Consider the following 230,686-nt stretch of genomic DNA (forward strand, 5'->3'; position numbering starts at 1 on the left):
TCGTTATGGGTATTTTGAAAGGGCCGTGAAAGCGGGTGCTAACGGTTATTTGTTGAAAGATAGCCCAAGCGAGGAACTAGCTACCTCAATTCGGAGTGTGATGGCTGGCAAGCGAATCTATGCCTCAGAGCTGGTAGATGAGACTTATAATGAAGAAAATCCTTTGACCGAGAGGGAAAAGGAAGTGCTGAACCTGATCGCCGACGGTAAAAATACGAAGGAAATCGCTGATCACATGTACATAACCAGAGGTACCGTTCGCAACTACATTTCCATTATTCTCGATAAGCTCAATGTCACTAATCGAATTGAGGCTATTATGCGTTTCAAAGAGAAGGGATGGTTCAAATGACAGGAGGGACTGACCCCCGTTTGTGAGGCAGGGATCAAAACACCTTTCAAGTTTAAGCAGCCAGTTGTCGATATTGTATCGGCGATTGGTTATTTAATTTCGTTTGAATACGAATTGAGTTATAATACCTAATGTAATCTCGAACGGTATGCTCAACGATTGCCGTCGTTGTGCAAGTTAACCCTTCGAGATAAAACGTTTCAGACTTTAAGGTAGAATGGAACGATTCGATAGGGGCATTATCAGCGGGCGTTCCCTTGCGGGACATACTCATGATAATGCCTTTTCCTTTTACAGCCTCTTGGTAAGCTTGAGACGTATACACGCTGCCTTGATCACTGTGTAACAACATGCCTTGCTGCTCTGGAAGCTGACTTAGTGTATCTAAAACAAAGGATGTATCTTGTGTATCTGCAATATTGTAAGCGACAATTTCACCGTTGTACAAATCTAAAATGCTCGATAAGTACAATGTTTTATTACCAAATGGCAAATACGTAATATCCGTCACTAGCTTTTGCATGGGTTTTGTTGCTTGGAATTGACGCTTGAGCAGGTGCTCCGCGACTTGTACTGGTTGACCCGTTAGTTTGCGTTTCTTTACTTTTACACGGCAATGCAGCTGTTCTCGTTGCATGATTCGTTGAACTCGTTTGTGATTAATTTGATGCTGCTCTAAACGCAGTAGTGCTGTAATTTTTCGATATCCATATCTGAATTTATGTTGCGAGCATAATTCACGAATTCTCTCCACGATGCTGGGTTCTCTTAAATCCTTGTTTCTAGCTTTACAGCGATAGTAAGTTGAACGTGGGACCCCTAGCCATGCACAAGCCTGTGAGATTTTCAATTCACCTCGAAAAGACTCTATGCAAGCTACTACGAGTTCTGATTCCACCTCCTTTCTAGCTCCTTGTACTTTTTTAGCACGTCCAGCTGTTGTTTAAGATAACGATTTTCTAGTGTAAGCATCTCTATTTCCGAAGTAACTTTAGCTCCTTTACCATAGCTATATTGCTTACCAACAGGTTGCTCCAATCTATGCAATTCACCATTTTTACACCATCTCATCCACGTTTCTATTTGTGTCTTGTTCCGTATGTGGAGCTGCTCCATAACTTCTTTAACGGGAACACCTGCCAATCTCAACTCAATAGCTTTCATCTTTATTTCTTTTGGATAACTTACTCTTGTTGCCATGACAAAAACACCTCCAAGATTGTCACTATATCTTACGACATAGTGGATTTCACTTGAAGGTGTTTTGATTTGTCTCACGCTAAGGTGTCAGTCCCGGACCCAAAAAGGTGTTCAGATTTGTGGGTACTTTTTTGTTAACTATTTGGGTTCGAGCTGCCCATCAGCAGTCATTAGTTAATGAAATTATCAACAGGAGCATCGCAAGTGTTGCAACTAATTTGAGGTCGTTGCCCCTCGCCTCCATATGGAGTAAGAAAAAGACACCTCAGAGGTGTCTTTTTTGCTTTTATAAAGTAGCCGATTAGATAAATAGGACGGGCTAGCTCACTTACTACTAAATGACATCCACATGGTCTTAATGCCCTAATGTAATTTAGCTTACTTAATATGCTGTTGTGTTACACAGTGAATCATACCACCGTATGCATATAATTCACTTACATGAATACCGACAATTCTTCTCCCTGGGAATTGGCCTTCAATGATTTGTAGTGCTAACTTGTCATGCTCATCATCATATATAGGAACCAATACAACTTCGTTTCCGATATAAAAATTCAAATAGGAACCTTTACAATTCGCCTCTTTCACGACTTTTCTTGTTAACGGTAATGGAATAAGTTGAAACGGCTTTCCATCCGTATTTCTTGCTTGTTGTAATTGTTGATAATGCAGCTCGTGTGCCTCCAAAAGATACGCTTCACTTTCACCAAAAGGGTCGTATTCGTAGAGAATGGTAGTTTCATTGGAGAAACGTGCTGAAGCGTCAATATGGAAATCGGTAACCTCATCATAGTTATCTTCTCCACGAATACCGGTTATCCATATAAAGTTTGTTACACCTAAATACTTAGTTAACGCACGTTCAATTTCTTCTTGAGAGAGTGCAGGGTTTCGATTTTCATTTATAATTGAAGATTTTGCGGCCATCAAGGTACCATTTCCGTTTACTTCTATCCCTCCGCCTTCTAGGCAAACGTCCACGTCAACTTTCGGGATGTTGTAATGCTTACTTATTTGACTTGGAACAACAGCATCATTAGTATATGGACATTTATTCCCCCAACCGTTGAAAATCCAATGTGTTAGCGAAAGCTGATTATCCCTGTCTTTCACAAAAATCGGCCCATTATCTCTTATCCAAATATCATCCGTTTCTTGAATCAAGAAGTGAATTTTATCTAAATTAACATTCGCTTCATTTAGCTTCGATTGAACATACTCTCTTTCTTCGTCATTATATACAACAATGTACACATTTTCTCCATAATGAAGTTCCTTTGCCATCGTTACCCAAATATTATTGAGCTTAGCTTTATACCTTTCGCCTCTATGGGTTTTATCATGAGGCCATTGAAGCCAGGTATCCTCATGTTCCTCCCATTCTGCTGGCATATAAAATTGGATATTTTCTATACTTTTCATACCTATGCACCCCTTATTACGAATGTACATTCACTCTATAGGTTGACACCGTGTTAAGGTCAACAGAAAACATCATTTTTATGGAGAAAATACTTGTAGTGGATATTGGATAAACACTTACACCGTTGGGGCTTTGAAGTCAAACAGCTTCATCAAACCGACGTTTTTTACAAGACAGGTGATGGTATCGGGTCTGTGATGGCTACTCGGGTGTTTGTTTTTGTGTAGAGAATAAAAATAGTGATGTAGTATTTTATGAAAAACCATAGTGGCAAAAATTTAGATTTTGTTGATAAATGATAAAGGCTGATAATTAGTTTTACAGTAAAATTATGGTATAATTTAGGAAGTTAAATCACAAAATACAAATTGGCTCAGGTCTATTGTCGTATTTATGAAAGGTAGAGGTGTGATTGTATTGAAAAACAATATTATGCTATCCATTATGTTATCTATAATGTTATTAACAGTTTTCCCTGTTGGTGCTTTGGCTGTGGTTGTTGATACAATATCCAAATCGAATATTGCCAAAACCTATATTTATCCTTATGAAGAAGATGATACAGAGTCTTATATTCTATATGACGACTCTACCAAAGAGTCAATTAACAAAAATTTTGTAGCATTATTTATTAATGGATCTATCATAAAAAATGCTAATTTGATTACTGAAAATGACAGGATTTTACTGCCTGTTAGGATTTTAGCTGAAAATTTAGGTGCTCAAATTAAATGGGACTCTAAAACAGGAAAAGTTACAATTATTGATGCAGAAAATACTATCGAATTATTTATAGATCATAAAAATGCTAAAATAAATGGTGAAAAAATTGATTTAGATGTTGCACCTAGAATATTTAATAATTCCACCTATGTACCAATTAGATTTGTCGCAGAAGCTTTAAATGCTAAAATCGATTTTTTTAATGGAAAGGACTTAACACAGCAACACATTCTCCCAAGAATGCCTCATGTTATGGTTAGCAGATATCCAAGCAGTGTTGAGATGCTTTCTAAAGAAGAGGCAATTGAAAAAGTAAGAGAAGAATTAATAGTAGCTTTTGAAAATAAATTTGGAGAATTTATTCCTCTTGCTGAAAACGAAGAACCTAGTAAAGAAGATGACAAGGCAATACTTAGAGATGTGATTACTAATTTAAATATAGAGTCGGAAAATGATAGATATTATGTGGTACCAGTTATGTTTGATTTTTGGATTGATAAGTACACAGGAGATATATATACATTTTATAATGGTCTCAGAATGTCAATAAATATCTTTAATCCCTACGCTGAGAATGCATTGTCTTTTGCAGGATAAAAATCGTCAGGAAAAAGATAATCTAAATTGTAACTATGCTTTGCAATGACTCTAAGGTGACATCAAATCTGTAACTACACCCGTAGAAGCTAAAGAGGCGTTATCTTCGGACAGGGGTTCGACTTCCCTCGCCTCCATCAATAATATTAAAAAAGCGACCTCATGAGGTCGCTTTTTTGTGTGTTCGGACTCGAAAGTGGGTGGGTATCGCCTTGTCAGGGGTTAGTCCGCACGGACTGCAATGTAAATGAAGGAGTAAGTGATTGATTCACACTACTATGAAAATAAATGTTACAATTCTGCAAATTTATTACATAACATCTTGATGATAACAATTGGTAAATTTATACTATTAACATACCGAGCGTTCGGTATGTTTATGAGATTGGGGGATTAACGTTGAAGCAAAACGACAAGATGGAAAGTACCACAAAACAAAAAATTGTGGATGTTTCCAAAGCGCTGTTTGCACAAAAAGGCTATGCGGCAACTTCAATTAAAGATATTTGTGAGGGGGTGCAATGCAGCAAGGGAGCTATTTATCATCACTTTGAAAACAAGGAAGACCTATTCAATTATATAACGAAGCAAATATTTACGGCATCATGGAATCAATGGATTGAGATTGCGTCGAACTATCAAAACATGATTGATAAACTCTATGTATTCGCTGATTTTTTTGTGGAATCGATGCAGAGGCAGCTTTCAAAAGCTGCAGAGGAATATTTAAAAAGCACGGCTAGTGAAGAATCACGGATCCAATTCATTGGTTATGTGGGCGAGTACATGAACAATTTTGAATCCTTCATAGAGGAAGGGATATTATCAGGTCAGTTTAAGCAAGAAAACCCAAAAGAGCTCGCATTCATCATATTAAGTTTCTATTCGGGCTTGGCTGATAGCTACAATTTTATGAGTAAAGATGAGATGAAGCTCCTGTTCCATAAAGCGACGACGCTATTGTTGGAAGGGATTAAATCATAAGGAGGCATGTGTATGTTTATTGGGGTTAGGGTTATTGAGCAAGAACGTGTTGATTTGACTGTGGTTATTCCAGCCCATAATGAAGAAAAATATATTCAAAGATGTCTGGATTCAATTCAGAAAGCAGCAGCTTCTTATCAAGGCTGTATAGAAGTTGTAGTTGTCCTAAATCGTTGTACGGATCAGACAAGGCAGATTGCCGAGTTATATAATTGTGTAATCATTACGGAAGATAGCAAAAATCTCTCTAAAATTAAAAACGCAGGGGTACGAGTTGCTAGGGGAGAAATGATTGTCACTATTGATGCGGACAGTTGGATGGCAGAAAATATGTTGGTAGAGGTTGATACCCTATTAAAAACAGGCAAGTATATTGGCGGCGGGGTGGGAGCTATACGGTCTGAAAGGGTCTCATTAGGAATTATTGCTTCATCAATGGTCATCGTGCTTCCCCTTTTACTCAAATACGGGAATATTGCCATTGGGATGTTCTGGTGTTATAAAAAAGATTTCGATGCGATTCAAGGGTTCAATGAGAAGATGTTAATGACCGAAGATGCTGATTTTGCAAAACGCTTGAAGCAATGGGGAAAGAAGAATGGAAAATTATTCGGGATAATAAGGAAAGCTACCCTGTTTATTTCGACCAGGAGGTTTGACACGCTTGGGGATTGGGCGATCTTTAAGAACCCGAAAATCATAATGGGTTACTGGACTGGCGGGAAAAATCAAAAGACAGCCGATCTTGCCTATTATGAAGATCAGAAAAGATAGATGACTTTCTTTTTGCTGATCTTCGGATAGGGAATTGAATTTCTACGCCTCCACCAATATGATCAGATAAGCGACCTTGTGAGGGTCGCTCGTCTTTATTACCCTTTCTGAATCGCCCAATGGAGGCGAGTATCTTCCTCAAATTTTGTTTTGCCGGGATTTCCTTCAGCTCTCAAGATTTTTAGATCATTTAATCTGAGAGTGAATGACCATAAGCTGTCGAATCTTAGCACTTTTTTATACTGACACATGAAACCGTATTTGCCAGATAGAATATCCTGAGCGAGTTGTAGAGCATCTAGGTTTTCCGTTTGGAGTAGGGATTGATAAACATTGAGGTAGCGGGTTTGTGATTACCCTGTAAACGCCGATGATATCCATGCCTGCACAATGCGTGATCAGGGTTTTCATACGATTTCTCCTAACGATAAAGGTACGCAATTAGCGGATTCAAAGGAAGTTAACCATTTTTCTGTACGTGGTTATCTCCTCTGTAGAAGAGAGCCAACAAGGAGTTGTATACGCTTTGAATCCTCTCTGTTTTATGTTCAGGGTCGAATCCCCATAAAAAAACATCGTATTTATTCTAATTGCGTTCCTTACTAGTATGGGAAAATGAAAAAAACCGCTAAACCCGACTCTTATTACTTTTCATGTCGGGATTGCGGTAAGAAATCATGGGAATTTTATGTCGGGCATAGTTTAGAGTCTATGAAACTAGTCAAGTATCTATTACGCATTTAGATTAGATGCATAACATAGTACATCCCCATCAGGAGGTGTATCAGATGCATAGGCAAAAGAGACCATGCCATAGAACATGCCATAGAAAGTCGGGAGTTAAAGTTATTTGTCCCCCACCTAAGATTACAGTAATTGCACCACAAGGAGTTCCCGGACCTCAAGGTCCTGCTGGGCCACAAGGAGCAACGGGACCTGCCGGATCCCCTGCGCTGCTCACATGGTACGATTTCATCGAAATACCTAATCCCATGCTGCCCGGAGGTGCGCCGATTACTACGCTCACGCTTCCCGTGTCGCCGGCCACCGTTGGACCTGAGGTCCCCGTCAGCAGTCAATTCCTCACCTTGAGTAACATTAATGTAAATAGCCGCGTAGTCCTTCGAGCGACAGTCGTCTGGAGCTTCACGTTTGTTACCCCTATTAGTCCTGAACTCGCCGTAGCGAGCCAAGTCATGCAGTTTAGTATATTTCGAGATGCTCCTTTAACTGGGGTACGTTTAAGTACAGTTATAGACACAGGAAGCGCCGCGCAGGTTAATGTGACGGGCATGATTACAACCCAGGGAGGGGGAACGTTTACAACCACCTTCGAATGCACGGATACGGGAATACTCGGTGAAACCCATAATTATTACCTTACTGCTACTTCCGGGATAGTCTCGGGTATTAGTGTGTCAGGAGGAGGAGGTCCAGTTCCCATAACCGACTTCACGAATCCAACCATCATTGAGGTTCACTTCAATGGAGAGGTGATTGGTCCAAACGTTGTCTAATCGAGATAAGAGCCGAATGATATCATTGCGCATTTAAGATGATAATGCTCGATTAGTTGATAGAGTTAAAGAGGTTCGTACGGTTGATTGAACGAATAGGTTCTGGCGAATTGTGTTTTTACACAGCCACGGCTCGCCTCCATAATGAAAGAACACAACCAGTCAGGTTGTGGTTTTTTACATTTTTATTGGTATTGGAGTACTGACTCAATGTTTCAATCCTCGATACTTACACAACGCTATCAGCGGCCAAATATAACGGTAGCTGTGGTAATTGAGATAGAAATTGCCTGGCAAGCCTCCGCCGGTCGGATAGGAAGTCCGCCAATCGTCGGTACTTCCAAGTTCAAGAAGGCAGCGAATCCCCCTTTCGATCTCCGGAGTCGTTCGTTGAAAGACTGCGATTAACGCTTCAACGGCCCATGCGGTTTGAGAAGGTGTGCTTGCCCCTAAAGGCACATATTTCTTTGCAATATCGCTTTTGCACGATTCGCCCCAACCTCCGTCGGTATTTTGAATGTCTAGCAGCCATCGGACGGCTTTTTGTACGGAAGGATGCTGCGGAGAAACCCCAACAGCCAACATGCCGGTCAGCGCGGCCCACGTCCCATAAATGTAACAAATTCCCCAGCGACCGTACCAGGATCCATCTTTCGCTTGATGATCTATTAGCCAACGAACGGCGCGCCGCATATTATCGCTCTGCATATTCCAGCCTGCATAGCGTCCCAGAAATTCAATAGTTCTACCCGTTAAGTCGGCTGTAGAGGGATCGATGACGATATCCGCAGCATTTTCTATGGGGATCCAAGCGAGCACACGCTTATCCGTATTTTTCTCAAAAGCGGCCCATCCTCCGTCTCGGTTCTGCATGGAGATCAGCCAATTCAGGCCACGATTCCATGATTCGCGAAAGTAAGGATCGAATGTAGTTACTCCCCGGATCGCTCTTAGCGCCGCCGTTGTATCGTCATTGTCTGGATTGATCGTGTTAATATCGGAAAATCCCCATCCACCAGGAGGACTATCGGGATTATGGACTCTCCAATCGCCGTAACGCGCATGCTGCCTGAATCGCAAATAATTCCCGGCCATTATGATGGACGGATCATGTGGAGGAACACCTGCTGTCTGCATGGCGGTGCTGATCAACGCGGTATCCCAGACGGTGGACGTGAAGTTCTGCATGAGAAGCTTGTCGCCTGCTTGACAGAGCATGGTTCTTAATCCGTAATATGCTCGCATGATTACTGGGTGATCCTTCGGGTAACCAAGTGCCATTAAGGCATAAATCATGAGAAACGTTGCGCTGGAATAACTGTAAAACGTTCCATCTGACTCAATCCGCTCCAGCATGTATTGTTCCGCTCTCCGTACCGCAGAGGCATGTACCTGCTTGGGCATGAGAAACAATTGGTGGATGCCAGATTGAATGCTGTCTAGAATCGAACGATAGGCAATGGAGTCCTCACTCCATATTGAAGGCGAGGCCGGACGAGATTCTGGTTCAGCCCATAAATCCGACAGTTCTGGATTGCCGTCCGCTCGAATCACATAGCTTTTGTCCGACAGGACCAGGACTGGAACCATATGGACTCTTGCGGTACCGGAAAAATCGTACAGATTTATTGGGAAATTGGAGGGGAGAGCGAGTAACTCCACAGGAAGTAAAGGATGACTTTTCCACGGAAATTGGCCGGTTACCGCAAGCATAATTTTCGTTAGAAGACTACTACTTTCAATTCCTCCCTCGGAGAGGATGAATTGCTTGGCAGCTTTCATGTTCTCATCGGTCTTTTGGTGTGTCCCTGCCCACAAAAGTGCGTAGTAACACTCGATAGTGGCCGATACGTTTCCTTTATCCTCATCGCCATAAATTTTCCAAGAGCCGTTATTTGTTTGAAGCATGGCTATGCGCTCCGCCAACCGTCCAATCAGCACTTCGTCGCCAATTTGCAGGGAACGCATTAATAGAATCATATAAGCATCGATACGAGGACCGGCGTCAACGCACATTCGCCACGACCCGTCTGCATACTGAACTGTCTGCAATGACGAAACGATGCGGCTTATTTCGGATTCAACTTGATACAAAAGCTGCATGGAGACCATTCCCTTGCTGATAATCTGTTAGGCACACATCTATTCTATGGCCTATATAACGGTTCCGTACCAATTCAACACGAATCAGGTTACGACGAGGGCACCTTCACTACATAACCGGGTAATTACGGACAATTTTATGAACGTCATCGTACAGATATTGTAATATTCCGTTATTTATAGTATCTTCTTTCTAGACGTTATCGTATAGAAGAGGTGAGTAAGATTCCAAAAGTTATTGTTACGGAACTTCAATGGATTGAATTAGGAATGAGGCGATTTGCACAAAGCGGAGTAAATGGCTTAGTCATTGAAAAGATGGCATCAGAATTAGGTTGTAGCAAGAGTAGCTTCTATTGGTACTTCAAAAATAGAGATGAGTTTATCGCACGGTTGATAGAACGGTGGTTCAAAATATCGACTCAACAAGTGATCCTGAGCTCGTCCGATCTTGAGAAGGCAGAGGATCAAATTGCAGAGATGCTGGTCCAAATGTTCTCTGTGACGCGAAAAGGCGATTTTTTATTTTATTTAAGGAAGCTAAGTGAGGAGATACCAGCCTTTTATACAACGCTTGAAACGATTGAGCAAAAAAGAATGAGTTATGCTACAGAACTCTTTATAAAAGTTGGAATGAACCCTGAAGTTGCTGAGCAAAAATCTCATATTCTATATCACTATTACTTGGGGTGGTATGAGCGCTTCAAGAATGCACAAGTTGAATATGAAGAACTAGATCGTCATATTAGCATGCTGCGGGTACAATTATTAGGATTGTAAAGGGGGAAGAACGATGGCGAGTATAGTGGCTGGCACTGTGGGTATCATCCTGTTTCTACTGAGCGGAATTCATCTATATTGGGTGGTAGGTGGGAGAAGAGGATTTCTGGCGGCAATACCAAGCGATGGTTCGAGAATAAAATTTCGACCAACGAAAATGGCTACAAGCCTTGTAGCCGTGGCATTAGCTTTAGCGGGTTTGTTTGTGTTAGAGCTTGGGGAAGTCATCGAGAGGCTGATATTTCCTGATTGGTTATTTAACTACGGGGGTTGGGTTTTATCAGGTGTATTCATAATACGAGCGATCGGGGATTTGCGCTGGATTGGTTTCTTGAAGAAACACAAAGGGACCCTATTTGCCAAATGGGACACCTTATTGTATTCCCCGTTATGTCTATTTATCGGGGGATGTTTAATTTTTGTAATAAACAGTTGATAGGGCGTTGTCTTCGGATTGGGGTTCGATTCTCCATTAATTGTTATATTAATATTTGATAATTTAGGGGTGCGAAAATAATGAAAGAATTACAGGCATTTGCAAAACAGTATCAGCAGGAGATGGGATGGAGTATTAACACTGATAATTATGAAAGAAGTAGAGCCTCGCTTTTAGATAATTATATGTTACTAACTACTGAAGTTGCTGAAGTAGCGGAAGAACTACGAAAGGCATTTAATCATACAAATGAATGTATTCGTAACGGTATGGATGAAGATACTTCTTTTCGATTAGCAAAGGAAAATATAAAAGAAGACCTAGGTAAAGAATTTGCAGACTGCTTAGCTTATATGATAAAAATCTCTAATTTTTTTGAAATAGATTTAGAGAAAAGTTTTTATTCAAAAATGGAAGAAGTTAAGAACAGAAAAAACAAGGATATTAGTTTGAAAACAAATGATTAAGGCATGAGATAGGGGATTAATCCCGTTGCGATAACGCGATGTCCTTGATCATTGGGGTGGATGGGCAGAGAGCCACTTAGTGCATCTTCAATTTTGCCATTACGATATCCATGAATAAGAAGTGCTTGTTTTCCTTCAAACCAGGCATGTGTAGGTGCGAGAATAGCACCAGAACTTCGGGCAAGCTCGCTCGTTAAACGGTTTAATTGTGCGATCGATTCAATTGCAAGCGGGCTATTTGGAAATGGATTGTATTGTGTGCAGATAATGATACGGGCAGAGCATTCTTTATTAATTCGAGTTATTATGGCATGTATATTTCGACTATAGTTGGTTGCAATTTGCTGTACAGGTATGGGTTGTTGGATTCTAAGGGAAGACAGTGCGGCATTGGCTAAATCCACTCCCCCAATCCATATCGTCACAACATTAGATCCACGAATAATTGAGGAGCCTCGTCTGTTTATTGCACTTAATAAATCAGTACTGGTCCATCCTGGCCGAGCTAATACATGCCCACTGATCCTATAGGAGTAGGCATTTAATGAAGATACTGCTAATAGTCGATAAGATTTTTCCATAGAAGAGGCATTTTCCCCAAAAGTAATAGAATCCCCAAGAGCTGTATAGATCATAGGATATCACCCACCTAGCGATCAAATATTTGTTTGTTGCGTATTTACATATATAGTATTGAGATCTTGTACAGGTTGTGTGGACATTAACAATTAATGTTTCCATTTTATGTGGCATATTTTTGACGTAATTTAGAACACCATTGACTTTACAAAATAGCATGTTACTATTTAACCGACAGGCAGTCGGTCGGTTAAAAAGGGAGGTATAAGATGAGAGTTGTAAAAGAAGCCGAGGAACGTAGGAACGAAATACTTGATGCAGCGGATCAGCTTTTTGGTCAGAAAGGCTTTGACGGCACAAGTACCAACGATATTCTCGAAAAGGTCGGAATTGCGCGGGGAACGCTGTATTATCACTTCAAGTCTAAGGAAGATATTATGAACGCGCTGATTGAGCGGTATAGTGTTCGTCTTTTAAGTGCGGCACAGAAAATTGGCGTAGACAAGGGCATTTCTTTAAACGAGCGCATTATTGGCGTTGTAATGGCTCTGAACATAAGTGATGGAAGCAGTAAGGAAATTATGGAGCACATTCACAAGCCGCAGAACGCGCTTATGCATCAGAAAATACAAAAGGTCATCATTAACGGCGTTCCTCCGATACTGACGGGAATAATCCGCGAGGGCATCCAGCAAGGATTGTTCAGTACGCCGTTCCCGTATGAATGCATGGAAATGGTTGTGGCATATATGAACACCGTTTTTGAGGATGATATGGTTGAAATGACGAACGAGGAGCGCGCTTCACGCATGCATGCTTTTGTTTTTAACGTAGAAAGGCTGCTTGGTGCCGAAAGTGGAAGTCTAATGTCCGTCGTTATGCAGATGTTTGGCAGCAATGAATAATTCGGGAAAATCGGTTAAAAAGCTTGGGAACAGAGGTGACTTATGTATAACAGAATAATCCGTAATGACATTGTAAAGAGCAAAGCAATTACGCTGACAACAATCATATTTGTCGCTGCCTCAGCTATGCTTGTCTCTCTCGCGGCTATACTTATCGTCAATCTTTCGGGCGCGCTAGATACGCTTATGAAACAAGCTAAAACTCCGCATTTTATGCAGATGCATTCGGGTGAAATTGATAATGCACGGCTTACATCTTTTGCGAAGCAAAATAACAATGTTGATGATTTTCAGGTGATTGAATTTCTCAACATGGACGGTGCGCAGATTATTTTGGGCGATGGTTCGCTTGCAAGTAGTGTTCAGGATAATGGATTCAGCACACAGAGCGAAAAATTCGATTATCTTCTTGATCTTGACGGAAACATCATAAACGTAACCGACGGGGAGCTTTATGTTCCAATAAGCTATATGAGGGACAAAACCACGAAGGTCGGTGATAAGGCCATAATAAGCGGAAAGGAATTTACTGTTGCGGGATTTCTTCGAGATTCGCAGATGAATTCCACGCTCTCCGCCTCAAAGAGATTTCTTGTCAGTAAAGATGATTATACGAAAATAAGAAAACTTGGAAGTACGGAGTATCTGATTGAGTTCAGATTAAAGGATTTGTCAGCGCTCGGCGCATTTGAGACTGCTTATGCCTCCGCAGGACTTGAAGCGAACGGACCAACGGTTACATATAGACTTTTCAAAACGATGAACGCACTTTCAGACGGAATGATGATTGCAGTTTTACTTCTTGTAAGCGGACTTGTCGTTGCAATCGCATTTATGTGCATACGCTTTACGCTCCTTGCGAAGATCGAAGACGATTACCGCGAAATTGGCGTTATGAAGGCAATAGGGCTACGTGTTTCTGACATAAAAAAGATTTATCTTGCAAAATACGCAGCAATTGCGGCGGTAGGCAGTATTCTCGGTTTTGCACTTTCAATTATGTTCAAAGGCATGCTTCTTGAAAATATACGGCTTTATATGGGAGAAAGCGAAAATTCTTTTGTCGCCTTTATTTTCGGAATAATCGGTATAATCCTTGTATTCCTTGCAATTATTGCCTATGTAAGTGGAGTATTGAGACGCTTTCGGAAAATATCTGCTGCGGAAGCAATACGCTTTGGTATTTCACAAGAAAAAAACGCAGGTTCAAAGCTTTTTTGCCTGAGCAAAAACAGACTGCTTCCCACGAATATGTTTCTTGGTATCAAAGATGTTCTCGCAAGGAAAAGACTTTACGCGACAATGCTTGCGGTGCTAGTGATCTCGGCATTTATCATAATTGTTCCGCAGAATCTGTACAACACGATTTCCTCTAAAAGCTTTATTCAATATATGGGTGTTGGAAACTACGATATGCGCATTGATATTCAGCAGGCTGACAATATCACCGAAAAAGCAGCTGATATTATAAAAATGTTGAACAGCGACAGTACCATTTCAAAATATGCTGTCCTTACAACAAAAACATTCAAAGCAAAAAAGGAAGATGGATCGGAGGAAAATATAAAAGTTGAACTCGGTGACCATTCGATATTCCCAATAGAATATTCCGGGGGGAGAGCACCCTCTACAGAAAGCGAAATTGCACTTTCGGCTTTGAATGCCAATGAGCTGAGCAAAAAGATCGGCGATGTCATAACCCTAGTGATTGAGGGGAAAGAGAAAAATCTCAGGATAAGCGGAATTTATTCCGACATTACCAACGGCGGCAAAACCGCAAAGGCTGTTTTTACCGACAATTCGGCAGACATTATGTGGAGCATTATTTGCGCGAAGCTTTCGGATAAATCTCTTGTCAACGAAAGAACTTCGGAATATGCGGACAGATTTGTTTTTGCAAAGATTTCAGACATTGATGAATTTGTTACACAGACATTCGGTTCGATAATAAACTCCGTCAAAAAAGCCTCCAGTGCCGCAATTGCCGTTGCGCTCATTATTACGGTATTGGTTACTTTGTTGTTTATGAAAATGCTTATCGCAAGAGACAAATATTCCATTGCCGTCATGAAAGCGTTTGGTTTTACAAACTCGGATATTAAGACGCAGTATGTTTCGCGTTCGGTATTTGTTCTGATTGTTGGGATTGTCCTCGGCACGCTTCTGGCTAACACTCTCGGAGAGATGCTTGCAGGTGCGGTTATATCCTCGTTTGGGGCGTCGACGTTTAAGTTTGCGGTCAATCCGCTTTCGGCATATCTGTTTAGTCCGTTAATGATGATAGGCTCGGTACTTATCGCAACAATAATTGGCACATCGGGCGCGGGACAAATAAAAATTTCTGAAAATATAAAGGAGTAGGCATATGAAGAAGATTATTATCGGTGATCATATTGTAAAATCTTTCGGCGAGGGCGATGAAAAGCGCAATATTCTCGATGGAGTGTCTGCCTACATAGACGAGGGCGAGTTCGTTGCGGTTATGGGACCTTCGGGATCGGGAAAATCAACGCTAATGTTTGCGCTAAGCGGAACGGATGGCATTAATGACGGAAAGGTCATTATTGACGGCAGGGATTTATCGGGGATCGGGGAGAATGAGCTTTCAGATATACGCAGAATAAAAATGGGATTTGTGTTCCAACAGCCGACTATGATGAAAAATTTGAATATTATGGACAACATCATTCTTCCGTCCATGCGCGACAACAGAAAGAACGCCGCAAAAATTTCGGAGAAGGCAAGAGTGCTTATGAAAAGGGTAGGCATTAAGGAGCTTGAAAAGCGTGACATTACACAGGTTTCGGGAGGTCAACTTCAACGTGCGGGAATATGCCGAGCGCTTATGAACAACCCCAAAATAATCTTCGGCGATGAGCCGACGGGATCGCTCAATTCACAATCTGCGCAGGATATTATGGACATATTTTCTGAAATTAACGTGGAGGGCACTGCGATTATGCTTGTAACTCATGATGCCAAGGTTGCTGCCCGGACGGAGCGTATTATGTTTATGCGCGACGGAACAATCGTAAGCGAACTGAAGCTTCCGAAGTTTGACGGGACGGATATGGATGGCAGGGTCGAGAAAGTAACGGTGAAAATGAGGGAAGTAGGAATATAATATCGGGGAATTTATTTATAGTATAATGTTATTACTATATAGGATGGAAAGTGGAAAGAGGGATCGGATGCCTACTATACTGGTTGCTGACGACGATGCGAACATTCGCGAACTGGTCTGTTTATTTCTACGCAATGATGGTTTCGAAACAGCCGAAGCCTCGGATGGCAAGGAAGCACTTGCGGTCTATGCCTCAACGCATATCGATCTTGTCGTGCTTGATATTATGATGCCGATTATGGATGGTTGGGAGTTATGCAAGGAGCTTCGAAGAAGCAATCCTGATCTTCCGTTGCTTATGCTAACTGCTAGAGGGGAAACATGGGAGAAAGTGAAGGGCTTCCAACTGGGGACGGATGATTATTTAACGAAACCTTTCGATCCATTGGAATTGACGGTTCGTGTTAGGGCATTACTGAAACGATACCGGATTGGCTCCACGCAGGCGATTCGGTTAGGCACCGTCATTCTTGATCGGCAGACCTATAAAGTGATGAAAGGGACGGAGCCGATTACTTTGCCGCTCAAGGAGTTTGAACTCCTTTATAAACTCGCTGGAACGCCTGGACAAATCTATACGCGTGAACAGTTGATTGATCAAATCTGGGGGATTGATTACGCCGGAGACGATCGAACGATAGACGTACATATTAAACGGCTGCGTGAAAGGTTCGCGACAACACCCGATTTTCGAATCGAAACGGTACGAGGGCTTGGCTACCGGCTTGAGGTGTACGAATGATTAAATCTTTATATACACGCGTAGTCCTAATCTTTCTAGTCTCCGTGATTGGGGGTACTTTCATTGCTTTTTTTGTGGCAACTTGGGTATTTAAAGATCAATTGAACGAAAACTTGCGAATTCCCTTACTTCACTTCGGACAGGATATCGCTAGGATCTACGAGACTTTACCATTACCTCAAGCAGACCAGTTCGTAAGTGGAATGAATCAGCTCAAATCTTATCATATTAGAGTTTACGACAATACGGGTGGCTTCCAATCTTACGGGACGCTTAACGGACAGAAATCTGTCACTGTGACTATGGAACAAGTAAAAGAAGTACTCGATGGTCAAGTTGTTCAAGTTAACCCGAGTGGAGTTACTACTATTCTTTTAGGGTTACCATTGAAAACTGAATTGGGAACAAAGGCGATGTTTGTAGAACCGATCTCCCCTCCTTCGGCTTCATTTATTAAAACGTGGATTTTGAACTTTACAACCTATTCGTTAGTAGCAGGAAGCCTCTTGATTGTGATTGCTGCCATATTTCTAGTAAGACCGATCAAAAAGCTTACAAAAGCGACTAGGAGAATTGCAGCTGGAGATTTCAACGTCAAGCTGAATATTAAGCAAACAGGAGAGCTAGGTACTTTGGCTCGGAGCTTCGAAGAAATGATGATTGATCTGCAGCAACTTGAGCAGATGCGTAGGGATTTTGTAACGAATGTGTCGCACGAAGTTCAATCGCCGCTCACCTCAATTTCCGGCTATGCGATTGCGCTTAAGAAAGAGGATATCACAGTTCATGATCGAAACCGTTATCTCGATATTATTATTAATGAAGCCGAACGGATGTCCAAGATGAGTGATAGTCTGCTAAAGCTGAGTTTACTTGAATCACAGTCACAGCAGATGCGGGCGGTCACGCTCAGACTTGATGAACAAATAAGACGAGTCATCGTTGCGATCCAGCCCCAATGGTCCGCCCGCAACATTCAATTCGAGCTTAACTTGAAGGCAGTTACACTAACAGCTGATCATGACCAGCTCAATCAGGTATGGACCAATATACTCGGTAATAGTATCAAATTTTCCAAGGATGACGGCATTATTAAGGTCAGCATCAAGCAAGATATCAATAACGTTACAGTTCGAATATCGGATAATGGCATAGGTATATCGCTAGAGGATCAGAAGCGTATATTCGATCGTTTTTTTAAGGCAGATCGTTCCCATAGTCGTAAATATGAAGGCAGTGGCATGGGACTTGCAATCGTCAAACAGATTGTATCCCTTCATCAAGGCGACATTCGAGTGGAAAGTGAACTAGGCCAAGGTACGACCTTCATTATCACACTGCCAAACATAACGATGACAGAGTAAGTAGCTCCATATTGTATCAATTGTAAATCCTTGTATTCTCTATGCTGCAGCAACATGTGCAAGCTTTCTTGCATGTGATGTCGCAGCATTTTTTCGTTCGTTCATATTCAGTTCATATTCACGTCACGGGGAGTACATCTTCGTCATATATGCTTTCTTTAGCACCCCGTTATGGCTGCCTAAGATATAGATAAGACAGGAGAAGATATGAGTGAAAATACGAGAGATACTGAAATTGAAGTCGGAGACGACTACAAATGGAAAACCAACTAGTAAGCAGAAAAAATGGCTTATCATTTTACTTAAAGTATTAGCAATATTAGTTATAGCCGTCGTCGTATTTATAGCCACAGTTTTTATCGTTAATAAGATCAGCAGCAAGTCAGAGGAAGGGAAGATTATACCTTATGGTCAATCTGTAAAGGTAGATGGGAAAAACATGAATGTTCTGATTCAAGGACAAGGCAAAGAAACGATCGTGCTCCTTCCAGGTTATGGTACAGCAGCGCCAGCACTGGATTTTAAGCCGTTAATTGAAGAGTTATCTCCCTATTATAAGGTTGTCATGGTTGAACCTTTTGGTTATGGATTAAGTGATGGAACCAAAAAAGAGCGAACGACAGAAAACATAGTAAGTGAAATTCATGAAGCGCTGCAGAGTCTTCATATTGACCGTTACATGCTAATGGGTCACTCCATTGCAGGTATTTACGGAATTGATTATGTCAATAAATATCCAACTGAAGTGAGCGCGTTTGTTGGGATTGATAGCAGTGTTCCAACGCAAGGCGGTATGGATGTTAAATTCCCAACGGGTAGCTTTAAACTTCTCAAACAATCAGGTTTCGGCAGATTGCTGTTTAAATTTGGTACTGATCCATATGCGGGACTGCCATATGATGATGAGACAAAAGAACAAATAAGAATGCTTTCTCTCAAAAACATGTATGAACCCACTACATTAAATGAGATGGAACATATTTATTCTAATTTTGTAGCAGCTCAAAAATTAAAATTTCCCAAAAATCTCCCTCTTATCTTCTTTATTCAAGCGAATAATACGGGTGTAGAAGGATGGATACCACTGCATGAAGAGCAGATAAAAGATTCTCTACATGGGAAAGTGATGACAATGGAAGGAAGTCATTATTTACACCATACTAAATCCAAAGAAATCACTGAAAATCTCAGAAGATTTATGGAGGAAATTAAATAAGATTATTTATGTATGAATGAAAATCCACAACCAATGAGGTTGTGGATTTTTGCTTTTTTTCGATATGCATCTTTAAAATGCTCAATTAATCCTTACTCCGGTGAAACTGTCCCGAAATGAATTTTTCTCCCCATTCGCATAGCTGATCCAAGATCGCTTTGAGTGATTCTCCGATTTCGGTCATTTCATACACTACTTTTGGAGGTACTTGATTATAAACGGTCCTGAAGATGATTCCATCGTCCTCTAATTCTCGAAGTTGCTGGGTTAACACTTTTTGTGTAATTCCAGGCATGGCTTTCTTAAGTTCGCTTGTTCGCTTCGGTCCATAGGACAAGTGGCAAAGAATCAGTGTTTTCCACTTGCCTCCGAGAACATCAAGTGTGGCTTCTGCGGGGATATTGTACGTGTGCTTCGGTTGTATTTCCATGGGATCTCTCCTCCTGTCGATGCATGTAATTTAGAGCAAAAATACAGATACTTTTCGGTACCTATATAACTTTTTGGTACTTATAGCACAATATAGTGCGTTCTTCCCTAATGTCATTATATGGAACATAATCTTCATATACCAGATTCAAATTTAAATAGCTGTGGAAACAAGGTGATACAGCTGAAAGGGGATGTTACAAATGCAAAGAGGTGCAAGTAATAAAGTATCGTGGGGGTTGTTGTTCGTGTTATGCGGGGCGATCTTCCTCGAAGGCATTGATGTATCGATGATGGGTGTGGCCTTGCCATCGATTCGCACGGAGTTAGGCATGTCCACCAGTGAGCTAAGTTGGGTAGTAAGTGCATATGTACTCGGTTATGGAGGTTTCATGCTACTACTCGGTGGGCGAGCAGCAGACTTACTTGGCCGTCGGAGAATGTTTCTTACTTGGTTATTCATTTTTCTCATCTTCTCAGGTATAGGTGGATTTGCTACTGAGGGTTGGGTTCTCATTGTCGCTCGTTTCGTGACTGGTGTGGCTGCTGCATTCATGACACCTGCTGGCCTCTCCATTATAACGACGAGCTTTCCCGAAGGTCCGCAGCGCAACAAAGCGCTCTTAGTCTACGCGGGTACGGCAGCAGCTGGTTTCTCACTTGGTCTTGTCGTCGGCGGTTTGCTCACGGCAATTGATTGGAGATGGGTGTTCTTCGCTCCAGTGATACTGGCACTGGTCATTCTTCTGGCTGCGATTCGTCTTATTCCGAAATCGGTCCGCCCAGAGCGTTCATCACATGGTTTTGATTTTGCTGGAGCAATCAGTGTGACGGGAGCGATGCTCCTTCTCGTCTCGACGGTGGTGAATGCGCCTGAAGTAGAAATGGCTTGGACAATCGGAACGCTGGCCGCTGGTCTCGTGTTCCTGGTCGCCTTCATTGTAGTTGAAAAGCGATCGGCAGCACCGCTAATGCGACTTGGCATCCTTCGTTCAGGATCGCTCGTACGCGCTAATCTTGGAGCTATATTGTTCGCTGGCGCTTTCTTCGGCTTCCAGTTCGTCGCTGTCTTGTATCTTCAGGAGCTGCGTGGTTGGTCAGCGCTTGAGACTGGTCTTGCGCTCCTTGCTATTGGTGTTGATGCTATTCTTGCACCGACGCTTACACCTAAACTTGTTAGCAAATTCGGTAACGTGCGAGTTATATTCGGGGGATTATTGCTGGCTGCATTGTCTTACGCCCTATTTCTTCCGGTTAGCCTCGACTGGAGCTATGCAGCAATGTTTCCTACCATGATTCTTACCGGCATCGCTTTTTCGCTAACCTATGGTCCGCTTACTATCGCGGCTACAGATGGAATTGCTGAAGAAGAGCAAGGGATTGCCGGCGGACTTCTGAGCACATCGATCCAGTTTGGCGCAGCTCTCGGCCTTTCGGTGGTGACGGCTGTCAGTGTCATCGCAACGGGAGATCAGGATTCGCCTCAGGCAATCTTGGAGGGATTCAAAACTGCTCTGATCGTTCCGGTTGGTGCAGCCGTCCTAGGAGCTGTTATTATTGCGACTGGTTTCCGAAAGCGCAAGGTACTTCGAGAGATCCATTAATTGTAAGAAACCCTTATTGAAAGAGAAACTTAATATGCGATTGGGGTGAACGCTACATCCAGGGGCATCTTAATAGGTCTCAGTACAAGCATGCTGACATAAGGAGCATTTGAGGCGTCTTTTTTTAGGTCGGGCATGGTGTAGAGTCTATGAAACTAGTCAAGTATCTATTACGCATTAAAATAAAATGCATAACATGGTACATCCCCATCAGGAGGTGTGTCCGATGCATAGGCGAAAGAAACCATGCGATAGAATCTGTCATAAAAAGGCAGGAGTTAAAGTTATTTGTCCCCCACCTAAGATTACGGTAATTGCACCGCAAGGAGTTCCCGGACCTCAAGGTCCTGCTGGGCCACAAGGACCAACGGGACCTGCCGGATCCCCTGCGCTGCTCACATGGTACGATTTCATCGAAATACCTAATCCCATGCTACCCGGAGGTGCGCCGATTACTACGCTCACGCTTCCAGTGTCGCCGGCCACCGTTGGACCTGAGGTCCCTGTCAGCAGTCAATTCCTCACCTTGAGCAACATTAATGTAAATAGCCGCGTTGTCCTTCGAGCGACGGTCGTCTGGAGCTTCACGTTTGTTACCCCTATTAGTCCTGAACTCGCCGTAGCGAGCCAAGTCATGCAGTTTAGTATATTTCGAGATGCTCCTTTAACGGGGGTACGTTTGAGTACGGTTATAGACACCGGAAGCATAACACAGGTCAATGTGACAGGCATGATTACAGCCCAGGCAGGGGGAACGTTCACAACCACCTTTGAATGCACGGATACGGGAATACTCGGTGCGACCCATAATTACTACCTTACCGCTGCTTCTGGGGTAGTCTCGGGTTTTAGTGTGTCAGGAGGCGATGGTCCAGTTCCCATAACCGACTTCACGAATCCAACCATCATTGAGGTTCACTTCAATGGAGAGGTGATCGGTCCAAACGTTGTCTAATCGAGATAATAGCCGAATGATATCATTGCGCATTTATTATTATTAATCGAGCGAGACAAACGTGAGAGTTATATTTGGGGGGTTAAGTCTGACTGCTTTGTCTTATGCTTTGTTCCTACCGGTCAGTCTCGACTGGAGCTATGCAGCAATGTTTCCTACCATGATACTTACCGGCATTTGGTCACTGAAAACAAATAAAAGATCAGGCGGTGAGCTAACTGTCTGATCTTTTATTTATTTTTAACTAGAGAGATATTTAGGTGTGTTGTTTCAAGTATGTCCTTTAACAAAATAAGTAGAGCCATGCTCATGCAGTCGGATTAATTGTGTTGCCATGTATTTGGGCGAGTACTGCATGTCATTTTCAAGCCAATACATAATGATCCCTAGATGGGCTGATGTGACATAGCGGACAATTATATCTCTGGGCATCGTAACTTGACTGTCATTGGGCTGGGCAATAATCGAACGTTGATATAGGGAATCCCGGATGATATTCTCCATTCTATGGGACAAGCCGGGTAATCCATTGGACCCAAGCATCACACGATAAAATTGGGAATGGGCTACAATATGTTCAAACTGACGGATAAACGAATCAGGAGGCGTATTCGTATCCTTAATGAAGCCAGTAGCATCAAAATTTGGGGGTAATTGAAACGCAGTTAAAAACTCATGCATCATCTCATCGACTATTTTCTGTAAGAGATCGTGTTTGTCTTGATAATGAAGATAGAATGTGGCTCGGTTGATTTCCGCACATTCCGTAATATCACGCACGGTGATATGATCGAAGCCTTTCTTATCCATTAACGATAGGAATGCATCTCTAATGAGATGAAGTGTTCGTTTAACGCGCAGATCAAGATTAACCTTCTTATTCGACATTGGAATCTCCTTTGTATCTTATTGTGGATTTGTTCAACAAGGATTTGTTATCTATCGATAATACGACGATTGTATTATGATTGTTGGTTGTTCCTTCCATATATTTACTCTAATATAAGCTACACATCGATGTTAAAGCAACACGATGTTGATTAAAATTATAGGAGAGGTGTTTGAAGGAATGCCAAATGACAAATCAAAAGTACGACTCATTACGATCGCATTGTTACTGGGACTGCTGCTGTCCTCATTAGATCAGACTATCGTAACAACCGCTATGCCAACGATAAGCAAGGAACTAGGGGGGCTATCATTCTACAGCTGGGTATTTACCGTCTATATGCTTGCTTCAACTGTGACGATGCCGATTTACGGGAAATTAGCAGATATTCTAGGACGTAAGAAAGTTATTTTGAGTGGATTATCATTGTTTCTTATAGGTTCAGCATTATGTGGATTTGCAGGGAGTATGACGGAACTCATCATTTACAGGGGGATTCAAGGTTTGGGAGCGGGAGCGATCATGCCCCTATCCATGACAATCGTGGCAGATATATACCCTCCCGATAAGCGTGGGAAATTCATGGGATTGTTCGGAGCCGTATTCGCGATAACTAGCGTTCTCGGACCGACTATTGGTGGAATTATTGTAGAACAATTAAGCAGGGGATGGATTTTCTATATCAACCTTCCGATTGGCATACCAGCGCTCTATATACTAGCAGTAGTCATGAAAGAAAGCAGGAGCTCAGAGAAACGATCGATCGATTGGTTAGGCGTTATTACATTGAGTCTTGGCATCCTATCGCTGCTGCTTGCACTCGTGTTAGGTGGTGGTGATACGGGAAATGGAATAGGGTATGATTGGACATCTCTTCAAATTGTTGGATTGCTTAGCGTTGGAGTCATTATGATTGTTCTATTCTTGTGGATAGAGACGAAGGCAAAGGAACCCATTATTCCATTTTCTCTGTTTAAAATTCGTACCATAGCCTATGGAAATATAGTTGGTTTTTTTATGAGTGCAGGATTGTTCGGTGCGATGGTGTATATTCCATTAGTCGTACAGGGCGTTATCGGTGTTAAATCGTCAGTTGCGGGTTACATACTGACGCCACTCATGCTTGCAGTGACGATTACATCGATCGTTGGCGGTCGTCTAATGAGTAAGATATCTTATCGAGCGATACTTGTTCCTAGCATGACGCTCATGACGATTGGATTTTTTCTATTTTCCCAAATCACAGTAGATACGACACAGACACAAATGATCCTCTATATGATTATTGCTGGACTCGGCATGGGCGCTGTCTATCCAACTGTTGGAACTGCTGCACAGAGTGCGGTCGGAAGTGAACTTCGTGGAGTCGCCACATCTTCTTCTCAGTTTTTTCGATCTATTGGGGGGACGATCGGAGTCAGTGTATTAGGTAGTCTGCAATCCCAGCAGATATCCTTAGGACTCATCGAACTCCAAAAGAAGCTGGATACACTTTCGCCAGATCAATTACAGCATTATGCCAATCCTCAGGTACTTCTGGATTCTAGTGCCCGAGCCACTTTGCCTCCTGAAGTATCAGTTGGACTTCAAGGTGTATGGAGTAACGCGTTAGCTCATGTATTCTTAGTTGGGATGATCTTTGTAGTTATTGGGCTTATTGCAAGTTTCTTTATGGGTCATGCTCGATTAGTAGAGAAGGTTAAACAGGTTCGGACGATTGATTGAACGAATAGGTTCTGGCGAATTGTGGTTCTACACAACCACGGTTCGCCTCCATTAAATCATGAAAAAGGTTATATTCAATTACTGAGATTTCTGATGCAACTAAGTATGCTAGAATGGTGGTTAATTACTCTTAGAGTTTAAGCGAGGCGATGAAGGAATGGATGTGCAATCGACAAGGCAGCGTATCCTGATCGAAGCGGAGAAACAATTTATAGCGATCGGGATTGCGAATGCACAAATGAAAGATATTGCATCGGCTGTAAATATCAATAGAAGAACGCTCTATCGCTATTTCCCCACGAAAGATGAATTAGCTTTTGAAATTGAGATCTTAGTAATGAAGCAAATACAAGATTATCTGACGCTGGATATCGGGGATATGACCGGTAAGGCTGGTTTTGAAAAAGTAAAAGCGTACTTCTATCAGGTTGATCTGGATAAAGTGAAAGAGCAGATCAAATTTACTGCTGAGTTCGATCGATATTTTCAAGGCGATTATCCGAATTCGGAGCTGGAACAATCATTTATTGAAGCATTAAATCCGGAGCAGGACCCGCTGTATCAATATATTCGCGAAGGGGTGGAGGATGGTTCTATTCGTAACGATATGACGGTCGAAGAGCTGTACCACTTTATTAGTCACAGCTTTATCTCCCTCTTCCAACGTTTAATCTTAAGAGAGAACCACTTGAAGCATGAGTACTGCGATAATATTGATTTTCACAAATCATTTCGCAACATTATGTTGAGCGGAATACAGCGCACATGAAGATCGAAGTCGATTGACTGCGATTCCATGTGCGCTGAACTTGCGACTATAGGAAACTACGGTGTTAAAATCACCCTTACAACACCGCAATATGGCGTAGCCCAGAAACTTCCGAATACGGATTCATCGCCATTACGAATGCGAGTAGGTACGAATTCACCTGTATCTAGCAGATAGCCTTCTTCCACAGAAAGATAGTCCACGGGGGTTTGGATTAATGACATTTTCAAAGCATCAAGCCATCCAGGTCCTGAACTCGGAACCATAAAGAGATGGAAGTTGCCAGCTAGGAAAAATTCATGCGGACCAGCTTCAATGATAAGCCCGTGTTTAGGTCGTCCTTCAGTCAACCGGGGATTACGGATATGTCTGTGGTCTTTACAATCGCTAGTTGGGCCCATATTGATAAAAGGTACGGCTCCAATAAATTTTTCGAATTCAAAACTCTGATTCATTTGATAGTCCTCTTCAACAACGGCATGAATTCTGCCTGTGCCTTGATACTTCTGAATCAATGGTAATAGGCTCATGACGCTTCGGAAGCTCTCGGCGAATAATATGTTATCTTCTAGCAAGTTTCCTTCCATATCCAAGATACTGTCTACACCAAAACAAAAGTAACCGATCGCGTTATAGTCAGCTAAAGCTCGAAGCATATTTCTCGCATTAAGCCCGTCTGTACCAGATTCCGGAACAAATAAAGGGTTATCTGACCGGAGATAGTCCTCGCAAATAATTCTGTAGTCCGTATAGTTTACATTGTAAATATCCGGTGCGATTAGATCCAAATGTGGTGTTGCCAATTTCCAAATGTCTAGTGTGGTTCTGACAGGTCCACCAGCAGGATAGAACCCTGGAATCGGCCAACCGGGAAAAGAAACCCAAGCATTCGTATACAGAGGAATGTTATACACCGCGCGACCTTCTGCAGCAATATGATCGATATATTTGGCAATGGACCAAGCGGTGCAGAATTCGCCGCCTGATGTACTAAAAACCTCATTCCAGCTTCCTTGTTCTTTACCCCCGTTCTTCTGTAAAGCTTTCCAGACGTGACCTTCTCCAAGCCCCTTCACATGTTCGAGTAGTTCAGAGGGAACATCTCCAGATAATGCAGCATTTGCCTGAGGCGAGTAATCTCGATCACAGCCAAGAATACCCGGTTCATTCTCTACTTGCACCGCAATGACCGTCTGAGTCTCGCTATCGTTATTTTTAAGATGCCCCATCAAGGCTTGGAACGCTCGAGCATCCGCATGAAGGGATTCCTCACAGTAAGACGAAAGGATATTCATTGGAACACCGTCGCTGCGAAGCACCCTTGTAAATCGCTTCTTGTCTGACTTGACCCAAGTAGGACAATAGCGCATTTCGCCATTCTTCCAAGTGGCAAACCACAATATGATCAGGTGCAAGTTACTTTTGCGGCACTCCTCTAGCAACATGTCTACCGTAGAGAAATCAAATTCCCCCTCAGCCTTCTCCACTTGGTCCCAATAGACCGGAGCTTCTAACGTATTGCCTCCGAGTGTCATGACGCCAGCAATAGCGGATGCCAATTCTTCAGCGTTATAGGCGCTGGAGTTTTTGGACTGTCCTCCCATTGGCATGAATGGTTTTCCCTTAACTGTAAACATACAATCATCTCCTATTCCTATATGCAAATGAGGTAATAATAAATTTCAACTTACGCGTGGTGAGTCGGTTCTTGGGCGTCTAAGTTTCCTATCGGAAGAGGGCTTGCACTGATTTTTTTCTCATCGTATTTAAGAAAAGCGAGTAAGGACAAGAGGGCAACAAAGGCAGCAACAATGACAGAGATTCGGATACCGGAATCATTATGAACAGAGTTTCCAATAGCTAGTAGGGTAGGTAAGAGGATCACAGATAAAGCGCTTCCAAACTTCGTTATAAACGACCGAACGCCAAAGTATAACGCCTCTTTGTTTTCTCCACTTGAACTAGCGTCATATACGGCACAATCTGCAATGATGGCATTGGGCAATATGCCGGATATGGCGGAGGTAACGGCAGAGAGAATAATAATAGGAATCAACTGAATAAATCCATCAAACGGAAGCATCCCCATAAGTGCGATATAGATGAAAGAAACAATAAGAAAAACAAACGATACAATCATGAGCTTCTTCTTGCCATAACGCTTGCTTAATCGATTGACCAGTGGATACAGCAGGAACGAGAGTACTCCGACGGCAGCAACGATCACCCCGACATCCGTTTCCTTCTGTCGTGCCAGCACCGTAATGTAATAAACAAGGGAGGATTGAAAGAACGTGTTGGTGAACCAGTACCCGAGCTCGCTCGTTAAGAAAGATCTGAAGTCTTTATTCTGAAGGATAGATTTAACGGATGATTTAACGTCTAGGCTTGTTGCGTGGGTGAAACCATATTTATTCTCATCAATCGTATAGCCGGGTATGAGCATAAGAATGAATGCAATAGCTGCGAGTCCAGCAAAAGTCCACTGGATAGCGGCGGTTTTGGGAATGTCGAAGACCGTCATGACGATCTCCCAGATATTAGGGGCAAAGGTTGCAATAATCAGACCAAGAAACCAGGTAACTGAGATATACGTCGAAAGATCGATTCGATCTTCTGTGCTACGGCCGAGTTCACTAAGAAGTGCTGTGTAAGGGATCACATAAAAAGTAAAAGCAACAGAGTATAGAGGCAGAAGGATGAATAGCCATATGGAATTAAACGTGTGAATGCCATCTTGAAAAGGAACGACGAAGATGCACACGAGCATAACAGCGCAAGGCAGGGCACTTCGTCTTAAAAAGGGTGTCCGTCGCCCAAGGCGGTGTTTGCTTCGATCACTTCTACTTGCGACCCAAAGGTCGGTCAGTGAATTGATTAGTGTATTGAACCCCATGATGACGCCAATCATCGTAACGCCCATAAACACACTATCTTGCGGGATCACCACATTGATGCCGGATTCTGCTGGTGGTAAATAAAAATAGACGAGCCATGTTCCTATGATTCCCGCCAAAATGGACCAGCCTAGTTGCCCAAGTGAATAGAAAATCCTAATCTTCCTTGGCAATTTCACCATCCGACCCCTCCTTTGCTATTGTGCATCCACGTAATGCCACGCGTGTGGCATACAAAAATTGTACAATATTGGAAATAATGGCGTCAACATTCTTTTTATGCCTCAACTGTGGAAAGGGACTCACAATCATGGAATAAGTAAAACAAGCAGGTCTTCATAAAGCTCAGTCCGAATAGAAGAAGAAGTAATTGCATACACAAGAAAGTGGAGAGTAGCAGGGGATAAACACATTGTGGTTTACGTCCTGCTGCTCTTTTTTAAGGAGGAGACGAGATGAAGGTTCATTTTCTAGGAACAGCTGCTTTTGAAGGCATTCCTTCGTTATTCTGCCATTGTGATACGTGCAAGCAGTCTAGAAGATTAGGCGGGAAAAATATTCGGACGCGCACATCAGTTCTTATTGATCAGGTGTTGAAGGTCGATTTTCCACCGGATACGTACTATCACTTTTTACGGGATGGGATCGATTTGGATCAAGTTCAGGACTTATTGCTGACCCATTCACATTCGGATCACTTGTATGCGGAGGATTTAGTCATTCGGGCGAAAGGCTATGCGCAGTATGATGAAAGCCGCCAAATACATATTTATGGGCATGATTTGCCAATTCGCAGTTGTAAGGAATTACTCGAGTCGGAACAACATCATTATCAGATGCATCGGATATTGCTTTTTGAAACGATTCAAACCCAAACCGCTGTTGTTACCCCCTTGTTAGCGAGCCATGCTCCGAATGAAACTTGTTTGGTGTATTTCATAGAGAAAGATGGGAAAGCGATTCTATATGGACATGACAGTGGATGGTTTCCTAATTCTACATGGGATTGGCTCAAAGGTAAGAAGCTGGATCTGGCGATATTGGAGTGTACGACAGGTAACGCGGCACGTTGTAGCGGGCATATGAATGTAGAAGATGTACTGGGTACGCGCGATTGGCTCATGGAGCAAGATGTAATGAAGGCAAACGGTAAGGTTGTTGTAACGCATTTCTCCCATAATGCACATCTGTTGCATGACGATTTGGTGCAAATTTTTGAACCGAATGATGTGATCGTCGCATATGATGGCATGCAAATTGACTTTTAATCGAATGATCGTTTATTATAGAATGCATGAGACATAAAGATGAGAATAAAAGTGAAGCAATATTTCGGGCAACCATACAATTACTCAATGAGATTGGGTTCTCTGATACTTCCATGTCGAAGATAGCTAAGCGTGCGAATGTATCGCCTTCGACGATCTATGTTTATTTTGAGAATAAGGAGGATATGTTAGGTAAGTTGTATTTGAACGTGAAGAAAAAATTGAGTTTGATCATGCTTGCAGGGCTAGATGAATCCGTATCTGTTCGAGCAGGATTAGAGTTAGTCATCCGTAATTACTTGTCATACACGTTAGAACATAAGGAAGATTTCCTATTCATTGAGCAGTTCTGCAATTCGCCAATCATTGAAAAACTAAATCTGGAAGACGCGAAACTGATGTTTCAACCGTTCTTCCAATTAATCGAGCGAGGCAAGAAAGAGAAGTTAATTAAAGACTGTGATCTTATGCTGCTTCTCGTATACATTCAGACGCCATTAACAGAGATGGTGAAGCTCCATCTTAAAGGTGAATTCGAGTTCACAGAAACGAATATAAAGCATATGGTTCAAATGTGCTGGGGTGCCATTAAAGCTTAAGGGTGTCCCTCTTTTAAACTAATAAATAAACGAACATTCGATTAAACTTCAAGTTCATATCAACAGGGAGGTTGTATGAAAAGAATTATGTTGTACTTACTTATAATTGTAGTAGTTGTGTGTGTTGCAGGGTTATTATTCTTAAAGCTAAATCCGGTGTTTGGCGGAAGTGTGAGTAAACAGCAGAAAGAAGCATTTAGTAAACTAGATAACTATGTAGATGGGAAATTCGAGAATGAAGTACCAGCGAAGATGGATATGGGGATTTCGAATATATTCTCGATGCTTAAAGAAATGATTGTAGGTGGGAAAGATCGCAATCCAAGTGGGCAGCTTCCGATCTCTCCAATTGATTGGGAGGCCATTCATAGTGAGCAAGATAGCTTAACTTGGCTGGGGCATTCTGCTTATATCCTTAGTATGGATAACAAGAAAATTCTGCTGGATCCGATGTTAGGTCGTGTTGCTTCACCAGTTACTTGGGTTGGAAGTAAACGTTATAGTGAAGATTTGTTACCTCTTATTGATAAAATGCCACAGATTGATGCTGTGCTCCTTACGCATGATCATTATGATCACTTGGATTATCCGTCCATTCAGAAGCTGAAGAGCAAAGTGAATCATTTCTTCGTTCCACTTGGTGTGGGCAATCATCTGACTCGCTGGGGAGTACCCCAAGAGAACATTACGGAGCTGAATTGGTGGGATGAAACGGAGTATGAGGGACTCAAGTTAGCTTTGACACCGTCCAAACATTTCTCGGGAAGAGGCTTGTGGGATCGCAATTCAACGCTATGGGGCGGTTGGGTCATTCTTGGCAAACAGACGCGTTTCTACAGCAGTGGGGATGGCGGATATGATGCACATTTTAAAGCGATCGGTAAAAAATATGGTCCGTTTGACATGACACTCATTGAAGGTGGTCAATATGATAAGCGTTGGTCTTGGGTCCATATGACGCCAGAAGAAGCAGTTCAGGCACACTTGGATGTAAACGGGAAAAATATGAAATTAATGCATTGGGGCGCGTTCACACTTGCTTACCATAGTTGGACGGACCCAATAGATCGGGCAATAGTCGCAGCAGAGAAAGCGAATGTGAATCTAATTGCACCGCCAATTGGCGAAACGGTTCCTTTAACTCGTGAGATGTCTGTACCTATTACTTCATGGTGGAAGCAATGATAATGAGGTGATTCGATGATCATTCGTGAGGCTTGTAACTGTCCCTTAGAGGTTGTTCATGGCATGATTAAGGGTAAATGGAAGACGATGATTGTCTATCAATTAAAGGATGGAAACACGTCCTTAGCTGAGCTGGAGCGGGGGATTGAACAGATCACGCAGAAGATGTTGTTACAGCATCTAAAAGAGATGCAAGCAAGTGGCATCGTCGATAAGATTACAGGTGAAGGCTATCCGCTGCATGTTGAATACTATCTGACGGATCGTGGCAAAAAGTTGCTCTCTGCGGTGTTGATCATGCAAGAGATCGGGATCGATTACATGGTTGAGCAGGGTCAAACGGAACTTCTTGATCGCAAAGGGATCGATTATAAACGTTGAAATCTTGTAATAGGTAATAGATACCCACAAAAAAGTGGGTAATTCACGGCTCACTTGCCCGACAGTATAATTCGTTGTAGAAACAAAATTAACTGTGCGAAGAGGAGCCGTGGAACATGAATACAGCGTTATTATTGGTCGACATTCAGAATGATTATTTCCCTGGAGGTAGGAATGAGTTAGTTAATACAGATCAAGTATTAGCTCATGCTCAGGAAGCTTTGCTTCAGTTCCGCGAAAGGAATTTACCGATTGTTCATGTGCAGTGTATTCTACTGGATAGAGATGCAACGTTTTTCTTACCAGATACCGATGGAATTCATATTCATGAAGGCATTAGTCCTCAATCTGATGAGAAAGTGATCATTAAGCATACACCAGGCAGCTTTTTTCAAACCCAGTTACAAGAACATCTTGAATCCATGAATGTAACGCGGTTAGTCGTTGGCGGCATGATGAGCCACATCTGTATTGATTCGACCGTGAGAGCTGCATGTCGCTTGGGGTATGAAGTCATCGTGCTCGGTGATGCTTGTACGACGAGAGATTTGGAATGGAACGATAAAGTGATTCCTGCTCATACGGTTCATGATGCTTTTATGGGATCTTTACATGGTACATTTGCTCAAGTCATCGATACAAGTAGCTTGAATGAAGTGATTTAATTTTTCATAGACAAGTATCCATCGTCTGACACATATTCAACGTGCGGATTGTGGGTGCTTTTTTGTATACTAGAGAGGTAGTTGAAGGATGATATACATAGCGAAGGGACTGAAATATGCGCAGATGTCAATGTTTTGAGCCAACAATATAACTTTTATGGAGGTAAAAATGTTGATTAAAGAGTTACACACAGAGCGATTGATTTTAAGAAAAATGAACGAGTCGGACGCACCCAATTTGTTTAAGATTTGGTCCGATCCTGCTGTTACGAAGTACATGGATATTGATTGTTTTATAGATGAGGATCAGGCTATAGAGATGATTAAGCTCATGGATGAGCTGTCACAGGATCATAAGGCAATACGTTACTCTATTATTGAAAAAGAATCGGATGTAATTATAGGTACGTGTGGCTACAATTACTTCGATTGGGATAATGGCCGTACGGAAGTCGGATATGATATTGCCAAGGATTATTGGGGAAAAGGATATGCAACTGAAGCAATCGGCTCTTTGGTAGATTATGCATTCACAACGCTTAAACTCAATCGTATTCAGGCTAAAGTCGTACCTGCTAACGTCGGTTCTGCAAAAGTGTTGGAAAAGCTGAATTTTACATTCGAAGGTACGTTAAGACAATACGAAAAGGTAAACGATACATTTAATGATCTTAATATGTATGCCAGATTGGCAACGGATTAAGTCAATGGTTAGCAAAGGACACTCAGACGATTAGTCTAGTGTCCTTTTTGTTGCATACACATAAGTTTGGCTGAGCTATTATTCTGAAAATAGACACTTGTTTTATCACCCTGTTGTTGGATAATGGAAAAAGATATCAACTAGAGAGAGTAGGAGACGTAGAGATGAGAAAATATGTAGGTGAAATGGGGTTGCTCTTTGTTGCAGTTGTTTGGGGCATTGGGTTTGTAGCGGCTGCAATCTCGCTGGAGACGATGACGGCGTATCAGACAATGGCGATTCGTTTCTTCATTGCGGCTTGTGTGCTGTCGGTTATTTTTGTGAAGCATATACGAGCTTTGAACCGATCAACTGTTCTGGCGGGCATTGTACTTGGTACTATTGTGTTCTTTGGGTTCGCACTTCAGACGGTGGGTCTACAGTATACGACGCCATCGAAGAATGCATTCTTGACGGCAGTGAATGTCGTGATTGTTCCGTTTATCGGATATATCTTATATCGCAGAGGGATTGATCGATTCGGACTTCTTGGTGCGGTACTGGCTATTCTTGGGGTCGGTGTCTTGTCGCTGGAGGCGGAGCTGAGCTTAAATTTCGGTGATGGATTGACGCTGCTGTGTGCGATTTGCTTTGCTTTTCATATTTTCTTTACCAGTGAGTTTGTGAAAAAGCATTCGCCTATCGGACTTACGATCGTCCAGATGATTACGGCATTTATACTTTCGTTTGTCGTTGTACTGTCTCGCGGCGAAGCGATGAATCTAAATTTCGAAAGCAAGGGATTACTTGCGGCTGTGTACTTAGGCGTGGTCAGCACGACAATTGCATTCTTGGTGCAGACAATTGCGCAGAAACATACGACGGAGACGAAGGCTGCGATTATTTTATCAACAGAAGCGGTGTTTGGTACGTTGTTCTCTGTCATGATCTTGCATGAGATGCTGACAGTGCGTATGGTGATTGGCTGCATATTGATACTCATTGGCATTCTGATTGCGGAGACGAAGCTTCAATTTCTTCATAAGAAAGCAGGACAAGCCTATTCTAGTCATAAATAATTGAATTTTATAAAAATATAATAGAGTACGCATCCCATTTTATGGTATCTTGGAATTATGATGGATGTCATTCACATGGGAGTTGCTGCAGGATGCTGGGGAATGCGACGAAGAAGGAACAGACGATATTTGATCATGTGGGTAATACGATTAGGACGGAAGATCGAGAGGTTCGCATTGTGACAAAGTATGAGGAGCCGCTCGTTGTCGTGTTAGGAAATGTACTTAGCGATGAGGAATGCGAAGCGTTAATTGAACAGTCCAAAGAGGGACTGAAGCGCTCGAAAATTGGGGAAGAGCGCACGATGAATCAGATACGAACGAGTAGCGGAGTTTTCTGTGAAGATAGTGAGACGGTTGCTAGAATTGAGAAGCGAATCTCTGAGATTATGAATATACCGATTGCACATGGCGATGGATTGCAAGTATTGCAATATACGCCAGGACAAGAATATAAGCCGCATTATGATTACTTTGCAGAGACGAGTCGAGCAAGCAGCAACAATCGAATCAGCACGCTCGTGATGTACCTGAATGATGTGGAGGAAGGCGGAGAAACGTCGTTCCCGAAGCTAAATCTTACTGTGTTTCCTATTAAAGGCATGGCGGTCTACTTTGAATATTTTTATGACAATCCAGAGTTAAATGAACTTACATTGCATGCGGGTACACCTGTTGTTAAGGGTGAGAAGTGGGTTGCGACGATGTGGATGCGGAGGCAGCAGTTTAGGGATTAAGTATAACATTGAGTATGAAACTTGAATTATTATTAACGTAAAATAGCACTGATAAATACAGAAACTGGAGTTATATTAATGACAGGAATAATCGAAATCTTATTAAAAATACTACCACTAATTACTGTTATAATCGTTATTATTAGAATTCATCTAACAATAACAAATAAGAATGAAATTGATTACTTATTAACTCCAAAGTCGACTGGTTTATGGGAAGATTTCTTAGATATTATTATTACCACATTAATTTTACTGTTTTTCATCCATGTACCAAGCGTAACTTTGAAGTATAGTGATCTTTTTTCCGACTTCATACTTAATTTATTATTGATTATTGATGGTATCGTAATACTAATTTCAGGCATTATTATGCTTTTCTACGTGGTTATTAATTATTTTAAAAAAATAAAGAAAACTAGATTTATTAATATTGTTAACTTTACAATTCTTACTGGTTTTTTAATTTTATCTTTTTGCATTACTAATATAAAGGCTAGTTATTTATTAAATCTCTATAAGGAGAAGCAGTATACATTATTACTGTTGATCTTTAGCTCTATATTTATTTTTTATATTATTTTAATTTATGGGCTTAGAGGTTTATATAGGTTGTTCAATAAACCAAAGTTATTATCATATAAACTTGAAAAAATACCTGCCAATAATATTGAGGAAGAACTTAAAGGTTTATATTTAGCTTATTTATTTGATAGTGAGCGTCATGTAATGGTATCGCAACCCTGTGATCGTAAATCGATTAAGTTACCTGCTTATGTATATTATCCTAAAGAAAACTCATTAGTTAAGTATAGTAGAGAAGCTGATCCTACGCAGAGACGCAGGAGATGAATTTGACTATGCCCATATAGGCACTCACCCATCTCCCACCATTTGAATACCCTAATGAAGAACTATTTCATCAAACGGGGGTGGGAATTGGCATGGGCTATTATATAGCAGTTGAGCAAGGAGTCCGGGTATTCGTAGAGGATGTTAATCCAACAGGCAGCCAAACGATATTGTTTATCCATGGCTGGCCGCTTAATCATAAGCAGTATGAGTATCAATTTAATGTTCTTCCTGCAAAAGGTTATCGTTGTATCGGTATGGACTGGCGGGGGTATGGGAATTCGGATAAACCTTATCATGGCTATACATTTTACCGGTTAGCGGATGATGTTCGTGCGGTTGTGGATGCATTAAATCTACAAAACTTCACACTCGCTGGACATTCTACAGGTGGAGCAATTTCGATTCGATATATGGCTCGCCATCAGGGGCACGGTGTAAAGAAGCTTGTTCTTATCGATGCGGCATCTCCGACTAGTGTTGCACCAGAAGTCGCGAATATGTTCATTAGCGGAGCGCTCAATGATCGTCCGAAGATGCTGCAAGGCGTAACGGATCTGTTCTTCTTTCAGCATATTACAGGTCCATTCGCGGACTGGTTCCTACAGCTAGGCTTACAAGCGGCAAGTTGGGCTACAATCGCGATTATGCAAACGTTGCGCGATGAGAATGTGGAGAAGGATCTTGCACATATCCACGTCCCTACACTCATTGTTCATGGAATTCATGATCATGTTGTTCCATTTGAGAAAGGGCAAGAAACACATAAGTTAATTCGTAATTCGCAGTTCGTCCCGTTCCAATATAGTGGGCATGGTGCTTTCTGGGAAGAGCGGGATAAGTTTAACCAGTTGCTTATGCAATTTACGAACGGGTAGCTTTCATATGATGCAACGAGACACCTTAATGGTGTCTTTTTTCACAATATGGAGTTATTTTACCATCTATCGTACACTCTATATCAATAAAGGGTGGGGTGAACGATGAACGATAGTTCCAAGTATGAGAAGCATTATAGCGAGGATGGATTCTGGAACAAGCTGAAGAAGAATGCGATAGCAGCGGGGCAGAAGGTCGTATACAGCGGATTGATCCTCTATTATGCATTAGATAATCCCAAGATCTCGCGGAGGGATAAGGCGCTTATTTATGGTGGGCTTGGTTATTTGATCTTTCCGATTGATGCGATCCCAGATTTTGTTCCAATTGCAGGTTATGCCGATGATTTAGGGGTACTGTTATTTGCTGCTGCGCGGGTTGCATTAAATATTGATGCGAATGTAAGACAGCAGGCAAAAAATAAATTAGTCGATTTCTTTGGTGAGGGTGCCATCTCGCAGCACGACATAGATGAAGTTAATAGTCAGCTAGATGGTGATGATGATAACGGGCATACGCCAGATTAGTAACTCTATTCCACAATAATTACATGTAAGAGTACCACCAATTGCGTCTTCGTGATGCGTATTGTGTTACTTTTTTGTTGTTTCATAATACGGTTCAACAAGCATATCGGTTGGCTTGCCATAATGTATAAAATTCGTATGAATAAAGTAAAAATAGTGAATTGTATTTGGAAAATGTGGGTGTGAAAATAGGGAACAAGGAGGTATGTATGCGCTTTCAAGTATAAGTGCGTAAATGCTATAACGCAATTATTCTCCAAGAAAGGTGTTGAAACATGATGTTGAACAAGCGAGCTTCAATGTTGATCGGCATGATTGTAACACTGCTCTTAAGTCTGCTGACGTTTGTCGTGGGATCACCTGAAATTGCACGAGCGGCGGGAAGTAATTATTATGTAGATGCCGCAAGCGGTAATGATACGAATAGCGGAACTAGCGCATCTGATGCTTGGAAATCTTTAAATAAGTTAAACAGCACGACATTTGCACCCGGGGATCAAATATTACTGAAAGCCGGCAGTGTATGGAATGGACAACTATGGCCGAAAGGGTCAGGTACGAGCGGGAATCCGATTGTCATCGATCAATACGGTACAGGTAACAAGCCGATCATTAACGGTAATGGTACGCAGTATCCAGCGAATACTTCAGGTGCGGTCATGTTGTATAACCAAGAATACTGGGAGATTAACAATATGGAGGTGACCAATTACAGTACGACGATAACTTCTTCCCGATCCGGTATCCTTGTCTATAACAACGAAGAAGGTTTGAAGAACCATATTGTGATCCGAAATACGTATGTGCATGATGTAAACTCGGACCCGAATGGGAATAAGAACAGCGGTGGAATTATTTTCTTCGGGACTCATATTAACAAGGATGGGGTAGCGACAATTGGTCGTAAAGCGGGATTTAATGATGTGCTTGTTGAGAACAATCATGTGAAGAATGTAACGAAGGAAGGCATTCGTAATAAGTCGGACAGTGGGAACAGTGTATATCCGAGAATCAATACGAATATTGTGTTCCGGAGCAATGTGATCGAAGATATATTCGGTGATGGGATGGTGCTTGCTGAGGTGTTGTCTGGAGCCAAGGCCGAATATAACATTGTTAAGAATCATAGTATGACGACTTCTGCTAACTATGCGGGTTTATGGACGCATTATACGACAGGGGCGCTCGTTCAATACAATGAAGTATATGGTGGTATGAATGGCTATAACGATGGCGAGGCGTTTGACTCGGATAACAACACGAACGGAGATATTTTTCAATATAATTACAGTCATAACAACAAAGGCGGCTTTATGCTTATTATGCCTTCCACTCAGAATTTGAAAGTTCGTTACAATGTGAGTGAGAACGATGGCGGTGGGCTGAACAATCACTTGTTCCATTACACGAACAATAATACGAATAATTACGTGTATAACAATACGTTCTATATTGGAGCGGGCGTGCAGAATTATATATTCGCTCCAACGAGTATGACGACGATCCAGCCGAAATTTTATAATAATATCATTAAAGCCGATGGCACAGTAACCAAGTTCTCTAATAATGTGACATGGGGAGCTCAGACGGAATTCAAGAATAACTTGTTCTATCCAGCAACGATTGATGATGTGAATGGGCCACCAGCTCATCCGGGTCTGATAACGGTTGATCCGCAGCTCGTAAATCCAGGAGCAGGTGTATCGAATATTGATATGAATGATCCGAACCGTCTGCCTGAATATAAGCTGCAAGATACATCTCCAGCGATTAATGCAGGTCTCACCATTACGGGAAATGGTGGGCAGGATTTCTACGGCAATAGTGTAAGCAATACACCAGATATCGGTGCTTATGAATCATCTGTACTTGTAAGCGGAGTAACTTTCAATCCGACAGAAGATGCATATGTTCGTAATGGTACCTATGCGGGGACTAACTATGGTACAGATACAGGATTATGGGTCAAGTCGGATGCCACCAGTTATGCGAGAAAAGCTTATCTGAAATTCGATTATACAGGATATAGCGGAAGCAGTACGTCGCTTGCGAAGTTGCGGCTACATGTGAACTCCGCCAATACATCTCCTTCCAGAACGATTAAGGTGTATGGTACGACGAACAGTTGGACGGAATCTGGACTGAATTGGAATAACGCTCCTGCTGGCGCGACATATATTGGCAGTTTCACTGTAAGCAATACGGCAGGTATATGGTATGAGGTTGATGTAACTAGCTATGTGAATAGCAATATGGCATCTGGCAAAAAGATATCGCTTATGCTAGTTAATGAAGATGCAGCAAGCTCGACTAACGATGTGCAGTTCAGCTCTAGAGAATCGGCAGCCACAATGCCTGAGCTTGTCATTCAATAACGGATCGAAGGAAGTCAGGGGATTCGCGAAGGATCCCCTATTAATCAAGCGGTGATGAACATGGAGATTGTAGGTGCATGAATCATGAAATCAAATCGGCTTTGTTTCACATGGATACTACTCTTAATCGTGACAAGCATCCTGCTCACAGGCTGCCGCAAGGAATCGAGTTATGAAGCTGATACCACGGTCATGAGGATTAATGGTGAAGATGTTGCGCTAGGTGAACTGGAACTTCAACTGCAAGATTCAGCAGCGGATGTTATGCGATATTTTCATGAAAAATATAGCGCACAAGACAGCAAACATTTCTGGACGGATTCTTATCAAAACGAGATTCCAATTGAGGTAGCGAAGCGCAAAGCGGTAGAGAAGCTGACCAGGATCAAAGTCGAGCAAATGGTAGCCAAGGAAAAGGGGATAATAAGTGACACTAGCTTTAGCAGTTTTCAGGCAAAGTTAAAATCGGAGAATCAGCGAAGAACAGAAGCCCTATCAAAGGGGCAAGTCGTATACGGCCCGAAGGAATTTCGTGCTATTGAATATCTAAGTTATGATCGAAGCAAGATGATGGAGCAGCTATTTGCTTGGTATAGGCGTAATGAATCACAGCCCAATAGGGAAGCCCTTCAAGGGTTATATAACAAGATGCAACAGCAAGAGAATCACATTCTAGAGAAACCGGGTCAAATTCATGTCCAGATGTATCGGATTGATTGGGAGGCTAAACCTGGTGCGATGACGCAGGATCAAGTCGTTCAATTCGCTAACACGATACGCTCTGAACTTACTTCTGGTCGTAGTAGCGAGACGATCCTGCAAAATAATAAGGGGCTCGTTACGATGAGTGATCGCTACATACCGAATGTGAAGCCATCGAATGATCTCGAACGACAAGACCCTCTTTTACAGCAAGCTAGTATGCTTCGGGTCGGGGAACTTAGCGATGTCATTACCGATGACCAAGGTGTGATGTTGATTAGGTGTCTTAATAAAACGGACGGTGGGGTTGTGAGTTTTGATGAGGCACGGGAAGTGCTGCATTCGATGTATATGGAAGAGAGCCTCAACTCAATGATCGAAGACAAGGTACTCCATGCCAGCTTAGAAGTGATGGAAGATGTGTATAGCAGTGTGAAGATGCGGTAGAATATTAATTGATCTTATAACAATAGGGCAATAAGGGACTCGATGAAACGGGTCTTTTTGTTGTTTTTGAATAGGAAAAAAGAGTCCTGCTCAAGCATACAGTCACTTCGCTGAAACTTGCAGCTACTATGTATAAAAGGATGTGAGAGTAAGAGAATGAGGAGAGCGAAGTTCTCTACCGGTATATTGCGAAGAGCGCCTAGAACAAAGTTTGCTTTAATTGATGTAGTGAATTTGAATCGGGCATGTGCGCGATCGGTAACGGTTCAAGTGTTCGATTGGTCCAGTGGATCACCAGTTCCATTACTGGTAAGCCCCTGTGGTACGAAGAAGTGTACGGTTCGTGTGGAACCGAATCAATCGGTGTTTCTGTTTTCCGATGTATCGAAAGTTGTATTCAAGTATGAGGTTCGAATTACCCAGGTGGATGATCCGAGATTGATCACGAATGTCACTGGTGTTACGAAGGTTGCTTTCACACCCCAAACAGGGGATACGGTACTGCAAAGTAACTTAATTCGAATTCGTTAGTAAAAATAATAAATATGGTCATGAAATGCCAGTATGCTAATTAAAAAAAGTTGCTGGCAAATTTTCTCTTGCAATATACAGTCGGACTATATATAATACAACTATACAGTACAACTTAATAAAGTTCGGCTGAATAAAGTGGAACTGAATAATGAAATTCAAGGAGGAGTATTGTGATTCGAGATAAGAATTTACCGCTTACTGAGACGGTTTACTATATTTTGCTAGCGCTAACTGAGCCGGCGCATGGTTATGTAATTTTACAAAAAGTAGAGGAATTAAGCGAAGGACAAGTTCGGATGGCAGCAGGTACGCTATATGGTGCGATTGAGAATTTATTGAAGCTGAAGTTTATTCAACCTGTTGCAAGCGAAGATAGCCGTCGCAAGGTGTATGTGATTACAGATTTAGGTTTAGATATTCTACATCAGGACTTGGCACGAATGCAGCAGATGGTTGCCGTGACAAGAAGCATTTTACAATAAAACTAAGGGTAGGGATTAGGATGAGAGCATACAAATTTTTCGTTAATTTTGATAAAGAAGAGCGTTGGTTAAATGAGATGGCTAGCAAGGGTTACATATTAAGCAGCAAGAATGTTGGATATAAATTTGGTAAAGGTAGCCCGGAGAAAGCGAATTACCGAATGGACTATCGCATTTTTAATAAGAGGGAAGACTTCGAAGATTATCGTGCCTTATATGAAGATAGCGGCTGGAGACACATTGCGGGGACGAAGAGTTCTGGAGCGCAATATTTCAAACAGATGGATGAGTTTACAACAGATGATATTTTCTCAGATTCGTCTTCTAAGGCAGGTCGCTATGATCGAATCGCTAGAATGTGGTCTACGATATTTATCTTATTCCTCGCGATCATGATATCATCACTCGCCAACCAATCACTCGAGATGGCTACACTTGTGAATCCGAAGTTATGGTATCAAACGCCGGGATTGTGGGAGAAGAGCGGTATGGAATTCTTCCGTGCATTGGCATTTGAAACACCATTCGCACTAACTAGAGGTTTAGGTTACTTAACATTACCAGCTTGCATGATTATTTATCTGATTTTTACGATTAAGGCGAAATCGGCCTATAAACACACGAATGGAGGAGCTATGTAATAGATGAACTACGATTGCTTAATTGTAGATGATGAAACGCTTCTAGCTGAGACGACATGTGAGTATTTCAATATGTTTGAGGTTCGATCTGCCTATGTGACTAGTAGCGAGGAATGCTTGCAATTCTTAGAGAAGAATGAGACTTCACTTATCTTGCTCGATATTAATTTGGGTCAGGATTCAGGATTCGAACTATGTAAGAAGCTTCGTCAGACAACGGAGATTCCAATTCTGTTCATTAGTGCACGTTCTAGCGACGACGATATTCTTATTGCACTCAATATTGGCGGCGATGATTATATTCAGAAGCCTTATACACTCAGTGTGCTGCTTGCCAAGGTTAAGGCTGTCTTGAAACGATATGGTAGTCGAGTGTCTGTGGAAGAGGAAGATTCACTTTCTTTCGGTGAGGTGGAGATCGATGAACAATTGTGCCGGATTCGTGTAAAGGGTATAGATGTGAAGTTGAAATCCTTGGAGTATAAGCTGCTCTGCTATTTAGCGAATAACCGTAATCGAGTGGTTACGAAGAATGAATTGTTCCTGCAGGTGTGGGAAGATACCTTTACGAGTGATGGAACGTTGAACGTACATATTAGGCATTTGCGCGAGAAGATCGAAGATAATCCGAATGATCCGAGGTACATCAAGACGGTATGGGGCAAGGGATATATGCTTGAGGACAGGCTGTCATGAGAATAAGGTGGCTTATCGTACTCATCATGATGATGCTCCTTGGTGGAGGTTTCCTATCCTATCTTACTCTAGATACGAAGGTAAATACGGAACTGGATATGGTAATGGTCAATGATATTGTGAAGACGTTCGAAGACCGAAGCGGACAGGTTGTTCAAGACGATTTTCATAGGATTAAGCAAGATTTTGCATTGATTGATGCTAAAGGCGAACTTCTATTTGAAACATCACAGGGACTGTTTACTTCCCTACATAATGCCATTAAAGAGCATAGCGTTATGGTTGATCTGAACGTACAAGGGAATTATGCGGGTAAGCTGATACTCCCAAGTTCAACTGAGCAACTAGTTCATCAGATGAAAGATAAGCTTATGATGGTGATTGTTGAAACGTTTAGCAGTTTGATTGTGTTATGTGCGGGGTACGCAATTTATCTCAATCAAGCGGTATTTAAGCCTTTTAAACAAATGGAGCGCTTTGCGAAGTATGTGGCTAGAGGTGATCTAAACATTCCACTTGAAATGAGAAAGAATAATCCGTTCGGCGCATTTACCGAAAGCTTTGATATGATGCGAGAGCAGCTTGCAGCTGCACGTCAGAGTGAGTACGAAGCCAATCGCAGTAAGAAAGAGCTTGTTGCTACTTTAAGCCATGACATCAAGACACCGGTTGCTTCAATTAAAGCAGTGACGGAACTCATGCTTGTACGAGCAAGTGAGGATAAAGTCATTCATCAGTTAAACATGATTAATATCAAAGCTGATCAGATACATCTTCTCGTGACGGATATGTTTCATGCTACTCTCGAAGAATTAGAGGAGCTGAAGGTGATGGTAACGGAGGAAATGAGCGATGTACTCAGCGGGATGATCGAAAGTGTTAATTACGATGGAAAAATTAGCTGTGATCGTATACCATCGTGCATCATCCTTGCGGATGTTAATCGTCTTCAGCAAGTAATAGATAATGTAATTAGTAATGCTTACAAATATGCGGGAACCTCGATTCAGATTGCATCCCAGATTCGTGATAACTACTTAGAGATTCATGTGATGGACTATGGAAAAGGAGCCGCTGCTGAGGAAATACCGTTATTGTTTAATAAATTTTATCGTGGCGGCAATATAGAGGGATTTATCGGATCGGGGCTTGGCCTCTATATCTCGAAATATTTTATGCAGAAGATGCAAGGACATATTGAGTGCTTAAATCGACCTGATGGGTTCACGGTAGTATTACGATTGAAATTAGCTTAATGAATAGAATTAAGAAATGGTTAAGGATTGGGCAAAGATTAAATAAGAATTGATCTTGTATGATAGGACTGTAATCAATTTACAGTCTTTTTTTGTTATTCAGAAATGTGATACTTTTATCCAATAAGAGGTGGTTATTCATATGGTCAATGTTTTATTGCAAACGGAGAAATTGTGTAAGACCTTTTCAAGTGGCGGTAATCAACAGCATGTCTTGAAAAATCTAGATATTGAGCTGATGGACGGCGATTTTACGGTTATTATGGGCAGTTCGGGCTCAGGGAAATCAACGCTTCTCTATGCGTTATCAGGTATGGATAAACCAACGCTTGGCTCAATTTATTATGAAAAAGAAGATATTGCAAAGCTAAGCACCGATCAGCTCGCTATATTTCGAAGAAAACACTGCGGCTTCATCTTTCAGCAAATCTATTTGTTAGACAATATGAGTGTTATGGACAATATTCTATCAAGCGGGCTATTAGTAGGTAAGAATAAGAGCACGATTGTTGCTAAGGCAAAACAGTTACTTCTCCAAGTTGGATTAAATGAAACCGCATGGAGTAAGTTTCCTTCGCAGTTATCTGGTGGTGAAGCACAGCGTGCTGGCATTGTACGCGCACTTATTAACGACCCGAAGATCGTGTTCGCTGATGAACCGACAGGTGCACTGAATTCAGCTTCAAGCGATAGTGTGCTGGAGATTATGACGCAAGTTAATCAGAATGGACAGAGCATTGTAATGGTTACGCATGACATGAAGACAGCTCTGCGAGGTAGTCGAATCCTATATTTGCGTGATGGTGTGATTTATGGAGATCTTCATTTAGGCCATTTTAGCAAAGAGCATAGCCATGAGCGTCATGAGAAGCTAACGACCTTCCTTACTGAAATGGGGTGGTAAGATGAACATCTTAAGTCTTGCTCTCGCCAATATTCGAAAAGGAAAAAGTGCAGCGATCTCGTTGTTCATCCTTACTACGATCGCAGCCTTACTGCTAAATATCGGGCTTATGGTCCTGATTCAGATGAACACTTTCTATGATGACAAGTTGAAGCAATTACATGACCCCCATGCGATTATTGTGATGAAACGATCCGATTACAAGCAGGATTACAGCGATTTCTTTAAAAAGAGTGCGGAAGTGAAGCAATCTGAGGTGAGTGAAGGTCTCTTATTGCCCTCTACTAAATTTCACTATGGTGAAAGTGATCTGGATATCATGACTCTGATTCAGGGAATGAACCAGATCAAGGAAATCTCACCGGTCCATTTCACCGAAAAGCTAAATGATCCTCAAGCGAACGATATTTACTTGCCGCTGAGCTTTAAATCGAGCGGGGGGTACAAGCTAGGTGATTCGATCACCATCACGTATCAAGAAAAGAAGTTTACATACCGTATTGCAGGTTTCTTCGAAATCACGATGATGAATACGAATAATAATGGAATCATGAAACTTGTTCTACCAACAGCGGGTTATGAGGAATTGGTTCGTCAGTTAGGAGAAGCAGAGCAAGGGATTGTTATGTCTGCTGTACTTACGGATTCGAAGCATGCGACAGATTTACTTAGTCAATTTGAAGAAGAGTTCCCGACACTTAGTCCAGACAATGCCCTATCGACTTATTATGAAGGTAATTTTGAAGCCATGAAAACCTCGCTTGGGTTTACGATCAACATTGTTGCAATGATTCTCGTTGCATTTGCAGCGGTCGTGCTGATCGTCTCGCTGATCGTAATCAAATTCCGCGTGTCAGACAGTATCGAAGATACGATCGTGAATATCGGTGTTCTCAAAGCAATCGGATATACAAGCTGGCAGATTATTAGCTCCATTAACTTTCAGTTTATCCTCATTACGATGAGTGCAGGCATCATAGGAACAGCGATTTCGTACTTACTGCTACCGGGATTCGGAAGCATTATTACGACGATGTCAGGTTTGAACTGGAACAGCAAGTTCAATTTAGTCGCGAATATGATCAGCATCCTGCTCATTGTTATCTTAGTGCCGCTTATTACAATGATGTCTTCCTTGCGGATCAAGAAGTTAAATCCTGTAACAGCATTAAGAGGCGGGCTAACCACGCATAATTTCAAGAAAAATTACGTACCGCTTGAGACATCTAGGGGTGGACTGCAGTTCATGTTGGGATGTAAGACCATGCTCATGAATGTTCGGCAAAATATGATGATCATTGCGATTATGGCAGCTATCACCTTTGCATCGGTATTCGCCATTGTTCTTTACTATAATGTGGGTGTTGATAATAAAGCATTCGTTCATCTTGTTGGTGCGGAAACGTCTTCCGTTTCCATCACGATGAAAACAGAAGCAGACAATCAACAGTTGTTAACACATCTTAAACAATTGCCTCATGTTGAGAAGGTGTCTATGCTCGATATGATTGGAACTAATATTGAAGGCAAGAAGGTTTATTCGAATGTTTCCGATGATTACAGTAAGCTCGACAATCAACAGGTGTACGAAGGCAGGTATCCGAAGCATGATAATGAAATCACAATCTCTTGGGTTGTGTCGAATCAGCTTGGGAAGAAGATTGGTGACCAAGTAGAAGTGAAGGCTGGAGACCAGGTTTACTCCTACTTAGTGACTGGATATAGTCAATCGATGAGCAACATGGGCGAGGTTGTTTATTTTACATTACAAGGGATCAAGCACGTCATTCCTGAGTATAAGAAACTATCAACGAAAGTATATTTGAAGGGAATGGACAACCAGAGCTTTATCCGTGATATGAAAGCGCAATTCGGCAACAAGATTCAGGAGATCATGGATGTTGGTGAGGTCATCAAGAGTCAAAGCGGGATATACATCTCAGCAGTTTTTGCTGTTATGCTTATGATTATTGCGATTACGGTACTCGTTGTTGTGCTTCTTCTATATCTGGTGATCAAGACGATGATTATCAGACGTAAGAAGGAGCTTGGTATCCTGAAAGCAATTGGTTACACGACTATACAGCTTATGAATCAAATTGCATTAAGCTTCGTTCCGATTGTGATTATTGGAGTCGTGATCGGCAGCATATTTGGATACTTCTTCACGAATTCGATGCTCACTTTATTGCTCTCGGGAATGGGGACTCACAGTGTAAACTTTGTTCTCAAATTACCGCATATCATCATGCTCGGTGTTGCTATCGTTATGATGGCATATGTCGTATCGATGCTGGTTGCGCGTAGAATTAAGCGGATTTCCGCATATGGACTTATAACCGAATAGAAAGTAGTTATAGAAGAAGAGCATCCTGTATTTCTACGGAATGCTCTTTCTTTTATTTTATAAGCGAAATTAATTGAAACACCCAGGGAACATACCTGTTGAAATCGCGATTCGGTTCCAGCTGTTAATGGTGTTAATCGCCATGATGAGTGTCACGTACTCTTCTTCTGTAAAATGTTCTCTTACTCGCTCAAACAACTCTTGCGGAACGCCGTTACTTGCAATTAGCGTGATCGCTTCGGTTAGTTCAAGGACGACTCTTTCTTTTTCCGTGTAAAATGGAGCTTCTCTCCAGACGCTGATTAGGTTGATCCGCTGCTCGGATTCACCCATCTTGCGTAGGTCGGTTATATGCATATCCAAGCAGAATGCACAGCCGTTAATTTGCGAAGCACGAATTTTGATTAATTCATTTAAGATCGGATCGATTCCTGAGGCTTTGAGAAAGCCTTCTAATTTAAGCATCGTACGATACACTTCTGGATTTGCTTGTTGGTGATTGATTCTAACTTTCATTGGGTTTCCCTCCACATGGTTCATATTTGTTGCTTCGTTATCTATGACAAGATAGAGGTGATTTTTGTGACATCGATTTCGATCTTTTTTTCCTTTACATGATTTTTAAAAAGAAACGGCTTGTACAACTTTTTTCTTAGTTGTAATATATTGGAATAACAAAGGTCAACTCTAACAATCTGGAGGTAACGAAACGATGAAGAACTGGATCAATAAACAAGCAATGAATCGATTATTACTGGCTTTCGTTGCGACAACAGTTTGTTCACTTACGGCTCTTGGTCTTCCTACCTTAGCCCAAGCAGCAGACAGCACACTCAAGATGAGTTTTATGGCGATCTCGGATGCACATGCACCCAATGATGCAAGAATTAAGTCGGCGCTCAATGATGCTGTGCTTAACAATGTGAATGCTGTATTCCTAGTTGGTGATCTAACGGATTTTGCAGACAACGCAAGTTACCAATCCCTCATGAATTCGATGAATGCCGTAACGCATCCACCCGCTTATTATGGGATGGGCAATCATGATGTTAGATGGACCAATGAAAGTTATGCGACTGTGAGAAGTAGGTTCCTGACTTACACAGGGATGCAGAATCATTATTATGATACTTGGATTAACGGCTATCATTTTATTATGTTAGGTACGGATACGATTCAGAAAGATCAAGCAGATTATTCTGCAGCTGAGTTACTTTGGCTAAAGACGAAGCTTGCTGAGAATGCAGATCCGAATAAACCCATATTCATATTCAGTCACGAACCATTGTCCAATACGGTGCCTGACTCCTTCCTTGCACGCTACCAACCGGGCTATAAGAAGGTGAATCCGAACGATGAAGATCCAGATGGCATTATTCAAGATGTGGAACTGAAAAATATTTTATCTGGCTATCCGCAGTCGGTTTTTGTTACTGGACATACGCATTATTCGGTCACAACGCCGGGCAATTATTTGAAGACAGCTTTTGGTCATATGATCAATGACAGTAGTCTGAAAGACGATGGCTATCATCCGAATGCTGAAGGGTTAATTTTTAATGTATATGATGATCGGGTTGAAATTAATGGTAGGGACTTTAAGAATAAATCAACGATAGCGAGTTGGACGATTGGGGGAAATGTAGATACGCAGATCATCCCTCAGTCTCAAATGTCAGCGACGGCTACCAGCCAAGAGTCAGGTGATGAAGCGGCTAATGTGCTGGATGGGAATACAGCTACAATCTGGCATACCAAATGGAATCTATCGAACCCACTTCCTCAATCGATTACACTAAACTTAGGCGGCAACTACAATGTGAATCAGTTAAAAATGAAGCCAAGACAAGATGGCGGCACCAATGGCATTATTACGGGTTACAAAGTCTATACAAGTACAAATGGAACAACATTCAGCCAAGTAGCAACGGGCACATGGACAAATGATGCCTCAGAGAAGTCAGTCACGTTCCCTACAACAGCAGCCACTCACATTCGCTTAGAAGCAATGGGATAATGGGAGTGGTCAATATGCGACATTCACAGGACCAACACTCGTAAGTGGCACAACGTATAATGTGAAGGTGCAATATACAGGTTCGAACGTGACGGTATGGGTAGACGGAACTCAGATTTATAGCGGAGTCATTAACAACATTCCAACGTCAGCAGGTAAGATCGGATTCCGCAGTTGGAATGCGGGGAATATGTTATTTGACGACGTCACATACTCAGATAATTAGGCTATAGATAATATGCAAAAAGGGTACTCACCGCTCATTCAGGAGCAGGAGTACCCTTATTTATATCGAGGAACCGATATGTGTCAGTTTTTCTGGGTTCACAATAAGATAAACACTTTGAATCTGATTTCCCTCGCTATTAGGCTGGAAGCAGATTACCTTAGGCGGCAGGTCTTTACGTGTGATAAGTACACCAACTTGACCGCTGACTGTGACGATCTGTACCTCACCATCGAGACTCCCCTTACTGCCAATTCCTTCGAAGAATGCTGCTACTCGATCTTTGCCCTTAATAGGGAAAATCGCTGCGCGAATTTTACCACCGCCATCGCTAAGCAACACCGAGTCCTCGGTTAGCAGATTGATGAAAGGTTTGAACTCACCAGAGGTAACCGCCTTCGCGAAAGCATGAACGAAACGCTCGGCATCTTGCGGCGAAGCCTTCGGGATGAAATTCGGATCGAGTTTCGCCTTCGCACGACTGAATATTTTACGACAAGCGGCTTCCGATTTATTCAGAATCTCTGCTATTTCCTCATACTCATACCCCAATGACTCACGCAGTACGAAGACAGCCCGCTCGAGCGGAGTCAGCTTTTCCATAAGCACAAGCAGTGCATAACCGAAATTTTCTTGCTGAATCGCATATTCAGATGGTGCATCTGAATTAATAGATACGACAGGTTCTGGCAACCATGTCCCCGTATAGAGTTCTCTTTTATGACGAGCAGATTGAAGTTGGTTAATCGAATGGTTGGTGATCATTTTGACGAGATAAGCTTTCGGATAGGTAATCGTTGTGAGATCAACCTCGCGTAAGGTAATGAATATATCTTGCAGCGCATCTTCAGCTTCGGAATAAGATCCGAGAATGCGATAAGAGACAGCGAGGAGTAACGATTGATAAGTGCGATATAACGTTTCGAGATCCATGATGGGTGAGATCCCTCCAATGTTCAATATTACATTATTATAACAAAGTGGATCATAGGGTCGATACATATAGACAAATGTTTAACAATTAATTACAATAATATACAAATATAGCAATTCAAACTTTCTCTCATTTTTGAAAGCGATAACATGTTCCTTTTAGAAGGAAGACTCCTTCGCATGCAGCTTAATCTATGAATCTTGTAGCTTATTGTATAACTAGAATTATAGTTGTTCAATCCAGACCTGATACCAGTCTACTGGCTCATAGATGGGATCTGGATTGATGGCGATAGATTTCAAGGAGGTGTTTCGTTAAGTCGGTCTCGTATTTTGATAAAAAATGAGGAGGAAGTTCCATGAGAAGAAATCAGTTGTGGAAAGGCTTGACCATTGGTAAAAAATTATTACCTCATCTACTCATCTTGGTATTGTTCTTAGGATTACTACCGAATATCGCATCTGCTGCTGATCGTGGAGCATGGGCACCTAATGTTGCGTATGCGGTGAACGACACAGCGACATACGGCGGTAGTACATACAAGGTTATTCAACCGCATACCTCATTAACGGGATGGGAACCACCGAATGTTCCTGCACTTTGGCAAGTAACGCAAGGCAGTAGTGATACACAAGCACCAACGGCTCCTTCCAATCTCAGATCGACAGCAACGACTGCATCTAGTATTAACCTCGCATGGAATGCCTCCACAGATAATGTAGGAGTGACCGGATATACGCTCTATCAAGGTACAACGGTAGTGGCGAATGTATCAGGTAGCACACTTACTTACAATCATACAGGACTTACAAGTGACACCACCTATACATACACAGTTAAGGCTTCGGATGCAGCAGGAAATGTGTCAGCAGCAAGTAATCAGCTTAGCGTGAAGACGAGCACAACAGGAACTCCGGATACACAAGCACCTTCTGTACCAATAAATGTGACGGTTACAAGTGTGACTTCGAATAGTGTATCGCTTTCATGGACAGCTTCTACAGATAATGTAGGTGTAACGGGTTATGATGTGTACCAAGGTACAACTCTAGCTGTATCCGTTACGGGTACAACTGCGACAGTTGGTGGACTTGCAGCAAGTACAGCTTATACATTCAAAGTCCTCGCGAAGGACGCAGCAGGCAATAAATCAGCGCAAAGTACAGGGGTGACGGGTACAACATCGGGTACAGGCGGTGGCGGACAGCTTCCGAAACATACGCTAACCGGATACTGGCACAACTTTATTAATGGATCATCGAATATTAAGCTTAGCGATGTATCGAGTAACTACGATATTATCGCCCTATCTTTCGCAGACATGGACCCTGCAAAGCCTGGTGGAGTAACGTTTAATGTGGATGGACCGCTATCCACTGCGCTTGGCGGTTATACGAATGCGAATCTTATCGCGGATATTGCTGCAAAGCGTGCTGCAGGTAAGAAAGTCATAATGTCAATTGGTGGTGAGAAAGGGAACATCAATCTGAACACGGCTTCACCGAACGTGACGAACTTCGTAGACAGCATGTATGGCATCATGACGCAATTCGGACTCGACGGTATTGATATCGACCTAGAGAATGGTATGAATGTCGCGAACTTAACGAATGCTGTACGTCAATTGCAGCAAAAAGTCGGTTCCAGCTTCATCCTGACGATGGCTCCGCAAACGATTGATATGCAGAGTAACAGCACATCTTACATGCAGCTCTACAACAATTTGAAGGACATTACTTCCGTCATTAACGTTCAATATTACAATTCCGGTTGTATGCTTGGTCGTGATGGCAAGTGTTATTCCCAAGGTACGATTGATTTCCTAACGGCGTTAACCGATTTATCCCTGCAATGGGTAGCTCCTTCACAACTCGGAATCGGGGTTCCAGCTACTCCTGGAGCAGCTGGCGGTGGTTATGTGTCGGCTACTGTTCTGAACAATGCGCTGAATTGTTTAACGACAGGTACAGCATGCGGTACTTATAAGCCAGTAGCGCAGTATCCAGACTTCCGTGGTGCGATGACTTGGTCGATTAACTGGGATAAGGTCAATAACTATACGTTAGCCAATACCGTTAAACCATTCTTGAACACGCTTCCATAATTTCATTGTAAAATAGCACTTTTTAGAACGCCTCTCTATGAATTAGGGAGGCGCTTTTACATTCCAGTATTTTACAAGATTAACGTTCGATGATAGATTGAAGGGGTAAGTACTTAGCTCAAAATGATGGAGGTTCATATGAAAAGGATTTTATGCCTATTTATCGTTAGTACGCTGTTATTGATTGGTTGTTCAGGTGGGGGAGAAAACCCGCCTAAGGATTTGATTACTACAGTGTCGAATACGCCAACACCAACTACGAAACCTTCCATTTTACTGGGGCGATTCGAACCTCCACATTATAAAATAACAAGATTTGATGTGAACTATGATGGGGATAGTGTTCATTTATTGTTGAGCTATACGTTTGATACTGAACTCTATCAATATTTGAAACGTGAGAAAGCAGAGTATCACTTCCGTATACATTTTCCAGAAACAGTCGCTCAAATCTTGGGTACAGACCAGACCGAGATGATTGAGGGGCCGAAGGTGCAAGACAATGGTTTGCTCAGTTATGGGGTTAAATTTACATACAAGCCTGCATCACCACTAACTAAAGAAAAAGTGAAAGTGTTGAAAGAGGATATGGATTACCAGCTGCAGGTGTTTGATGCGGAAAAGCAAAATTTCCATGTGAATAACGGATTTCGTTACTTGTTCACGAATGTGAAATAACTCAATTATTTAATTATTATATAATTAATATAAATAACAGAAGATCTAGGAGATGACAGCATGACGACAGTACTGGCAATTAAGGAGTTAGAACGATATACGGAGAATGTATTGGTGTTCCCGTCTTTTGATATGGAAGTGGCAAGTCAGGAAGTGGTTGCGCTCTATTCCAGCATGAATGTGCGGCATACGCTGCTCTCAATGATGCTTGGGCGCTTGCCGATCTCCAGTGGCGAAATTCGAGTCAATGGTGTAGTTCTTGCAGGAAATCGTAAGACATTCGCATCGACAATCGGTTACTTGTTGTTAGATGAAGGTGAGTATGACAGGCTTACGGTTAAGGAGAACTTTAAATTTTATAAGGATCTATATGATTCGTCTTGGAAAATAGATGAAGTGCTTCGCCATATGAAGCTGGAGCAGAAAGTGAATGTCCGTTTAGCGAAGTTAACACCTTCTGAGCGTAGAAGAGTGCAATATGCTAGATTACTATTCCAGAATCCACTGCTATTCGTGCTTGAAGAACCGGATCAGAATGTTGATAATGAGACGAAGTTTGTTTTTCAAAAAATGATCCTTATGCTCTGCGAGCAGGGTAAGGGTGTATGGGTGCTGACTGGTAACATGGAAACGGCGATCAGTGTGACGAATCGGGTGTATCGTTTGGATGAAAAGGGACTCAAAGCGTTCGATGTCCATGAGGAAGAAGAGGTTCAGGTGCAGAATCAGAATCAAACGACACCTATGACTGAATCCTCATCAAATGTAACGAATTTGGGTGAGGAAGAAGATGACGGGGATTCAACCGATGGACAGCAAGTACTTCAACTTGTGCGATTTGAGAAAATCCCGACGAAGATGAATGAGAAGATCATCTTATTTAACCCACCAGAGATTGATTATGTTGAAAGTAATGAAGGGCAGACGTATTTGTATGTGAACGGTGAGTCGTACACGACTACATTTAAGATCAATGAGTTAGAGGAACGACTGCATTCATATGGATTTTTCCGGTGTCATCGCTCCTATATTGTAAACTTACAGAAGGTTAGAGAGGTCATTACTTTTACTCGCAATAGCTATAGTTTGATCCTAGAGGATCGTAACAAGTCATCTGTCCCGTTATCGAAGACAAAGATGGCTGAACTGAAGGAAATGATGGGGATGAAGTAATCTCCATTCGCCTCTTGATATGCTCCAAACACCCTCCCAAATACTCCTTTCACGGGTAATATAATGCGGGAAACCCTTGTCTGGTCTAGTATTAGGGCATGGAAACGAAACACGACGGAGGCGATTGAGAAGATGGAAAACATCATCGAAGTAAACGGGTTAGAGAAATCATTTGCAACATTTGAAGCACTTAAACATGTATCCTTTCATGTAAAAAAGGGTGAGATATTCGGGTTCCTGGGACCAAGCGGATCGGGTAAAACAACTACTATAAAGATATTAACCGCACAATTAAAAGCAACATCAGGAAGCGCATATGTGTTCGGCGTACCGACATCACAATTGCAAGATCCGAAGTATCGCAAGAAGATCGGGATCATCACAGATAACACTTCCCTTTATGGAAGACTCTCGGTCTATGACAATTTAAAAATGTACTGTGATCTCTATGATGTACCTGAATCTAGAATTAAAGAAGTACTGGCGATGGTTAATCTAGTAGGAGAAGAGAAGAAAGTTGTCTCCAAACTATCTAAAGGGATGACACAGCGTATCATATTAGCACGAGCATTCTTGCATGAACCGGAGCTGCTGTTCTTGGACGAGCCAACTTCAGCACTAGATCCTGTTAACACGAAGCACATTTATGAAGGACTCATGAAGCTTAAGGCGAAAGGCACGACGATCTTCCTCACAACGCACGATATGCAAGAAGCAGAGACGCTATGTGATCGAGTGGCATTCTTAAATGAAGGTGAGATTCAATTGATGGATGAGCCGAAGAAGCTAAGATATGAGCGTGGAAGTTCGACGATGACGGTTGTGCTATCGGATGGTTCAGAAGTGACGTTACCTAAAGGGCCAGCAGGGGCAGAAGAGTTGTATCAATATATGCAAGCGAACAGAGTTGTATCGGTAGAAACCAATAATCCAACACTTGGAGACATATTCGTAGAGGTAACGGGGAGGAAATTAGCATGAGTACATTTTCAATGAAACGCGTGAGTGCAATTTTAGTTAAGGATTACAAAGACATTTCCAGAAACATGTTCGTATTCTCAACATTATTCATGCCGCTCATCATGGCAGCTATTTATGGTCGATCCGGTATGATGACAATTGAAAGTCATTATATGGTGCTTAGTATGGGGTTTGTTCTTGTAGGTACATATTTTCAGTCGGCATTGATTGCGGAAGAGAAAGAGAAGAATACCCTTCGTGGACTCATGTTATCACCGGCAACAACACTTGAAATCTTCTTCGGCAAGAGTTTGTTAAGCTTTATCGCAACGGCATTAGTTGTCGCAGGATCGATGTATTTGACGGAATATCACCCGGGAAATGTTCTTGTTGTCGCAATTGCGCTCATCGCTTCTTCAATTTTCTACATTGGACTAGGTTCTTTAATTGGTCTGATTACGAAATCGGTAATGGAAGCATCCGTTGCGGTGTTGCCTGCAGTCGTATTGTTTAGTTTCGGAAGTTTCATAACGTTTCTTGCCGAAGCAAATCCATCTTTATCATTTTTACTATATTTACCAAATTTACAACTTATCGAATTGGCACAGAAGGTGGAGAACGGCACAGGTTTAATGGGTGTAATATCTAATATTGGTGTTATCTTGGTGTGGGCAATCGTGATTCACTTGATCGCTGCTTATGTATTCAAGAAGCGTATGAGGGATGAATAGAAATTATTTGAAAGTACAGCCTAATGAAGCTGTGCTTTTTTGTCATATGACAAAAGTAGTGACAACGCTCACTATTAATCCGGATACATCTTTCATAGGATAGAGATTAGCCAGACGACATGCAATCGTCTGGTTTCTTTATCAATATTACATTTATCAAAATGTTATAATAATTATATATTTAAACGATAGAGGAGATCCCCCTCAATGATTGATATTATTGGTTACCAGATGATAGAGGCTATAGTCAAGTATGGTGAGATTGCCTACTATCGATTAATGCGTTTGGATGATCGCTTACGTGTCATTCTGAAGACAACTTGTGATGAATATCCCCGAGATGGTGTCATTGATAGTTTCCGATATGAATATGAAATGCTCACCAAGCTTGGTGGTAAGGGTGCGCTTGAAGCTTATGAATTTGAGATTATAAGTGGCAAGCCCTATCTCTTCCTGTTAGATACGGGGGGAGATACGTTGCAACAAATTCAGCAAGCACATTCGAGTAACAACAGGTTAGGGCTTCAAACCAAACTGAGTATTGCGGTCGCGATTGCGGATAGTTTGATGCAGATGCATCGTGCAGGTATATCTATGCATGTGATGACACCTGTGAAATTTCTGGTGAATGTAGATACTTCGGAAGTGAAGTTCATGGGTATATATCATGGCTTACTGGACACAACTCAACCTCTAGATACGATTGTAAAACAACGAACAGATGTTATTCTTCCGTATATTGCACCTGAACAGACAGGGCGTACAGGACTTGTCTCTGATTATCGGGCTGATTTTTATTCGCTGGGTATTATCCTATATGAATGGTTTGCGGGAAGTTTGCCATTTGAAGGACAAGATGTACTTGATATGGTTTATCATCATTTAGCAATTAAGCCGGAGCTTTTGCATCATCGGAATCCATCCATCCCTTCCGTGATTTCATTGATTATAGATAAATGTTTGGCCAAGAATCCCGAGGATCGATATGCCAGTGCGTATGGGGTCAAATATGATCTAGAGATGTGTTTATCTCAAATAGAGAACATAGGAGCGGTAGAGTCCTTTCAACTAGCAGGTCATGATATTCCTGAACAGCTGATGATCCCAACCCATTATTATGGTAGGGCTCTTGATCAGCAGAAGCTGATAGAGGCTCTGGGACGAGCATCCAATGGGCAAGTAGAAGTTGTACGCGTGAAGGGTCAGGGTGGAATGGGGAAGACGACGTTTATTGAGCATACCTTTGCTCAAGCCATATCCCCGCAAGTCCGATATGTATCGGGTAAGTTTACGCTTCAATATATGAGATCCCCTTATGACATCTGGGTTCAAATGATTGAACAGCTTGTGGATCAAGTATTAATGGAAAGTAAGTTACAGATGGAGGTTTGGAAGCTTCGCATTCTAGAGGTGGTAGATGGATTTGGGCAGCTGCTCATTAATTTGGTTCCTAAGCTTGAGCTGCTCGTTGGGCGACAAGCATCGGTGCAAACATTACCACCAATTGAAGCGAAGCAGCGGCTTCACCGACTCTTGAATCGATTTATACAGTTGTTTATTGAGCAAGATCGCACCCTCGTCATGTTCTTTGACGATCTTCAGTGGGCAGATGATGCATCGCTACAATACTTGGCATATCTTCTAGAGGATAAAGGGACGCGTAATTTACTTATCGTACTTGCTTACCGGGAAAGTGAATGGAATGAACAACATCCGCTGCATCAACTTAATTATGATTTATCGAACAATGGCATCCGAGTGAGCACAATTGATCTTAAAAGTATGCATCTTACAGATGTGAAGCAACTATTACGAGATGCCATGCGCTATGAAGATAATCAAATGGATGAGATTGCGAAAGTGCTTCTGGAGAAGACGGATGGCAATCCATTTTATATGAAACAATTGCTTCAAGATTTAATTGATCAGAAGCGGGTTGTGTTTGAGCAGACAAGCAGGCTCTGGATCTGGGATCTAGCTTCTATTACGGCAATGAATCTGTCCGACAATGCGACGGAGTATATGGCGAATAAAATCAATTATTTTCCGAAAAAAATGAGATATGCGCTTGGTATTGCGGCATGTTTGGGGAGTGAATTTACCCTTCAGACGCTTACCGAAATGACGGGGTATGCGAAAGCCGAGCTATCCGAAATGATGAAGTTTGCCGTTCAAGAAAGATTGCTTCAGGTCTTGATGAAGGATGAAAAGCCTGTCTATCAATTTTTGCATGATCGGATTGAACAGGCAGCAAGCTTAGTTATTGCGGAAACGGAGCGGCCGGATATACACTTGAGAATTGGAACTCATTTGGTTCAGCAGATGAAAGCCGGTAGAGATGTTAATTTGTTTGAAGTCGTTACGCATATGAATCAAGCGTTAGCACGAATGCAACATGCAGATGAGAGGATGGCTTTAGTCGAACTAAACCTGCAAGCTGCATTAAAAGCGAAGCAGTCTACTGCCTATGAAACTGCACTGCGCTACTTACACGTCGGTACATCATTACTCGAGGATAGTAGTTGGGATCAAGCTTATTCGCTTACTTTCGAGCTGTATCGTGAACGAGCAGAGGCTGAATACTTGTGCTCGAACTTTGATGAAGCAAGTGAATTGTTCGAATTATTACTGAGTAAAGCGAAATCCAGTCTTGATAAGGCAATTGTGTGTAATATGATGATTCAATTCGAATCGAGCCAAGACAACTATGAGAAGGTGATCGCGTTAGGGCAACAAACGATGGATTTGCTTGGGATTCGGTATGATTTTCAACCAAGTAACTGGAAGCTTGTAAGCTCTTGGTTAAGCGTGCGTCGGAAGTTACAGAAGCTTTCAATGGATGAGCTGTATAAACTGCCTCCGATGACAGATCAGGCGCGTAAGGTCGCAATGTCAGCATTAGTTCACGTAGGGAATGCTTGTTTTTATATTAATAAAAAAGGCTGGATTATCAGTTCGTTTACGATGATTGAGATGACACTCGAATACGGAATGGTACCTGAGGCTGCGATTGGTTTTATTGGGTATGCGATGTTCTTGTACTTCCGCTTTAACCAATATGAAGAAGTGTATAAATGGGGAATGTTCGCCTGCCAAATTTCCAAATCGCATCCACATTTGTATGTGAAGACATTGACTTCCTTTGCGCTGTGTCATGACAGTTGGCGTTATGATCGAGTCCATATGATGGAAATCTTTAATAGGCATGCTGGAAAAGTAGGCTTGGAGTCCGGTGATTTGTGGCAAAGCAACCAAAGTATATTAATTAACAGTGCGGTGCAATTGCAATTCGGACATCCACTTGAAGATATTTATAATCGGGTAATTGCAGAATCAGGGCATTTTTTACGGCATAATAACCAGCTTCACTATAAACAAGCAGCGATACTAGCTGCGATACTAGCCCGTTTAATTGGAAAGCGATCTGACGATGATCCATACATGGAAATGGATATTGAGAGCACGGCGTTTACTGCATCCGTCCATGGTGATCATTTTCATATCATAGAGGAGTTTATATGTATTCTGCATTATTTGCCAGGTTATATAATGGGGAACTATGAACAAGCCTATGAGGCATTAGAGAAATCAGGTGCTATTCTCGCATCGCGCAAAGATGGTTATGAGAACTTTGCACAAATCACGTATGAGTCATTAGTGATGGCTCAGCTGTACACAGATGCGAGTTTGCAGAAGCAGCAAGCTTTCTGGCGTAGATTGAAGAAGCATCGGAAGTCGTTCCAACGAGCAGCTAAACGCTGTCCGGAACATTATTTGCACAAATATTTGCTCATACAAGCCGAAATGGTGCGGTTAACAGGTAAGCGTAAGTATGCGGAGCAATTATATGAACAATCGATTGAGGCAGCACACAAGTATAAGCATATTCATGATTTAGCATTTGCTGCAGAATTACTCGGCAGATTTGGACTTGAGCAGGGTAAAGAACAGCTGGCGAAAATTTATTTGACGCAGGCTTATGAGGCTTATCTGAAGTGGGGAGCGATGGCAAAGGCAGCAGATATGGAGCAGAAATACGGTCACTTGCTGCATATTAGGCTAGAGAAGCCGTTTGAGCGAGTGGATTCACTCTCTCTCATTATGTCTACACAAGCATTATCAGGTGAAGTTGAGATGAATGATCTTCTTCAAACGCTGATGCGAATTATGCTACATAACGCAGGTGCTGAATACGGTGTGCTACTATTTCATCATCAAGATAACTGGATTGTTGAAGTGCATGGCACTGCGGATGTACTTCACATAGAATCGATTACGCTTGAAGAAGACTCTGAGCTTGTTCCAGCAGCGATTATCGCGTATGCGACTCGAACGAGGGAAGAAGTTGTCTTGCATGATGCGGCCAAAGTAGGGATGTTTGCGCAGCATTCTTTTGTACGAGATCGAGGGCTAAAGTCTGTACTGTGCCTACCGATTATGAACAAGAATAAGCTGATTGGTGTGCTTTACTTGGAAAATAAATTAGCCTCTCATGTCTTTACACCACAGCGATTGGAAGTGCTGAAATTACTTGCGTCCCAGTGCGCAATTTCCATTGAGAATGCAAGGCTTTACTCGCGTATTCAGCACTTGAATAACAGTCTGGAAGATCAAGTGAGGGATCGAACACGTAGTCTCGAGAGGTCGATGAGGGAAACATTTGCTGCTCTAGCCGAAGTGTCTGTATACGAGGAGCGTAACCGAATCGCACAGGAGATTCATGATATTGTCGGACATACGCTTACCTCTACCATTCTACAAATTGAAGCGGGCAAACGCTTGATGCGCAAGGATATGGAGGCATCTTCTACCAGACTTAAAGAAGCACAAGACCTTGTTCGTCACAGCCTCAATGAAATTCGTGGTTCTGTTCATATGCTCAAAGAAGATAAGTACGCAGCGCTCACCCCAATGCTGGAGCAGTTATTGCAGGATACCGAGCGGAACACTGGGGTGACGATTGAGGCAAGTATTCAAGAAGTGCCAGGGTTATCGATGGCAAGCAAGAAGACGATCTATCATGCATTGCAAGAAGGTTTGACTAATGGGATTCGGCATGGGGGAAGCTCGCAGTTTATTTTTAAATTAGAAATCGTGGGGTCAGACTTGCAATTCCGGCTTGTGGATCAGGGAAAAGGTGCGAGTTCCATCGTGCTCGGATTTGGCTTAAAAGTAATGACAGAGCGTGTCGAACAAATTGGTGGAAGCTTGTCGATAGAATGCGGGCTAAATCGCGGTTGTCAGTTGAAGATCGACTTGCCATACCCGATGCATGTGTTAGGAGATGACAGATGAAGAACATTACGATTGTAATTGCCGATGATCAATTGCTGACAAGAGAAGGCTTGCGAACGATTCTGGATTTGGAAGATGACTTTGAAGTCGTAGGTATGGCGAAGAATGGTTTGGAGGCGTGTGAACTTGTGGAGCAGCTTCAACCGGATCTAGCACTACTTGATATTCAAATGCCGATGATGACGGGAATAGCTGCACTTAAACGGATTAAGCTGAGCTGCCCGAAGACGTATATCCTTATCTTAACGACGTTTATTGAAACGGATTATATCGTAGAGGCGATGGCAAGCGGGGCGAGTGGATATATGCTCAAGGATATGGAAGGTGATCGGATGATCGCGTCTATTCGTGACATTGTGTCGGGTCAGTTCATACTTCCAGCAGCTGTTGCTGCAAAACTAGCTGAGCGAATGAGTCAATTATCAGAAGATCAGGGGCAGTTGCAAAGATCCAGTATTAGCCGAATTAAACTTACAGAGCGAGAACAGGAACTCGCCCACTTGATCTTGCAAGGATTGAACAATCGCGAAATCGCGGACACCCTGCACATTGCCGAAGGTACAGTTCGTAACTACATTAGCAATTTATACAGCAAGCTTGAAGTCGTGGATCGCGGACAAGCGATTGTTCGACTGCAGGGATTAACGAAATAATTTCATATGCATAATCATTAGCATGCCATGGCTGCCCATTGTGCGAATGCCTTTGTCCACAAAACCGGACTTGAGGTAGACGTGCTGGGCAGCCTTATTTGCTACATTAACCGCTAGGATGACTTCGTTCTTACTCGGATATTGTTGCTTCACAAATGAAGGAAGTAGTTGGAGCGATTGGGTGGCGAAGCCTTTTCCTTGGTGTGAATGTGCGATGGAATAGGTACGTAATAGAAGTGCATCCTCGTTATTATGATACATCTGAACGCCTTCCCAGCCATGCAGGACGAAGAAACCGACAACGACATCTTGCTGGAGAATCATAATGGGGAAGAACTCTAAACTTGTCATACTCTTCTCAATGGCAGGGAGCGGGAAACCTGTGAATTGAAGTTGTTCTTCTGTTAAGTGGTATTGCTCAATCTGCGTGAGATAAGATGAATTGTATACTTGGAGTGTGACTTGATTGACTGCTGTTGGGATTGGTGGGTTATTTGGCATGAGAAGGTGCTCCTTATTCAATTCTTCTAGGCTTGTCTTTGATGGTCGTAGCAATAGATTTTGTTGTTAAATCTTTTGGATTGGGATATACAGAATTGCTTCACTTTCTCGGATACGGGTTTATGGCAGACTGCACAAGTATGTATTTCAATCCGATCTACACTATTGTTCTCCGAAGAAGATTCTTTACTTGGTTGAGTAATCTCATCTGTTTTTAGAGTTGTTGCCGCATGGATATTAGCTAATTGCGCTATCAAATATTCTCGGTCCCATAGTGAAACCCCTAATTTCTTCGCACCTTCACGCGCTTGTTCAGTAAAACCGCTATTTGTAATGACCCAAGCCTCATCACATTTATAGACATCTTTGCTTGTATAAGCCTGTTGAATGGCTTCATAACCAACATTTTTTTGCCAACGTTTGGCTTGGATGACGACCTTCTTATTAGTAGAGGTCAGAATAAGATCTGCACCATAATCACCTTGTCCACCTGTACGTTTCACTTGCCAGCCTTGTTTTTTAAAATAACGTTCTAAATATCTTTCAAACATAGTGCCGCTCATCGAATCAATTTCTTGAATGTTTGCACGTTCAAGCTTGCTCTGTCGATTTGCAATTGTTATGGCGATCGCGATAACAAGTATTACTGCAAGAGAGATTAGCAGGACATTAACCAACATTGGAAACATAATATTTCCTAAATATTTCTTGATTAAGATAAAGTTCATCGCTTCAAAAAAAGTAATTCCAACGACCAGTTTAATACCTGTTTCAATTAACATTTCATGAATCGCTTGTTTCTTTTTCCTTCGAGCCATAATACACCTCACTTAACTTTTTGTATAACGCTTTCATTTTTATAAAAAATAGATAGTAAAATTATGGTACAATACAGTTAAGTTTTTGTCATAAGATAATTACGAAAACTCTTATCTTTAATGATCCGAAAGGAGGTCCGCCAAGATGAAATATTTCAATACCAATTTGGATATTCGCTCTGTACAAAGTCTAAATGACGAACAACGGCGGTTGTTTGTATAGAGCATGCTTGACTTAAAGACCGCTATTAATTTTTAGTTAATTAAAAATTAGTTTGTCATTTGGACTTTGTCCCCTTAAAAAAGATTAAACATTTTAAGGAGCGAAGCGAAAATGAAATATACTAATGCTGAAATCGTATTACCGGATCACTTACTCAAGGAAATTCAAAAATATGTACATGGTGGCTTGATCTACGTCCCGAAAAAAGAAGGTGCTCGTACCAAATGGGGTGAAAACTCCGGAAGTCGGCAGTATCTGAAGCAGCGTAATGCGGAGATCCGTAAGCTCTTCTCAGCCGGTACGAAGATTGATGACCTCCAAGTGCAATATTGCCTTTCCTTTGATAGCATTAAGAAAATTGTGTATACCAAGACTTGACGACAAAGTCACATTGGATACTTATGGATCTGTCCGTAAGCGTTCCGATGTGGCTTTTTTGTGTAATGAAGCTTTTTTGTGTAATAAATGGTTTAGATTGTTTAAGATATTTCATCACGGTAGCCCACTTCTTATAATGAACATGTAAGTAAGGAGGCGATCACAATACATATCCGTAATTACAAATCAGAAGATGCCGAGGACGTTAAGAAGTTTAATCAGATTTATTATTGGTGCTATCAGTTTAATGGTGATTTTGTGAAGGATAATATTTTGTGTGCAGAATTGAATGGACAGGTCGTAGCATCGGGGCACCTAGAACCGACAGATACGTGCTATTATCTTGAAAATGAAGGCAAGGATTCGAACTACGCACATCGGTTCACACTTGATACGGACTCAGTTGGACATGAAGAGGCAGAACTTAAAATATTCGAACGTTTGATGGAGCGTGCAGCGGAAATCAGTCGTTCCTACCCCGATAAACGCATTCAGGTTGGGTGTCATTGTGACTATCAAGACTTGGAACAGATTAATTATTTGTTATCTAAAGGTTTCCACCATGCTTGGAACTATTTTATTTTGAAAAGAGACTTAACACAGCCCTTGCCTACATTTGCACCAATCGAAGGTATTGAAATTAAGCGTTGGGCGATGGAAACACATTCAGAGAGAGAGCAATATCTGCAAGCAGAAAAGGTTAGTTCAGACGGTGAAACATGGAGCATGGCAAGGCTGGTTTGGTATATGCATGGGCCAGAGTGGGATACGTTCACGGCGTTTCATGGAGATCAACCGATTAGCAGCTGTATGACATGGGGAATATCAGAGGAAAGAAGTGCAACGGAGCAAATATTTACACACCCCGATTATCGTAAGCAAGGAATCGCGAAGCGTACGATAGTTGAGGCGATGAAGTTTCTAAGAGATGAGAAGAAGAGAACGGAAGCAACACTAGGCGTTGTAGGTAACAATCAACCCGCGATTAACCTGTATAAATCCCTTGGTTATGAACTGATCGATGTCCATCTATTAATGGTGAAAGATATATAAAACTGGATTTTTCGCCTAAAAATTTGCTCAAAATCGCTTATCACGATAAAATTAGATAGAAATACACTTTTATTGTGGAAAGTGAGCGAAAAAATATGGGACGCAAGTGGAACAATATTAAGGATAAGAAAGCTTCTAAGGATAGTAGCACAAGTAAGATCTACGCAAAATTCGGTAAAGAAATTTACGTAGCCGCGAAGCAAGGGGAGCCAAATCCGGAGTCTAACCAAGCTTTGAAATTCGTTGTTGAGCGCGCTAAAACATACAATGTACCAAGAGCGATTATCGATCGTGCAATTGAGAAAGCAAAAGGTGGTTCCGATGAGAACTACGACGAGCTTCGTTATGAAGGCTTTGGACCGAATGGTTCCATGGTTATCGTGGATGCTCTTACGAACAACGTAAACCGTACAGCATCTGAAGTGCGTGCAGCATTCAATAAGAATGGCGGCAACATGGGTGTGAGTGGATCTGTTAATTATATGTTCGATCAAACAGCGGTTATCGGTATCGAAGGCAAGTCAGCTGAAGAAGCATTAGAGATTCTAATGAACGCTGATCTAGATGTACGTGATATTTTGGAAGAGGAAGAAGCAGTTATCATTTACGCTGCACCTGAGCAGTTCAGTGCTGTACAAGATGCTTTCAAGCAAGAAGGTATCACTGAATTTACAGTAGCGGAACTCACTATGCTTCCACAGAACTACATTGAGCTTACCGAAGATGTACAAGCTCAATTTGAGAAGATGCTGGATGTACTTGAAGACTTGGAAGATGTTCAACAAGTGTATCACAACGTGGATTCTGAATAATTGTAATGAGAAATTGGTCATAACCCAGTCAAGTAGACAAGAATAAAAAGACATCTATGCTGCGACCGTTTCTCGGTATTCCACCGGGGAACGGTCGTTTAGTTTCTTCTGAAAGCGTTCGTAATTATAGAATGCAACGTACTCTTGGATCGCCTTATCCAATTCAGAAACTGATGGTAAATTGGTTAGGTAAATCTTTTCGGTCTTCAGATGGGAAAAGAACGATTCAATACAGGCGTTGTCATAGCAGTTCCCACGCCTAGAGTGGCTGCCGATGATCCCAAGCCTTGTGAGTTTGCTGTTAAACGGTTTTGAGGTGTACTGAAACCCTTGGTCAGAATGCAGGAGAACACCGGTAAGGTCTACTTTCTCACTAAGGATATCTATTGTTTTTGTAACAAGTAAGAGATCGTTTCTCTCAGACAGATGCCAGGCTACGATCTCGTTGTTGTATAGATCTTGAATAACGGAGAGATACATAAAGCGTTCTCCAACACGAATGTAAGTAATATCCGTAACCAATTTACGAAGAGGCGCTTCTGCATGGAACTGCCGTTCCAGTCGATTGGGATGAACAACTGACGCCTGCTTACCGAAATAGCGTCGCTTTTTTCGGATCATAGAGCGAATACCAAGTTTCTTCATAAGTCGATAAACACGTTTGTGATTCACGTGTAGCCCTTCACGTTTCAAAGCCACCGTCATACGCAAGTAACCAAAGTACGGATGTAGTCGGTGTATCGCCATGATATGGTCCTCAAGTATCTTCTCTTGTAGCACATGCGAATTCGGATGGTATAGCTTCTTACGCCATTTGTAATAACCTGCGCGCGAGACTTCAGCTAATGTTAGCAGCCATTTTAACGGATACTTTAGCCTCAACTCCTCAATGATTTCGCATCGACTTGATTTACTCGTCACTCCTTGTGTAGATTTGGATACCGCTTTTTTAAGTACTCGATCTCCGCCTTTAAATACGCCATTTCTTCTTCTACGCTTGCAAACTTGGACTTTGGTCGTCCTTTACGAAAGGCTTCCTGTTCAAGCGGTTGCCCTTTTCGGTAACGCTTCATCCATACTTCTACCTGCGTCTTATTTCGAATTCCAAGTTGTTTAGCAACCTCACGATATGACATATTGCTCTCGGTTACCAGTCTTACTGCTTCCATTTTTATCTCTTCAGAGTACCTATTATTCGTACGGCTTCGTTCATCCATGAAAAAATCCCCTCTGGTTGATAACGTTTATAAGTCCATCTTAACAGATGTCTCTTTTACGTTGTCTACCATGAGGGGATATTACCAACGGGGTGTCTTTTTTGCATTTTATACTTGACTTCAACGTTAACGTGAATGTTTTAATAATGGCATAACGAATTGAGTATTGTGAATATATGAGGGGAGATGATTATTTATTTACTCGATTGGTGATATTCTTAGTAAAATTGCGATCAGTAGAAGAACGCTGCATTACTACGATCAAATCGATTTGCTGAAGCCGACAATATCCAAAGATAACGGCTATCGATATTACGATGACAACGCCTTGATAAAATTACAAACGATTCTTTCCCTAAAGTCCATGGATTACACGCTGGATCAGATCAAACATTTTTTTGAGTCAAACCTGGTATCAAATACAGAGGAGGAAGAAGATCCTTGGATCCCATTGTTGCATGCACAAATTGATCATGCTGCAATGAAAATTGAGGAGTTAAGAAGAAAACAATTTATTACGAGGAGTGTGCTTCATACGATTCAATTGTCGGGGAAACGCACGGAAGACAATGTGCAGCAATTGATTAAGAATTTGGATAGTCCATATTTCAGTGATGGAGTTATTCCAGCTTCATTCCCATCTGATTACTTTAATGAACGGGAAGTTGAGATACTTAAGCAGTTACCCTTGCTAGGAAGTGATGACCCCCGGATTGAGGAGGCGCTCATACTGCTAAAGAAAACACGGGCGTTGATGAATGTACCTTCCGATGGATCGGTCGAGCGAGAGATTGTTTCGAGATGGAGAGCTTGTCTAGCGGATTGGTTTAAAGGGGATATCGATCTTCAGGAAAAATATTTTACTTTCATCGATTCGATTAGCGGTAATCAGCCAGCAATATTCGGACTGGATGAAGAGCTTAATAGATTTATAGACGACTTGATGAAGAAATACAAGTTAGAAGGAAGTGGAGCTCAATGAACTTAGTTAAAGAAGTAGGTGCGGCTAAAGATTTTTTTCAGCATCTGCTGCTATTTATTACGATTCATGTGGTAATGTTTTTCTTATTACAAACGGAGACGCCTCCCTCGTTCCTTGAAAAATTACTGCAATGGATTAAGGAAGGGGAGATATGGTATTACGACGAAGAGTCAGGAATTTTCATTACAGGGGTTTGGTTGATAATACTTGTCTGTCAAGGTGGTCTTATTCTGTTTAAACCAATTAATAAGCGGTAATTGAATGTAATCTATATCATTTAGTATTTTATAAAATAGATGAAAAAAGACACCTTTTGAGGTGTCTTTTTTGCGTGTGTACAAGTCGATTACTCTTTGTACTCGGCTTTTGTATCGATCTTAATGATGGATGCTTCGCCGTCCCAAGCAACGCCGAAATTCATCATTCTGCCGATATCGCGAAGTTGGAAGTAGTTGCTACCATTGATGCTGTACGCAGTTACTTGAACTTCTTTGCCATCTAATAGAATGGTTGCAGATGTTTCAGAAACTTGCAGATTCGACTTGTCAGACACTGTAAGCTCACCGCCAGCAGGTGTGTAAGCTTTCTTGGAAGTTAGTGCGATTGCATTCTTCGCCTCGTCAAAGCTTACTTCGAAGTTCTTCTCTGAACCGTTAATTGCCATTGCTAGATCACGCAATTTGAAGTAATTAAATCCATTGATTGTATAGGCTTCAAAAGAAACATTCTTACCATTAACTTCAACTTTGGAATCAGTCGGTGTAGCTGCAAGCGCTGCTGGCTGAGGAGTAGTTGTAATTGCCGGCGTAGTATCTCCAGCGATCACTTTGAGTAGAATAGCATTGCCGAATCGATCTGTTTCCCCTTCAAATACAGGGAAGATGCCGTAGCTTACACCTTCTGTTTCAGTAATGACAGCTTTATTATCTTTAATTTCAATATAATTCAGACCTTCGATATCATCATCAAACCATTGTGCAATACTTGCATCTTCGGATAGTTTACCGTTGAAAGTTACTGTTACAGGACCTTTGGCAATGTACTGTTTGCTTCCGTAACCAACGTCTTCTGTAGTCGTTTCTTCAACAAAGTTCGTAAACGTGACATAGTTGCCGTTCTTAAGGTCGATGCGTTTCTCTGTAACTACTGCAAATGCAGTAAGGGATGCGAATAGCGACATCACTAAGGATAGGACAAGTAGGAATGAAATACGTTTAACACTTTTTTTCATCGTTCAAATCTCTCCCTTTTCTGAAATGGAATATTATGTACACTTGTACTACTCTAACGGATGTCACAAAATATGACAATGTTTTTAGTGTACATTTTCAGAAAAGTTGAGGATTTGAGATTTAATTATTCTTGATAGGCAACGGAAGAATTCGGATGGGACGATCTTGTTTGGTGTTAGGATCGTTAGATACCTGCTGTAAGGTTACGCTGTATGTGCTTTGCAGATAGGTAATAGCAGTTGGAGTGGTAAGGACTTGTGCATACATTTGCCCGGGTTGCGGCGTCTGCACGGTATAACGAATAACAGCTTGGTTATTCGTGTCAAAATCAATACCGACGATCGTGATGCCATAGCCGCTGTTTGGTTTTTCCCCGAGTGAGAGCGTAATTTTATTAATCTGATTCGTAATTTTCTCCGTTGTAAACGTAGCCTCATTCGGCAGAGAAGGTGCTTTCTCGTGATCTTGAATAAGCGAAGTAGCGTTATAGATCATCTCCGAAGCTTCAATACGTGTGAGTTCTTTCTTAGGATGAAAATTGTTGTTCGAATCTAGCGATGTGATCTTCGAATTGAGCAGCAATTGAATACTGGACATATAGCTCTTATTCACCTCTTGTTCATCTTCGATTACATTCCACATTTGATTCGTTACGAAATCAGACTTTTTCATTAGAGCTTGAACCAGTAAGTGAGAGAATACTTCCCTTGTCATGGTGCTATTAGGAAGCACGTCCTTAGGAATCTCTAGACCATTATGAAGTGCAATGACAAATGCATCTGCGAACCAGCTCTGATTCGGTATATGGTTGTAATAGTCGCTGGCCAGGGGCTGCTTAATGAATCGGATATGATTCAGATTTAAACTCATGCCTTTAACAATGAATTGGACGCCTTGCGCGTAAGTTAGCGTACCTTTGGGATTGAAGTGCCTGGAGTCGATACCGCTAACGATACCATTCTTAAATAGCGATTCGACCTTACTTTCGGCAGGATGCCCTTTAAGATCATCGAATGCAAGGGCCGAAGTGCTCAGCGGCAACATCATGGATAAGGTCAGGGTTAACAACAAACTTGTTTTCTTTAACATTTATAATCACCTCGACTAGTTAGACGGAAATTTTAGGTAAATGTTACAAGCGGTGGTATGAATATAGAGAACGAAATTTAGATGTTATTAATTAATTTAAATAATTGCATAACCTAGTCTAATATTTCCAGAATAATCTGATATAATTAATAGGTCTTAAGAACTATTTCGATAATGAAGGAGATAATGAAATGCTAAAGAAAATTGTATTATTTACTTTTGTTTTAATGTTTTCACTGTCAGGCTTAGCTAGTGCACATTCAGGAAGATTAGATGCCAACGGAGGGCATAATTGTTCTGCTAAGTCTAAAGCTAAGGGATTATGTTCGGGTTATCATTATCATAGGGGGGGAGAAAGTACTGAGAGTTCTTCAGATACGGAAAATGATAATGATTCCAACAACAATACTAAGACACAGCCTATTGAGAAATCTACATATATTGAGAATAAAGATGCTCCAGCTAATCACTGTAAGCACGTAACTGACAAGTATGAAAAAAGCACACAAACAACGGACTACTATTTACGGGTGTGGGATTGCAATCTCTATACTGACAGCGGCGAGCAGTATCAGTTATCGGATATTAAAGTAGAAGTAAACGGTAAATCTATCAGTTTTGAACAACAGCCAATTGTAATTAATGGGTCGACAATGGTACCTTTTCGGGTGATTGCTGAGTTACTTGGAGCAAAAGTGACTTGGAATGGTGAGCTGCAATCCATTACCGTAGTAAAATCTAATAATCAAATCATATTAATCTTAAATGATAAGCAAATAAAGAGAAATGGTGATGGAATAGCTATGGATGTTGCACCACTGACTGTAAATGGGGTAACTTTGGTTCCGCTCAGAAACCTATCTGAAGCATTAGGGGCAAAAGTGATTTATATAAGTGATACGCATACAGCTAAAATTACTACTGATTAAGATGCTTCCTAGACATTTAGTAGACAAGTTTTTCGATAAAAAAGGTATTTCTCTAATCTAAGAGAAATACCTTTTTGCGTGCTAAACGTTACTTCTTATACAAGAAGACTGATTCGTAATATCCTGTTTCTTACTCTGCTTCGCTTTACCAGATAGCGACCAATTCGTCCACATTCGAAGCAGTCGTTCGACAGGCCCATATTGGAACTTGCGCAAATATATCGGGCTTAGAAACAGCTGAAGGAGATAAATAGCTAAGGCAAGTCCACAGCCAGCCAGGACGCCGATTTTTCCAAACCAACCGAGTCCATAACCATAGAATAATGTTGTGCAAATGACCGTCTGCATCAAGTAATTCGTCAGAGACAGCTTACCAACCGCTTGGAACCTGAATAGCCACTTCGAAGATTCCTTTCTTGTAAATAGCGATACGAAAGCGAATATATAACCGATTGCAAGCACAGTTCCCCCTGGAATTTCCCCCATCTTACTCCACCAATACCCTGGGAAAATATATCCGATAGATTTTATCGCAATACCTAGTGGAATGAAGATCAGCATCAACTTGCGATAAATAGCTCGCTTTTCTGAGTGATTGCTAAACCATCCTTTTTTCGCTGCATACATGCCGATGAGGAACATAGGCGCGGTGAAGATAGGTGCAATAAATATCATAATGATCATCATGAAATTAGGGAGACCAAGCGGATCTCCATATTGTCTGTGATACATAATTTGCTCATATGTCCCCGAGCCATAGATGTTTATCGTTTCTTTAATATAAGCTTCCATACGCAGGTTACTTGCAATAGTAATAGAATCGTTGCTGGATCCTGGATTTATACCTATTGTACACAGGAGTAATAGGAGAATAATGCTCCATATGAGTAATGTCTTTGGCTTACGGTTCAGGAATAGGAATAAGAAGAATCCCATTAAGCCGTAGAATAATAAGATGTCTCCTTCCCATAGAAAATAGGAATGAAGAAAACCGAGCACGATTAACAATAGGAATCTGCGTGATAAAGTACGCTTAGGCTTTTTGCCTAATAGGAGTAGATTTTCTTGCATCTTAATTAAACCGAATCCAAACATGAATGTGAAGATCGGCATGAAACTGCCAACAACTAGTATTTTTAAAAATGTCAGAACGTTAGTATCCCATTGGGAGATAAAGAAGTGACGAATTTCTTCTTGCCCCCACATGCCATATTGGAAGATCAACATATTCGCCATTAGAATGCCGAACAAACTGAATCCTCTTAAGCCATCAATGATACCGATTCGATTTGGTTTGATAATCATTCATTTTCACCTCGGGTCTCATTGTAGCAAGACAGATTAAAGGGAAACTAAAGCGAATCTTACGATTTGTTAAATTTAATAAAGAGTCGTTTAGCTGGAATTAAGAAAAGATCGGTATACTAGGATTAGAAGACATAATTCAGGAGGAACGGATGAATAACGCCAGAATCTTGCTTGTAGATGATGAGAAGTCAATTGTGCAGATGCTAGAAATGGTACTGCGCAAAGAAGGGTTCCATCACATCTACACCGCTGGGACTGCAGAAGAAGCTCTTCGACAGCTAAGTCGATATGGAGCAGATATTATACTTCTTGATGTGATGTTGCCGGATAAAACAGGCTTTGAACTCGGTCCCAAAATTCGAGAAATGTCCGATGCACACATTATTTATATAACGGCAAGAACGTCGGATTTAGATGTCCTAACTGGGTTTGCGATGGGTGGGGATGATTATGTAACGAAGCCGTTTAACCCGCTAGAAGTCGTTGCAAGAATGAATGCCCGATTACGAAGAGGGGTTGTCACAGCCCAGCAACCATCTCGAAGTCATGATAGTCCAGCGGTCTATGATTTCGGTCATTTTATCGTAAATGAGACAGCCGGAGATGTAATTGTTCAAGGCGAATCGGTCTCCTGTCCCGCACAAGTGTATCAATTGCTTCTATACTTGTGTAAAAATCCGAATATCGTATTCTCCAAATCACAGCTCTATGAGGCAGTATGGGGAATTGATGGGGTAGGGGATGACAATACCGTGATGGTGCATGTTCGCAAAATTCGTGAACGGATCGAACCAGATCCAAGTGAACCGAAGTACTTGGTTACTGTTCGAGGACTTGGATATAAGATGATGAAGGAGAAAGGGTTATGAGTCGAATCCGAAGTAGGATTGCGATCCATTTTACCGTGCAATTTGTATTTCTCTGGACGTTTATTATTGTTGCCTTTCTGGCAGGTGCACTTATTATCTTACAGTATTTTGCCATTCAGGAGACAAAGAAGACATTTCCTATCGGGGCAGCAGCGACGCTTGCATCAGAAGTCATTTTGGATAATGATACCGCTAAAGTGCCTGAGCGATGGACGAATATGCTTCTGGAAACGAATTGTTGGTTGCAAATCGTGGATGTTGATGGCAAGGTCATCTATGCATTCAATGTACCGGATCAATTGCCTACCTCATATGAAGCTAACCAAATAATGCAGATGCAAGATACAGGCAAGATTGGGGCGTACCGCCTAACAACCTATCTGGAGACGGTAGATAAGAACCCTTACTTCTATATGCTGGGGTTTGAAGATGTAGGCTCCACGCTGCTAAAAGAGTGGTTTCAAGCTTATGGTCTATATGGGAAGATTTCCTCAGAGAAAATGACGGAATTCGAAATGCAGCTTGCCGCATCAGGCAAGTATCTAGAAGTTGTTGATCCCAAAGGTGAAGTTATTCAAGCGATTGCAACGCAGTCAAAGAAGGAGCGTTATCGCGGTCTAGACTTACTCTCCATGCGTTTGGAGCCGGGGATGTACCGTTCTGATATAGCTGTCTATCAAGATGAGGTAACGGGTAATGCTTGGGTATTGCATAATGTAAAAGATCGAGGAATTGTGCAAGCTCCGCCAATTATGCAGGAGGTCATACGATATTTGATATGTATAGGTATCATGATGTTGATCCTCACACTTGCATTTGCAGGTTACCACGGCTATCGCTATGGACAGCCGCTGCTTCTGTTTACAGATTGGTTTAAACGAATGGGAAAAGGTCATTATCATGAAGCGTTATCTGAGAAAGATCGCAAGCGGGTATTCCGTAAGAATGGTAAGCTTCGCAGGCGCTACCGACTGTATCAGGAAGTGATTGATGGATTCTATGATATGGCAGCCAAATTAGATGCTTCGGAGAAAGAACGCATTCTGCTTGAGAAGACAAGAGAAGAGTGGATGACAGGTATCTCTCATGATCTGCGAACACCACTTGCGACGATCCAAGGTTATGGACACTTATTGGAAAGTGGGCAGTTCCAATTTACGAATCAGGAATTAACGGAGATGGGCAGCATGATCCGAGCGAAGGGCGACTATATGCTTGAATTGCTACAAGACTTCTCTTTTACCTTCCAATTGAAAAATAGTGCGTTTGAGATCAATGAGATCATGGAGCTCAATGAGATAGCAAGACGAACCATACTTCGCTATGTGAACGATGCTACGATTCAGAATGTCAGCTTTGAATTTGAAGAGTATCCCCATGATTTAATGATTAAAGCGAATACAAAGTGGTTCCGAAGAATACTTAATAATTTAATCATCAACGCGGTTAAACATAATCCAGCGGGTACACAAATTGTGGTACACACGAGTGTCGAAGCGGGTTATGCAGTCCTCATTGTGGAGGATGACGGTGTTGGTATGGATGAAGAGACAAGACGGAATTTGTTCGAACGATACTATCGCGGTACGAATACAGATGAGGATACAGATGGTGCGGGTCTGGGAATGAGTATAGCCAAAGCGATTATCGACGCGCATCAGGGGACGATTCAAGTGGAATCCCGTGCTGGGTCAGGAACACGAATTACCTTACGTTTCCCACTGCATCCCAAAACTTAAATAATGCTTTTCAACCAGCTGCCTAATAGGCAGCTTTTTTTGTTCATTTTTTGTTCAGTGGCATTTGGTTTAATAGAGGAAGGAATAGGATAGATAAAGGAGAGTTGGAGCAAATGGCTGCAGTCATGGTTGTGGACGATACTGCATTTATGCGAATGGTGATGCGCGAGATATTGGAAGGAATGGGAATGAACGTCGTAGCGGAGGCCACAAATGGCAAGGAAGCTGTGAATTTATATAGCAAGTACAAGCCTGATCTAGTGACGATGGACATTACCATGCCAGATATGGACGGCATATCCGCACTTAAAGAGATTAAGCGGGCAGATCCGAATGCGAAAGTCATTATGTGTACCGCTTTAGGTCAAAAAGATATGCTGCTTGATGCCATTTACAGCGGAGCACAGGATTTCTTAGTTAAACCTATATCCAAAGATCGCGTGGAACAAGCCGTTCGTAAAGTATTGAAGGAGAAAGTACAGACCTTCTAAATGAAGGATTCATATACTGAGAATGAAGCAACAAACACCATGGCAGACGACCAAAGGGGCGTGCAGGATTTGGCTACGCTGATTTCTCATTTTTACAATGAACAATATTTACTTCCATGGTGGCTGATGCATCATACTGCAATGTTCGATCATGGTATCCTGATTAATCGTGGATCGACCGACCGATCTGTTGAAATGTGCAAGCTATTCGCCCCGAACTGGGAAGTACGCGACTCTAAAGTACCGGAGTTTGATGCGATTGATGTCGATCGTGAAGTGATGGAGATTGAAGAAGAAGTATCTGGTTGGAAAATGACGCTGAATACGACGGAGTTTCTATGTAGCTGGAATCAAGATGCTTTCTTTAAGTCGTTAGATGTCGTGGGTGCTCGTATGTACTCCATCAGACTCATTATGATGGTGGATGATCCGAAAGTCCCGTATCCCGATCCTGTTTATACCTTGCCACTGGTGAAACAGCGGCATCATGGGTTTTTATATTATGAATATACACCGAAGTATAACGGTCGATTCATTCACAATTTCTCACACGGTGATTATTGCTCCGGCAGACATGAGTCTAGACATCCTTACCTTGAGTATCTGGCACCTGCTTTTGTAATTAAATTTTATTACAGTCCATGGAATCATTGGATGCGCATGCGTAAACTGCAGATAGGTCCGACATTATCCGAGCATAGTCGATTAAATGGCTTGGGGATCTATCATTTAGTCACGCCAGAGCAGATGGAAATCGAATACCACAAATGGGCACTTCGGTCGCAAGATTTACGAACAATCCCAGCGTATCAAATACTCGGATTACACCATTAACGGACACTTAAGCCTGTACAAGGTTTGGGTGTTTTTTTACGTGAAAATGGTGGAATCACCTAAACAGATGAAGGTGAGTATCGGATGCGGATTGACTCAGAGATTCATATGATATGCGAAAAGGGAGGGTGCAGGAGTGGCGACAGTTATTACACATTTCTATAACGAGCAATATTTATTACCATGGTGGCTCATGCATCATACCGCGATGTTTGATTACGGCATTCTAATTAATCGTGGCTCGACAGATCGCTCGGTTGAAATCTGCAAACAATTCGCTCCACATTGGGAAGTACGCAACTCTAGATTTCGTGAATTTGATGCTTATGATGTGGATCAAGAAGTCATGGAGATTGAGTCGCAGATATCCGGTTGGAAAATGACATTAACGATATCCGAGTTTCTCGTCTGTTGGGATAAGCCAGCGTTCTTCTCCTCGCTCTATACCGCAGGGCATCGGATGTATTCGATACGAATTATTATGATGATTGATGATCCGAAATTTGGATATACAGATCCTGTCTACACAATTCCACTTGTTAAGCAGCGTCATCACGGCATCCTCTTCTATGAAATGATGCCGAATCATGGGGGGCGATTCATTCATAACTTTCCTCAGGGAGCTTATACCCCGGGAAGACACACTTCGCAGAATCCTTCTTTTAAATATCCAGCACCGGCATTTGTGCTTAAGTTCTTCTATAGTCCATGGAATGATTGGATGCGTCATCGTAAATTACAGTTTGGCCCGACCCTATCTGCTCGTAGTCGTACGCTTAATTTGGGCATTCAACATATGTTTACACTGGAACAGATGGAACAAACATTTATGGGTTTTTCGAACATTACGAGAGATTTGCGAACATTCCCTGAGTATCAGATGCTAGGTCTGACTTAATCAATCCTTGTTGGGAGGCATGCGTATGAAGGCAGTGATCTTGGCTGGTGGATTAGGAACGAGAATCGGAGAAGAGACTCATGTCATCCCGAAACCGATGATTGAGATTGGGGCTAAGCCAATACTTTGGCACATTATGAAATTATACAGTTACCACGGCATTCATGAGTTTATTGTGTGTCTAGGCTACAAGGGACATGTCATCAAAGAGTACTTTGCCAACTATCACTTGCATCAATCTGATTTTACGATTGATCTAGCAAAAGGAGAATTAACTTATCATGCTAGTCAAGCAGAGCCTTGGAAAGTGACACTTGTCGATACAGGAGAGACAACCGAAACGGGTGGGCGAATCAAACGCATCCAAGATTATGTCGGTGATGAACCCTTCTGTATGACTTATGGCGATGGTGTCGGTAATGTCGATATTAAAGAGCTGGTTGCCTATCATCATCAGCATGGGAAAATCGCGACTGTTACGGCCGTTCAGCCGCCAGGCAGATTTGGATCACTCGTGCTTGATGATCAGATTGTGACGGATTTTCAGGAAAAACCACTTGGGGATGGCGGTTGGATCAATGGGGGATTCTTCGTGCTCCAGCCAGACGTTTTTGGGTATATATCAGGTGCTAATGCCGTATGGGAGACGGATGTACTAACAGGGCTCGTGCAAAAGCAGGAGCTTGCGGTACATCGTCATACGGGATTCTGGCAACCGATGGATACGATGCGGGATAAGAAGAAGCTAGTTGAGCTATGGGATCGAAATCAAGCACCGTGGAAGGTATGGTAATATGATCGATCAATCATTTTGGCAAGGCAAGCGTGTAATGATTACGGGGCATACCGGATTTAAGGGGACATGGCTAACCATATGGCTATCTTCACTTGGGGCAGAAGTAATTGGCTACTCTGATGCAGCACCTTCTAAGCCAAGTATGTTCGAAGTTACCTGCGCATCAGCATTGTGTACGCCTATTCAAGGTGACTTATTGCAATACGAACGCTTGCTTAATACGATGCAGAAGTATCAGCCGGAAATTGTGTTTCATCTGGCAGCACAACCGATTGTGCAAACCTCTTATCAAGATCCTATTGGGACCTATAGAGCGAATGTGCTTGGAACGGTTCATGTGCTGGAAGCGGTAAGATATACGCCAAGTGTACGGATTATTGTGAATGTGACGAGTGATAAGTGCTATGCCAACGATGGCTTAGGCAGTTATGCGTTTTCCGAGCAGGATCGACTTGGGGGTCATGATCCGTATAGCGCAAGTAAGGCATGTACAGAGATCGTAACGACTTCATACCAACAATCCTTTTTCAATGGGCAAAAAGGGAATGATCAGCGCCTTGCATCCGTTCGCGCAGGCAATGTCATCGGTGGTGGGGATTGGGCAGAGGGGAGACTGGTCCCGGACATCGTGAGGAGTTATGAACAGGGGAGCCCGCTCATTATTCGTAATCCGAAGGCAATTCGTCCATGGCAGCATGTGCTTGATCCACTTCACGGTTATGTAGGTCTTGCTGAGAAGCTGTGGGAAGATGCTAGTTATGCAGAGGCATGGAACTTCGGACCGATGCAAGAGCCAACGCACACCGTTCATCATGTCATAGAGCGCATGATGACTTTATGGGGAGAGAAGCTAACGATAGTTACGGATAGTGTGCAGGCACCCTATGAAGCACCTATTCTTCGGTTAGATAGTAGTAAGGCAGTTTCGAAGCTTGACTGGTATCCAAAGTTATCTACGCAAGAAGCGTTGGAGTGGACGGTTCAGTGGTATCAGCATTATGCTGCTGGCGGGCAGATGCTGACCTTTACGCTCACGCAAATTCATACGTTTATGACGAAAGTTAGGGGGGCACACGGGAATGTCACTTAGATGTCGGTGTTGTGATTCAGATCTTACTTATACATTCTTGGATTTAGGCGTGTCCCCACTTGCGAACTCGTATGTAAGCTCTGCGAATGAGACGCATATGGAACCTTTTTATCCACTTCATGCTTATGTGTGCGCGCAATGTTTGCTGGTACAGCTTGGACAGGTGGACTCGCCGAATCATATTTTTGAGCATTATGCGTATTTCAGTTCCTATTCTTCTAGTTGGTTAGCTCATGCGAAGGGTTATGCGGAGATGGCGAGGCTTAAGTTTCAATTGACTACGCAGTCGCAAGTGATCGAGATCGCCAGTAATGACGGCTATTTACTGCAATATTTCGAGCAACACCATATTCAGACACTTGGAATTGAACCTGCACATAACGTGGCTGAGATTGCACGGGGCAAGGGAATCGAGACAATAGCAGAATTTTTCGGGGAAAAGTTAGCGAAGCAGCTGGTGCAAGAAGGTTTGCAAGGCGATCTTATTGTAGCGAATAATGTTCTTGCACATGTACCGGACTTGCATGATTTTGTAGCGGGGTTAACCATTGTTCTTAAGCCTGAAGGTACGCTTACGATTGAGTTCCCTCATGTGTTAAATCTGATGAAATATCATCAATTCGATACGATCTACCATGAACATTTCTCTTATTTCTCTTTACTTACTTTGCAGACATTGTTTGCTCAGCATCAGCTTCAAGTGGTGGATGTGGAAGAACTGGAGACACATGGTGGTTCTCTTCGGTTATTTGTAAAACACATCGCTTGTCAGGAGGCTATTCAAACTTCGGTGGTGGATTTGTTAAACAGAGAACTTGAACACGGCTTGCATCTTCTGGACACGTACCTGCATGTTGCCGATCAGGTGAAGCGGGTGAAGGTAGAGGCGTTGCGGTTTTTAATAGAAGCTTATGATCAAGGTCAAACAATCGCGGGATATGGTGCTCCTGCGAAGGGCAATACCTTCTTGAATTTCTGTGGGATTGGTACTGAATTTATTGCCTTTACCGTCGATCAGAATCCGCATAAGCAAGGCATGTTGTTACCGGGTACCCGAATCCCAATCCGAGTAGTGGATGAGTTACGACGTACAAAGCCTGACTATGTCGTTATCCTGCCGTGGAATTTAAAGCAAGAGATCATGCAAGATTGCGCCTTTATTCGTGAGTGGGGCGGCAAGTTTGTCGTCTTTATTCCTGAACTGGAAGTGGTGTAATCGATGTGTCCGATTCTTGTTACAGGTGGCAGTGGTTGGATTGGCAGATATGTGATCCGTGAGCTGCTTCGCAAAGGGTATAACGTACATGCAACGTATCATCGATCCAAGCCGGCAGATCTAGCATGCACATGGCATCAAGTGAATTTGCTGCGTGATGCGGAAGTGGCGGAGCTTATCCATCTAGTAAAGCCATCGTATCTCGTACATCTTGCGTGGGAAGCCGTACCTCCTAAGTGCTATGAAGCTTTAAACAATTACTATTGGGTGCAGGCTAGCATGGGGCTTATGCGTCATTTTGCCGAGAATGGCGGGGAGCGGGTATTCGTAGCGGGGACTTGTGCGGAATATGAATGGGTAGATGGCTTTTTAACGGAGAATGGTTCAAACCTTTCGTTCCAAACCCCGTATGCCTTATGCAAAAATACGTTTCGCATCTGGCTCGAATCCTACGCCGCTCAGATGTGTGTGAGTTTATGTTGGGGACGGATCTTCCACATGTATGGACCCCATGAATCTGGTAGTCGATTAGTATCTAGCTTGATCACGTCACTTCTCAAAGGGGAATCTGCCAAGTGCACGCACGGCAAGCAGAGTCGCGACTTTATGTATGTGGAAGACGTGGCGCGCGCTGTGGTAGAGCTAATTGGCAGCGGTGTGGAAGGTATCGTGAATATTGGGTCAGGTACGCCGCTAGCGATTAAACAAATTGCGACAGGGATTGGAGCAAGACTCGGAAGGCTGGATTTAATTAAGTTTGGCCAAATTCCGCTCCCTGCGCATGAACCGATGCTAGTTGCAGCGAATGTTGATCGATTACGTGATGAACTGAATTGGAAACCGCAAATAACATTAGATGAGGGGATCGATCGCACAATTGCTTGGTGGAGAAGTCAAAGCTTCATATAAGCTTCCGGCGTCTGACCGATGATCGATTTAAAGTCTTTGATAAAATGCGATTGGTCGAAGTAGCCAAGATCTGTTGTGAGCTGTAACAAATCTTGATGAGAGCATCGGTCTATCGTCTCAGCCGCATTCTGTAGGCGCGACAGACGAATCACCCATTTGGGACTGACACCCACATATTGATTGAAAATACGCTGCATCGTTCGTTTGTTTATTTGAAAATGTTCGCATACCTCATCGACTTTTGTGATGTCCCGATTGTCTTGAATGTACTCGACCATCTGTAGGGCAGTATTCGCAGTTGGATCAGGTTCTGGAAGGTGCTGTCGCAGTAAGTGCTCGACCATCTCGATCTGATCTTCGGGAGAAGAGGCACTGAACAATTTGGCTTGAAAGTCGGAAACATCGATGTTGAACACTTCATCTAGTTCGATCGAACGGTTCGTTAGAGCGGATACCGGCCATTTGACAAAAGGATAGAAACCTCCGGGTTTAAACTTTACGCCAAAAGCGCTTGAAGCACCTTCAAGCTGTTTGGTGTTTTTTTGCTTGGCTAAGCCATAGAATGCGGATGTGTGCGGTTCAAAAATCAGGTTCACACAAGGGTTAGGCACGGTATGTTGTACATAAGGGTCTTGCCCGGTTAAATCCCAATTTACAATCCAATAATGTTTAACAAATGGACTTAAATCCTCAGATGGAGCATGACGGGTAAGTGCAAATTTTTGCGTGCTTGCTTGTACATGAAGAATGCCCATGCTTGGCATTGGTGTAACTGGCTGCATCAGAGGTTCCTCCTTTTTTAGATGAAGAATGCAGGATGGTTGTCGCGTTTTTACAAGACTTGGATGGAAATGGAAGTTAATCTAATAGTAGCACAATCTCGTTGTGTATATAAAGTTCAAAGGAGCAATTCGTTATGAAGAGTGGCGTACTTAAGTATGAGTTTTATATTAATGCGAAGCCTGAAGTCGTATGGGATACGATCATCAAGCCAGAGGGCACTCGCCATATTATGTTCGGCAGTGTCATACATTCCACATTTGAAGTCGGAGCGCCTTATCAGTGGATCGGCCCAGGGGTGGATGGCGATGAGACCAATCACGTATATGGTACGATTCTAGAATATGAACCGAACAAATTATTTAGCTGTCTTGAACATCCGGGGCCGTCCTATCTGCCGAACCATGCTGAATTGGAATCACGGATTACGATGACTTTTGAAGAAGTAGGAACCAGCACGAAGCTGACACTTGTGAATGATCAATTTACGGAGAATCACCCCTCGTATGAGAGTACAGAAAAAGCTTGGTGGATGATCTTAAGCAACGTGAAAAGCTATGCGGAAACAGGTAAGACGATGGATTTTGGTTGGTAAAAAGTGAAGCACCCTTCGACTGGTGATAAGCCAACGAAGGGTGTTTATTTGTGTAGTTAATGATTAGAAGAGAGGTGATGATCTTCAATTAGGAATATCGCAATGCGTCCGGGACCGTGTACCCCGATCGTCAGATCCATCTCAATGTCAGATGTTCGGCTCGGTCCTGTAATGATGTTGATGCAAGAAGTGTCTATTGCACGTGGTTCAGCCATGGCAAGCACTTGCGTGAGGCGAGGGACGATGTCACTTGTACGAAGGACTGCGAGGACTTGATTCGGCAGCAAACTGACCAATCGACCTCGATCACCTCGGTTATAAAGTACGATAGAGCCGGTTTCGGCAATACCGTGGGTGGCATAAACAAGTCCTGCATGGCAGTGATCTGCTTGCTCAATTAACGTCTCCCGCGATTGTTCGGTGCTCCAGAAGGATACGTTCAATTCGTCGGCTTCTTGTTGAATAAATTTTGCAGGATCGAACTCCCCCTCATTTGCTGGCCATGCGATGAGATGCGTCATGTCCCTATTTTTCATAAAATGGTGGATGGCTTGTGGCAGTTCATGGCTGCTAGCTACGCGAATCACATCACCACCAAGCTTCGTTAATTCTTGTTCGAACAAGGAGGCGATGCCGTCTTGGTCTAGACCTTGATGCAGATGATCCCAAGGATGGCGCAGCCAGCGCGGTTTAATCACTTCGTGGATGCGGTCGCGACCCATTTTGCCAGCAAGCTTATTTAGAAATTGTTCTTTAGTTGCCATTCGGATTCCCTCCCTGTCTGCCTTCCTTCTGCCACCACTCTCGGAAACTTTCCATCGGGGGAGCAGGCAAGTCGCGTGCCTTCGTCCAATTACCAAGTATGCTAGGTGCTTTACGGATATAACCGTCTTTATCTTGGAATGGTTTCAGGGCATATTTCGCCATCTTCAGACCTGATTTGTACATCCATGGCTTAGACATCGCTACACCGAATCCTTTGAAAATAAGCCTTTCGAGCGCCGGTGTATGCTTCTGGTTAACGACATCTTGTCTTAACTCCACTAAATATTCATGCAGTGGAATTTTAACGGGGCAAGCATCGGTGCAAGCACCGCATAAGCTACTTAGGTAAGGCATCTTCCCCCAGCTCTCGAAGCCTTCCAGAATCGGGGTGAGTACAGCTCCAATCGGGCCAGGGTAAACACTACCGTAAGCATGACCACCAATGTGACGATACACGGGACAGACATTCAGACAAGCACCACAACGTATGCAGTTTAATATTTGTTGATATTCTGTACCCAGTGCATTGGAGCGCCCATTATCGACGATAATGACGATTAATTCTTCAGGTCCGTCCCGATCATCTAGCTTGCGAGGTCCGTTAATGGCTGTTACATAGCTCGTAATTTTCTGTCCAGTTGCCGAGCGAGGGAGTAGGGATAATACAACATCGAGTTCCTTCCATCCTGGAACAATACGCTCCATACCCATGAGCACGATGTGTGTCTTTGGCACCGTAGTCGTTAAGCGTGCATTGCCTTCATTACTGACAAGGACGATGGAACCTGTCTCCGCAATAGCGAAGTTGCAGCCAGTAAGGCCAATGTCTGCCTGCATAAACTTGTCGCGGAGCACCTCACGTGCATATTTGGTTAGTTCTTTCGTATCTTCGGGCAGCTGTCTTCCGGCATGTTCCGAGAACAATTCAGCTACCTGCTTCCGATTCTTATGGATCGCAGGCACGATAATATGCGAAGGCATTTCTTTGGCAAGTTGAATGATGTATTCCCCTAGGTCAGATTCAATCGGCTCAACGCCGATTTCCTCTAGTCGTGCATTCAGATGCACTTCCTCAGAAACCATCGACTTGGATTTAATGACAGACTTTGCTTCCTTTTCCCGACACAGATCTAAGATCATCTTGACGACTTCTGCATCATCATTGGCAAAAAGCACTTTTCCGCCGTTCTTCTCCACATTCGTTGAGAATTGATCCAAATAGTAATCCAGATTTGAGATCGTATGTGTGCGAATTGCTTCCGCTCTTGTACGCCATTCCTCTAAATTGCCTAGAGCATCGGCTGCATTATCCTTGCCTGTACGGAATCGTTCTTGGGCATTGGACAGGGATTGCTTAAGGAAAGGATCGTTAATCGCCTTATCGACGCGATCATTTAGCGATGGTTGCGTGTTTGCGCTCATAGCGTCTGACCCCCTCATCTAACAGTTCGGCTACATGATAGGCTTTAATATCCTGACCCAACCTGCGAAGGCGACCTTCAATATTCATCAGACAAGCCATGTCAGAGCCAAGAAGGACATTAGCACCTGTTCCAATAATATGACGCGCCTTCTCATCCACCATTTCACCGGAAATATCGTGCATCTTTACAGCGAATGTTCCACCGAAGCCACAGCAGTCTCCCTTGTAAGGAAGATCAACCAGTTGAAGACTCTGAATGGATTGAATAAGCTGGAGTGGTTCATCAATGATGCGAAGTCCACGGGTCATATGGCAGGAGCAATGATAGGTTGCGATGCCTTCGAATTCTGCGTATATCTTCGAGATATCTGTCTTCTGAACGATAAATTCGGAGAATTCATACGTTTTATCTGCTAACTGTTGTGCTTTCTCTCGCCACTTATCATCATCTGCGAACAGGGTAGGGTAGTAATGGCGCACCATAGCAGCGCATGAGCCAGAAGGGGTGACGACCCACTCGGACTGCTCAAAGGCATCGATCATCTGCCTAGCTGCTTTCTTGGTATCTTCGACATAACCACTGTTGAAGGCGGGTTGACCACAGCAGGCTTGGTTTATTGGAAAATCGACTGTGCAGCCTACATGGCGCAGCATATTCACGACAGCTTTACCGACATTCGGATACATGGCATCGGAAATGCAGGTAATAAACAGGGAGACATTCATAAGAGATCCTCCTTGAATTGCTTGGATTTATTGGATTTATTGGAGTGAAAATAGACATATACATAAGTCATCAGGTCATCTGATGGGTAAGATCGAATGAAAGACGTGAAGCCTCATGCTCACGCTTATTCGATCTTATTTTCCTCGCAATATTGGTTAAAGACGTTCTCTACTTTGGTTAAATGGGCAAGCATGACTTGCTCGGCTAATAGGGGATTCTGATCTTCGATGGCGTTGTAGATGAATTGGTGCTCATTATGTAGACGTTCGAGTGTTTTTTCTTTGGAGAATAACCATAATCTGCGGCTCTCACGCATCGTATCTCGCAGTGTTTCGGAAATTTGGTTCATCATGCGCAGCAGCATCTTATTCTGAGTGGCTTCAGCAATCGCGATATGAAAATCGGCATCGGCCATCTCACCTAAGTTGCCATCACTCTTCGCATTTTCCATCGCATAAAGCGCTTGACGCATTGCTTCGAGATGTTCGGGCTTACGTCTTTGAGCCGCAATAGCTGCGGATCTAGCTTCAATCATTTTACGAACCTCGAAGAAATCAAGCATTTCCTTCTTGTTGAATCGTACGAAATCTCCAATCGGTTCTGCGAGTACGCCTGGATCAAATTTCGTAACGAATGTACCTTCACCTTGCCGAATATCGACAAGTCCAATGGCCCGCAGAGCGCTAAGTGCTTCGCGAATTGTTGACCGTCCCACTTGATAGTTCTTGCTCAACTGTTCGACCGATTCAAGCCGATCGCCCGCTTTATATTCACCACTTTGGATTCGACTTTGAATCTGTTCAGCGACGATTTCATAGATTTTCTTGGTTTGGAGCCGAGTGTTTGCCAGTGGTAACACCTCCATGCCTGTATAGCTCATCTGATTAATGATGGAATATACGTTTCAATCATCAGATGACTGCATTCACAGTTTACGTGAGTGTGGATATTATTGTAAATATAATTATTTGAATAATCAGCAAGTGGAAATTGCACCCCTAGAGGGATTTATTCCTCTTAAGGGTGCGTTTCGCGATTGGATGCAAGAATTCATGACTGAATGGAGCCAGAGGTGTTCCTGTGCGTACTTTGTTTACCCAATCTGGATTCACTAATGCACTGGTGCCGATCGCAACAAGATCCGTATCTTCGGAAGCGATGAGCTGACTTGCTGTATCTGGATGTTTCGGGTAAAGACACCTTGAAACAGTCTTTTTATATCATGCAAAATTTTGTAAAATGCTATAAGATTGGGGAATAAACCGTTTTCAACCTAATAAATAATGGAGGAGGTTCATTTCATGTATGCTCGTAAATTTAGTAAGAAAGTAATGTTACTTGCTGCCATAGCTACCTTAATTGTGGTGGCAGGCATATTGTGGTTAAACACGCAGAAGAACACGACGACAGCATTAACTGCATTGACGAGCGGTCAGCTCGAATTTGAAAGTGATCCGACGTCATCGGCGATACTCTCAGGTTTTACAGCTAAATCGGTTGTGAACGGCTCCAAAGCGAATTATGATCTAGTATTAAAAATGAATGAGAAAAGCGAATTTACAGCCAAAGCGAAGGTGACTGCAACGAATGTTTCCAAAGATTCATGGGACAAGCTAGTGTTCTATGTCATTCCGAACGTGTTTGCAGAACCGAACAATAAGATGTTTCGTGATGATGCTAAGTTCGCGATCCAAGCGATTAAGATTGCGGATAAACAAGTCAAGTACACGATGCAAGATGATACCCTCACGGTTCCACTTCAAAGTAAGCTCTCTCCTCAAGAAAATCTCACCATCGAAATTAGTTATTCCTTTCAAGTACCAAGGGACGGCAGACGCTATATGCGCATTGAAGACTCTCATTATTTAGCCCAATGGTATCCAATGCTTGCTACATATATGAATGGTTGGAACAAGAATCCTTACAATTATAACAATGAATCTTACCACACTGGATTTGGTGATTATAAGCTCCAATATGAACTTCCTGCCGGTTATACACTTGTGAGTTCTGCGAACAATGATCCCAAAGAAGCAACAACCTCCGGTCAAGTCGAGATCAAGAACGTGAAGGAAATGTTCGTGGCTGTCCTGAAAGATATGAAAGTGATGACAAGAAAAGTCGGCGATGTCGATATTCGGGTATGGAGCAGGGATAAGGATAAGATACCTGCTGCTACTGCACTTGATACTGCTGCAGCAGCACTCCCATTTTTCAGTAAAAATATTGGCCCATACCCATATAAGCAGTACGATGTGCTCGTGGATGGCGTTGTATCAATGGAGTACCCTGGGATAGATACGGTGTATGGGAAAGATCAATTTACAAGTCTTTATACGACGCATGAACTTGCGCATCAGTGGTTCTATGGCATGGTTAGTAATGATCCGTTCAAGGAAAGTTGGCTGGATGAAGGATTTACCCAATATACAACATCCCTCTATCTGCGTAATTATGAGTATGCAAACCGATATATTTTGCCAGAACCGAAGTTATCCAACCTGCCTTTGTCTGAGCTTGGTGATATGGACTATGCCAGTAGTTTGTATGCCCTGCCTACCTTGAAATTTAAAGAATTGTTTGAGCCTCTAGGCATAGAAGATCGTTGGAAGTTCCTGCGAACATATTTTGAGATTTACCGATATAAGCAAGTTACGACAGAAGAAGCCGTTCGCTTCATCAAGCATTACTTTAAGATGCAAGACGATACCTTCTTTAAAGATTGGTTGAAGTTGGATTAAGGAGTAGAGGGGAAGGGTGGTCGATCTGTGAAAATGAGAAGAAGGTTGTTGCCTATAATAGTTGGTATTATAATTCTCACCGGTGGATTATGGCTGTGGTTACAGCAGTCAGACGAAGCAACAAATGCTCAACTTACTCAAGGATCTGCAACCTATACTCCTCCTGCAGATTTGCCTGCGCAGCTTGCTAATTTCAAACCCGAGTATGTAGAGGACGGGGCAAAGTCGAAATATGATTTGTCTTTAAAAATGAATGAGAGAGGCGATTTTATAGCGACAGCGAAGATTACAGTTACTAACGCCTCGATAGATTCCTGGGACAAGCTCGTCTTCTACATGATTCCTAATGTATTCGCGGAAAAAGGCAATAAGATGTTTCAATCTGACGCGAAACTTACCATTGAAGAGGTGAAGTTAGCAGGGAAGAAAGTGAAATATACGTTAGAAGACGACAATTTTACCGTACCGCTTGTGAAGAAGCTTGATCCCAAAGGAAGTACATAGTTGAAGTTAGTTATTCATTCAAGCTACCTCAAAAAGGGATGCGATTTATCCGCGTGCAAGATACATATTACTTGACCGAGTGGTACCCAATGCTTGCTACATATAAGAACTATAAAGGATGGAATAAAGAACTGTATATTAATTACAGTGAATCGTATCATACCGGATTTAGTAACTTTACTTTGAAATATGAACTTCCATCTGGTTATACGCTCATCAGCTCGTCCGATGTTGATCCACAATCCGCAACATCTACAGGTAAGGTAGAGGTTGATAACGTGAAGGAAATTAGCGTTGTGGTAACCAAAGAGATGAGTGCTGTTACCAAAAAGGCAGGCGATGTTGAAATTCGTGTATGGGGAAGAGAGGATATGAAAGACAGTAAGGTTCAAGTTTTGCAAATGATGTCTGCAGCACTACCAAGCTTATCACAAAAAATTGGCGCATATCCGCATCATCAATTTGATGTGTTTATTGATCAAACTGCTTCCATGGAATATCCAGGACTTGTAACCGTAACACAATACGGTCAAAGTTTCTATTATGATGCAGTCGTTCATGAACTCGTCCATCAATGGTTCTATGGTATGGTTAGTAATGATCCATATTATGAGGGATGGTTAGATGAAGGGATGACCGAATATACGACATCGTTATATCAGAATAATTATACCTCTTCGACTGCTAGGAAGTTATACCCTGTGGAGACTAAACCATCCAATTCGGATTTAACGGCATTAGCTGATGGGAAATTAAGTAAAGCTTTATACGGTCAGCCAACGTTGAAGTTAAAGGAGCTACAAGAATCATTGGAACAAGAGGACAGATGGAAGTTCATTCACACCTACTTTGAACTGTACAAATACAAGCAAGTGACAACGAAAGAGTTCATTAGATTTACGAAAGCTTATTTTGAAATGAAAGATGATTCCTTCTTTAAAGATTGGCTGAAGTTGGATTAAGGTTAAGGCTCACTTCTCTTGGAGAGGTGGGCTTTTTTTAATGGAATTAAATAACTGTCTTTTCAAATAATTAATGTGGTAAATTTATAAATGTTAGACAGGATTTCTAATATAGCGAAGATTTCATGAAGATGGGGTTTCTATGGAAAAAAACACAAAAATAATATTAATTGCTATGGTTTCAATCTTAATCATAGCGATCAACAACATCTTCTTTTACAACATTCTAAGATCATCTCTGGATAATAACTATCAGCGCGAGGTTGCATCATTAGCCAATCAAATTACGAGGAATATAGAATTTTCACGAGATGGGGCACGCCAGTTAGAAGATGCTATTGGCAAACAGCTCAGGGCTGCTGCAATCGCAATGAAGTATGCACTTCCTAAGGAACTTGAATGGGTCAAACAATCTGAGCTGGATCGGTTGAAATCTGAGCTTATGATGCAGGATATTTCATTAATGGTAAAAACTTCGGATGATATTGTCGTTAATAAATCAACGAATCCTGATCAGATAGGTTTAAGTACGAAAGACTGGGACAATTGGTATACAGCTTTTACAGAATTGTTTAATGAAAAAAACACGAAATTAGATTGGGGACAAATTCTACCGAACTTTTGGTCAGGACCGTATGAAGTTGCAGCAGCAGATACAAAAACGATCTCTAAATGGGGGTATTATTATGATGGCTCAAGCGATTATATGATAGATCCATTCGTAGGGGATACCGAATATAAGCACTATTTGAATACGACGGGTACGGATGCAATTGTTAAAAGTACGATCGAGAACAACCCTTCCATTCTTGAAATAACAGGGATCAATCCCGCAACGTTCGGTCAAGATCCTAAGAAGTTCAATGTGGCTGCGGGAGAGCTAGTGCCGCTTATTTATAAACCTTACTTTTTTGGTTCATATGCGTATGAGAATACTAGCGAAGATACTTTATTTGTAAAAAGGGCAGTTGAGACGAAGCAACCACAATCGTATGAGGTTCATATGAATGGCAAAAAGGTTGTAAAGAACTTTATTCCAATCGATTCTTCTTTACTTGAATATGTAAGAGGGTATGCACCTAACAATAATATTCCGCTCTCCACCTATGTGCTGTGTATTGTCTCGGATATTGAATTGATTCAGAGTAACCTTAGCGATCAATTTACAACATTGATATCCATTGTCTTGTTGGTATCTGCCTTGTGTATTGGACTATTATTGTTAGTGATGAGATGGATTAGTAAATCCAAAGATAGAGCCGTGCAACAAACTTCTCAGACGTATGCAGATGAAGTGAATCAGATGTTTATGAACATTCAAGGACAGCGGCATGACTTTCTAAATCATGTAAGTGTCATTCATGCCTATTGTGAACTTGGCAGACATGAAGATTTGAAAAAGTATGCTTCAGCTCTAATAGGAGAGGTCAAAGCTTTAAATGACATCATTAATATTGGACAGCCGGAGATTGCGGCTATCGTACAAGCGAAGATGGTATCCGCTATGAACAAAAAGATTAATTTTACACCTCATTTTGAAAATATTACGAGTGTGATGTCAGGGGCGATGTCCTATGATATGGTTCGAGTCATTGGGAACTTATTAGATAATGCCTTTGATGAGGTAGAAAATTTACCGAATGAAATCAAATCAGTAGATTGTAAGGGTTGGGTGGAAGGAAAGGAATTTCATTTGGTCACTTCGAATCCATTAAGCCGCACAATAAATGAAGAAGAACTTATTAATATCTTTAAACCGTACTATTCATCTAAGAAAGAACATCATTCGGGTTTGGGACTCGCTATTATCCAGAATATTATTCATAAATATCGTGGGAAAATCAGAGCTGAAATTAGGGATAGCGTCATTTACTTTACGGTCAGTATCCCTTTAAGAACAGAGTTCCAGCCGGAGCTTCGAAGAATTTGAAGAATACATCCTACATGGACAGAGGTTATGCCGATGAAACGAAACGTATTTTTAGATTACACATCCATTTCGTTAAGGTTAGATACACTTTCCAAGCAGATACAGGCTTCTAATATGGATGCCATAGTAATTATTTTGAGAGGAGGATCCTTTGTAGGGATGCATATGGCGTTTCTAATCGGGCTTCCTTATTATTTCTTGCATTATGATCGCTCGAAGAGAAAAGTCAGTTGGATCGGGCAATTACCGCCTCAAGGATCGCATGTATTATTATGTGAAGATATCGCAGGGTCAGGTCATACGTTGTCTGATTGTAAAAATGATCTGATAAAGCGCGGATATTCTTGTTCCACTTTAGTAGCTTGCGGAGACCAAATATCGGCGACACTTCCGGATTATAGCTGTTTCTATGCAGAGGATCGAGATACAAGATTTATACTCCCATGGGAACGACACATGCTCAATAGCAAAGAAGTGCACGAAAGGCCAGGAGAAGCGGATCATGTATATGAGCATACGGGGTGGGATATGGATGGAGTTTTCCTAGAAGATGTGGACTCCATGCATTATGAAGCGAATCTAGAGAATGCCCTTGCAATGAGAGATTTACTGAAACCCGCCTTATACGCACCAAGAATGATTGCTCCTGGAGATATGATTATTACGGGACGACCTGTGATCGACAAGCACCGGACTTTGCAATGGTTGAATCAGCATCAATATGTTGTTCCGGTTATATTTAGAGATGACGGTATTGAGCATCCGACTGCGGAAAGTACGGCTCGTTGGAAAGGGCTCAAAGCAATCGAACTCAGCATGACTCACTACATAGAGAGTGATGCTCAGCAAGCAGCCTACATAGCGGCTATGTATCCCGAACTTCGCGTGACGTGGTGGAACAAGGGAGAGCCTATTCAGCTTCAGGCATCTCCTAAGGTTGAAGAGCTAGATTCATATAGATGGATCGCTAAATAGAATGGGAGATCAAGAAATGTTCATGAAGGAAGTAGATGCTTACTATGTTAAAAATGTACGTGAGCAATCTTTTGGGGATTTGCATATCACAAACGAACGTACCATCTTTCATTCGAAGAGATCTCAATTGCTACAAGTTACCGTTGAGTTCCTCCATTCTGATGTATTAACAATCAACACATTTAAGTCATGGCTGTTTATCCCGACAGGGCTTCGTATCAGGCTAAGGGATGGACAGACGCATAGCTTTAAGATCAATCCCCGGGAAGAAATAATTAGAACGTATAAGAAATTAATGAATCCAATAAATTAGGTTCAGTTAAATCTATCAAAGTAAGTAAGCAATATAATGTGTTGTGTTGTAAAAAAAGAGCCGTCACAAAGCACCGCTGTGACGGCTCTTTGCCTTCCTCACCACCATGTGGTGGGATAAGTCGTGAAACGAAGGGGAAGGATGTATTGGAGGAGTGAAAGCGACCGCCTTTGAAATCGTGAACCTACCCACCATTCTAATCAAGGGTTCACGATTGAGACAGCGGCCGGAAGTACATCCTTCCCCGCAGTGCCCCAGACTTTAGCTTCCTTTTCTCACCCCGAAAACACTACTTTTGCTACCACATCCAACTGAGTAATATTTTACCACCCCCTCATGAATACGCTTCCTATTTACATTCAATTGGGGTGGTGCTACAATGAGGTCAACCGGTTGCACAACATTATGCAAGCGGTTGCGCAACATAGAACAACCGGTTGCACAAATCCGGATTAGAATTACTTGGTAGAGGAGGCGTTTCGTATGGAAACAAAGAATACGACGCTTTCGACGATTGCTGAACTCGCTGGAGTATCGAAGTCAACCGTGTCACGAGTACTCTCGGATCACCCGCGAATTAGCCAGAAGACGAAAGATAAGATTTATGAAATTATCAAGGAACTCGGTTATCACCCGAATGAAGTCGCAAGAAGCTTGGCGAACAAGTCGACCAAGACCATCGGGATCGTGATGCCGATACAGAATGCAGAAGCTTTCTACGCTGGTTCATTTTTTCAAGAGTCACTTCGAGGAATTTGTACAGTAGCAAGTGATAATGGTTATGACATTCTGATCTCGACGAACAAGGTATCGGAAGTCGATGCAATTGGTCGTTATGTGAATGGCAAGAAAGTAGATGGGATGATCTTAATGCGATCCAAAGTGAAGGATGAAGGCATTGAGTATTTACTTAAGTCACAATTCCCATTTGTACTCATTGGTAGTTACGAGAATGAAACTGACATTTACAGTGTCGATAATGATAACTTCCAAGCTTCCAAAGATTTAACTTCCTACCTGATTGCAGGTGGCAAGCGAAGAATTGGTTTTATCGGCGGCACAACGAAATCGGTCGTAACTGTCAATCGTTTAAACGGCTATATGAAAGCGCTTGAAGAACATCAATTGCCAATAAACGAACAATTTATACTAACAGACAACTTATATACCGAATCATCAATTTGTTTAAAAAGCATGTTTGCCTCACAGGATAAACCTGACGCACTGATCGTACTGGATGATCAAGTCGGAGGCTATGTCATTGAACAATTATCAAGCATGGGAATTCAAGTTCCAAGAGATGTAAAAATCGCAGGGTTTAACAATAGTTCATACTTCGTTAATGCAAGTCTTTGTATTTCCAGTATCGAGATTCATGCCGAAGAAATTGGCTCCAAGGCTTGTCAGATGTTAATTGATGTTATGAATAACAAGCAAGTCAGTCATAAAGTCATCGTAGATCACCAGTTGGTTAAACGAGACTTTCCACAACCATAATAAATCCTGTGTAAAGCAGTATTTATAGATATTTTCTCAACTTAGAGGAGGTCAATGTAATGAAAAAAGGGATTGCTTTAGTAGCAGCAGGTGCACTTGCAGTAGGTGCTCTTACAGGCTGTGGTGGTAAGGGTGACAATAAGGCAGCGTCTGATCAAACAGTCATTGATGTATTCCAATTTAAAGTAGAATTCAAAGAGCAATTCGAGAAAGTAGCGAAAGACTACGAGAAATTGCATCCAAATGTAAAAATTAACATCAGTACTGTTGGCGGCGGTGACGACTACGGTGCAGCACTAAAATCGAAGTTCGCATCCGGTGCTGAGCCAGCGATCTTCAACGTAGGTGGCCCGCAAGACGTTGCAGACTGGAAAGGCAAGCTTGCTGACGTATCTGATACAGAAGCCTTTAAGAAAGCACTAAAAGGTACACTTTCCGGTGTAACTGTTGATGGTAAAACATATGGCCTACCTTTTGCACAAGAAGGTTACGGTTTCCTATATAACAAAGAAGTGTTCAAGAAAGCAGGCATCGACCCAAGCACAATTAAGTCTTACAAAGCGCTTGAAGATGCAGCTAAACTTCTTGACTCCAAGAAAAAAGAACTTGGCCTTGATTCTGTAACAGCATTCCCAGCTAAAGAAACTTGGGTAACAGGTTTACACCTATCTAACCCATTCTTCTCCGCTGAGTTTGGTGAAGACATTGCTAAAGCTTACAACGCAAAAGAAATTCAGTTCAAATACCAAGAAGCATTCAAAAAAGTGCTTGATTTACAACAAAATTATTCCGTTCAACCAACGGTGAGCTTAGACTACTCCCGCCAAGTAGAAGAACTATTCTCTAACGGTAAAGTCGCATTCATCCAACAAGGAAACTGGGTTTATGGCTCCATCGAAGGCATTGATAAGGAATTCGCTGCAAATAATGTAGGTATCTTGCCACTGCCAGTTGAGGGCTTCAAGGAAGATTCCATTCCTGTAGGTGTTCCAATGTACTGGGCAGTAAATGAAACAAAGAGCGATGCTGTGAAGAAAGAAAGTAAAGCATTCATTGACTGGTTGTACACATCTGATGCTGGTAAGAAAACAGTATTAGAAGACTTTAAATTCATTCCTGCATATGACGGTTTCGAAACAGATAAAATTGCAGATCCTATCTCCAAAGAAATCTACAAATTTGCTCAAGAAGGCAAAACAATGGGTTGGGTATTCATGGGCTACCCAAGTGCATGGGGTATGGATAAGCTAGGTGCTGACATTCAGCAATATGTAAGCGGCAAATTGCCGTGGGATCAACTCGTTCAAAACGCGAAGGATACTTGGAAAGCAGCTAGATAAAGCGACAGAGTCGTAAATAAAGCGGCTGGTATCAGCCGCTTTGTTTATAACTCGATGAAGGAGGATTTTTATGAAAAGCAACAAAAATAGCCTTGCGTTCTGGCTATTCCTAGCCCCGACATTGGCTGCATTATTCATTGTTGTTGTCGTTCCACTATTATTTGGTTTGTACTACTCATTTACAAACTGGAACGGTATTGAGTCGACTGAATTTGTAGGGCTTGGGAATTACGCGAAATTACTACAGGACAAAGTATTCCTAAATTCACTATGGTTCACGACGAAGTTTTCAGTAGCCTCCATTTTTTTCATTAATATCATCGGGCTTGGACTTGCGCTAATCGTAACGTCGAAAATTAAATCGAAAAATATGCTTCGTACCGTATTTTTCATGCCGAACTTGATCGGCGGATTGATCTTAGGTTTCATCTGGCAGTTTATTTTTATCAAAGTATTCGGCGCTGTAGGTAGTGCCCTTGGTATTGAATCGCTTCAAAGTTGGTTATCTACACCTGGAACAAGTTTCTGGGGACTCGTCATTCTTATGAGCTGGCAAATGGCTGGTTACATTATGGTTATCTATGTAGCATACTTAGAAAATGTACCGCAGGATCTAATCGAAGCAGCAGAAATCGATGGAGCGAATGCGTTCCAACGTTTTAAAGCAATCACGTTCCCGCTCGTTGCACCTGCATTTACAGTGAGCTTGTTCTTAACACTTTCAAACTCATTCAAATTGTACGATCAGAACTTGTCTTTAACAGGCGGGGGACCTTACAACTCAACGCAGATGGTGGCAATGAACATCTTTAAATCCGCGTTCGGGGAAAATCAAATGGCTTATTCTCAAGCTAAAGCGATTGTTTTCTTCCTAATTGTTGCAGCGATTGCGCTAACTCAAGTTTATATCAACAAGAAGCGTGAGGTGGAGTTGTAATGAAAAGGAGACAGAACTTAATAATTGAGATTCTCGGACTCTTACTTGGTTTGATTTGGTTATCGCCGTTTTACTTAATGATCGTGAACTCCTTTAAGACGAAGAAAGAAATTTTCACCGATACACTCGGATTACCTAACACATGGACTTTTGAGAACTATTCCAAAGCAGCGGAACAGCTTGATTTTTGGAAAACATTCTTTAACTCGGTACTCATTACTGTCATTGGTGTTGTGATCATCATCATCTTCGCATCGATGGCTGCATATGCGCTATCTCGTACGAAGACAAAGCTCAGCGGTATTCTATTCCTGGTATTCGTTGCTGCGATGTTGATTCCGTTCCAATCGGTTATGATTCCGCTTATCACGTTATTCGGTAAAGTAGAGATGTTGAACAGAGTCGGTATTATTATCATGTACCTTGGTTTTGGATCAAGTTTATCGATCTTCTTATACCATGGTTCCCTAACTTCGATTCCTGTCACACTCGATGAAGCTGCCAAAATTGACGGTTGTAATAGCTTACAGACATTCTGGAAAATTATTTTCCCGATCCTCAAGCCGATCACAGTTACAGTCGGTATCTTGAACACAATTTGGATCTGGAATGACTACCTATTGCCGTCTTTAGTCATAAATCAAGAAGGAAAACAAACAATCCCGCTCAAAATGTTCTATTTCTTTGGTGAATATACGAAGCAATGGCACTTAGCACTTGCAGGTTTAACACTAGGGATTATTCCAATTATTATCATGTACTTCTTTGCACAAAGACAAATTATTCAAGGTGTTACCCAAGGTTCAGTGAAGTAGAAGTAGGAGGAATTTGAAATGAACATGAAGCGATTGTTTGATGTACAAGGTTTTAAATTAACAACAAGTACTCTGCACAAGGAAGATCGTAGACTTAGCGAGAGTTTAACTTCAATAGGTAATGGATATATGGGGATGCGCGGCAACTTTGAGGAGACGTATTCAGGCGATTCTCACCAAGGTAGTTACATTGCAGGCGTATGGTTCCCGGACAAGACGAAGGTTGGCTGGTGGAAGAATGGCTACCCGGAGTATTTCGGTAAAGTGATTAACTCCCTTAACTTTATTGGGATCGGCGTGCAAGTAGATGGGGAGGAAGTGGACCTTTATGTTGATGAGGTTCGCGACTTCCACCTAGAACTTGATATGCAAACAGGCATGTTAAATCGTCAATTCATCCTTGTAAAAGGAAACAAAGAGACCGCGTTCAAAGTGGAACGCTTCCTAAGTGCCGATCGCAAGGAAATCGGTGCGATCTCCTACACAGTAACACCTCTAAATTATTCGGGGGAAATTACATTCACCCCATATTTAGATGGTAATGTACAGAATGAGGATTCCAACTATGAGGAAACGTTCTGGCTCGAGATCGAGCGTAAGGCGCTAGCAACAGGTGGAGCTCTCGTATCGAAGACGAAGTCGAATCCATTTGGCACACCGCAGTTTACAGTAGCGGCAAGCATGCATGTAGCAGCATCCAAAGAAGCGGTAATCACTTCTTCCGATCGTGACATGTACGTTGCTAACACCGTAACGATTCAGGCTAATGAAGGCGAAACAGTCGGCATTCATAAATATATTAGCATTACATCATCCCGTGATTATGCGGAAACAGAAGTGCGCCCAGCAGCAGACAAACTTCTTGAGCAGGCTGTTGAAGTCGGTTATGAAGCTCTGAAACAAGCACACGTTGCAAAATGGCTAGAGCGTTGGGAAATCTCCGATGTGGAGATCGCAGGCGATGACGAAGCACAGCAAGGCATTCGCTACAACTTGTTCCAATTGTTCGCTACTTATTACGGTGAAGATTCCAGACTGAACATCGGTCCGAAGGGCTTTACCGGTGAAAAATATGGCGGTGCAACGTACTGGGATACAGAAGCATACGCAGTTCCACTTTACTTATCCGTAGCAGACAAAGAAGTAACGCGTAATCTACTCCTTTATCGTCACAATCAATTAGAAGGCGCTTACCATAATGCAAGACAACAAGGTCTTAAAGGCGCGCTTTATCCGATGGTAACGTTCACAGGTGTGGAGTGCCATAACGAGTGGGAAATTACGTTCGAAGAGATTCATCGTAATGCGGCAATGGTTTATGCCATTTATAACTACGTGAATTACACAGGAGATAAATCGTATCTAGAGCAGTTCGGTATTGAAGTGTTAGTTGGGATTGCTCGCTTCTGGGCAGATCGCGTTCACTACTCCAAGCGTCAAGGCAAGTATATGATTCATGGTGTAACAGGCCCGAACGAGTACGAGAACAACGTAAACAACAACTGGTATACGAACTTTATGGCAAAATGGTGCTTGTCCTACACACTAGAGGTGATCGCAGATCTTCGTGAAGCAGGCACAGTAACGCATTTCGATCAGCTTGAAGTAACAAGTGAAGAACAAGCACAGTGGACATCCATCACAGAGAATATGTACTTCCCTTACGATGCAGAACTAGACGTATTTGTGCAGCATGATACGTTCTTGGATAAAGAATTAATGCCAGTAAGTGAACTAGCACCTGAGCATCGTCCACTTAACCAAAATTGGTCATGGGATCGCGTTCTGCGCTCTTGCTTCATCAAGCAAGCTGACGTGTTGCAAGGGATCTACTTCCACGGTGATCAATTCACAATGGAACAGAAGCGTAAGAACTTCGAGTTCTACGAGCCAATGACTGTACACGAATCCAGTCTATCGCCGTGCATTCACTCCGTGCTAGCTGCTGAGCTAGGCATGGAAGAAAAAGCAGTTGAAATGTACCAGCGTACAGCTAGACTTGATCTCGATAACTATAACAATGATACCGAAGACGGCCTACACATCACTTCGATGACAGGCAGCTGGCTGGCAATCGTTCAAGGCTTCGCAGGCATGCGTACGAGTAATGAAACGCTATCCTTCAAGCCAATCCTGCCAAAAGGCTGGGATCACTATTCCTTCAAAATCAACTACCGCGACCGTTTGCTTAAAGTAACCGTATCCAAAGGCGAAACTCGCCTAGAACTACTTCGCGGCGAGGCATTAAGCCTGAAGTTGATGGACGAAAGTGTCCTACTTGAAACGGAAATCGTAAAGTCGATGGTACTTGCTTAGTTGAATTAATCAATGATCGTATTGACCATAAAAGTGATGAAGTGAAATCACTTGTAAATAATTGATATTTAATGTAATTAAAGATTTCATTATGCTTAATCGAACGAGTAAATGGTGCTAAATAAACCGAAGTAGCGAAAGAGAATGGATGTGCTGGAGGAACGAAGTGTTCGCCTTTGAAATCGTGAAACTACCATTAAATCAATTCCAATTTCACGATTGAGACAGCGACCGGAAGCACTTCTTTTCTCTGCAGCGCCTCAACTACTCGCACCTACATCACCTACACCTAGGAGGTTCACATTATGAAAGATTGGTGGAAAAGCTCAGTCGTCTATCAAATTTACCCAAGAAGCTTCAATGACTCCAACGGAGATGGCATGGGTGATATCCCAGGCATCATCGAGAAACTAGATTACTTGAAACAACTTGGCATCGACGTGATCTGGCTAAGCCCTGTATTCGATTCGCCGCAGGACGACAACGGCTACGACATTCGCGATTACAAGCGCGTGTACGAAGAATTCGGTACGAACGAAGACATGTTCAAGATGATTGATGAAGCACATAAGCGCGGTATCAAGATCGTTATGGACCTTGTTGTGAACCATACATCCGATGAACATCAGTGGTTCATCGAAAGCCGTAAGAGCAAAGATAACCCTTACAGGGATTACTATATCTGGAAAGACGGTAAAGAAGACGGAACAGAACCGAACAACTGGGGTTCCTACTTCAGCGGTTCCGCTTGGCAGTACGATGAAACAACAGATCAGTACTTCTTGCACTACTTCTCCAAGCGTCAACCGGATTTGAACTGGGAGAATGAACAACTTCGCAATGATGTTTGGGATCTGATGAACTTCTGGATGGAAAAAGGTGTGGATGGCTGGAGACTCGATGTAATCAGCTCCATCTCCAAATTCCAAGACTACCCGGATTACGACAAAGTTGAAGGTCATAAGTACCTAATCGGCAAATACCATACAAACGGCCCGCGTCTGCATGAATTTTTGAAGGATATGAATCGTGAAGTGTTGTCGAAGTACGACTGCATGACAGTTGGTGAAGCACCAGGTTCATCACCGAGCGAAGCGAAATTGTTCACAGAGCCATCTCGCAACGAACTGAACATGATCTTCACGTTCGAGCATATGGATCTGGATACCGAGCAAGGTACACCAAATGGCAAGTGGGCGATGCGTGATCTGAACTTGGTTGAGCTTAAAGAGAACTTGACGAAGTGGCAGACTGAACTTGAAGTTGGTGGCTGGAACAGCTTGTACTGGAACAACCACGATCAGCCGCGTATTGTATCTCGTTGGGGCAATGATCGCGAGTATCGCGTGGAAAGTGCGAAGATGTTAGGAACAATTCTTCACTTTATGAAAGGTACGCCTTACATTTATCAAGGTGAAGAGATCGGTATGGTGAACTGTGCATACGAGATCGACGAGTATAACGATCTTGAGATTCGTAATGCCTATCGTGAGCTGGTGCAGGAGAACGGAACTCTATCGCACGAGCAATTCTTGAAGGCTGTTCATTACAAAGGTCGCGATAACGCACGTACGCCGATGCAGTGGAATGATACGACGAATGCAGGCTTCACAACAGGTCAGCCTTGGCTTAAGGTGAATCCGAGTTTTGAAGCAATCAACGTAGAAGCGGCACTTCAAGATCCGAATTCGGTATTCTATCATTATCAAAAAATGATCCAATTGCGTAAAGAACTGCCGATTGTTGTTCATGGCAAATATGCGCTGATCTTAGAAGATCACGCTGAAATCTTCGCTTATACAAGGGAACATGAAGGCAAGCGTCTGCTAGTTGTAGCGAACTTCTACGGCCATACATCCACATTCGACCTACCTGCAAATCTGCAAGGTGCGAATTGGACGAAACTGTTAAGTAATTATGAAGATAGCGCAGCACATCCAGTTGGCTTAGAGTTAAGACCTTACGAAGCAATTGTCTATGTGGAGGAATAAATGATGCGTACAACAAAAGCGGTCGTATTTGATCTGGATGGTGTCCTTACTGACACTGCTAAGTACCATTACCTGGCATGGAAGAACATGGCGAGTCAGATCGGTATTGAAATCGACGAAGAGTTCAATGAACAGCTTAAGGGCGTCTCTCGTATCGACTCCTTAATTCGCATCTTGGAACATGGTAACAAGCTTGGTGCGTATTCGTCTGACGAGATCAATCGTCTTGCTAATGAGAAGAACGAAGAATATAAAGTGCTGATCGAAGATATTACATCGGCAGATCTGCTCCCGGGTATTGAAGCTTTCTTGGAAGAATTAAAAGAAGCTGGTATTCAGCTGGCAATTGGTTCTGCATCCAAGAATGCTCCAGTTATTTTGGAAAAGCTTGGAATTCGCGATTATTTCGCCTACATTGTCGATGTGAACCATATTGTGAACGGGAAGCCTGCACCAGACATTTTCCTAGATGCGATTCAGGGATTAGGTGTACCAGCCCTTGAAGCAATTGGTGTTGAAGATGCAGAAGCAGGAATTGAAGCTCTAGAGAAAGCGGGCATTCGCTCCATCGGAATTGGCGTTACAGGTGATGTAACACTTGCATCGACAGCTGAGCTTCGCATTTCCTTACTGCCATAATTCAATCGTTCATTCATCATTACTATAAGACCTAATTTCTACTTGATGTGGAGGTTAGGTCTTTTTCATGTCATATTGACAGAATGAGGGGTGAATACTATCATAATCAGAACTTATTATTTTATAAAAATGAACAAAGTGATGTGAGAATATGTCAGCTCTTGAGATGATGTTGAAATTAAGTCTAGCCTTGTTATTTGGCTTATTGATTGGAATTGATCGACAGATCAAGCAGAAGCAGCTCGGACTGCGACCAAGTATGGTCATCTGTATTGCCAGCTGCCTACTTACGATTGTCTCGATTGAAGCTTTTGGCAAGTTTGCAGGTGAGAATCATCCGAATATGGACCCGATGCGACTGGCAGCGCAAATTGTAAGTGGTGTCGGCTTTATCGGAGCAGGGGTTATTTTGCGCAAACATAATGATGTAATCTCGGGACTCACCTCAGCCGCGCTTGTCTGGTCAGCGTCTGCTCTAGGTATTACGATCGGGGTTGGATTTTATCTGGAGGCAATATGCGGTGTTGTGCTCATTATTCTAGCCGTTAACTTTGTCCCATTCCTCATCAAGATGCTAGGACCGGAGAGACTGAATCGGGAAGAAGTGGCTGTGAAGATCAAGGTGGAGCCGAATACGAAGATGACGCAGATTATTAAGCGCATCGAACATAAGCATACAGTCGGTAATGATCTGTGGGTTGAATATAAGATTCGAGATTTGAAAATCAAGGATTTAACAGATGGGACACAGCTTATCGAACTGACGCTAACTGTACCGAAAACCCACTACACGACTGATATTTATTATGATATTAAACAGATCGAACACGTACTTACCGTTGAAGTAGAGCATCTATAGATCAATTTGATGAGGTACCGAACAGTTATTGGAGGGAAGACTCCGATAGCTGTTTTTTTGTTTACAATAAGGAAGAAGGTATAAATAGTCGGAATTGATTATAGGTAGATAAAATATTCTACTAAAACAGTTGTTTTATAGTAAATAAATGGTAGAATTGGGATGTAATGATAAATTATAGGGAGTGGTAAATGAATGTTAACAAGATTGAAGCGGCAGTTCACTAAATCAAGGGAGGGGACTAACACGAGTAAACGTGCGAGGCGTATTGCTACACCGCTTGCACTTGTATGTGGCATAATTGGATCTTTAGCATTCGCTGGTCTCGCTTCTGCACACGGTTATGTCGAGGGACCGAAAAGTAGGACTTTATTGTGTAACCAAGGGGTTAATACAGGATGCGGACCGATTCAGTTTGAACCGCAAAGCGTGGAAGGACTTAAAGGCTTCCCAAATGGCGGCCCTGGGGACGGTAACATTGCAGGTGGGGGACATTATCCAGAACTTGATGTACAGACAGCAGATCGTTGGAAGAAAGTAGATATTAACGGTGGCAAGAATACATTCACATGGTACCATTCAGCAAGACATGCGACTTCGAAGTGGGAGTATTACATAACGAAAGTGGGTTGGAATCCGAACCAACCACTCAAAGGCAGTGACTTTGAATTGTTAGCAACATTTAGCGGTGGTGGACAACAGCCTGCACAGCGTGTCTCCCATGACGTGAATGTTCCAACAGATCGCAGCGGCTACTACATTATCCTCAGTGTGTGGGAAGTTGCGGATACTGTGAACTCCTTCTACCAAGTGATTGATGTGAATTTGAAGAATAGTAACACCAACCCTCCTACCGATCTTATAGCTCCATCCGTACCGACAGGTGTTGCATCTTCCGCTCAGACAGCAAATAGTGTAACACTGAATTGGAGTGCTTCGACAGACAATGTAGGCGTTCACCACTATGAACTGCTACGTAATGGTGTTAAAGTAACGGATGTAACAGGAACGACCTATACCGATAGTGGACTGCTTGCGGATACTTCTTATACCTATAACGTAAAAGCAGTTGATGCTGCGGGTAACGCGTCGGCACAAAGTACAGCTTTTACAGTGAAAACCAAAACTTCTTCCACAACAATCGAAGCTTGGAGTGCGACGAAAGTATACGTTGCTGGAAATCAAGTGACTTATCAGGGTGTAACATATGAAGCCAAGTGGTGGACACAAGGTGAAACACCAGGGACAGCAGATGTCTGGAAAAAGATTTAATTAACGATCATCGAAGTGAGCATGTATAGGTCATTTTAATTAAGAACAGTTATTGGGGAACTAGTCTCCGATAACTGTTTTTTGCTTTTTATCAAGGTATGAATAGCTATAAGGACTCATAGTTATAAGCCTTAGAGGGGAGGGAGAGTTGATTCGATCAGCCTAGATACACGAACGGTCCTTTGATGGTAGGCTTTAAATGTACGGAAGAGTTGAAAGGAAATAACAAATTCGATAGGGAGTGGTAATTGGATGTTCAGAAGATTACAGCAGCAGTTCACTAAATCGAAGGAGGGGACTAACACTAGTAAACGGCTAAGACGTATTGCTACACCCCTTGCGCTTGTCTGTGGCATAATCGGTTCGTTATCATTCGCAGGTCTTGCATCCGCACACGGTTATGTTGAAGCCCCAACCAGTCGAACGATTCTATGTAACAAAGGTATTAATACAGGCTGCGGCCCAATTCAATATGAACCACAGAGCGTGGAAGGACCTAAGGGATTCCCGAATGGTGGACCTGGTGATGGTAAAATTGCAGGAGCTGGTCGTTATCCAGATCTAGATGTACAGACAGCAGATCGTTGGAAGAAAGTTGATATGAATGGCGGTACGAATACATTTACTTGGTACAATACAGCTAGACATGCAACTAGCAAGTGGGAATATTACATTACGAAAAAAGGCTGGAATCCGAATCAAGCACTTAAAGGCAGTGACTTTGAATTACTTGCAACATTCAGCGGCGGCAATCAGCAGCCAGCTCAGCGCGTTGCCCATGATGTTCAGATTCCGACAGATCGCAGTGGTTACTATATTATCCTAAGTGTATGGGAAATTTCTGATACAGCGAACTCCTTCTACCAAGTCATTGACGTTAATTTGAAAAATGACGGTAATCCACCAGTCGATCAAGAAGCTCCAAGTGTACCAGCTGGTGTGGGTTCAACCGCGCAAACCACTAACAGTGTCTCGCTCAAATGGAATGCTTCAACCGATAATGTTGGCGTTCATCACTATGAGCTTTATCGTAACGGAGCGAAAGTGACGAACGTAACGGGTACTACTTATACGGACAGCGGTTTACAGGCGAATACTTCTTATACTTATGCAGTGACAGCAGTCGATGCCGCAGGGAATGTATCTGCGAAAAGTGCATCGATCCAAGTAACAACGAAAGATATTCCAGCAGTAGATACGGAAGCACCAAGCATACCAACGACTGTTCATTCGATGGGCGAGACACCTTCAACGATTGATCTGATGTGGAATCCATCAACGGATAATGTAGGTGTGCACCATTATGATGTATATCGTAACAATGTGAAAGTGACTTCCGTATCCGGAACAAGCTACATGGATACAGGTCTGCAAGCAGATACTTCCTATACGTACACAGTGACAGCAGTGGATGCTGCAGGTAATGCTTCCGCTCAAAGTGCAGCGTTCACGGTGAAGACGAAACCGTCTTCTTCAAGCACATTGCCAGAATGGGATGCAACGAAAGTGTATGTTGGTGGCGATAAAGTACAGTACCAAGGCAAGGAATATGCTGCGCAGTGGTGGACACAAGGTGAGAAGCCAGATACATCTTCTGCTTGGAAGTTGCTTAATGGCGCAACACAAGAATGGAATGCAACCAAAGCCTACAATGGCGGCGATCGTGTTACGTATCAAGGTGTAACCTATGAAGCCAAGTGGTGGACGAAAGGTGAAACACCTGGAACGGCTACGGTCTGGAAAGTCGTGTAATTCATTTATCGAAGAGAACTGTTTCTACAGGGTCCCCTCCCCTGAGAGACAGTTTTTTTATTTTGCCATAATTACAGAAGTCAAGCGGATTGTTCATTTTGTCACAAGAATGGAAAAAAAATATGGCGGATTTTTGATGAAAACGCTGTTAATTATGTCATAATTGTGATAATATAATAATTGTAACAATTCAGTCAAAATGACTTGCAGGAGGAATTTATATGTGGTCTAAAAAATTACATACAAAATCAATCGAGGTTCTACGTGGAAAGATGAAGAATTCATTATTGTTAGCTGTATTTTTCTTTATCACGGCTTTCTTGGCTTCTTACGTAGGAACACATCTTGCAAGTGGGAATGAGCAACAAGTTATTACTTATGTCATGACAGGAATGGGACTTTTACTCGCAAGCGGCATCTTCTTTATGATCCGCTCGATGGTCGCTCACTCCGTTGTGGTTCGTAAATTTGGAATGTAAATGACAAAGCTACTACGGATGTAGTGGCTTTTTTTTATGAGCACAAAAGGATGGACTAATCTTCTATGTAAAATGCCGTGAACAACCCCTCCCCCCATTCATACTCTGAAGGAAAGGGAGCAGGTGAGCCATGTCATGAAATATAAGAGTAGTTCGTTAAAAAATAAATGGACCAAAACCAAATGGTTATTAGAGCAGCCGCGGTTACGTAAGCATGTTCCTCGTACGATGCTGTTTAATAGGAAGAACTTGCAATCCATGCTTTCGGCGCATCGAATGATTTATTTTAAACCTGCAGACGGTTCTGGTGGGGCTAAAATCATTCGAATCAAGAGGCTTGCAAGCAGATACCGAATTCAATATAAAACGAAGAAGTCTTACTATCTAACACTTGATGCTCTACACCAAAAGCTGCAACGCTTTGCCGGGAGTAGATCCTTTTTGTTGCAAAAAGGAATTCGTTTAGCAAGAACGAATGGCAAGCCTTTTGATATTCGAGTAATGGTGCAGAAGACAAACCGAGGCAATTGGGTGAGCAGTGCTATTTTCACAAAAATAGGGGAGCGTAATAAAGTAACGACGAACTATAATCAGGGCGGAGCTATAGGGTATTTCAATGAGACAATGGCTGGAGCAGGTTATGATACACTCAAAATCCAGCAGTTAGAACAACAATTGAAGCAGTTGGGTGTCGCTGTTGGTAACAATTTCGAGCATCATGTGGAGGGTTTCAGGGAATTAGGCTTAGATGTTGCGATTGGCCCGAAGGGGAAACCTTGGATACTTGAAGTGAATACGAGCCCTCGATTCTATCCGCTCAAACATATGGCAGATAAGAAGCTGTACCAGAGGATCATATTCTATGCGAAGCAGTATGGCAGGTATAGTTAAACGAGTGAGCTGAAGATAAAATAGAAAAGGACGATATACCGAAGTCATGTGACTCCGGGATATATCGTCCTTCTTGTTGACTGGCTATTTGTGACCGTATACGCTTTCGCTAATGATCGAAGGTAGTTCAGCTAATTGCGCATAATACATCGAAGGTGTGATGCTGCCACTTGCTAAGCGATCACTAAGCTGCTCTGTCATCTGTGCGACTTGCAAGTCAATAACTCCTTGCGCATCTTGCTGATGATCTGTCGCAATGTCAGCTAGTGATTTACCGTTGTACAAGGCGTCAAATACTTCTTCATCGGATGAAGTGCCGATTGCTTGTTCGAAGGAAGCAGGTGTATCTTGTGTAGAAGTATATGATGAAATAGTGATTCTCTCTTGTGTGGTAGCTGTACTTGCTGCTTGAACTTCAGGATCTTCTTTTAATAGCGTAAATCCAATCGTAATGGCGAATGCCATTGTGCCAACCATAATAATTTGTTTCGGATGCATATGTACATTCCTCGTTTCTGTGAATTTAGTGCCTATTCGTATTAATACGTATGACAGGACAAGTCGTTGCACTAAATATAGAATAATACACAAACCTTAATTGAATATGAAGTTCAAATTAAATATTGGTTTAAATGTTGGGTTTTTGCCCCGGCTTGTGATACGATTACTTCTATTAAAAATGATGGAGTGATACGGTTGGACTACACAGCACAAGAGGTCGCACAGTGGATGCTAGATCAAGTGAAATCAGCAGGCATACTGCATCAAGCCGATGCAGTCGAATATATCAGAACGAACTTCGGTGAGTCGTTTATTTATGTGAATGACAACGGGAATCAAGCCATTGATAAAGAAGTGAAGAAGGTATTCAAGAAAATGCACCGCGGTAGAGCGGCGTGGGAGAGAGACGGCTTCTTCTGGGGCTGGAGTTAGAATGAAAGAATTGCATGAGGCACGGTGGGAAGCTATTGCTCGCGTGCCTATAATGCAAATATTTACAGTCAATTGCAAGCAGGACGATCCTGTGCTACAATGAAATCAATTGATAGCGAATAGCAAATGTGTTACTTAGACCAGAACTTACGTATTGGAAAAAGAATCATTTGGTTAATGATCTCTTTCCAATGTGTGAGTTTTTTATTTTATAATTAATAAACATGTTAAAAATATATTTTTTGGAGGTAATATCATGGAATCAGGTATCGTTAAATGGTTTAATGCAGAAAAAGGTTTTGGTTTTATCGAAGTTGAAGGTGGCAACGATGTATTCGTTCACTTCTCCGCTATCGTAGGCGACGGCTTCAAGTCTCTTGAAGAAGGCCAACGCGTTGAATTCACAATCACTGAAGGCAACCGTGGACCACAAGCTGAAAACGTAGTAAAAATGTAATTTTACATTTTACAATAAAAAGACCGCCCTTAGGGGCGGTCTTTTTTTGTCTAGATTGATTGTTCTGAGCCATATCACAAATTGAGCGGTGCTGGCTTATTTACCTTGTATAATTTCCAATATCCTTTAAATTCCTTGTCTAAGGAAGCCCAATCTGCACCCCAGTTGTAAAGGGTAGGATAGGTTTGGTTTACTCGATCCAAAGTTAGTACAGCCTGTGGGTTCGGAAGTAGAATATAATCAACAGGATGTTCAGTAGGTTTCTCAAGCCATTTTGTAAAATCACGATTGCTTGTTACAACAAAGTTTTTGGGGTGATTGCTACTCATAATAATACGAAAGCTACTGAATGAATCTGTAAGAATGATCTTATCAGATAAGTAATTGTTTATATATGCTGTAGCTTGTTTTCCCATTTCTTGCTCGGTGAACAGCTTATTATACCGAAACGCTTCATATTCATCAGATGCAATGCGGGGATTGTTCATCATGAGTCCCATAATAACGATACTTGCGCTCATGCCCAAGATCAGTAGAGTAGAACCTGTTTTCTTGAATCTCATTTGAGATATTTCATAAGGAAGCCATATTGTGATGATTGGAAAGGCGTACATATAGTAACGAATCCATGCAGCAGTACCGCCTTTAAGAAGTAGGATGATCTGCATGGATGGAATGGAAATGGCTAGTAAGAATAGCACGAGAAAATCCCAACGGATAATACGACGTTCGATAATGCGAATGACAATAATAATGAGAAGCGGGATACAGAAGTACCATAGTCGCTCCATTACAAAAGCTAAAGTGGGCATGATATTACCTACGAGTATCGTAAATTTCTCATCTTCCATTAACAATTTAGCTTGACCAAGATTACCATAATCAGAAGTTAGAAAGTAGAGACCATCGCCCATGATGGTGTAGTTGAAAAATATCCAGAGAAGCCCTGAGAACACAACGGGTGATAATAGGACAGTCCATGTTCCTTCGACTTGATGCCATTTATCTTTTAATGTATCTTTGCTATTCTTGATGATCCATATTAAGACTACGAAAGCGACAGCACTTCCAAAAAAGACGGTTTCATAGCGTGTCCAGAAAGCAAATGCGAGTGCAAATGCGGATATGATTAATGGTTTTGCATGATCATACTGCATCCAGAGTAAGATCTGAATCACGGCCATGTTGATAAAATAAATAAAAATAACTTCGGTTAGTCCATTTGCCCCGTAATAAAAAATGTAAGGATTTAATGCATATAGCAGTGCAATTGTAATGCTCAGCCACTTATTTAGCCCAAATTGCAAACCGGCTTTTACAATAAGAGCTGCAGTGAGTGCTGCGAAAATACTCGAAACAATAACTGCGGCTAGCCCATCTGAAGCAAGCTTGGGGAAAAGTGGGTAAAACAACAAGGGGATGATCTCCATCAAACTCGGAAGTGGATTCCATACGAATCCGATGTTAGCTAAATTAGGCTCTCGACTATATAAAACATAGAAAGCATTAGCAACACGGCTAGAAGCGTCTCCAGACATAAAGCCATATATGGAGGTCAAGTAATAACCGACAGCAAGTTCTAATACTAAAATAATTATAAAAATAGAATATATAGGGCGTCTCTGAGTAATTTCCATGTTCGATCACCTATCCATTATTCAATTGCCGACATTGTTGTGCGAATGGTTGATTCTGGTTGCTGCGTATCGGTTGTTGCGTGTCCATGTGCGGTTTTCTCCCAATAAAATGGTTTCGTAATAAGCTGAATCGCGGCTTTAACTGCTGCAATGCTTAGTAAGACCCAATAAATCGGGGTAAGCAATGTATATTTAATCAATGCGAATGAAAAAGTTTTATTGCCTTTGCTGTGTAAATCTTTCGTGACCCAGTATATCCCTGCCGTTAGGCTGTACATGAATATAAAATTACCTACGAAAAATTCAACAGCTGCAATATAGTAAATCGGTCCTGGGAAAAATAAAGCGATAATCTCCATTTTGGCTAAATACCAAAGTAGCACCATGGCCCAAAAGATTGGATTTAATAGTGGAAGTAAAGGCGTTGCTAGCACCATAGCATGGAAACCTAGAAAACCTCTTGTTCCCAAATCTCGCCATAACTGAACAGGATTACGCATATGGACAAGCCAAGTCTGCATGTACCCTTTAATCCATCTAGATCGTTGTCTTATCCAATTGCCTACACGGCTTGTTGCTTCTTCCCAAGTTCGTGAGTCCACGATGGCAGTCTTGTACCCCTCTTTGTACAGACGAACGCCAAGATCAGCATCTTCTGTAACATTATAAGGATCCCAAGCATTAATCTTTTTGAGAATGTCTGTTTTAAAATGATTCGAAGTTCCACCAAGAGGGATTGGAATATCGAGCTGCATGACACCGGGAAGTAGTAATTCGAACCACATACTATACTCGTGCGTGAACCAACGGGTTAATAAATTTTGATTGTTGTTAAAATAGTTAAGTTTCGCTTGTATGCAGCAGCAATTGTCTGGGCTTGTCTTAAAAGCAAGATACACCTTCTTTAACTGATCGGGGTCAGGTCTATCTTCAGCATCGTAAATAACGACATATTCACCTCTTGCGCGAATGAGCCCGTAATTACAAGCTTTGGGTTTCGTTTTGGGTAAACTATGTGGAACGATTAACACGGTAAAATAGGCGGGTAATTTCTTGATAGCAAGCAATTGTTGAGCTTCTACGTCGTCTTCTTCTATCAAAAGCCTCACATCGAGTTTTGATTTTGGATAATCGAGATTGTTAATGTTGTTTAGTAGTTGTGGGATAATGTTACTTTCTTTGTATATAGGCACGAGAATGCTATATATGGGTAGTTCACGTTCATCGATTGCGGCAATTTCCTCATCAGTAAAGCGTAGCTGTGAAGTCTTTTTTGCACCAAATAAGAGAATCGAATACTTAAAAACAGACATGATCATATAACCAACTTGTATGATTATATTTAATAGGATTAATGACCATAACCAGTTCCAGAATAAGCCGAAGATGAATAGTCCGCAGCATAAGTAAAAGCTCATTTTCTGACCCCAAGTGAAGGTGATGTGGGCCGAGTTTTCTGGTTTCTCATAAATGAGTTTCTCTGTGCTCTCGTGCATTAATTCTTCGGCATAGACTTCTTTCCAGAAAAATTCCATTTCATCTCTAGTCGCCATAACTAATTCGATTGGACAATCTAAATAGGCTTCTAATTCAGAAATTTGATCTTGAGATAGTATTTGACTGACTGCAACGATATAACGATTAAAGCGGCGATTAATGATGATAGCATTGTAGGAACGCGCAACTGCTTCTGGTAATTTGTGCTCGAGTTCAAAGGAAAATTCCTTCCCAATACGTCCTAAGTTGTTCTGAGTAGCAATTGCACGATAGAGTTGATCCGGTTCAATAAACCGCAGGGATAACAGAATATCGCCCAATACACCACCACTGTGTTGTTGGAATTGAAGAGCACGATTTAATTGTTCTTGTGTGATTTGACCTGTGTTAACAAGCATCTCGCCGAGCCGAACCTTTTGAGGGGCTGTTTGGGTGATCTGATGGATGAAGTCTCGATTAATACCAAATAACTCAATGACGATTTCACCTAGCCGCCCGCCATTCTTTGTTTGATAATTAATGGCTTCATCTAGTTGTTCACTCGTAATGATGCCGTGATCGATTAGCGCTTCTCCAATACGTTGAGATTTCATCCGGTTGTACGTCCTTTTCGCCATGTTGTACGCTCTGACCACTGGTAGTCGTACTTAATAATGTCATCCTCGCTAATTACTGATCCTATTTGTACTTCGATCATATCGAGATCTTCGAGGGCCATGATTGCGTGTTTAGAGCCAGCAGGGATATAGATGATTTCCCCAGTAGAGGCTTGAAATTTGTTGCCGTTAATGACGACATCGGCTTTACCACTGATGATTGTCCAGATTTCATCGCGGCTCAAGTGAACTTGATAAGCGATGCTTTTCTCTGAACATACATGTACCCGTTTTGTGAGGGCTTGTTTACTACTTTCTTTATATTCCATATCAATAACACGGTACCAGCCATAGAGGGTTTCCTCATACATCGGGCGTGCATCCATTTGTTGTATAACATCTTTGAGTCTTGAACTCATTGATTTGTCAGTGACAAGAATTCCATCCGGACTTGCCGCAATGACGGCATTCGATATGCCCATCACAACAATCGGGATTTGTAGTTCGTTGATGACATGTGTATTTAAACATTCATGACTGATGATTCCTTTACCATGCAGGTTGATTGGCATCGTAGTTGTCCATTCATTCCAGGTACCTAGATCACTCCAATTCCCCTCATAAGGGAGGACACCCACATTTGCTTCATTCTCCACAACTTGATAATCAAAGCTGATCGAAGGCATAAGGTGGTATTTAGCAAATAAATGGTCGTAATGTGTGGGGAGGTTCCATGTTTCTAGCAATCTAAGCATATAACCAAGCCGGAAAGCAAAAACACCACAGTTCCATAAAGCTCCTTGGTCTATTAATTGTGATGCTAATGTTGGAGTAGGTTTTTCAATAAACTTTTCTATTGTAAGGAGTTGATCAGTTGCTTCTTGCGTATGTGTTGTGACTATGTAGCCAAATTTTTCGGATGGATGTGTGGGTTTGAGACCCATGAGACCGATATTGTATGTGGATGATTCGAATTCAGATGCCAACTTGCGAATTGAGGTATAATAACCTTCATCTGCATGGACATCCACAGGCATGACAACAATAACATCATTCTCATCTGCTAGTTTTTTGGAGTATAAGTAACTTGAGGCTAAGCTGATAGCAGGGAAGGTATCTCGTTTGACCGGTTCTAAGATTAGGGGGATATTGTCCCCGAGCTGGGATTGAATGATTTCTTTTTGGACAAGGCTTGCAGCAATAACGGCATGATCAGCTAAGTTATTGTTTTCTAATTGTGACCAAACACGTTGTATCATCGAGGGTTGTAATTGAAGAGTCGGATTATCTTGATCCATTACTTTAATGAATTGTTTGGAGCGGTTATCGTTGGAAAGTGGCCATAGTCTTTTTCCAGCGCCCCCTGATAAAAGTATCATTTTCATAGATAATCCCTCTCTAACTAAATAATGATAGGGTCGAATGAATCAGTTGATCTAGGAAAAATAGGTATTAAGACTTATGTTATCATTGAATATAACTGAAAATTCATAAAATATCTACATAATATATATTAAATTTGTATGTTTATGGAGAATGGTGTTCCACAAAACACCTTTTCATATGAACCTCTTTTTCGTTACAATGAGAAGACTTCACTTAAGAGAGTAGGCTTGTGAACATGATCGACTTATCAAAAGTACAGATTCAAGATATTGTGATTCATAAAGTAGGCAACAAGGCGAAAGACGAAGGTGTCGTGATCGCCAAAGATTTATATGAGATTCCAAGTGATGAGATCCATCAGGTCTTATTAAAATATTTTCTAAGCAGCTTCAAATTCGAGACATTCTATAAATTCCATCATGAAGTGGACTTAAATATGAACGAAGTGTATGCCTATACGAGTAAAATGCTAGTAGATCGTTCTGCATTCGTAGAGCAATCCGGTCATATCTTGCGCCACTTGTATGAACAGTCTGGACATCCGCAGATTAAATCTGGTGAGGTGTACGTTGTGCATTTTGGCAATATCGTCTATAAGGACTTTCCGGTCAATGCAATTGGGATCTTCAAGTCTGAGAATAAAGACGTATATATTCGTGTGGATGAAATGGATGGTTCGCAGTTCGATCTGCACTCCGAGCAAGGGGTTAATGTGAAGAAGCTGGATAAGGGCTGTCTGATCTTTAACTTCAAGGCTGATGAGGGCTATGCAATTAGTATTGTGGATAATGTGAAAAAAGGTAACGAAGAAGCCGCCTATTGGAAGGATGACTTCCTTCGCGTTAGCTTGCTAGAGGATGAACACTACCTAACCGATCAGTACGTGCGGATGTGCTCGAATTTCTATGATGATGTGATTGTTGCTACGTCCGAGCAGACGGATAAGAAGGACAAGTTGATGTTCCTAAATACGACGATCCAATATTTTGCCCAGCATGATGAGTATAAGGAAGAAGAATTTACGGAGAAGGTGCTGCAAGCGCCGGAACATATCCAAATATTCAAGACGTATAAGGAAACGTATGAAGAGATGAATGAATTGCCAACCGTATCGCAGTTTCCGATCTCACACGCGGCGTTGAAGAAGGTCAAGCGTGAGTTCAAGAACGACATACGGCTGGACACAGATATTGAGATTAAAGTGAAGAACGATAATTTCGATTATCTGGAGAAGGGCTATGACGAAGAGAAGAAGATGCACTACTACAAAGTGTATTTCAACCACGAAGCTTAAGATTTAGTTGAGTTCTGAGATTGATTCGTTGGTTGTTGTAAAAAGAATCGGATCGAGCGGCTCGCACACCATAGCGCGATGATCGTAAATAGCAGGGACCACACGAAGGCAGGAAGCATGGTTGCCTCGCTTAAGTTCGTCGCATCACCTGCCCGTGCGGGCTGCATGATCGATTGAGTCAACAAATACACAGGACCGACAACCGATTCTACCAAGCTAATAAAAGCGATTAATGCAAAGTAAAGATTGCGCAGCCACGTCCAAGAGATCATATAGGCGGCTACGTTTAGAATAATGAACCCCGCACACCAGATTACCCCGAACTCATTGCGTACGAAGAGTACGAGCACAAGTAACGTTAAGATCGTCAAGATGACGAGTCCGAGCTTTTGACGATTTATTTTGTAGAGATAGAAGAGTAGTACAGTAAACAGCGCTGAGATGATATAACCTGCAAGAGAAATGGGGATGAATCGCCAAGCGCCTCGTACGGTAGATAACGTCACTCCGCTATGATCGGCAAACAAGTGAATGTACTGCACGTCGCCCGACAAGACAAGGGTCATTAAGGCATGGCCTGATTCATGAATTAACGTATCCACATTACGGAAAAAAGCCGAGAACGGGATAAAGTGAGTCAATATTGCCGTTCCGATTAGAAAAAGAATTGTTTTCACCCATGTGCGCAAATCGCATCCCCACCTTCTTATTACTCAGATAGTTGTTTCCATTTATTCTCTAGTTCAGGTCTTGTAAAGTTGACCAGAGATTCAACGAGCGTAGTTGGCTCTCCATCCATAATGAATAGCTGTTTGTTAGATTCCCGTGCAAATCCAGCTGTAATCGCATGATCCACCATGTTATAGAAAGGTTCGTAGAATCCGTTCACATTCAGCAGTCCTACAGGTTTCTGGTGAATACCGAGCTGCGACCAACTAAGCATCTCGAACAATTCTTCGAATGTTCCGATTCCTCCAGGTAGTGCAATGAATGCATCAGATAGCTCAGCCATTAACGCTTTGCGCTCATGCATATTGGCCGTCTCATGAAATTCAGTAAGTCCGGTATGTCGCATCTCCCCGCGGAATAATCCAGCTGGCATAACACCGATTGCCCTGCCGCCCCCTGCGAGCACTGCATCTGCTACGATTCCCATTAGTCCAATCTTCGAACCACCATATACAAGTTCGATGCCACGAGCTGCCAATTCCTCTCCTAATCGTTGTGCTCTTTCTGCATATTCAGGCGAATTGCCTACATTTGATCCCGCATATACACAAATTCGTTTCATAGTGAAAACCTCCATTTTTGTACCGATCATGATAGTTGTCCACTCCTGTAATTTCATAGTTGCATAGACTGTAGATGAAAGGAATGGTTAACATGATATATCCTAATACGAAGTTAGGCAAGTATGAGTTTCTGAAGCAAAACGCCGATTTTGCCGAGTATTTGCCGCAAACGTACGAAATGACGGACGAGAACATCAAACTCCTTTTTCAAGAAAATAAAACGATCTTTGCGAAGTCCAATACGGGGTTTGGTGGGTTCGGTGTCATTAGAATTAATCAGCTCAGTCCAACGCGTTATCAAACGATTCATAGTAATGATAAGGTCTACACGTTTGATTCCTTTGAGCACTTGTATAACTACTTGATGCGGATGAGTGGGGGTAAGACTTATGTCGTGCAGGCGGGACTGCAATTGCTGACGTATGATCGAAAGCCCTTTGACATTCGGATTATGATTCAGAAAAATAGATCAGGCGAGTGGGTTACCACAGGAATTGTAGGTCGACTTGCCAAGCGTGGAAAAGTGATTACAAATTTCATGAATGGCGGCAAAGTATACCCACTTACGAAGCTATTATCAGCTTACTATGAACGTAAAGAACGGGATTACTATATCGAACGCTTGGAGCGATACGGCAAACGGATAGCAGTCTATATGAGTCAAGGCTACCCGGGTTTTCGGGCTTTTGGTGTAGATATTGGAATGAGCAAGGACTTTAAGCCTTGGATCATTGAAGTGAATACGAAACCGGGAACGATCCTATTTAAGCATATGAAAGATCGTACAATGTATCGGCGAGTAATGAGATATACCAAGTATAAAAGTGATAGTGGAGGTGAGAAAAATGCCAGCGATAAAGAAAGAGAAGAAAACAAAGAAAACGATTAATGCACGCCAGGCAAAAGCGCTAGTCGGTCAATCCGTATGTGTGGAGCTTCATGACGGCAATTATTATATCGGCAAAATAAAAGCCGTAGGTAAGAATGAGATGATATTGGATGGAGCCAAGGTGAAAGGGAAGTCGCCAAAGCGTTCGCGGAAATCTACCAAAGGTAAAGAGAAAGCACATGTATCCGGACTGCTCGGGATGTTAATGGGTCTTGGTGGATCGGGCTTGTTAGGTGGCGGAGGCGGTCTTGGAGGTTTACTTGGCGGGGGCGGACAGAATGGTGGTAACGGAGGTGGATTGGGGGCACTAGGTGCACTTGGTTCATTGGGATCATTAGGTGGTATGTTTGGCGGTGGTGCGCAGGGTGGAGGATCAGGTGGCGGAGGCTTTGGTGGTTTAGGAGCCCTTAGTGCACTAAGTGGTCTTGGTGGTTTAGGTGGGCTGATGGGTGGAAAAGGAGGCGGTTTAGGAGGCTTACTAGGCGGTGGTGGTAAAGCTGCGGCAGTCGAAGGAGCAGAGGCAGCAGCACCGGCAGCTGGAGGTATGTTCGGTAAGATCGGTCGCTTTACTTCGAATATTAGAGTCGGTTACGGCGTGATGAAGGCAGTGTGGCCGATTGCAAGACCGATGATTGGGCAGATGTTATTGAACAAATAAATAGGAGTTGGATGAGGCATTTGGTCTAAACAAAGAGCTTGGTAAGACCCTCATTGTCGTCACGCACAATGATCATGTGGCTGAAGTGGCAGATCGCAGGTTATTCATTGAGGATGGACGATAAAGGGAACTCGCTTAATCATAATGGAAAAAGAAGCAATGTTCAGACAGATGTATGTCTGCTGAACGATTGCTTCTTTTTGCTACTAGGCTTGCATGGAAGGCGTTTCTTCTACGCTTTGCTTCGATTTTTGCTTGAACATATAGGTGAGATAGATAACGAGATAAGCAACCATCAGTAAGCTGGAGTAACGGTACATCTCGGCATAATGCATACGTTCTGCGACGAATCCTAGAATAACAGCTCCACCACCGATTCCTAGATCAAATGCGGAGTAGAACGTTGCGTTCGCTGCTCCTCGGCGCTGAGGTGTAGTGCGGTTAATGACCCATGCCTGTAAGGATGGCTGAATCGCACCGAAGCCCATACCGTAGAATACGGCTGCTAAGATTAGTCCGCCTGTGGTAGTGGCATACGATAGAATGATTAAACCTGCAACGCTTGCGAGTCCACCCGGGAATAGTACCCAGAAGTGACCTTTTTTATCAAATACTTTGCCGGCAAACGTCCGAACGATGAATAGACAGATCGCATTGGTCATAAAGAACACACCGACATTCGCAATTCCAATTTCTTTACCGAATAACGTAATGAAGCTTGCGATACCACCATAGGAAATACCGAGCAGCAGACATAGCAGTGCAGGGAATAGTGCGGTTTTCTCTATCATGCCTGATAAGAGCGATTCCGGTTTTCCTAATGTATGCTTAGCAACTGGGGGTGTTTTTACAAGCTGACTTAGAATCAAGGCAAGCAAAGTGCTACTTGAGGATGCGATGAACATAACATCAAAGCTGTAGCTCTGAATGAGCCAGAGCCCCACCATCGGTCCAAGCGCCATCGCTAGTGTCGAGAACATACCGAAGTACCCCATGCCTTCACCGCGCTTAGCAGGAGGAATAATATCAGATACGATCGTTCCGTACGTTGTTGTTGCTACACCCCAACCAAGCCCGTGTAAGAAGCGAAGCATAAGGATTAGCATAATGGATGCGGTTAATCCGTAACTGCCAATTGAGATCAAGCAGATGATCACACCTACGAGTAGTATTATTTTGCGATTAAGACGATCGAGTCCAATACCTGTAAACGGTCGAATAAGTAAAGCCGAGACCGTGAACATACTAATGACATAGCCGATTATGGAATTGCCACCACCGTTGTTTGCTACATAGACGGGCAAAGTAGCGAGTAACATCTGAAAACCGAAGAATAAGAACATATTAGATAGAGACAGCAAGATAAAGTCGCGTGTCCATATTGAACGATTAGGACTTGTTTGTTCCATGGATATTCAATCCTCCTTTTATATTTAGATGCTATAGCATGTATGTGGTTATAAAATTATTCGAGGTTCTGATAAATTTTATCTAGAATTCGCTTTAGTTCATGGACTTCTTCATCAGTGATGCCTTTTAGAGATTGGTCTAGAACTTCAACGACTACAGGAATCAATCCTTCGCGTAGCAAGCGTCCTTTTTCAGAAATAAATAATAAGCAAGCTCGGCCGTCTTCGGGATGACAATGACGCTCGATTAACTCTTTCTTGAGCATTTTGTCCAGTATGCGAGCTACACTTGTCTGGTCTTTGTATAGTTTATGCGCAAGTTCTTTCTGTGTAATACCTGCTTCCTGCTCGGACAAATGAGATAGAACTCTCCACTGCTCCGTCGTGAGTTCATAGGGCTGAATTCGTTTCTGTAAAAAGGCGGATAGCCGAAGATCGGTACGGTGGATGTAAGGACCAATGGATCTGTCTATTGGGTGATTCATGTGTGACCTTCTTTCAATATCTTGTAAGTATATGCTATAGCAAGTATATGGAGGTGGCGGAAAAAAGTCAATCCCAACTATTGTTAACTGTTATATACGTGCTATAATAAGCATGTGTTTTGTAATTGTAAACTATTGGATGGGGTGAGTGTTTTGAAGAAGAAATTTGGTATGCTTCACAAGGTTGCCACAGCATCTTTAGCCACAGCATTATGGGTTAGTCCGATCGCTTCTGCAGCAGCAGTAGGGTCAGAAGTTACAGCTTCGAGCAATCAAGCGGTAGCAGCAGAAAGTCTTATCGTTCCAGTGCGTGCGGTTGGTGAGACAATTGGTGCAAGTGTGAAATGGGACGAAGCAACAAGCAGTGTTACAGTCGTAAGAGGACAAACCCAGCTTCAGTTAAAAGTAGGGGAAAGCACAGCTGTAGTCAATGGGAAAACAGTAGATTTGGGTGTGAAAGTGGAGTTTATAGGCGATCGTATACAAGTACCGCTTTCTATTTTGCAAGATACATTTGAGAGTAAAATTGGTTGGGACACGAAGACAGGTAAAGCTGTCCTTGCCAAAGGGGATGTCACTTCCGCAGCGACTAGCTTTGTCCATGCCTTTTTAACAGGGGATGTACAAGGGGCTTTGGGATTGATGAACGATAAACTAAAGGCGGCTCTTCCTGCTGAGGTGATCGGAACGCTTGCCCCGAATTATCAGGCGATATTTGGGCAGATCGATGAGTTAGTTCAAGTCAATACGAGTAAGAATGCGGTACATGAGAATGTAGAGCTTATATATAAAGCGTCGAATATGCCGCTGCATTTGACGATTCGCTTAGATTCGAGTGGACTAGTGGATGATATGTACGTGTCTATCGAGCCGACTGCAGCGCCTTATGAGAAACCGAAGTACGATGATGCTAAGCTATATACGGAAAAAGATATTGTAGTAGGTAGTGGAGAGATGGCGCTCCCAGGAACCTTAACGATGCCAGTAGGCAAAGGGAATGTCCCTGTTGTGATCCTCGTGCACGGTTCAGGACCGAACGATCGTGATGAAACGTTCCTTAGTGTGAAGCCGTTCCGTGATCTGGCTGTTGGCCTAGCTGCACAAGGTATTGCGGTAATCAGATATGAGAAGGTAACAAGAGAGCATACGGCGAAATCCAGTGTCGCAGCTGGAGGAAAGTTCTCTGTAAAAGAAGAGACCATTGATGATGCGATTCGTGCCGTTCAGTTAGCGAAGACCTTAGATGGAATTGATCCTAAAAGAATCATTGTTGCAGGACACAGTCAAGGCGGCATGATGATGCCACGCATTATCGAAGCCGATACGAACCACGATATTGCCAAGGCAGTCATTATCTCCGGCCCAGCGAACTCACTCGAAGATGCGCTCATCGAGCAGACGGAATATGCGCTGGAGTCAGCTAAATTAATGGGTCAACCGACTGAACCTATTGCACAGAGGCTAGATATGTTCAAGCAGCAAGTTGCGCTGCTTAAAGATCCGCAGTACTCCGTAAGTAATGTGCCGCAAGGATTTGCGCTAGGTGATCCGTATTGGTGGTATGATCTACGTAACTACTCTGGAGCAGCAATTGCGAAGAATCAGAAGACACCACTACTCATTATGCAAGGTGAGAACGATGCACAGGTGCTCGCACATCATTTGGACAATTGGAAAAAAGCACTGTCTAACCGCACCGATGTTACATACAGCTTATATCCAAAGGTAACACACTTCCTGATTGAATCAGAAGGACGTTCAACCGGAATGGAACACTTGAAGCCAGCCAATGTTTCAGAAGCTATTATTAATGATATTGTTAAATTTATAAAAAATTAAATTTTTGATCCAAACATCGACCGAAAGGTCGGTGTTTTATTTTACAATGAAAGAAGTGAAAGTTAGGTGGAGCGGTAGATAGTGGTAGAGATTCGTATTGCGAGCGGTCAGATAGATAGTATAATGGTAAAGTATTGAAAAAAATCAAAAAATATATAATCGAGGTGAAAGATTTGAAGAAACGATTTAATATGATCCACAAAATGGTAGTCGCATCATTAGCAACAACGTTGCTTTTAGCGCCAATTGCTTCTGCCGCTGAACAAGAAATGGTAACGATATCTTCCGAGAAAAAAACAAGTTCAAGTGATCACCGTTTAGTGCCAGTACGTATCATGAGTGAAACGATTGGCGCAGGTGTGAAATGGAATGGACTTGCCAAGAGTGTGACGGTGACGAAGGGAGATACCCAGATTATTTTTACCGTTGGAGAAAGTGATGCACTAGTAAATAATAAAGCGACTAGTCTTGGCGCAAAAGTGGAATATAAGGATGGTATGGTGTATGTACCGCAGTCTATATTGCAAAATGCGCTAGAAAGCAAGATTAGTTGGAATGCCGATTCCAATCAAGTCGTAGTCGCATCGGGTGATTTGGAAGTGACAGCAAGTCAATTTGTACATGCCATGCTAAAAGCAGATGTAGAAAATATACGAGCTCTAATGAATGACAAGTTGAAGGCAAGTACACAAGCTACACTTCTTGCAGGAATAGGTAAGAGTTATCAAGGTTTGTATGGTCAGATTAATGAGCAATTAACAGCTAGCACAAGCAAGAATGCCGTACATGAGAATGTTGTACTTACATATAAAGCGCAGGGCATACCTTTCCAAATTACGATTAGATTTGATAATAAGGGTCTTGTTGATGATGTTTTCATTCCGTATACATCAGACACCGGGCTTTATCAGAAACCAAGCTATGACGATCCAAAGCTTTATACGGAAAAAGAAGTTGTTGTAGGTGAAGGGGATTTGGCACTGCCAGGTACACTTACGTTGCCTGTAGGGAAGACGAATGTTCCAGTTGTTGTGCTTGTTCATGGCTCAGGTCCTAATGATCGTGATGAATCAGCACTTAGCTTGAAACCTTTCCGTGATCTTGCTGTTGGTCTAGCGGCGCAAGGAGTAGCTGTACTTCGTTATGAGAAAGTGACTAGAGAGCATACACTTCAATCCTCTGCCGCTGCGAAGGGAAAGTTTACAGTAAAAGAAGAAACAATTGATGATGCGATCCGTGCTGTGCAAGCTGTTAAGAAGATAGAAGGCATTGATACTAAGAAAATCATCGTAGTTGGTCACAGCCAAGGCGGTATGCTGATCCCTCGTATTATTGAAGCTGACAAGAATCAAGACATTGCCAAAGCGGTCATTATAGCAGGTCCTGCAACATCGCTCGAAGATATTATGATTGAGCAGTCTGAGTACGGTATCGAATCATTGAAGCAATTGGGACAGTCTACTGCGTCTATGGAGCAGCAATTGGAGATGATGAAACAACAAGTTGCACTAATTAAGGATCCAGCGTACTCCACGAGCAAGCTGCCTGAAGGATTCATGTTAGGTAATCCATATTGGTGGTTGGACTTCCGTAATTATTCGGGTCCAGCAATCGCGAAGAACCAGAAGACGCCCCTTCTCATCATGCAAGGGGAGAACGATTCTCAAGTTCTAGCACACCATCTAGATGCTTGGAAAAAAGGTCTTGCTAACCGTTCCGATGTGACTTACGCTTCGTACCCGAAGGTGAATCATTTTTTAGTGGAGGCAGAAGGTCGTTCGACTGGGGTAGAATATAGCCAGCCTGCAAACGTTTCAGAAGCTATCATTAATGATATTGTTAAATTTGTAAAAAAATAAAATTTTTGATCCAAACATCGACCGAAAGGTCGGTGTTTTATTTTACAATGAAAGAAGAGAAAGTCAGGTGAAGAGGGAGAGAAGGATGGTTGATGAGATGATGGATAGTGAAGGGAGAATTCAAGTTAATAAAGGATCATGCTGCGCAGGAAGTCGGGCATCGCTCATGGGACAATCCGAAGAGGTTCAGGTGGATCGGCAAGTAGATCGTGATGCTGCTGAAGTTGAGATTGAGTATAAGGTAGGAAAATCATGGTCTGATGAAGGAATGGTTTGTTTACCCGCTGGAGAATTTCTTATGGGAACGAATGATCACGAAGGCTTTGCGTCGGATGGAGAAGGACCTGTTCGAGCGGTTCAGGTAAGTTCGTATTACATAGATGCTTGTGCGGTAAGCAATAGGAAGTATGTGGAATTTGTACAAGAGACAGGTTATGTGACAGAGGCAGAGATGTTTGGATGGTCGTATGTGTTTCATCTGTTCGTGTCAGCGAAATCTGCTCCATACGTGAAACAAGTTCCGCAGGAAACACCGTGGTGGCATGTGGTGGAAGGAGCATACTGGCGTTGCCCAGAAGGGATAGACTCGAGCATAGAAGATCGGATGAATCATCCTGTTGTTCATGTGACTTGGAATGACGCGAATGCGTACTGCAAATGGGCAGGCAAGCAGCTTCCAACCGAAGTGCAGTGGGAATATGCGGCTAGAGGTGGGCTTGTCCAGCGGCGTTATCCGTGGGGAGATGAATTGAAACAAGGTGGCGAGCATCATTGCAACATCTGGCAGGGGAAGTTTCCGATTAAAGATCATGCAAGTGATGGATATTCGGGTACAGCACCTGTTCATGCTTATAAGCCGAATGGGTATGGCATCTATAATGCATCAGGGAATGTGTGGGAATGGTGTGCAGACTGGTTTAGTCCAGATTATCACTTGATGGCAGAGTCTCTTGATCCACAAGGGCCACCTAGTGGGCAAGCGCGTTCGATGCGCGGAGGTTCGTATCTGTGTCATAAATCATACTGCAATCGGTATCGCGTAGCAGCACGAAGCAAAAACACACCAGACAGCTCGAGTGGTAACATCGGCTTTCGGTGTGTTAGGAATTGATACGACTATGAAAATCGTTCACGATATCTTCCATCGTAATGACCGCAAGCACGCCTTCCATCACGGCTTGGGCGCGGTGCAAGATGATTTCAAGGACAGACTGAATGTTAGCGCCAATGGGGCAGCTTGGATTCGGACTTTCATGGAATTGGAATAATTCACCTTCTTCTACAACCTCAACTGCGCGGTATACATCAAGCAGCGTGATTTCGGATAAGCTTTTGACTAAGTATGCCCCTCCTGCTCCAGCGCGAACTTGGACGAATCCTGCCTTTTTCAGTAGACTCGTGATGCGGCGAATAACGACAGGGTTCGTATTGACACTTCCTGCGATCCATTCGGATGTCGAAACTATCGATCCTTGTGTGGCAAGCAGCGACAATATGTGCACACCAACGGTAAAACGACTGCTAATTTTCATGGGTCAGACCCCTTTCGCTGGAACCATTATAGTTACAGCATCTTCCTATTGTCAAGCGCTTCGGAAGACGCATGCTAGGTTTGTAGTTTTCGTTTATAATAACTGAATAGAGATATTGGGTTTGATCAAAAAGTTAACGAAGTATAAAAATACACTGGAAGAGCGGAGCGACCGACTTTGAAAGAGTGAAAATACCTTATAATAAATTCAAATTTCACGATTTCACGGAGGCTGGAAGTGTTTTTTATACGGAGTGGGACTTCTTTTTGAGCAGGCTTCAAGGAAAGAGGCAAACATGACTCAGCATGAGCAGCTATATCAGGAAGCGGCACAATTCATCGTTACTTGTTATGAAGAACTAGGCAAGTCCGCGGATCAAGCAGCGCAGCGGCTTGCACAAATAAAAGAGAATATTCATGAAACAGGAACATATAGCCATACATCCGAGGAGCTTGAGCATGGGGCAAAGATGGCGTGGCGCAACAGCAATCGCTGCATTGGCCGCTTGTTCTGGAACTCGCTGCATGTGTTTGACGCACGGGCGTTGACGCAAGAAGCGGAGATGGCACAGGCGATTATTGATCATATTCAGTATGCAACCAATAATGGGAAGATCAGACCTTCGATTACCATTTTCCGACCAGCCGAGCAAGGACAAGAGGTACGAATCTGGAACAATCAATTGGTTCGATTTGCAGGATATAGGACGGAACATGGTGTTGTTGGTGACCCGATTTCACTTGAATTTACTTCTGTGTGTGAGAACTTAGGCTGGAAGGGTGCAGGAACGGACTATGATGTGTTGCCACTAGTGATCAGCATGGGTCAGGAGTCACCTAAGTGGTTCTCAATTCCTGAGAATGTTGTGCTTCGTGTTCCGATTGAGCACCCCGAATATGAATGGTTTGAGGACTTGAACTTGCAGTGGTACGCGGTGCCTTTTGTATCGGACATGTGTATGGAGATTGGCGGTATTCGCTATACGGCTGCTCCGTTTAATGGCTGGTACATGGAGACAGAGATTGGTGCACGCAATTTTGCAGACGAACAGCGGTACAACATGTTGCCTAAAGTCGCTGAGCGGATGAATTTGAACATGTCTACGAATACATCACTGTGGAAAGACAAAGCGCTCGTTGAGCTGAATATTGCAGTACTCCATTCTTACAAAAAAGCAGGGGTCAGCATCGTCGATCACCATACAGCTGCTGATCAGTTTCAGCGCTTCGAGCAAGCGGAAGAGGCGAAGGGTCGCGAGCTAACCGGAGATTGGACATGGCTCATTCCACCTGTGTCACCTGCGACGACGCATATTTTCCATAGCCATTATAACAACGCACTTGTGAAGCCGAATTACTTGAAGCAGGACGTGCCGTATGAAGCCATCGGGCTAGAGAAAGTGGATGAGAAGTCAGGGGATGGTGGCCTAATCCCAATGAAGTGTCCGGTTCATCATTAACATTATGGGGTTATGAGTAGAGGGGGAATCAGGATGACGACAAACAAAGAGAAACATGAGCTAGAGCTTGCGATGTTTGCAGGAGGCTGCTTCTGGTGTATGGTGACGCCATTTGAACAGTTGCCGGGTATTGGTGGAATTGTATCGGGGTATGCGGGTGGTCATTTGGAGAATCCGACATACAAGGAAGTAAAGATGGGTACGACAGGACATGCAGAGGTTGTGCAGATTTCATTCGATCCAGAAGTATTTCCATATGAGAAATTGTTAGAGCTGTTCTGGCAGCAGATTGACCCGACAGATAGCGGTGGGCAGTTCCAAGATCGCGGCAGTCAGTATCGCACAGGCATCTATTACTACAACGAGAAGCAGCGCGAGCTAGCAGAAGCATCGAAGGTAGCGCTTGCGGTAAGCGGTCGATTTGATAAGCCGATTGTGACGGAGATAGAGGCGGCAGGAGTCTTCTATCTAGCGGAAGATTATCATCAAGATTATCACAAGAAGAATCCCGAGCATTATAAAGAAGATCGGAAGCAGTCTGGTCGAGATGAATTTATCGAGACGAAATGGACGAAATAAGCATATAGAGCGTAGGAAAAAAGTCTTTGGCGGTACTTGTCGCGAAAGGCTTTTATTTTTGATTTTGGAAAATAGATTGACAACAAAGTTTAGTTGTAACTATAATGGTTACATAAAGAGCGGTAGTCATGACTAGTAAGTTAAGCTAGTCTTACTAGAGGAGAATCTGCATTTTTTTTAATTATGATGTAACTTTAGTGGTTACAACAAATATTTTATAAAACACATTATTGGAGGTTATTGTCATGAAAATGGGTGTTATTGGAGCAACAGGTAAAGCGGGTAGCGTTATTGTACAAGAAGCAATCGCGAGAGGTTACGAAGTGACCGCAATTGTGCGTAACGCAGCGAAGTTAGGTGAAACATCCGCGGCTGTATTGGAAAAGGATATCTTCGATCTTCGCACGGAAGATCTTCAAGGATTTGACGTTGTGGTTAATGCGTTCGGTGCAGCGCCAGGTCAAGAACATCTGCATGTGGAAGCAGGTCGTGTCTTGATTGAAGCATTAAAAGGTACAGAGGTAAGATTAATCGTTGTAGGTGGAGCGGGCAGTTTGTATGTAGATGAAGCGCAAACAGTACGTGTAATGGATACACCAGAATTCCCAGCTATTTATTTGCCAACAGCAACGAACCAAGGATTAAATCTTGCAGATTTGCAAAGTTCAACAGACTTGAATTGGACGTTTATTAGTCCAGCAGCTTTCTTCAACCCAGAGGGCGTAAGAACAGGCTCATATACGCTTGGTCAGGATAACTTGATCGTGAACAGCAAGGGTGACAGCTATGTGAGCTACGCGGATTACGCAATTGCATTGGTGGATGAGATCGAGAAACCGAAACATGTGAATACACGCTTTACAGTTGTGTCTGAGGCGGAGTAAGAGCGGACGGTAAATGATTATGATATTTTTAAATTAATGAAAAGAGCTGGTCGTCCCTGAGTGGACTTCCAGCTCTTTTTGCTATGTGAAGAGTTAGTATTCGATTTATTAGACGTTAAGATGATTTCCTTTACGATGACGCAACTTGTAAATGAGTGTAGCGATGAGTAGAGAAGGTGTGTTAAGGATATTGCCTTGCACAGAGAAGTGCGCTTGTTCGGATTCGAATGACATTTTCTCATACATTTCATTTTGTGAGGAATAAGCTGCTTGTTTCTTCTTAACCTCGCTAATGTAGCTATACATGAGTGGGACCATACCAATGACGTACGCGGCGAGAATTCCGATGACGATGTAGAATACAACTGTTTCGGACATGTGATTGCCTCCTATGCTGTGTTGGATATGCTTGTCTATATTTATACGTTAAAAATAGGGTTTGGTTTCTACATCTAAGAAATGAATCTGTGTTAATTGAAAAATAAAAATTATTTGACTTTAATAACTTTTTCTATTTATAATACATAATATACATAAAAGTTTAATAAGTATTAATAATAAGAATAATTAAACCTAAGGAGGAATTAACAAATGAATACACATACAAACCAAGTCGTGATGATTACAGGAGCATCCAAAGGATTAGGTAGAGCACTCGCACTCGCATTTGCAAAAGGTGGGGCGAGACTTGCGATTTGTGCACGTGGTGATGAAGCGCTGCAGCAGGTAGCTGCGGAAATCAAACAATTAGGTGCTGAAGTTGTTGCGATTCGCGGCGATGCGGCAAATCAAAGTGATATTGAGCGATTTGTAGCGCTGGTTGAAGCTCATTATGGACATATTGATGTGCTCATTAACAATGCTTCGATCATCGGCCCAAGCCCAATTCCATACTTGTTGGATTATCCGGAGGAAGATTTTGCAGAAGTCATTCGTGTGAATACGATCGGACCTTTCCTCATGACGAAACGGGTATTGCCAGGCATGTTGCAGCGCCGCAAGGGATCGGTTATTAACGTCACTTCGGAAGCGGGGAACACAGGATACGCAGGTTGGGGTGCTTACGGAATTTCTAAATTCGGGATTGAAGGGATGACGCAGACGTTCGCGGATGAGGTAGGGGAAGCGGGAGTGCGTGTGAATATGGTTGACCCGACGGAGATGAATACACAGATGCATAAACTTGCTGTTCCCGATTGTGATTATGAGCTTGCGGAGCCAGAAGATGTAGTCGATGTGTTCTTGTACCTAGCATCAGATGAGTCGAGTACAGTCAATGGTCAACGTTTCGTCGCAAGTCAATTTCTTGAAGAAAGAGGGCGTTAGCCGTGGGAGCAGCGAATGTATCGTTTCACTTGCCTAATGAATTAAATGCAACAGCACCCGCTGAGCGACGTGGACTTCGCCGGGATCATGTTAGATTAATGGTGCTAGACCGGCATACCGGGCATCGCATGCACACCAAGTTCAACGATTTTGATCAATATTTGCAAAAAGGAGACCTCCTCGTGCTCAACTCAAGCCGCACGGTTCCTGCAGTGTTCCAAGTGAAGCGCTGGTCGCCTGAGGGGCAAGTGCAAGAGCAGGAGCAGCTTGAAGTGCGACTTGCAAGAAGAGTGAATGATCAGGTGTGGGATGCATTAGTCATAGATGAGCAGACGGTACGGCTGGGGAAACAGATTGCGTCGGATTACTTGAGCGACGAACACTTTGCGCATGATGCAGATGCAATCGATACTTTCATGAAGCTGGGGGTAGGAGAGAAACTTCTGTTCTCTGATGAGCTCACGGCAACTATTGTCCGTGCACATCCAAGCAAACCTTTATATACATTGAAATTTAACCATAAAGGCACCGTTCTTAATGATTACCTTTACCGCCTTGGACAGCCGATTCGCTATGAGTATATTACCGAGCCTTGGGAAATGAACTATTACCAGACGGTGTTCGCAACGGCACCTGGTTCTGTTGAAATGCCATCAGCGGGTCGAGCTTTTAGTTGGGAATTGCTATTCCGCTTGCAAAAGAAAGGCGTCAAGCTCGCCTACATTCAGCTGCACACAGGCCTTACTTACCTGCTCAACGATAAGTGGAGTTTATCGCCAGAGGAAAATTATGAACACTACACCATTCCGCAAGAAACGGTGGATCTCATTGGGCAAACGAAGGCAGAGGGTGGGCGTGTTATCGCGGTAGGTACAACAACGGTCAGATGTTTAGAAACAGCGCTAAATGAGAAGTTACAGAGGGCGACTGCTCAATCTGGCTGGACCCATCTTCATATTCGTTCGGACTTTCCTCTTCGAGTTGCTGATGGACTTTTAACAGGATTTCATGAACCAGAAGCAAGCCACTTGGATTTGTTATCTGCATTCATTCGTGAAGATTGGCTGCAAGATGCTTACTACGAAGCGGTGGATCAGCGTTATCTATGGCATGAATTCGGTGATATGAATTTGATCCTATAAGGAGAACCTTATGCAATTCCATCATGCATCAATTGAAGTGTCGGATCTGGATCGATCGATTGCTTTTTACAAAGAAATACTTGGATTTATTGTGGAAACTCAGCTAGTGGCCATGGGAGAGCGAATTGCATTTCTAACATTAGAAGAATTTCGATTAGAGCTTGTACAACCTTTAATTGACGAGACGATTCAACATCGGTCAAGTCATCTGGCGTTTCGTATACAGGATTTGCGAGAACATATCGATTTACTGCGTGATCAGCATATAACGCCTGTTGAAGGACCATATGACTTGGAGAATGGTTGGCGAATCGCATTTTACGAAGGACCAGATGGGGAAAAGTTGGAGTTTGTTGAACTTTGTTGAAGTGAAATATGTTTAAAGAGCCTGTCTATGTGGATAAATTTCCATGTTGAGAGGCTTTTTATTTATGTTGCAAGCCTAAGTGTCATATAATAGAGTAATCTGGTCAATTAAGGATAGGGGGAGCCGAACATGAATAGTTTTTTCGATAAAATTAAACAAGGTGCTAACATCGTCTCAGACAAGGCACAAGTGACAATTGAACTCACCAAAATTTCTACTCAAATTTCGAGCAAGAACAAGGAAGTTGATAAATTATTGCTGCAGATCGGCAGTGAGGCTCATCAAGCATTCCGTGCTAACAATCTGTTGAGCGCTGAGCCGCGTATTGAGGAGATCTCTAAACAAATTGCAGTTATTCAAAGAGATATCGATATTCTGGAAGTGAAAGCCAAAGAGCTTAAGAATGAGAAGGAATGTGTCTGCGGCAAAATTGTAGCGCTCGATACAAGATTTTGTCCCGTATGTGGTAATAAGTTCGACCCGCAAGTGACAGTCGTAGACGCGATTCCAAGTGGAACGCAAACGGTTGATCTTGATAAATAATGAATAGAAATAAAAACCGCAGACTATTTCATGGTCAAGACTCCATTTTGTAGACATTGAAAAAAGACCCTAAGCCGCAAGCTGGCGTCGGTATTGAACCGGCGTCAGCTTCTTTAGTTTACGTTGTGGTCGCTGGTTATGTCCTTCCGTTTTGAGATGCGAGAAGAAGCTCTCCATTGAGGCGTTATCATAACAATTGTCTCTTCTAGACATGCTGATTTGGGCGCCAACCTTTGGCAGCATGTCGTGATAAGCGTGAGACGTGTATTGGAATCCTTGATCGTTGTGAACGATTAAGGATTCCAATACACGTTTTTCGTCTTTTTAAAGGCATTTCGGAATGTCTGAAGTACTAACTCGGTCTTTGTGTTGGAGCTTTTTGGTTTGCTTCGAGACGACCGAATCCGCTTAACGAATGTGGTGGCCGTAGGAAGGGGTTATAGATTGTTCATGTCGATAGTAGAACCAGTTTAATTAATGTTAATATATAACATATATCTTATGGGCAGGAGGCGATATGAGTGGCTTCACTTCATCGCATTCAATGGATTGATGTTGCGATCAGGCGGGGGAAGTTTCCGAATGTGGAAGCGATCCAGACGCAATTTGAAATATCGAGAAGACAAGCGATGCGAGATATTGAATATATGCGAGATTCGCTTGGAGCGCCAATAGCATACTGCTCCAAGAATAAGGGTTACTATTACGAAGATGAGACGTTTGTCGTTCCGAGTCCGCAGATTACGGAAAGCGAACAGGATATATTGTCATACTTGGCTGCCCATTATGATGTGCTTGCGAAGCATAGTAGTCGTACGGAGGGTACTTTCGCTGGGATAGCTGCGCTCTTAACGCGAATTGCGGGTAAGCAGCCAGGCGTGTCCCTTTTACAAATAAAACAAGTACAAAGGGAGGGTTTAATCCCATTTCAAGCTGTCGTTCGTATAGAGATGCGTAGCTTAGATCTTCAACATAACATTCCTACTTCACTTCGTTCAATTTATCGTGGACAGAAGGGTGAGAGTGCGATGGTGTTCGAATATTACGACTCGCACGAATTCATCCCAGCACTGCTTGCATCGGGACTACCCTTTGTCATTGAGCAGCCGAAATGGCTCAAGTCGAAGTTCATTCAGCATTTAGATCAGATGAAACAATTACATTACGGTTGATCGGTTTAGAAATTATAAAGCAACATACCCCATGACACGATATGGCACACCCCTCGTGCTATATTGAGAAAAATAGCTTTTTACAATTCATGGAGGTAATGGTTATGACACAAGAAAGATATGCTTCAAGTGGATCGTTTACAAGATTCAGCATATGGTTGACTTGTTTAGGGTCAATTCATTTTGTGTTAAGTGCTGGTAAATGGAGGTGATTAAAATGACTCATGTAACGTACTCATCTGGTGAAACATCTGCAAGATTAAGCCCCTGCTGGCTAACTTATTTAGGCTCAATTCATGGTGTTCTAAATGCTGCAAAATTAACGGATCTCTCGTACTCCGAAATGGCAGGAATGACGGGTATGGCGTTTCATTTTATCATACATAAGAATTGCGATGTTGCTTCTCCGACGGTGTATGATTGGGTAGGACGTCACATGAATGCTCTGGAGCGAATTGGTGTATTATCTGAGGTGTATCACTATGAGCCATGGGCGAAGACGTATGAAGCAGCTCGCGCGCGTGCAGAGGTGCACATTAAACAATCGATTGATCGCGGTATTGGCGTTATTGCATGGGCGATCGATATGGGCGAATTCGGCATTATTTATGGTTATGATGATGAAGATGGCGTTTATCTGGTCGATGGTGTGGAGAAGTTCATGCGTCCGCTTGGAAGCGACCCGATGCTATATGACAATCTAGCGAAGAAGTTCCCACCAGCGCCGTTCCTCCATTACCAAATCCCGATTGCAAGTGTCGACTATGATCGCAAGCAGGTGTACCGTGATTCCTTGCAGTTCTATGTGGATGAAATGGAGAAAGATGCGCATTTGCCATCTGATTTCCAAACTGGCTTCAAGGCATACGACAACTGGATTCAGTCACTGACAGAAGGTACTTATCAGGCATTTGGATTGCGATATATGGTGTCGGTTTACAGCGAACTTAAGACGTGCGCAGCATCGTACACGCGTAAATTGGCAGAGACATGGCAAGAATGCAATGGTATTAGAGAAGTTGCGGATCGATTCGAAGCGTTGTCGGGCATTTATCGCGTTATTGAGCAAGAAGTGCTGGAGCAGACCTACAGTGATAATCAACATCTGGGTAAGCCGGTATCAAAGTCGCAAGCCGAGCAATTGATTCCACTTGTGGAGCGGGCAAAGGCACTTGAAGTAGAAACTGTCCAGCTCGTTAAACAAGCGCTTGCTCATTCATAATAAAATTTATATATAGTTGAAATATAGGAATGGATCGAGTTCAGAGTTTCTCTGATACCTCGGTCCTTCTTTTTTTAACATAATAGACTTGGCTCACCACTTATGCGCCTATACAATACAATGCCCCATAGTCCCTGTTGCATAATTTGGCACTATAAAGGGTACATTTACCAAGAAGCATAGAAGAGACAAAGGGAGGGAGCACTTGCACATGCGCGGGGCGAATCATCAAATATCGAGCTTTCAGGCTATATGCATCATTCTCATCTCAGCAGGCTTATTAAATCATGTCATTGTACTTCCTTTAGTATTGAAGATGGCGGGCAGGGATGGGTGGATGAGTGTTATTATTGCGCTGCTCGCATGCCTGCTGTGGATTCCTTTGGTCTACGGAACGATGAAAAGAAAAGGAAATATGCACTTTTTCGAGTGGTTGCACAGTAAACTCGGGACTATCCTGTCGTGGATTGTTGTAGGCATAATTTGCATTTATATATTTTCTGTTGCTTGGATTACCGTGAAAGATACGACAGAATGGATTGGTATTATATATTTACCGACGACACCTAATTTTGTTATATCTTTGCTTTTAATCATACTTTGCTGCTTATGTGCGTTAATGGGAATTCGCTCTATTGCGATTTCAGCAGGTGTTTTACTTCCGATCGTCATCTTGCTCGGTTATTTCGTGATGTCCGCTAACTTCGAGTACAAGGATTACTCCATGATGCTGCCTATGCTGGAGAATGGGTATGCGCCTATTGTGAAGGGGGCTGTATTTATTTCCGGTGGTTTAGTCGAGATCATCATGCTCCTGTTCATGCAGCACCGCATACATACCTCATTGCGCATGCGTTCACTCGTTATTTTAGTCGTACTGCTTGCTGGATTAACAGTAGGTCCTTTAATGGGTTCGATAGCTAGTTTTGGACCATTTGAATCCGCGTTGCAGCGCTACCCGGCATTTGAACAATGGAGACTTGTCAAAATTGGAAAATCCATTGAACATATAGATTTTCTTTCGTTATACCAATGGATTGCAGGAACATTCATTCGGGTTTCTCTGGCCCTATTCTTGATCTATGATTTACTGCCTTTTTCTAATTCCAACGTTAGAAAAGGTGTCTGCATCGGCACGAGTCTTCTTCTCTTGTTGCTTGTTAGTATGCATTTTAGCGATACACGATTTATTCAAATACTTGCAGGCTGGTATTATCCGCTCATTGTCCCTCTGATCGTGGTCATCTCGATTGGTTTATGGATGACTGCAAGAATAAAGAAGAAAACCATGCAAGAAAGGACTCGGTGAGTGATGACTCAAGCTCTGCATCATTTAGATCCACTAAACGCAGTAAATCCGGAAAACTTACGGGCTTTTATCTCCAATTGTGCGGATGTCAAAATGCAATCCTATAAGCTTGGCAGCTCGGTTGATCCTGCGCAAGTCATTCTTCTCTATTGTGAGGGACAAGTGGATGGCAGGCAGTTGAATCAGTTTGTACTTCCGAAGCTGGAAGAGATGTTCACTAGACTAACTGCGAGCAATGAGCTGGATTTGAATACACTTATGCCATTACAAAGAATTTCGCATGAACAGAACGTTGATGAACTCATGAGTGCGTTGTTCTCCGGACAGTTGATCATCTACTTGGTTGACGGCAGCGACTTTTACACGTTGGATATTGCCGCTCCACCTCATCGTCAGCCGAGTGAATCCAATACAGATGTGTCGTTAAAAGGACCTAAAGATGGTTTTACAGAAGAAATCACAACAAATATTGCTTTGATTCGCAAGCGAATTCAAAGTCAATCTCTAAGCAATGAATCATTCGTAATCGGTCGTCGTTCTCAAACCAAAGTCGCCTTATTGTATATGAAAGATATCGTGAATCCAGATATGTTAAATGAGATGCGGACAAGATTAAAGAAAATCGATATGGACTTCTTATTAAGTACGGATCAGTTGGAAGAGGCATTGGGCGATTCGACGTATTCTTTATTTCCGCTGCTTGATTATATTGGTCGGCCGGATTATGTCGTTGAAAGTTTAATGAATGGCCGCATGTGCATCATCATTAATGGTTGTCCAATGGTGGTTCTTGGGCCGGCTAATTTGACTTACTTGTTAAAGAGTCCGGAAGATATTCATTTTCCGTATTTTTTTGTGTTTTTTGAACGGATTTTGCGATTAATTGGGCTTTTCGTAGCGATATTCATGCCCGGGTTCTGGGTGTCAGTTGTGTCGTATAATGTAGACCAGATTCCGTTTCCACTACTTGCAACTGTTGCTAATTCCAGATTAGGTCTGCCTATGCCGGCACCGCTTGAAATGTGTCTATTGCTGCTCTTATTTGAATTATTTCGAGAGGCAGGCGCGCGATTGCCTAAAGCCATTGGACAGACGGTTGCTGTGGTCGGCGGATTAATAGTTGGAGATGCTACGATCCGAGCAGGTCTAAGTTCACCATCAACCTTAGTAGCAGCAGCGGTAACAGCCGTCTGCACGTTTACATTAGTGAATCAATCGATAAGTGGTACTGTAAGTATCGTGCGGATAGTCGTTCTTGCCCTGAGTTCCGTGTTTGGCTTATATGGCTTCTTTATCGCTTTGCTTGCAATCACTCTTTATTTATCGACATTGGAATCGTTTGGCGTACCGTATTTGTCTCCGATTTCTCCGCCTGTATTCAAAGATATGATCGCTGCCCTGTTTAAGAAAACGGATAAGAACAAGCAGCGGCCAGAGATGCTGAATTTACAGGATCAGACTCGCAGTGGGGAGGAGTCATCATGAGTATTAGGTTTATTGGTTTTTTACTCAGCATATGCATGTGTTTGTCGTTAACAGGCTGCTGGGACATCAAAGATATTCAAGACTCCAACTATTTAACCGCACTTGGGATCGATTATGCCGATTCAAAATACATCGTGTATGCACAAGCTTTGAATTTCTCCAATGTGGCAAAGCAAGAAGGCGGTAAGCCCAGAGGAGGGGCACCTATATGGGTAGTGCGGGGGCAAGGGAGCACAGTCTACACCGCTATCAATTCCATGTATAAGGCGATGCATCTTCAACCCATATGGGATCACGTTACGGCAATCGTATTTACGAAGCAGGCACTGGAACAGGACGTATGGAAGCAGATGGATGCTTTTCTTCGCTATCATGAGATCCGGTATACTCCATGGGTATTTGGTACACAAGTTGCAGTGGATCAATTGTTCACGATTAAAGCACTGTTTAGTGTTTCACCTAAAACCGTAGTCCTGCACAATCCAACAACGATCTATAAACAAATATCGCAGATCCCTCCACTTAAATTGCAAAAATACATGATGCGAATCGAAGAGCCAGGGATGACGCTGCTGCTGCCGTCGCTGACTATCAACGATGAAGTGTGGGAGGTGGATAATAAACCTAGCAAGCAATATCAATTAACGGGAGCGTTCGCTGTATATAACAAGAGGATGCAGGCTTTTTTTCAGGATAAAGATTTGATGGGCTACCGTTGGATCGCCAAAGAAACGGCTCAGACTCCCTTGCTTCTGACTAGTGAGCATGGAACAGAAGCATCTATTTATATGAAGCATACCAAGGCGCGAATCCAAGTTGAAGTAAAAGATCGCCATATTCATGCTCGGATTACGGTAAAAGTAACCGGAATCATCTACGAGAATACAGTAAATCTGATTGAGGAAGAACTAATCGCACATGCAGAAGAAGAAATAACCAAACAGATTAAAGAAACCTATGAGCAAGCTTTTAAGAAAGGTGTGGATATTTATTCTTTGAAACACCATGTCTATCGATATCAGAATTCTTTATGGAAGCAAGCAAATCAAGGGAAGGATCTAGAGCTGGACAGTTCACTTGAAGATGTGCAAGTAAAAGTCCAGATCGATAACGCAGAAATGGCACGGCCAAGGGAAGAACTTAGCAAGACCATTCTTTAATTTACCTAAGAGCATTCAGCATCGTAAGATGTTGGTGCTCTTTTTTTAATCTTGCGGACTTGGTTCACGACTACTTGAATAGGATGGTATAAATGCCTATTTACGACTGACGTATGGGTGCGATTCATGTTAAGGGAGGGGTTCATTTGAATTGGAAAAAAGGTTCTTTCTACGCGGCGCTATTGCTTCTCGTTATGATTATCTTGCCTGCCTGTTCAAGTAGTGGTGGGAAAGAGAAGCTTGTCATCTATACCGCGCGGGATAACAATGTGACCGATGTAGTCATGCCAAAGTTCAAGGAAAAATACCCGAACATCGAAGTCGAGATCATGATGATGGGCGCACAGCAAATCCTAGAGCGGGTACGCGGGGAAAAAGCGAATCCAGGCGGGGATTTCTGGTGGGGAGGTACGCAGTCTGCGTTCATGACTGCTGCAAATGAGAATCTACTAGAGAGTATAAAACCAAGCTTTGGCGATAAAGTGCCAGCCCAATATAAGGACGCACGAGACCGCTGGTATGGGGAAATGCTCCTGCCGGAAGTCATTATGTACAATACGGATCTGATCCCGAATAAAGCGGATGCACCACAAGATTGGGACGATGTCTTAGATCCGAAATACAAGGATAAGATTATCATTCGTGATGTACTCGCCTCAGGTACGATGCGCACGATCTACTCCGCGATGATCTACCGTCAAGGTCCAGATAATCCGCAAAAAGGTTACGATTGGCTCATGAAACTCGACGCTAACACCAAGGAGTATGCCGCTGATCCGACCCAAATGCAGCTGAAGCTTGCGCGTCAGGAAGGGCTATTCACACTTTGGAACTTGCAAGATGTCATGCTTCAGAAAGTAAATCTCAAACAGCCATTTGACTTTATTTATCCAAAAAGCGGTGCCCCAATTCTCGTCGATGGCGTAGGAGTCATTAAAGACGCGAAGAACAAAGATGCTGCTGTGAAGTTCTATAACTTCCTCTTCGAACCTGCACTTCGCGCGGAGATGGCGGAGAAGCTGTTCCAGATTCCAACTCGTGATGACATCAGCAAAGACACATTACCTGCTTGGCTCAAAGGCTTGGAGCTGAAGCCACTTGAACTGGATTGGAATGTGATGAGCACCAAGGAGAAGGAATGGATGACTTACTGGAGTGAGAAAATCAAGGGTAAGGGTAAAAAATAATAATTCCAGAGTGTGTTTAAAAAGTTGGATCACTGCAGAGAAAAAAGCACTTCAATGCTTACGAAGTGGCTTTCCTTCGGAAAGCCTGTGAGTGAAATCGTGAATTTTGAATTGATTATATGGTATTTTCACTCTTTCAAAGTCGGTCGCTCCGCTCTTCCAGTTGCTTTTTTCTCTTTCGTTTTAACTATTTAAACACCCTCTTCTATGCACAGGCGGAGCTGCTCATATGCACTTCGCCTGTTATGTATTCCGTGAATCATGGAGTTGAGCTAGGAAGGAGGCAGTTCAATGACTGCTGTGACGCTTAAAGGCATTAGCAAGCAATTCGGACGAGTAAGCGGTGTTAGCGGCGTGAATGTAGAAATTGGCTCAGGTGAATTTTTCACCTTACTAGGTCCAAGTGGTTGTGGCAAGACGACAACGCTTCGCATGATCGCAGGCTTTTATTACCCATCTGAGGGACGGATTCTATTCGGGGAGCAAGATGTAACGAGTCTGCCGCCGAACAAGCGTAATACAGGAATGGTGTTTCAGAACTATGCGCTCTTTCCACATATGACGGTGTTTGAGAATATTGCATTTGGACTGCAGACACGTAAAGAACCGAAGGTAATCATTCGGGATAAAGTGGAGCGTGCGCTTGCGCAGGTGCATCTGGAGACTTATGGCACTAGACGTATTGATCAATTGTCTGGCGGGCAGCAGCAGCGAGTGGCGCTTGCAAGAGCGCTCGTTATTCAGCCTGATCTGTTACTGCTCGATGAGCCGCTTTCAAATCTTGATGCGAAGCTTCGTGAGGAGACAAGGTACGAGATTAAGCGATTGCAGCTGGAGCTTGGCGTAACGACACTTTATGTGACACATGATCAAGCCGAGGCAATGTCGATGTCCGATCGGATTATGGTAATGAACGGAGGTACGGTCCAACAGATTGGCACGCCGCAAGAAATTTACAATGAGCCAGTTAATCGGTTCGTTAGTACCTTTATCGGGGAGACGAATTTATGGGAAGGAACAGTAGAGCGGATCGAGGGCGATGACGTCTATGTACGTGTGTCATCTGCAATTGTGCTACTTGCTTCGGCTACTCGGAAATCCCCTTCCTGTCAGTTGCAGGTAGGTGCCAAGCTTGCGGCAACTTTTCGACCGGAATCGGTCCAAGAAGTAGGGACGCCACAATATGATCAAGCGGGAGCGGGAAGCTTGGTGACAGGTTTCATTCAGGTTTCCGAGTTTACCGGAATCAGTACGCAGTACTTGACCTTCGCAGATAGCTTGCCGCTTCGCGCGATGTTTGTGGGCGTGAATCACTTGCTGCGCGAGCGCGGTGATAAGGTCTCCTTTTGCATACCGAAAGATAGTGTTTATTTACTTGAATAGGAGGTGCATGCACATATGCCAGAACAACCAACTTCAAGGTCGTATCGTCCCCATAGGTTGCATGCTATCACGTCCTCTCGCCACTTTGTGTATGTTCTTATTGCACCGCTGTTCTTAATTCTGCTCGGCTATGTCATTTATCCGTTCTACCAGACGTTCATGGACAGTTTTCGTGTGAATGGGGAGTGGAATCTCAGTAATTATCGTGCGTTCTTCGATCTGACGCATTCGTCGAATTTAGAGGCGCTGTGGACGAGTGTACATATTTCATTATGGAGCGTGCTCATGAGTGGGATTGTCGGGGTGACGATGGCGTTTCTGCTGGAGCGATACCATTTTCCCGGACGTAAAATTCTCAAAGTGCTCATTCTCGTCCCTTTAGCATTGCCACCACTAATTGGGGTGTTGTCGTTCTCGTTTCTGTATGCAGAGAGCGGTATTATTCCGAGAGCTTTAAAGACGTGGTTCCACTTAGATCAAGTCCCTTTCTCGTTAAAAGGATTCTGGGGTGTCGTGGTCGTTCACACGTTCACGATGTACACCTATTTCTACATGACCGCCTCGGCGGCGATCAAAGGGCTGGACCCTTCGCTTGAAGAAGCGGCGGCTAATTTGGGAGCGGGTCGGTTCATGGTGTGGCGTAAGGTGATCCTGCCGATGCTCACTCCTGCGATGGTCGCCTCAAGTTTGCTCGTCTTTATGATCTCGATGGCTTCCTATACTGCTCCACTTATATTCGGGATTCAGCGGACGATGACGATGCAAATTTATTTGTCCCGTACGAATGGAAGCTTAGAGATGGCATCGACGCAGTCGGCGATTCTGTCTGTTGTGTCGATTCTGTTCTTGATATTGATGCGCTGGTACCAAGGTCGGCGTAATTACCAGAATAATGGTAAAGGTGTTGGAGTGCACCAGACGGAAGTGACGAAACCTTGGGCGAAGTATGGAGCGATGGTGCTATCTTGTATCGGGGTGCTGATATTAACTCTTCCGATCTTGGTCATTATTCTAATCTCCTTCTCGGTCGATGCGACTTGGACAGTGCAAATCTTGCCTCCGAAATATACGTTCAGCCATTACTTGGATCTATTTACGAACAGCAAGACATGGCGTCCAATCTTGAATTCACTGGAGATGAGTGGGATCGCAACGCTTGGTATCTTGTTGTTCGGTGTCGCTGCGGCGTATGCGATTGTTCGATTGAATTTTAAAGGGAAATTCCTATTAGAGACGTTAATCATGATTCCATGGGCATTGCCGGGAACAGTTGTGGCGGTGAACCTGATTGCTGCTTTCAATACACCTTCGGCATTCAGCTTCGGTCAGGTGCTCGTAGGCACGGTGTGGATCATCCCGATTGCTTATTTTGTTCGCCATCTGCCATTGGTGTTCCGATCTACGTCCGCAACGCTCATGCAGATCGATCCCTCTACAGAAGAGGCTGCTCGCAATCTAGGTGCAACGTGGTGGTATAGCTTCAGACGCGTGGTGATTCCAATGGCATTCAGCGGTATTCTAGCAGGGACATTGCTTGCATTTGTGCAGGGAATTGGGGAATTTGTTGCTTCAATTCTGCTGTTTACGAGCAAGACTGTTCCGATCTCCGTTGAGATTTATCAGCGAATGTACGCCTTCGACTTCGGCACAGCATGTGCGTATGGGGTGCTACAAATCCTGACGATCATCGTCGTATTATTCATTTCTCAGAAGCTGACAGGCGATGGCGCGACATCGGTTGTATGAAAGATTTTATTTATTTTAAAATAATTTAGTGATAATTATTTTTAATCATGATAGCATTCGAATTGTAGTCCAATATCTAATAAAAGGAGACAAAATGGATGCCTTTTCATGTCGAGATGATTCCGAATTATCGCATTGCTTATGTAAGGAATGTGGGTCCATACGGCCAAGGTAATACACAGGCTATGGAGCAGTTGAAACAATGGGCTGAGCAGAAGGATTTACTAACGAAGTCCGCAATCCTCTTCGGAATTCCACGAGATAATCCAGTGACCACACTTCCTGAAGACTGTAGATATGATGCATGTATTGTCATTTCCACGGATATTGAAGTGGATGGTGATTGTGTTTGCGAAGGTGAACTGTCTGGCGGGAAATATGCGATTTGGAAAATCAAACATACGGCTGAGGATGTAAAACAAGCTTGGCTTGATATTTTTCCTGCTATTCAAAGCAGTGGATATGAACTGGATAACAGACCGATTCTAGAAAGATACAAAGGTGAATTGCTTATCAACGATTTTTGCGAAATATGTGTACCTGTTAAATCGGTTTAATTACTAATTGAAAATGGAATTTAATGTGGAGGATGTATCCCAAGCAAATGCTCGGGATGCTCCTTTTTTTATTATGCTAACGGGCAGGTTAGTTCAAACTTTAGTTAGTAAAATTTAAACAATTAACATCCTAATGCTAATTCGTTGAAAAGTGTGAGTGTTATATAAGTTTTTATAAATTATTAATGTAAAGTATTATTGACATTAAGTTTATTATAGTTTACATTTTGAATAAGATATTTTACATTGATGAATATCGTTGGAGGTGAACCATGACTTATCAAGAGAAGAAAAGCATTGTTTCTATAGTTAGTGTTATTGCTATATTCGTTTCTTTTTGTTTGTACATGTACCCGTTTCCCAATAGTGGACTAGAATCAATTGAGACCTTTCGCTTTTGGGGTTCTTTTGTCTTTATCTTGATTTTGGTTTCGATTATTGCCAACATTGTTATCAATATTGTTTTTAACATCATGTATAGAATAACAACAGGGGAAAATGAGCCCACATTTGAAGATGAACTGGATAGGATGATTAACTTGAAAGCAACAAGAAATTCATATTTTGTTTTTATCTTGGGTTTTCTTCTTGCCATGGGTTCTGTCATCGTCTTTCAGCCGTCACAATTGATGTTTATGATTCTAATCATTTCAGGATTTATGTCCGATGTGACTGGATCGATTACGAGACTTTATCATTACAGGAAGGGAGTCTAATATGGGTAAGAATCTTGTCGGCAACCACATTAGAAAATTGCGATTTAACCAGGATGAAATGACACAGCTGCAATTAGCTGACAAGGCAGGTGTAACAAGACAAACTATCGTTGCACTCGAGAAGGGAAACTACTCCCCCTCATTAGAACTGGCTTTTCGTATTGCACATGTGTTCGAATTACCATTAGAAGAAGTATTTTTTTATGGGGACAATCCAAAGCAGTAAGAAGTAACGGTTTTGTGGTTGCTCATTTGGATTTATACTTCGGAAAAGAAGGGCTTAGGAAGAATCTCTTTGTAATAATTACTTTTTAGTGGATATTTTTCCGAGGATTAACGATCTCTAAACTGATATTACTAGGAGGTTAAAAGAATGAAAGCAGCTATGTTTAATTCCTATGGTTCCCCTGAGGTTATAGAGATCAGAGATTCGCAGCAGCCATCAATCAAGGATGACGATAGGGTGTTGATTCGGGTACGTAATGCTTCGGTCAATACATTTGACTATCTATGTCGCAAAGGATTTTTACCAACACGGTTAGAACACGGTCTTACCAAACCCAAACATCCTATTTTGGGCCTAGACGTTGCAGGTACAGTAGAGGCTGTTGGCATTAACGTAAATAAATTTAAGGTTGGGGATGAAGTATTTGGGAGTTGTTTTGGATCTCATGCTGAATATGTCTGTCCTCGTCAGAATGTACTAACTCTTAAGCCCCCAAATATATCGTTTGAAGAGGCAGCGGCTGTACCCTGTGCAGCCTTGACGGCACTGCAAGCATTGCGAGATGTAGCACAAGTAAAGCAGAGGCAAAGGGTATTAATCTATGGAGCTTCAGGCGGCGTCGGGCACTTTGCTGTTCAGCTTGCTAAATACTATGGGGCTGAAGTAACAGCTGTTTGTAGCGATTCTAATCTCCAGTGGGTTCGAGCTCTTGGAGCGCATCACGTGATTGATTATACAAAGCAGGATTTTACTGACAACGGGAAAAAGTATGATGTTATTCTGGATGCTGTTGGTAAGAGGACCTACTTCAGTTGTATGCATTCTCTTACCGATACCGGAGTCTATATTACAGAACAGCCACTTCGCCCGAAGTATCATCCATTTCAATTGATGATAAGTCCAATGATGGGGCGCAAGAAAGCAAAAATACATCTTGCCAAACCGAATGACGTGGATATGGACTTTTTAAGCAAACTGATGGAGGAGCATAAGATCAAATCGGTTATTGAGAAATGTTATCCTTTAGAACAGATTGTAGAAGCCCACAAGCATATTGAAAGCGGTCGAACAAAGGGGAAGATTGTACTTGAGATTTAATAGTTGAAATTCAACTAACGGGCAGAATAGTTTTACCTACTAACGAATTTTTAAAATTCCAAAGTGTTTGCGAATTTCGCTATGAAAGGTGAAATTTTTGGATAAAAAAGAACAAGCGCTATCAGTAAAGATAACGACTTGTTCTTCTTGTATGCTTTCGATTTTATATCTTTCAGATATGATATGACCAAAAATTATTAACCACAGCTGCAATTCAGAATCGGCTTGCGAGCCGCTTGTGTCTCATCCAAACGACGTACCGCCGTATTGTAAGGCGCATTAAGCAATAGCTCCGGATTCGTCTTCGCTTCTTCAGCGATTTGGATCATTGTGTCGATGAAATCGTCCAATGTTTCCTTGCTTTCCGTCTCCGTTGGCTCGATCATGATGCACTCTTCCACGTTAAGCGGGAAGTAGATTGTTGGCGGGTGGTAGCCGAAGTCGAGCAGGCGCTTCGCGACATCAAGCGTGTGTACACCATATGGCTTCAAGCCTTTACCGGACATTACGAATTCGTGCTTACATACGCGCTCGAATGGTACTTCATAATAAGGCGCTAGGCGTCTCATCATGTAGTTGGCATTCAGTACTGCGCACTCGGATACACGGCGCAAGCCTTCAGGGCCATAAGTACGCATGTACGTGTACGCACGAACAAGGATACCGAAGTTACCATAGAACGCTTTAACACGACCGATTGATTCAGGTCTATCGTAGTCGAAGTAGTAGGTACCATCTTCACGACGCTCTACACTTGGCTTAGGCAAGTAAGGGATCAGCTTCGCTTTCACACCAACAGGACCCGCACCAGGACCACCGCCACCGTGAGGTGTACTCATCGTCTTATGCAAGTTCAAGTGAACGACGTCAAAGCCCATATCGCCAGGGCGTGTAATGCCCATGATTGCATTGGAGTTCGCACCATCGTAGTACAAGAGACCGCCAGCTTCGTGTACGATGCGAGCGATATCTTCGATTTGTTCTTCGAACAAACCTAATGTATTCGGGTTAGTCAACATGAGGGCAGCTGTGTCATTACCAACAGCAGCTTGAAGCGCCTCAAGATCGACCAATCCTCGATCATTGGACTTGATCGTTACCGTTTCAAAACCCGCAACCGTTGCACTAGCAGGGTTCGTTCCGTGTGAGGAGTCAGGCACGATGACTTTCATACGCTTGTCGCCACGTGCTTCATGGTAAGCGCGAATCATCATGAGACCCGTCCATTCACCGTGTGCGCCAGCAGCAGGTTGCAACGTTACTTTATCCATACCGGTAAGGGCAGCGAGATCATTTTGCAATGTATATAACAGTTCTAATGCACCTTGGATCGAAGATTCTGGTTGGTAGGGGTGGATCTTAGCGAATCCCGCATAGCGCGCCACATCTTCATTGATCTTCGGATTGTATTTCATCGTACAGGAACCAAGTGGATAGAACCCGTTGTCGATACCGAAATTACGGCGAGATAGCGCCGTATAGTGACGGATCACGTCTACTTCATACACCTCTGGTAGCTCAGCAGCTTTTTCACGCAACATATGAGCAGGAATTAGTTCTTGTTTCTCGATTTGAGGCACGTCACAAGCTGGTAAGGAGTAACCTACACGACCTGGCTTGCTTAATTCAAAAATAAGCGCTTTGTCATGCTTCACCACAGGTTGCTCTGTGCTTTGTGCTGTTTGTTCTGCCGATACTTGGCTCATAGGGATGCCTCCAATCTCTGTGCGAAACGCTCGATTTCCTCTTTGGATCTTTGTTCGGTAACCGCAACTAACATGTGACCTGCAAGCTCAGGGTATTCGATCCCAAGGTCATAACCGCCGATGAATCCGTCTTCAAGTAACTCTTCGTTTAACTTGGAAGCTGTCACACCATCAGGCAACTTCACTACGAACTCATTGAAGAAAGGCGCTGCGAACGCAAGCGACAAGCCATCACGTTTGCTGATGAAGTCTGCTGCATAATGCGCTTTTTGTAGATTCAAGTTCGATACTTCCTGAATGCCTGCTTTCCCTAGAGTGGACAAGTAGACAGATGCACATAGCGCAAGCAACGCTTGGTTGGAGCAAATATTCGAAGTCGCTTTTTCACGACGAATGTGTTGTTCACGAGTTTGCAGGGTTAGTGCGAATCCACGCTTACCGTCACGGTCAACTGTCTGACCAACGATACGACCAGGAATACGGCGCATAAGCGGTGTCGATACAGCGAAGAATCCACAAGTTGGACCACCTAGAGCAGATGGAATACCGAATGGTTGTGCATCACCTACAACGATGTCTGCACCTAATTTACCAGGAGCTTCAAGTAGACCTAAGGACATCGGATTCGTGCCGACTACGAACAATCCTTTTGCCTGATGAATGATCGGTTCGATTGCTCTTAAATCTTCGACACAGCCAAAGAAGTTCGGCGATTGAACGATGACAGCAGCCGTTTGATCGGAAACAGCAGCTTGAAGTTCTGTTAAATTCGTAACCCCGTTCTCGTAGCCAACTTCAACAATTGTTAGGTTTAAACCTTTAGCCATCGTGTGAAGAATTTGTCTAGCTTCAGGGTGGATCGTGCGTGAGACAACAAGTTCAGTACGCTTTGTAGCGCCACTTGCAAGTGCACCAGCTTCAGCGAGCGCAGTCGCACCATCATACATGCTTGCGTTGGCAACAGCCATACCTGTAATCTCGCAAATAAACGATTGGAATTCAAAAATCGCTTGCAATTCACCCTGGCTAATCTCAGGTTGGTAAGGTGTGTATGCTGTATAGAACTCGGAACGTGAGATCACGTGATTAATAACGACTGGAAGGTGGTGATCGTAGATCCCTGCACCTAAGAAGCTTGCATAACGGTCTAAGTCTGCATTCTGGCCAGCTAATACGCGCATATGGCGCAATAGTGCATGCTCATCTAAAGCTCCGGACATCTCAAGTGTACCTTGATAACGGATTGACTGAGGAATATCTGAGAACAGTTCTTCCATGGACTCAATGCCGATGGTTTGCATCATTTCAGCTTGGTCTTGCTCGGTCATCGGTAAATAACGATGCTTCAATGCTGTCATCTCCTTCGATTTAACGGTTTATATTTCATGATGAATGTTATTTCTTATTCTTCTTGTAAAATGGTGCTGGAACCACTTTCGCTTTCAGTTGTTTATCGCGAATTTCTACATAGATTTCTGTGTCAATTTTACTGAATTCTGTGTTAATTAGGGCCAGACCTAGATTGCGCTTCAAGGTCGGAGACTGCGTTCCTGTCGTCACTTCGCCGATCAATTGCCCATCTGCATATACAGGATAATGGGAACGTGGAATACCACGATCGATCATTTCGATGCCGACGAGTTTACGGCGAGGACCGTTTGTCTTCTGCTCAAGCAGCGCCTCACGACCGATAAATGCTTCTTTATCTAGCTTCACGAAAAATCCAACTGTTGCTTCAAGAGGTGAAATTGTTGAGGAGAGTTCTTGGCCATAAAGTGGAAGCTTCGCTTCAAAACGCAGCGTATCACGCGCACCAAGACCTGCAGGAATAAGTCCATGCTCTTGACCAGCTAGTAGCAAGCCATCCCAGATGACTGCCGCATCTTGAGCTGGAACATAAATTTCGAAACCATCTTCACCTGTGTAGCCTGTGCGTGAGACAAGTGCTGTAACTCCGCATACAGTTGCTTCAGGGATGAAGTGGAAAGATGTTAAACCTTGTAGTTCAGAGGATGTTACTTGTGACAAAATGGTCTCGGCGTTTGGACCTTGAAGAGCGATTAACGCCGTCTGATCCGAAATATTTTCCAAGACAACGTCACCGAGTAAGTGTTGGTTCATCCATTCTAAGTCTTTATCAATATTGGATGCGTTAATGACGAGCATGAACTTGTCAGCCGATAAACGATAGACGAGCAAGTCATCGACAACACCACCATCAGGGTAGCACATCAAGCTGTATTGGGCTTGGTTGTCTTGTAGTTTCGATACATCGTTCGTCGTTAAATTCTGAATGAAAGCTTCAGCGAATTGACCAGTTACGATCACTTCACCCATGTGGGATACATCAAATAGTCCTGCTTGCTGACGAACCGCATCGTGCTCTTTTTGAATACTGGAGAAAGAAACAGGTAGATCCCATCCGCCAAAATCGATACAACGAACGGATTCATGCGCTGCATACAGGGGATAAAGGGGAGTTCTTCTTAGTTCGGACAAACGAATCACCTCAACAATTGTATTGGGTACAACACGACTTCCTAAACACTAAAAAAGGACAGCGCGAAACTATATAAAGATGCACATGCCTGGCATCCTTTCAATAGTTTCACTCTGTCCTTTGTACCTGAGAGTTACCTAAAGTTTGTGAGTAGTTAACGCTTCCTTTAGTTTCCCCTTGGGTGACCCAGCGATTTGCGTGGGTTCTCTCCAGAGACGTGTCCGATAATGGTCCTTTTGCCTGAGAGATTCACCTATGTAGGTTTACTCCTTCGGCGTTACGTTAGTTGCAAGTAATCTCTCCCATTACCTTCATCCACCTATGTAATTGTTTTAAGAAATGGATTCCCTACTACTAAAATTAATAACTAAGGAGGTAGTATTTGTCAAGGATTATTTGTCGAAATATTTAAACTTTATCCCTTGACAACAGCTAATTTGCGGAACTATTCTTACAATATATCATAAACTTAAAATATGTGCGGATGAGAATGTTGGGAGAGACCTTAGCTCATACATGGTATGCAGCTTAGGCACCGAAGGAGCAAGTTTCCATGCAAGCCCGCTGGGAACAAATCTCTCAGGTAAAAAGTACCGCCATTTGACGCGACTCTGGAGAGTGCGAAAGCCACCAAAGGGGTAAGTTTCTTTCAAGATAGACGCACACGGTGCGTTTTCAATTGAAAGCTCTAAACTCTCAGGTACCAAGGACAGAGAAAAGGCATCTAACCTTTTCTATGTCCTTTTTTTGTTATACGGGCAAGAGAGGGAATACACTTTTGGAGGTGTAGACATTTGAGTCTACAAACGCATGATGAGGAAATTTTTGAAGCAATATCGAAGGAAAAGAACAGACAGTTAACAACACTTGAACTGATCGCATCCGAAAATATTGTTAGCCCTGATGTCTTAACAGCAATGGGGTCTGAGCTTACGAATAAATACGCTGAAGGGTATCCGGGGAAAAGATACTACGGAGGTTGTGAGTTCGTAGATGAAGTAGAAACAATTGCGATTGAACGCGCGAAACAACTTTTTGACGCTGGTTATGCCAATGTGCAGCCACACTCTGGTGCTCAAGCAAACATGGCGGTGATGTTCCATCTCTTAAATCCAGGCGATAAGATCATGGGAATGAACTTGTCCGAAGGTGGACATTTGACGCATGGCAGCCCTGTCAGTATGTCTGGCAAATGGTTCAATGTCGTGTCCTATGGTGTACGTGAGGATACACATCGTATTGATTACGATCAATTGGAGGCGCTTGCAAAAAAAGAGCGTCCAGCCTTGATTATCGCAGGTGCGAGCGCGTATGCGCGTACGATTGATTTTGCCAAGTTTAGAGAGATCGCGGATCAGATCGGTGCGAAATTGATGGTGGATATGGCACATATTGCAGGGTTAGTTGCTGCTGGTTTGCATCCATCACCAGTGCCGTATGCCGATGTCACGACAAGTACAACACATAAGACGCTTCGTGGTCCTCGTGGTGGATTGTTACTTACGAATGACGCTGACATGATCAAAGGTTTGAACAAATCGATCTTCCCAGGCATTCAAGGTGGACCACTTATGCACGTCATCGCGGGTAAAGCGGTATCGTTCAAGGAGGCGCTACAGCCATCATTCAAAACGTATGCAGAGCAGGTTGTGAAGAATGCAAGTGTTCTTGCATCCGCTCTGATTGAAGAAGGCGCGGCAATCGTTACTGGCGGTACAGACAACCACTTAATGCTTCTCGACACTCGTCCTTTCGATCTGACAGGTAAACAAGCAGAAGCGATGCTGGAGCATGTTGGTATTACCGTGAACAAGAACACAATCCCAGGCGATCCGCAAAGCCCGTTCGTGACTAGCGGTGTCCGTATCGGTACACCAGCTCTTACAACACGCGGCATGCGCGAGCCTGAGATGCGCACTCTAGCGAAGCTAATTGCGACGACTTTGAAGCATCAAGGTGATGCTGGGGTGTCGGAGCAAGTGAAGGAGCTGAGCGGAGGTTTTCCTCTGTTTAAGTACTAGGGAAGTGCATACGTGTATGCAAAAAGTTGTGCAACTGCGGAAAAGAGAGTATCTCCGGTCGCTGTCTCAATCGTGTCCCTTTTGATTAGGTTGGTAGGATGGGACACGATTTCAAAGGCGAACGCTACGCTCCTACAACACTCTCTTTTCCTCCGTTTCACTTTTTGCATCCACGCCAGCCCGTACTTAAAAAATCCACCCTCCGCCAGTGAGCCGGAGGCAGAAAAGAAAGGTAGGGAATTCCCCGGTGCGTAGGCACCTGGCGACTCCCTACGGATAAGATCAAGTTACAAGATCAAGTTTTAATTGTGTGCAGGGAATGAATACACACATGCGCGTGAAGTAATGAAACGCAGAATACAAGCACAGTGAATCACAAATCAAGGGTAAGCGAACCACGAAATGGATGGACGCGAGCGTCCAGCAGATCCTCACGAAAGTGAGTAAGCACTTAGCCAACACGAGCGCGAAGCTAGGCGAGTGAAGCAAACCCTGCTGCAGCGAATCGTTGGAGTGGGCTCACGGCCCCTCCCTGATTCACCCCAAAAGTGGGTGAAGTAACTCCGAGCACGGAGGGAGCGAAGGAGAAAAGTGTGCTGGAAGAACGAAGTGATCGCCTTTGAAATCGTGAAAATACCACTTAGCCAATTCAAAATTCACGATTGAGACAGCGACTGGAAGCATACTTTTCTCCACAGCGCCACACCAAGCGCTCAATGTTCATCCCGATCTATTTTCCAAAAAAACAAATCAAATTCCAAAAGTGAGGTCATTTCAATCATGAGCGAAATTAAACAAAACGTATGGTACAGCAAAGATCACGAGTGGGCAGAAATCGTAGACGCAAACACAATCCGCGTAGGAATTTCCTATTTTGCACAAAGCCAATTAGGCGACATCGTGTTCGTTGAACTTCCTGAAATCGGTTTAAGTGTAAAAGACAGCGAGAGCCTAGGTACAATCGAATCCGTTAAGACAGTATCCGATGTATTCTCCCCAGTAGCTGGTACGGTGACGAAAGTGAACTCCGATCTACTTGATCAACCCGAGCTAGTAAACAACGAGCCATACGGTCAAGGTTGGATGGTTGAACTAGAAGTTGAAGGCGGCGCAGAAGCAGCAGTAGCTGGATTACTAACAGGTGACGAGTACAAAGCCTACACAGAAGAGTAGGAGCGTGGGCAAGATGACGCAGACAAGAGAACGTAAGCCGGATTGGCTTAAAATATCACTTCGCACGAGCGAAAGCTTCGGCGACATCAAGTCGATGATGCGTGGACGCAAGCTGCACACCGTGTGTGAGGAAGCGAAATGTCCGAACATCTATGAATGCTGGAGCAATCGTACAGCGACCTTTATGATTCTAGGCAAAATATGCACAAGAGCGTGTCGATTCTGCGCGGTGACATCGGGACTTCCGACAGAGCTTGATCTGGAAGAGCCGGAACATGTTGCGGTTTCCACGCAAGAGATGGGGCTTAAGCATGTCGTCATTACATCCGTTGCCCGTGATGATCTGAAGGATGAAGGTTCAGGCATGTTCAAGGCGACGATTGAAGCGGTTAGAGCGCGTAATCCACTGACAAGTATTGAAGTGCTAACACCAGATTTTAGCGGGAAAAAGGATTTACTAGAAATTGTTCTTCAGGCGAAGCCAGACATCTTGAATCACAATTTGGAAACCGTTCGCCGTCTATCCGATCAAGTTCGGGCGAAAGCGAAATATGAGCGTTCCTTGCAATTTTTGCGTAACGCGAAGGATATTCGTCCTGAGCAGATGACCAAGTCAGGCCTTATGGTTGGACTTGGAGAGACAGCAGCAGAAGTAATTGAAAGTATGAAAGACCTGCGTGCTTCAGGTTGTGACATTCTGACCATTGGACAGTATTTACAGCCGACAGAGAAACATTTGAAAGTACAGAAATACTACACGCCAGATGAATTCAAGCAGTTCAAAGTGGAAGGCTTGCAGCTCGGTTTTTCCCATGTGGAATCGGGTCCGCTTGTTCGTAGTTCGTATCATGCCCATGAGCAAGTTGAAGGGGCTCTTAAGTCTAGTCATTAAGGGAAGTCCAAGAGGAAGAGGGAAAGCGCATGCGCTTTAAAAATGTGTTCTCCATTATCGGTCCAGCAATGGTCGGGCCATCTAGCTCACATACAGCAGGTGCAATTCGAATCGGCCGAGTGGCAAGACAGCTGCTCGGAGTTCAGCCCGAAAAGGTACGAATTCTGCTCTACGGTTCGTTTGCCGAAACGTATCAGGGACATGGTACGGATCTCGCGTTGATCGGTGGTTTACTTGATTATGAGACGGATGATCCGCGTATTCGAAATTCGTTTGAAGAAGCGAAGTTAGCTGGTGTTGAAGTGAGCTTTGTGCCAATTACAGGCAACTGCCCGCACCCGAATACTGCGAAGCTTGAGCTTTGGGCAGGAGACGAATATACGGAAGTGCTTGGGGCATCTATTGGCGGTGGCAATATTGTGATTCATGCGATGAGTGGTTTCGATGTGCAGTGCACAGGTGAGTTTCCAACACTTGTGATTCAACATATTGATTCTACAGGTATAATCGCGCAGATCACCAACATATTAAGCGTCTTTGGCTTAAACATTGGCTATATGGACGTGGATCGCAAGCGTCGCAATGGGGAAGCCATGACAGTAATTGAACTAGACACACCGATTACGAAGCAAGTGCAGGATACGATTTCGCGCTTGCCTAACATTGTGAAAGTTTCGGTCATTGATTTGACTAGAAGGAGCTGACTCGCAGGTGCGATTTCGAAACCTAAAAGAGTTAACGGAGTTATGCCAAGCGGAATCCAAGACCATTTCGCAGATTATGATTGACGAACAGGCAGCAGAATCCGGCATGACGCAAGAGGAAGTATTCGCACAGATGGCGGACTATTACCAGATCATGAAGGAAGCTGTGAATAAGGGGCTAACGGAGTCCACGATTTCTCGAAGTGGACTTACAGGTGGGGACGCACAGCGTGTGCTTGCTTATATGAATAGTACAGAGACATCAAGTGGTGATGTAGCTTGTCGAGCAATGGCTTATGCCCTTGGGGTATCGGAAGTTAATGCCTCGATGGGGCGTATTATTGCGACTCCAACAGCAGGTTCATGCGGGATTATTCCGGGTATGTTCGTAAGTGCACAGGAGCGATTCGGCTGGGACGATGATCATCTCGTTCACGGTCTATTTACTGCGGGTGCGATTGGGTATGTCATTGCGAATAACTCCTTTATTTCAGGTGCCGAAGGCGGTTGTCAGGCAGAGATTGGCTCGGCGATCGGAATGGCTGCTGGAGCAATGGTTGAACTTCGCGGTGGATCGGCTGATCAGTCGATGCATGCTGTGGGTTTAGCTTTGAAAAATACACTTGGTCTCATTTGCGATCCAGTAGGTGGACTTGTGGAAATTCCGTGCATCGTTCGTAACGGCTTTGGTGCAGTTAATGCACTAGCTGCTGCGGATATGGCGCTGGCAGGTGTACGCAGCGTGATTCCATCTGATGAAGTCATTGATGTGATGCTTGAAGTCGGAACGGCTATGCCAAGTAAGCATCGCGAGACTGCGCAAGGTGGACTCGCACAGACGCCAACGGGACGTAAGATCATGTACGAGCTTCGTCATAAACATACAAAGAGTTAGGCGATAGGGGGAGAGAATCTGCATGAAAACATATGATGCTGTAGTACTCGGCGGTGGACCAGGGGGTTATGTTGCAGCAATTCGATTAAGCCAGCTTGGCAAGTCCGTAGCTGTTGTTGAGCGAGAGCGCTTAGGCGGCACTTGCTTGAACAAAGGATGTATTCCAAGTAAATCGCTGCTTCGTAGTGCAGAAGTATATACGAATTTCAAACATAGCGAAAGCTTTGGTATTGTCGCCAATGACTTCCAATTGGACTTTGGACTCGTGCAAGCTCGTAAACAGAAGATCGTGGAACAATTACATGGCGGTACGCAATTTTTAATGAAAAAGAATAAAATCGACGTGATCATCGGCCATGGCAAGCTAACAAATTTACCTGTGGATGCACCATATAACGGTGCAGTAACTGTACAAACACAGGATGCAGATGATCTCGTTGTTGCTTATAAAGACCTCATTATCGCTACAGGTTCACGTCCAAGATCATTGCCAGGGCTTACGATTGACGGTAAGTTTGTGATGACAAGTGATGATGCGCTTGAAATGGACAATCTACCAAGTTCGATCATTATTGTAGGCGGCGGTGTAATCGGAATTGAATGGGCATCGATGTTAAGCGACTTCGGCGTGAAAGTGACGATTGTTGAATATGCAGATCGCCTTGTTCCATTAGAGGATGCGGATATTTCCAAAGAACTACGTCGCTTAATGATGAAGCGCGGCGTTACGATTCTAACAGGTGCGAAGTTACTTGCTGAGACGATGTACGCCAATAATCAGACCGGCACGGTGCATATGCAAGTCGAGCACCTTGGCAGTGTGAAGGATTTAGAAGCAGAGAAGGCACTTGTGAGCGTAGGTCGTCAAGCGAATGTCGAGCAGATCGGTCTTGAAGAAGCTGGGGTTCAAGTGGAGAGAGGCGTAATTGTTGTTGATACTTGCATGCTGACATCTACTCCACACATTTATGCGATTGGTGATGTGAATGGTGGTTTGCAACTCGCACATGTAGCTAGTCATGAGGGGATCACGGCAGCTGAACATATCGCAGGAGAGACGCCTCATAGTCAGGCGTTGCACACGATTCCGCGCTGTATTTATGGAAGACCTGAGATTGCATCAGTGGGCTGGACGGAAGAACAAGCGGTAGCGCAGGGCTATGAAGTGCAGACAGGTAAGTATTCGTTCAAAGCACTTGGTAAAGCGCTCGTGCATGGAGAAGCAGATGGTTTTGCGAAAGTCATTACCGATAAGAAGACACACGACATTCTTGGTGTACATTTGATCGGACCGCATGTGACGGAGCATATATCGGAAGCGGCACTCGCACAGTTCTTACAAGCAAATTCGATTCAAGTTGGTAAAATGATTCATCCACATCCTACGCTGTCTGAAATTATTGGTGAAGCCATGCTTGCAGTCGATGGCAAAGCAATTGGGATGTAAGGTCGCGAAGCAAATTTCGCTCTTATTATAGAAGAAGAACGTCTTATCTATTGAGATAAGGCGTTTTTTGCGTGTACTTGCAAGAATAACTTTATAGGTTAATCCTCATACTAATCCAATTCCCATATTTTACATGGAAAGGAATTGGTATCAATGTTCACAACACTTACTGTAGAAACCCTCACTTGGCCATCTATGCTTTTTTACTTTATCATCTATTCTTTCGGGGGCTGGCTACTCGAGAATACGCATAGCAAAATCACGACTGGTACTTTTCGCAAAAAAGGGTTCCTGCAAGGGCCGTTTAAGCCCATGTACGGCATAGCCCCAGTGCTCGTACTGTTATTACTGCCGCTGTATCCTCATTTCAGCTTTCTTCTATTACTAGCGATCCTCGTTCCGTCGATGGTGGAGTTTATAAGTGGTGCACTCTTGCATAAGCTTTTTCATAAAAAGTGGTGGGATTATTCCGAGTATCGTTTTCAAGTGAGAGGACATGTCTGCATGCGATACTCTATCTATTGGGTGTTATTGTCTTTACTTGTATATTACTTCGTCCATCCCATCGTATCGGTCATGTATCTAGTGCTCTATCCGGTATGGCTACAGCTATGTCCATTTATGATGATGCTGTTCTTTGCGGATGTAGGAGTTACTTTCCGGATTTTCCGTAAACAGATGGGACGTTCGGTTATAGGTCGTGAGTAGCGTGAGTTTCGACATGAATTTATAAAATAGTACAAATTACCTATTAATTTTTTGGATATACATGACAGATGTCCTGTTTTGAACTATACTAATAGAATATTATGGTAGATCAGGGGGCAGCTAAGATGACTAGTAAATTTCTTCTAGACGTCGATTTTGATAGTCAAGTACTATCATGGCAAATACGTGGTGATCTTACAATTCAAGATATAGCAGAGTTCATCCCGCAGGTTCATGAGAAAGTACTTCACTTGCGCAAGGGCGCAATCAAGCTGCTCATTGATAACCGATTGATGATGAAGAATGGCAAGCCCTACGTTTTCCGTCCTGAAGTGAATGTGATGTGGGAACAACTCATGTTGTTCTTGCGAGATTATGTGGAAAAGTGCGCTGTGCTCTGTAATGGTCCAATTATGGAAATGCAAGTAGACCGACTTGCAAGAAAAGCAAATATGGATCATAGCTATCGCTTGTTTTGGCATGAGAATACATTCTATTCCAAACAACTTGCTTATAAGTTTTTAGGGATATATTCGAACCGCTTGCTAGATGATCAAGGTGTTGATGTTCATCATACTTATGATGAACTCATCTATATGGATGATTCTTGCGGCATGTTTATTCTTGATAGTGCTGGAATGGTCACATTCTCGAATCAAATATTGAAAGATTTATTTAATTTGCGAGAAGATACGAATCCACTGACATTCTCTTCTATTATGGATTCGGATGAACGGACAGAAGTTTACAATTATATTGAACTTGTGATGAATGGATTTTCACAGCATTTTGAAATTACGATAAATAAAAGTCCTCGTGCATCACGAATCTTACATATAGCGATGGTACCTATACGCAATAATCACTTGGTGACTAGTATTTATGGTATCGTAGTCGATATTACGGATGATCGATATGAGCAGGATTATATGCGGCATATCGCGTACCATGATCCACTAACGAATCTACCTAACCGCTTGAAATTCCAAGAACGTCTGAACAAAGAATTAACGAATCCAGATGGAGAACCTACCGAATTAGCACTTCTTTACCTCGATCTAGATGGATTTAAGCGTGTCAACGATACATGTGGTCACACGCAAGGCGATGAGATGCTCAAAGCTGCGGCGGATCGATTGCTGCATTATACGCGGGATACGGATCTCGTCGCGCGCATTGGTGGCGATGAGTTTGTAATCTTACTTACGAATATGCCAAAGCGAGAGACGGTTGCACGGATCGCAGATCGGATTATTAGCAGCTTTACAACAGACCCGTTACTTATCAAAGGTGAAGATAGTGGCATTCGTGTTAGTATTGGAATTGCTGGTGCTCCATCTGATGGCAATGACGCGGACTCATTAATTAAGCACGCAGATCTTGCACTGTACCGTGCAAAGGAAAAAGGCAAAGGCTATTTTGAATTTTATTCATAACCAACGAAACAGTTAACCAAGGCGCACGTCTTGAATTAACTGTTTTTTCTTTTTATTTTAACAATAATCGATTTGTCTGAAGTTTTACTCTTGACGATTTGAGAACAGAAATGTATACTTCTGAATAGTTTAATGTTTATTAGTTTAACGTTAAAATATATTTCGATAAAGGAGTCTTGGTTGTGCCTGAAATGAATTCTAACTTTGTCCTCTCGGATTTGTTTCGAAGTGTCCTGAAGCAAATGACGAGAGAATGGAACAAACGCATGACACAAAACCTTTCTTTTTCACAGTTTCGGATGCTTCTCAAATTGAGTTCGAAAGGTAAACAGAAAGTGTCTGAGTTAGCAAATATGTTGTGTTTAACTTCCGGAGCAATTACGGGAGCTGCAGATAAATTAATTGTGAGGGGGCTGATTCAGCGTACACGAGATGAGGAGGATCGTAGGGTAGTTTATATCGAGATTACCCCAGAAGGCGAGGAAATCGTGCAAGAAATTCAGGAGGGACAGCGTGAGACGATTGCGATGTTCTTTGACGAGTTGCCGCAGGAAGATACCGATCATCTTATACGTATCTTCAGTCAAGCCTTAGAAAATATAGAGAGACATCAGAAGGAGTAGGGGAAACGATGGAACATTTAACGCATAAGCGTAAATTAACGATCATGATTGCGATCATGGCAGCTTTGTTCTTTTCCGCGATTAACCAGACAATTGTGGGTACAGCTTTACCGCGTATTATTGCGAAGCTGGGTGGAATGGACTATTACACATGGGTTATAACGATTTATATGCTAACCTCGACGATTGCAACTGTCTTAGTCGGTAAATTATCAGATATATATGGGCGTAAGCCATTTATTCTGACTGGTATTGTTCTATTTATGATCGGTGCTTTTATGTGTGGCACATCACCAGATATTTTCTATTTGATTACGTATCGGGGTGTTCAAGGTTTGGGTGCAGGTATTCTGATGGCAACTTCCTTTACTGCAGTAGGTGACTTATTCGCACCGCGTGAACGTGGGAAGTGGACCGGTGTCTTGACGGCTGTGTTCGGCTTCTCAAGCGTTATCGGACCTACCCTTGGAGGTTACATTGTCGACCATATGAATTGGTCTTGGGTATTCTGGATTTTCTTACCACTTGGTATCGTGGCATTCATTATGATCTTAGTGTTGTTCCCGAAAGTGGAGCGTAAGCAATCCGAATCCATTGACTACTGGGGTTCTTTGTTCCTAACTACGGCAATCGTACCTTTACTACTTGCATTTTCATGGGCAGGTACGAAATATGATTGGGGTTCTTCCCAAATTATTGGGCTATTCTCTGCCGCACTTGCTTCGCTTCTGATCTTCATGTTTGTTGAAACGAAAGTGAAGACACCGGTATTGCCGCTTTCCTTATTTAAGAATGGAATTGTAACACTTTCTAATGTAATCGGGTTCTTGATGAACGCAGGAATGATGGGTGCACTGATCTATATTCCATTCTTCGTGCAAGGGGTCATGGGCATTTCACCTACTTACTCCGGTTATGTCACAATGCCAATGTCGATCGGTATGGTAATCATGAGCGCAATCGGCGGTCAGATGATTAGTAAGACGGGTAAATACAAGCGCTTTGCCCTAATGGGGATGCCAATTATGATCGCGGGTATGCTTATCATGGTCTATATGGATAGCATTGCAATGGCTGTTGTTAGTATGATCGTATTCGGACTTGGTTTAGGTCTAGGAATGCCAGTCTTCTCCCTTGCTGTTCAGAATGCAGTGGAACCATCCAAACTGGGTGTCGTAACAGCTTCATCTCAATTGTTCCGTAACTTAGGCGGTACGATCGGGATTGCTGTCATGGGAACTATTATGTCGATGAGTATGACAGAATCCATGAAATCGGCGATCGCATCGGGTAAAGGTGTGGATTTAACGAAACTTGATCCGGCCATAGCGGAGAAATTATCTGTATTCCATAATCCACAAATGCTGCTTGATCAACCGAAGTTAGCAACGATTCATGATCAAATGCCTGCTGCAATGCAACCTATTTTCACTCAAATGATTGATTCCTTGCGTGATGCATTAAGCTCATCTTTATCAACTGTGTTCTTAGCGGGTACGATTTTGCTCTGCGTAGCGATGTTTCTTACATTCTTCTTGAAAGAAATTCCGCTTCGCACTTCGAACAAAATGCCAGGTAAACCTGCAAATCCTGAGGATAAGCAATCTGTCGCACAATCTACGACTCCTGTCGTTCAATCAACTGTAGAAGCACAGAATTAATTTTTACATTTTTTCATAAAATAAGATGGAAAAGCTGCCAAATAGGCAGCTTTTTTCATATGCTTTACTTCTAAAATAGTTGACACTATTTGGCGATATTGCATTGAATTGTTATAATAGAAGATGTTTGCATCTTTAGAACGACTATATTGAATCGAAGGGAACGATTGCATGCTGTTATTTTTACAATTGCTTATCATCTTGCTTGCGACGAAACTTGCAGGGGATATAAGCGTCCGGTTAGGTCAGCCAGCGGTATTAGGAAAGCTACTAATTGGTATTATTATTGGTCCAGCTGTGCTGGGTTGGATTGAAAAAACAGAGATGATTGACAGTTTGAGTGAAATTGGTGTTCTCCTGCTTATGTTTATTGCTGGACTTGAGACAGACCTTAAAGCACTCAATCAGAATCGAAATTCCTCGCTTGCCGTTGCGGTTGGCGGTATTATTTTCCCACTAGTTGGTGGATATTTAACGGGTCATTTCATGGGGCTTGAACAGTCTCATTCTTTATTCTTAGGTTTAATGTTGTCCGCTACTTCTGTTAGTATTTCTGTTCAGACACTTAAAGAGCTTGGACAACTCAAAAGCAAAGAAAGTACAACGATCCTTGGTGCAGCACTTATTGATGATATCTTAGTTGTTGTAGCTTTGGCTGTGCTTATGAGCTTCATGACACCAGGTGATGTGAGCCTTAGCATGCTCCTTATTAAGAAGGTTCTGTTCTTCGTAGTGATTATCTTTGCTGGTTGGAAAGTTGTTCCTTTAGTGATGCGAATGCTTGCACCGCTAGCCGTATCTGAGGCGATTATTAGTGCAGGGTTAATTATCTGTTTCGCCTTCTCCTACTTCGCTGAGCTTATGGGTGTTGCAGGTATTATTGGGGCATTCGCAGCGGGTATTGCTATTTCTCAGACGAAATATAGAGAAGAAGTGGAACATAAGATCGAACCGATTGCTTATGTTATCTTCGTTCCGGTGTTCTTCGTAAGTATCGGATTATCTGTTACTTTTGTGGGAATTTTGGATCAAATCTGGTTCATTCTAGGTCTTACGATTGTAGCGGTTATTACGAAGCTTGCAGGTTCGGGTCTAGGTGCAAGACTGACTGGGTTTAAAGGCAGATCTGCTCTTGGTATCGGCGCCGGGATGGTGTCTCGTGGAGAAGTAGCACTTATTCTGGGTGCGATTGGACTCGAAGCACAATTGCTGGATGAGAAGTACTTCACATCGATCATCATTGTAGTAATCTTGACGACGATCGTAACTCCGCCTATGCTGAAGAGCATTTTTGGACAAAAGAAAGAAGTAACATCGGAGTAACTTCAAGCTAGTTACTTGAATAAACAAAGGCACTACCCGAAAGCTCGGGTGAGTGCCTTTGTCTTTGCCATACATGTGTTATTTGACATCTTTTTGGTTGTTATTGTAAATAGTAGGGAGCATTTTATTATTTTTCTCCATCACAGATTGACAAATCGGACAGACAGGCGTTTGTTCGAAGGCGAAGTTTTCTCGCATCCAACATACACACGATTCATTGCTACACTTCCAAATTACGGTTTCCTCTACGACAGGCTCTACTGTCTTTTTAGAATAATACATACGTTTTGCCCCTCCTTAACCCTAATAATATGTGACAAAATTTCCTTATCTATACGAATCTTAGCAATGTGGTACAATAAGATTTTTGAACATGATGAAGGGTGGGAGATCCATGAAATCTCACAATTTTCCAGCATATCTTTATACATATGCTTGTCATGAGGATGAAATGTCTTTATGCACATTAGAACTCAAAAGTCTGTTCGGACAAGTACCACAGCATAACTATATAGAAAGTCATTATAACATTAATCCGAGCCGAAGTCCGTTTTTTAAATTGCAGCTAGAAGTGCTGTACGCAGGACAAAGTGTGCAGGAGATTGCCGAGCAAGTTGGTGCAATTGAACTTGGTGGAGCAACTTTTAAAGTGGTATATATCGAGAATGATAATGCGATCACATATGAAGAAGAACGCCTCATAGAGCGGGAGATTGGAGCGAGTGTACGCGGAAAAGCGGACATGCGTAAGCCTGAGCGGATATTTGGAATTATTCGCGCAGGAAATAGGTGGTTATTTGGGTCTTATCGGAAGAATGAAGCGTTGTGGCTGAAGCATATGAAGAAACCTCAGAATTATTCAACCGCGCTTAGTACTCGGGTGGCTAGAGCTATTGTAAATATTGCCGCTCCGCGAGTAGAAGGTGTCACGGTCATTGATCCGTGTTGTGGAATTGGTACGGTAGTCATTGAAGCGCTATCGATGGGGATAAAGATGGTTGGATCGGATATTAATCCGATGGCTATTCGTGGTGCACGTGCGAATCTAGAACACTTTGGCTATCCGCAGGTTGTCACCATTCAAGATATGACGACATTAGAAGGACACTATGATGTTGCGATTCTTGATATGCCTTATAATCTATGCTCGGTACTCCCAGAACGTGAACGATTGATGATGTTAGAGCGTGTTCATGCTTTAGCGGACAAGGTAATTATTGTAACACTTGAGGAGATGGATGAAGCGATTTTAGCGGCAGGACTTGCTATTGGGGAGCGGTGTGTCGTGAATAAAGGGAAATTTGCAAGACAGGTGATCGTCTGTACGTAAGTTTCATGTAATTGGCATCGATTCCTAGTTTCAGTAAAAAAACCATTATTTTGGCAGTGTTGGTGGGTGTGAGAAATGATACACTTTGAACGTGTAAAATAGGCCGAGACCAGCACAGGTGCGGGGGAACCAAAGTTTTGGGGTGAAATCACAATTGTGATCGGGTATTACTCTTTAATCCGAACCCGTCAGCTAACCTCGTAGGCGATAATAAGGAGAGAGGAATATGAAACAAAGGTTGAAGAAAGTAGTAGTTACAGGAGCGCTTGCAGTTACCATGCTTGCATCCACAGGAATGGTGAACGTCGCACAAGCATCTACAGGAAATCAGGGGAGCACAATTTCATTCCAAGATTTATTGAAATCGGGTAATTGCAATTTGAATGAATTGATGAAATTATTTTCCCATAACTTCCAAGGAGGATTTGTGTGGAATGGATCCAATTGCTTACTTCCTAACATCGGCAATGGAATTATTATTAAACCGGATGTTGTAAATCCAACTCCAAAGCCTGAGAAACCAGTAACACCAGAGAAGCCGGTAACTCCAGAGCCAACACCGAAGCCAGAGCCAACGCCAAAACCTGAAACACCGAAGCCAACACCAGATCCTTCGGAGAAGCCAGTTGTATCAGATGAAGCGAGCAAGTTTGCGAGTGAAGTCCTAGTTCTTGTTAACAAGGAGCGTACGAAAGCAGGTCTTTCCCCGCTTAAGATGGACAATGCGAAGCTAAACAATATGGCGATGGACAAAGCGAAGGACATGGTGAAGAATAACTACTTCGATCATAACTCTCCAACTTATGGTTCGCCATTTGATATGATGAAGAAATATGGCGTCACTTACCGCGCTGCAGGTGAGAACATTGCCAAAGGCCAACGATCCGCACAAGAAGTGATGAACTCTTGGATGAACAGCAGCGGTCACAGACAGAATATTCTTAGCCCGAACTTTACAACGATAGGTATCGCACACTATCAAGGGGTATGGGTACAAGCATTCATTGGATAAATCATAAATAGAGCTAACGGCATGTCCCAATCGGACGAGTTGCCGTTAGCTCTTTGTTGTTAATTGAGGAAATCAGTAAATGGTTTGTAGAGCATGACCAAATACTTATCAAAACCGGGTAGATCAGGGAACACAATGATGATAATGGCTGCGAGCCAGCTGATCATACTGATCATAATGATCGCACGCTTATCTTTCTTCTGATCCGATTGGAGTGACTTTACCTCCAATAAAATAATGACAATAGTTAAGAGTGTCACTCCGAGCATGTAATAAGCCTTCATTGGGTCACCTCATCATCTGGAACTCCCGCTGGCGTTGTTCGTTTACCAGGTTCACGTATATGAATTTTAATCTTCAGATCAACATCAACTTGAGAAAATTTATCTTTCCAATCTGCTTTTACTTCTCTCCACTCTTTGGGATATTTACGATGGAACATATCACCAAATGAGAGAATATCGGATTTGTACTTGTTTTGTATAAGATCTAGAGATAGCCGAATGTGTTTACGGATTTGCTGTTCAATTTTTCGTTCCACCATACTTGTTACTTCACTTTTTATCATATTGAGTGAGTGAGTAGAGTTTTGCAGAATATCGTAGTCATAGTCTAATGTTGCAATGACTTTCCATTTTCCGTTTTCGATTACTGGCTTTAACTTTGTATTGCCTTGCCTCATTTTTGCCGTTATATAACCAGAACCGTCTGGCGCGGATATACTTGTAACCGTCTTACGTAATTCATTACGCAACCATAGGACACCTTCTGTTTCCTCATTATCCAGCGTGCCAATTAGTTTAGCATCATTGAAGATTGCTGCACCGGCTAAGAATGGGATTAATTGATTCTGATTTTGATTTTGAGAGCTTTTATCGGCATTAATTACTTGGATATAAGGAAGCAGTCCACTAGCAGAATCACTAACCAGCATCACTAACCAGCATCACTAACCAGCATGTCTTGGAATGCGCCTGCTCGAAGCGGAACACCTACTTTTAGCACAGCTAAATTATGAAGCACTTCCGCGGTGGATTTATTAAGAGGCGGCTTTAGTTCAAGCATTTGCTTGGCTTTCCCTTGTGAAATATAAAAGTAAGCATTACCTCTTGTCTTCGGCTCTCGCATGATATAGTCAAGGTGGGGACGAACCCCTTCGGAAGTAACTTCTTTGCTGGCAATAAATACTTCGCACTGTCCCCAAAATATGGAGCGAGGTAAACTTTTTTGTAGATTGTTTACGGCTTCTGCAACGGTATGACCGACCCCTGATCGAACGAGAAGCTGGCTGGAACCTCCGCCGCCCTCTGACCCACCTGAACTTCCCGCAGATTTTGGTACATAGATTTGAATAGATAGTTCATACATGTCTTTATTATATTTATCAATGGCAGCCGATGTAACGATCGCAAGCATATTGATTTCTTTGCGATCCCAACATCCCATTAGGAATACCATACAGATCAGTAGAAGTGTACTGCGATAAATATGTTTCGAAGGAGTTCTCACGTGAATCGACTCCTTATCCCTTTTTTAAGCTTCTTCTGAAAGATGGCAATCAGTAGGATGATACTTGGGATGACGAGATTGAAGGTGAAGAGATAGAAAGGTTCATACCCTTCAATAGAGCTGAACAATTCTTGTGTACTCGGCAATGACCATTGACCAAGTGCGAGCAGTAATATCGTATAGGGAAACACAATATGCTTGTAATCCGAAAGTTTGAAAACTTGTGCGGTACCTAGTACCGAAGCATAGAAGAATACGGACAATTTGGTGAAAGTAGCAAGTACCCAGAATGCCATAACAAGAGCTTCTAGGTGATTGAGCAGACCTGGGAAGCTAATGTTCTCCGCAAGGAGCATCATGGTGTACATATAAGCTTTGGTGGACGTTCCAAGGATCATGAAACACGTCATGTTAATGAGAATTAAAGTGGCAACGACTACAAGAGCAGATATTGCCGTCCAACGTACTACTTTTTTTGGCTTATTCAAATACGGGATAAGAAAACTGATGATAAAAAATTCTGAAAGCCAGCCTTGAATCATGAATGATCCTTTGTATGAGGGAAGAACCCCAAATTCGAATACAGGTAGAATATTCGCTGGTTTGATTGTAGGGAGATTAAGAAAACAAGTAGCAAGTACGAGGCACAGGACAATTGGAACAGTAAACTGAGCTGTTCGGCACATGACTTCAAGACCGCTGCGTACATTGTAGGCAGCAGTCAACAAGATCGAGCCCATAATGACTGGAACGGGTGTATATTGAAAGAAATTACCAGTGAGAAACTGTGCATTTTCACGTAGAATCGTTGCGATTGCTTGCAATAGAAAAATAATGTAAATGATCGCCACGATTTTACCTGCGACTTTTCCGATCACACGTGGGATATATTCGATAAACGTCTGATTGGGGAACAATCGGCTTAATTTATAGGCTAAGAAAATCGCAAGAAAACCAGTGATAAACCCGAATAGAGGAGAAAACCACAAGTCGCGATCTGCTTGTCTGGACACAACAAAGGGAGAGATTAACATTCCGGTAGCAATAATGTAGGGATACATTAAGAGACTTAGTTGTTGAGGTGTAATTTTCCCTTTTTCGATCATAGGTATATTCCTTCTTATTGGTTATTTTTATCGTCGGGTGGTTTCATTTTGGGTGTTCTTTGACGGGTCTTATTATATTCGCCTGTAAAGTGCGGACGCGTCGTATACTGCCAGCCTGGGGCGCGTATTAGTACATCTTTCATTGATTGGAAGTTTACTGGCCCAAGAGGTGAAAAGAAAGGCACGCCAAATGAACGTAAAGAACATAAACGAATGAGCAAAATGAGCAGGCATAGGATGATCCCGAGCAATCCCAATGTGCCAGCAAAGAGCATAATCGGGAAGCGGATTAATCGGATGGCAATCCCTGCTGAATAACGTGGTAACATCAGTGAGGCAATCCCTGTAATGGCTACAACCATCACCATTGGAGCAGAGACAATTCCTGCTGCTGTTGCAGCATCTCCAATCACCAGAGCTCCAACAATACTAATTGTTGAACCAATTTGTTTGGGCATCTTCGTACCCGCCTCTCGCAGCGCTTCAAAGAAAATTTCCATAATAAACGCTTCAACTAAGGCGGGAAAAGGTAGGTTTTCCCTAGACTGCGCAATCGTATTAAATAAGTTGGTCGGTACCATCTCCTGATGGAACGTCAGTACGGCTATATAGATGGAAGGCAGTAATAGTGATATTAATAGGAAGAAGAACCGCAACCAGCGCAGTACCGTGACAAAGATGAAATTCTGATAATAGTCCTCAACGCCTTGCAGCAGGGAGAAGAATGTGATCGGCGCGATCAGAGCAAAGGGGGATCCGTCTACGATAATTGCAGCTCGTCCTTCAAGAAGATTGGCAGCGACAACATCCGGGCGCTCCGTGTTCTCTAGCTGTGGGAATAAAGAATAGGGCGAGTCTTTAATCAGTTCCTCGATATAGTAAGAATCTATAATCCCATCTATATCAATGCGGGCGATTCGGTGTTTGATCTCATCGATCAAAGCTTTATTTGCCAATCCCTCTACATAGGTAATCACGACATTGGTCTGTGTATATCGACCGACAACTACGGCTTGCATTTTGAGTAAGGGGCTTTTGATACGTCTACGCAAGAGAGACATATTGACTCCAATTGCCTCTGTGAAGCCTTCGCGAGGCCCACGTACAACGGATTCAGCGGAAGGTTCTTGAATGCTGCGCTTCTCCATTTTGGCCATGCCTAATGAATAGCCTTGATTATCTCCCTCAACGAGAAGAATGGCATTACCTGCTGAGATTTGCATCGAACACTCATATAAGTTTTGATTTATTTTTACATTCGAGGTCACTAACTGATGATTTAGCAAATCTTCTATGCTATTCATTTGCTTCGCGTTCATTAGAGAATTAAGTACAGATTGATCAATTAGTTCAGTATTGGTCATTCCATCTAGATAAACGATCACAGCATCAACTTGATTTGCAATCTTAAACGAGCGATACACCATATCCACACTGTCGGAATAAATCATTTTCAATTCATTTATATTGGCCCTAAGATCGGATGTGAGGTTGATATTTTTTAGTTGCTCCATTAGATTTGATGGTTTTAAAATGGTTATTCCTCCATCCGCTTCATGAATTTGCTATGTATTGTTTCCTGAAATTCAATTGAATATTATAATTTTTCGTTGATTAGGCAAATAGTTAAGGCTTATCTTTTCTTTTACAATGAAACTATCCAAGAACCAAGGCAAGGAGCTAACGAAATGGCTGAAATCAAGCTTGAACCGAAAAAGACAGCGAAACAGATGAAGCAAACAAGTTTTGTTAAGCGTTTTCTTAAGCAATGGGAAATTCAGTTGATGGTCATTCCTGCATTGTTATTTCTCTTTGTATTTAGTTACATACCGATGTATGGACTACTGACTTCTTTTCAGGAATACAACTTGTTCGAAGGTTTTTTCGCAAGTCCATGGGTAGGATTTATGCACTTTGAGATGTTTTTTAATTCTGCTGACGTATGGAACGTACTGCGAAATACGATTGTCATTAGTATGCTGAAGATGCTAATCGGATTTCCCGCTCCAATCATTCTAGCCCTCATGCTAAATGAAGTGAGAAAAATGGCATTCAAACGAGTTATTCAGACGATCAGTTATTTGCCGCATTTCCTATCATGGGTAATTGTGTCGGGATTCGTAATTTCGCTTCTGTCAACGGATAACGGCAGTATCAACATCTTATTGCAGAAGCTGAACTTGATAGACGAGCCGATTAATTTCTTATCCCTGCCTGAATATTTCTGGGGTATTCTCATCTCAACTGGGGTATGGAAGGAAGTTGGTTTTGCCTCTATCGTGTACTTAGCGGCGATTGCTGGGGTAGACCAACATATGTATGAAGCAGCTTCGATAGATGGTGCAAGTCGCTTTAAGCAAATCTACTTAATTACAATTCCTGCAATTATGCCAGTTATTATTATTTTTATGATATTAGCAATTGGGAATTTGCTCAGTGCAGGCTTTGAGGACATCTTGCTCTTAGCTAAGAATCAGGCGCTTCGAGAGGTATCCGATGTTATCGATACTTATGTATTTAGAACAGGTGTGGAGAATCAGCGTTTCTCATATGCGACAGCAGTTGGACTATTTAAGGCGATCATCAGTGTTGGATTACTAACTTTAGCGAATACGATCGCGCGCAGATCGGGGCACAGCCTATGGTAAGAGTCGGATTTAGCGATAGAATCATGATTGTTTTTATCTACATTTTCTTGAGTGTACTAGGATTTGCAATGCTGTACCCCGTGTGGAATGCGGCTGTCATCTCCTTTAATACAGGAAGTGATACTGCGCTTGGTGGAATTACATTCTGGCCGCGGGCATTCACTCTTGAGAATTATGAGATTGTATTTAAAGATAAACGGATCATTGATGGATTTATGATCTCAATTGCTCGTACCTTAGTCGGAACGTTTCTTGCGACGCTTTGTACTGCCGTATTTGCTTATGGAATTTCAAAGCGCGAGCTCATCGGTCGCAAATATTACATGATCATGTGTATTGTTACGATGTATTTCAGTGGCGGTTTGATTCCTTCCTTCTTATTAATCCGTGAGCTTAATCTGATGGATACGTTCTGGGTTATGATTATTCCGGGGCTAATCAGTGTATGGAATATGATCATCTTCCGAACTTTCTTCCAATCCCTTCCTGATGGACTAGAAGAGTCTGCGAAAATGGATGGATGCACAAGTTGGGGAATCTTCTTCAAAATTATCGTTCCGTTATCCGGTCCTGTTATCGCGACTTTAGGACTCTTTACGGCGATAGCGCACTGGAATGATTGGTTCGTACCTAGTATTTACATTAACAAGGTTGAGCTTCTGCCGATTCAGACAAAGTTAAAGCAGATTCTCGATTCCAATATTATTACCGAGCAGCTTGCGCAAATGGATGCAGCAGCAGCTGCACAGCTTAGTAAGATGCAGAACATCACATCAAAGTCGCTATCGATGGCAACGATGATGGTTGCAACCGTTCCAATTATGATCGTATATCCATTCGTGCAGAAGTATTTTGTCAAAGGCGTCTTAGTTGGATCACTCAAAGAGTAGTTTAGAGCCATGTGCTTTGAACCTATAAATGAAAAGAATGAAAGGGGTTTTGAAATTGATTCGTATTAGGAAGACCGTATCGCTATCTGTGTCCGTCCTGATGACTTCAGCTCTTGTTCTATCTGCATGCGGTAATGGAGATAAAGGAGCAGCCGCTTCCCCTGCTGCAACGCCGAAACCAAGTGAAGCAGCGAAAGGTACAGCTGCACCTTCGGATGGCAAGTTCGTATTAGGTCAGAAACCGCTTGAGCTATCCTTCTATGGCAATTACGATTGGTACAACATGCCGGTTTGGGGAGCAGATGCTGCGACAAAATGGATTCAAGATAACTTGAAAGTAACCGTTAAGCCTATCCCGAATGGCGGTAAAGCTGCACAGAAATTAAGCACGATGATTGCTTCCAAAGAACTTCCAGATGTGATCTGGGGAGATCGTGGTCCAGATGTAGAGAAATTACGTGAAGCTGGCATGCTCGTCCCTCTAGACCCTTACTTAGATAAATATCCGAATTTGAAAAAATGGGCTGGCGATGCAACACTTAACATGCTCCGTTCCCCAGATGGCAAGTTGTATCAATTCCCGAACTGGTATACACAGCGTCCGAACGGTAACGCAGGTTATATGATTAATAAGAAGATTTATGATGAACTTGGTTCACCTAAGCTTGAAACATTAGATGAGTTCCACAACTACTTAAAGTTAGTTAAATCGAAGTATCCAGATGTGACACCATTTGAGCCGGGTATCCAAGGTCAAGGTATTGACATTCTGTATTCCGCATTCGCAAATGACAACCCAGTCACACACATTCCGAATCGTGCGAAACCAAATGGTGATAAGTTAGGTTCAATTATTGCTGATCCTGTATTCCGTGAATCCTTACAGTTCGCAAATAAGTTGTACCGTGAGAAATTAATGACACAAGATGCACTTACACAAACACAGGACCAAGTAAAAGAAAAGATTAATAACGGTAAAGTTGCAATCTATGCTTCCTCCACAGGAACAGAGATGGGTAGCGCTGGAACGCAAGCACTCAAAGCGAAAGATCCAAGCCACCCAGGTTATACATTCATCTGGCCAGTTCGTAAAGACGGCGTAGATAAGGATAAAGTATGGCCAGGTCATTACAATACGCTTGGTTGGAACGTTGCCGTGATTACGAAGACAGCGAAAGACCCTGAAGCAATCTTTGCTTTCTGGGATTGGATGACAGGTGATGAAGGATCTCGTACATTGTTCTGGGGACCTGAGGGTATGTACTGGAAAGGTACAGATGCAGATGGTTCACCGAAGTTTACGGACTTATACTTTAGCGATCAAAAAGGTCTAGCGAAGTTGATGAACGATCTTATTAACTTGCAATGGACAGGTAATACGACTTACATCGATACTGCAAAATCGAAGGTAGAAGCAGCATTACCGGAAGACAAGAAGAACTACGAGACAAAGTGGCAGTCTGAAGTAACATGGAAGACGTCTTATAACTGGACGCAATTCGTAAATATGTCACCGCTTCCAAATACACCTGAAGGTATTGCGAACCAAAGCGTGAAAGACATCTTCTTAACAGCAAGAGCGAAAGCAATCCAAGCTGGAAATGAAGCAGATGTCATCACGATTATGGATAAAGCAGAGAAAGATGCGCAAGCAGCAGGTTATGATAAGGTATTGCAATATCAAACAACCAAGTGGAAAGAAAATAAGCAGAAGCTTGGTGTAAAATAATAGCTTGATTTTCCAGCAGGCAGGGTATACGTTACTTGTATATCCTGTCTTTTTATTGAAAAATTAGAAGGTTAGAGGTGATGAGTATGTACAAGGTTCTTCTTGCCGATGATGAGCTGCTTGATCTCGAGGGTCTTCATCGATTTATCCCATGGCATGATCTAGGGATGCAGGTGGAGAGGGCAGTCACCAGTGGATTTGCAGCGATTGATGCGTTAAATGAAGTGGAAATCGATATTCTGGTCACCGATATTCGTATGCCGAATATGTCGGGTTTGGAACTCGCTCGTAAAGCGCTATTGTGCAGAGAAAATTTGCGTATTATTTTCATCAGCGGCCATCAAGATTTTGACTATGTGAAACAAGCTTTGTCATTGAATGCGGTTAGTTATGTGCTTAAGCCGATGGATGATCAAGAGATGATCGGATCTCTAATGAAAATTAAGCAAGAACTTGACTTAGAGAAGAAGAGAAAGCAGGCGGAAATTGCTTTTCATCAAATGAAATCAGTTGTGAAGAATGAATACTTATTGCAGCTATTAGAAGGTTCCATAGAGCAGCATGTTCAATCCGTGTTACGAGATGAGGATGGAAATGAGAATATTCAATTACCTGTGCGGGTTGCTGTCTTAGAGCTTGATGATTTGGCATGGAAACTTAATCCGTATTCGGAAAAGCAGAAACAAGAATTACTTGCAGATTTTATTCAAACGGTAGTTGAATTATGTGATCAACATCAGATTCGTTATTTTTGCAAAATGAGCAAGAATCGCCTTGCCCTGCTTCTTGAACAGCGTCATGAATATGGCAAAGTGCTTAGTGCGTTCATTCAGCATACAGCTGTGCATTTTCCTTTTTCCATCACAATTGGAGTAGGAAGTGTCTGTGAGTCTATGAGTATGTTGCCGGACTCTTATCAGAAGGCGATACAAGCAGTAGGCTATAAGATGTTTGAGGGTAAAGGCAGATGGATTGACTACGTTCATATTCAGCCTACGAAATTAGAAGATATGCGGAATTTAGAGGATCGTTTAGGGGACTTGTTTAATGCGATGAGCGACTATGAGCTTGTCCGTATTTATGATGAATTGGAGCGTTTGTTTAAGCTGGCAAGTACGCTTCGCTCACGATTTACAGTTCATAATTTTGCGACGTATATCATGTTGAAATTAGATCAGTACTTACATACGCTTGGTGAAGATTTATTCAAACTGCTTGACATTGAATTGAATAATTTGGAGATTTTACTGCAGTTCGAGACGATCAACGACATCCGTTCTTGGATGAATCGTCAAATTTTCGTGATTTCTGAGCGGCTGCATGAACGCAAACAGAAGAAGAATTGGAAGCTGATTCGTGACATTAATGAATATGTGCGGGAACATTTACATGAGACGATTACACTACGCGATGTGGCGAATCGGTTTTCTTTTTCACCCAATTATCTAGGGTCAATCTTTAAAGAAGGAACGAATAAGAATTTCAGTGAGTATTTGAATGAAATGCGAATGGAGCGGGCTTGTGAACTACTTGGCGATCCTTCATTAAAAATATATGAGGTAGCAAGTCAAGTCGGATATCGTTACTTGCCTTACTTTAACAAACAGTTCAAGGAGACATTTGCCCGTACACCGAATGAATACCGTCGATTGATCTCTATCTAATGAATATGCGAGGTTCTGTTTATGGAAATGGAAAAGAGTAAAAAGTTCCTCCCGTTCGGCTACAAATTAATGCTATCTTACTGTTTGATGATGATCATTCCATTACTACTTGTAGGTTCGTTTGCCAGTTCAACGTTCGTTAATTCTGTACAGGAGCATACTCGAACGAACATTCAAGCGACCTTAACGCAAGTAAAAGATAATATGGTGTATAAGATCGACGATGCGAAGCGTGTTACAGACATTCTTTATCAAGATACTGCGGTATTTCAACACTTGAAACATTACGAAGAAGGTTGGACAAGTTATGAGGCAACAACGAAGTACTTGATTCCCCGTTTTCAGCAAATGGTGGAATCGATGAACGAAGCCTCTTATTTATCGATTTACTTACACAATGATACATTACCGGAAATATACTATACACATGAAAATGCAAGCCCACTTGCTTCCAATGGGCAAATGTTCGATATGTATCATATGAAGCGGATTGTTAATAAGTCTTGGTATCGCGATTTTCCTGAGGAAAAGTATGGAGCGACGATGCAATGGAAACAGGTTGAGGATGATGGGAAATACGGACAGATCTCGCTATTGCGACGTATTGTGGATACGAGTGATTTCTTTCAGATGAGGGAACTTGGATTTGTCCGTATTACGCTTTCGATGGATTATTTATTTAAGAGTGTCGATCATCGCAAGTTTGGTGAGAAGAGTGCAATCTTTATCGTAGATGAAGAGGATCGAATTGTCTATTTATCAGGTGACCGGACACGCCGCATTGGTGATAAGTGGACAAATAGTGATGATGATAAGAATCAGCTCACCATTCAAGAGTCCATTCCAAGTGTGAAGTGGAAGCTGATTACACTAGTTTCAACAGAAATTATGGAACAAGAATTGAATAAAGTGCGTGAGCTTACCTTTTTAATCTGTTTGATTTGTTTAATTGCATTCTTCTTTATTGGGATGTCCTTTACGCAATATTTTTCCAAAAGGGTACGGAAGATCGTTGCGGTTCTAAATGCTTTTCGTGAAGGTGATTTTCATAAGCGGATGCGTTACAAGGGCAATGATGAGTTCGCGCAGATCACATCAGCTTTAAATGATATGGGACACAATACGGAAGAATTAATTCGAGTCGTATATTTAACGGATATTCAGAAGAAAGAAGCTGAACTTGAAGCGCTTCAGGCGCAGATCAATCCTCATTTTCTATACAATACACTTTCTTCAATTAGTCAGTTGTCTAAGTTTGGGGAAGCAGAGAAGCTGCAACGCATGGTGAAAGACTTGGCAACATTCTATCGCCTGACGCTTAATGAAGGGCGATTGATCATTCCGATTGCGAAGGAATTGGAGCAGGTACAAGCATACTTAAATATCAAAAAGACGAAACATGGCGATCGTATGGAAGTGTTGATAGATGTGAAACCGGATGTCTATCAATTCGATACGGTGAAGCTGATCTTGCAACCTTTTATCGAAAATATTCTAGAACATGCTTGGTTCGGTGACCATATACATATTCGCATTGCAGGTGAGCTGGACAATGGGGTAATTGAGTTTCGAATCATCGATAACGGAGTTGGGATTCACCCAGACTTGATTCAGCAAATATTACATCCAGAACATCATGTGCATGTGGGGTACGGAATTCGGAATGTGGATCAGCGTATTAAATTGCATGCGGGCAAAGATTATGGGGTATCGATATATAGTAAGCTTGGGATGGGAACGACAGTTGTGATTCGAATTCCTGCTCGGCGAATGTGAAGATGCATGGGAATGATATGTTTTGCTGACTATCCCTTTTTGAGTTATGATGTAGCATGAAAAGGTTTAAACATCATGGGGGATGAGGAGTAAGCATGCGATTTAAAGATGTTTTTTCAATTATTGGACCTTCGATGGTAGGTCCATCTAGTTCTCATACAGCAGGCGCAGCGCGTTTAGGACGAGCGGCAAGACAACTGCTTGGGGAACAACCAAAGCGTGTGGATATCACTTTCTATGGATCTTTTGCCGAAACGTATAAGGGACATTGTACAGATTTAGCAATCGTCGGGGGTATACTGGATTATGAGACAGATAATCCGCGGATGGTCACATCACTTGAAGATGCCGAGAAGTTAGGGATTCAGGTCGATTTTCGTATGGGACATGGTCACTTTGGACATCCGAATACAGCGGCGATTACTTTATATAGCGATACAGATGTAACGACAATGAAAGGCGCATCTATTGGAGGCGGGAACATTGAAGTTACGAATGTGAATGGATTTGAAGTGAGGTTTACAGGGATTTACCCAACGATTGTGATCTTGCATCAAGATTATCCGGGTATGCTCGCGAACTTCACATCGATGCTGCAGCGTGCAGGGGTCAACATTGGACATCTTGCACTAGATCGTAAGGGGAGAAGTGCGGATGCCCTTACGGTCATTGAGGTGGATAACCAGATGCCAGAGGAGCTATTACAAGAGATTGCTCAATTGGAACGTGTCAAAAAAATACATCTAGTCGATTTAAACAAACGAGGTGCCCAATGAAATTTAGAACGTTAGATGAATTGCTTCAGTTATGTGAAGCAGAGAATAAATCGATCTCTGAAGTGATGATTGAAAATCAAGCTGAGGAATCAGGACGCCTGGCGATTGATGAATTCGCACAGATGAAGCAGTACTACGAAGTGATGAAGGAGGCTGTACATAAGGGCCTAACAGAGAATACGCAATCTCGAAGCGGTCTGACTGGTCTTGATGCACAGCGAGTCATGAAAGTAGTGGAAGAGGGAACTCCTGCACTTGGTGGGGAAGCGGGTCGTGCTATGGCATATGCGCTTGCTGTCTCCGAAGTAAACGCGTCAATGGGACGGATTATTGCAACACCAACTGCAGGTTCATGTGGTATTATTCCAGGCGTATTTATCAGCTCACAGGAGCGATTCGGCTGGAGCGATGATGCACTTGTGAAAGGGCTGTTCTGTGCAGGAGCGATTGGTTATGTGATCGCGAACAACTCCTTCGTATCTGGTGCAGAAGGCGGTTGCCAGGCAGAAGTTGGTTCGGCGATCGGTATGGCAGCAGGTGCTCTTGTTGAGCTGCATGGCGGTACACCTAGACAAGCTGTTCATGCAGTAGGTTTAGCACTTAAGAACACACTTGGACTGATCTGCGATCCAGTAGGAGGACTAGTCGAAATCCCTTGCATCGTACGTAACGGATTCGGTGCTGTTACGGCACTCGCAGCAGCCGATATGGCACTTGCAGGTGTTCGCAGCGTGATTCCATCTGATGAAGTGATTCAAGTGATGTACGAAGTTGGCACTTCAATGCCGGAGAAGCACCGCGAGACAGCTAAAGGTGGACTTGCAATGACACCGACAGGTAAGAAGATTATGGATGAGTTAAGCAAGCGATAGACATAAGGAATCCCTCACTCTGTAGTAGGAGTGGGGGATTTTTCGTGTTGTTCACAAATTAGAAACTGGTTAAATAACCAGCATTTTATCCACGACTAAAAAAAGACCAAAACTACCCATTTAGGTGGTTTTGGTCTTTTGCTCATGACGTAGGACGTATCGATTCACAGGGCGTCCAATTCCGCCGTAGTTAACTTCTAAGTAGACAACGTTTATTTTTTCGAGATATTCAAGGTATCTTCGAGCTGTGACGCGAGCAATACCAACACTTTCAGCTACTTGTTCAGCAGACATTGCTCCGCCATGTCCACTCATGACATTCAGCACTTGTTTTAACGTATTCGGATTCAAGCCCTTAGGTAAGTCCGCATTCATATGCAGTGGGGTAGAAGAGTCAGCTTCTGGATCGATTTCTTTTAAGCCATCACTACTAAGCAGAATTTCATCGACTTCTTCTTGCGTTATAAGCTTTCCTTGTTCGAGTAAAAGCTGCCTAGCTTTATATCGCTCTAAGGTTTGTATGACCCGCTCCAACTTGAATGGCTTAATGATATAGTCAATTGCACCATAACGAATCATCGTGCGAAGTGTCTCCGTGTCTTTCGCTGCTGTCACCACAATGACATCCACAGGCAGAGAGAGGGAGCGGATCTGCTGCAATGTGCTGATTCCATCTAACGAGGGCATGAATACATCTAGAAACACAATATCAGGTTGATCTTCCTCAATCATTCGTAATCCATCCACGCCATTTCCAGCTTTACCAATCACCTCAAAGCCATCGACCTGCTCGATAAACATGCGGTTGACCTCTTGTACCATTGGATCATCTTCAATGAGCATTACACGCACTTTCTTCAGTTTCCTTGCCACTTCGTTATACATCCTCTCTCATTGGGAAAATAATTTCCATTGCCGTTCCCAGCCCCTCCGTCGTATCACATCGAAGTTCGCCATGTCCTTTAAGTAAGATAGCGCTCAATAAGTACAATCCCATTCCGCGATGTTCCCCTTGCTTAGTTGAGAAACCATGCTCAAGAATGTGTTGTTTCGTTTCCTCGGACATCCCGCAACCGTTATCTTCAACGAGGATAGAGAACCATTCATCATCATGTTCCACACTTATGAATACGGTCTTCTGTTCCACAGGCGATGTGGCTAGTGCATCGAATGCGTTCTCGATTAAATTACCGATTAAGAGTACGATATCATGCCGGTCTAAGCTGTAAGGGAACCGTTTCAGGATGCTCTTGGGATCAATGGAAACCTCAATATCAAGCTCTTTACCGCGACTGACTTTTCCAAGCAGTAAACCGGCTACACCGTCATCTTCAAAATGCTCTTGAATAAACTTCGTCAGCTCTTCTTGTTGATCAGAAACTTCAAATAAATAATGAAGCGCCTCGTCATGTTTGCCGAGCTGAATCAGACCAGCAACTGTATGCATCTTGTTCATATGCTCGTGATTTTGTGCGCGCAGCGCGTTCACATATTCCCGAACCCCTGTTAACTCTTCAGCCATTCGAGTTACTTCGGTTCGATCTTGGAATATCGCAATAGCTCCCATTGTCACGCCTTGATCAATGATCGGAATGCGATTACTCCAGATGAGCGTACCGCCAATTAATAACTCATGATTTAAGATAGGGACCGTAAGTTCAAGCATTTCAGGTAATCGAGTTCCAGGAATTACATCACGTATGTATTGATCAACTACATCTTGTTTCACATCAAATATTTGCTTGGCTCTTTCATTAAAAATAGTAATTCGCTCATTCTTGTCAATTGCAATAACACCTTCATGCATCGCTTGGAATGCGGCTGTGTGTTCATGATACATGGATGCAATCTCATGTGGTTCTAGGTTGTACATCTCACGCTTAAGATGACGAGCAAGCATCGCTGAACCGAACATTCCAAATGATAGAGATAGTAGAATTGTTACAATTATCGAACGTTTCTGCTCAGGAATCAGCTCGAGGAAGGTTGGCATAAGTCCACCAACAACAACAACGCCTACCTGTTCATGCTTCTGATTCATAATGGGTACGAAAGCACGTAATCCAACACCTTGTTCGCCGCGAACTTTAGATACATACATATGTTCAGCGAATGCGGCATCTGCATCTTCTCCCTGAAAAGTAGTCCCGATCCGATTAGATAGAGGATGAGATAACCGCTTTCGGTTCATATCGAGGACAACGATATAATCGACATTATTAAGAATTTTTATTTTATTTGCGACAGGGGAGATCGAATCTGCTGCTTGAGGGTCATCAATATGTTCGGCTATGCTTGGTAGATTAGCTACAGTTTCCGCTGTTGTTGTCAGCTTATCGCGCAAGCTATCTTCCTTTAAGCTCGATACACTCCCTATCATAACAACGCCGCCAATTAAGAGAGAGAACAGCACGAGTCCGAACGCGAGAAGCATGATTTTCCAATAGATGCGAAGTCGGTTCAAACGCTTGTCCACCTTCCAATCCGTTTACCTTTCCCTATCATTGTGCAATAATAAGTCTAAATTGGCAACTAGGAGGCATTCGTTTGTGAAAGCGATTACAGGTATTGGGTTATTTGTTATAGTCGGGTTTCTAACTGCCTATTTAATCGGATTTCAGCCCAATTTGAAAGAGCAGCTTCCTTACGATGAGGAACAAAGAGGGCTGAAAGATCAAATTACGATCAAATTTAGCCATGTTGTAGCAGAGAACACGCCGAAGGGGCTTGCAGCAAGCTATTTTTCCAAGCTAGTGACCGAGATGTCCAATGATCGTATTGAAATTCAAGTGTATCCCAATGGGATGTTATATACGGAGAATACAGAAGTAGCTGCACTTCGACGTGGAGATATTCAGATGATGGCACCCTCTTTCTCTACCATGAGTGCGATTAATAAGTCTTGGCTTGCAATGGATCTACCGTTTGCGTTTGATAATCAAGATGAAGTGGAACAAGCGTTAAATGGCGAATTAGGGAAAAAGTTGTTCCAGACACTTGATCCTTATGGGTTAAAAGGTGTTGCATTCTGGTTCAATGGGTTTAAGCAGTTGACGAGCAGTACAAATCCACTTCTAACCCTCAGTGATTTCAAGAATGTGAAGTTCCGTATTCAGCCGAGTCCAGTAATTGAACGTCAATTTAAGATGCTAGGTGCTTCTACTGCAGTTCTTCCATTTAATGAGGTGTATCATAATTTAGCGGTAGGCAATGTGAGTGGGCAAGAGAATACCATATCAAACATTGTGAGTAAGAAACTTTATCAAGTTCAGCACTATATGACGCTTAGTAATCATGGATATTTGGGTTATGCAGTTGTGTTTAACAGGAATTATTGGAACAATCTACCCTCAGACGTTCAAGAGATTCTAACCGAAGCACTACGCAGAACGACAGAGTGGACGAATCAACAAGCAGTGAAACATGAGGAGAAATTAAATCGTTTGCAGAAAGATGATTCACTTCAAATAAACATACTATCTGACGAAGTACGTCGGCAGTGGAAGGAACAGTCCAAAGTGTTATACGAGGAGTTCATGCCTAAGATCGGTAAAGAGCTCATGCAGTACATACCAGGCCCATAAGACCAAAACGAACAATATGACCATATTCTTGTGACCAAAATGTTTCTCTTATACACTAACTTCATTCGATAAAGCGTTTTCATAAAAGTGAAGTTGAGGTGTAAATCATGAGAATTTTGAAGAATATGACGGTGCAAGTATTGCTTGCGATTGTAGTAGGTATTCTCTTCGGTCATTTCTTACCGAAGTATGCAGTGGAGATGAAGGTACTTGGTGACGTCTTTATTAAGCTCATCAAGATGGTGATTGCTCCTATCGTGTTCTTAACGATTGTACACGGTATTGCGAGTATGGGTGATATGAAGAAAGTTGGACGTATTGGTGGTAAAGCGCTCTTGTACTTTGAGATCGTAACAACAATTGCACTAGCGATTGGTATTGTCGTTGTAAACCTTGTAAAACCAGGTGTGGGTATTGATCTTTCCAAAGCGACTGGTGACGTAAGTTCTTACGCGAAGAAAGCCGAAGAAAGTGGCGGCTTCATGGACTTCTTGGTAGGAATCGTACCAGATAACGTGGTTGCAGCTTTTGCTAAAGGCGATTTGCTTCCAATCTTGTTATTTGCAATCTTGTTCGGTATTTCCATGACAGCGATGGGCAAGTCAGCAGAGCCGATTGTGAACTTGTTTGATCGTTTATCCAAAGCTTTCTTCGGTGTCGTAAATATGATCATGAGAATTTCTCCTATTGCGGCGTTCGGTGGTATGTCATTCACAGTCGGTAAGTTTGGACTTAAATCATTGTACAATCTGGGTTCATTAATGGCAGCTGTATACATAACGATGTTCCTGTTCGTGATTGTCGTTCTTGGTTTGATATGCAGAATGTATAAATTCAGTATCTTTAAGTTCATTGCATACATTAAAGAAGAGATCATGCTCGTTCTAGGAACTTCTTCTTCTGAATCTGCACTACCTCGTATGATGGACAAAATGGAGAAATACGGTGCATCCAAGTCGGTTGTCGGTCTCGTTATTCCTACGGGTTACTCATTCAATCTAGATGGTACATCGATTTACTTATCGATGGCTGCAATTTTCGTAGCACAAGCTTCTGGCGTTGATCTTAGCATCTGGCAGCAGATTACTCTTCTTGGCGTATTGATGTTAACGTCTAAAGGTGCTGCAGGTGTAACAGGTTCAGGCTTTATTACACTTGCTGCGACGCTTGCGGCATTCCCAGAGATTCCAATGGTAGGTATGGCATTATTACTAGGTGTAGACCGCTTCATGTCTGAAGCACGTGCGATTACTAACTTGATCGGTAACGGTGTAGCAACAATCGTAATTGCGAAGTCGGAAGGTGAGTTTAATCCGAATCGTGTTGTGTCAGAAAATACGGAAGTAGATTTACCCCAGGGTAACCCAGTACCAGCTAAAGCATAAATAGGATTTGAAAATGATAATGAAAGCTCTCTGTCCTACAAGGCGGAGAGCTTTTTATCGGATGAATAGACATGGAAGATTGCTTGTACCAATTGGAAAATGAAGGTAGAATAGAAGGACAAGAATAGTGGCCAAGTGTTGCAACACTTGGTCTTTCTTTATCTCAACTAAGTGTATCTGAAATCTTAGTTAAATTCGTTAATAAGGAGTTTTTCACCATGACAGATATCTCAAGTACAATTCCTCATCGCTACCCGTTCTTAATGATTGATCGGATTATTGGGATGGAGCAGGGAAAGTGGGCACGGGGTATTAAGAATGTGACAATGAATGAATGGTATATCACCAACAGTACCTCTTATATGCCGCATGTGATGCTTGTAGAAGCACTTGCTCAGCTAGGTGCTTTTGCAACGCTTAATAGCGAAGGTAACCGTTTAGGATTCTTGTCATCGACAAATGGCATTCAATTTGTAGGCAATGCTTATCCAGGTGATTGCGTGGAACTATTCTATGAAGTCATCAAGCAGCGTAGAGGTTTTATAGTAGGTAGAGGCGAAGCAAAAGTGAATGATCAAGTCATCGTACGCGCGGATGAGATTATGATTTATGTGCAGGCGTAATGCCTTCAGGAGGTTATGACATGTCAACGAATTGGACAGATTCTTATGCAGGTCAACTTCGGAAAGTCGTTGGTCATCAACAATTAATCATTCCTTCGATTCGGGCACTTATTTTTGATGATGAAGGACGATTGTTATTTATAGAACGAAGAGGAAGCAGGCTTTGGGCGCTGCCTGCAGGTGGAATTGAACTAAATGAATCTATTTTTCAATGTCTACAGCGTGAAGTAAAAGAAGAGACCGGGCTTGATGTTGTAGAAGCTACACTAATCGCGGTCTATACAGGAACGCAATATACGGTGAAAACTAGCTACGGAGATATGTATCAAGGCTTTGAGTTTCTGTATCGTGTAGACAATTGGCAAGGGACATTGTCGCTAGAGACAGATGAAACTAGAAATGCTGCCTTCTTTGCATTGAATGATCCCCCTCAGATTGAAGACGGTTACTGGTCTGAGCACCATCTAGAAGTGATGAATGACTATCACCAATTTAACGGCGTACCATTTAATAAATAACAATCTAATTATTAGGAGGCAATCCTCATGACAATATCTATTGAACAAAAATTAGTAGAACTAGGAATCGAATTACCCCCTGCAAGTAACCCTGCGGCTAAATATGCGAACTATGTGATTGCGAACGGTTTCTTATATGTATCTGGGAAAGGCCCTCAAGGCACACCTAAGGGAAAGCTCGGTCAAGCATTTACGACTCCAGAAGGTTATCAATTTGCAAGATCTGCTGGTATTGAAGTATTAGCGGTTGTTAAAGATGCTCTAGGCACGCTAGATCGTGTTAAACAAGTCGTAAAGATCCAAGGATTTATTAATGCAGATCCAGCATTTGAAGAGCATGCAAAAGTATTAGATGGCTGTTCGGAGCTTATGGTTGAAGTTTTTGGTGACAAAGGCTTGCATGCCCGCTCCGTATTCGGCGCGATGTCCGTTCGTGCGAATCTACCGATCATTATTGATTCTATTTTCCAAATCGAAGAGTAGAGGTGGTTAACCACATGAGACAGATCATTGCGATGGGTGGCGGGGGATTCTCGATGGAACCAGACAACCTGCTGCTTGATCAATATATACTTAGCCAAGTGAAATCGAGTCAACCGAAAGTCTGCTTCATTCCAACAGCAAGCGGTGATTCTCAAGGCTATATCGATCGGTTCTATCAATCTTTCGAACATCTTCCATGTGTTCCGACCCACCTGACATTATTTAAGAATCAACCTCGCAATTTGGAAGAGTTCATTCTCTCGAAAGACATTCTATATGTAGGCGGTGGGAATACGCGCAATATGCTCGTACTCTGGAGAGAGTGGGGACTTGATCAGATTTTACGTACCGCATTGGACAATGGCGTGATTCTTGCAGGACTTAGTGCAGGTGCGATCTGTTGGTTTGAAGGAGGGGTTACCGATTCTATTCCCGGCGAACTAACAGGGCTTAAGTGTTTAGGACTTCTTGCCGGAAGCAGTTGCCCCCATTACGATGGGGAGAGTGATCGTAGATCCAGTTACCATCGACTCTTAATGGACAATAAAATTGGTGGCGGCATCGCCTTAGATGACGGAGTCGCAGCTCATTATGTAGATGGTAGGATCCATCAGATCGTAAGTTCTAGACCACAAGCGAAAGCTTATTTCGTTTCGATGACGAATCATCAAGTATCGGAAAGCATACACACCCCTGTCTACCTCGGTGCTCAGTCCTGACGAATCTTTCATCCGGAAGGGACGATTCTAACCGCATGCAGACGCAAGAATTCGTAGCGAAGTTATGGAAATTGTGCGATATCCTTCGGGATGATGGCATTGTATATCATGAATATGTGACAGAGCTATCGTATCTTTTATTACTTAAGATGCTTAAGGAAAAAGCGGAAGAAGCCTCGATTCCGCAAGCCTATCGTTGGGACAGCCTGACTTCGCTTCAAGGCGTAGAAATGTTGCGGCACTATCGTGGTCTGCTGGCATATCTAGGTACAGAAGCAAATCATGTGCGTGTGCGTCAAATTTATGCTCAAGCGGTATCACGAATTGATCATCCCCAGAGCTTGGAGCAGATGGTACGTACGATCGACGGTATCAAGTGGTATAGTAGCACGGAGGAAAGTTTCGGTAACTTGTATGAAGGGTTATTAGAGAAGAATGCGGGGGAGAAGAAGTCCGGTGCAGGGCAATACTTTACCCCGCGTCTGCTCATTGATGTTATCGTTAAGCTCGTGAAGCCACAGGCAGGTGAAGCATGCCATGATCCCGCGGCAGGGACTTTCGGCTTTATGGTCGCAGCAAGCGAGTATGTAAAGAAACAGGCCGATCACAATCCTCAAACTCATCAACAAGTACAATTTCAACGAGAGCACGCTTTCTCAGGTAGTGAGCTTGTCCAAGAGACGCATCGTTTGGCATTAATGAACGCCCTATTGCATGGGATCGAGGGGAATATTATACTCGGAGACTCTCTTGCTTCGAATCACCACGAACAATATGATGTTATACTGACCAATCCCCCTTTTGGCACGAAAAAAGGAGACAAAGCGTCTCGTCTAGAATCCAGCTACTCCACATTCAATAAACCTTTTAACTTCTTACAGCTTATCTTGCAGCGTTTAAAAACACATTCAAATGCGCGCGCAGCAGTAGTCGTTCCGGATCATGTGCTATTTCAAGATGGTGAAGGAACCCGAATTCGAGAAGAATTAATGAATACGTGTCATTTACATACAGTTTTGCGACTGCCGACAGGGATATTTTATGCGCAGGGCGTGAAGACGAATGTCCTCTTTTTCAATCGGGGAGAGGAGGATTCTTCCAATACGAAGGAAGTATGGTTCTACGACTTGCGCACAGGTATGCCGAGATTTGGCAAAAGGACACACCTTACTGCTGAACATTTCGAATCATTCATTCGGGCATATACAGCGAAGGATCGATCTCGTATTCAAGACGAACGCTTGCAAGTAAAGTCGCGTCAGGAGATTGAGCGCGCTGGTAACCACCTAGATATGGGTCTGCTTAACCACACCATAGACAAGGCAATCGTACATATTCCTACCCTCATACATTCCACAGAACATGCTGCAACAAGGCTGATTCAAGCATCTAACGAACTTAGCTCCATCACGCAATATTTAAGATCCATCGAGGATCAGACCGAAACCGATTCAATACCCGATCACTGGCGAATGGCAGCATGGGGAGAAGTCGGTACATTCCACCATGGGAGTGCATTCCCACACGCTTACCAGAATAACTCGCAAGAAGCTATTTCATTCTACAAGGTTGGTAGCTTGCGTGAAGTAGGATCAGATGGGCATTTGCCTAGAGCTAAAGATACGATTTCGGAAGAATCGAGAATAGGGCTTCGTGCGGCGTTAGTTCCTGCGAATGCGATTGTTTTTGCCAAAATTGGCGAAGCGATCAAATTGAATAGAAGAGCGCTGCTTCAGCATCCTGCCTGCATCGATAACAACCTCATCGCATTCTCTTGCCAATCTACAATCGTTCATCATCGGTATGTTTATTATTGGTCGCAAGCGGTCAACTTTTATGAGCTAACGCAAGCAAGTGCAGTTCCGTCGATTCGCAAAATGTCGCTAGCGAACCTGCCGATCCCCCTTCCTCCAATCGAGGAACAACTCGTCATTATTCGACAATTGGAGAGTTTGCTGGGCCTTGTCTATCGTGCATTTCAAGCTATAGATGAAGCTAACGGCTTATTTACAGCTAGATCTCAAGCCCGTAATCAAGTATATCCAAGCGGTATGTTAAGTGAACAGATCATTCGTCTGGCTCTGCAAGGGAAACTGAGTCAGGCATTTGAAGTGCGAAGATAACAGGTTCATGTAATTTCCTAAGTACCTAAAGAATACTGTGTACGAGAGGAGTTTTGACGAATGAAACGAAGAGGGAGGGATAGAATGAAGATTATTGTATTTGGTGCAAGTGGCGGGACGGGGCATCATTTTGTTGAACAGGCACTTCAAGCGGGGCACGAAGTGAGTGCATTTGTTCGATCTAGCGCGAGAATTGAAATGAGTGATCCCAAATTACAAGTTATCGTTGGCGATGCTTGTGATCCGATTGCAGTGAAGGAAGCAGTTGCGAGTCATGACGCAGTTGTGGTTAGTCTTGGTGTACGAGGCAGCAGCAAATCGCTGCTTTTAAGTGAAATGACAGGCAACATTATGGATGGGATGCGCGATCACGGGATTAATCGTGTTCTATACGTTGCAGCAGCAGGTATTTATAACGAGATACCGGGTATTGTAGGGATGGCTTCCAAAATATTCTTACGTCATGTTCTTGCTGATCATCGCAGTGCAGTTGAACGCATTAAATCGAGTCATGCCATTTGGACGATTGCGCGTCCGCTACATCTTATTGATACGCCACTAACTGGCAAATACCGAGCAACGATGCAAGGCGTACCTGTAGGCGGACAAAAAATTGCCCGCGCAGATGTCGCTCACTTTTTACTACATGCACTCTCGCATGAACGACATGAACGAACGTCAGTTGGTCTTGCTTACTAGGGGATCACAACCATTATCGCTGCACCGTATGTAATCGCTTCTCCACCTAGATTGCCTCGTGTAAATGCGGGTTCATAGGCTGGATATCCGCAAGTACGTTCTAATGCAATTCGTGTACATATTTCATAGAAAAGTGGATCGCTACCGGCTAAAGGTCCGCCAAGCACAATTTTGTCCGGATGGAGCAGATTGATCATATTCGCAAGACCAATCCCAAAGTAACTTGCAGATTCAGCTATTAGCTCCATAGCAAGTGGATCTTGATGCTTAATGGCTTCTCTTAAATGTGTAAATGTTAATTGGTCAATATCGGTGTCACCGGATATAAGGCTGCTCACTCGTCCTCGCTTGAGCAGCGCTTTCGCGCGCTTAATAAGTGAAGGAATGGTTACATATGACTCCCAACTACCGTAATTCCCAGAATCGTCCAGACGGATGCCATCGGTTTGAATAATCATCTGCCCGATTGATTGCTCAATAGCAGCATTACCGGGCATGATGTTTCCTTGATATAACATCGAAGAACGTATCCCGACCCCAGCATGCACATAGAGCATCAGTGGATACTTTTTCGCACCCTCCGACCAATATTCACCCCTAATGGCGGTATTAACCCCAATATCAAGTACAATTTGCAGTCCAAGCTCACGTTCCAGATCATCGCGAATGTGAATATCACTCCAACCGGACGCTGGAAAATGTAGCGGGGAGAGGATCGTTCCCGTTGCTAGATCAAGCGGCCCCACTGCACCAATCCCTAGTCCAAGCACTTGAGAGGTTGTGATGTGATGCTTGTCCATCATAGACTTCACAGTGGCAATGACATCTTTTAAGAATACGTCGGATGTGCTCTCACGCGACATTTTCCAATGCACATCATCTAATTTATTCATTGCAAAATCATATAACACGAGCATGGAGAAGGTTCGCGAAATTTCGAGGCCAAAGACATAGGCATAACTTGGATTGATGGCATAAAGAATGGGTTTTCTCCCGCCCGTGGATTCCCCGAATCCTGCTTCTATAATCAATTTTTCGTTACATAGATCTTCTAATGTTCGAGTCAGTGTACTTCCTGTTAGTGTTGTTAGTTCCAGAAGTTCAAGCTTCGATAGGAATGTGTGGCTCCGAATGATGCTGTATATTTCTTTATCATTGCGTTTTTTCATAATTTCTCGAAAAAGACCATTCATCATCGCTATCAGCTAACCTCCTGCTAGATATCATTGTGCATTTAGTATATTCTAAATTTACACATAAAGGAAAATGTTTTGACGTAAAACATATACTTGACATAACCATATCTTTAATTTAAGATATTAATTATTAATTTCATATGTTTTTAAAGCCACTAACTTATTTCAAGTAAATAGTTATTGACAAAGCATAGAAAATTATATAATATACTTTCTATACAAATAAGTTTATAAAATAGAAAACAAAATTAGGAGTGTTTAAAATTATGTCTAATGTATTGTTTATTAAAGCGAATCCACGTCCAGCTGATCAAGCTGTTTCTGTTAAAATGTATGATGCGTTCGTAGCTAGTTACCGCGAGACTCACCCAAACGATAACATCACGGAACTAGATCTATTCGCAGAGAATCTTCCGTACTACGGATTGGATATGATTAATGGTAAGTTCAAAGCTCGTTCAGGTTATGAGCTTACAGAGGGTGAGAAACAAGCGGTTGAAGTTGTTGACAAATACTTGAACCAATTCTTGGGCGCTGATAAAGTGATGATCGCATTCCCGCTTTGGAACGCTACAGTTCCTGCACCACTTCACACGTACTTCGATTATTTGAACCAAGCTGGTACAACTTTTGGATACACAGCTGAAGGTCCGGTTGGTTTAGTTAAAGGTAAGAAATTAGCTCTTCTTAATGCACGCGGTGGTGATTACTCGAATTATCCATATGAAATGTGCTTGAACTTTGCTTCTAACACATTTAGCTTCTTCGGTATTGAAGATATTGAGAAATTGGTAATCGAAGGTCATAATCAATACCCAGATCGTTCTGAAGCAATTGTACAAGATGGGCTTGAGAAAGTTCGTAGCGCAGCAATCGTGTTCTAATTAAACTTTCATAAGCATAAGGAAAATTCGTACAACGAGGTACCATAGGTATCTCGTTTTTGCATATGTTATAATAAATGAAACAATTTCCCAGTCATATAGAGAAAGGAATGAACCCATGAAACCGATTCACAAACAAGCGGTAACTACAGCACTGCGCGCTTTTATTGGGCAGCAGGTGTATATTCATGCGGAGGCAATTCCAGGAGGATTTCTTCGTAATATTTCCGTGGAGGTAGAGCAAGCGATGATCGCGGGGGAAGGTCCTTATCGAGTTGCGATTCGCATTCCATATAACGGATGGATTCGCATGGAGAGCTTGACTCATTATATAAGCGAATCGGAAGAGAAGCTGCTGCTTGCTGGACATGACGAACAAGGGCGAATTACGACGGTGCTTGAGCTTAGTACAAGACCGTTCCATTTTAACAAAGGAGGGAGTGTCTATGACGGCTCGTAAAATCTTACTTGTACTAGCGCACCCTGATGATGAGTCATTCATCTGTGGAGGAACCCTTGCGAAGTATGCGAAGGAAGGCGTTGAAATATCGCTGGTTTGTGCAACGCGTGGTGAGATGGGCAGAAGAGTTGGGAACCCTCCAACGTTAAACAGAGAGACTATTGCCATTGCCAGAGAAGTAGAATTGAAAGAGGCTTGCAGTGTGCTGGGCATCAGCCGTCTGCAATTTCTTGATGTGCTCGATAAGACTGTTGAATTCGAAGATCCCTATGTGATGGAAGTGCGGATTGCTGCGATCATCGAAGATCTTAAACCGGATGTTGTACTCACTTTCCATGAGGTTCTTGGCGGTCATCCAGACCATTGTGCAATCGGTAAATTTTGCAAAGCAGGCTTCGAACGCATTGTGCGTCGCGGAAAACTCGACAAACCGATGCATTTGTATTATATTTCGTACGGAGACAGTATGAAGCAACCTGAGAAATATGGAATTGATCCAAGCCAAGTAACGGCAATTGATACGACTTCAGGTCGATATAATAAGCTACTTGCATTCCGTGCACACCGTTCCCAGTCTGAGATTATTGAATGGGTATGGAAGCCGGATAAGGAAGCGTTAGGGCATATTAGTCGGATGGAGTACTTTATTCATGGAGACAATACTCCTAAACCCCAGGACAGCTTGTTCTCTCATTAAAATTCACAAATTCTTTCTAACTATGGAGGTAGCACAATGAGCGTACATATCGGAGCAAAACCAGGAGATATCGCAGAATCCGTACTTTTACCAGGAGATCCCCTTCGTGCGAAATACATTGCGGAAACTTTCTTAGAAGATGTAACTTGCTATAACAATGTGCGTGGTATGCTTGGCTTTACAGGTACATACCAAGGCAAGCGTGTTTCTGTTCAAGGAACAGGCATGGGTATGCCATCCGCATCCATTTACATTCACGAGCTTATCAATAGCTATGGCGTTAAAAACTTAATTCGCGTAGGTACTTGTGGCGCAATCCAAAAAGACATTCGTGTTCGTGACGTGATCATTGCACAAGCGGCTTGCACGAACTCTTCTATGAACCGTAACGCATTCCCAGGCTATGACTTTGCTGCAATTGCTGACTTTGATTTGATGCGCAGAGCGTATGATGCATCCGTTGCTAAAGGACTAAACATCCGTGTAGGTAACGTTCTTTCTTCTGATGTATTCTACAATGATGACAAAGAAATCGTAGCGAAACTTGCAAATCACGGCGTATATGCAGTTGAGATGGAAGCTGCTGCGCTTTACACGATTGCGGCTCGTTTCGGTGTAAATGCACTTACGATTCTTACAGTAAGTGACCACATCATTACAGGTGAAGAAACAACTTCTGAAGAAAGACAAACGACGTTCAACGAAATGATCGAAGTTGCCTTGAACACAGTTGTGAAGTAATCGTTTTTATGAAAATAAGAATAAAAATAGAACCCTTATGAGCCTTTGACTCGTAAGGGTTTTCTTGTTTGAAATCGAGTTTAGAAAATTCTAACTCCAACCTATTTTGTAATTATGTGGTATAATGAGCAACTTCTACACAGGATAATGTTAGGAAGGTTGGCAACAATAACGTTATATGACCTAATTCAACATGAGAGGAGACATACAAAAATGGTATTTTACATATCTGTTGTCATTGTACTTGCCTTCGTTGTTTGGGGGATTGTATCCCCAGATGTTTTGGCGGATAAAGCCAATGATGTTTTGGCGATTACGACTACAAATTTCGGATGGTTTTATTTACTTAGTACTTTTGTAATGTTAATTTTCGTCTTTTATTTGGCATTTAGTAAATATGGTAACATTCGACTAGGGAAGGACGAAGATCGTCCTAAATTCTCGAATTTAAGTTGGTTCTCGATGTTGTTTAGCGCTGGAATGGGGATTGGGCTTGTTTTCTGGGGAGTAGCCGAGCCGATGTCCCATTATTTATCTCCGCCGATGGGAGCAGATCCAGAATCACCTGAAGCTGCAAGACTTGCCATGCAATACTCATTCTTCCACTGGGGATTACACCCATGGGCGATATATGCATTAATTGGACTTAGTTTAGCGTATTTTCAATTTAGAAAAGGACGCAAAGGCCTCATTAGTCAAACTTTCTATCCGATTTTGAAAGAGCGTGTGAACGGCCCAATTGGTAAAACAATCGATGTCCTTGCGATTATTGCAACTACGTTTGGGGTAGCGACCTCACTAGGACTAGGCACACTACAAATTAATGGTGGTCTAGCGCATATCATCAATGTTCCGTTTAGCATTACGTCGCAGATTATCATTATAGTTGTGGTTACATTCTTATATATGCTCTCTGCGTTAACTGGACTTGATAAAGGCATTAAGATTCTAAGCAATGTGAACTTGCTATTTGTACTTGGGTTATTGATTCTTACGTTACTATTTGGTCCTACGATTTTTATATTAGATACATTCACATTAACACTAGGTCGTTACTTGCAAAATTTAGTTCAGATGAGTCTAAGTTTAACTCCGTTCTCTCAAGGGTCGTGGGTAAGTAGTTGGACACTGTTTTACTGGGCATGGTGGATTTCTTGGGGACCGTTCGTCGGAATGTTCATCGCTCGGATTTCCAAAGGACGAACCATTCGTGAATTTATATTAGGGGTGCTCGTCATTCCAAGTTCATTCAGCTTTTTGTGGTTCTCCGTATTTGGTGGTACGGCCATGCACTTAGAGATGTTCAAGAATGTCCGAATTGCAGAAGCCGTGAAGAATGATATGACTGTTGCTCTCTTCGTGACATTAGAACAGTTGCCACTCGGTTATATCCTAGCGATTATTGCAACGATTCTTATCATTACATTCTTTATTACATCTGCTGATTCAGCGACATTCGTACTCGGGATGCTATCGAGTAAAGGGAGCTTGAATCCATCAAGTCGAGTGAAGTTAATTTGGGGTATACTGCAATCTTCGATAGCAATTGTGCTCTTATTAAGTCAAGGTCTACAGGCGCTTCAGACCGCTTCGATCGTCTCAGCTCTACCTTTTGCCATCATTATGATCTTTATGGGGATCTCGCTCTTGAAGTCACTTCAAGCTGAGCTTGATTAGCTCAAGACCTAACAGTGAATTGTTTCTTGATTCCTGTTCCTGATCCGATCCATCCAACATAGGATATAGGAGCCTAATGACGAAGATCAAGGAGCGACTTATCAATGTGTAGATGCAGTGAGAAGAAAGAGATGTATCCGTATGAGCAGACATCAATGATGGGACACCAACAGACGATGTATCCACCAATGGGGTATAGCGTTGTAGATCCGCGGATATTGATCCCGCACGTTAAACAGATGGTGGATAGTGGGCAGCAGGATGCTGCGATGAGAAGTAAACGATATACCACGACAGAGGTTGCCCTAATTTCTTATTTAATGGGGATGGGGATTGATCCAGGTAACGCGCAGTATTTGGTTGAATCTTGGCAAGTTAACTATATATATCCAGAATGACGATAATTAAGAGCGTAGGTGGCATCGAATCCTGCGCTCTTTGTTTTTTTCCATTTATTGAGTGAACCTGTAAGTTATGAAAACGTTTTATTTTTTACTGAAAAAAGAAGTAGGAGGTCCCAGTTTAGGGTGAATAGAAAGCAATTTTTCTGAAAATAACATTCGATTTTTTTGGTAAGAATAACTAATAATTGAATAATATTCTTAGTGGCTTAGAGGGGGTTGTAAAATTATTATAAAACGTGGAAACCCTTTTGTCGTAAGGGATTGACGCTATATGTAACGTTACATGTATGGAAGATTTAAATGAGATCAGAATGATAGTACGTTGTTTTTTTAAGAAACGTGAATTTTCGGAACTTCTTTTTTGCAAGCGCTAAATCAGCCCTTGCCTACTATTGCTTTTTATAAAATTACATGGTATCATGAATCCATCCTGAGTGTTTAGGAAATCTCCTATTCTAAAGGGCATCTTTTGGACAAAACGGTACCTTTTGGAATATGTGATACTTTATTTACTCAGTAAATAGGATTAACATGTTAAAAACAATTATTGGAGGTTTTACAATGCAAACAGGCACAGTAAAATGGTTTAACGCAGAAAAAGGTTTTGGTTTTATCGAAGTTGAAGGTGGCAACGATGTATTCGTTCACTTCTCCGCTATCGTAGGCGACGGTTTCAAATCTTTGGACGAAGGCCAACGCGTTGAGTTCAACGTTGTTCAAGGCAACCGCGGACCACAAGCTGAGAACGTTGTAAAGCTGTAATTTATAATTAATTAAATTACGCATCGCACGCATAAAATGCAGTCTCCTTCTTCGGAAGGGGCTGCATTTTTTGTTTTGTCCACTTGGAAGATTCTATGAGTTGTTTATGGTAAAATTATTCATATCATTGATGAGGATGTGTGGTATGACTCTAATTCACCCGCTAGAGAAGACGATGCACGCGGCAGTAGAGCGCTATTTTACAGTAAATGAACTGCGGTGCTTGGCGACGGAGTTTATTTCCTTTAAGATCACGGAAACAACGGTATTTAGTGAACTGACAAGGTTGCACTACGCTATGTTCGGTGGGGCATCACCTGAGATTGAACAAGCGGCGGCAGCCGTTGATATGATGATCCTAGCGCTTGATATTTACGATGATGTACAGGATCAAGATAATGATACGGTTCCTTGGGCGCATATACCCCCAGCTATTGCGCTGAATGTAGCAATCGGTATGCAGGCTTTGAGTATCGCTATGCTACAAGATTGCGCGTTTCCTGCGCAGGCTAGAGAGCGTGCTGTCTATTATTTAAACCTAGGGATCTTAAAAGCCGTTAATGGTCAACAAGTCGATCTACAAGATCAGGTAACAACAGAAGAGGACTGTATCGCAATGATTCGAGGTAAATCTGGTGCATTAGCCGCTTGTGCTTGCCTAGTAGGGACTGCGCTTGCAACGGACCAACATCATGACCTTGTAGCTGAATACGGCAGTGGGCTTGGGATTGTTGCTCAAATGCGTAATGATATGAAGGGAATCACCCGTTGGGACGTACGTAACGATTTGTTGCAACGTAAGAAGACTTTACCGATTCTCTATGTATTGGAACAAGACCATGAGCTTGCACAATTGATTCGGGAGTACTATGAACATCAGCGTGAGAAAGAAGATATCTATACATATAAAGTAGAAATTCTGGATCTCGTACATGCCTCAGGTGCGATGGATTATGCGGAGGTCCTAGTTCGTTTGCAGCAATTTGAGGCACGGGCTATCATCGACAATTTGCCGATTCTTGACGAATGGAAGGGACGTTTGTACCCCTACTTCATGTAGAATCCGCAACTTTAGTATCACATTTTGCGGTATTTCGTTGCGGTCACGCAAAAATGTTTGCGGTTTTTCGCAGTATGGTTAGCGAGGCGAGTCCTATTTATGTGTGTTATATTGGTTTTGTAAGGAAAAACAATCAAACATTATGAAAGAGTAGGTGGCTCGAGCATGTTGAAAAATGTTATGAATTACTTAGTAGGCAACCAAGATGTAGCAAAATTAGTTGTGAATGGTCAAGCATGTTTGGTTGGTGTATCTGCTAGTCAACACCGAGCAATCGTTGAAGTAATCGGAAACAAAGAAAATCAAAAAGTGGAGCCAATTAAAACATATTGGGGTTGGTAATATCCACTTTACTACCAATACCAGGAGATATTAATGACCCAACTTAGAAAATACAGTATTTCAGTTACTCTACTTTTATTATTTACATTATATATTGCTGTACAATTAGTCTATTCGCAAATGCAGTCCCTGTATATTGGATTGGATGTTAAACAGGGTCAAGCTGGAGAATGGAAAATTATTAATGTTGATCGACAGGCTTGGGGGAGTAAGAATGGCATTGAAGTAGGAGACGTTCTATATTTAATCGATGGAGAAGATCCTAACCTACATTCCTCTCTTAAGTATAATTCTGTAGAGCAAATTGATAATCTTGAAGTAGTACGTAACGGTGAGCATATTAAATTCACTGTTCCTGTGGGTACACATTCTCCAATTACTCTGGATCAAACTGTTTTACCAGCCACATTATTTGTTTTATTGTTTATTTTCTCCTTCATTCTTTATTATAAAAAGCGTGAAGATCACGCATCGAAGATGTTAATTTTATTCTTTTTATCTATCGCGCTTGCTTATTTAGCAGCAGGTGCAGCTGGTAGGAGAATTATATATGCCCAGATGATTGTTAGTATATGCTTAAGTTTATCTCCTGTTTTCTTTATGCATTTCCTCTATAGTTATTTTAAAGAATATAGGGTGGAAATGCTAAAGCCGAAGTTGCTTGTATTTTTCTATAGTGTTAATACAGTGATATTCGCACTTACATTACTGGTAAACTATACGGATATTAATATTGGTGTATCAAATGTCGTTTTCAGTAGAGTTCCATTAATTGCTTTTTCAATTGGAAATATTGTTGCGATTTATATCTTGGTAGCGAGATATGTTAAATATCGTGGTACGATTTATCGTCCGTTATTCAAATATTTAGTAGTCGGTAATGCGGTTTCTTTCTTTCCATTCATCGTTCTGTATGTATTACCAAAAATGTTGTTTGGAATTCAAATTATACCCGCTAACGTAGCAGCCATGTGTCTGCTTTTTTTGCCAGTTGTGTATGTATATTTGATCATTTCGAATCGTCTATTAGATATTGATTTTATTATTGGACGATTACGTTATTATAGTTTCTTAGCCATTATCCCGGCATTACTAATTGTTATTGGTGTGAAGCTTGTTCAAACACACAATAACTATGTGTTGCTACAGTGGGTACAATCATTTCTTCTTGTCTACTTAGGCATTATCATGCTGTTGTATTTTAAAGAGTCACTAGATTTTAAGTTATCTGGTTTTTTGTTTAAGGAAAAAAGAAATTTCCAAGCAAGTTTGAACCAATTCTCGCAGCAAATTTCTAAAATTATGCGAGCATCAGATTTAGAAGAAAGACTTATTAAAGAAGTACTGCAAGTGATGCCTACCAAATCTGTTGCGATTATTGAACAGAATATGCTAGACAAATCACTTACTTTGCGGCGTGTTGTTGGTAGTGCGCCAAGTCCGCAGATTTTGGAAGAATTACAGAAAGATCCGCACCATTATGAAGTAGGTGAAGTGATTCGAGTAAGCACTGGCATCTGCTGCATCATTGGTCGAAGACAAGACTCTCATTATATGATGTGGATGGACAGTAAAGAAAACCGAATGGGCTATAACGTTGATGAGATGTTATGGATGAAGACGGTATCCAACTATGTCAGTATTGTATATGAGAATTTAGAGTTAATAGAAGGTATTATCTCCAATATTGAAACGGATAACAGTAAGAAAACACCATCTTGGATTGTTCGTTTGTTGTTCCGTCTATCAGAACAAGAGCGTAGAAGATTAGCTTCCGATTTACATGACTCTGCTTTGCAGGATCAACTGTTGTGGTATCGGAAATTTGAAGCGCTCTTAGACGAATCGGATACACCTCCTGAAATGCGAGAGCGAATGGTTGAAATTAAAGAAGGTTTACTGGATGTCATTCATCAGATCCGTGAAACATGCAACGAACTTCGACCACCTTTCTTAAAAGAAATTGGGGTTGTAGAAGCAGTTGATAACTTGTGTAGTTATGCGCAGCTCAATGCGAACTATGTGGTTGATTTTGACCATAAAGGCTTTGATCTTGAGCTGGATGATGAGTATGTGCTTATCTTGTATCGCATTACACAAGAATTGTTAAGAAATACGATGAAGCATGCTAGAGCGACTAAAGTAGAACTGCATTTACATCATGATGACGAAACAATTACTTATGTATACCGAGATAATGGTATAGGGATGGATTTGAGCCAACTTCAATCGTCATTTAAACACATGGGATTATCCGGCGTTCGTGAGCGAATTGCAGGGTTAGAAGGAACAACATCGTTCCATTCGTCCTTTGGGGAAGGGTTTGAAGTACGGGTAAGCATTCCTTATCAGCGTAATTTATCGTCAATCGAAAGTAATATTGGATAGGGGGGCTTTTCGTGATTAATATTTTGCTCGTAGATGATCATCCATCTGTAGTTGAAGGTACAAAGAATATGATTGAAAAAGAACAGGATCTTAAAGTTTCAGTCGTGTTCTCTGGGATGGAAGCCCTTGAAATTATTAAAACTCAGAAGTTCGATATTATGTTATTTGACCTAAATATGCCGGTCATTAGCGGTCTTGAACTTACGAAGCGTGTAATGGCAATTGATTCCGATACAATTGTATTGATTTATACAGGTTTTGATATTTCATCGCATTTCAATATCCTCGTAGAAGCTGGGGTTTCTGGCTTTATTTCCAAAGCGGCTTCTCGTGAGCAACTTGTCATGGGTATTCGCTGTGCACTACGTGGGGATGCGATTATTCCGTCCGTACTATTGAAACAACTTCGACGTAACGAAGTTCGTTTGACTCGAGCAGAAGGTCCTCGTCTTGAAGAGGTATCGATTAACGAGAAAGAACAAGCAATTTTGCAAGAAGTTGCACGAGGTAAGAGCAACAAAGAAATTGCTGCTAACTTATATTCAAGTCAGCGTACGGTTGAGTATAACTTGACTCGTATATTTGAAAAACTAGGTGTCAGATCCCGCTCCGAAGCAATTATGGAAGGTAGACGCTTAGGACTCATTCACGAAAAAGAGTTTGCTCTATAATTTACAAAGCTTAAGGAAGAAACTTAGCTGCTTGATCTGCTAAGTTTTTTTTGTTGGAATTGCGGTAGGTCGAAAGTCGGATTGCGGTGGTTTGCGGTAATGGGTGTTTTTCCCTTTCGGTCACCGCAATAAAATGTCGCTTTTTTAGGGTCGGTTTTCGGTGAAAAGGAGTGTGAGATGGTTTACGATGTAATTAACGAAAAGTTAGTGAATAGCGAGGGGGCATTGATGATGATAAATGGCAAAACAAGAGATTGGTTAACATTGCATATATTCTGCCACCAGCACGATCAGCAAGAAGCATTGCTTAATCAAGCTTTATTTCCAGCCATTCATGAGCTAAAAGAACTAGGCCATTGTACAGAATGGTTTTATATAAGATATTGGGAAGGTGGCCCGCATACACGTATCCGCTTCTTAAATCCGAATCCTGAAGTGGAAACGACGATTCGCCAAGTAGCAGAACAATTTATGCGTGCAACATTTCCGCCAAGAGACGCAAAGAAACCATTGTGGAATGAGAAGACAGAGATTATTACACTTCCGTATGAGCCTGAATACATGCGTTATGGCGGTAAAGCGGCTATGGAAATCAGTGAAAAGCTGTTTCATCAATCGAGTGAGATGACCGTCCATGTATTGAGTGAGACAGTCGGTAATTTTGAAAAACGAATTATTATGGCGTTTGACCTCATGGTGATTACAGCGCTTTGTATGGCTGTTGAGCCGGAACGTATTAGTGAGTATTTTGGTCAATATGCCTTGTTCTGGGGAGAGTTTATTGAGTCCAAAGAGGAGCTAGAGAAGCGGAAGAATTTAGCGCTTCAACATAAAGAAACGTTGGAATCTCGTATACATACACTCATTACGCTTGCGGAAGAGCCTTCGAAATCATCCTTTTATCAAAAATGGGTGGGTCAGTTGTACGAGGCGCGCAGCAGCTTAGAGGAACTTGCGAAGCAAGGGAAGTTACTTGACCCGCAACTCGGTGAGACATTCATCGATCGCAAAATGTTTATTAAGACGATTTCATCGATTGCGTTCTCACACATTCATATGACGAATAATCGATTGGGCATTATCCCGGGTTATGAGTATTACTTAGGAACGATGATTCAATCAATCGCGAAGGAAGGGCGTTATGCCCGAATGTCGAGTTAAATGAAATGAAGCTGATCTAGTTATGAACTGGATCAGCTTTTCTTGTTTTTAATCTCGACTTTGGATGACGAGAAGCAGTCCACTTGCAATCTCGATGGTGCCTGTTGGTTCAAGCAAGACATTGGAGATGCCTAAGCTTTGTCCAATTTGAAGCGTAGCGTTATGTAAGGGGTATTGGAAACCCTTTAGATTAATTCCTGTCACTTCTATTGATAAAGGCAGAAGTGAGACTTGGGTGTAGTCCCCTTTTGCAATTGAAACCTGCTCGTCAATTAGTCTAATTTCATTATGGGCGTCAATCATAACGCAAGGAGTTCCGTGGGTTAAAGCATTGCGCAGTAAGTGAATATTGGCTAAGGAATGATCGAATCTGGTACCAAGTGTGCCGAGCATTACGATAGAAGCAGGGCATTGTTCTAAAGCCCAATTGAGCGCCAGTTCAGTATCGGTATAGTCTTTATCTATGGGATCGCAGTCCATGAATTGTTTGCTTTGTTCACGAATAAGCTGCAGCTCCTCAGGCGCAACAGAATCAAAGTCACCTAGCGCTAGATCTGGTTTAAGTCCATGCTCTATGAGGAAGAATGCACCGCGATCTGCTCCTACAAGGATATCATCAGGCCGAATCAAATCCAGTAGCCAATTGCCAAGTTGTCCACCACTGACGATTACAATACGTCTGTCTAATGTCATGTTAATCTCCTTACAACGAATTTAATCCTACATTCAACTATACCATAAGCCTAGTTTAGGCAAAATAAAACCGAGCTCATCGTGAACTCGGTAGTTGCACTTATTTATCTCCGCGATCAACATGTCCGCGAGTTGGTGTGTTGTCTTTTCCTTGATGGTCAATTTCGCCTTCCTGTAATGAGAAGCCTTTAAGTTCCCATGTTGTTGCTCCAAGTACTAGATCAGCAGGGAAGTCGTCGCCCCGCTTTAGTGTGACTTCATGACCGTCTTCATCTGCATATATGCCATCGACTGATACTTTTTCATGAGACATTGGGTCCATTTCTTTGTTATTCGCCACGCAAATATCCTCCTTAGCACCTACATTCTGTACATCTTAAATTAATATTTCCGATACTTCTCCGTTTTATGAGAAGGGTATTGCTTACTAGATGTAGAAAATTGTATAATGCTGCAACTCTATGTCGAAGTGAGGATAATATGAAGATTTTCACAAAGTTTGCGTTCCTTATTTTATTCCTTTCTATACTTGCCATGGATATTGGATTAAATATCGCACCATTTACCTATTCGGATGTAGAACCCGTAACACTAAAGAACTGGGCCTATCGATGGGAGGAGGCACCTAAAGAAGGAACTGGAAGGCCAGCATGGTTCACAAGTACGAAAATACCGAATGATGAGAACTGGCATCCGATTGTACTACCTAAAAATCCAGAAGATCGAAAAAACCAAAATGAACTATGGCTTAGGACTAAGATACCAGATATGACGTGGCGAGATATGAGCTTGTCTATTCAAATATATGAGCATTATGAGATCTACACGACAAAAGGAAAGTTCTATTCTTATGGGTCGATGGACCCGACGAAACGCTTGGATTATCCGGGCACACCACAGCGGATAATTTCACTTCCAATTGATAGTGCAGGAGACGATTTGTATATTCGTGTTTTCTCTGCATCGAGTAATATTGGAATCATCGGTCAAGCTCAAATTGGTTCTAAAGCAGACTTTTACTTGCGTACTTTCCGAAAAGATATCGATAAGCTTGTCCTAGGTTCGTTCTATGTATTAACAGCAGTCGTGTTCTTGTATGCTTATGTACATTTTCGAAAGCAAAAATTGTTCGGATCCTTTACGTTCTTTTCCTTATTTTTCGGTATATATGCGATATGTCGTACCTCGACTGTGTATTATCTTTATGATGTACCGATTCTTTGGACCTATATTGAACTGATTTCCTTATACTTAGGGGTCGCAGGTATTACGATGTTGATTGAGCAAATCTTTATTACTCGCTCTATTCGACTCATTCGTGTGCTATGGCAATTCCATTTGGTATATGCGGCTATCTCATTCCTTCTCATTGTCACACATTTCGTAACCATTCCACAGTCTTTGGCTGCTTATCAAGTTGTGATTGTATTGACAATGATGCTGCTCTTGCATCGAATCTATTTAGAGACGAGGCGCGGCACAGAAGGAGCAAGGGCGTTATTAACAGGAAGTATGATCGTATGTACGACAGGTATACTTGATATTATGCAAAATGTATGGAAATGGATGGATATGGTTCCGCCGTTAACTACATTCGGGTTATTCGTGTTTATTTGTATGCTGCTCGTTCAAATCATTAAGCGTCTAATGGAGCTTATGGTATATGCACAAAGTTCGAAGCGATTAACGGTGGTCTCTCAGCTTGCGGCTGGTGTTGCCCATGAAATCCGTAATCCAATTGCGGTTATATCTGGATTTGTTCAATTGATGCAGAAGAAACCCGATCAGACACAATATTTGGATCTTATATCCACAGAAGTAAAGAGAATTAATGATATAGTAAGTGATTTTTTATTCTTCGCGAAACCGATACATACGCAGATGGTTGAAAAATATGTTCCCGAAATTGTAGAGCAGACACTTGCACTGTTTCGAGACAGTATGCAGGAGAAAGGAATAGAAATCAGGACGATTTCGGATAGTCGAATCACGAGTAATTTCTGTGAACCGAATCAACTGAAGCAAGTCTTCATCAATGTAATTAAAAATGCAATGGAATCGATGCCAAGTGGGGGATTATTAACGATAACGATGAAAGTGAATAAAAGTAACTTGCGAATACGAATTATCGATCAAGGTGTAGGTATTGCACCAGAGGAGATGCAGCGTATTGGTGAGCCTTTCTTCACGACAAAAGAAACAGGCACTGGGCTTGGACTTATGGTATGTGCCAAAATTATAGAATACCATGGCGGGAAATTGGAAATTCGTAGTAAACTAAATAAAGGGACAACAGTCGAAATCATACTTCCTATGGAAAATCCCATGAATTGATACATTGGATGGGGAAGTGATGCAGATTGATGGAACATCCTCTAATCAGTATAGTCATACCGACGTTTAATCGTCAGCGCGAATTGGGTGAGCTTCTTGAGTCGATTGTCAGACAACGCTACACACCGCTCGAAGTGATTATCGTAAATGATTGTGGGGATTCAATTGAGTGGGTCAATAGCTTGTATCCAGAGCTTCATATTCAGATTATGAATATGGATCATAATGTGCAGCATGTACGCGCGAGAAATGAGGGTGTGCTGCTTGCACAAGGTGAATACATCTTGTTATGTGATGATGATGATTTACTGACGGATGGACATATTGATCGAATGTTGAAAGCTCTGGAGGGCGGATATGATCTGGCTTATTCAGATGTTGAAATTGTTCATTATGTGCAAGGGAAGAAGGCAAGAATGCCCGTTACACGGCAACTATTTGCCTATGATGATAACCTGACAGCCATGCGTCAATTCTCAACTTTTGTTCCATCTGGTTGTCTTTATCGTAAAGCGATTCACCAAGAGATTGGTGGGTTTGATGCGGCGGTATATCACTATTGGGATTGGGATTTCTATCTGCGGGTAGCCGCTAAATTTAGTGTGGTTCGTGTACCTGTTGCAAGTGTGCTGTACGCTTTTCAGCAAGGGGGAGATAACTTGTCCGATCAGCTTGATCACATGCGTCCTTATCTGAACTTGCTGTCACAGAAACATGATCTTGGGTTCTTACCCACGAAAAACTTTTTCCTACTATTAGAAGAGCCAGCAGTGAAATGTCGGAGAGTTTCATCCACACTTGTTTGGAATGGGTTGCCTTATGAATCTCGTCTTACAACAATGGGGGAGTGAAAAGTATGCATATCATCGGATTTGGTGACAGTATTACGTCAGGTGTATATTTAGCAGAGGAAGACACGTATTTGTATAAGCTCAAGCAGCAGTTTGGCGGTACAACTACTAATGCAGGGGTACCTGGGAACAACACGAATCAAGGATTAGCTCGAATTCAGACGGATGTCATTTCGCATCAGCCTGATATTACAATTATCGCATTCGGCATGAATGATCATTATGCAACTGCGGTGGATACACATCTCGTGGATCCAAGCACGTATAAGAGTAATTTAACCGAGATGGTCAATCAATTACGTGCTCATGCATGTACACCTATTCTGTGTACGATATCACCGATTATTGTTGGTGATGCTTCACAGTACTATTACAATCGACATCCAGAGGCTTGGTATCAGCATCCACTTGGCGCACAAGCTTGGATTGATGCCTATAGTGGGATTGTCCGAGAGGTTGCAGCAGAGCTCAATGTCGTACTTGCTGATATCGCCGAGCACTTTGCAAACGCATTGGCAGATGGAGAGACGTTGACGGGTCCTCAAGGACTGATTCGAAACCTGGATAATGCAGGGACAGATGATGGTGTTCACCCGACTGCAAAGGGAAATGACTTGTATGCAGAGTGCATTGCGGTGCAAATCAATCAAATATTAGCGGATAAATGTTAATCATCGCTTCGGCGGTGATTTTTTTTGTTGACAATTTCTATAATTCCGATAAAATAAGTTGGTATAATATATTGGTAAATTTTCGGTTGTTCATAAAGGGGAGATCGGTATGATCCGAATTCGTAATGTAAATAAATCGTTTATACAGCGCGATGGTACGCCTTTTACTGCAATTGACCATGTATCGCTTGATATTGCTAAAGGGGAGTTCGTATCACTGCTAGGTCCATCTGGTTGTGGAAAGTCCACGATCCTGAACTTAGTAGCGGGACTGGAGCCTTATGAAGAAGGCGAGATTGAAGTGAATGGAAGTCCAGTAACAGGTCCTGGACCAGATCGTGTCGTTGTTTTTCAAGAACATGCTTTATTTCCATGGCTGACGGTGCAAGAGAATGTTGCATTCGGACTCAAGCAGAAGGGCATCGGAAAGAAAGAGCGCAACGAAATTGCAATGGAGCATATGCGAACGGTACACCTGAGTAAATTTGCGGATCGTTATCCGCATGAATTATCTGGTGGAATGAAGCAGCGTGCAGCCATTGCAAGAGCACTTGCCATGGATCCTGATATTCTGCTAATGGATGAACCGTTTGCGGCACTCGATGAGCAGACACGTATTATTTTACATAAAGAGCTAGAGCAAATATGGCTGCAAACACAGAAGACGATTTTGTTTATTACACACAACATTCGTGAGGCTGTAACGTTATCGGATCGAGTCGTTGTGATGTCAACAAGACCGGGGAAGATCAAGAAGGAATTTGCTGTACAGGCGGCTAGACCGCGCAATCAGAAGGATACTGTCCTCCATCATGTGGAGAATGCGATTCTGGAGACGTTACGAGACGAACTGGAGAAAGTCGTGAGGGAGGAAACAGGGGATGAGTATAGCATTAAGACGGGGGATCTTTCTAGTCATTCTGCTGATAGCGTGGGAGGCGGCATATAGGCTAATTGGATGGGAAAGTTGGAAGTTTCCATCGTTATTCCAGACGTTTGAGGCGTTCTATCTAGGGTTTACCGAAGGGCAGATGCTGGAGGCAACGATATCTTCAGTACGACGATTAGTGATTGCTTTCGTGATTTCGTTATCCGTTGGAACACTGCTTGGTATTCTTTTTGCGAGATATCGGTTTCTGGATGATACGATTGGGTTCTTGGTTGTAGCGCTTCAGACTGTACCGAGTATTGCTTGGTTACCCTTTGCGATGATCTGGTTCGGATTTAACGATGTATCCGTTATTTTCATCACAGCACTGGGTGCAACTTGGACAATGGCGCTATCGGCACGAACAGGGATTAAGAATATCCCGCCGATCTATATCAAGGCTGCACAGACGATGGGCACAGGCAATGGATTCAGATTGTTCTATCAAATCTACGTGCCTGCAGCATTCCCACATCTGATGAACGGTGTTCGCGTGGCCTGGGCATTCGCATGGCGTGCACTTGTGGCAGGTGAGCTTATTGCTAAGGGTGTAGGCTTAGGGCAATTGCTTCAGGATGGTAAAGGACTAGGGGATACTGCACTTATGTTATGTATTGTCATTATTATTGCGGTTATTGGTACAATTTCGGACCATTTCTGCTTCAAGCGTTTGGAAGAGAAGTTACTCATTCGTTACGGGCTTGTGTCCGTGTCTAATAAATCATAAGGGGAGATTATCATGAGAAAATTATCGATACTGCTTGCATTCTTATTCGTTGTTACGGCGGTGCTTAGCGCTTGTGGCAAAGAGACATCAACAGCGCCTGTAGCGGCAACACCAAAGTCAGCAGCAAGTAAAGATCCAGTGACGGTTAAGCTTGGCATTTTTAAAAATGTAACGCATGCAGCGGGTTATGTCGCGCTTGAGAACGGCTATTTTCAAAAATATTTCGGTGAAAATGTAAAGATTGATGTAACCTCTTTCGATAATGGATCAGAGTTCTCAACAGCACTTGCGACAGGCTCAATTGATCTCGGTTTCGTGGGACCAGGTCCATCAACGAATCAATACGTGAAAAGTAAGAACTTCAAAGTGATCTCTGGATCCAATAACGGTGGAGCGGTTCTTGCTGTAGGTAAAGAATCCGGTATCAACTCGGTTAAAGATTTGGTTGGTAAAGTTGTAGCAATCCCGACAAAAGGAAGTACGAATGAAATTTCACTTCGTTTGCTACTGAAACAAGAGGGACTAAAAGTATCAACGGATAAGACTGGCGTACAGATTATTGCTCGTGCACCAGCTGAGACACTTGTTGCACTTCGTCAGAAGGAAGTCGATGCAACGCTTATTCCAGAGCCGTGGGGTACACAGATTGAAGAGCAAGGCGTAGGGAAGGTGTTAGTTGGATGGGATAAGATTCCGCCGAATAACGGGAACTATCCATTAACAATCCTAGTAGCATCCGATAAGTTTCTTGCCGAACACCGTGACTTAGCGAAAGCAGCAGTGAAAGCGAATAGTGATGCCATTCAGTTTATTAAAACGAATGAAGAGAAATCCTATGAGCTCATTAACAATCAATTGAAGAAACTCAGCGGGAAAGGGATGGATAACAAGCTGATTAAGGCGGCTCTTGCTCATTTGAACTTAACGACAGATGTATCGCGTCCAGTATTAGAGGAAATGGCAAAGGTGTCCATTGATGCAGGATATATCAAAGATGTTAAAGCAGATCAGCTGGACTTAAGTAAGTTCTTGGATTTATCTTTATTGGAAGAAGTGAAAGCGGGTAAGTAACGGACAAATTGATCAAGCAGCAATTATAATATGGAAACAATTGAAAAACCTGCGGGCTCATCGCCTGCAGGTTTATTTGTGTGTGTAGGTAAATGATGTAGGTAAGCGAGCTTAATTCGCAGTAGCTGTCTTGTTCTCGCTGGATGCTTGACCACCTTTTCCCTTGGAACTAACCAGCTTAGGGTGCGGTCTTTCTTCATTAGATTCTTGCGATTCTGGAGCGTCTGTCTGCATGATGCAGATGCCGTGGAAGATGCCGCCGTCTTCAATGATGATGGTGCGCACGTTGGCATTGCCATTTAATTCGCCAGATTTAAGTATAATAAGCTTTTCTCGTGCGACAATATCACCTTTGACCTTACCAGCAATGATGACGACGCGGGCTTGAATGTTCGCTTGAACATTCCCTTTTTCTCCAATTGTCACATCATTGGTGCACTCAATCTCCCCGTGAACTTGCCCTTCGATGCGAATAGCGAGTTCTGAGATCATTTTCCCCTCACAGATCATGTGCTCGCCGATGATTGTGTCAGGCGTTCCTCCTGAATAATGGACTTTCTTCTTTAACAATTCTCATTTCTCCTTTCTCGATAAAACGAGATATGGCGTGGGGTTAATTTTTGTGCCGTTGCGAATAATCTCGTAATGCAGATGAGTACCAGTAGAGCGTCCGGTGGAGCCGACAAGTCCGATGAGATCGCCCTTCTGGACTTTCTTACCCTTGCTTACAAGTGCTTGATTCAAGTGCATATACTGGGTCTGAATGCCAAGTGTGTGGTCAATGAGAATGTAATTTCCGTATTCGGGGTGCCTGCCAACGTCAATAATTGTGCCTTCGGCAGCTGCATAGACACTGTCATTGAGGTCGCCGTCAATATCTACACCAGTGTGCATAGATGGGCGTGCTGTAAAGGGGTCAAGTCGAATCCCGAAACTAGATGTAATTCTACGTGCATCAATAGGCCAGATCGTCGGTGTCACATCTCGCAGATGTTGAGCTTTAATTAACTTCTGCTCGGAATCCGTAAGTGTGCTAAGCAGCTCATTGATATCGCTTACAAGTCCGGTTAGGTCGTTCTTGGTGGCGGATGTTAGCTTGACGAGTTCATCACCGTCGAACGGTTCATCTGAACCGCCTACATCTCCTTGGGTAGAAGGTGTAGCGCTATAATCCGAAGGGGTTCTGGAGTTAGTCGAATTTGGTGTTGAAGAGTCAGCCATAAGAGAGACAACATGTTTGAGTTTCTTGATTTCTTCCAACTTGAGTTTAAACTCGCTCGTTTGTTGGGAGAGCTTGATGAGATCAACTTGCAGCTTGTCTAGTTCACTTGTCTTCTCCGCAATTTGACCATTTAGCTCACGAGCTTCTTGTAGATGGGATTCGTTGAGGTTTTCTTTGGTGGATGTGAATGTCTGGTCCATTATGTACACCGTGATGAAAAATCCGAGCAGAACGAGAACGATAACCGTTGGTACAATAATGAGTACACTATGAGGCAATTTAAACTTGACGACACGGCGGTTGGCGCTTGGGATGAACATCAGGGTAAACTCTTTTTTACCCAGAATGAACTTCATGTAAGCTCCTTTCCCTCCAGAAAAACAACCCTTGATTCACAGTGTATTCCATAGGTCGAGTTTCCATGACATCGTTCTCGCTTCCTTCGGACGATCTCATTCATCTTAAGGATTGGATATTTGTTCTTTGCGTTTGGAAGTATAACACTTCCGGCAGACAGGTAAGTACGCTTCATTGCCACCGATCTGTATTTGATTACCATGGAAAATAGGCTTGCCGCCTTCTGTACGCATGTTCATTGTCGCTTTGCTGTCACAGTACCAGCAAACGGTCTTAATCTCCTCGATTTTATCCGCAACTGCAAGAAGTCTGGAACTGCCTTCGAATAGTTCCCCTAAGAAATCGGCACGTAATCCGTACGCAATGACAGGGATATTTAATTCATCAACGATGTTGATGAACTGGTCTACTTGGTTTTTATTTAAAAACTGAGCTTCATCGACGATGATGCAGTTCGGTTGCTCCTCTTGTGCAATCGCTAGTATATCAACTTGATCATCAACGACGATCGCTTGTTTTTCCATTCCAATACGTGAAGCAACGGTTCCTACCCCACTACGATCATCGACAGAAGGGGTGAATAATAATACTTTCTTACCTTGTTCTTCATAGTTATGAGCGGTTCTAAGTACCTCAATGGACTTGCCGCTATTCATCGTTCCGTATCTGAAATATAGTTTAGCCAGGGGGCTCGCCTTCTCTCAAATAAATTTACAACGTGATCTATCATAGCATGGATTTACTGAATTTTCTCTTATATCCCCCTAAAGCACAATCAATGCAAGCACTGATCTCATATTCTATGAAGTGACAGGAGGAATCCCAATCGAGCACAAAAAGACGGAGTTGATGTAAATTGATTAAAGGTGCGGTAGATCTTTTTGTTTTCCCGCAGTGGACAGAAGATACAATGTCATTGACGTTGGGGAATCCCGCAACAGGACCGCTAGTTGCGCTCCCAGATCGGAGCAGCATTACGCTGCAACATGGTAATTTAAAGCGGACTTTGCAGATTGAAGTAGAACGCGCAACAGGTGAATATTTTTATCATTCATTAGGTATTTCCCCGATTATTGCCAAGCAGCTTAAGCTAAAATCAGGCTATCGATATGCACTGGAATACGATGAAATTCAGCGATTGATCAAAATAAAAAGAACTCCTTCAAGTCGAGGAGTCTTCACGTTTCGAGAACGTCTTTTGAAAACAAAAAGTAAGATGAAGCCCATCATATTCGGATACAGCGTAGCTGGAGAGCTAGGCTTACCTGAAGGTGGCAACGTCGTCTTGCAAAGTCAGAAGGGGATGGTGAGTCCGCGGCTAAAGATCGGGATTTCCCCAGCTCTTGATGATGATGAAGTGTTTATCATGAGCGGGGAATGGGCGAGGCGTTTCGGGCTTGTCCATGGGCAGCGTTACGTTCTCGAATACAATCAGATCACGAAGATGCTCAATATTAATCCGAATCCGATCCGTTAGCTGCTTAAGTATTCGTTAATTTTAACAGGTACTTCTTTTAGATCGTTGACGATGTAAAAGGCGCCTTTTGGCGTGCTTGTATTTTCCACCAGATTATAAGCCCACTCAATTTCTGGGATCATCTGGATGGCATGAATACCGTTATCCAGTGCAGGCATAATGTCTGTTCGTACGGAGTTGCCGATCATCCATGTGCGTGAGCGGTCAAATTCTTGTGTTTCAATAATGTAGCGAAGGAATTCTGTATTTTTGTGTAAGGTAATGAATATTCGATCTTCAAAAAATTTGCCAATGCCCGTATCATCAACTTTACGCATTTGAATAGACACGTCACCGCCGGTGTACAAACAAAGGGTGTGGCCGGCTTCTTGCAGTGTCTGCAAGGTTTCAATCATGTCTGGGTAAGGTTCAATCGGGAATGAGTATGCACTGAAGCCTAATTTGTTTAAGAAATCAATTTCATCCTTTACTTCAGGGCGACCAAATTGTTCACAGTAATGCTGATACGTCTCCACTAATGAATCTGGGAATTTTTCAGGTAAAAACCCGTGTTTGGCTGTGCCCGCTAGGTCAATTTCAATCTGACGTTCTAAGATTTCTTCTGCAGTTAAGCCCTGTCCATTAAAATAACTTAACATCTCGTCCGCAAACTGGTCCAAGACCACGTTAAAGTAGCGGTTGCAATGGACAAGCGTATCGTCTAAATCAAATAGAATGATTTGTTTATTGTAGTCCGTCATATTTATAATCTCCAATCCATTCGTATGGTCGATCATTTTGTATATCTTTTTGTTGTAGCATATTTCATAGCATTCGGGCAACTAGCACAAGCTATATAACCTAAGCTTTGGAGGTGTATAGTGTGCTGTGGTTAGTCATTTCACTTGCTTCATTTATTATACAGATTGCGTTTATATTAATTGGACAATATCGGCATCCGTCTAAGGTCGTAGCTTGGATGGTGATCCTGTTTGTTTTCCCTCCATTTGGTGCCTTTATGTATTATTTCTTAGCGAAAGACTATCATCATCGCAAAAAGATTAAGCGGATCTCACGAAAAATTCGTGCGATGGAATTAGGTATGCAAAATCAGCCCTCTGAAGAGGCCTACGAAGTGCTCAAAGGTTCCCTGCAAGGTTATCCTACTTATTTGCATTATGCGGCGCATATGCCAGGTGTCGTGGCGACAAGCAATAATAAAGTTCGAGTTCTGACTAATGCCAAGGAAGCTTATGAAGCACTGTTAGCGACTATTGCGAACGCTAAGCATCATATTCATTTTCAATTTTATATTATTAAGGATGATCAATCGGGACAGCGCTTTTTACAAGCACTTATTCATAAAGCAAGAGAAGGTGTTCAGGTCCGTGTTCTTTATGATGGTCTGGGCTCGTATGCATTATCGTCTTCCTATAGAAAGCAGCTGCAAGATAACAGTATTGAGGTGTATGCATTCTTACCTGTGTTCGTATCGTTCTTCGATAAACGTCTTAATTATAGGAATCATCGCAAGACAGTTGTGATCGATGGTGAGATTGGCTTTACAGGCGGAATTAACATCGGAGATGAATATTTGGGAAGCGATCGGAAACTAGGTTTTTGGCGGGATACGCATTTGATGGTTGAAGGGGGAAGTGTGGCGTATCTCCAGTCTACTTTTCTAGATGATTGGTTGTTTACGTGTGGTCAGAAACTGGATGATACCGCATATATGGGGCGAGTAAGAGAGGAATCAGGGGCTGTTGTACAGATGATTGCATCGGGACCAGATCGCACAGGTAAAGCGGTGTACCAATCCTATTATGGAGGCATATTTGCCGCGAAGAAGCGGATCTACATTCAAACCCCTTATTTTATACCTGATCAGGGACTAAGTATGGCACTTAAAACAGCAGCACAGGCGGGAATTGATGTGAAGATCATGATTCCAGATGTGTCAGATAGTAAGCTTGTACAGCTCGCATCACTATCTTATATCGAGGATATGCTAGAAGCTGGTATTCGGGTCTATCAGTATCAAAAAGGATTCATGCATGCCAAAGTTATGATTATCGATGATGTGATTGGGATGGTAGGTACAGCGAATTTGGACATGCGGAGCTTATTCAGCAACTTTGAGCTTAATGCTGTCATGTATGACTATGCAACCATTGTTCGATTAGAAACAGATTTTGTACAAGACATGGCGGATAGCTATGAGTTGTCACTGGATGTATTCAAGCAGCGTTCCAAATGGGAGAAGTTCAAAGAGAATGTGGCGCGGACGATATCACCCTTATTGTAAATGTTTGAGTACTGCCTCTAAATTCTGAGGGGCTACTTTCGCAATTAGATCGCCATGGGTAAGTAATCGTTCGCCGATTGTGAGCAGATTGAAATCTCGAATTTCGGAGCCTTGATTCACTTCTTCCCATGTAAGTGGAGTGGATACAGTTGCGTATTTTTTAGCTCGAGGGGTGTAGGGTGCTGAGAGTGTCTTACCAAGCCAATGCTGCAAGTAATCGACATAGATACGATTGCCGCGATTCTTCTTGAAGCGTTCAATGGTAAATAGGTCAGGATGTTGCTCGCTTGCAAACTTGCCTATAAAATGCCCAATGGAGCGAAGCTGCTCAAATGAGTACCCATCTTTAATTGGAATATAGATTTGAACGCCGGTTGCACCGGATGTCTTAGGAATGGATTGAATGTTTAGGGATTGCAGGATTTGACCGATAAGAGCAGCAGCTTGCATAATGCGGGGCTCTTCTTCTTGTGAAGGATCGAGATCGATCACCCATTCCGCTGGCGCGCTACTTCCGATATGTTGGAAGGATGGGTGAAATTCTAGACATGCTAAATTACCCAGCCAGAGCAGTGTGGGAATGGAGTCAAGATTTACATATTGAATATCATGGAGGACAGATGTTTTCACGAAATCAGGCAGTGGTTCGGGAGCGTTCTTCTGGTAAAAGCTTTTATCTGTAATGCCGTGTGGGTACCGAATTGTCGTTAAGTACCGATTACGGCAGTAAGTTAACAAGTAAGGCGCTATTTCGAGCAGCTTCTGCATATAGATGAGCTTCGTAATGCCAACTTCTGACCATAGCATCTTATTGGGATTGGAAAGTGTGAGTGTATGCCCAGCTACTTCGAATGTGCCTGTTTGGTTAGCCATATGTATGCCCTCCTCGTATGTGAATTTATTGTTTATGTAGGAATTTGTAAGGAAACAATTTTCGGATGACGTAGCAGTCCACCTTCTGTCCATTCCATACCGGAGACGGTACAAGTAAACGGAGGTGCTAGCCACACCAATTCTTCTTTCGTTAATTCGCGTGGTAATTGATGAAGCATCCAAGGACCTGTCGCCACAAAACGCTTCGCAAGAAGGGCGATAAGTTCACGCTTCATATTCACATTCAGCCCAAGTGATACTCGTCCACAATACATCCCCTGATACTCCATAATGAGTGAAGCCAGTTGTTTGTTTCGCAAGGTATACCCGACAATTTGCACATCAAGATGCATGATTTTCTTCTTCTTCAGCCAATCATGATGGTGCTTGCCTTCGTGGTAAGTTGAAGTTAAGCGTTTGGCGACAATCCCTTCCCAGCTATATTGCTCGACCCAATTCCACAAGGCAGTGCCATCAAGGAACAGATCTGTCGTCAGCAGTTGATTCGTAGGTGCTGGGAACAATTGCTTCAGGCGCTCATGCCTCATTAGAAAGGGAAGTACCCGTAAGTCTTCCTTGCCCCAATACAACAAATCGAACGGAACATAAATGAGTTGGTATCTCGCATCTGATGGCTTCCGAATCATACCTTTTTGCCGCTCTCGCTGTAATATTTTTTGAAAAATAGGTCGCTTGAGCTCGTTATCATATACGACTAACTCGCCATCTAAGAGCATGGACCCTTGCAGCTTCGCAAGCATGGATGTGATTTCAGGAAAGACAGCATTTTTAAGCAAGAGCCGCTTGGAAAATAATTGGGCTTGTCCATGTTCGATTTGCGCTAAAATTCGCACGCCATCCCATTTGAGTTGAAACCCCCATTCATCTGTCTGAGGCAATTCAGACACGAGAATGGGGGACATTGGTTTTGTAGGCAATTTCATAAATTTAGGATACCGTTTCTTTTTTCTTCGTTGTAGTCTTGGACTTAGCGGCTGGCTTACGCTTGCGAGTCGTTGTCTTCTCAGATAACGGTGCTTTGGCACCGGCAGTATCCGTTGGAATCATGGCAGGTGGTGCTGATGGATTCATTGCCGCAATACTCGCTTGCAGCGCAGACATGAGATCGACGACATTCGTCTGTGGTGCAGTTGGTGCGGTTCGAATTTCTTGACCGGCGACTTTGCGTTCAATTGCATCAATCATTGCAGCGCGGTAGTCATCGGTATATTTTTCAGGCTCAAAAGGGGTTGTCAGCTGTTCAATCAGCATCTTCGCCATCGTCAATTCTTTGTCATTGACTGCAATCTGCTCGGGTAAGTTAGGCACTTGTGAGATTGGACGAATTTCATCAGGGAAGAAGATCGTCTCCATTGCAATACAGTTATCGATGACACGAAGCGCAGCAAGCGAACCTTTGGAGCGGATCGAAATTTTGGCAATGCCAATCTTACCCGTCTGTTTCATCGACTCAAGTAGTAAGTTATAAGCGTTCGCACCCGTTTCGGCAGGAGATAAGTAATATGTTTTTTGAAAATAAATCGGGTCGATGTCTGTTAATTGGACGAAGTCCAAGATCTTGATTTCCTTGGATGCTTCACCGGCAAGATTGGCAAGTTCCTCTTTGTCAAAAAGAACGAATTGTCCAGGTTCATACTCATAGCCCTTCGTAATCTCAGCCCACCCGACTTCCTTCTCACAGGTTGGGCATTTGCGAACATACGTAAGCGGTGTATTGCATGCTTTGTGTAAGTAACGCATGGAGATGTCTTTGTCTTCTGTTGCGGAGAACATTCGGACTGGTACATGGACAAGCCCGAAGGAAATAGCCCCTTTCCACATCGTATGCATGAGCAGCGCTCCTTTCTTTTTGCAAGTACACAACGAATCCATTCTTACCGTAAGTAGTATGTGTCTGTGTGAGTTGTTGTATGAACGTGAAGGGATTGGGGAACGTTTATAAACAAACCGATTACAGGCAAGAGAGGAAGGTGGAACCAAGGGTGAGTAGCAAAGAGCATGAAGTCGCGAAAGAAGCCGATTCCCTTTATGAAGGTCGGGACAAATATTGTATGGAAATCGATCGGATGGTCAGCGAAGGGCTTGGTGGGGGAACCGTGTCTAAAGACAATGGTAAAATAGACGATACCACGACGGATTCGATGATGGAGATTGACACCATATTGAATTCACAGCAAAGGTAAGAGGAACAGGGAATGATATTTTAAAATGGAAAATAATTCAAGGCGTAATATTGTGGCACGTATTATTTCTGATATAATCTAGTTACACTTGCAAAAGACTCTGATGAAGGTTCATCGGAGTTATTTTTATTTCATATGAAGGCGGAAAATAACTATGACTCAAGCAACACAAATTATGGGGATCACATTCCCGAAGCGAACACTGGACGAAACCATACAGGAAATTAGTGAAGTTGTAGGGCAGAATCGATCTGAGCTGTGTCATGTTGTAACAGGCAATCCTGAGATCGTAATGGCCTGTCAGCATGATAAAGAGTTACGCACGATTGTAGAAGAAGCAGGACTTGTAACAGCCGACGGAATTGGGATTGTGATGGTTTCCAAAGTAAGAGGCGGGAGCTTACCGGAGCGGGTGACGGGTTGTGATCTCTTGTTTAAGTTATTAGAAGGAAATGCGGATTCCATGCAAAAGTGGACGTTTTATTTACTAGGTGCAGATGAGGAAACAAGTAAGAAAGCGGTAGAAGTGATTACTCAGAAGTACCCGAATGTTACAATCGTCGGCAGACATCATGGCTATTTTAAACCGGAAGAAGATCAGGCAATTGTAGATGAAATTGGGTCTCTGGCACCTGACTTCTTAATCGTTGCACTCGGTGCACCTCGTGCAGAACGCTGGATTTATAAGTACAAGCATGAGCTAAATGCTAGAGTAGCAATTGGTGTAGGCGGAAGCCTCGATGTTGTAGCGGGGAAAGTGAAACGTGCACCGAAGATGTGGCAGAAGTTACATATGGAGTGGCTGTACAGATTGCTCAAACAACCATCAAGATGGCGCAGACAATTGATTTTACCGCGATTCGCCCTCAAGGCAGTGTTCTATAAGAAATAAGGAGAAAGTTAACCTATGGGAATAAGTCTCGAAGAAGAATCGAGCAGGGAATACATGTCGAACAGTAATGGTTTTAAAAAAAGATGTAAGTAACCTCCTGCAGTGATTGCGGGAGGTTTTATTTATCCCGGAGACATCTGATATTTAGCTCTTAGAAGTTGCTACATCGAAGCCATGAGGGCTATAATAAGGACAAATCGAAGCGATTCGTGATGCCTTAAGCTAGGAAGGATGGAATAGATCGTGTCTGTGTTTACTTTTATCGCTCAAAATGAGCAGGATACGGAGCGGCTTGCACAGCAGTTAGCTAAGCTAACAGTACCGGGTACGGTTATGACGCTCGATGGTGATTTAGGCGCGGGTAAGACTCGATTTTCCCAAGGATTTGCGCGGGCAATCGGTGTGCAAGGCGTAGTCAATTCGCCAACATTTACGATTATTAAAGAGTATATGGGAAGTAAGCTTCCTTTTTATCATATGGATGTGTACCGCATTTCAATCGAAGAAGCCGATGAGCTGGGACTTGATGAGTATTTCTACGGTGATGGCGTGACTTTGGTTGAATGGTCGAGCTTAATTGAAGACATACTGCCGCCACAGCGACTAGAAATGAAGATTGAACGGATCGGAGAGTCGGATCGCAAGTTTACGATTATTCCGCATGGAAAGCCTTATACACAGTGGTGCAGTGATGCACAGGAGAACGGGTGGTTAACGCATAATGGACAATAACAATCAACAACAAATACAGCAAGATGGTTATCTGCTTGCTATGGATACATCAACGGCGACGATTGCCATTGCTCTATATCGAGGTGGGGTGATGATGGCGGAACAAGCTGCACTTGCAGCTCGTGATCATTCCAGACACTTGCTGCCGCTCGTTCAGTCGATGCTGGAGAAGCAAAATATGAAGATCAAAGACTTGTCTGCGATTGGTATTGGCGTCGGACCTGGCTCTTATACAGGGGTTCGGATTGGTATTACCGCAGCGAAGACATTCGCATGGGCACAGCAAATTCCGGTATTCGGAATTTCTTCATTAGAAGTGCTCGCATTTGGCGGCTACAAGACGTATGAGGAATCGGGTAATAATGATTCTGGTAATAACGCACAGCCGTCGGGTCTTGTGAGTCTTAACTTTGTATCGCTAGGTTCTGACTTTGGTGCATATGGTGCGTGTTCGATAGATGGATGTGAGCCAGCTGATACTCAAAAAGTGAATGCAGGACATTCGTCTACAATAAAATGGGTCATTCCTCTTGTTAACGCAAGACGAGGTCAAGCCTATACTTCATTGTTTGCAGCAGGTAACAATGGCGAGTGGTCAGCACTTGTTCCGGATAAAATCCGCCTGATGAGCACATGGTGCGAGCAGCTCTTAGCAATGTTAAATGAACCGAATTGCGTACAGCCACAAGAGATTATTTTTGTAGGTGAATATGAAGGGTTTGAAGAGGAAATTGCCACTGTTTCCCGAGCATATAGCGGAAAATTTGCGACTTGGTCGCATCAGATGCGCGGTCGTGATCTTGCAGAACTGGCGAATAGATGTTGGCAAGCTGGTGAACCATCAGACAATGTTCATAACTTAGTGCCGAACTACACGCAAATGACAGAAGCGGAGAATAACCTTCGTAAATTGCAAAAAGAACAAGGCTAAGGAGGAAGTAGCAGTGGAATCATTATCACAATCTGCTCCAATTGGGGATCAGCTCGAATTTCGCTCCATGTCGCTTCAAGATATCCCTTATGTACTTGATATTGAAAAAGAAGCTTTCACACTGCCTTGGTCCAAGGATGCTTTCTATAACGAACTGACGAACAACCATTTCGCCCATTACATGATTATGGAGATTAATGGCGAAGTCGGTGGTTATGCCGGCATGTGGATGATCGTAGATGAAGCACACGTGACGAACATTGCACTGAAGGGCATTCATCGCGGTCAAAAGCTCGGTGAACGTCTATTAATTGAACTTCAGCAAGCAGCAGCAACACTAGGAGCTACTCGTATGACACTTGAGGTGCGTGTTTCTAATGAAATCGCGCAAAATTTATATACCAAATTAGGATTTACAAGCGCCGGTGTGAGACCGGGTTACTATACAGACAATAATGAAGATGCGCTTATTATGTGGGCTGATCTTCCTAAAGCGATGAAATGACGGTGAGTAATAACAATGAATAACACGGAGAACCAGCCTGTCTATATGATGGCAATTGAGACAAGCTGTGACGAAACATCAGTTGCTATTATTGAAAATGGGAAGACCATTCGCTCGAATATCGTATCCTCCCAGATTGAAACACACAAGCAGTTCGGGGGGGTTGTGCCTGAGATTGCTTCGCGTAAGCATGTTGAAGTCATGACGGTAGTTATGCAAGAGGCGCTAGATGAAGCAGGTGTGCGTCCAGATGAACTATCTGCGATTGCAGTGACGCAAGGTCCAGGTCTTGTTGGTGCACTATTAATTGGTGTAATCGCAGCAAAATCACTTGCTTGCGCATTAGACATTCCTCTAATTGGTGTGCATCATATTGCAGGTCATATTTATGCGAACGAATTGGTGCATGATATTGAATATCCTGCTGTAGCCCTTGTCGTATCAGGTGGTCATACCGAACTTGTGCATATTCCAGCTCCCGGGGAGTTCCACATCATTGGACAGACGCGTGATGATGCAGCAGGAGAAGCTTATGATAAAGTGGCGCGTGCCCTTCAACTGCCTTATCCGGGTGGTCCACACATTGATCGTCTTGCACAAGAGGCAGATGGTGAAATTGTGATGCCACGTGCATGGCTTGAAGCAGATTCGTATGATTTCTCCTTCTCCGGACTCAAGTCTGCTGTACTAAACACGATCAACCAGCTGCAGATGAAAGGACAGACCGTTCCTGGATCACATATCGCAAGAGGGTTCCAGAACTCCGTTGTTGAGGTGTTAGTAGAGAAGGCAGTGCGTGCGGCTAAAGAGTATGGAGCACGTCAACTACTGTTAGCGGGTGGAGTTGCTGCTAACCGTGGATTGCGCGAGCGCTTAACGGAACGTTTTGCCGAGATTGAAGTTCCACTTCTGATACCGCCATTTAAGCTATGTACGGATAACGCGGCGATGATCGGGGCTGCTGGCTTCTTGAAATGGGAGAAGCAAGAGTTCACACCGCTTGATTTTACGGCGGAGCCAGGATTGAAGCTTGAGACTTGGTAGTTTAAATATCGAGTGTGTTCAATAAGTTAACGTAAGAGAAAAAAGCAACTAGAGGAACGGAGTTTTCGCCTTTGAGACTCACGATTTCAACAGCGACCGGAAGTGTTTTTTTCTCTGTAGTGTCCTAACTTATTGAACACACACTTATTAACAAAATAAAACGAGAGCAGCGCGAAATGTTATGTTTCGGGCTGCTTTTTGTAGATAAAAGTAATAGCTTGTCATATAATGGTAGTAGTGCTTACACATTATTGTAAGCGCATTCAAAATAACAGGGATGGATGAGGATTCATTTATGCGAAAAATAGCTGCTTTCTTACGTTTTCGAGGCATCAGGGTGCGGACATATGCAACGATTCTACCGATTTTTATGGCGACACTAGCTGTCGTGCTTGTCTTTTCGTATTCCTTTTCCAAACAAAAACTCGAACTTGAAATTGAGCGTAATATTGTCCAGCAGCTAGAGAGATCCAACACCCAAATTGCAAGTGAGCTAAATGTGCATACGAAGAATACTGAAGTGTTTGCGCGTACGGTTGAGCAGAATGCGAAGCAGATGAACGTAGATGCTTTTCGCGTGATGACCGAGAATGTGATGAAGATCAATCCGGAGACGCTCGGGTTTGGCGTGTACTTTGAACCTTATCAGTACCAAGAGAAGACACAATACTTTGCGACGAACGTCGTAAAACAGAACAAGAAATTCGTACATATGGAAAATAGCGATCCAAGCTTAAAAAACTATACCGAGCAAGAGTGGTATATCGAAGGTAAGAAATCCTTGTACGCGAGCTTCGTTGCGGGTCCTTTTTATGATGAAAAAGAGCAAGCCGTGAAGATGACGACTTCGGTTCCATTTTACGATATCAAGTCGAGTTTTCAAGGTGTCATTAAAAACGAATTTAATTTATCGAATATTCAAAATTCCGTTCGCAATATTAAAGTCGGGACAACAGGTTGGGCATTCCTACTCGACAGTAAAGGGCAGTATTTAGCTGCACCAGATAAAGAAAAACATATGAAGCTGAATATTACCAAAGAATCTAATACCTCCCTAGCTCGCGCTGGTGAATACATGATGGAGAGAGAAGAAGGTCAGGTCAAATATACGGATGGGCAAGAAACGTACCAAATTCAGTTCCAGAAAGTGCCGAAGATGGGCTGGTACGTAGGTCTTGTCATTTCGGAAAGCGAACTGTATGCACCTTTAAAAATATTACTGCAGCGCCTTATCATCATTGGTGGGGTGGGTATGGTTGTCGCGATAGCAGCGATCTATCTCTACACGCTCTACATTATTCGTAATATTGATCGAATGAACAAGCTGTCGAAGCTAATGTCTACGGGTGACTTTACGCAGCAGGTGTCAGCCAAGAGCAAAGATGAATTTGGTGAGATGGCGCGCAACTTCAACCAGATGATTGATAATGTTAAAGGGTTGCTCAATCAAGTAGCAGGGCACACGCTCATTGTTGCATCGACTGCGGAGCAATTAACAGCGAATACGAATGAGACTGCAGCTGCAACGCAAAGTGTGACACAAGCGATGCAAGAAGTTGCCGCAGGCTCCGATGAACAAATGCAGAGTTCCGTTGAGACATCTCGCAGTATGGAGGAGATGATGAGCAGTATCCACCACATTACAGAATCCGCAGAAGTGGCGATTCAGTCGTCGGAACAAGCCGTGCAACAAGCGAAGAGCGGGAATGCCATGCTGCAATCGGTTGTGGATCAGATGAAGTCAGTGAACAGCTCGGTACAGACGACATCAAATGTAGTTGAGTTGCTAGGTAAGCGTTCCAATGAAATTAGTGTGATGACGAGTGTCATCGCAAACATCAGTAAAGAAACAAATATTTTATCGTTAAATGCGAGTATTGAAGCGATGCGTGCAGGTGCACAAGGTAAGGGCTTTGCAGTTGTCGCTGCTGAGGTACGAAAGCTGTCTGAGAATACAAAAGCCGCTGCAACGAACATTGCTGATTTAGTTGAGGCGATCCAATCGGATATTCGTCGTGTGGTAGAAGTGATGGAGGTAGGGACCAAAGAAGTAGCTGCGGCAACGACGATGGTGAATCAGACGGGAGAAATGTTCCACGAGATTGTACGGTTTAACGAGCGGAATAACAACCAAATTGAAGAAGTGTTTCATGCGTCAGAACAGATTACAGCGGGAGCCAAGCAAGTTGCCGAGTCATTGCTTCATTACTCTACAATTGCACGTGCTTCTTCAGCTAATTCACAAGCTGTTGCATCGACTTCCGAAGAACAACTTGCATCCATGCAGGAAATTGCTTCTTCAGCAACAGTGTTAGCGAAGCTTTCCGATGAATTGCAATCGATCATTGGAAAGTTCAAAATCTAGATATTTAACTATTCACAGGGGGTGTGCATGAAATTATGCACACCCCCTGTGGATAATGTTGATAAGTTTGAAAAATCCCGCTAGTTCTTATTTTTTGAATACTAGTAAAATCGGATAACTCTAGGACAACTTTTTCAGGTGTTTCTGTGGATAGTGTGGATAATTATGTTAGAAAGAAAGCTAACCCTAGATTATTCTAAGGTTAGCTTTAAATTTTATTTGTGGATAACGCTGTGGAGAATGAGTGCTGTTATTTAATGTGGTATTCCTTTAGATTTCAATTCCGTGCTGTTGTAATGTATCGCGCAACACGGTTGCCATAATGTCATATCCGACGATATGAGGATGAAGACCATCATCAGCTAGGCCATCCCGTAATTTGGTTCCATCTTCCGTCGTTAAATGGGAGTGGTAATCGACGAAAATCGCCCCTTCTTGTTCAGCCAGTTTGCGCAGCGAGATATTCAGGTTGCGAATAAGTTCATTCTTAACTGAAAGTGATGCGAAGTAGTCCATGTTAACAGGAAGAATGGAGCATAGAATCGGCTTAATCTGATGTTTGCTTGCAAGTACCAGCATTTCACGTACATCATGTTCAACTTCGTGATGGATCGCATCTGGCAGCTTGCGACCAGATTCACTCCAAGCATCGAGCGCGTGCATGTTGTTTATTCCAATCTTAAGCACGACGTATTTGGGATTAAGTTGGATGACATCAGCTTGGAAACGACGCAAGACATGCCCACTTACATCCCCACTGATACCGCGGTTAATATGAACTTTACTAGAAGCACCGAAGTAGGTGTGTAGATCCCATAATTGTGTAATTGAATCACCAATAAAGACAAAGTCAACGGGAACATGCTTCGTTAATAATACTTCATTGCCAATGTCGAACTCTAGCCTGCGGCTATCTGCAGCAGCCGCAACACCGAATGCTCCAGGTTGTACGATAGAAATGCGCTTCATGTTCATTTCTCCTACCTCTCATCAATCAAATATTTAGTCGTATAGATGAAACTAAGGTAAGTATAAGACAACTGTACTGCAAAAGTAAGAGCCCTGTACCGTTAATTAAATTGGTACAGGGCTTATTGGCTTGATCAAGCGAGTTATTTCATCGTATCATCTTGTGGATGTAAGAAGGAAGGACGCTTTAATTTAGCAGGAACAGGTTTACGCACTAGAATATCTAGCAATGCTTTGCCATTGAATGGAATGAGCGGCCAGAGGTAATGGGTGTTTAACGATTTCGTAAATAAAAGCAATAGGAACCAAAGTACACAGCCTATGATTAGCCCTGTAAGGTGGAGACAAGCCACAAGAATGATCAGGGAAATTCGAACGAGCCTGGTGGCAAGTCCAAATTCATAGCTTGGTGTTGCGAATGTGCCGACCACGGAGATCGAGAAGAATAGGATAACTTCATGCGTCAGTATCCCGACTTCAACAGCGACTTGCCCAATCATAAGTGCAGCGACAAGCCCTAGTGCAGTGGCGAGCGAACTTGGGGTATGCACGGCTGCCATGCGTAAGGCGTCGATCCCGATCTCAATGAGAATAATCTGGAGAATGATCGGCATTAGCTGGGGCGTCTCTGGCAGCAAGAATTGCCATGCTTCAGGGAGTAAGTGTGGATCTAGTGCGAACAGCAACCATAAAGGAAGCAGGAAAATGGATGCGAGCATCGCTGCGAATCGTACCCAGCGCAAGTAAGCACCGATCACTGGCTTTTGCCGATATTCTTCTGCATGCTGCACATGGTGGAACATCGTAGTCGGTGTTATCATGACACTCGGCGATGTGTCCGTATAGATAAGCACATGTCCTTCAAGAAGATGGATGGCTGCGACATCAGGCCGTTCTGTGTATCGAACAAGGGGGAACGGATTCCAGTTGTTTCCGAATACGAATTCTTCAATTGTCTTATCTGCCATTGGCAGTCCGTCTACCTTGATTTCGCTAAGCTTACTGCGAATCGTCTCGACCAATTGTGGGTCTGCGATATCTTCCAAATACGAAATAACGACATCTGTCTTCGAACGTCTACCGACCTGTGTGTATTCCATTCGAAGTGAAGGATCACGAAGTCTGCGCCTTGTTAGGGCAGTATTAAATACCATCGTTTCTGTAAAACCATCACGTGCCCCACGAACAACACGCTCCAGATCAGGTTCGTCAGGTGAGCGGGCAGGGTATGTTCTTGCATCGATGACGAGCGCTTCATCAGCGCTTTCAACAAGAAGGACAAGAGGACCTGACAAGACGCTGGAGATAATCGTATCCATCTCTTTTACTTTATCCACTTCCAAGTACCCGATATAGGTATGGAGTAGCTTGGTGAGGGAATCGTTCGTAAACTCATCTTTTTGCAGATAAGATAAACGAGTCATAATGACATTCATAACATCGTCTTTGGCAAATCCATCGACGAAGAATAAACCGCATCGGACCCCTCCATAATTTAGCTCGCGATGAATGACATCGAAACTTTTGCCAACACCGAGGGCTTCACGCAGGAAAGTAACATTTTCCGATAATGAGGTTGTGAGTTGTTGCTTAAGTTGCCCTTCACGGGCATTTGGATTACGCACGTTCAATCCTCCAACTTGGATTCTACTTTATTCAAGTTATTTCCAAATCATAGAGAGATAAACGCAAGTGTTATTTAAAACTGCTGGGTATGAGCTGTTGGGCTGTGAGTAGGAAGCTCCTCGTTCTGTAGACTTTTCCGCAGCACGATCCCAATGAGTCCAGCTAGAACACTAATCCCACCTGCAACGATATACATGACCGCACTGCCCCATAAATCAATAAGAATACCGCATAACAATACAGAAACACCGAATAAGGCGTAAATCAAAGTTGTTTCAGCTGATAGTACCTTCGGAAGCAGATCCACAGATACACTGCGCTGGATGAGCGTCGTTCGACTTGAAGTTCGAAGTTGAACCATCGGACCCATCGCAATGACAATAAGCAAGATCAATATTAAATTTGTGGTCATTGCAAATATCATTGTCATCACGCCATAGCCGATCGTTCCGATAATCATGAAAATGGGCAGCTTACCATCGAGCTTTTTCACAAGGGCCATGACAATAAAACCACCAAGAATCGTACCTACAAAATAAGAAGCGTTAATGAATCCCCACCATGCATCGTTTTGATGCAGGACTTCTTGTACGAATACGAGTGTAAAGGCTCCGATCCAGATCGCTCCACATAAACCATCGATGATATCCATTACAAAAATCGTCCGCAGTCTGCGGTTGTTCCACAAGGCTGCCCAGCCTTCACGGATTGAATCCATGCGGCTTGGTTTAGTAGAGGACGTGCTGCTTGTTTGTTGATTACTTGAAGCTGGATTAGAACTTGTATCCGTCAAATCCTTGATTTGTAATGTGAAGATAAGGGCAATTGCGTATAAAGCCGTAACGAGAGCAAGAGTGGGTGGTGATGAGAGGAAGGCAACCACGACTCCACCTATTCCCCATCCGCCGAATTGAACAATCTGATTTACCGTAGAGAGGAAGGCGTTCGCCTTCAGCAACTTCTCATTCTCGACAAGTCGTGGTACAAGTGCATTCTGAGCAGGTGCTGTCCACCCATCGAAGAACGAGATGATGGCGATAATGAGTAGCACCACCCAAAGTGTGCTAGGACTCAAGAATTGCCAAGCGAATAAGGCTAGAACAGTGAATAGGACAAGCTGTATGGTTTGAGATAGGCGCATCACGGCTGTTAGTCTGTATTTGGCAAGTATGAGTGGGGCAAGAAAACCGCCAACACTCTGACTTAACACACGACACAAGGGGATAAGAGCAGTGAATGTGGCCGAACCACTAATGCTATACATCATCGTGACTAGGGCAATAACATATAGGATATCTGCGGTATTAGATAAAGTCTGCCCCATCCACAAGGAACGAAAGGAACGCTGAAGCATGCTGTGAAAACCTCCGCATCTAATTTTTAATAATATTCAGATAATAATTCTTCTAAATAAGATGATATCCTGCTTATAAAAAAAAGAACTTGAAGCGTAAACTGCTCCAAGTCCTTCTATGGTTAAAGAGTGTGTTCAAAAAGTTTAACGGAAGAGAAAAAAATGCACTGTAGGAACGAAGTGATCGCCTTTGAAATCGTGAAACATCCACCTAGTCTAATCAAAAATTTCACGATTGAGACAGCGACTGGAAGTGCTTTTTTTCTCTGCAGTGACCTAACTTTTGAACACACTCTTAAAGTCAGCTATTCCATCATGGATTCCCATTCGGCATAGAGACCTTCTAGTTCCGTCTTCTTCGTGTCCATAAGTGCGGTCTTCTCGCCAAGCAGGACATAGTCGTTGAATACGGCTTCATCCGCCATCTCCGCCTCAAGTAGCTCAACATCCGCTTCTAGCTGCGCAATGTTCGCTTCAAGCGCCTCAAGTCGGCGCTGCTTGCTCCGTGCATCGCGCTGTGCCTGTTTACTTGCTTCGTAATCGTTCTTCTTCTCCTCAGGTGCCGTGCTTGCATTGCTTGATGTAGGTGCAGCTCCACTTGCTCGCGTACCCGTGCTTGTACTTGGCGCTGACGCCTGCATCTCCGCAAGCTCTGCTTTCTTCTCGATCAAGTCGTCATAGTTGCCGAAGAACACTTGAACGCCGTCTGCGGACAGCTCCAGCATGCTTTCAGCCATTTTATTTAAGAAATAACGGTCATGGGAAATGAACAACAAAGTGCCTTCGTAGTCGATCAGTGCGGACTCAAGAACTTCTTTTGCATACAAGTCCAGATGGTTCGTCGGCTCATCGAGTATGAGGACGTTCGCTTTAAGCAGCATTAGCTTAGCAAGCGCAACACGTGCTTTTTCTCCGCCGCTTAAAGAGCTGATCTTCTTAAATACATCTTCGCCTGAGAATAAGAAGTTGCCTAGCACCGTACGAATACGCGCTTCTTCAATGTGTGGGAACGCATTCCATAGTTCATCGAGTACCGAGTTGCTTGGATTTAAATGTTTCTGTTCTTGATCGTAGAAACCGATCTTTACATTCGTTCCCCAATTAATGACGCCAAAGTCTTGCTTATGATCGCCAGTAAGGGTACGCAGAAGCGTTGTTTTACCAACACCATTCGGACCGATTAGCGCTGCTGTGATCCCGCGTTTCAGTTCAAAATTCACATCACGAATGAGGACGCGGCGCTCTTGATCCGAAGCCTCACCAGGACGAGCCTGTACAGATACTTGGAGATTCCTTACTTCGAGTACATCTTTACCCGATGTGATGTCGGTTTCAAAGGAGAAGCTTGCGCGCTTCAAATCGCCCATCGGCTTATCTAAGCGATCCATCTTCTCAAGTGCCTTACGACGGCTTTGTGCTCGCTTGGTCGTCGTGGCACGAACGATATTTTTCTGGACGAATTCTTCCATCTTCGCAATTTCGGTCTGCTGCTTCTCATAATGACGCATTTGAATGTCGTATTCAGCTGCCTTAATCTCAATAAATCGAGAATAGTTGCCCGTGTAGCGTTTGGAGCTTGTCCGTTCGATCTCATAAATCGCGGTCACAAGAGCGTCCAAGAAGTAACGGTCGTGAGAAACGACGAGAATTGCACCTGGATAGCCTCTTAGATAGCCTTCGAGCCATGTAAGTGTCGGAATGTCCAAATGGTTCGTCGGCTCATCGAGAATAAGCAGATCCGGTTCTTCGAGTAACATCTTGGCAAGAGCAAGTCGTGTCTTCTGACCGCCACTCAGCGTATGAATCGGAGTATCAGGGGCAAATTGCCCAAAGCCCATCCCGTGAAGGACACCACGAATTTTCGCTTCCATTTCATAGCCGCCATGCTGCTTGAACCATTCCGATTTAACCGCATAGCGATTCATCGTTTCTTCGTAGCGTTTTTCATTTTCAAGCAAAGCAGGGTCAGACATCAGCTGTTCCAGCTCGCGAATTTCTTTTTCAACTTCAATTAATGCGGTAAAGACAGTCCGCATCTCATTCCAGATGGAGCGATCGGTGTTTAATCCTGAATTTTGACGTAAATAACCGACTCTCGTTTCCTTCGCTTTAAAAATATCGCCGGCATCATAAGATAACTCACCTGCAATGACTTGCAGCAAAGTGGATTTACCCGCACCATTCACACCGACAAGTCCGATGCGCTCGCGATCTTCAATTTGTAACGTTATATTGGAAAGCACAGGTGTAACCCCGAAGCTTTTACTTAAATTACTCACTTGCAAAAGCATGTACAATAACCTCCTAATGAATGACCCTTACATTATCTTTTACCAGTGTACAGGAAATTGAATCGATTCTAAAGTCCAAAAACTTTTCTATTTTTTTCGTACCTTTTTCCGAACATAAGTTTTTGTTTCAAGCACCTTCCTATGATAGAATGGACATAAGTAGGCTAATATTTCAATGAGAGGCTGCCCTTTATGAATATCAAAGAGCGCAAAATAGCCCTTCGTAAAGACGTTGAGACGCTGCGATCGGGATTATCGGAATCACAAAGACGTGAAAAAGAACAGCTTATTAATGCTGGCATTCTGGCACAGTGTGAACAAGTATTTGCATCTCGTGCAATACACACAAGTCAGCAAGCTCAGCCTGTACTGTCAGATGGAGCGCTATTTACCTATATGCCATATCGAAGTGAGCCGGATGTAACGCCAGTCATGGAATGGTGTTGGGAGCGCGGTATATGTGTGCTTCTACCTCGTGTAATTAAAGGCACGAAGGATATGCAATTGCATGCGGTGACGAGTTACAACGATTTGGAGACAGGTGCATGGGGAATTCGTGAACCGCTAACATCACTACCACAGGTTAATAATTTGTCGAGTATTCGGATGATTCTTGTCCCTGGACTCGCTTTTGATAAAAGAAATGGTCGACTTGGATACGGCGGCGGTTTCTATGATCGTTTCGTCCGTAAATTTAACGATTTGAAGCTAACACCTCCACGTGTTGTTGCTGGGGCGTTTGATGCACAGATCGTTGATGAAGTGCCGATGTCTTGGCATGATTTTCGCATTGATTGTGTAATCACGGAGTCATCTGTTCGAACGATTGATGGCAAGTAATAGATGGAATGTTGGATGGGAGGGGGAGCAGCGTGCAAGACTCGAGTTTAACCCATTTTAACGAACAAGGACGAGCAAGAATGGTTGATATTTCGGAAAAGGATATCTCATCGCGCTCGGCAACGGCCGGCACGAAACTGATCATGCAGCCAGAGACGCTGGCTCTCATTAAGCAAGGCGGAATGAAGAAGGGCGACGTGATGGCTGTCGCGCAAGTGGCTGGGATTATGGCAGCGAAGAAAACGTCGGATTGGATTCCGATGTGTCATCCGATTCCGCTAACGGGAATTGATATTATTTTTCATGACAACGGTGTAAATGAACTTTATATAGAAGCAACTGTGAAGACAACAGGTAAGACAGGCGTAGAGATGGAAGCCTTAACCGCTGTATCTGCAGCAGCACTAACGGTTTATGATATGTGCAAAGCGGTAGAGAAGGCGATGATCATAGGCCCTACGATGTTACTGACCAAAACCGGAGGCAAAAACGGAGATTTTCACAGAAAAGATACATGATCTTCCTAAAAATTTTGATACAGTAGAAGGGAGAGGTGACGCTTATGCGTTGGAGAGTTGCCATTTTGACCAGTAGCGACCGCGGATCTCGGGGCGAACGGGAAGACACAAGTGCTCAAGTGATTCGTGAGCTTGTGGAAGAAGAATTGAACGGGGAAATTGTGGAATATCG

223 protein-coding genes and 3 riboswitches (2 of these 226 only partly in view) are annotated in these 230,686 nt (G+C 42.7%); of the genes, 165 read left to right on the plus strand and 58 right to left on the minus strand.

Annotation, left to right across the window (positions count from 1 at the left end; translation table 11 throughout):
* Window positions 1-352, plus strand: the 3' portion of a protein-coding gene (locus NV379_RS12005) for a response regulator transcription factor (RefSeq protein WP_258207555.1). Its footprint begins 248 nt before the window's first position; 352 of the gene's 600 nt are visible here — the last part of the coding sequence; its start codon lies off the left edge, out of view; it ends in the stop codon at window positions 350-352.
* 52 nt (window positions 353-404) lie between these two features.
* On the opposite strand, the gene NV379_RS12010 is transcribed toward NV379_RS12005, so the two are convergent.
* Together NV379_RS12010 and NV379_RS12015 are read right to left on the minus strand one after the other, a co-directional pair.
* A protein-coding gene (locus tag NV379_RS12010) for an IS3 family transposase (protein WP_258207556.1) occupies window positions 405-1,552 on the minus strand; the annotation gives its coding sequence in 2 pieces (ribosomal slippage) (window positions 405-1,279 and window positions 1,279-1,552; 1,149 coding nt in all).
* A gap of 378 nt (window positions 1,553-1,930) precedes the next feature.
* Complete coding sequence (locus NV379_RS12015) at window positions 1,931-2,977, minus strand: agmatine deiminase family protein (RefSeq protein ID WP_258207557.1); 1,047 nt, start codon at window positions 2,975-2,977, stop codon at window positions 1,931-1,933.
* 394 nt (window positions 2,978-3,371) lie between these two features.
* On the opposite strand from NV379_RS12015, the gene NV379_RS12020 reads away from it, so the two are divergent.
* The 3 genes from NV379_RS12020 to NV379_RS12030 all read left to right on the plus strand — a co-directional run bounded on the left by NV379_RS12020 (window position 3,372) and on the right by NV379_RS12030 (window position 6,056).
* Complete coding sequence (locus tag NV379_RS12020) at window positions 3,372-4,298, plus strand: copper amine oxidase N-terminal domain-containing protein (RefSeq protein ID WP_258207558.1); 927 nt, start codon at window positions 3,372-3,374, stop codon at window positions 4,296-4,298.
* Window positions 4,299-4,697: 399 nt separating this feature from the next.
* Window positions 4,698-5,282 (plus strand): TetR/AcrR family transcriptional regulator, encoded by a 585-nt coding sequence (locus NV379_RS12025; protein WP_258207559.1) that lies wholly within the window; start codon window positions 4,698-4,700, stop codon window positions 5,280-5,282.
* 12 nt (window positions 5,283-5,294) lie between these two features.
* Window positions 5,295-6,056: a glycosyltransferase gene (locus NV379_RS12030; RefSeq protein ID WP_258207560.1), complete on the plus strand. Its 762-nt coding sequence runs from the start codon at window positions 5,295-5,297 to the stop codon at window positions 6,054-6,056.
* A gap of 901 nt (window positions 6,057-6,957) precedes the next feature.
* Here the strand turns inward: NV379_RS12030 and NV379_RS12035 are convergent.
* Together NV379_RS12035 and shc are read right to left on the minus strand one after the other, a co-directional pair.
* Window positions 6,958-7,083, minus strand: a complete 126-nt coding sequence (locus tag NV379_RS12035; protein WP_258207561.1) for a hypothetical protein — start codon at window positions 7,081-7,083, stop codon at window positions 6,958-6,960.
* 697 nt (window positions 7,084-7,780) lie between these two features.
* Complete coding sequence (gene shc / locus NV379_RS12040; protein WP_258207562.1) at window positions 7,781-9,676, minus strand: squalene--hopene cyclase; 1,896 nt, start codon at window positions 9,674-9,676, stop codon at window positions 7,781-7,783.
* Between the two features lie 270 nt (window positions 9,677-9,946).
* On the opposite strand from shc, the gene NV379_RS12045 reads away from it, so the two are divergent.
* The 3 genes from NV379_RS12045 (at window position 9,947) to NV379_RS12055 (ending at window position 11,359) form a co-directional block, all read left to right on the plus strand.
* The gene (locus tag NV379_RS12045) at window positions 9,947-10,456 is read left to right on the plus strand and encodes a TetR/AcrR family transcriptional regulator (protein ID WP_258207563.1); all 510 of its coding nucleotides are present in this window, start codon (window positions 9,947-9,949) and stop codon (window positions 10,454-10,456) included.
* 13 nt (window positions 10,457-10,469) lie between these two features.
* Window positions 10,470-10,892, plus strand: a complete 423-nt coding sequence (locus NV379_RS12050) for a DUF3995 domain-containing protein (protein WP_258207564.1) — start codon at window positions 10,470-10,472, stop codon at window positions 10,890-10,892.
* 80 nt (window positions 10,893-10,972) lie between these two features.
* Window positions 10,973-11,359: a MazG nucleotide pyrophosphohydrolase domain-containing protein gene (locus NV379_RS12055; protein WP_258207565.1), complete on the plus strand. Its 387-nt coding sequence runs from the start codon at window positions 10,973-10,975 to the stop codon at window positions 11,357-11,359.
* Here the strand turns inward: NV379_RS12055 and NV379_RS12060 are convergent.
* Window positions 11,356-11,994 carry an SGNH/GDSL hydrolase family protein gene (locus NV379_RS12060; RefSeq protein ID WP_258207566.1) on the minus strand — a complete coding sequence of 213 codons (639 nt, stop codon included), beginning with the start codon at window positions 11,992-11,994 and terminating at the stop codon, window positions 11,356-11,358. The genes NV379_RS12055 and NV379_RS12060 overlap by 4 nt on opposite strands.
* A gap of 213 nt (window positions 11,995-12,207) precedes the next feature.
* Between NV379_RS12060 and NV379_RS12065 the strand changes: the two genes are divergently transcribed.
* The 6 genes from NV379_RS12065 to NV379_RS12090 all read left to right on the plus strand — a co-directional run bounded on the left by NV379_RS12065 (window position 12,208) and on the right by NV379_RS12090 (window position 19,289).
* Window positions 12,208-12,843: a TetR/AcrR family transcriptional regulator gene (locus NV379_RS12065; protein WP_258207567.1), complete on the plus strand. Its 636-nt coding sequence runs from the start codon at window positions 12,208-12,210 to the stop codon at window positions 12,841-12,843.
* Between the two features lie 42 nt (window positions 12,844-12,885).
* The gene (locus NV379_RS12070; RefSeq protein WP_258207568.1) at window positions 12,886-15,204 is read left to right on the plus strand and encodes an ABC transporter permease; all 2,319 of its coding nucleotides are present in this window, start codon (window positions 12,886-12,888) and stop codon (window positions 15,202-15,204) included.
* A gap of 4 nt (window positions 15,205-15,208) precedes the next feature.
* Window positions 15,209-15,967, plus strand: a complete 759-nt coding sequence (locus tag NV379_RS12075) for an ABC transporter ATP-binding protein (RefSeq protein ID WP_258207569.1) — start codon at window positions 15,209-15,211, stop codon at window positions 15,965-15,967.
* A gap of 67 nt (window positions 15,968-16,034) precedes the next feature.
* Window positions 16,035-16,709 (plus strand): response regulator transcription factor, encoded by a 675-nt coding sequence (locus NV379_RS12080; protein WP_258207570.1) that lies wholly within the window; start codon window positions 16,035-16,037, stop codon window positions 16,707-16,709.
* Window positions 16,706-18,073, plus strand: a complete 1,368-nt coding sequence (locus NV379_RS12085; RefSeq protein ID WP_258207571.1) for a sensor histidine kinase — start codon at window positions 16,706-16,708, stop codon at window positions 18,071-18,073. Before NV379_RS12080 ends, NV379_RS12085 begins: the two co-directional genes overlap by 4 nt.
* A gap of 235 nt (window positions 18,074-18,308) precedes the next feature.
* Entirely contained in the window at window positions 18,309-19,289 is a 981-nt protein-coding gene (locus tag NV379_RS12090; RefSeq protein ID WP_258207807.1) for an alpha/beta hydrolase, read from the plus strand.
* Between the two features lie 85 nt (window positions 19,290-19,374).
* Here NV379_RS12090 and NV379_RS12095 read toward each other — a convergent pair whose 3' ends face one another.
* Window positions 19,375-19,719: a winged helix-turn-helix transcriptional regulator gene (locus NV379_RS12095; RefSeq protein ID WP_258207572.1), complete on the minus strand. Its 345-nt coding sequence runs from the start codon at window positions 19,717-19,719 to the stop codon at window positions 19,375-19,377.
* A 202-nt stretch (window positions 19,720-19,921) separates the two neighbouring features.
* On the opposite strand from NV379_RS12095, the gene NV379_RS12100 reads away from it, so the two are divergent.
* Window positions 19,922-21,322 carry an MFS transporter gene (locus NV379_RS12100; protein WP_258207573.1) on the plus strand — a complete coding sequence of 467 codons (1,401 nt, stop codon included), beginning with the start codon at window positions 19,922-19,924 and terminating at the stop codon, window positions 21,320-21,322.
* 339 nt (window positions 21,323-21,661) lie between these two features.
* Here NV379_RS12100 and NV379_RS12105 read toward each other — a convergent pair whose 3' ends face one another.
* Window positions 21,662-21,787 (minus strand): hypothetical protein, encoded by a 126-nt coding sequence (locus NV379_RS12105; protein WP_258207574.1) that lies wholly within the window; start codon window positions 21,785-21,787, stop codon window positions 21,662-21,664.
* 7 nt (window positions 21,788-21,794) lie between these two features.
* On the opposite strand from NV379_RS12105, the gene NV379_RS12110 reads away from it, so the two are divergent.
* The gene (locus NV379_RS12110; RefSeq protein WP_258207575.1) at window positions 21,795-22,277 is read left to right on the plus strand and encodes a hypothetical protein; all 483 of its coding nucleotides are present in this window, start codon (window positions 21,795-21,797) and stop codon (window positions 22,275-22,277) included.
* Between the two features lie 270 nt (window positions 22,278-22,547).
* Here NV379_RS12110 and NV379_RS12115 read toward each other — a convergent pair whose 3' ends face one another.
* A complete protein-coding gene (locus tag NV379_RS12115) occupies window positions 22,548-23,165 on the minus strand; it encodes a TetR/AcrR family transcriptional regulator (protein WP_258207576.1) in 618 nt (205 codons plus the stop codon).
* Window positions 23,166-23,346: 181 nt separating this feature from the next.
* Here NV379_RS12115 and NV379_RS12120 point away from each other — a divergent pair, with 181 nt between their 5' ends.
* Window positions 23,347-24,891, plus strand: coding sequence for an MDR family MFS transporter (locus NV379_RS12120; RefSeq protein ID WP_258207577.1), 1,545 nt, complete (start codon window positions 23,347-23,349; stop codon window positions 24,889-24,891).
* A 157-nt stretch (window positions 24,892-25,048) separates the two neighbouring features.
* Window positions 25,049-25,660, plus strand: coding sequence for a TetR/AcrR family transcriptional regulator (locus NV379_RS12125; RefSeq protein WP_258207578.1), 612 nt, complete (start codon window positions 25,049-25,051; stop codon window positions 25,658-25,660).
* Window positions 25,661-25,716: 56 nt separating this feature from the next.
* Here the strand turns inward: NV379_RS12125 and NV379_RS12130 are convergent, their stop codons facing one another.
* Both NV379_RS12130 and NV379_RS12135 read right to left on the minus strand, forming a co-directional pair.
* A complete protein-coding gene (locus NV379_RS12130; RefSeq protein ID WP_258207579.1) occupies window positions 25,717-27,297 on the minus strand; it encodes a DUF5597 domain-containing protein in 1,581 nt (526 codons plus the stop codon).
* A gap of 50 nt (window positions 27,298-27,347) precedes the next feature.
* Window positions 27,348-28,739, minus strand: a complete 1,392-nt coding sequence (locus NV379_RS12135) for an MFS transporter (protein WP_258207580.1) — start codon at window positions 28,737-28,739, stop codon at window positions 27,348-27,350.
* Between the two features lie 273 nt (window positions 28,740-29,012).
* Between NV379_RS12135 and NV379_RS12140 the strand changes: the two genes are divergently transcribed.
* The 20 genes from NV379_RS12140 (at window position 29,013) to NV379_RS12235 (ending at window position 47,795) form a co-directional block, all read left to right on the plus strand.
* Window positions 29,013-29,825 carry an MBL fold metallo-hydrolase gene (locus NV379_RS12140; protein WP_258207581.1) on the plus strand — a complete coding sequence of 271 codons (813 nt, stop codon included), beginning with the start codon at window positions 29,013-29,015 and terminating at the stop codon, window positions 29,823-29,825.
* A gap of 26 nt (window positions 29,826-29,851) precedes the next feature.
* Complete coding sequence (locus NV379_RS12145) at window positions 29,852-30,424, plus strand: TetR/AcrR family transcriptional regulator (protein ID WP_258207582.1); 573 nt, start codon at window positions 29,852-29,854, stop codon at window positions 30,422-30,424.
* A gap of 87 nt (window positions 30,425-30,511) precedes the next feature.
* Entirely contained in the window at window positions 30,512-31,609 is a 1,098-nt protein-coding gene (locus NV379_RS12150; RefSeq protein ID WP_258207808.1) for an MBL fold metallo-hydrolase, read from the plus strand.
* 15 nt (window positions 31,610-31,624) lie between these two features.
* The gene (locus NV379_RS12155) at window positions 31,625-31,990 is read left to right on the plus strand and encodes a winged helix-turn-helix transcriptional regulator (protein WP_258207583.1); all 366 of its coding nucleotides are present in this window, start codon (window positions 31,625-31,627) and stop codon (window positions 31,988-31,990) included.
* A gap of 116 nt (window positions 31,991-32,106) precedes the next feature.
* Window positions 32,107-32,655 (plus strand): cysteine hydrolase family protein, encoded by a 549-nt coding sequence (locus tag NV379_RS12160; protein WP_258207584.1) that lies wholly within the window; start codon window positions 32,107-32,109, stop codon window positions 32,653-32,655.
* 172 nt (window positions 32,656-32,827) lie between these two features.
* On the plus strand, window positions 32,828-33,358 hold the full coding sequence (locus NV379_RS12165) for a GNAT family N-acetyltransferase (protein ID WP_258207585.1): 531 nt from the start codon (window positions 32,828-32,830) through the stop codon (window positions 33,356-33,358).
* Between the two features lie 164 nt (window positions 33,359-33,522).
* Window positions 33,523-34,416: a DMT family transporter gene (locus tag NV379_RS12170; protein WP_258207586.1), complete on the plus strand. Its 894-nt coding sequence runs from the start codon at window positions 33,523-33,525 to the stop codon at window positions 34,414-34,416.
* A gap of 92 nt (window positions 34,417-34,508) precedes the next feature.
* A complete protein-coding gene (locus NV379_RS12175; RefSeq protein ID WP_258207587.1) occupies window positions 34,509-35,153 on the plus strand; it encodes a 2OG-Fe(II) oxygenase in 645 nt (214 codons plus the stop codon).
* A gap of 78 nt (window positions 35,154-35,231) precedes the next feature.
* Window positions 35,232-36,005, plus strand: a complete 774-nt coding sequence (locus tag NV379_RS12180; protein WP_258207588.1) for a hypothetical protein — start codon at window positions 35,232-35,234, stop codon at window positions 36,003-36,005.
* 92 nt (window positions 36,006-36,097) lie between these two features.
* Window positions 36,098-36,883, plus strand: a complete 786-nt coding sequence (locus NV379_RS12185; protein WP_258207589.1) for an alpha/beta fold hydrolase — start codon at window positions 36,098-36,100, stop codon at window positions 36,881-36,883.
* A gap of 105 nt (window positions 36,884-36,988) precedes the next feature.
* On the plus strand, window positions 36,989-37,411 hold the full coding sequence (locus tag NV379_RS12190) for a YkvA family protein (RefSeq protein ID WP_258207590.1): 423 nt from the start codon (window positions 36,989-36,991) through the stop codon (window positions 37,409-37,411).
* A 278-nt stretch (window positions 37,412-37,689) separates the two neighbouring features.
* Window positions 37,690-39,786 (plus strand): CBM96 family carbohydrate-binding protein, encoded by a 2,097-nt coding sequence (locus NV379_RS12195; RefSeq protein ID WP_258207591.1) that lies wholly within the window; start codon window positions 37,690-37,692, stop codon window positions 39,784-39,786.
* 84 nt (window positions 39,787-39,870) lie between these two features.
* Window positions 39,871-40,935: a peptidylprolyl isomerase gene (locus tag NV379_RS12200; protein ID WP_258207592.1), complete on the plus strand. Its 1,065-nt coding sequence runs from the start codon at window positions 39,871-39,873 to the stop codon at window positions 40,933-40,935.
* A 228-nt stretch (window positions 40,936-41,163) separates the two neighbouring features.
* Window positions 41,164-41,466: a hypothetical protein gene (locus NV379_RS12205; protein ID WP_258207593.1), complete on the plus strand. Its 303-nt coding sequence runs from the start codon at window positions 41,164-41,166 to the stop codon at window positions 41,464-41,466.
* A gap of 173 nt (window positions 41,467-41,639) precedes the next feature.
* Complete coding sequence (locus NV379_RS12210) at window positions 41,640-41,951, plus strand: PadR family transcriptional regulator (RefSeq protein WP_258207594.1); 312 nt, start codon at window positions 41,640-41,642, stop codon at window positions 41,949-41,951.
* A gap of 20 nt (window positions 41,952-41,971) precedes the next feature.
* A complete protein-coding gene (locus NV379_RS12215; RefSeq protein WP_258207595.1) occupies window positions 41,972-42,592 on the plus strand; it encodes a DUF2812 domain-containing protein in 621 nt (206 codons plus the stop codon).
* 3 nt (window positions 42,593-42,595) lie between these two features.
* The gene (locus tag NV379_RS12220) at window positions 42,596-43,288 is read left to right on the plus strand and encodes a response regulator transcription factor (RefSeq protein ID WP_258207596.1); all 693 of its coding nucleotides are present in this window, start codon (window positions 42,596-42,598) and stop codon (window positions 43,286-43,288) included.
* Window positions 43,285-44,544 carry a HAMP domain-containing sensor histidine kinase gene (locus NV379_RS12225; RefSeq protein WP_258207597.1) on the plus strand — a complete coding sequence of 420 codons (1,260 nt, stop codon included), beginning with the start codon at window positions 43,285-43,287 and terminating at the stop codon, window positions 44,542-44,544. The genes NV379_RS12220 and NV379_RS12225 overlap by 4 nt, the downstream gene beginning before the upstream one ends.
* 142 nt (window positions 44,545-44,686) lie before the next feature.
* Complete coding sequence (locus tag NV379_RS12230; protein WP_258207598.1) at window positions 44,687-45,448, plus strand: ABC transporter ATP-binding protein; 762 nt, start codon at window positions 44,687-44,689, stop codon at window positions 45,446-45,448.
* 1 nt (window position 45,449) lies between these two features.
* Window positions 45,450-47,795 (plus strand): ABC transporter permease, encoded by a 2,346-nt coding sequence (locus NV379_RS12235; protein WP_258207599.1) that lies wholly within the window; start codon window positions 45,450-45,452, stop codon window positions 47,793-47,795.
* Window positions 47,796-47,864: 69 nt separating this feature from the next.
* On the opposite strand, the gene NV379_RS12240 is transcribed toward NV379_RS12235, so the two are convergent.
* The gene (locus NV379_RS12240) at window positions 47,865-48,311 is read right to left on the minus strand and encodes a carboxymuconolactone decarboxylase family protein (RefSeq protein ID WP_258207600.1); all 447 of its coding nucleotides are present in this window, start codon (window positions 48,309-48,311) and stop codon (window positions 47,865-47,867) included.
* Window positions 48,312-48,507: 196 nt separating this feature from the next.
* Between NV379_RS12240 and NV379_RS12245 the strand changes: the two genes are divergently transcribed.
* Both NV379_RS12245 and NV379_RS12250 read left to right on the plus strand, forming a co-directional pair.
* Complete coding sequence (locus NV379_RS12245; protein WP_258207601.1) at window positions 48,508-49,812, plus strand: discoidin domain-containing protein; 1,305 nt, start codon at window positions 48,508-48,510, stop codon at window positions 49,810-49,812.
* 61 nt (window positions 49,813-49,873) lie between these two features.
* Window positions 49,874-50,038 carry a hypothetical protein gene (locus NV379_RS12250; protein WP_258207602.1) on the plus strand — a complete coding sequence of 55 codons (165 nt, stop codon included), beginning with the start codon at window positions 49,874-49,876 and terminating at the stop codon, window positions 50,036-50,038.
* Window positions 50,039-50,098: 60 nt separating this feature from the next.
* Here NV379_RS12250 and sigJ read toward each other — a convergent pair whose 3' ends face one another.
* On the minus strand, window positions 50,099-50,971 hold the full coding sequence (sigJ, locus tag NV379_RS12255; protein ID WP_258207603.1) for an RNA polymerase sigma factor SigJ: 873 nt from the start codon (window positions 50,969-50,971) through the stop codon (window positions 50,099-50,101).
* Window positions 50,972-51,330: 359 nt separating this feature from the next.
* Here sigJ and NV379_RS12260 point away from each other — a divergent pair, with 359 nt between their 5' ends.
* From NV379_RS12260 to NV379_RS12290, 7 genes are all read left to right on the plus strand, one after another.
* On the plus strand, window positions 51,331-53,076 hold the full coding sequence (locus NV379_RS12260; protein ID WP_258207604.1) for a fibronectin type III domain-containing protein: 1,746 nt from the start codon (window positions 51,331-51,333) through the stop codon (window positions 53,074-53,076).
* 138 nt (window positions 53,077-53,214) lie between these two features.
* Window positions 53,215-53,754 carry a hypothetical protein gene (locus NV379_RS12265; RefSeq protein ID WP_258207605.1) on the plus strand — a complete coding sequence of 180 codons (540 nt, stop codon included), beginning with the start codon at window positions 53,215-53,217 and terminating at the stop codon, window positions 53,752-53,754.
* A 60-nt stretch (window positions 53,755-53,814) separates the two neighbouring features.
* A complete protein-coding gene (locus NV379_RS12270; protein ID WP_258207606.1) occupies window positions 53,815-54,927 on the plus strand; it encodes a LytTR family transcriptional regulator DNA-binding domain-containing protein in 1,113 nt (370 codons plus the stop codon).
* Between the two features lie 132 nt (window positions 54,928-55,059).
* Window positions 55,060-55,908: an ABC transporter ATP-binding protein gene (locus tag NV379_RS12275; RefSeq protein ID WP_258207607.1), complete on the plus strand. Its 849-nt coding sequence runs from the start codon at window positions 55,060-55,062 to the stop codon at window positions 55,906-55,908.
* Window positions 55,905-56,618, plus strand: a complete 714-nt coding sequence (locus NV379_RS12280) for an ABC transporter permease (protein WP_258207608.1) — start codon at window positions 55,905-55,907, stop codon at window positions 56,616-56,618. The genes NV379_RS12275 and NV379_RS12280 overlap by 4 nt, the downstream gene beginning before the upstream one ends.
* Window positions 56,619-56,825: 207 nt before the next feature.
* The gene (locus NV379_RS12285) at window positions 56,826-61,913 is read left to right on the plus strand and encodes an AAA family ATPase (RefSeq protein ID WP_258207609.1); all 5,088 of its coding nucleotides are present in this window, start codon (window positions 56,826-56,828) and stop codon (window positions 61,911-61,913) included.
* Window positions 61,910-62,566 carry a response regulator gene (locus tag NV379_RS12290; protein WP_258207610.1) on the plus strand — a complete coding sequence of 219 codons (657 nt, stop codon included), beginning with the start codon at window positions 61,910-61,912 and terminating at the stop codon, window positions 62,564-62,566. The genes NV379_RS12285 and NV379_RS12290 overlap by 4 nt, the downstream gene beginning before the upstream one ends.
* Here the strand turns inward: NV379_RS12290 and NV379_RS12295 are convergent.
* Both NV379_RS12295 and NV379_RS12300 read right to left on the minus strand, forming a co-directional pair.
* Entirely contained in the window at window positions 62,555-63,067 is a 513-nt protein-coding gene (locus tag NV379_RS12295) for a GNAT family N-acetyltransferase (protein ID WP_258207611.1), read from the minus strand. The genes NV379_RS12290 and NV379_RS12295 overlap by 12 nt on opposite strands.
* 26 nt (window positions 63,068-63,093) lie before the next feature.
* Window positions 63,094-63,885 (minus strand): restriction endonuclease, encoded by a 792-nt coding sequence (locus tag NV379_RS12300; protein ID WP_258207612.1) that lies wholly within the window; start codon window positions 63,883-63,885, stop codon window positions 63,094-63,096.
* A gap of 334 nt (window positions 63,886-64,219) precedes the next feature.
* Here NV379_RS12300 and NV379_RS12305 point away from each other — a divergent pair, with 334 nt between their 5' ends.
* From NV379_RS12305 to NV379_RS12315, 3 genes are all read left to right on the plus strand, one after another.
* Window positions 64,220-64,486: a CD3324 family protein gene (locus NV379_RS12305; RefSeq protein WP_258207613.1), complete on the plus strand. Its 267-nt coding sequence runs from the start codon at window positions 64,220-64,222 to the stop codon at window positions 64,484-64,486.
* A gap of 285 nt (window positions 64,487-64,771) precedes the next feature.
* Window positions 64,772-65,539 carry a GNAT family N-acetyltransferase gene (locus NV379_RS12310; RefSeq protein WP_258207614.1) on the plus strand — a complete coding sequence of 256 codons (768 nt, stop codon included), beginning with the start codon at window positions 64,772-64,774 and terminating at the stop codon, window positions 65,537-65,539.
* A 95-nt stretch (window positions 65,540-65,634) separates the two neighbouring features.
* Window positions 65,635-66,351 carry a YebC/PmpR family DNA-binding transcriptional regulator gene (locus tag NV379_RS12315; RefSeq protein WP_258207809.1) on the plus strand — a complete coding sequence of 239 codons (717 nt, stop codon included), beginning with the start codon at window positions 65,635-65,637 and terminating at the stop codon, window positions 66,349-66,351.
* Between the two features lie 54 nt (window positions 66,352-66,405).
* Here the strand turns inward: NV379_RS12315 and NV379_RS12320 are convergent.
* Window positions 66,406-67,568 (minus strand): IS3 family transposase gene (locus tag NV379_RS12320; protein WP_373426109.1). Its coding sequence is split into 2 segments (ribosomal slippage): window positions 66,406-67,304 and window positions 67,304-67,568, totalling 1,164 coding nucleotides; the frame shifts between segments, so codons are not numbered across the junction.
* 205 nt (window positions 67,569-67,773) lie between these two features.
* Between NV379_RS12320 and NV379_RS12325 the strand changes: the two genes are divergently transcribed.
* Both NV379_RS12325 and NV379_RS12330 read left to right on the plus strand, forming a co-directional pair.
* Entirely contained in the window at window positions 67,774-68,550 is a 777-nt protein-coding gene (locus NV379_RS12325; RefSeq protein WP_258207810.1) for a MerR family transcriptional regulator, read from the plus strand.
* A complete protein-coding gene (locus NV379_RS12330; RefSeq protein ID WP_258207615.1) occupies window positions 68,547-68,807 on the plus strand; it encodes a hypothetical protein in 261 nt (86 codons plus the stop codon). Before NV379_RS12325 ends, NV379_RS12330 begins: the two co-directional genes overlap by 4 nt.
* 89 nt (window positions 68,808-68,896) lie before the next feature.
* Here the strand turns inward: NV379_RS12330 and NV379_RS12335 are convergent, their stop codons facing one another.
* Together NV379_RS12335 and NV379_RS12340 are read right to left on the minus strand one after the other, a co-directional pair.
* Window positions 68,897-69,781, minus strand: a complete 885-nt coding sequence (locus NV379_RS12335; protein ID WP_258207616.1) for a hypothetical protein — start codon at window positions 69,779-69,781, stop codon at window positions 68,897-68,899.
* A 121-nt stretch (window positions 69,782-69,902) separates the two neighbouring features.
* Window positions 69,903-70,871, minus strand: coding sequence for an S-layer homology domain-containing protein (locus NV379_RS12340; RefSeq protein ID WP_258207617.1), 969 nt, complete (start codon window positions 70,869-70,871; stop codon window positions 69,903-69,905).
* 191 nt (window positions 70,872-71,062) lie between these two features.
* Between NV379_RS12340 and NV379_RS12345 the strand changes: the two genes are divergently transcribed.
* Entirely contained in the window at window positions 71,063-71,800 is a 738-nt protein-coding gene (locus NV379_RS12345) for a copper amine oxidase N-terminal domain-containing protein (protein WP_258207618.1), read from the plus strand.
* An 81-nt stretch (window positions 71,801-71,881) separates the two neighbouring features.
* On the opposite strand, the gene NV379_RS12350 is transcribed toward NV379_RS12345, so the two are convergent.
* The gene (locus NV379_RS12350) at window positions 71,882-73,105 is read right to left on the minus strand and encodes a DUF418 domain-containing protein (RefSeq protein ID WP_258207619.1); all 1,224 of its coding nucleotides are present in this window, start codon (window positions 73,103-73,105) and stop codon (window positions 71,882-71,884) included.
* Between the two features lie 152 nt (window positions 73,106-73,257).
* On the opposite strand from NV379_RS12350, the gene NV379_RS12355 reads away from it, so the two are divergent.
* The 9 genes from NV379_RS12355 (at window position 73,258) to NV379_RS12395 (ending at window position 81,950) form a co-directional block, all read left to right on the plus strand.
* A complete protein-coding gene (locus NV379_RS12355; protein WP_258207620.1) occupies window positions 73,258-73,977 on the plus strand; it encodes a response regulator transcription factor in 720 nt (239 codons plus the stop codon).
* Window positions 73,974-75,716, plus strand: coding sequence for a sensor histidine kinase (locus NV379_RS12360; protein WP_258207621.1), 1,743 nt, complete (start codon window positions 73,974-73,976; stop codon window positions 75,714-75,716). Before NV379_RS12355 ends, NV379_RS12360 begins: the two co-directional genes overlap by 4 nt.
* A 113-nt stretch (window positions 75,717-75,829) precedes the next feature.
* A complete protein-coding gene (locus tag NV379_RS12365; protein WP_258207622.1) occupies window positions 75,830-76,207 on the plus strand; it encodes a response regulator in 378 nt (125 codons plus the stop codon).
* A 39-nt stretch (window positions 76,208-76,246) separates the two neighbouring features.
* Complete coding sequence (locus NV379_RS12370) at window positions 76,247-77,041, plus strand: glycosyltransferase family 2 protein (RefSeq protein WP_258207811.1); 795 nt, start codon at window positions 76,247-76,249, stop codon at window positions 77,039-77,041.
* Window positions 77,042-77,234: 193 nt separating this feature from the next.
* Window positions 77,235-77,939, plus strand: a complete 705-nt coding sequence (locus NV379_RS12375) for a glycosyltransferase family 2 protein (protein WP_373426112.1) — start codon at window positions 77,235-77,237, stop codon at window positions 77,937-77,939.
* Between the two features lie 25 nt (window positions 77,940-77,964).
* A complete protein-coding gene (gene rfbF, locus NV379_RS12380) occupies window positions 77,965-78,732 on the plus strand; it encodes a glucose-1-phosphate cytidylyltransferase (RefSeq protein ID WP_258207624.1) in 768 nt (255 codons plus the stop codon).
* 1 nt (window position 78,733) lies between these two features.
* A complete protein-coding gene (gene rfbG / locus NV379_RS12385) occupies window positions 78,734-79,825 on the plus strand; it encodes a CDP-glucose 4,6-dehydratase (protein ID WP_258207625.1) in 1,092 nt (363 codons plus the stop codon).
* Window positions 79,815-81,041: a class I SAM-dependent methyltransferase gene (locus NV379_RS12390; RefSeq protein ID WP_258207626.1), complete on the plus strand. Its 1,227-nt coding sequence runs from the start codon at window positions 79,815-79,817 to the stop codon at window positions 81,039-81,041. The genes rfbG and NV379_RS12390 overlap by 11 nt, the downstream gene beginning before the upstream one ends.
* A 3-nt stretch (window positions 81,042-81,044) precedes the next feature.
* Window positions 81,045-81,950 (plus strand): NAD-dependent epimerase/dehydratase family protein, encoded by a 906-nt coding sequence (locus tag NV379_RS12395; RefSeq protein ID WP_258207627.1) that lies wholly within the window; start codon window positions 81,045-81,047, stop codon window positions 81,948-81,950.
* On the opposite strand, the gene NV379_RS12400 is transcribed toward NV379_RS12395, so the two are convergent.
* Complete coding sequence (locus tag NV379_RS12400; RefSeq protein ID WP_258207628.1) at window positions 81,935-82,732, minus strand: helix-turn-helix domain-containing protein; 798 nt, start codon at window positions 82,730-82,732, stop codon at window positions 81,935-81,937. The two genes, NV379_RS12395 and NV379_RS12400, sit on opposite strands and share 16 nt — an antisense overlap.
* 134 nt (window positions 82,733-82,866) lie before the next feature.
* Between NV379_RS12400 and NV379_RS12405 the strand changes: the two genes are divergently transcribed.
* Window positions 82,867-83,325: an SRPBCC domain-containing protein gene (locus NV379_RS12405; protein WP_258207629.1), complete on the plus strand. Its 459-nt coding sequence runs from the start codon at window positions 82,867-82,869 to the stop codon at window positions 83,323-83,325.
* A 56-nt stretch (window positions 83,326-83,381) separates the two neighbouring features.
* Here NV379_RS12405 and NV379_RS12410 read toward each other — a convergent pair whose 3' ends face one another.
* The 4 genes from NV379_RS12410 to NV379_RS12425 form a co-directional block, all read right to left on the minus strand.
* Entirely contained in the window at window positions 83,382-84,089 is a 708-nt protein-coding gene (locus NV379_RS12410) for a LutC/YkgG family protein (protein WP_258207630.1), read from the minus strand.
* The gene (locus NV379_RS12415; RefSeq protein ID WP_258207631.1) at window positions 84,079-85,512 is read right to left on the minus strand and encodes a LutB/LldF family L-lactate oxidation iron-sulfur protein; all 1,434 of its coding nucleotides are present in this window, start codon (window positions 85,510-85,512) and stop codon (window positions 84,079-84,081) included. The genes NV379_RS12410 and NV379_RS12415 overlap by 11 nt, the downstream gene beginning before the upstream one ends.
* The gene (locus NV379_RS12420; protein ID WP_258207632.1) at window positions 85,481-86,239 is read right to left on the minus strand and encodes a (Fe-S)-binding protein; all 759 of its coding nucleotides are present in this window, start codon (window positions 86,237-86,239) and stop codon (window positions 85,481-85,483) included. Before NV379_RS12420 ends, NV379_RS12415 begins: the two co-directional genes overlap by 32 nt.
* Before the next feature lie 125 nt (window positions 86,240-86,364).
* Window positions 86,365-87,120, minus strand: coding sequence for a FadR/GntR family transcriptional regulator (locus tag NV379_RS12425; protein WP_258207633.1), 756 nt, complete (start codon window positions 87,118-87,120; stop codon window positions 86,365-86,367).
* 421 nt (window positions 87,121-87,541) lie between these two features.
* On the opposite strand from NV379_RS12425, the gene NV379_RS12430 reads away from it, so the two are divergent.
* The 18 genes from NV379_RS12430 to NV379_RS12515 all read left to right on the plus strand — a co-directional run bounded on the left by NV379_RS12430 (window position 87,542) and on the right by NV379_RS12515 (window position 108,453).
* The gene (locus NV379_RS12430; protein WP_258207634.1) at window positions 87,542-88,981 is read left to right on the plus strand and encodes a M1 family metallopeptidase; all 1,440 of its coding nucleotides are present in this window, start codon (window positions 87,542-87,544) and stop codon (window positions 88,979-88,981) included.
* A 33-nt stretch (window positions 88,982-89,014) separates the two neighbouring features.
* Window positions 89,015-89,485 (plus strand): hypothetical protein, encoded by a 471-nt coding sequence (locus NV379_RS12435; protein WP_258207635.1) that lies wholly within the window; start codon window positions 89,015-89,017, stop codon window positions 89,483-89,485.
* 71 nt (window positions 89,486-89,556) lie between these two features.
* Complete coding sequence (locus NV379_RS12440) at window positions 89,557-90,447, plus strand: M1 family aminopeptidase (RefSeq protein ID WP_258207636.1); 891 nt, start codon at window positions 89,557-89,559, stop codon at window positions 90,445-90,447.
* A gap of 142 nt (window positions 90,448-90,589) precedes the next feature.
* Window positions 90,590-92,377, plus strand: coding sequence for a sensor histidine kinase (locus tag NV379_RS12445; protein WP_258207637.1), 1,788 nt, complete (start codon window positions 90,590-90,592; stop codon window positions 92,375-92,377).
* 159 nt (window positions 92,378-92,536) lie between these two features.
* Window positions 92,537-93,352 carry a hypothetical protein gene (locus tag NV379_RS12450; RefSeq protein WP_258207638.1) on the plus strand — a complete coding sequence of 272 codons (816 nt, stop codon included), beginning with the start codon at window positions 92,537-92,539 and terminating at the stop codon, window positions 93,350-93,352.
* A 16-nt stretch (window positions 93,353-93,368) separates the two neighbouring features.
* Window positions 93,369-93,665, plus strand: coding sequence for a hypothetical protein (locus NV379_RS12455; protein WP_258207639.1), 297 nt, complete (start codon window positions 93,369-93,371; stop codon window positions 93,663-93,665).
* A gap of 483 nt (window positions 93,666-94,148) precedes the next feature.
* Window positions 94,149-95,162 (plus strand): LacI family DNA-binding transcriptional regulator, encoded by a 1,014-nt coding sequence (locus tag NV379_RS12460; protein ID WP_258207640.1) that lies wholly within the window; start codon window positions 94,149-94,151, stop codon window positions 95,160-95,162.
* Window positions 95,163-95,221: 59 nt separating this feature from the next.
* Window positions 95,222-96,502 carry an ABC transporter substrate-binding protein gene (locus tag NV379_RS12465; protein ID WP_258207641.1) on the plus strand — a complete coding sequence of 427 codons (1,281 nt, stop codon included), beginning with the start codon at window positions 95,222-95,224 and terminating at the stop codon, window positions 96,500-96,502.
* 70 nt (window positions 96,503-96,572) lie between these two features.
* Window positions 96,573-97,439 (plus strand): carbohydrate ABC transporter permease, encoded by an 867-nt coding sequence (locus NV379_RS12470; RefSeq protein WP_258207642.1) that lies wholly within the window; start codon window positions 96,573-96,575, stop codon window positions 97,437-97,439.
* Entirely contained in the window at window positions 97,439-98,254 is an 816-nt protein-coding gene (locus NV379_RS12475; RefSeq protein WP_258207643.1) for a carbohydrate ABC transporter permease, read from the plus strand. The genes NV379_RS12470 and NV379_RS12475 overlap by 1 nt, the downstream gene beginning before the upstream one ends.
* 18 nt (window positions 98,255-98,272) lie before the next feature.
* Entirely contained in the window at window positions 98,273-100,570 is a 2,298-nt protein-coding gene (mdxK, locus tag NV379_RS12480; protein WP_258207644.1) for a maltose phosphorylase MdxK, read from the plus strand.
* Window positions 100,571-100,875: 305 nt separating this feature from the next.
* Window positions 100,876-102,561: a glycoside hydrolase family 13 protein gene (locus NV379_RS12485; protein ID WP_258207645.1), complete on the plus strand. Its 1,686-nt coding sequence runs from the start codon at window positions 100,876-100,878 to the stop codon at window positions 102,559-102,561.
* Window positions 102,562-102,564: 3 nt separating this feature from the next.
* On the plus strand, window positions 102,565-103,200 hold the full coding sequence (gene pgmB / locus NV379_RS12490; protein WP_258207646.1) for a beta-phosphoglucomutase: 636 nt from the start codon (window positions 102,565-102,567) through the stop codon (window positions 103,198-103,200).
* A gap of 166 nt (window positions 103,201-103,366) precedes the next feature.
* Window positions 103,367-104,059: an MgtC/SapB family protein gene (locus tag NV379_RS12495; protein ID WP_258207647.1), complete on the plus strand. Its 693-nt coding sequence runs from the start codon at window positions 103,367-103,369 to the stop codon at window positions 104,057-104,059.
* A gap of 195 nt (window positions 104,060-104,254) precedes the next feature.
* Window positions 104,255-105,331 (plus strand): lytic polysaccharide monooxygenase, encoded by a 1,077-nt coding sequence (locus NV379_RS12500; RefSeq protein WP_258207648.1) that lies wholly within the window; start codon window positions 104,255-104,257, stop codon window positions 105,329-105,331.
* A 252-nt stretch (window positions 105,332-105,583) separates the two neighbouring features.
* A complete protein-coding gene (locus NV379_RS12505) occupies window positions 105,584-107,083 on the plus strand; it encodes a lytic polysaccharide monooxygenase (protein ID WP_258207649.1) in 1,500 nt (499 codons plus the stop codon).
* 221 nt (window positions 107,084-107,304) lie between these two features.
* Entirely contained in the window at window positions 107,305-107,562 is a 258-nt protein-coding gene (locus NV379_RS12510; protein ID WP_258207650.1) for a hypothetical protein, read from the plus strand.
* A gap of 135 nt (window positions 107,563-107,697) precedes the next feature.
* Complete coding sequence (locus NV379_RS12515; protein ID WP_258207651.1) at window positions 107,698-108,453, plus strand: YheC/YheD family protein; 756 nt, start codon at window positions 107,698-107,700, stop codon at window positions 108,451-108,453.
* Between the two features lie 84 nt (window positions 108,454-108,537).
* Here the strand turns inward: NV379_RS12515 and NV379_RS12520 are convergent, their stop codons facing one another.
* Entirely contained in the window at window positions 108,538-108,951 is a 414-nt protein-coding gene (locus tag NV379_RS12520; protein ID WP_258207652.1) for a hypothetical protein, read from the minus strand.
* A gap of 198 nt (window positions 108,952-109,149) precedes the next feature.
* On the opposite strand from NV379_RS12520, the gene NV379_RS12525 reads away from it, so the two are divergent.
* Together NV379_RS12525 and NV379_RS12530 are read left to right on the plus strand one after the other, a co-directional pair.
* Window positions 109,150-109,386, plus strand: coding sequence for a DUF6953 family protein (locus NV379_RS12525; RefSeq protein ID WP_258207653.1), 237 nt, complete (start codon window positions 109,150-109,152; stop codon window positions 109,384-109,386).
* Window positions 109,387-109,642: 256 nt separating this feature from the next.
* Entirely contained in the window at window positions 109,643-109,843 is a 201-nt protein-coding gene (locus NV379_RS12530; RefSeq protein ID WP_258207654.1) for a cold-shock protein, read from the plus strand.
* Between the two features lie 74 nt (window positions 109,844-109,917).
* Here NV379_RS12530 and NV379_RS12535 read toward each other — a convergent pair whose 3' ends face one another.
* Genes NV379_RS12535 through NV379_RS12545 form a run of 3 tightly spaced genes read right to left on the minus strand, consistent with a single transcriptional unit; the run spans window position 109,918 to window position 114,958 of the window.
* The gene (locus tag NV379_RS12535; protein ID WP_258207655.1) at window positions 109,918-111,480 is read right to left on the minus strand and encodes a glycosyltransferase family 39 protein; all 1,563 of its coding nucleotides are present in this window, start codon (window positions 111,478-111,480) and stop codon (window positions 109,918-109,920) included.
* Window positions 111,481-111,497: 17 nt separating this feature from the next.
* Window positions 111,498-113,570, minus strand: a complete 2,073-nt coding sequence (locus tag NV379_RS12540) for a cyclic di-GMP-binding domain-containing protein, MshE-related (protein ID WP_258207656.1) — start codon at window positions 113,568-113,570, stop codon at window positions 111,498-111,500.
* Window positions 113,567-114,958, minus strand: a complete 1,392-nt coding sequence (locus tag NV379_RS12545) for a sugar phosphate nucleotidyltransferase (protein ID WP_258207657.1) — start codon at window positions 114,956-114,958, stop codon at window positions 113,567-113,569. The genes NV379_RS12540 and NV379_RS12545 overlap by 4 nt, the downstream gene beginning before the upstream one ends.
* A 236-nt stretch (window positions 114,959-115,194) precedes the next feature.
* Here NV379_RS12545 and NV379_RS12550 point away from each other — a divergent pair, with 236 nt between their 5' ends.
* Window positions 115,195-116,253 carry a nucleoid-associated protein gene (locus NV379_RS12550; protein ID WP_258207658.1) on the plus strand — a complete coding sequence of 353 codons (1,059 nt, stop codon included), beginning with the start codon at window positions 115,195-115,197 and terminating at the stop codon, window positions 116,251-116,253.
* Here NV379_RS12550 and NV379_RS12555 read toward each other — a convergent pair.
* Complete coding sequence (locus NV379_RS12555) at window positions 116,250-116,930, minus strand: M50 family metallopeptidase (protein WP_258207659.1); 681 nt, start codon at window positions 116,928-116,930, stop codon at window positions 116,250-116,252. The genes NV379_RS12550 and NV379_RS12555 overlap by 4 nt on opposite strands.
* A 32-nt stretch (window positions 116,931-116,962) precedes the next feature.
* Window positions 116,963-117,544 carry an LOG family protein gene (locus NV379_RS12560; RefSeq protein ID WP_258207660.1) on the minus strand — a complete coding sequence of 194 codons (582 nt, stop codon included), beginning with the start codon at window positions 117,542-117,544 and terminating at the stop codon, window positions 116,963-116,965.
* 92 nt (window positions 117,545-117,636) lie between these two features.
* On the opposite strand from NV379_RS12560, the gene NV379_RS12565 reads away from it, so the two are divergent.
* Together NV379_RS12565 and NV379_RS12570 are read left to right on the plus strand one after the other, a co-directional pair.
* Window positions 117,637-118,434, plus strand: coding sequence for a YheC/YheD family protein (locus NV379_RS12565; RefSeq protein WP_258207661.1), 798 nt, complete (start codon window positions 117,637-117,639; stop codon window positions 118,432-118,434).
* Window positions 118,391-119,092, plus strand: a complete 702-nt coding sequence (locus NV379_RS12570) for a hypothetical protein (protein ID WP_258207662.1) — start codon at window positions 118,391-118,393, stop codon at window positions 119,090-119,092. The genes NV379_RS12565 and NV379_RS12570 overlap by 44 nt, the downstream gene beginning before the upstream one ends.
* Window positions 119,093-119,298: 206 nt before the next feature.
* Here the strand turns inward: NV379_RS12570 and NV379_RS12575 are convergent, their stop codons facing one another.
* A complete protein-coding gene (locus NV379_RS12575; protein WP_258207663.1) occupies window positions 119,299-120,501 on the minus strand; it encodes an MFS transporter in 1,203 nt (400 codons plus the stop codon).
* A 56-nt stretch (window positions 120,502-120,557) separates the two neighbouring features.
* Entirely contained in the window at window positions 120,558-120,986 is a 429-nt protein-coding gene (locus NV379_RS12580; RefSeq protein WP_258207664.1) for a MarR family winged helix-turn-helix transcriptional regulator, read from the minus strand.
* 153 nt (window positions 120,987-121,139) lie between these two features.
* Here NV379_RS12580 and NV379_RS12585 point away from each other — a divergent pair, with 153 nt between their 5' ends.
* From NV379_RS12585 to NV379_RS12595, 3 genes are all read left to right on the plus strand, one after another.
* Window positions 121,140-122,825: an alpha/beta hydrolase family protein gene (locus NV379_RS12585; protein WP_258207665.1), complete on the plus strand. Its 1,686-nt coding sequence runs from the start codon at window positions 121,140-121,142 to the stop codon at window positions 122,823-122,825.
* Window positions 122,826-122,998: 173 nt separating this feature from the next.
* The gene (locus tag NV379_RS12590; RefSeq protein WP_258207666.1) at window positions 122,999-124,684 is read left to right on the plus strand and encodes an alpha/beta hydrolase family protein; all 1,686 of its coding nucleotides are present in this window, start codon (window positions 122,999-123,001) and stop codon (window positions 124,682-124,684) included.
* Between the two features lie 268 nt (window positions 124,685-124,952).
* Entirely contained in the window at window positions 124,953-125,795 is an 843-nt protein-coding gene (locus NV379_RS12595; protein ID WP_258207812.1) for a formylglycine-generating enzyme family protein, read from the plus strand.
* Here NV379_RS12595 and NV379_RS12600 read toward each other — a convergent pair.
* Window positions 125,785-126,216: an Rrf2 family transcriptional regulator gene (locus NV379_RS12600; RefSeq protein ID WP_258207667.1), complete on the minus strand. Its 432-nt coding sequence runs from the start codon at window positions 126,214-126,216 to the stop codon at window positions 125,785-125,787. The genes NV379_RS12595 and NV379_RS12600 overlap by 11 nt on opposite strands.
* Window positions 126,217-126,511: 295 nt before the next feature.
* On the opposite strand from NV379_RS12600, the gene NV379_RS12605 reads away from it, so the two are divergent.
* The 3 genes from NV379_RS12605 (at window position 126,512) to NV379_RS12615 (ending at window position 129,138) form a co-directional block, all read left to right on the plus strand.
* Window positions 126,512-127,675, plus strand: a complete 1,164-nt coding sequence (locus tag NV379_RS12605) for a nitric oxide synthase oxygenase (protein ID WP_258207668.1) — start codon at window positions 126,512-126,514, stop codon at window positions 127,673-127,675.
* Between the two features lie 33 nt (window positions 127,676-127,708).
* Complete coding sequence (gene msrA / locus NV379_RS12610; protein ID WP_258207669.1) at window positions 127,709-128,254, plus strand: peptide-methionine (S)-S-oxide reductase MsrA; 546 nt, start codon at window positions 127,709-127,711, stop codon at window positions 128,252-128,254.
* Window positions 128,255-128,499: 245 nt separating this feature from the next.
* Window positions 128,500-129,138, plus strand: a complete 639-nt coding sequence (locus NV379_RS12615) for an NAD(P)-dependent oxidoreductase (RefSeq protein WP_258207670.1) — start codon at window positions 128,500-128,502, stop codon at window positions 129,136-129,138.
* A 108-nt stretch (window positions 129,139-129,246) separates the two neighbouring features.
* On the opposite strand, the gene NV379_RS12620 is transcribed toward NV379_RS12615, so the two are convergent.
* Window positions 129,247-129,516 carry a DUF3949 domain-containing protein gene (locus NV379_RS12620; protein WP_258207671.1) on the minus strand — a complete coding sequence of 90 codons (270 nt, stop codon included), beginning with the start codon at window positions 129,514-129,516 and terminating at the stop codon, window positions 129,247-129,249.
* A gap of 213 nt (window positions 129,517-129,729) precedes the next feature.
* Here NV379_RS12620 and NV379_RS12625 point away from each other — a divergent pair, with 213 nt between their 5' ends.
* The 16 genes from NV379_RS12625 (at window position 129,730) to NV379_RS12700 (ending at window position 145,777) form a co-directional block, all read left to right on the plus strand.
* On the plus strand, window positions 129,730-130,464 hold the full coding sequence (locus tag NV379_RS12625; RefSeq protein WP_258207672.1) for an SDR family NAD(P)-dependent oxidoreductase: 735 nt from the start codon (window positions 129,730-129,732) through the stop codon (window positions 130,462-130,464).
* Between the two features lie 2 nt (window positions 130,465-130,466).
* Complete coding sequence (locus NV379_RS12630) at window positions 130,467-131,606, plus strand: S-adenosylmethionine:tRNA ribosyltransferase-isomerase (protein WP_258207673.1); 1,140 nt, start codon at window positions 130,467-130,469, stop codon at window positions 131,604-131,606.
* Window positions 131,607-131,616: 10 nt separating this feature from the next.
* Window positions 131,617-131,973 carry a VOC family protein gene (locus NV379_RS12635; RefSeq protein WP_258207674.1) on the plus strand — a complete coding sequence of 119 codons (357 nt, stop codon included), beginning with the start codon at window positions 131,617-131,619 and terminating at the stop codon, window positions 131,971-131,973.
* A gap of 129 nt (window positions 131,974-132,102) precedes the next feature.
* Window positions 132,103-132,516, plus strand: a complete 414-nt coding sequence (locus NV379_RS12640; protein WP_258207675.1) for a zinc ribbon domain-containing protein — start codon at window positions 132,103-132,105, stop codon at window positions 132,514-132,516.
* A gap of 521 nt (window positions 132,517-133,037) precedes the next feature.
* On the plus strand, window positions 133,038-133,688 hold the full coding sequence (locus NV379_RS12645; RefSeq protein WP_258207676.1) for a hypothetical protein: 651 nt from the start codon (window positions 133,038-133,040) through the stop codon (window positions 133,686-133,688).
* Between the two features lie 217 nt (window positions 133,689-133,905).
* Window positions 133,906-134,910 carry a cysteine peptidase family C39 domain-containing protein gene (locus NV379_RS12650; RefSeq protein WP_258207677.1) on the plus strand — a complete coding sequence of 335 codons (1,005 nt, stop codon included), beginning with the start codon at window positions 133,906-133,908 and terminating at the stop codon, window positions 134,908-134,910.
* A 211-nt stretch (window positions 134,911-135,121) separates the two neighbouring features.
* Window positions 135,122-136,219 carry a GerAB/ArcD/ProY family transporter gene (locus NV379_RS12655; RefSeq protein ID WP_258207678.1) on the plus strand — a complete coding sequence of 366 codons (1,098 nt, stop codon included), beginning with the start codon at window positions 135,122-135,124 and terminating at the stop codon, window positions 136,217-136,219.
* A 3-nt stretch (window positions 136,220-136,222) separates the two neighbouring features.
* Window positions 136,223-137,704 carry a spore germination protein gene (locus NV379_RS12660; protein ID WP_258207679.1) on the plus strand — a complete coding sequence of 494 codons (1,482 nt, stop codon included), beginning with the start codon at window positions 136,223-136,225 and terminating at the stop codon, window positions 137,702-137,704.
* Window positions 137,701-138,864, plus strand: a complete 1,164-nt coding sequence (locus NV379_RS12665; protein ID WP_258207680.1) for a Ger(x)C family spore germination protein — start codon at window positions 137,701-137,703, stop codon at window positions 138,862-138,864. The genes NV379_RS12660 and NV379_RS12665 overlap by 4 nt, the downstream gene beginning before the upstream one ends.
* A gap of 194 nt (window positions 138,865-139,058) precedes the next feature.
* Window positions 139,059-140,051 carry an extracellular solute-binding protein gene (locus NV379_RS12670; protein ID WP_258207813.1) on the plus strand — a complete coding sequence of 331 codons (993 nt, stop codon included), beginning with the start codon at window positions 139,059-139,061 and terminating at the stop codon, window positions 140,049-140,051.
* Between the two features lie 291 nt (window positions 140,052-140,342).
* Window positions 140,343-141,434, plus strand: coding sequence for an ABC transporter ATP-binding protein (locus tag NV379_RS12675; protein WP_258207681.1), 1,092 nt, complete (start codon window positions 140,343-140,345; stop codon window positions 141,432-141,434).
* A gap of 15 nt (window positions 141,435-141,449) precedes the next feature.
* A complete protein-coding gene (locus tag NV379_RS12680; RefSeq protein ID WP_258207682.1) occupies window positions 141,450-143,180 on the plus strand; it encodes an ABC transporter permease in 1,731 nt (576 codons plus the stop codon).
* Window positions 143,181-143,278: 98 nt separating this feature from the next.
* Window positions 143,279-143,737, plus strand: a complete 459-nt coding sequence (locus tag NV379_RS12685; protein ID WP_258207683.1) for an AraC family transcriptional regulator — start codon at window positions 143,279-143,281, stop codon at window positions 143,735-143,737.
* A 272-nt stretch (window positions 143,738-144,009) separates the two neighbouring features.
* Entirely contained in the window at window positions 144,010-144,453 is a 444-nt protein-coding gene (locus NV379_RS12690) for a hypothetical protein (RefSeq protein WP_258207684.1), read from the plus strand.
* A gap of 1 nt (window position 144,454) precedes the next feature.
* Window positions 144,455-144,679, plus strand: coding sequence for a helix-turn-helix transcriptional regulator (locus NV379_RS12695; RefSeq protein ID WP_258207685.1), 225 nt, complete (start codon window positions 144,455-144,457; stop codon window positions 144,677-144,679).
* 147 nt (window positions 144,680-144,826) lie between these two features.
* Entirely contained in the window at window positions 144,827-145,777 is a 951-nt protein-coding gene (locus NV379_RS12700) for an NAD(P)-dependent alcohol dehydrogenase (RefSeq protein ID WP_258207686.1), read from the plus strand.
* Between the two features lie 197 nt (window positions 145,778-145,974).
* On the opposite strand, the gene gcvPB is transcribed toward NV379_RS12700, so the two are convergent.
* From gcvPB to gcvT, 3 genes are read right to left on the minus strand one after another with little or no spacing between them, the layout of a single operon-like run.
* Window positions 145,975-147,483 (minus strand): aminomethyl-transferring glycine dehydrogenase subunit GcvPB, encoded by a 1,509-nt coding sequence (gene gcvPB / locus NV379_RS12705; RefSeq protein ID WP_308860283.1) that lies wholly within the window; start codon window positions 147,481-147,483, stop codon window positions 145,975-145,977.
* Complete coding sequence (gene gcvPA / locus NV379_RS12710; protein WP_258207687.1) at window positions 147,480-148,832, minus strand: aminomethyl-transferring glycine dehydrogenase subunit GcvPA; 1,353 nt, start codon at window positions 148,830-148,832, stop codon at window positions 147,480-147,482. The genes gcvPB and gcvPA overlap by 4 nt, the downstream gene beginning before the upstream one ends.
* 46 nt (window positions 148,833-148,878) lie before the next feature.
* The gene (gcvT, locus tag NV379_RS12715; RefSeq protein WP_258207688.1) at window positions 148,879-149,982 is read right to left on the minus strand and encodes a glycine cleavage system aminomethyltransferase GcvT; all 1,104 of its coding nucleotides are present in this window, start codon (window positions 149,980-149,982) and stop codon (window positions 148,879-148,881) included.
* A gap of 219 nt (window positions 149,983-150,201) precedes the next feature.
* Window positions 150,202-150,298: riboswitch (glycine riboswitch) on the minus strand.
* A 169-nt stretch (window positions 150,299-150,467) separates the two neighbouring features.
* Window positions 150,468-150,589: riboswitch (glycine riboswitch) on the plus strand.
* A gap of 188 nt (window positions 150,590-150,777) precedes the next feature.
* Here gcvT and glyA point away from each other — a divergent pair.
* From glyA to NV379_RS12770, 11 genes are all read left to right on the plus strand, one after another.
* Window positions 150,778-152,004, plus strand: a complete 1,227-nt coding sequence (glyA, locus tag NV379_RS12720) for a serine hydroxymethyltransferase (protein WP_258207689.1) — start codon at window positions 150,778-150,780, stop codon at window positions 152,002-152,004.
* A 780-nt stretch (window positions 152,005-152,784) separates the two neighbouring features.
* Window positions 152,785-153,177 (plus strand): glycine cleavage system protein GcvH, encoded by a 393-nt coding sequence (gene gcvH, locus NV379_RS12725; protein ID WP_258207690.1) that lies wholly within the window; start codon window positions 152,785-152,787, stop codon window positions 153,175-153,177.
* Window positions 153,178-153,181: 4 nt separating this feature from the next.
* The gene (lipA, locus tag NV379_RS12730; RefSeq protein ID WP_258207815.1) at window positions 153,182-154,069 is read left to right on the plus strand and encodes a lipoyl synthase; all 888 of its coding nucleotides are present in this window, start codon (window positions 153,182-153,184) and stop codon (window positions 154,067-154,069) included.
* Between the two features lie 29 nt (window positions 154,070-154,098).
* A complete protein-coding gene (sdaAB, locus tag NV379_RS12735) occupies window positions 154,099-154,773 on the plus strand; it encodes an L-serine ammonia-lyase, iron-sulfur-dependent subunit beta (protein ID WP_258207691.1) in 675 nt (224 codons plus the stop codon).
* Between the two features lie 7 nt (window positions 154,774-154,780).
* A complete protein-coding gene (gene sdaAA / locus NV379_RS12740; RefSeq protein WP_258207692.1) occupies window positions 154,781-155,668 on the plus strand; it encodes an L-serine ammonia-lyase, iron-sulfur-dependent, subunit alpha in 888 nt (295 codons plus the stop codon).
* A gap of 22 nt (window positions 155,669-155,690) precedes the next feature.
* A complete protein-coding gene (gene lpdA, locus NV379_RS12745; protein ID WP_258207693.1) occupies window positions 155,691-157,115 on the plus strand; it encodes a dihydrolipoyl dehydrogenase in 1,425 nt (474 codons plus the stop codon).
* Window positions 157,116-157,268: 153 nt separating this feature from the next.
* Entirely contained in the window at window positions 157,269-157,823 is a 555-nt protein-coding gene (locus NV379_RS12750; protein WP_258207694.1) for a putative ABC transporter permease, read from the plus strand.
* Between the two features lie 125 nt (window positions 157,824-157,948).
* The gene (locus tag NV379_RS12755; protein ID WP_258207695.1) at window positions 157,949-159,259 is read left to right on the plus strand and encodes a GGDEF domain-containing protein; all 1,311 of its coding nucleotides are present in this window, start codon (window positions 157,949-157,951) and stop codon (window positions 159,257-159,259) included.
* Between the two features lie 266 nt (window positions 159,260-159,525).
* On the plus strand, window positions 159,526-159,882 hold the full coding sequence (locus NV379_RS12760; RefSeq protein ID WP_258207696.1) for a MarR family winged helix-turn-helix transcriptional regulator: 357 nt from the start codon (window positions 159,526-159,528) through the stop codon (window positions 159,880-159,882).
* An 8-nt stretch (window positions 159,883-159,890) separates the two neighbouring features.
* Window positions 159,891-161,543, plus strand: coding sequence for an MDR family MFS transporter (locus NV379_RS12765; RefSeq protein WP_258207697.1), 1,653 nt, complete (start codon window positions 159,891-159,893; stop codon window positions 161,541-161,543).
* Between the two features lie 171 nt (window positions 161,544-161,714).
* Complete coding sequence (locus NV379_RS12770) at window positions 161,715-162,866, plus strand: cation:proton antiporter (protein ID WP_258207698.1); 1,152 nt, start codon at window positions 161,715-161,717, stop codon at window positions 162,864-162,866.
* 78 nt (window positions 162,867-162,944) lie between these two features.
* On the opposite strand, the gene NV379_RS12775 is transcribed toward NV379_RS12770, so the two are convergent.
* A complete protein-coding gene (locus NV379_RS12775; protein WP_258207699.1) occupies window positions 162,945-163,148 on the minus strand; it encodes a cold-shock protein in 204 nt (67 codons plus the stop codon).
* Between the two features lie 112 nt (window positions 163,149-163,260).
* On the opposite strand from NV379_RS12775, the gene NV379_RS12780 reads away from it, so the two are divergent.
* Together NV379_RS12780 and NV379_RS12785 are read left to right on the plus strand one after the other, a co-directional pair.
* Window positions 163,261-164,196, plus strand: a complete 936-nt coding sequence (locus NV379_RS12780; RefSeq protein WP_258207700.1) for a TRM11 family SAM-dependent methyltransferase — start codon at window positions 163,261-163,263, stop codon at window positions 164,194-164,196.
* Window positions 164,197-164,287: 91 nt separating this feature from the next.
* A riboswitch (cyclic di-AMP (ydaO/yuaA leader) is annotated at window positions 164,288-164,418 on the plus strand.
* Window positions 164,419-164,422: 4 nt separating this feature from the next.
* A complete protein-coding gene (locus NV379_RS12785; protein WP_258207701.1) occupies window positions 164,423-165,208 on the plus strand; it encodes a CAP domain-containing protein in 786 nt (261 codons plus the stop codon).
* Between the two features lie 59 nt (window positions 165,209-165,267).
* On the opposite strand, the gene NV379_RS12790 is transcribed toward NV379_RS12785, so the two are convergent.
* The 5 genes from NV379_RS12790 to NV379_RS12810 are packed head-to-tail and all read right to left on the minus strand — an operon-like array spanning window position 165,268 to window position 169,337.
* Window positions 165,268-165,492, minus strand: coding sequence for a hypothetical protein (locus tag NV379_RS12790; protein WP_258207702.1), 225 nt, complete (start codon window positions 165,490-165,492; stop codon window positions 165,268-165,270).
* Complete coding sequence (locus tag NV379_RS12795; RefSeq protein ID WP_258207703.1) at window positions 165,489-166,142, minus strand: Ger(x)C family spore germination C-terminal domain-containing protein; 654 nt, start codon at window positions 166,140-166,142, stop codon at window positions 165,489-165,491. The genes NV379_RS12790 and NV379_RS12795 overlap by 4 nt, the downstream gene beginning before the upstream one ends.
* 2 nt (window positions 166,143-166,144) lie before the next feature.
* Window positions 166,145-166,717 carry a Ger(x)C family spore germination protein gene (locus NV379_RS12800; RefSeq protein ID WP_258207704.1) on the minus strand — a complete coding sequence of 191 codons (573 nt, stop codon included), beginning with the start codon at window positions 166,715-166,717 and terminating at the stop codon, window positions 166,145-166,147.
* Window positions 166,714-167,823 (minus strand): GerAB/ArcD/ProY family transporter, encoded by a 1,110-nt coding sequence (locus NV379_RS12805; RefSeq protein WP_258207705.1) that lies wholly within the window; start codon window positions 167,821-167,823, stop codon window positions 166,714-166,716. The genes NV379_RS12800 and NV379_RS12805 overlap by 4 nt, the downstream gene beginning before the upstream one ends.
* A gap of 14 nt (window positions 167,824-167,837) precedes the next feature.
* Window positions 167,838-169,337 (minus strand): spore germination protein, encoded by a 1,500-nt coding sequence (locus tag NV379_RS12810; protein WP_258207706.1) that lies wholly within the window; start codon window positions 169,335-169,337, stop codon window positions 167,838-167,840.
* Window positions 169,338-169,553: 216 nt separating this feature from the next.
* On the opposite strand from NV379_RS12810, the gene NV379_RS12815 reads away from it, so the two are divergent.
* The 7 genes from NV379_RS12815 (at window position 169,554) to sdaAA (NV379_RS12845) (ending at window position 178,178) form a co-directional block, all read left to right on the plus strand.
* Window positions 169,554-170,471, plus strand: a complete 918-nt coding sequence (locus tag NV379_RS12815; protein ID WP_373426113.1) for an ABC transporter permease — start codon at window positions 169,554-169,556, stop codon at window positions 170,469-170,471.
* Window positions 170,465-171,361 (plus strand): carbohydrate ABC transporter permease, encoded by an 897-nt coding sequence (locus NV379_RS12820; RefSeq protein WP_258207708.1) that lies wholly within the window; start codon window positions 170,465-170,467, stop codon window positions 171,359-171,361. The genes NV379_RS12815 and NV379_RS12820 overlap by 7 nt, the downstream gene beginning before the upstream one ends.
* A 100-nt stretch (window positions 171,362-171,461) precedes the next feature.
* Window positions 171,462-173,090: an extracellular solute-binding protein gene (locus NV379_RS12825; protein WP_258207816.1), complete on the plus strand. Its 1,629-nt coding sequence runs from the start codon at window positions 171,462-171,464 to the stop codon at window positions 173,088-173,090.
* A gap of 80 nt (window positions 173,091-173,170) precedes the next feature.
* Complete coding sequence (locus NV379_RS12830) at window positions 173,171-174,754, plus strand: response regulator (protein ID WP_308860284.1); 1,584 nt, start codon at window positions 173,171-173,173, stop codon at window positions 174,752-174,754.
* A gap of 21 nt (window positions 174,755-174,775) precedes the next feature.
* Window positions 174,776-176,530, plus strand: coding sequence for a sensor histidine kinase (locus tag NV379_RS12835; protein ID WP_258207709.1), 1,755 nt, complete (start codon window positions 174,776-174,778; stop codon window positions 176,528-176,530).
* A gap of 95 nt (window positions 176,531-176,625) precedes the next feature.
* The gene (sdaAB, locus tag NV379_RS12840; protein WP_258207710.1) at window positions 176,626-177,306 is read left to right on the plus strand and encodes an L-serine ammonia-lyase, iron-sulfur-dependent subunit beta; all 681 of its coding nucleotides are present in this window, start codon (window positions 176,626-176,628) and stop codon (window positions 177,304-177,306) included.
* Window positions 177,303-178,178: an L-serine ammonia-lyase, iron-sulfur-dependent, subunit alpha gene (gene sdaAA / locus NV379_RS12845; RefSeq protein ID WP_258207711.1), complete on the plus strand. Its 876-nt coding sequence runs from the start codon at window positions 177,303-177,305 to the stop codon at window positions 178,176-178,178. Before sdaAB (NV379_RS12840) ends, sdaAA (NV379_RS12845) begins: the two co-directional genes overlap by 4 nt.
* Before the next feature lie 120 nt (window positions 178,179-178,298).
* Here sdaAA (NV379_RS12845) and NV379_RS12850 read toward each other — a convergent pair whose 3' ends face one another.
* Window positions 178,299-179,021, minus strand: coding sequence for a response regulator (locus tag NV379_RS12850; RefSeq protein ID WP_373426114.1), 723 nt, complete (start codon window positions 179,019-179,021; stop codon window positions 178,299-178,301).
* A 34-nt stretch (window positions 179,022-179,055) separates the two neighbouring features.
* Window positions 179,056-180,642 carry an ATP-binding protein gene (locus NV379_RS12855; RefSeq protein ID WP_444850923.1) on the minus strand — a complete coding sequence of 529 codons (1,587 nt, stop codon included), beginning with the start codon at window positions 180,640-180,642 and terminating at the stop codon, window positions 179,056-179,058.
* An 85-nt stretch (window positions 180,643-180,727) separates the two neighbouring features.
* Between NV379_RS12855 and NV379_RS12860 the strand changes: the two genes are divergently transcribed.
* The 8 genes from NV379_RS12860 to NV379_RS12900 all read left to right on the plus strand — a co-directional run bounded on the left by NV379_RS12860 (window position 180,728) and on the right by NV379_RS12900 (window position 188,312).
* A complete protein-coding gene (locus NV379_RS12860) occupies window positions 180,728-181,762 on the plus strand; it encodes a DctP family TRAP transporter solute-binding subunit (RefSeq protein WP_258207713.1) in 1,035 nt (344 codons plus the stop codon).
* 107 nt (window positions 181,763-181,869) lie between these two features.
* Window positions 181,870-183,147: a dicarboxylate/amino acid:cation symporter gene (locus NV379_RS12865; protein ID WP_258207714.1), complete on the plus strand. Its 1,278-nt coding sequence runs from the start codon at window positions 181,870-181,872 to the stop codon at window positions 183,145-183,147.
* Window positions 183,148-183,365: 218 nt separating this feature from the next.
* Window positions 183,366-183,770 (plus strand): 3-hydroxyacyl-ACP dehydratase FabZ family protein, encoded by a 405-nt coding sequence (locus tag NV379_RS12870; RefSeq protein ID WP_258207715.1) that lies wholly within the window; start codon window positions 183,366-183,368, stop codon window positions 183,768-183,770.
* 20 nt (window positions 183,771-183,790) lie between these two features.
* Window positions 183,791-184,288, plus strand: a complete 498-nt coding sequence (locus NV379_RS12875; protein ID WP_258207716.1) for an NUDIX domain-containing protein — start codon at window positions 183,791-183,793, stop codon at window positions 184,286-184,288.
* A 27-nt stretch (window positions 184,289-184,315) separates the two neighbouring features.
* A complete protein-coding gene (locus NV379_RS12880; protein ID WP_258207717.1) occupies window positions 184,316-184,771 on the plus strand; it encodes a RidA family protein in 456 nt (151 codons plus the stop codon).
* A gap of 14 nt (window positions 184,772-184,785) precedes the next feature.
* The gene (locus NV379_RS12885; RefSeq protein WP_258207718.1) at window positions 184,786-185,490 is read left to right on the plus strand and encodes a Type 1 glutamine amidotransferase-like domain-containing protein; all 705 of its coding nucleotides are present in this window, start codon (window positions 184,786-184,788) and stop codon (window positions 185,488-185,490) included.
* Between the two features lie 35 nt (window positions 185,491-185,525).
* Window positions 185,526-187,613, plus strand: a complete 2,088-nt coding sequence (locus tag NV379_RS26075) for an N-6 DNA methylase (RefSeq protein WP_308860285.1) — start codon at window positions 185,526-185,528, stop codon at window positions 187,611-187,613.
* Between the two features lie 84 nt (window positions 187,614-187,697).
* Window positions 187,698-188,312 (plus strand): NAD(P)-dependent oxidoreductase, encoded by a 615-nt coding sequence (locus NV379_RS12900; protein ID WP_258207719.1) that lies wholly within the window; start codon window positions 187,698-187,700, stop codon window positions 188,310-188,312.
* On the opposite strand, the gene NV379_RS12905 is transcribed toward NV379_RS12900, so the two are convergent.
* A complete protein-coding gene (locus tag NV379_RS12905) occupies window positions 188,309-189,481 on the minus strand; it encodes an ROK family protein (protein WP_258207720.1) in 1,173 nt (390 codons plus the stop codon). The two genes, NV379_RS12900 and NV379_RS12905, sit on opposite strands and share 4 nt — an antisense overlap.
* A 293-nt stretch (window positions 189,482-189,774) precedes the next feature.
* On the opposite strand from NV379_RS12905, the gene NV379_RS12910 reads away from it, so the two are divergent.
* The 12 genes from NV379_RS12910 to NV379_RS12965 all read left to right on the plus strand — a co-directional run bounded on the left by NV379_RS12910 (window position 189,775) and on the right by NV379_RS12965 (window position 200,755).
* Window positions 189,775-190,392 carry an FMN-dependent NADH-azoreductase gene (locus NV379_RS12910; protein ID WP_258207721.1) on the plus strand — a complete coding sequence of 206 codons (618 nt, stop codon included), beginning with the start codon at window positions 189,775-189,777 and terminating at the stop codon, window positions 190,390-190,392.
* A 118-nt stretch (window positions 190,393-190,510) separates the two neighbouring features.
* On the plus strand, window positions 190,511-190,852 hold the full coding sequence (locus NV379_RS12915; RefSeq protein ID WP_258207722.1) for a DUF1806 family protein: 342 nt from the start codon (window positions 190,511-190,513) through the stop codon (window positions 190,850-190,852).
* Window positions 190,839-191,549 (plus strand): PIG-L family deacetylase, encoded by a 711-nt coding sequence (locus NV379_RS12920; protein ID WP_258207723.1) that lies wholly within the window; start codon window positions 190,839-190,841, stop codon window positions 191,547-191,549. The genes NV379_RS12915 and NV379_RS12920 overlap by 14 nt, the downstream gene beginning before the upstream one ends.
* Before the next feature lie 36 nt (window positions 191,550-191,585).
* The gene (gene deoD, locus NV379_RS12925; RefSeq protein ID WP_258207724.1) at window positions 191,586-192,290 is read left to right on the plus strand and encodes a purine-nucleoside phosphorylase; all 705 of its coding nucleotides are present in this window, start codon (window positions 191,586-191,588) and stop codon (window positions 192,288-192,290) included.
* 213 nt (window positions 192,291-192,503) lie between these two features.
* Window positions 192,504-193,967, plus strand: a complete 1,464-nt coding sequence (locus tag NV379_RS12930; RefSeq protein ID WP_258207725.1) for a glycine betaine uptake BCCT transporter — start codon at window positions 192,504-192,506, stop codon at window positions 193,965-193,967.
* A gap of 104 nt (window positions 193,968-194,071) precedes the next feature.
* Window positions 194,072-194,365: a hypothetical protein gene (locus tag NV379_RS12935; RefSeq protein WP_258207726.1), complete on the plus strand. Its 294-nt coding sequence runs from the start codon at window positions 194,072-194,074 to the stop codon at window positions 194,363-194,365.
* Between the two features lie 567 nt (window positions 194,366-194,932).
* Window positions 194,933-195,133, plus strand: coding sequence for a cold-shock protein (locus NV379_RS12940; RefSeq protein ID WP_040951936.1), 201 nt, complete (start codon window positions 194,933-194,935; stop codon window positions 195,131-195,133).
* A 145-nt stretch (window positions 195,134-195,278) separates the two neighbouring features.
* Window positions 195,279-196,193 carry a polyprenyl synthetase family protein gene (locus tag NV379_RS12945; protein WP_258207727.1) on the plus strand — a complete coding sequence of 305 codons (915 nt, stop codon included), beginning with the start codon at window positions 195,279-195,281 and terminating at the stop codon, window positions 196,191-196,193.
* A 165-nt stretch (window positions 196,194-196,358) separates the two neighbouring features.
* Window positions 196,359-196,535, plus strand: a complete 177-nt coding sequence (comX, locus tag NV379_RS12950) for a competence pheromone ComX (RefSeq protein ID WP_258207728.1) — start codon at window positions 196,359-196,361, stop codon at window positions 196,533-196,535.
* A 33-nt stretch (window positions 196,536-196,568) separates the two neighbouring features.
* Window positions 196,569-198,923, plus strand: a complete 2,355-nt coding sequence (locus tag NV379_RS12955) for a sensor histidine kinase (protein ID WP_258207729.1) — start codon at window positions 196,569-196,571, stop codon at window positions 198,921-198,923.
* Window positions 198,924-198,934: 11 nt separating this feature from the next.
* Window positions 198,935-199,594, plus strand: coding sequence for a response regulator transcription factor (locus NV379_RS12960; RefSeq protein WP_258207730.1), 660 nt, complete (start codon window positions 198,935-198,937; stop codon window positions 199,592-199,594).
* Window positions 199,595-199,825: 231 nt separating this feature from the next.
* Complete coding sequence (locus tag NV379_RS12965; RefSeq protein ID WP_258207731.1) at window positions 199,826-200,755, plus strand: thiopeptide-type bacteriocin biosynthesis protein; 930 nt, start codon at window positions 199,826-199,828, stop codon at window positions 200,753-200,755.
* Between the two features lie 48 nt (window positions 200,756-200,803).
* Here NV379_RS12965 and NV379_RS12970 read toward each other — a convergent pair whose 3' ends face one another.
* Together NV379_RS12970 and NV379_RS12975 are read right to left on the minus strand one after the other, a co-directional pair.
* Entirely contained in the window at window positions 200,804-201,448 is a 645-nt protein-coding gene (locus NV379_RS12970; protein ID WP_258207732.1) for a thiamine diphosphokinase, read from the minus strand.
* 100 nt (window positions 201,449-201,548) lie between these two features.
* Complete coding sequence (locus tag NV379_RS12975) at window positions 201,549-201,788, minus strand: hypothetical protein (protein WP_258207733.1); 240 nt, start codon at window positions 201,786-201,788, stop codon at window positions 201,549-201,551.
* Window positions 201,789-201,928: 140 nt separating this feature from the next.
* Here NV379_RS12975 and NV379_RS12980 point away from each other — a divergent pair, with 140 nt between their 5' ends.
* The 6 genes from NV379_RS12980 (at window position 201,929) to NV379_RS13005 (ending at window position 208,030) form a co-directional block, all read left to right on the plus strand.
* Window positions 201,929-203,782, plus strand: coding sequence for an ATP-binding protein (locus tag NV379_RS12980; RefSeq protein WP_258207734.1), 1,854 nt, complete (start codon window positions 201,929-201,931; stop codon window positions 203,780-203,782).
* A 29-nt stretch (window positions 203,783-203,811) separates the two neighbouring features.
* Window positions 203,812-204,633, plus strand: coding sequence for a glycosyltransferase family 2 protein (locus NV379_RS12985; RefSeq protein WP_258207735.1), 822 nt, complete (start codon window positions 203,812-203,814; stop codon window positions 204,631-204,633).
* Window positions 204,634-204,638: 5 nt separating this feature from the next.
* On the plus strand, window positions 204,639-205,304 hold the full coding sequence (locus NV379_RS12990) for an SGNH/GDSL hydrolase family protein (RefSeq protein ID WP_258207736.1): 666 nt from the start codon (window positions 204,639-204,641) through the stop codon (window positions 205,302-205,304).
* Between the two features lie 109 nt (window positions 205,305-205,413).
* Window positions 205,414-206,253 carry an ABC transporter ATP-binding protein gene (locus NV379_RS12995; RefSeq protein WP_258207737.1) on the plus strand — a complete coding sequence of 280 codons (840 nt, stop codon included), beginning with the start codon at window positions 205,414-205,416 and terminating at the stop codon, window positions 206,251-206,253.
* Window positions 206,186-206,959, plus strand: a complete 774-nt coding sequence (locus tag NV379_RS13000) for an ABC transporter permease (protein WP_258207738.1) — start codon at window positions 206,186-206,188, stop codon at window positions 206,957-206,959. The genes NV379_RS12995 and NV379_RS13000 overlap by 68 nt, the downstream gene beginning before the upstream one ends.
* 12 nt (window positions 206,960-206,971) lie before the next feature.
* Window positions 206,972-208,030, plus strand: a complete 1,059-nt coding sequence (locus NV379_RS13005; RefSeq protein WP_258207739.1) for an ABC transporter substrate-binding protein — start codon at window positions 206,972-206,974, stop codon at window positions 208,028-208,030.
* A gap of 111 nt (window positions 208,031-208,141) precedes the next feature.
* On the opposite strand, the gene NV379_RS13010 is transcribed toward NV379_RS13005, so the two are convergent.
* The 3 genes from NV379_RS13010 to NV379_RS13020 form a co-directional block, all read right to left on the minus strand.
* Window positions 208,142-208,600: a bactofilin family protein gene (locus NV379_RS13010; protein WP_258207740.1), complete on the minus strand. Its 459-nt coding sequence runs from the start codon at window positions 208,598-208,600 to the stop codon at window positions 208,142-208,144.
* A 3-nt stretch (window positions 208,601-208,603) separates the two neighbouring features.
* The gene (locus NV379_RS13015; protein WP_258207741.1) at window positions 208,604-209,608 is read right to left on the minus strand and encodes a M23 family metallopeptidase; all 1,005 of its coding nucleotides are present in this window, start codon (window positions 209,606-209,608) and stop codon (window positions 208,604-208,606) included.
* 105 nt (window positions 209,609-209,713) lie between these two features.
* Window positions 209,714-210,295 (minus strand): thymidine kinase, encoded by a 582-nt coding sequence (locus NV379_RS13020; protein ID WP_258207820.1) that lies wholly within the window; start codon window positions 210,293-210,295, stop codon window positions 209,714-209,716.
* 170 nt (window positions 210,296-210,465) lie between these two features.
* Here NV379_RS13020 and NV379_RS13025 point away from each other — a divergent pair, with 170 nt between their 5' ends.
* On the plus strand, window positions 210,466-211,086 hold the full coding sequence (locus NV379_RS13025; RefSeq protein ID WP_258207742.1) for a hypothetical protein: 621 nt from the start codon (window positions 210,466-210,468) through the stop codon (window positions 211,084-211,086).
* Here the strand turns inward: NV379_RS13025 and NV379_RS13030 are convergent.
* Entirely contained in the window at window positions 211,083-211,826 is a 744-nt protein-coding gene (locus NV379_RS13030) for an HAD family hydrolase (protein WP_258207743.1), read from the minus strand. The genes NV379_RS13025 and NV379_RS13030 overlap by 4 nt on opposite strands.
* A gap of 122 nt (window positions 211,827-211,948) precedes the next feature.
* Here NV379_RS13030 and cls point away from each other — a divergent pair, with 122 nt between their 5' ends.
* Window positions 211,949-213,370: a cardiolipin synthase gene (cls, locus tag NV379_RS13035; protein ID WP_258207744.1), complete on the plus strand. Its 1,422-nt coding sequence runs from the start codon at window positions 211,949-211,951 to the stop codon at window positions 213,368-213,370.
* On the opposite strand, the gene ligD is transcribed toward cls, so the two are convergent.
* The 3 genes from ligD to ku are packed head-to-tail and all read right to left on the minus strand — an operon-like array spanning window position 213,362 to window position 216,094.
* Entirely contained in the window at window positions 213,362-214,243 is an 882-nt protein-coding gene (ligD, locus tag NV379_RS13040) for a non-homologous end-joining DNA ligase (RefSeq protein WP_258207745.1), read from the minus strand. The genes cls and ligD overlap by 9 nt on opposite strands.
* A 32-nt stretch (window positions 214,244-214,275) precedes the next feature.
* On the minus strand, window positions 214,276-215,187 hold the full coding sequence (locus tag NV379_RS13045; protein ID WP_258207746.1) for an ATP-dependent DNA ligase: 912 nt from the start codon (window positions 215,185-215,187) through the stop codon (window positions 214,276-214,278).
* A 4-nt stretch (window positions 215,188-215,191) separates the two neighbouring features.
* Window positions 215,192-216,094 carry a non-homologous end joining protein Ku gene (gene ku, locus NV379_RS13050; protein WP_258207747.1) on the minus strand — a complete coding sequence of 301 codons (903 nt, stop codon included), beginning with the start codon at window positions 216,092-216,094 and terminating at the stop codon, window positions 215,192-215,194.
* A 152-nt stretch (window positions 216,095-216,246) separates the two neighbouring features.
* Between ku and NV379_RS13055 the strand changes: the two genes are divergently transcribed.
* The 7 genes from NV379_RS13055 to NV379_RS13085 all read left to right on the plus strand — a co-directional run bounded on the left by NV379_RS13055 (window position 216,247) and on the right by NV379_RS13085 (window position 222,916).
* Window positions 216,247-216,447 (plus strand): hypothetical protein, encoded by a 201-nt coding sequence (locus tag NV379_RS13055; protein WP_258207748.1) that lies wholly within the window; start codon window positions 216,247-216,249, stop codon window positions 216,445-216,447.
* 154 nt (window positions 216,448-216,601) lie between these two features.
* Window positions 216,602-217,339 carry a WecB/TagA/CpsF family glycosyltransferase gene (locus NV379_RS13060; RefSeq protein ID WP_258207749.1) on the plus strand — a complete coding sequence of 246 codons (738 nt, stop codon included), beginning with the start codon at window positions 216,602-216,604 and terminating at the stop codon, window positions 217,337-217,339.
* 243 nt (window positions 217,340-217,582) lie between these two features.
* On the plus strand, window positions 217,583-218,071 hold the full coding sequence (gene tsaE / locus NV379_RS13065; protein WP_258207750.1) for a tRNA (adenosine(37)-N6)-threonylcarbamoyltransferase complex ATPase subunit type 1 TsaE: 489 nt from the start codon (window positions 217,583-217,585) through the stop codon (window positions 218,069-218,071).
* Complete coding sequence (gene tsaB / locus NV379_RS13070) at window positions 218,061-219,002, plus strand: tRNA (adenosine(37)-N6)-threonylcarbamoyltransferase complex dimerization subunit type 1 TsaB (protein ID WP_258207751.1); 942 nt, start codon at window positions 218,061-218,063, stop codon at window positions 219,000-219,002. Before tsaE ends, tsaB begins: the two co-directional genes overlap by 11 nt.
* Window positions 219,003-219,069: 67 nt before the next feature.
* Window positions 219,070-219,507 carry a ribosomal protein S18-alanine N-acetyltransferase gene (gene rimI / locus NV379_RS13075; protein ID WP_258207821.1) on the plus strand — a complete coding sequence of 146 codons (438 nt, stop codon included), beginning with the start codon at window positions 219,070-219,072 and terminating at the stop codon, window positions 219,505-219,507.
* A gap of 15 nt (window positions 219,508-219,522) precedes the next feature.
* Window positions 219,523-220,551 (plus strand): tRNA (adenosine(37)-N6)-threonylcarbamoyltransferase complex transferase subunit TsaD, encoded by a 1,029-nt coding sequence (tsaD, locus tag NV379_RS13080; protein ID WP_258207752.1) that lies wholly within the window; start codon window positions 219,523-219,525, stop codon window positions 220,549-220,551.
* A gap of 295 nt (window positions 220,552-220,846) precedes the next feature.
* Window positions 220,847-222,916 carry a methyl-accepting chemotaxis protein gene (locus tag NV379_RS13085; RefSeq protein ID WP_258207753.1) on the plus strand — a complete coding sequence of 690 codons (2,070 nt, stop codon included), beginning with the start codon at window positions 220,847-220,849 and terminating at the stop codon, window positions 222,914-222,916.
* 270 nt (window positions 222,917-223,186) lie between these two features.
* Here NV379_RS13085 and NV379_RS13090 read toward each other — a convergent pair whose 3' ends face one another.
* The 4 genes from NV379_RS13090 to abc-f form a co-directional block, all read right to left on the minus strand.
* Window positions 223,187-223,885 carry a GDSL-type esterase/lipase family protein gene (locus tag NV379_RS13090; protein ID WP_258207754.1) on the minus strand — a complete coding sequence of 233 codons (699 nt, stop codon included), beginning with the start codon at window positions 223,883-223,885 and terminating at the stop codon, window positions 223,187-223,189.
* Between the two features lie 143 nt (window positions 223,886-224,028).
* Entirely contained in the window at window positions 224,029-225,510 is a 1,482-nt protein-coding gene (locus NV379_RS13095) for a spore germination protein (RefSeq protein ID WP_258207755.1), read from the minus strand.
* Window positions 225,511-225,584: 74 nt separating this feature from the next.
* Complete coding sequence (locus NV379_RS13100) at window positions 225,585-226,865, minus strand: MFS transporter (RefSeq protein WP_258207756.1); 1,281 nt, start codon at window positions 226,863-226,865, stop codon at window positions 225,585-225,587.
* Between the two features lie 305 nt (window positions 226,866-227,170).
* Window positions 227,171-229,156 carry a ribosomal protection-like ABC-F family protein gene (gene abc-f / locus NV379_RS13105; protein ID WP_258207757.1) on the minus strand — a complete coding sequence of 662 codons (1,986 nt, stop codon included), beginning with the start codon at window positions 229,154-229,156 and terminating at the stop codon, window positions 227,171-227,173.
* 192 nt (window positions 229,157-229,348) lie between these two features.
* On the opposite strand from abc-f, the gene NV379_RS13110 reads away from it, so the two are divergent.
* The 3 genes in view from NV379_RS13110 to mog are tightly spaced (at most 44 nt apart) and all read left to right on the plus strand, a layout consistent with a single transcriptional unit that may run on beyond the window.
* The gene (locus tag NV379_RS13110; protein ID WP_258207758.1) at window positions 229,349-229,996 is read left to right on the plus strand and encodes a 5-formyltetrahydrofolate cyclo-ligase; all 648 of its coding nucleotides are present in this window, start codon (window positions 229,349-229,351) and stop codon (window positions 229,994-229,996) included.
* Window positions 229,997-230,004: 8 nt separating this feature from the next.
* Window positions 230,005-230,514, plus strand: a complete 510-nt coding sequence (gene moaC / locus NV379_RS13115; protein WP_373426110.1) for a cyclic pyranopterin monophosphate synthase MoaC — start codon at window positions 230,005-230,007, stop codon at window positions 230,512-230,514.
* 44 nt (window positions 230,515-230,558) lie between these two features.
* Window positions 230,559-230,686, plus strand: the 5' portion of a protein-coding gene (gene mog, locus NV379_RS13120; RefSeq protein WP_258207760.1) for a molybdopterin adenylyltransferase. The gene runs 361 nt beyond the window's last position; 128 of the gene's 489 nt are visible here — the first part of the coding sequence; the start codon lies at window positions 230,559-230,561; its stop codon lies off the right edge, out of view.

Origin of the sequence: Paenibacillus radicibacter, assembly GCF_024721995.1 — a bacterium.
In the GTDB taxonomy this organism is placed as follows: domain Bacteria; phylum Bacillota; class Bacilli; order Paenibacillales; family NBRC-103111; genus Paenibacillus_AM; species Paenibacillus_AM radicibacter.

Coding starts and splice junctions, on each gene's coding strand:
- NV379_RS12020 (WP_258207558.1), top strand. CDS start 3,372: ATGAAAGGTAGAGGTGTGATTGTATTGAAAAACAATATTATGCTATCC.
- NV379_RS12750 (WP_258207694.1), top strand. CDS start 157,269: ATGTTCACAACACTTACTGTAGAAACCCTCACTTGGCCATCTATGCTT.
- NV379_RS12260 (WP_258207604.1), top strand. CDS start 51,331: ATGAGAAGAAATCAGTTGTGGAAAGGCTTGACCATTGGTAAAAAATTA.
- NV379_RS12215 (WP_258207595.1), top strand. CDS start 41,972: ATGAGAGCATACAAATTTTTCGTTAATTTTGATAAAGAAGAGCGTTGG.
- NV379_RS12315 (WP_258207809.1), top strand. CDS start 65,635: ATGGGACGCAAGTGGAACAATATTAAGGATAAGAAAGCTTCTAAGGAT.
- comX (WP_258207728.1), top strand. CDS start 196,359: ATGTTGAAAAATGTTATGAATTACTTAGTAGGCAACCAAGATGTAGCA.
- shc (WP_258207562.1), bottom strand. CDS start 9,676: ATGCAGCTTTTGTATCAAGTTGAATCCGAAATAAGCCGCATCGTTTCG.
- NV379_RS12350 (WP_258207619.1), bottom strand. CDS start 73,105: ATGATTATCAAACCAAATCGAATCGGTATCATTGATGGCTTAAGAGGA.
- tsaD (WP_258207752.1), top strand. CDS start 219,523: ATGAATAACACGGAGAACCAGCCTGTCTATATGATGGCAATTGAGACA.
- NV379_RS12500 (WP_258207648.1), top strand. CDS start 104,255: ATGTTAACAAGATTGAAGCGGCAGTTCACTAAATCAAGGGAGGGGACT.
- gcvH (WP_258207690.1), top strand. CDS start 152,785: ATGAGCGAAATTAAACAAAACGTATGGTACAGCAAAGATCACGAGTGG.
- NV379_RS12135 (WP_258207580.1), bottom strand. CDS start 28,739: ATGGTGAAATTGCCAAGGAAGATTAGGATTTTCTATTCACTTGGGCAA.
- NV379_RS12680 (WP_258207682.1), top strand. CDS start 141,450: ATGCCAGAACAACCAACTTCAAGGTCGTATCGTCCCCATAGGTTGCAT.
- NV379_RS12600 (WP_258207667.1), bottom strand. CDS start 126,216: ATGAAAATTAGCAGTCGTTTTACCGTTGGTGTGCACATATTGTCGCTG.
- NV379_RS12230 (WP_258207598.1), top strand. CDS start 44,687: ATGGTCAATGTTTTATTGCAAACGGAGAAATTGTGTAAGACCTTTTCA.
- NV379_RS12170 (WP_258207586.1), top strand. CDS start 33,523: ATGAGAAAATATGTAGGTGAAATGGGGTTGCTCTTTGTTGCAGTTGTT.
- NV379_RS26075 (WP_308860285.1), top strand. CDS start 185,526: ATGCAGACGCAAGAATTCGTAGCGAAGTTATGGAAATTGTGCGATATC.
- rfbG (WP_258207625.1), top strand. CDS start 78,734: ATGATCGATCAATCATTTTGGCAAGGCAAGCGTGTAATGATTACGGGG.
- NV379_RS12790 (WP_258207702.1), bottom strand. CDS start 165,492: ATGAAGGCTTATTACATGCTCGGAGTGACACTCTTAACTATTGTCATT.
- NV379_RS12450 (WP_258207638.1), top strand. CDS start 92,537: ATGCATATGGCGTTTCTAATCGGGCTTCCTTATTATTTCTTGCATTAT.
- NV379_RS12345 (WP_258207618.1), top strand. CDS start 71,063: ATGCTAAAGAAAATTGTATTATTTACTTTTGTTTTAATGTTTTCACTG.
- NV379_RS12510 (WP_258207650.1), top strand. CDS start 107,305: ATGTGGTCTAAAAAATTACATACAAAATCAATCGAGGTTCTACGTGGA.
- NV379_RS12400 (WP_258207628.1), bottom strand. CDS start 82,732: ATGCAGCCAGTTACACCAATGCCAAGCATGGGCATTCTTCATGTACAA.
- NV379_RS12485 (WP_258207645.1), top strand. CDS start 100,876: ATGAAAGATTGGTGGAAAAGCTCAGTCGTCTATCAAATTTACCCAAGA.
- msrA (WP_258207669.1), top strand. CDS start 127,709: ATGACGACAAACAAAGAGAAACATGAGCTAGAGCTTGCGATGTTTGCA.
- NV379_RS12265 (WP_258207605.1), top strand. CDS start 53,215: ATGAAAAGGATTTTATGCCTATTTATCGTTAGTACGCTGTTATTGATT.
- gcvPB (WP_308860283.1), bottom strand. CDS start 147,483: ATGAGCCAAGTATCGGCAGAACAAACAGCACAAAGCACAGAGCAACCT.
- NV379_RS12550 (WP_258207658.1), top strand. CDS start 115,195: ATGATCGACTTATCAAAAGTACAGATTCAAGATATTGTGATTCATAAA.
- NV379_RS12635 (WP_258207674.1), top strand. CDS start 131,617: ATGCAATTCCATCATGCATCAATTGAAGTGTCGGATCTGGATCGATCG.
- NV379_RS12125 (WP_258207578.1), top strand. CDS start 25,049: ATGGATGTGCAATCGACAAGGCAGCGTATCCTGATCGAAGCGGAGAAA.
- NV379_RS12825 (WP_258207816.1), top strand. CDS start 171,462: ATGACTTCAGCTCTTGTTCTATCTGCATGCGGTAATGGAGATAAAGGA.
- NV379_RS12405 (WP_258207629.1), top strand. CDS start 82,867: ATGAAGAGTGGCGTACTTAAGTATGAGTTTTATATTAATGCGAAGCCT.
- NV379_RS12870 (WP_258207715.1), top strand. CDS start 183,366: ATGACAGATATCTCAAGTACAATTCCTCATCGCTACCCGTTCTTAATG.
- NV379_RS12030 (WP_258207560.1), top strand. CDS start 5,295: ATGTTTATTGGGGTTAGGGTTATTGAGCAAGAACGTGTTGATTTGACT.
- NV379_RS12560 (WP_258207660.1), bottom strand. CDS start 117,544: ATGAAACGAATTTGTGTATATGCGGGATCAAATGTAGGCAATTCGCCT.
- NV379_RS12460 (WP_258207640.1), top strand. CDS start 94,149: ATGGAAACAAAGAATACGACGCTTTCGACGATTGCTGAACTCGCTGGA.
- NV379_RS12285 (WP_258207609.1), top strand. CDS start 56,826: ATGATTGATATTATTGGTTACCAGATGATAGAGGCTATAGTCAAGTAT.
- NV379_RS12545 (WP_258207657.1), bottom strand. CDS start 114,958: ATGAAAATGATACTTTTATCAGGGGGCGCTGGAAAAAGACTATGGCCA.
- NV379_RS12980 (WP_258207734.1), top strand. CDS start 201,929: ATGAAGATTTTCACAAAGTTTGCGTTCCTTATTTTATTCCTTTCTATA.
- NV379_RS12670 (WP_258207813.1), top strand. CDS start 139,059: ATGATTATCTTGCCTGCCTGTTCAAGTAGTGGTGGGAAAGAGAAGCTT.
- NV379_RS12830 (WP_308860284.1), top strand. CDS start 173,171: ATGAGTATGTACAAGGTTCTTCTTGCCGATGATGAGCTGCTTGATCTC.
- NV379_RS12785 (WP_258207701.1), top strand. CDS start 164,423: ATGAAACAAAGGTTGAAGAAAGTAGTAGTTACAGGAGCGCTTGCAGTT.
- rfbF (WP_258207624.1), top strand. CDS start 77,965: ATGAAGGCAGTGATCTTGGCTGGTGGATTAGGAACGAGAATCGGAGAA.
- NV379_RS12595 (WP_258207812.1), top strand. CDS start 124,953: ATGGTTTGTTTACCCGCTGGAGAATTTCTTATGGGAACGAATGATCAC.
- NV379_RS12155 (WP_258207583.1), top strand. CDS start 31,625: ATGATCATTCGTGAGGCTTGTAACTGTCCCTTAGAGGTTGTTCATGGC.
- NV379_RS12965 (WP_258207731.1), top strand. CDS start 199,826: ATGATAAATGGCAAAACAAGAGATTGGTTAACATTGCATATATTCTGC.
- NV379_RS12335 (WP_258207616.1), bottom strand. CDS start 69,781: ATGAAAAAAAGTGTTAAACGTATTTCATTCCTACTTGTCCTATCCTTA.
- NV379_RS12395 (WP_258207627.1), top strand. CDS start 81,045: ATGTGTCCGATTCTTGTTACAGGTGGCAGTGGTTGGATTGGCAGATAT.
- sigJ (WP_258207603.1), bottom strand. CDS start 50,971: ATGGATCTCGAAACGTTATATCGCACTTATCAATCGTTACTCCTCGCT.
- NV379_RS12920 (WP_258207723.1), top strand. CDS start 190,839: ATGACGGCTCGTAAAATCTTACTTGTACTAGCGCACCCTGATGATGAG.
- NV379_RS12835 (WP_258207709.1), top strand. CDS start 174,776: ATGGAAATGGAAAAGAGTAAAAAGTTCCTCCCGTTCGGCTACAAATTA.
- sdaAA (WP_258207711.1), top strand. CDS start 177,303: ATGAAATTTAGAACGTTAGATGAATTGCTTCAGTTATGTGAAGCAGAG.
- NV379_RS12470 (WP_258207642.1), top strand. CDS start 96,573: ATGAAAAGCAACAAAAATAGCCTTGCGTTCTGGCTATTCCTAGCCCCG.
- NV379_RS12045 (WP_258207563.1), top strand. CDS start 9,947: ATGAGGCGATTTGCACAAAGCGGAGTAAATGGCTTAGTCATTGAAAAG.
- NV379_RS12070 (WP_258207568.1), top strand. CDS start 12,886: ATGTATAACAGAATAATCCGTAATGACATTGTAAAGAGCAAAGCAATT.
- NV379_RS12375 (WP_373426112.1), top strand. CDS start 77,235: ATGCATCATACCGCGATGTTTGATTACGGCATTCTAATTAATCGTGGC.
- NV379_RS12515 (WP_258207651.1), top strand. CDS start 107,698: ATGAAATATAAGAGTAGTTCGTTAAAAAATAAATGGACCAAAACCAAA.
- NV379_RS12190 (WP_258207590.1), top strand. CDS start 36,989: ATGAACGATAGTTCCAAGTATGAGAAGCATTATAGCGAGGATGGATTC.
- NV379_RS12770 (WP_258207698.1), top strand. CDS start 161,715: ATGCTGTTATTTTTACAATTGCTTATCATCTTGCTTGCGACGAAACTT.
- NV379_RS12475 (WP_258207643.1), top strand. CDS start 97,439: ATGAAAAGGAGACAGAACTTAATAATTGAGATTCTCGGACTCTTACTT.
- NV379_RS12775 (WP_258207699.1), bottom strand. CDS start 163,148: ATGTATTATTCTAAAAAGACAGTAGAGCCTGTCGTAGAGGAAACCGTA.
- NV379_RS12565 (WP_258207661.1), top strand. CDS start 117,637: ATGATATATCCTAATACGAAGTTAGGCAAGTATGAGTTTCTGAAGCAA.
- NV379_RS12410 (WP_258207630.1), bottom strand. CDS start 84,089: ATGGCAACTAAAGAACAATTTCTAAATAAGCTTGCTGGCAAAATGGGT.
- NV379_RS12505 (WP_258207649.1), top strand. CDS start 105,584: ATGTTCAGAAGATTACAGCAGCAGTTCACTAAATCGAAGGAGGGGACT.
- NV379_RS13045 (WP_258207746.1), bottom strand. CDS start 215,187: ATGAAATTGCCTACAAAACCAATGTCCCCCATTCTCGTGTCTGAATTG.
- sdaAB (WP_258207691.1), top strand. CDS start 154,099: ATGCGCTTTAAAAATGTGTTCTCCATTATCGGTCCAGCAATGGTCGGG.
- NV379_RS12360 (WP_258207621.1), top strand. CDS start 73,974: ATGAGTCGAATCCGAAGTAGGATTGCGATCCATTTTACCGTGCAATTT.
- NV379_RS12365 (WP_258207622.1), top strand. CDS start 75,830: ATGGCTGCAGTCATGGTTGTGGACGATACTGCATTTATGCGAATGGTG.
- NV379_RS12580 (WP_258207664.1), bottom strand. CDS start 120,986: ATGAATCACCCAATAGACAGATCCATTGGTCCTTACATCCACCGTACC.
- NV379_RS12270 (WP_258207606.1), top strand. CDS start 53,815: ATGACGACAGTACTGGCAATTAAGGAGTTAGAACGATATACGGAGAAT.
- NV379_RS12095 (WP_258207572.1), bottom strand. CDS start 19,719: ATGGAAATACAACCGAAGCACACGTACAATATCCCCGCAGAAGCCACA.
- NV379_RS12575 (WP_258207663.1), bottom strand. CDS start 120,501: ATGGAACAAACAAGTCCTAATCGTTCAATATGGACACGCGACTTTATC.
- ligD (WP_258207745.1), bottom strand. CDS start 214,243: ATGGCTAACCAAACAGGCACATTCGAAGTAGCTGGGCATACACTCACA.
- NV379_RS13110 (WP_258207758.1), top strand. CDS start 229,349: ATGAATATCAAAGAGCGCAAAATAGCCCTTCGTAAAGACGTTGAGACG.
- NV379_RS12535 (WP_258207655.1), bottom strand. CDS start 111,480: ATGGAAATTACTCAGAGACGCCCTATATATTCTATTTTTATAATTATT.
- NV379_RS12050 (WP_258207564.1), top strand. CDS start 10,470: ATGGCGAGTATAGTGGCTGGCACTGTGGGTATCATCCTGTTTCTACTG.
- NV379_RS12945 (WP_258207727.1), top strand. CDS start 195,279: ATGACTCTAATTCACCCGCTAGAGAAGACGATGCACGCGGCAGTAGAG.
- pgmB (WP_258207646.1), top strand. CDS start 102,565: ATGCGTACAACAAAAGCGGTCGTATTTGATCTGGATGGTGTCCTTACT.
- NV379_RS13085 (WP_258207753.1), top strand. CDS start 220,847: ATGCGAAAAATAGCTGCTTTCTTACGTTTTCGAGGCATCAGGGTGCGG.
- NV379_RS13005 (WP_258207739.1), top strand. CDS start 206,972: ATGAGAAAATTATCGATACTGCTTGCATTCTTATTCGTTGTTACGGCG.
- NV379_RS12955 (WP_258207729.1), top strand. CDS start 196,569: ATGACCCAACTTAGAAAATACAGTATTTCAGTTACTCTACTTTTATTA.
- NV379_RS12295 (WP_258207611.1), bottom strand. CDS start 63,067: ATGCCAAATAACCCACCAATCCCAACAGCAGTCAATCAAGTCACACTC.
- NV379_RS12805 (WP_258207705.1), bottom strand. CDS start 167,823: ATGATCGAAAAAGGGAAAATTACACCTCAACAACTAAGTCTCTTAATG.
- deoD (WP_258207724.1), top strand. CDS start 191,586: ATGAGCGTACATATCGGAGCAAAACCAGGAGATATCGCAGAATCCGTA.
- NV379_RS12300 (WP_258207612.1), bottom strand. CDS start 63,885: ATGGCTCGAAGGAAAAAGAAACAAGCGATTCATGAAATGTTAATTGAA.
- NV379_RS12390 (WP_258207626.1), top strand. CDS start 79,815: ATGTCACTTAGATGTCGGTGTTGTGATTCAGATCTTACTTATACATTC.
- NV379_RS12015 (WP_258207557.1), bottom strand. CDS start 2,977: ATGAAAAGTATAGAAAATATCCAATTTTATATGCCAGCAGAATGGGAG.
- NV379_RS12465 (WP_258207641.1), top strand. CDS start 95,222: ATGAAAAAAGGGATTGCTTTAGTAGCAGCAGGTGCACTTGCAGTAGGT.
- NV379_RS12160 (WP_258207584.1), top strand. CDS start 32,107: ATGAATACAGCGTTATTATTGGTCGACATTCAGAATGATTATTTCCCT.
- NV379_RS12640 (WP_258207675.1), top strand. CDS start 132,103: ATGAATAGTTTTTTCGATAAAATTAAACAAGGTGCTAACATCGTCTCA.
- NV379_RS12420 (WP_258207632.1), bottom strand. CDS start 86,239: ATGAATGTCTCCCTGTTTATTACCTGCATTTCCGATGCCATGTATCCG.
- NV379_RS12280 (WP_258207608.1), top strand. CDS start 55,905: ATGAGTACATTTTCAATGAAACGCGTGAGTGCAATTTTAGTTAAGGAT.
- NV379_RS12415 (WP_258207631.1), bottom strand. CDS start 85,512: ATGAGCGCAAACACGCAACCATCGCTAAATGATCGCGTCGATAAGGCG.
- NV379_RS12675 (WP_258207681.1), top strand. CDS start 140,343: ATGACTGCTGTGACGCTTAAAGGCATTAGCAAGCAATTCGGACGAGTA.
- NV379_RS12695 (WP_258207685.1), top strand. CDS start 144,455: ATGGGTAAGAATCTTGTCGGCAACCACATTAGAAAATTGCGATTTAAC.
- NV379_RS12570 (WP_258207662.1), top strand. CDS start 118,391: ATGCCAGCGATAAAGAAAGAGAAGAAAACAAAGAAAACGATTAATGCA.
- NV379_RS12970 (WP_258207732.1), bottom strand. CDS start 201,448: ATGACATTAGACAGACGTATTGTAATCGTCAGTGGTGGACAACTTGGC.
- NV379_RS12195 (WP_258207591.1), top strand. CDS start 37,690: ATGTTGAACAAGCGAGCTTCAATGTTGATCGGCATGATTGTAACACTG.
- NV379_RS12240 (WP_258207600.1), bottom strand. CDS start 48,311: ATGAAAGTTAGAATCAATCACCAACAAGCAAATCCAGAAGTGTATCGT.
- NV379_RS12075 (WP_258207569.1), top strand. CDS start 15,209: ATGAAGAAGATTATTATCGGTGATCATATTGTAAAATCTTTCGGCGAG.
- NV379_RS12815 (WP_373426113.1), top strand. CDS start 169,554: ATGAAGCAAACAAGTTTTGTTAAGCGTTTTCTTAAGCAATGGGAAATT.
- NV379_RS12820 (WP_258207708.1), top strand. CDS start 170,465: ATGGTAAGAGTCGGATTTAGCGATAGAATCATGATTGTTTTTATCTAC.
- NV379_RS12145 (WP_258207582.1), top strand. CDS start 29,852: ATGAGACATAAAGATGAGAATAAAAGTGAAGCAATATTTCGGGCAACC.
- NV379_RS12700 (WP_258207686.1), top strand. CDS start 144,827: ATGAAAGCAGCTATGTTTAATTCCTATGGTTCCCCTGAGGTTATAGAG.
- NV379_RS12530 (WP_258207654.1), top strand. CDS start 109,643: ATGGAATCAGGTATCGTTAAATGGTTTAATGCAGAAAAAGGTTTTGGT.
- NV379_RS12185 (WP_258207589.1), top strand. CDS start 36,098: ATGGGCTATTATATAGCAGTTGAGCAAGGAGTCCGGGTATTCGTAGAG.
- NV379_RS12065 (WP_258207567.1), top strand. CDS start 12,208: ATGAGAGTTGTAAAAGAAGCCGAGGAACGTAGGAACGAAATACTTGAT.
- NV379_RS12430 (WP_258207634.1), top strand. CDS start 87,542: ATGTATGCTCGTAAATTTAGTAAGAAAGTAATGTTACTTGCTGCCATA.
- NV379_RS12985 (WP_258207735.1), top strand. CDS start 203,812: ATGGAACATCCTCTAATCAGTATAGTCATACCGACGTTTAATCGTCAG.
- NV379_RS12245 (WP_258207601.1), top strand. CDS start 48,508: ATGAAGAACTGGATCAATAAACAAGCAATGAATCGATTATTACTGGCT.
- mdxK (WP_258207644.1), top strand. CDS start 98,273: ATGAACATGAAGCGATTGTTTGATGTACAAGGTTTTAAATTAACAACA.
- NV379_RS13000 (WP_258207738.1), top strand. CDS start 206,186: ATGAGTATAGCATTAAGACGGGGGATCTTTCTAGTCATTCTGCTGATA.
- NV379_RS12875 (WP_258207716.1), top strand. CDS start 183,791: ATGTCAACGAATTGGACAGATTCTTATGCAGGTCAACTTCGGAAAGTC.
- NV379_RS12425 (WP_258207633.1), bottom strand. CDS start 87,120: ATGAGCTATACAGGCATGGAGGTGTTACCACTGGCAAACACTCGGCTC.
- NV379_RS12140 (WP_258207581.1), top strand. CDS start 29,013: ATGAAGGTTCATTTTCTAGGAACAGCTGCTTTTGAAGGCATTCCTTCG.
- abc-f (WP_258207757.1), bottom strand. CDS start 229,156: ATGCTTTTGCAAGTGAGTAATTTAAGTAAAAGCTTCGGGGTTACACCT.
- NV379_RS12175 (WP_258207587.1), top strand. CDS start 34,509: ATGCTGGGGAATGCGACGAAGAAGGAACAGACGATATTTGATCATGTG.
- lpdA (WP_258207693.1), top strand. CDS start 155,691: ATGAAAACATATGATGCTGTAGTACTCGGCGGTGGACCAGGGGGTTAT.
- NV379_RS12275 (WP_258207607.1), top strand. CDS start 55,060: ATGGAAAACATCATCGAAGTAAACGGGTTAGAGAAATCATTTGCAACA.
- NV379_RS12900 (WP_258207719.1), top strand. CDS start 187,698: ATGAAGATTATTGTATTTGGTGCAAGTGGCGGGACGGGGCATCATTTT.
- NV379_RS12665 (WP_258207680.1), top strand. CDS start 137,701: ATGAGTATTAGGTTTATTGGTTTTTTACTCAGCATATGCATGTGTTTG.
- NV379_RS12625 (WP_258207672.1), top strand. CDS start 129,730: ATGAATACACATACAAACCAAGTCGTGATGATTACAGGAGCATCCAAA.
- NV379_RS12605 (WP_258207668.1), top strand. CDS start 126,512: ATGACTCAGCATGAGCAGCTATATCAGGAAGCGGCACAATTCATCGTT.
- NV379_RS12100 (WP_258207573.1), top strand. CDS start 19,922: ATGCAAAGAGGTGCAAGTAATAAAGTATCGTGGGGGTTGTTGTTCGTG.
- NV379_RS12755 (WP_258207695.1), top strand. CDS start 157,949: ATGACTAGTAAATTTCTTCTAGACGTCGATTTTGATAGTCAAGTACTA.
- NV379_RS12445 (WP_258207637.1), top strand. CDS start 90,590: ATGGAAAAAAACACAAAAATAATATTAATTGCTATGGTTTCAATCTTA.
- NV379_RS13030 (WP_258207743.1), bottom strand. CDS start 211,826: ATGACGGACTACAATAAACAAATCATTCTATTTGATTTAGACGATACG.
- moaC (WP_373426110.1), top strand. CDS start 230,005: ATGTTGGATGGGAGGGGGAGCAGCGTGCAAGACTCGAGTTTAACCCAT.
- NV379_RS12220 (WP_258207596.1), top strand. CDS start 42,596: ATGAACTACGATTGCTTAATTGTAGATGATGAAACGCTTCTAGCTGAG.
- ku (WP_258207747.1), bottom strand. CDS start 216,094: ATGCATACGATGTGGAAAGGGGCTATTTCCTTCGGGCTTGTCCATGTA.
- NV379_RS13100 (WP_258207756.1), bottom strand. CDS start 226,865: ATGCTTCAGCGTTCCTTTCGTTCCTTGTGGATGGGGCAGACTTTATCT.
- NV379_RS12880 (WP_258207717.1), top strand. CDS start 184,316: ATGACAATATCTATTGAACAAAAATTAGTAGAACTAGGAATCGAATTA.
- NV379_RS12355 (WP_258207620.1), top strand. CDS start 73,258: ATGAATAACGCCAGAATCTTGCTTGTAGATGATGAGAAGTCAATTGTG.
- NV379_RS12080 (WP_258207570.1), top strand. CDS start 16,035: ATGCCTACTATACTGGTTGCTGACGACGATGCGAACATTCGCGAACTG.
- NV379_RS12455 (WP_258207639.1), top strand. CDS start 93,369: ATGTTCATGAAGGAAGTAGATGCTTACTATGTTAAAAATGTACGTGAG.
- NV379_RS12085 (WP_258207571.1), top strand. CDS start 16,706: ATGATTAAATCTTTATATACACGCGTAGTCCTAATCTTTCTAGTCTCC.
- NV379_RS12130 (WP_258207579.1), bottom strand. CDS start 27,297: ATGTTTACAGTTAAGGGAAAACCATTCATGCCAATGGGAGGACAGTCC.
- NV379_RS12495 (WP_258207647.1), top strand. CDS start 103,367: ATGATGTTGAAATTAAGTCTAGCCTTGTTATTTGGCTTATTGATTGGA.
- NV379_RS12660 (WP_258207679.1), top strand. CDS start 136,223: ATGACTCAAGCTCTGCATCATTTAGATCCACTAAACGCAGTAAATCCG.
- NV379_RS12885 (WP_258207718.1), top strand. CDS start 184,786: ATGAGACAGATCATTGCGATGGGTGGCGGGGGATTCTCGATGGAACCA.
- NV379_RS12910 (WP_258207721.1), top strand. CDS start 189,775: ATGTCTAATGTATTGTTTATTAAAGCGAATCCACGTCCAGCTGATCAA.
- NV379_RS12540 (WP_258207656.1), bottom strand. CDS start 113,570: ATGAAATCTCAACGTATTGGAGAAGCGCTAATCGATCACGGCATCATT.
- NV379_RS12620 (WP_258207671.1), bottom strand. CDS start 129,516: ATGTCCGAAACAGTTGTATTCTACATCGTCATCGGAATTCTCGCCGCG.
- sdaAB (WP_258207710.1), top strand. CDS start 176,626: ATGCGATTTAAAGATGTTTTTTCAATTATTGGACCTTCGATGGTAGGT.
- NV379_RS12935 (WP_258207726.1), top strand. CDS start 194,072: ATGTGTAGATGCAGTGAGAAGAAAGAGATGTATCCGTATGAGCAGACA.
- NV379_RS12615 (WP_258207670.1), top strand. CDS start 128,500: ATGAAAATGGGTGTTATTGGAGCAACAGGTAAAGCGGGTAGCGTTATT.
- NV379_RS12865 (WP_258207714.1), top strand. CDS start 181,870: ATGAGAATTTTGAAGAATATGACGGTGCAAGTATTGCTTGCGATTGTA.
- NV379_RS12940 (WP_040951936.1), top strand. CDS start 194,933: ATGCAAACAGGCACAGTAAAATGGTTTAACGCAGAAAAAGGTTTTGGT.
- NV379_RS12150 (WP_258207808.1), top strand. CDS start 30,512: ATGTTGTACTTACTTATAATTGTAGTAGTTGTGTGTGTTGCAGGGTTA.
- NV379_RS12225 (WP_258207597.1), top strand. CDS start 43,285: ATGAGAATAAGGTGGCTTATCGTACTCATCATGATGATGCTCCTTGGT.
- NV379_RS12655 (WP_258207678.1), top strand. CDS start 135,122: ATGCGCGGGGCGAATCATCAAATATCGAGCTTTCAGGCTATATGCATC.
- NV379_RS12235 (WP_258207599.1), top strand. CDS start 45,450: ATGAACATCTTAAGTCTTGCTCTCGCCAATATTCGAAAAGGAAAAAGT.
- NV379_RS12795 (WP_258207703.1), bottom strand. CDS start 166,142: ATGCTGGTTAGTGATTCTGCTAGTGGACTGCTTCCTTATATCCAAGTA.
- NV379_RS12520 (WP_258207652.1), bottom strand. CDS start 108,951: ATGCATCCGAAACAAATTATTATGGTTGGCACAATGGCATTCGCCATT.
- NV379_RS12120 (WP_258207577.1), top strand. CDS start 23,347: ATGCCAAATGACAAATCAAAAGTACGACTCATTACGATCGCATTGTTA.
- NV379_RS12340 (WP_258207617.1), bottom strand. CDS start 70,871: ATGTTAAAGAAAACAAGTTTGTTGTTAACCCTGACCTTATCCATGATG.
- NV379_RS12990 (WP_258207736.1), top strand. CDS start 204,639: ATGCATATCATCGGATTTGGTGACAGTATTACGTCAGGTGTATATTTA.
- NV379_RS12060 (WP_258207566.1), bottom strand. CDS start 11,994: ATGATCTATACAGCTCTTGGGGATTCTATTACTTTTGGGGAAAATGCC.
- NV379_RS12905 (WP_258207720.1), bottom strand. CDS start 189,481: ATGAAAAAACGCAATGATAAAGAAATATACAGCATCATTCGGAGCCAC.
- NV379_RS12690 (WP_258207684.1), top strand. CDS start 144,010: ATGACTTATCAAGAGAAGAAAAGCATTGTTTCTATAGTTAGTGTTATT.
- NV379_RS12200 (WP_258207592.1), top strand. CDS start 39,871: ATGAAATCAAATCGGCTTTGTTTCACATGGATACTACTCTTAATCGTG.
- NV379_RS12290 (WP_258207610.1), top strand. CDS start 61,910: ATGAAGAACATTACGATTGTAATTGCCGATGATCAATTGCTGACAAGA.
- NV379_RS12305 (WP_258207613.1), top strand. CDS start 64,220: ATGAAATATACTAATGCTGAAATCGTATTACCGGATCACTTACTCAAG.
- NV379_RS12810 (WP_258207706.1), bottom strand. CDS start 169,337: ATGGAGCAACTAAAAAATATCAACCTCACATCCGATCTTAGGGCCAAT.
- NV379_RS12330 (WP_258207615.1), top strand. CDS start 68,547: ATGAACTTAGTTAAAGAAGTAGGTGCGGCTAAAGATTTTTTTCAGCAT.
- NV379_RS13060 (WP_258207749.1), top strand. CDS start 216,602: ATGACTCAAGCAACACAAATTATGGGGATCACATTCCCGAAGCGAACA.
- NV379_RS12760 (WP_258207696.1), top strand. CDS start 159,526: ATGACACAAAACCTTTCTTTTTCACAGTTTCGGATGCTTCTCAAATTG.
- NV379_RS12915 (WP_258207722.1), top strand. CDS start 190,511: ATGAAACCGATTCACAAACAAGCGGTAACTACAGCACTGCGCGCTTTT.
- tsaB (WP_258207751.1), top strand. CDS start 218,061: ATGGACAATAACAATCAACAACAAATACAGCAAGATGGTTATCTGCTT.
- rimI (WP_258207821.1), top strand. CDS start 219,070: ATGTCGCTTCAAGATATCCCTTATGTACTTGATATTGAAAAAGAAGCT.
- NV379_RS12930 (WP_258207725.1), top strand. CDS start 192,504: ATGGTATTTTACATATCTGTTGTCATTGTACTTGCCTTCGTTGTTTGG.
- NV379_RS12055 (WP_258207565.1), top strand. CDS start 10,973: ATGAAAGAATTACAGGCATTTGCAAAACAGTATCAGCAGGAGATGGGA.
- NV379_RS12995 (WP_258207737.1), top strand. CDS start 205,414: ATGATCCGAATTCGTAATGTAAATAAATCGTTTATACAGCGCGATGGT.
- NV379_RS12370 (WP_258207811.1), top strand. CDS start 76,247: ATGGCAGACGACCAAAGGGGCGTGCAGGATTTGGCTACGCTGATTTCT.
- NV379_RS12765 (WP_258207697.1), top strand. CDS start 159,891: ATGGAACATTTAACGCATAAGCGTAAATTAACGATCATGATTGCGATC.
- NV379_RS12650 (WP_258207677.1), top strand. CDS start 133,906: ATGACTCATGTAACGTACTCATCTGGTGAAACATCTGCAAGATTAAGC.
- NV379_RS13015 (WP_258207741.1), bottom strand. CDS start 209,608: ATGAAGTTCATTCTGGGTAAAAAAGAGTTTACCCTGATGTTCATCCCA.
- NV379_RS12685 (WP_258207683.1), top strand. CDS start 143,279: ATGCCTTTTCATGTCGAGATGATTCCGAATTATCGCATTGCTTATGTA.
- NV379_RS12180 (WP_258207588.1), top strand. CDS start 35,232: ATGACAGGAATAATCGAAATCTTATTAAAAATACTACCACTAATTACT.
- NV379_RS12850 (WP_373426114.1), bottom strand. CDS start 179,021: ATGCTCATTGAAGATGATCCAATGGTACAAGAGGTCAACCGCATGTTT.
- NV379_RS13090 (WP_258207754.1), bottom strand. CDS start 223,885: ATGAAGCGCATTTCTATCGTACAACCTGGAGCATTCGGTGTTGCGGCT.
- NV379_RS12115 (WP_258207576.1), bottom strand. CDS start 23,165: ATGTCGAATAAGAAGGTTAATCTTGATCTGCGCGTTAAACGAACACTT.
- NV379_RS12780 (WP_258207700.1), top strand. CDS start 163,261: ATGAAATCTCACAATTTTCCAGCATATCTTTATACATATGCTTGTCAT.
- NV379_RS12435 (WP_258207635.1), top strand. CDS start 89,015: ATGAGAAGAAGGTTGTTGCCTATAATAGTTGGTATTATAATTCTCACC.